The organism is Mesorhizobium sp. B4-1-3 (assembly GCF_006439355.1).
Taxonomy (GTDB): domain Bacteria; phylum Pseudomonadota; class Alphaproteobacteria; order Rhizobiales; family Rhizobiaceae; genus Mesorhizobium.
The window spans coordinates 1-227,999 of the sequence record NZ_VFTG01000002.1; the positions used below are offsets into that span (position 1 = coordinate 1).

Here is a 227,999-nt window from a genome sequence, read left to right on the forward strand (position 1 = left end):
ACCGACACCTTCACGGTGACGAGCCAGGACGGCACGGCGACCGGGACGGTGACGGTGACCATCACCGGGACCAACGACAATCCGGTCGCGGTTGCCGACGCGACGGCGGTGAAGGAGGACACCAACACGCTTGCCGATCCCAATCCGGTGAGCGGCAACGTGCTTGGCAACGACACCGACGTCGACAGCACCGACACCCACACTGTCAGCGCCGTCAACGGCCTGGCCGGCAATGTCGGCACCGATGTCGCCGGCACCTACGGCACGCTGCATCTCAACAGCGACGGCAGCTACACCTACACGCTCGACAACTCCAAGGCCTCGGTCCAGGCGCTGGCCGAAGGCGTCACCGTCACCGACGTCTTCAGCTACACCAATGCCGACAACCACGGCGGCTCGTCGAGCTCCAGCCTGACGGTGACCATCACCGGGACCAACGATGCACCGGATATTCATCTTGTGGGAAGCGGAACCCCGGACACTGCGTCGGCTACTTTGACGGAGACGAACGCTGGTTTGACGGCCACCGGCACCTTGACGGTAACCGATGCCGACGTTGCCGACACGGTCAATTCCTCGATCACAACTGTCGCAGCATCGGGAACGACGGCTGGCCTCGGCCTGACCAACGCCCAGCTTCTTGCAATGCTGACTGTCTCGCCAACATCGGGCTTGGCGGCGAATCCGACGGATACTCACAACCTCACCTGGAACTTCAACTCCGGTACACAGGCCTTCGACTACCTCGGTGCCGGCCAGGCGCTGACTCTGTCCTACACAGTCCAAAGTACCGACAACCATTCGACCTCGGATATTCAGACTGTCGCTGTCACGATCAACGGCGCCAACGACGCGCCGGTGATCGATCTAAATGGCGCATCGGTGGGAAACTCGACTAGCCTGAGTTACACGGCCGGTTCGGCCGCGACGGTGATCGCGCCGGCGGCGGCAATAACGGACGTCGACTCGCCCGATTTCGGTGGCGGCTCGCTGACCGTTGCCTTCACGGCAAACGGCACATCGGCCGACCAACTGTCCATCCAGAACCAGGGTACAGGCACCGGCCAGATCGGCCTCAGCGGCAGCAACGTGACCTATGGCGGCGTTGTCATCGGAACATTCGCCGGCGGCACGAACGGGTCGAACCTCGTCATCACGTTCAACGCCAGCACCACGCAAGCGGCGGCGGCGGCCCTTGCCGACCATATCCTCTATTCCAACGCGACGAGCGCCAGCATTGCCAAGACGGTGACCTACACGTTGGTGGACGGGGACGGCACGGCCAACGGCGGCACAGACACCAGCACCGCCTCCGCGACGATTAATGTAACGGGCAGCGACACAACACCGCCAAGTGTCTCGATAAGCCACCAGCTTTTACCGAGCCACCAGCAATCGACATTCACGGTGCACGCAACCGATCCCAGCGGAATTCAGAGCGTCCAGATCCTTGATAGTGTCAATGGTGGTCCACCAACGGTCATATACACGTTCACCGCCGCCGAACTGCAGGCAGCGGTGAACGGAAACTACATCCACACATTCACAGACGGCCAAACGCCGTTCACCTTGATTAACAACGACACGCACCAACTAAGTGCCAGAGTCGTGGATAATGCGACTAACGTCGGGACCGCATTGGACCCGGTTACCTTCAATACCAACGGCGGGAATCAGAGCAATACCAAGTTCTCTGCCCCCGCAGGCACGGCCGGCGAGCCGATCAATCTCGCGCTGACCGATCCTTCTGATGGCCAGACCGTCACCGTCACTGTCAAAGGCGTGCCATCCGGCTGGGCCCTCGACGGCGCCACGCAGAATGCCGACGGGTCATGGACGGTGCAGTCGAATGCCGTCCACGGGCTGACGGTCACAACGCCGGCAGATTTCGCGGGCGCGGTGGTGCTCGATGTCTCGATGACCTGGACCAATGCCGACGGTACCACGGGCAGCTTGTCGATCGCCGACAATGTCGAGGTTTACGCGCCGGGTTCGCCGATCTTCGCCTGGTCGGGCGACGACGTGCTGACCGGCTCCAGCGGCCACGATCTCTTCGTCTTCTCGCAGCCGATCGGCAACGATACCGTGCACAGCTTCGACGCGGCCGCGGACCAGGTCGATCTCGTCGGCTATTCCGGCGTCCAGAGCTTTGCCGACGTTCAGGCGCATATGGCCGACGATGCCAATGGCAATGCGGTGATCACGTTCGGCGACGGACAGTCAATCACGCTGGAGGGCGTGCATTCCTCCGCGCTCGGCGCCGGCAATTTCGCCTTCGACCAGACGCCGGTGGTGAACAACGCCGGCACCATGATAATTGGCGACGGCGCCCTGCTGCCGCTGAGTGGCACGGTCAACAACAGCGGGCTCATCTCGCTGAACTCGACCGGCAGCGAAACACTGTTGCAGGGCATCCAGCATGGCGTGACGCTGCAGGGCGGCGGGCAGGTCGTCCTCTCCGACAGTGCCCTCAATATAGTCTCCGGCACTGGTCCCGACGTCACGCTGACCAATGTCGACAACACCATCTCGGGCGCCGGTCAGTTGGGCGATGGCATGCTCGGTCTCGACAACAGGGGGATCATCATCGCCTCCGGCTCGAATGCCTTGGTTATAGACACGGGCGGCAGCGTCGTCGCCAATTCCGGGACGCTGGAGGCAACCGGTTCGGGGGGCCTGATCGTCGCCGGCGGGGTCGCGAATTCCGGCATGCTGTGGGCCAATGGCGGCAACATCGCCATCCATGGCGCGGTCACCGGCGAGGGCGATGCCACGATAGGCAATCTTTCGAAGCTGGAATTCGGCGCAGCCTCCTCGACGGATGTGACCTTCGCGCAAAATGCGGCCGGCACGCTGGAACTAGACGATTCCTTCGACTTCAGCGGGCGGATCGGCGGCATCACCAACGACGACAAGCTGGACCTTAACGATATCCTGTTCGGCTCGGCAACTAAGGCCCTCTACCAGGCGAATGCTGACGGCAGCGGCGGCACGCTGACCGTGACCGACGGCACGCATGGCGCGACGCTGCACCTGCTCGGCTCTTACGACGCGAACGGCTTCAATGTCGCAGATGACGGCCAGGGGCATACCGTTGTGACCTACAATCCGGCAGAGTTCACGCTGACCGGTGTCGGCAACGCAACGAGCGAGTTCGCCGTGTGACGGAAAGAGGGGGAGCCCGTGACCACCACGCGGCCCACCTCGCTTCCCGCCGGCCGAGGATACAAGCTTACGAATTAAGGTTTACACAAGGTTTACAAGCGGATCGCGTGTCCCGGGAGTAGGATCGGTCCCGGGCATGCAGTTTTGGACAAGGGGGCGGTTCTCCGCTGGGCATGTGAGCTTCAACAACAAGTCTGGAATTGTGTGGGAAGCGCTTCTGGCCTGTCGCCGCTATTTCCTATTCGCGGCGCTGTTCAGCCTGGCGATAAATCTGCTTTACCTCGCATCGCCGCTCTACATGCTGCAGATCTACGACCGCGTCGTCACCAGCGGCAGCGAGACGACGCTGGTGATGCTCACGTTGGTACTGCTTGCTGCTTTCCTGGCGCTTGCCGGCCTCGACCTAGTGCGCGCCGCGATCCTGACGCGCGCCAGCGCGCGACTCGATCGACTGCTTTCGGCCAATATCCTGGCGGCCTCGGTCGAAACGCCGTCCCTTGGCGCTGCGCAAAGCCAGCCGATCCGCGATTTCGACACGTTCCGCCAGGTGATCACGGGCAGCGGCATCCATGCCCTGTTCGACCTGCCGTGGTCGCCCATCTATATCGGGGTCATCTTCCTTTTGCACCCCTGGCTGGGTTTCTTCGCGCTTGGCTCGTCGCTGATCCTTATCGCCATGGCGGCGCTCAACGAATACATGGTCAGGGCGCCACTAAAGCAGGCCAACGACCTGGCCACCGCGAACTACAATTTCACTGAAATGAGCTTGAGGAACGCGGAAGTCATCCGCGCCATGGGCATGATCGACGGCCTGGTCCGCCGCTGGGGGGGCGACCGCGGCATGGCGCTCCGCCGGCAGGGACAGGCCAGCGACCGGGCGGCGCTAATGTCCGGGATAATCCGCTTCCTGCGCCTCACCATGCAGTCGCTGATCCTCGGCCTTGGCGCCTATCTGGTCATCGAGCGGCAGATCACCGGCGGCTCAATGTTCGCGGCAAGCCTGCTTCTGGGCAGAGGGCTACAGCCGGTTGAGCAGATCGTCGGATTGTGGCGCAGCCTTATCTTGGCGCGTGCCGCGCTCCGAAGAGTCGAGAAGCTGCTTGACGGCGGGGCGCAAGGGGAACGTTCGTTCAACCTTCCCAAGCCCACAGGCAAGATCGCCGTCGAACAGCTTACCTTCGCCATTCCGAACCTTCAGAAGGTGCTGTTGCGCGATGTCTCGTTCAAGCTTGAGGCAGGCGAGGCGCTCGGCATCGTCGGTCCCTCCGGTGCGGGCAAGTCCACGCTTGCCCGTCACCTCGCTGGCATCATGCAGCCGAGCCGCGGCACGGTCAGGCTGGACGGCGCCGACATGACGCAATGGAGCAGGGAGGCACTCGGCGACCATATCGGCTATCTGCCGCAGGACATTGAGCTGTTTTCCGACACCGTGGCCGCCAATATCGGCCGCTTCAAGACCGACGTCGACCGCGAGGTGATCGAGGCCGCCCGACTCGCCGGCGTGCATGAGATGATCATCCGGCTGCCGCAGGGCTATGAGACGCAGATCGGCGAGGGCGGGGCGGTGCTGTCGGGCGGTTACCGGCAGCGCATCGCGCTCGCGCGCGCCGTCTTCGGCACGCCGAACCTCATCGTGCTCGATGAGCCGAGCTCAAACCTCGACGCCGATGGCGACCGCGCGCTGGCTGAATGCGCGCTGGAACTCAAGCGTCGCGGCAGCACAATTATCATCGTCTCGCACAGGCCTTCGACCTTGGCCAATGTCGACAAGATCCTGCTGCTCAGGGACGGAGGTGTCGAGGCCTTCGGCATGAGGAACGAGATCGTGGCGCTGCTCAACCAGCGCGCGGCGCCGATTGCGGTGGCCACCCAATGACCGATATCGCCTCCACCTATCGCAGGCTGTCAGACACCGCGGAGGCTGGCACCGACGCGGATTCGATCCGGGGCCCGGTCTGGGTCGGTTTGCTCATCGTCGTTGCGTTCTTCGGCGTGTTCGGCGGCTGGGCGGCGATCGCGCCGCTCAACGGCGCCGTGCTTGCCGACGCTATGGTAAAGGTCGAAGGCAACCGCAAGAGCGTTCAGCACTTCGACGGCGGCACGGTGAAGGAAATCCGCGTGAAGGAGGGCGACATCGTCAAGGCGGGCGATGTGCTTGTCGTACTTGACGACACGCGTGCCCGTTCGGAGTTCAACCTCTACTCCCAGCAATATGCATTGTTGCGCGCAACGGATGCCCGTATTCGCGCCGAACTTGACGGCCGGGAGGCGGTCGTCTTCCCGAAGGATATTTCCGCCGAGCACCAGGGTTATCTGCAGGACGCGATGGCCAACCAGATCACCGACCTCGAGAGCCAGCGCGCCTCGATGGCCGGCGCCACGAAGATACTGCAGAAGCGGATCGCCGAGCTCGAGGAGCAGATCGAGGGCAAGGAGGCGCGCGTGGAATCCTACCGCGCGCAGCTCAAGTCGACCGTTGACGAGAAGGCAGGTTTGAACAAGCTGCTGAAGGCCGGTTTGACGACGCGCACGCGCATCCTGGAACTCGACCGCTCCGCCTCCGACCTGCAAGGACTGATCGACCAGGCGCTCGGCGAGATTGCCGGGAATCGCCAAAACAAGGCGGAATTCGAAAGTCAGATCGCGCAGCTGACTAACGAGCGTCGCGCGAAACTATCGGCGATGCTCATCGACACGCAGTCGAACCTTGCCGACCTTGTGCCGAAGATGTTTGCCGCGCAGGCCACCGTGGACCGCGCCGAAGTGCGCGCGCCCTATGACGGACAGGTGATGGACTTGACGGTCTTCTCGACCGGGGCGGTCGTCACCCCCGGTCAGACCATTCTCGACATCGTGCCGACAAGAAATTCGCTGATTGTCCAGGCGCAGATCCGCGTAGAGGATATATCCAGTCTGCGAGCCGACATGACCGCCGAAGTCCGCTTCACCTCCTACAAGCAGCGCACGACTCCGGTCATCCACGGCCGCGTTACCCGCATCTCGGCGGACCGTGTCACCGATGCCAAGACCGGCTTTCCCTACTATGTCGCCGACATAGCGGTGGATCAGCAGGAACTCGCCGCTGCGCCGCAGATCCAGCTCTATCCCGGGATGCCCGCCTCGGTAATGATAGTGACCGAAGAACGCACCGCTTTGGATTATATGCTGGGACCACTGACGGCGTCCTTGCACACCGCGTTCCGGCAGAAGTAGGCTAGGCTCCTTCGACGGGATACGGCGTGGCGCCTGCCGAAGATCCGCTTTTGTCAGGAGTATACACGACGCCTTCCGCGGCGAGCGCCGACTGTTCTTTCGCGAACAACGCTGCGGCTTGGGCATACTCGTCAGGCATGGCGATCATTGGGAACATCACCTTCAGATTGCCGTGGATGGCGGCGCGCAGCAATGCCCGGATCTGCACGCGGAAGATATCGAGGCGTGCCAGCGACAACCTGATGCCACGCAGGCCGAGAAAACGGGTTGGTCTCCTCGACGGTGAAACCCGGCACCGGCTTGTCGCCGCCGGCATCGACCGTACGGATGGTCACCGGCTTGTCGCCTGCCCATTCCAGCACCTTGCGATAGGCGCGGTATTGCGTCTCCTCGTCCGGCAGTGTCTTGCCGAACAGGAATTCCGTGCGCATCAGGCCGACGCCGTCGCAGCTTCCGATATCGATGCCGTCGATATCGGAAGGATAGGCGATGTTGACCTGGACGCGCACCGCGGTGCCGGCCCTGATCACGGACGGCTCCGTCAGGAAAGTTTGTGCCTCGTCCTGGCGTGCGGCGAGGGATGACGCCGCCTGCCGAAAGGCTTCGACCTCCGCTTGCAACAAAATGCGGTGTCTCTAGTAGCAAAATGCTGACTCCCGCTCTGCTTGGCGGCAGGCATCATTTTGACCGTTGAAGCTAAAGTCCCCTTGCTCTTAGTCGTTGCCACGACGTCCAATCCAAATCCGCATCAGGCTCATCTCATCCACTCTAAAAGAGACTTCTCACATGAGGCGACATCATCCAGATGGATGTCGAACAACCATGCCGTTGCGCGTACGCTGAGGACCGATAGGAGGGCGATAGCGTGCTGCGAACGGGTGCCTGTCCAATCTGCCGCACCAGTTCCGGTCCGGTGGTGATGCGTGAACGGGAATACAGCGGACGACAGTGCACATGCGGTGTCATTTATATCGATCCGCTGCCAGCCTGCTTCGTGGACGCAACAATCGATCATCACCACCGCGTCTATTACTCGGCCCCTGCACGTGCGCGCGTCGGCTGGGTGAAGAGATTTACCAAACGCGGCCGGCTTCTTGAGATCGGTTGCGGTGATGGCGAGTTCACGGCGGCGGCAATGCGAGCTGGATTTACGGTCGAGGCGGTAGAGCCGTCGGACGAACGCGCCGCGCGCGTCGAACGCACCCTTGGCATCACGGTCGAGCGCGCTCTGATAGAAGACAGCCGTTTGCCCGAAGGCCGCTATGATACCACCTTCCATGTCGATTTGCTTAGCCACTTCCCCGATCCGGTCACTGCACTAAGGGCGATAGCCGCGAAGGTTGCACCTGAAGGCACGGTCTGCTTCGAGGTCGGGTTGTTTTCAAATCTGTCGCCCTTTTGGCAGCGGCTGGTCGGGCGGCCAAACATGCCGACGCATATGTGGTTCTTCGATGCGCCTGCAATCGAGCGCTTGCTCGACGAAGCCGGGCTAAAGCTCATAGCGATGCGACGCTATCCGGTCGGGCTTTCGACTGCACTTAGTACGGTCCTAGGCAGCCGGCGCGTCGCTGTGGATTCGGATAGCCACGCCCCTCTTGCGCGCGGCTGGTCGGCTGCACCCTACTATCGGCTACACATGTTTCTACGCTATGGGATAGGCCGCTGGCTCCCGATGGGTGGCCCACAAACGGCGTTTGTCGCCGCACGGCACAAGACCGTCAGTGCGTGATGCGCAAGGGACGACGCATCATCATCGTCGTCACGGCTCTGCCGCGCTGGATTTCCGATTTCAACCATGTCAGCACCGCGTTGGCCGAGGCCGGCCATGCCGTGGAAGTGTGGTCTCCGGACGACAACGGGCTTGCCACTGCCGGCTGGGATTCTAGGGCGACGATTGATGCAGCACGGAATGCCCTGGCGCCGGGCATCGTGACGCGGACCATGCCGTTCTCACGCAATCGCGGGCGGCCAAGTCTCCTGCGGCTGGCGCGCGCGAGCTTGATGGCGGCGCGCGCGGCGCTGTTCAGCTCGGGCGGTCTTTTCATCCTTTGGTCGGCGCTGTCGATCATGCTGGCCGGGCCATGGGTCCGGCTCAGCAATCGGCACGCGATTTACCTGGTGACCGGATTGGGCGCGTGCTTTTCGGTGTCGCAGCGCGATAGCCTGACTACGCGGTTGATCTGTATTGTCTACCGTTTCGTCTTCGCCAACCGGCGGGCGATCGTCATCGTCCACAATCACGAGGACAAAACAGAGCTGATCAGGCGCACCGGCGTCGAACCGGATCGCGTGATCGTTACCGGCGGCTGCGGCGTCATGCCCGACGACTTCCCTTACAAGCAAGTGCGCGAGGTCGGCGCGCGGCCGACGATACTCGTTCCCGGGCGACTCTTGCGTGACAAGGGCGTGCTGGACGCCGCCGCCGCGTCGGGCATCCTGTCCGAACGAGGCGTGGCGCACCGCATGGTCTTTACCTCGAACCCGATGAGCGGGCGCGCAGACGCGCTGACCGAAGCGGAACTGGCGCAGGCGCGATCCTATCCCGACGTGGCGTTCATCGGGTTCCAGCCGAGCATCACCGCGCTCTATGCGGGGGCCGACATCGCCTGCATCCCATCTTGGTATCGCGAGGGGTTGCAGACCGCCTTGCTTGAGTCGGCGTCCTCGGGATGCCCGATCGTCGCGTGCGACAACGTCGGTGTACAAGATTTCCTACGACCCGAAATTGAAGGCCTGGTGGTGCCGCCGCGCGCGCCAGTACCGCTGGCCGATGCGCTGGAGCGCATGATCCGCGAACCCGGCCTAGCCGAGCGGCTGCGGACCGCCGCCTACACCCGGTTCCTATCCGGCTTCACCCGACGGCACATGGTGGAGACGACGCTGGCAGCGATACGCCGTACCGGCATCGAGACGCAGTCATGAGTGGTCGCGCATGGACTGGCCTGATCATGGCCGGTGGGCAGGGCGAGCGTATGGCGCGTTCCGGCGTAGTCGGGCGCAAGCCGCTCGTCGAGGTCGGCGGGGTCAGTCTGCTTGAGCGCAACATCTGGATGATGGCGCGTGGCGGGTGCCGGCGTATCTTCGTCGCGTTGACCCGTGCCGATGCAGTGCGTGAAGCGGACAGGATCGCCGATTTCGCTGCACGCGCCGTCGGTATCGGTGTGGCTGTTGCGCCCCTGATTGAGGAGGTGCCGCTGGGCAATTTCGGTGCAGCGACAATGCTGTCGGGCGACGCCGCCGACGTGCTGGTGGTGTATGCCGACAATCTCACCACACTCGATCTGGCGGCGCTGGCTACCGCGCACCGCGCATCTGGCGCTGCCATGACGCTGGCGGCCCACGACGAGCAGTTCCGCATGCCCTATGGTGCGCTCGAGGTGGATGCTGACGATCCCGATTTGCTCATCGCCTATCGCGAAAAGCCGGTATATCCAATCCTTGTTGGCAGCGGGCTGGCCGTTGTGACTGCCGCTGCGCTGAGGAGTCTGCCGCAGGGCACGCCGCTTGGCCTGGTGGATGCTGCTAATTGGTTGGCGAATGATGGTGAGGCGGTGCGGCTTTATCGTCACCAGGCCTCATGGATCGACGTCAATGACGCGGCCAAGTTGGCTGCCGCCGAAGCCCTGCTCCGGCGGGATGCTGCTTTCGAAGCGTGGTGGCCGGGCGAGGTCGTGCGCGAGATCCGGGTAGCGGGGGGTAATGGAAGCTATGTCTGCGACGCAATGACAGAAGCTGGCGTGCTGCGGGTCCATGTCGGCCCGGGTACGTTCAGCGGGGACGAGTTGCCGGACGCGGTGCGCCGTCGCCTGGTCGCAAGGAGGCGGGACGCGTGATCGGCATTACTGGTGCGAACGGCTTTATCGGCCGGGCGGTGCTGCGCCGGATCGGCGCAGATGCCTGCGTGGCACATGTCGGCCCAATCGACGGCGAAGCGGGGGCGATCGACATTTGCGACCAGCCGGCGCTGGAGAGCTTGTTCGAGGGGATTGACACCATCATTCATCTTGCCGGGCCTGGTGGCGTTGCAGCCTCTTTCGACGCACCGGTGGCATTCGCGCGTGCGCATGTACTGGGCACTGCCACGGTGCTGGCCGCCGCAGAGCGGATCGGCGTGCGGCGCTTCGTCTATGTGTCGTCGGCGGAGGTATACGGCCGTCCGGACAGCGCTCACGTGCCGGAGAGCGCGCCGCTCCGGCCACTCTCGCCTTATGGCGCGGCAAAGGCGGCGTCAGAGCAACTCGTCTCAGGTACCGTCCGGCGAGGGGCGTTGGACTCGGCGACCATTGTTAGGCCCTTCTCGGTATACGGCCCGGGAATGCGCGCCAACGGGCTGGTTGGCCGGCTGGCTTCACAGGCGCGCCTGCGACAACCGATGCGCGTATTCTCGGGCGATACGACCCGCGATTACCTGCATGTCGACGATCTGGCGCGGGGACTATTGATGGCTGCCGCGCGCAATGAACCGGGCCCTCTGACGCTCAACATGGCCTCCGGCACCGGGATCGGTGTCGCCGCGCTCGCGACCGTCTTTGCGACGATAGGCGGCGGACCGGAGGCGCTGATCGTCGAGGGGCAGGGCGACCGATCGTGCGCCCTCGACATTGCGCATCTCGTCGCAGACGTGTCGCTGGCGCACGAGACGCTCGGCTGGCGGGCGGAGGTCGCCTTGGCCGATGGCGTGCGTGATTGCCTGAGTGAGATGGCGTGACCCCAACGATCCTGGTCACCGGCGCGCAAGGGTTCATTGGCCGCTATCTGGTGCGCGCTTTGTGTGATCGCGGCAATTGCCAGGTGGTTGGCGTCGGGCGGTCGCCTGGTAATGAGACACACTTTACACACACCATCCATCCCGGCGGTGACGAGTGCGCTGCGCCGCTGCCAAATTGCCTTGTGCCCGAGGGGCCGAATTATGCCTATGTTGCGACCGACCTGTCGGATGCAGCGGCGACAGCGCGGCTGATTGAGGAAAGGGCACCGGACATTGTCTTCCATCTTGCCGGATCACTGCGCAACGAACCGTTCGATCGGCTTGTGACCAACAACATCGTAGCCACGCGCCACCTCTGCGATGCGCTTGCGGGGCGCGGCGCAGTGATCGTGCTAGGTTCCTCCGGCTCGATCTACGGCGAACTCGGCGGCGGGGGCCTCCCGCTGGTCGAAACTGGTGCTACGGAGCCGATCGACCTATACGCCGCGACCAAGCGCACCAGCGAGGATATCGTGCGGATTGCAAGCCGCGCGGGAAGGATCGACGGCCGCGTTGCGCGGGTCTTCAACGTCGTCGGTCCTGGCCAGGAGGAGCGTCATATTGCCGGCCGCATTGCAAGCCAACTCACCGAGCTGATGGTTGGGCGCCGTAATGCCATGGCCCTCGGTCCGCTGACCGCCTGGCGCGACTTAATCGACGTGCGCGATGTGGCCGATGCGCTGGTCGCGATCGGCTTCACCGCCTCCGGTGATGTTTTCTACAACGTGGCGTCGGGGCGCGAGACGCAGATCGCGGCCGTCTACGATCTGCTCATCGCTGCGGCGGGAATTGGCAATCCGCCGTTGATACAATTGCCGGGGCGGGCAGTAGACATGGCGCGGCAGGTAGTCGACGTCGGCCGACTGCGCGCGCTCGGATGGGAGCCCCGTGTCGGACTTCGGCAGAGCCTCGGCGACGTGATGCACTATTATCTGGACCTGATAGCCAAAGCATGACGGTAGACGGGTACTTCGGATCTCAAGCTACTGCGACTGCGGCGCTGTATTGTGTGCCTTGAACGCCGCGCGAAGGCTTAGTGCCTCTGGGGTGCGCCTAGCTTCTTGTTCGCAGCGAGCACCATCAGGCCATCCAATTGTTGGCCCTACCCCTCGATCTCCTGATGAATATCTTCAGTCGGGCAAGGTCTCGTCGGATGCGAGCTCCAGCATCATGGCTATAGTCGCCCTCGAGCGTGAACGATGTAGGCCTCGGCTGGCGCGAGAAACCAGCAAACGTAAGCTCTAGCTCGGCAACACCGTCGCCCAACGGCACATCACCCTCAACCGAAGCATCTTTGAGGTGGACGTCGAGCGAGACGACGTCAGCAAGTCGCGCCCAAATAGGGGCTGCGGCATGCCCATAAATGGCGGGATTGCCCGTATCAAACTGTATGCATATGCCCGGCTGGCCAACTGCTTGAAGAACCTGGAGTGTTCTCTCGAAGTTTAGCGCGCTTTCATACGCCAAAGTAATTCCTGCGGCTCGCGCAGGACCAAGTGCGAAACGCAGCACTTCCGCTGTTCTTGCCATGTCCTCAGGCGTGCGTATGAGGCTCTGGCGAAACCCCGGAATGATAATCCTGGGCACCCGCAGGCAGTCTGCCACTCCAATCGCATGCAAGATACTTCGCCGGACTTCCAGTGCTTCCTTGCTACCCTTCCGCGCAGTCAGGCCAACATCGTTGAGCCGATTCACAGCAAGGGCGGTGATTGGAAGCGCGAAACGGCGCGACGCTGTGTCGAACTTCTCCATCACTGGGACATCAGTGAGATCGGGACCGCGGTTCGGGCCACCCAAGTCTATGTGAACGTAATCGAGACCCGCAGCGGCGGCGGTTGCAAAGCCGGCCAGACCCCGATCCCCCACCTTCCACAATGCGACCCCGATTTGTGGTCGATAGATACTCTGTAAGGCAGCCATAGGCACGTTACCCGTCAACGGAGTTCCGTCAAGTTCGCCACCTCCGAAAGTCAATCCCAAGCTTGGTCCAAGGCCTAACCGGCGGAGTGCCGACAGCGTCGTGCAAAGTGCGGGCAGCTTCCTCCGGGTCTGTCACGATCGTCAGAAGCGGCCGATAGGCACCGGGGTGGGCGCAGAGATCGAGCATCGCCCGGGTCAGCATCGCATTGGATGAACCGCGGTGCCCCGCGATCGTCACCCGCTTGTGGCCGATAGTTGTTTGGCACTGCTCGACAACCGGCCGACCTGCACGTCCGCCGGTATTTCGTGCGCGGACTTCGTTGAGATTGACCCCGGGCAGACGCGGATCCCGACCCTCAGAGGGGAGACCTCCAAAGAGATAGAGAATGCCGCCGTCGCATACGGCGCCGAGCCCGATAGCAAGGGCAGCGGCTGCATCCTGCCGCGAGGAGCAAAGGATCACGGTGTCGAAGGCTCTGTGCTCGATCTCTGCCGTCTCTTTAGTCCCTGTGACTGCGACATCCCGAACCGACCCGCAGGCAATTCCAAGCGCAAGACGAAGCAGTTGGCCAATCGTGCCCCGTCCGACCACCAATACACTGATCGGTTCGGCAACGTGCTTCAGAATGCTTCCACAAGTCAGGACGGATGCGAGCGGCTCAGCGAGAATAGCGAGATCGGCAGGTAATTCGGCAGGCGACGAAACGACCAAGCTCCGCAACCGGGCAGGCACGAGGAAGCGCTGCTGCATCATTCCGTCGAGCGTATGGCCGAGTTCAGCGGCGCCCCAGTCTGGCGTCGGGTTCACGGCAATGGTAGTGCCTAGCCAGCGCTCGTCCGCTTTCGCAGCCACTTCGTCGACAACCGCGACCCCCTCATGGCCAAGGATCCGGGCTGGATCGTCTCGTATGCCGCGCAGAATCTGGAGGTCGGTCCCGCAGACGCCGGCTACGAGGGTTCGGCACACAATGTCCCCCGGTTGCACTACGGGTGCCCGGACCTGCGTGAGTTTTGGCGCGCCCATGCCCGGCGGCCGCACCAGACCGGTATGTGACTTCGACGGGGCCAAGTTAATCCGATCAGCGGAAAACATGAATGTTTCGCCCTTCAGCCGCCATCTCGGCGAGATGGCCGGCACCGACTAGTCCAGACAGGCTCCCCGGCGAGACGATACGGAGCCGGCGCGAGAAATAGGACGAATCGCATTCAGTGATCTGGAACAATCCATGGTTTCGGAATTGCCGATCAAGGCTAGCCGAATAGGCCGGTTCGAGTGCATCCACGACACCCCCGGTGAGAACAATTGAATCGAGCAGCGGATCGTGTGTTAGAACAGCTGAAAAAATAGCGGCGAGCGGTCGCGTGATCGTAGCGAGGACGTCTAAGGCGAGGGCATCAGCGCTCGCCACCGCATGGGAGAACGCCGCGAGCATGGTGTCATCGTCCTCGTCGCGAGCCGCGGCCATTGTCGAGACTTCAAGCGCCTCCGGGGAAAGACATGGCAACTCGCGCAGAAGTTTCAACACACCTCGTCCGGACGAATAGGCATTCAGATGGTCGCATCCACCGCAGTCGCAGCTAGACTTAAGACGTGTGCCGCGGAAGAAAGCATCAACTTTGATATGGCCTATTTCGCCCTGTATTCCGTGTACGGGATCGACGGGCACGCCGCCTCGCGCGAAATCGTAGAGCCTCGATCCGATTCCGGTGCTCACCGTAACGAACAGGATACGCGAATGCCTCCCGGGATTGCAGGTCTGTATGTATGATACCAATCCGGCGGTGACGTCATTCGCGATCGTCCAGCGGATGTCCAATCGACGGCGTGTCAACGCGGCCTGCAGTTCGAAGAAGCCCGACTTCGGGCCCCATAGAGGGCCAGATTTCAGTACACAGCCACTACAGGCGTTCACAGGTGCTCCAAGTGAGATGCCGACGTGCTCTATCGGGGTTTCGCTCTCCAACTGCAGGCGCTCAGTCTCGCTCACCAGATAGTCGGCTAACGCTTCTTGAAGTTCGACAGGGCTGTGGTGGGCCGTGTTAAGATAATTGATCGCAGGTCGTCTTGTTACTGAGCCCAACTGTCCATTTGACCACAGCGCTGAACGAAAATGCGTGCCGCCGATATCAAAGACGGCGATTTCTTTGTCGTTCACTGCTGGCCTCCCGCGGTTGATGCGTTGCTGGCAGTGTCGCGCCACATTCGGAAAATTCGCGCGGCGGCAGTCCGAACTTTGTCGGAAGGAGTGATCCGATCGGCTGCAAGTGCCTCACCGATCGTGTCTGGCGTCGGATCGGCGAGCGCCGCCAAGGACAATCGTTCATGATGCTCGAACGCCGCGAGCCAGTCGCGGAATGGCCCTTTCGCTGGCGCGGATTCGATAATATCGATGCGATCACCAAGGACGTGGGCTCGCCGCTCCTCAACGAGAAACCCATCCACCGCCACGTTTATAGTGGCATCGTAGCTCTGCGCTCCGACGCGAGCGGCGACGAGCGGCACGACAGCTTGCGCATACCAAGGCATGTCACGCTTTGCGATTTGCGCAGGGCATTGTGTAGCATCTGCGACAAGTTCCCCGGCAATCGCATCCCTGAGAGATATTAATGCTGCCGCACGCCCCCTTTCGTGTACAGACCCGCCGTCGAAAAAGGCGAAGTATTTCGTTGGAATTGCGCCAAGGCGAAGAATATCGTCCCGGTACTTCTGCGTCGCGGTATCTGGGGCCAGCTGGAGGACGCGCTGCAGGAGATCATCTCCGTCGCCGATCCTGGCCATGGGGATAAACCCTCTGTGATTGAGGCCCTGGTAACTCCAGCAAAGTTCGGCTGGATCGATGCGCAGCGTCCTCGCGAAAGCCTGCAGCGTGGCAAGGGGAAGCTCGCAGATGCCGACCACTGCCAAGCCGTGGCGGAGCATCATGGCCGTTGTCAGGCTCAGCGGGTTTATCATGTTCACGACAAAGGCACCGGGACAGATTGCTTTCATTCGGATCGCGAGATCGTCCACCGGCAGCATTTGACGGAAGGCAGAGAGCAGGCCGCAAGGCCCCAAGGTTTCGTCCGCCCGGCATCCCAACTCGCAAGCGAAGAGTTCGTCACTGACCCTTGCCTCAAGCCCACCGAAGCGCGTCTGGACAATCACGATCTCGGCATCGGTCAAGGCCGCATCGAAGTCCGTTGTGGATACGACCGAGGTTCCGAATGCTCCCAGCCGGTGCTGGGCGTAGTGTGCAACCGCATTGAGGTTTTGCACGTTGCGCCCTTGGAGCACCAGCACCCACTCGCCCAGCCGGGGGTTTAAAGCCCTGTTTGCCTCAATCGCGTCGACAAGCGCCACCGTAAAGGGCGAACTACCGCCGAGGACCGAGACCCGCGTCATCAGAAAATCCAGAACGAGCCGTAGGTGATTTCCTCGTTTGGCATGTGCGGCCGATCGGCGAATGGACCGCCGTCGCCGTGAACTGAAATCCGATCCGGACCTAACCTTGACGGGAAAGACCCGACGCTCATTGCAGGCCAATCCTGGCCAGATTCTCCTCAGCAGGAAGTTCCGCCGCGTAGTGAGCCGAACCGCTGTTCGAAATACCTTCCTGCCAGCTCCGAGCGCGCAAATACGTCAAAACCTCTGATATAAGTCCTGGCGGGCACTGATTTTCCCGCTTGAGGAAGCGGTACCGGCCAAGGTCGGTTGGCACCACCATATTGATATTTCCACCTCTATGCTTGGCAGCGGCCCGGAACGACCTTGAGACCAAGTCCTCGTTTAAGTCCTCGTGCCAGATCGGCAAGCCAACTGCCACCAGCAGATCGACTATGCGCATGGCCGTTTCCTCTCTGAGCCAACCGAGGTACCATCCCAGGACGCTGGAGAAGGCGAGGTCGATCGCGACAGCAAAGCCGTGGTGAAGTTCGTAATGGGTCGAAGCTTCAAGCGGGTGGGCGATCGTGTGACCCAGATCTACCGCCCTCTCGTAGGATGTGACCTCGAAGGGATTCTTCGAAAGCTCTCCCAGCATGGCAGCGATGGCCCGCCGGATGGGTTCGTGAGCCAACGTGTCACCTTTAAGAACCCAGGACTGCAGCCCGCCTCCTCGAGCCTCTTCGATCATGCGGAAGAGATCTGTGTCGGAGGTACAGGCGATCTTGACCATCTCGGCCAACCCCTGCCGGACTGAATCGACGCCCAAGGTCTTGAGCAATGACGGGATCACCGCGACAGCTTCCGGTGGGTGGAAACAACCAAGGTAGTTCTTGCCCTCTCCGAAATTGACGCCGCCCTTTAGTCCGATTCCGGCATCGACCTGCCCAATCAAGGTGGTTGGGATACGAAGGTGAGACAAACTCCGGCGCAGCATCGACGCCGCCAGCGTAACGATGTCTGAGCAGACGCCGCCGCCGATCGCCACCAACGTACCCTGGCGATCAATCCCGGCGTCGGAGGCTGCGCGACAAACGGTCAGTACCGATTTCATGGTCTTCGTCCGTTCGGTGCAGTTCAACACCAGCCAGGACGGCTTCAAACCGACGCTTGCGAAGGCTGCACGGATCTCGTTGCCATAGAGCCTCTCGACAGTAGGGGTGGTGACCGCCAACACAGTCCGATTGCGGGCATGGGCCTCAATCCAATCGCAGAAATCCGGGGAGTGAAGACCCTCAAAAAAAGCGACATTGAAGGTGTGGTCGCGGGAAGACCGGAGGGAAAGCTGCTCTGCGGTGGGTGTCCACATGATCGAACTCAAGGGTTCTGCGGAACGTCTCAAAAGCATATTTGACGGCAACCAGCAATATTCGTTCCGTGTAGTTCAAATTATACCTTATATGAAATATTCGACCTCATCTGTTCGACGGATGCGCCGATTTGTGGAAGGTGCCAACGGCAAGTGACGAGCGGAAATGCATTCGCTCGAATCGAGGTGTTGAGCGACAATTGAGCTTGTTACGAGTTGCTCAAGATCTTTGTTTTGAGGATCTCTGCACCCTTGCCAGTCTGAAGCATTGCGACGCGGATCGATTTCTATGGTCGGCTTATCAATGCACTGCGGGTGTTGGCGGCTCCTTCGGTGACCGGAGTTGTATAAATTGCCGGCTTCAATGCTTCGATTGGCGGTCATTGCGCTCATCCTTTGGTTCAGGGCCGTATCGGGAACACAGACATCGATTTCTGGATGAGGTTTAAATCCAGCTCTGTCATTGCACCCGAAGAGCGGTCAAGCTGTTGTCGGCCCCCCGATAGAGGAGTGCGCATAGGCCCGCGGTTGAGGGCTCAATGCCCTCCGTCGCCGCCTGTTCGATGGTGCGGTTAGTCGGTTTATCCGCGAGGCCCCTTGCTCCCTTTGCGGTGGCAGTTGAGCAGCCCAGCCGCCGTCGTCCCGTGCTTGTGCATGCGACTGCATAATGATCGGACCGGCCAAGGATCGCCATCAGCAAACCGGCATGTTCAATGCACTCGTCAACGAGTGATGCTGTCGTAGGATTGATGGATTTTCGCGTGGAGTCAGGAGGCGCTAACAATCCGTCTGCTTTCTTGTTCAACGTTACAGAAAACGGACTGCCTGCTCCCGGCCCCTTTCGGCCGTCGAATGATTAGGCTTCCGACGTTCAAGCATCGCGTTAGGTTGTGGCCGGCGTCGGCACCCTGACGGTACTTTTTGAGAGAAGTGGGAGCACACGTTCCGGTCCAGTGAGAAGGTCAAAAAGCCCGATTGATATCGATAGTTCACGAAAGCTCGAAATTTTTAGCCGAAAATTCGCCTTCAAAATCGATACCGTAGGTTTTGACGGGCCACGGGTCGGCTTTCGGTGTGGCGGGCAAGAAAAAACCCAGGTGGATCAAAGGCATAACGGGTTTAGAACAATCGAGTGGGAATGACCGGCGAGACCGGGAACTGGTCCGCGCGTTCGGTGCCGAACGAGGCGCGCGCAAGGTCTATGACGCGCCTGCCATAGAGGGGCTCACCGCTCCAGGCAGATCGCCACGCCCTGGCCGCCGCCGATGCAGAGCGAGGCGAGGCCCTTTCGCGCATCACGGCGGATCATCTCGTGGAGCAGCGTCACCACGATGCGGCAGCCGGAGCCGGCCAGCGGATGGCCGAGCGCGATGGCGCCGCCGCTCAGGTTGATGATGCCCTCGTTCCAGCCCATCTCGCGGTTGACCGCGATGGCCTGCGCGGCGAAGGCTTCGTTGATCTCCATCACGTCAAGGTCGGCCGCGCGCCAGCCGGCTTTGTCGAGCGCCAGGCGTGAAGCGGCGACGGGACCGAGACCCATATACATCGGCTCGACGCCGGCGGAAGCGTAGGACGCGATGCGGGCGAGGGGCGTCAGGCCGAGTTCGGTCATCCGCGCCGGCGACATCACCAGGACTGCGGCGGCGCCGTCGTTGAGGCCGGAGGAGTTGCCGGCCGTGATCGTCCCCGCCGCATCGAAGACCGGCTTCAGCCGGCGAAGACCTTCCATCGTGGTGGAGGGATTGGGGTGCTCGTCGCGCTTGACGACCACATCGCCTTGCCTGGTCCTGATCGACACCGGAACGATCTCGTCGTCGAATCTGCCAGACTGGATGGCGGCGTCCGCCTTTTCCTGTGAACGCAGCGCGAAACGGTCCTGTTCCTCGCGGGTGATCTGGTAGCGCTGCGCCAGCGACTCGGCGGTAACGCCCATATGCACCTGATGGAAGGCGTCCCACAGCCCGTCGGTGATCATGGAATCCTTGACGGTACGGTCGCCCATGCGGATGCCGCAGCGCACACCGTCGATGAAATGCGGCGCCGAGGTCATCGAGTCCTGTCCGCCGGCGATCACGCAATCGGCGTCGCCGCAGCGAATGGCCTGCGCGGCGAGATGGATCGACTTCTGGCCGGCGCCGCACACTTTGTTGACGGTCATGGCGGGCACGCTGACCGGCAGCCCGGCCTTGAGCGCGGCCTGCCTGGCCGGGTTTTGCCCGGCGCCGCCGGTCAGCACCTGGCCCATGATCACCTCGCTGACGGCGCCGGGCGCGAGCTGCGTTTCCGCCAGCAACGCCTCGATAAGCTGCCCGCCCAACTCCGCAGCCGAGAGGCCGGAAAAAGCACCGTTCAGCTTGCCGATGGGCGTCCGCTTCGCGGCAACGATATAAACCGCATCCATTTCTGATCCTCCGCCCGGGGTGATCCACAGAGGCGGATCGCCGCTTGACATTCTGGTTATAACCAATAATCATGAAATGCATCGGCAGGCAAGGTCGCGGCATCCAGCCCGGCCTGCGTTGCGGGAGGAAATCCATGTCATCCGTGCTTTGGACGCCGGCGCCGGCCGCGTTCCAATCATCCAACCTTGCGCGCTTTTCGATGGCCAACGGCTTCGACCCGCGCGACTACGAGACGCTGCATCGCTGGTCGATCGGCGATCCCGGGGCCTTCTGGCGGGCGGTGTGGGATTTCGCCGAGGTCGTCGGCGATCCAGGCGCGATCTCCTTCCTGCGCGACGACAATGCGCCGATGACCGAGAGCCGCTTCCTGCCGGAAGCAACGCTCAATCTCGCGGAAAACCTGTTGCGCGGCGACGGCGAGAGGATCGCGCTGATCGAGGCCGACGAGGCCGGCCATTTCCAGACCATCACGCTCGCCGAATTGCGCCGGCTCGTCGCTAGAACGGCCGACGGCCTGCGCGCGGCCGGTATCGGTAAGGGTAATTGCGTCGGTGGTATCTTGCCCAACAGGGTCGAAGGGCTCGTGGCGCTTTTGGCGACGCTCTCTGTCGGCGCCGTCTGGTCGTCCTGCTCGCCGGATTTCGGCGCTGCCGCAATCGTCGACCGCCTCGGCCAGATCGGCGTCAAGGTGCTGTTCGCCGCGCCGCGCCACCGCTATGCGGGCAAGGAGCACGACATCTCCGGCAGGCTGGCCGAGATCGTCGCCGCGATGCCGACGGTGACGACGCTGGTGCTGACCGGCGAGCCGGGCCTTCGGCCAAACTGCGTGGCGGATTGCATTTCGTTCGACGATTTCGGCGGCGACGCTCCGCTCAGCTTCGAGCGCGCGCCCTTCGACCATCCGGCCTATGTGCTCTACACCTCCGGCACGACAGGCGCGCCGAAGGCGATTGTCCATCGCGCCGGAGGTGTGCTGCTCCAGCATGTGAAGGAGCACCTGCTGCATGGCGACGTCCGTCCCGGCGACGTCATGAGTTGGTACACCAACACCGCCTGGATGATGTACCACTGGCTGATCTCCGGCCTTGCCTGCGGTGCGACAGTGGTTCTCTATGACGGCGCGCCGATCCTGAAATCGGCCGACGGCCTCGACCCCAGTCCGCTATGGACGATGGCCGAGCGTGCCCGTGTCACGCATTTCGGCACCAGCCCGAAATATCTGGCCACACTTGCCGCCGAAAATTACGCGCCGGGGCGCCTGCACGACCTTTCGCCGCTGCGCTCGCTGCTGTCAGCCGGCGCGCCCGTGTCGCCCGGGCAGTTCGATTGGGTCTACGAGCATGTGAAGCGCGACATGATCTTCGCCTCTATTTCCGGTGGCACCGAGATCATCGGCTGCTTCCTGCTGGGATCGCCGATCCATCCTGTGCGGCGTGGCGAGCTGACGGTGAAAGGCCTTGGCCTCGCGGTCGCCGTGATGGACGAGCGCAATGCGCCGGTGATCGGCCGCCAGGGCGATCTCGTCTGCACCGAGCCGTTCCCGTCCATGCCGCTGACCTTCTGGGGCAAGGACGGCGATGCGCGCTATCGCGCCACCTATTTCGCCGCGCGCCACGAGATCTGGACGCATGGCGATGTCGCCGAGATGACGGCTTACGGCTCTGGCGTCATCCACGGCCGCTCGGACACGACGCTGAAGCCCGGCGGCGTGCGCATCGGCACGGCGGAAATCTACGCCGCCTGCGAAAACTTCGCCGAGATCGAGGATTGCCTGGTCTTTGGCGCGCCGGTCGAAAGCGACGAGGAGATCGTGCTCTGCGTCAAGCTCAATGATGGCTATGCGTTGACCACAGAGCTTGCCGCGCAAATCCGCCGGGCGATCCGCGAAGGGGCCTCGCCGCGCCATGTGCCGCATCGCATTCATGCGGTGCAGGCCGTGCCCTATACGCTGAACGGAAAACGCGTCGAGGGCGCCGCCCGCACCACGCTCGAGGGCAAGCCGGTCAAGAACATGGCTTCGCTCGCCAATCCGGCATGCCTGGAGGAATACCGCACGCTCGACCGGAGCAAGGCGGCATGAGCCGGCCAAAGGGAACGATCGTCGGCATCGGCGAGTTGAAGCCGCAACGCCTGACGCAAGGCGTGACGACGCTGGAGATGATCGCCGAGGTCTCGCGCCTGGCGGTGCTCGATGCCGGGCTCGAGCCGGCGGCGATCGACGGGCTGCTGGTCGGGCCGCAGGTTGGCGAGACGCCGCAGCATGTCCCGGCAACGATTGCCGAATATCTGGGCCTCGCGCCGACCATGGCCAATGTCGTGGACCTTGGCGGCGCATCCGGCGCGGGCATGGTCTGGCGCGCGGCGGCCGCGATCGAGGCCGGCATGTGCGAGACGGTGCTGTGCGTGCTCGCCAACAACCGCGAGGAGACGGCGCCCCGTTCTCCCAACCGCAATCCAATCCGCGAGTTCGACGTGCCCTTCGGCGCCTCGGGCGCCAACATCTCCTACGCGCTGCTGATGCAGGCGCATATGGCGGCATACGGCTCGACCGCGCGGGACTTCGCCCTGATCGCCGCCGCCGCGCGCGCCAACGCGCAGCTCAATCCCGACGCCATCTTCTTCGGCAAGCCGGCCGATGTGGAAGCGGTGCTAGCCTCGCCGATGATCGCCTCGCCGCTGCACCTGCTCGAAATCGTCATGCCGGTCGCCGGCGGCGAAGCGGTCGTCGTCACCTCGGCCGAACGCGGGCGGTCGTTGCGCAAGCCCGTGCATCTGCTGGGCGCCGGCGAGAAGGTCACGCACCGCGCGGTCAGCCAAGCGCCGAGTCTCACCTCCGGTCCGCTGAAGAGCGCCATGGCGCGGGCCTTCCAGCAGTCCGGCACGCGGGCCGATGAGATGGATCTTCTGTCGCTCTACGATTGCTACACGATCATGGTCGCGGCCACGATCGAGGATGCCGGCCTTTGCGCGCCGGGCCGGTTCGGCGCGTGGCTCAACGACCACGACCTTTCCCACAAGGGCGACAAGCCGCTCAACACGCATGGCGGCCAGCTCGGCTTCGGCCAGCCGGACCTTGCCGGCGGCATGACCCATGTCGTCGAGGCGGTGCGGCAGCTGCGCGGCGAGGCCGGTGGGCGCCAGATCGGCAAGGCCGGGCTCGCGCTGGTCACCGGCAATGGCGCGACGATGAGCGAAGCCACCGCGCTGGTGCTGGGAGCCGCCTGATGTCCGTCGGTCTCAACACGCTGAAGACCCCTGGCCCAACGATCACCGCGCTGACCAAGCCATTCTGGGATGCCGCCGCCGAGGGCCGGCTGAAAATCCAGCACTGCGAGGATTGCACCAGGGCCGTCTTCTATCCGCGCCCGATCTGCCCGCATTGCTGGAGCAAGCGTCTGGCCTGGAAAGACGCATCAGGCAGGGGGCGGCTCGCATCCTTTTCGGAGGTGCACAAGCCCGGCCATCCCGGCTGGCTGCCGGCAGCACCTTACGTGGTCGGCCTGGTCGAGCTGGCCGAAGGCCCGACGATACTGAGCTTCATCTTGCCCGGCACACGGCCGCTACAGGTCGGGGACATGCTGCTTCTTGCTCCGACCGCCATCGGCGGCCGTGTCCTGCCGGCCTTCAAACCAGTCGAACCCAGAGCAGAGGAGAAGCCGCAATGAGCACCGAAATGAAGGACGGTTGGGTTGGTGTGGTGAAAGGTCGTCCGCAGGTCGGCGCCTTCGCCGAGCGCACACGGCGCACGAGGATGAGCGACATCGAGGCCTTCACCGAGATCACCGGCGATCGCAATCCGCTGCATTACGATCGCGCGCTGGCCGAGAAGTCGGTGTTCGGCAAGCTGATCGTCCAGGGCGGCGTAACCTCCGGCATCCTCAACGCGTTGGTGGCCGAGGATTTGCCCGGCCCCGGAACCGTGTTCCTCGAAGTGGCCTGGAAGTTCGTCAAGGCTGTCGGCGTCGACGAGGAGATCACCGGCCGCGTGGAGGTCAAGGAAGTGCGCCCCGACAAGCCGATCTGCAAGATCGAAACCAGCGTGCGCAACGGCCAGGGCGAGCTTTGCCTCACCGGCACGGCCACGGTGTTCACCGTTCCGCTGCAAGGCGCGTGAGCACGGTGGAGAACGGCCGGCTTGGCGTTGCGGCCGACGGCGAGCGCTGGCGCGTGCTGTCGCTGCTTTGCCTGGCGGTCGTCCTGTCGCTGACCACCTGGTTTTCGGCGACCGCGATACTGCCGGAACTGAAGCAGGAGCTGGCGCTGGGCCCGAGCGCCGAGGCGTGGCTGACCAATGGCGTTCAGGTCGGCTTCGTCATTGGTGCGCTGGCGGCGAGCCTGGTCAACCTTCCCGACCTTGTGCGGCTCAGCCGCCTGATGGCGGCGGCGGCGTTTGTCGCTGCTTTGGCCAACGCGACGCTCCTGCTTCATCCCGGGTCGGGCGGCGTGATCGCCGCGCGCATCGTCACTGGCGCCGCGCTTGCCGGCGTCTATCCGCCGGCGCTGAAGCTGGTCGCCACCTGGTTCACCCGCGACAGGGGGCTGGCGCTCGGCGCGGTCATAGGCGCGCTGACTGTCGGCTCGGCGCTGCCGCATCTCTTTCGCGCGGTCTCGACCGCGCTCGACTGGCGGCCGGTGGTCGCCGCTGCAAGCGTGGCCACCGCGGCGGGCGCGCTGCTCTTCCTGCTGTTCGCGAAGGAAGGGCCCTATCCCTTCGGCAAGGCGGTGTTCGAGCCCTCGCGCATCGGCCAGGTGTTCCGAGAAAAGCCGCTGCTCCTCGCCAATCTCGGCTATCTCGGCCACATGTGGGAGCTCTACGCCATGTGGGCCTGGCTGCTCGCCTACACGCGCGCGGCCTTCGAGGCGCAGGCGATCGGAACCGCCGCCACCGCCTCGCTCGCGACTTTCCTTGTCGTCGCCTCCGGCATCCTTGGTTGCCTACTCGGCGGTTATCTGTCGGACCGCATCGGCCGCACCGCCACCACCGCCGGCATGATGATCGTCTCGGGAAGTTGCGCCCTGCTGATGGGCTTTCTCTTCACCGGCCCGCTCTGGCTGTTCATGCTGGTGGCCATCGTCTGGGGCGTGTCGGTGATCGGCGATTCGGCGCAATTCTCCGCCGCCGTCACCGAGCTCGCCGACCGCCGCTTCGTCGGCACTGCCTTGTCCGTGCAACTGGGCGCCGGCTTCGCGCTGACGGTGCTCGCCATCTGGCTGACACCCGGCTTCGCCGACTTTATTGGCGGCTGGCGTTGGGCCTTCCTGCTCCTGGTTCCCGGGCCGCTTCTGGGGGCTGCCGCCATGCTGTGGTTGCGAAACTTGCCGGAGAGCGAGAAAATGGCTGGTGGGCTCCGTTAGGAGCCGCTGCTGCGCTGAGTCGCGGCAAACATTCATACCGGGCGGTTTGCCCGCAGCCTAAAGACCGGTGATGGAACAAGCAACCAGAATGCGTGGGCGTCCTCGTTACGACCAGGAAGATGCCGAGGCGGCCGAGGCTTTCCGCTCGATCGGCTCGAAGGTCCAGCTCAACCGCGACGAGGCCGCACCCCTCTGGGTGCAGTTGCGCAACCAGGTCGAGGAAGCGATCAACACCGGCCTGCTGGCAGCCAATTCGCGCATTCCTTCGGAACAGGCGCTCTGCGATTTCTTTGGCGTGTCGCGTCCCGTCGTGCGCGCCGCGATCGGCTCGCTCTCCAACGAAGGCCGCATCATCAAGATGCCGCGCAAGGGCATGTTCGTCGCAGCACCCCGCGAGCATGTCGACTTCATGACTGCCAATCTCGGTGTGTTCGACGACCTGACCGCCAAGGGCCACAAGGTCTCGACCCGCACGCTGGAGATCTACCGCTGCCCGCCGAGCGACAAGGAATCCAGGGTCTTCGGCATTCCCGCCAATGGCAGCGTGGTCCGCATCAGCCGCGTCTACATGACCGACGGCGCGCCGATCACCATGACGCGCATCAGCCTGCCGGGACATCGGGTGCCGGGTCTGGAGAACATCCTGTCGGAAAACCAGTCGATCTTCGGCACCATCCGCGCCGTCTTCGGCCTGACGGTGAAGCGCGCCGACCGCTGGCTCAGAGCGGCCCTTCCCACCAAGGAAGAGGCCGATCAGATGGGTGTCGCCGCCAACACGCCGCTGATCGAGATCGAGTCGATCGCCTATGATGCCGACGGCGCCGCGCTCGAATATTACGAGGCCTTCTACAACTCTTCAGTCGCGCGCATCCACATGGCGGTCGAGCAGCCTTCGGCGACCGTGAACGGCGTCGACCGCACTTGAGGCGAGCTCGTCCAAAAAAGATTCCGTTTTCTGGTTATAACCAGATTGACGGGTCAAAAAAGCTTCTGTAACGTCCCTGTCATGCGGTCGGGAGGAGCCTGACCCCGAGACATTATCAGGACCGGTCGGCTTGCGGCGCTGCCTCGGCGGTGAGGGCGGAGTTTTGCCCGTCCTCGAGCCTGTCCTGACGGAGGACGTGCATGGATTACCGGTCGCAATTCGACCTGACGGGCGAGGTCGCCGTCGTCACCGGCGGCGCCAGCGGGATTGGTCTCGAAGCCGCCAAGGCGCTCGGGACTTGCGGCGCACGTGTCGTCCTGCTCGACATGAATACGGATGGGCTGAAGGATGCTGCCGATGAATTGCGGGCCGCTGGTGTCGCAAGCGTCGATGGCCGCGTGCTCGACGTCACCGATCCGCAAGCCGTCGAGGCGATGGCCGCTCGAATCGTCGCGGATTTCGGCAAGGTCGATATCCTGGTCAACAGCGCCGGCATCGCGCGCCTCAACACCGCGCTCGACACGCCGGACGAGGAATGGCGCCTGGTGATGGATGTCAACGTCAACGGCGTCTACTGGGCCTCGCGCGCCTTCGGGCGTTCGATGGTCGCCCGCAAGAAAGGCTCGATCGTCAATCTGGGCTCAATGTCGGGCCTGATCATCAACCGCCCACAGACGGCGCCGTCCTACATGGTAAGCAAGGGCGCCGTGCACATGATGACCAAGGCGCTCGCGATCGAGTGGGCGAAATCCGGCGTGCGCGTGAACGCGCTGGCGCCGGGCTATGTCGGCACCGAGATGACGCTGAAGATGCGCGAGCGTCCCGAACTCTTCAACACCTGGATCGACATGACGCCGATGGGGCGCTTGGGCACGCCGCAGGAGATCGCCTCGGCGATCCTGTTCCTGGCCTCGCCCGCGTCGAGCTACGTCACCGGCGCCATCCTGTCGATCGATGGCGGCTACACGGCCTGGTAACGGGGCGGACAAGGATTGGAATATCGCATGACCCTTTCGGACCTCGAGGCGCGCCAGGCCATCATCGATGCCTGCATCGAGATGAACGCGCTGGGCATCAACCAGGGCACATCCGGCAACATCAGCCGCCGCCATGGCGAGGGCATGCTGATCTCGCCGACCAGCACACCCTATGACACGCTGCAGCCGGAAGACATCGTCTTCATGGGCTGGGATGGCGAGGTCGATGGACGCCTGCCGCCGTCCAGCGAATGGCGTTTCCATCTCGATATCATGAAGGCGCGGCCCGAGGTCAACGCCGTCGTCCACGCGCATCCGACCTACTGCACGACCATCGCCATCATGGGCCGGAAGATACCGGCGATCCACTACATGGTCGCGGTCGCCGGTGGCAGCGACATACGCTGCGCGCCCTACGCCACCTTCGGCACCGCGGAGCTTTCGGCGCATGCGGTGGAGGCGCTGCGCGACCGCAAGGCATGCCTGCTTGCCCAGCACGGCATGATCGCCGTCGGATCGAGCCTCGGCCAGGCGATGTGGCTGGCCGTCGAGGTCGAGACGCTGGCGCGCCAGTATCACGGCGCCCTGCAGATCGGCGAGCCGCCGATCTTGCCCGACGAGGAGATCGAAAACGTCATCAAGCGCATGGCTAGCTACGGCCTGCGCGACAAGGAGGCCGCCGCCTGAGCGGAGGGCTTTGCCCACGCCCCCGCATCAGCTGAGCGGAGGACCATGGTTTCGCATATCCTCCGGGAAGGCCCGGAGCGATCAACAAGGGAGGAATGAAAAATGATCAGATCCATGAAAGGCCTCGTCAAGGCGCTCGCCCTGGGGTTGGCGGCGGCTTGCAGCCTGGCCGCCATCTCCAGCGCGAACGCCGAGGAGCTGTCGCTCAAGGGCAAGCGCATCGGCGTCTCCGCCATTGGCACGGACCACTATTGGGACCTGATGGCGTTCAAAGGCATCCAGGACCGCGTCAAGGAGCTCGGCGGCGAAGTCATCGCGCTCGACGCCGGCCGCAAGGACCAGCAGCAGATCGCGCAGTTGCAGACGCTGATCGCGCAGAAGCCCGACGCCATCATCGAGCAGCTCGGCAATCTCGAGGTGCTGAACCCGTGGCTGCAGAAGATCCGCGACGCGGGCATCCCGCTGTTCACGGTCGATACCGCTACGCCGCATGCCATCAACAACACCACCTCCAACAACTACAATATCGGCGCCGAGATCGCGCTGCAGATGGTCGCCGACATGGGCGGCAAGGGCAATGTGCTGGTCTTCAACGGCTTCTACAGCGTGCCGGTCTGCAAAATCCGCTACGACCAGCTGAAATATGTGCTGACCTCGTTCCCGGATGTGAAGATCGTCGAGCCGGAATTGCGCGACGTCATCCCGAACACGGTGCAGAGCGCCTATTCAAACGTCACCGACATGCTGACCAAGTCGCCTGAGAAGGGTTCGATCGGCGCGGTCTGGGCCTGCTGGGACGTGCCGCAGATCGGCGCCACGCAGGCGGTCGAAGCCGCCGGCCGCACCGAGGTCAAGACCTACGGCATCGACGGCAGCCCGGAAGTCATCAAGATGGTGATGGATCCGAAGTCGTCGGCGGGCGCCGTCGCGGCGCAGCAGCCTTATGAGATCGGCAAGACCTCGGTCGACAACGCCGCCAAATATCTGGCCGGCCAGAAGGTGCCGCCGTTCACTTTCGTGCCTTCGGTCCTGATCAACAAGGAAAATGCCGCCGAAAAAGGAAAGCCGTTCCTCGACGCCGCCGAGAAGGCCGGCGTTAAATAGGACGGAACGAAACGACGGGCAGCCGCGCCTATGCGGCTGCCCGTCCACCCAACCAGGATTGACGGCTATGCAGACAGCAAAGCGTGACGTTGCTGTGTCGATGACGGGCATATCGAAACGGTTCGGTCCGGTGCGCGCGCTGGAAAACGCCAACCTCGAGATCGTACGCGGCTCGATCCTGGGCCTTGTCGGCCAGAACGGCGCCGGCAAGTCGACCATCATCAAGGTGCTGGCCGGCATCATCAAGCCGGACAGCGGCTCGATCGTCATCAATGGCGAAACCGTCAGCGCGCTGACGCCGGCTTCGGTCGAAAAGCTCGGCGTGCACTTCATTCATCAGGACCGGTTGCTGGTGCCGACCGCGACCGTCGGCGAAGCGGTGTTCCTCGGCCACGAAATCGGCCTCGGCCCGTTCGTCAGCCGCCGCGCCATGGAGCGCCGGGCGGCCGATTTGCTGAAGCGGTTCTTCGGCATGGAACTGCCGGCGGGAACGCTTGTGAAAGACCTGACCACGGCGCAGCAGAAGGTCGTCCAGATCACCCGGGCTCTGGCGCAAAAGGCGTCGGTGCTGGTGCTTGACGAACCGACAGCGGCGCTCGTCAAACGCGAGGTCGACAGCCTGTTCGAGGTGCTGCGCCGACTGCGCGACGACGGCATCGCAGTGGTCTTCATCTCCCACTATATGCAGGAGATCGAGAAGCTCTGCGACCGCGTCACCGTGATGCGCAACGGCACCGATGTCGGCACGGTCGATCCGCGCCAGACGCCGATCGACGAGATCATTGCGATGATGATCGCCCGCGATGTCGGCGAGATGTTTCCGAAGCGCTCGGTCGCGCAGGGCGCGCCGGTGCTGGAGGTTTCCAATCTGCGGCTTGGCGGCAGCTTCGAGAATATCGGCTTCAACGTCCGCGCCGGCGAGATCGTCGGCCTCACCGGGCTGTTGGGCTCCGGCGCCAAGGAAATCGTGCAATGCCTGTTCGGCCTCAAGAACGCCGATGGCGGCCAGGTCAAGGTCGAGGGCAGGGAGCTGTCGCTGTCGACGCCGGTCAAGGCGGTTCGCGACGGCATCGCCATGCTGCCGGAAGACCGCCGCGCCCATGGCGTCGCGCTTGGTCTTTCGGTGCGCGAGAACATTTCGCTCGCCAGCCTGCGCCGCTATTCCAAGAGCGGGTTGGTCAGCCGCGGCAGCGAGAACCAGGCGGTGGACGGCCTCATCAAGGAACTGTCGATCAAGACGCCGCATCGCGACGCGCTGGTGCGCGAGCTTTCCGGCGGCAACCAGCAGAAGGTGGCGATCGCCAAATGGCTGAGCTGCCAGTCGCGCGTCTATGTGCTGGACGAGCCGACGGTCGCCGTCGATGTCGGCGCCAAGGTAGAGATCTACAATCTGTTGAACCGGCTGGCGGGCGAGGGCGCGGCGATCCTGCTTCTGTCCTCCGACCTGCTGGAACTGGTCGGCGTCTGCGACCGCGTGCTGGTCGTCTATCGCGGCAGGCTTGCAGGCAGCTTCTCCGGCCCCGCGATGAACAGCGACGCGCTGCTGGCGGCTTCGTCCGGCGCGCGCTCGAACATCGATGGAGTGGCCGCATGAGCGCGAGCGTTCTCCACACCGAAGTCGGCGTGTCCGACGAAAAGCAGGCAGTGGCCAAGAGCGCCGGCCGCCGCTTTGGCGCGCTCGTCGTGCGGCTTGGCGCGATCGCCGCCTTCGCCGCGATCATGGCTTATTTCGTGATCTTCGCGCCGGGCTTCACCTCGACCTTCAACCTGATCAACGTCGTCGAGCAGTCGGCGATCCTGGGCGTGCTCGCCTATGGCATGACGGCTGTCATCATCGGCGGCGGCTCCGATGTCACCGAAGGCGGCATCGACCTTTCGATCGCCGCCAATATGGGGTTGTGCGCGGCGGTCTACGCCACGCTTCTGTCGATGGGCTATGGCGACTTCCTCTCGGTACTCGCGGCGATCGCCGTCGGCATGGCGGTCGGCGCGCTGAACGCCCTTGCCGTGGTTGGCTTCGGCATCTTGCCGCTGCTCGCAACGCTTGCCGTGCTCAATGTCGCGGCCGGCATGGAACTCACGCTCACCCAGAACACGGTCGTCGGCGCATCCTCCCCGCTGCTCGGCGTGCTGGTGTCGGGCAGCTTCCTCGGCATCTCCGCGCTTGCCTGGGCGCTGATCGTCTTCTCCGCGATCATGATCGTGGTCGTTCACGGCACGTCGTTCGGTCTTAGGCTCTACGCGGTCGGCGGCCATCCCGAGGCGGCGCGCGCGGCCGGCATCAGCGTGCCCTTCTACGTCTCCTTCACCTATGTGCTGAGCGGCTTCTGCGCGGCGGTGGCGAGCATTCTCACCGTCTCGCGCCTGTCGGCCAGCACGCCCGGCTCCGGCGAGCTGCTTCTGTCGGTGCTGGCCGCAGCTCTGCTCGGCACCGTCTTCTCCCGCCGCTTCGTGCCGACCATGGGCGGCACGCTGCTCAGCGTGCTGTTCATCGGCCTGCTCGCGAACGGCTTCCAACTGCTCAACGTCTCCAGCTACTGGGTCAACGGCGTGCAGGGCGCGTTGATCCTGCTGGTCGTGGCGATCACATCCTTTGCCCGCGGTTCGGAGGGTTCGCGATGAGCGTCTCGGCCAACGACAACACCGCCAAAGTGAGCCTGCGCGGCTTCCTCGCCAAATACAGCGTGCTCATCGCCTTCGCGGCCATCGTCATCTTCTTTTCGGTGGCGAGCCCGACCTTCCTGACGCCGGCCAACCTCTTCAATGTGCTGGTCAATAACGTCGTGATGCTGGCGATCGTCGCGCTCGGCCTCACCATCGTCATCTCATCGGGCGGCATCGATCTCTCAGTCGGCGTCTCCGTCGACATGGCAAGCATGGTCGTCGTCATGCTTCTGGCCGCGGGCTATAGCGGCGTGGTCGGCGTCGCCGGCGGGCTCGGCGCCGCTTTGATCGTGGGCATCCTCAACGCGATCCTGATCACCAGGCTCAACATCAGCCCCTTCCTGGCGACGCTCGGCGTGCTCTTCATCGGCCAGAGCACGCAACAGCTCGCCACCAGCGGCGGCCAGCCGATCTATCTCACCAGCGGGTATGCAGCAGACCAGTTCAACGCCATCGCCCGCACCGCTTTGTTCGGGATACCGACTCCGGTCATCGTGCTGATCGTCCTCGTCGTCGCGGTCCATGTCCTGCTGCATCGTTCGGTGTTCGGCCGCTACGTCCAGGCCATGGGCGCGCAGCCGGGCGTAGCTTGGTATTCCGGCATCCGCGTGCAGCGCGAATTGTCGATGGTGCATGTTCTGTGCGCGCTGCTTGCCGGCGTCACCGGCATCCTGCTCTCGGCGACCGTGAAGTCCTACGTGCCGCTCTCCGGCAACGCCTTCCTGCTCGATGCGATCGGCGCCACCTTCATCGGCACGACGCTGAGCCGCGAACGCAAGCCCTCTGTCATCGGCACGCTGCTCGGCGTGCTGCTGCTCGCCATCGTCAAGAACGGGTTGCTGCTGGTCGGCTGGAATTTCTACTGGCAGCAGGTCGGCATCGGCGTGCTCGTCTTCCTGGTGCTGGCCGCGAGCTTCGGCCTGCGCCGCGCCGCCCATTGAGTTCGAAAGGTTAGGTCTACCATGCCACAATTCGACGTCAGCTCGATCGGCTTCTATGTCCTCGACATCCTGGGACGGCCGGTCTCGCGCATCCCCGAAGGCGGCCGCGCCGACTATATCGAGGAGATCCGCATGACCGTCGCCGGCACCGCCGGCGCAACCGGCATGGACTGCGCCATTCTTGGCCTGAAGACGCGCGCCGTCACGACGCTCGGCACCGACGATATGGGCGACTGGTTTCTCGCCAAGCTGAAGAAATACGGCCTGGAGACGAGCCTCGTGCGCCGCGACGGCAGGGTCCAGACCTCGTCCACTATCCTGCCGGTGCGGCCGAACGGCGAGCGCCCGGCTTTGCATGTGCCGGGCACCGCCGCCCTGTTCGAGATCGCCGATGCTGATCTCGATGCCGCGCTCGACGCGACCGTCGTCCATGTCGGCGGCACCGGCCTCTTGAAGCGCTTCGACGGCGAGCCGACAGTCAGGCTTTTGAAGCGCGCCAAGGAGCTTGGCCGCGTCACTACCTTCGATCTGATCCAGGCGACGCCGGAGACCTGGAAGCTGGTCGAGCCGTGCCTTCCTTACATCGACTATTTCGTGCCCAGCATCGACGAAGCCGGCGAGATGGCGCGTGACCGCGATCCGGCCCGCGTCGCCGCTTTCTTCAAGGCGAGAGGCGTGAAGAATTGCATCCTCACGCTCGGCGCCGGCGGCGTCTATGTCTCGCCCGAACATGGCGAGGATTTCCATCTGCCCGCCTTCGAGGTCGAGGTCTTCGACACCACGGGCTGCGGCGATTCCTTCACGGCCGGCATCATCGTCGGCATCGTGAAGGGCTGGGATCTGAAGCAGTCCGCGCGCTTTGCCAGCGCGGTCGCCGCCAAGGTGGCGATGGGGCTGGGCTCCGACGGCAAACTCGTTTCATTCGACGACACGGTCGCGGCGATGAATTCGCTCCCGGTCAAGACATCAAAGGTGGAGGCAGCATGACCATTCTTCCTGAGGCCAAGGGCAAGACGGCTCTCGTAACCGGCGCCAGCCGCGGCATCGGCAGGGCGCTCGCCAAAGGGCTCGCCGAAGCGGGCTTCGACGTCGCCATCACCGATTTGCCCTCGCAGGCGGCGGAGCTCGACGTGACCAGGGGCGAGATCGAGGCGGCCGGCCGCAAGGCCTATGTCTATACGATGGATGTCAGCAAGAAGAAGGACATCGAAGCGACCGCGCAGGCACTGCTTGAAGCGGCCGGCAGCATCGACGTGCTGGTCAACAATGCCGGCATCCTGAAACCCAGCCTGCTGCAGGATCTCGACGAGGCCAATTGGGACGCGCATTTCGACGTCAACGCCAAGGGCGTGCTGATGATGTGCCAGGCGGTGCTGCCGCATATGCGCGCCAGGAAGTCGGGCAGGGTGATCAACATCGCCTCCATCGCCGGCCGGCAGGGCGTGCCGACGCAGGGCCACTACGCCGCGACCAAGGCGGTGGTGATCACCCTGACCCGCGTGCTGGCGCAGGAAGTCGGCATGGACGGCGTCACCGTCAACGCCGTCTGCCCCGGCATCATCCTGACCGAGATGGGCAAGAACAATCTGGGCAGCGAAGCGGCGATCCGCCATTGGGAGGAGGTCGCGGCGCTGAAGCGCCTCGGCGCGCCCGAGGACATCATCGGCCCGGTGCTGTTCTTCGCCTCGGATCTGTCGGCCTTCGTCACCGGCCAGGCGCTCAACGTCGACGGCGGTATCTACTACCACTGACGCTCGTAGTGGCTCTCGCGCCCCCCCTACAGCCTTGGCCCCGCCACCATGCGCGCGACGCGCGCCATGTCGGCGCTCATCTCGCGGTCGTCGTCGAGCGGAGCGACGAGCGTCCGCACGGCCTCATAGCTGCGCCGCGGGCCTTCGCCCATCGAGTCCAGCACGCCGCGCAGCTCGACGCCGGTGGCGGCGAAGATCAGCTCCATCGCCACCAGATAGCGCAGCCGCTCGATGATCCCCGCGGTCTTGGCCACCACGCGCGGCGCCATCGACGACTGGTCCTCGACGCCGTCCGAGATCGCGAGCGGGCTGAGCGACATCGGATTGGCGAGGTGCCGGATTTCCGCTTCGAGCGCGGCGACCGGCTTCTGCAGTTCGGCGTAGCCCTGGCGGCTGCCGCCCCGGGCCGACAGGAAGCGCGGCAGCTCCGCCACTGTCGGTGACATCAGCTTCATCGAGCGGTTGGCGGTGCCGACCGCGCAATGCGCCAGCGCCTGGCCGAGGCTTTCCCAGGTCAGCGTGAAGGCGGTGAGGTCGAAATTGCCGTTAGAGACGACTCGCTCGGCCTCGGGCAGGATGACCGGATTGTCACCGGAGTGGCCGAGTTCGATCTCGGTCGCCAGCTTCGCCTGCTCATAGGCGTGGAGCAGGCCGCCCCACACTTGCGGCACGCAGCGGAAGCTGAGCGGATCCTGCAGGCGCCGCGCGGCATTGTCCTGCCACAACCCGCTGCCCGCAAGCTCCGCCCTCAGCCGCGCGCCGATCTCGCGCTGGCCGAAGGCCGGCCGCGCCGCCAGCGCGTCCTCGTCGATCGCCTTGAGCGACGCGCGGAATGCCTCGTAATTCAACGCTACCGCCGCCAGCGACCAATCGATCAGACATGCGACCTCCTCAAGCGCCAGGCACGCCGCGCCGGTCGAAAGGCTGTTGGCGACGATGATGGCGTGGCCGTCCTTTTCGCGCAGGTCGAGCGGCTCCAGCCCGGCTAGCTTCAGCGCCTCGGCCGACGGCATGATCCGGCCCTGATATTCGCTCTCGCCGTCGCCGCGCAGCGCCCGCGCCAGATGGCCGAGCGGCGCGAGGTCCGCGGCGCCGACCGATCCCCAGCTCGGAATGACCGGATGGACGCCGGCGTTGAGCGCGGCGAGCAGGCCGAGCACGACGCCCTCGGAGGTGCCGGTGCCGCCCGCCGCCATGCCGCAGATGCGTGCCACCATCAGCGCCCGCACCGCCTCGGTCGGCAGCGACGGGCCGGCGCCCATCGAGTGGCTGAGTGGCACACTGTGCTGGAAGGCGATCAGGTCGGCCTCGGCGAGCGGCGTGTCGACACAGGCGCCGAGCCCGGTGGTCACGCCGTAGAGCGGCTTGCCGAGCTGGGTGAGATGCTCGATCAGGGCACGGCTTGTGCGGATGCGGCGTATGGCTTCCTCGCCGAGCACGAGCCGGGCATTGCGCCGCGCGATCTCCGCGACATCTTCCGTGCTGAGCGGCCTGGCGTCGAGGACGATCACTCTGGCTGTCATCTGGCTATTCCTTGGGCCTCCGGAATTGGTGGCCGAACGAATGCAGAATATCCGGCATCGGAACCGGCCATTGTCGAAAATCCGCCGCCGCGATTGGCGTTATCGTTCTTCAACTGGCCGCACGGCGGCAAAAAAATCGGCGCCGATGTCACACCAGGCCAGGCCCCGCTCGTCTTGAGGTCGGAAGCAACGAAAGGAACCGACCATGACTGTAAGACTTGACCCCCTTGCCGCCGCCCCTTCGCTGATGAAGGAGTGGCACCGTGCCTCTTTGGCCATTGCCGGCAGCCTCGATCCGGCGCTGGCCGAGCTCATCGAGATCCGATCCTCGCAGATCAATGGCTGCGCCAACTGCATCAACATGCATTCGACCTATGCCCGCGAGCGCGGCGAGACCGAGCAGCGCATCTATCTGCTGTCGGCCTGGCGCGAGGCGCCATGCTACACTGATCGCGAGCGCGCCGCGCTCGGCTGGACCGAAGCGCTGACCAGGATTTGCGAAGGCCATACGCATGAAGCGGCCTATGAAGCGCTGAAGCCGCATTTCTTCGAGGAGGAGCGCGTGAAGCTCACATTGATGATCAACATAATCAATGGGTGGAACCGCATCGCTGTCGGCTTCGGCGGCTTTGTCGATCCGGCGGCCATCAAGGCTTCCAACAAGGCGGCTGCCGCCCAGGCTGCCAACAAGGCGGCCGCGGCTTGACACCGGAGGCGGCATTGACGGGCGCGGCGGCGGAGTTCGAACCGCTGCGCCCGAAGCTGATGCGGGTCGCCTACCGCATGCTGGGCTCGGTCGCCGATGCCGAGGATGTGGTTCAGGACGCCTTCATCCGCTGGATGCGCACCGAGCGCGTGGAGGTGCGCCAGCCCGAGGCGTTCCTGCGCCGCACGGTCACGCGGCTTTGCCTTGACCAGCTCAAATCCGCGCGCCGTCAGCGCGAGACCTATGTCGGCCCGTGGTTGCCCGAGCCGCTTGTGGAGGAAGACGAGGCGGAGGACGTCACCTTGCCGCTGATGCTGGCGCTTGAGCGGCTTTCGCCGCTCGAGCGCGCCGCCTTTCTGCTGCATGATGTGTTCGGCCTGCAGTTCGAAGAAGTCGCGGCGGAGATCGAGCGCGATGCGGCCGCCTGCCGCCAACTCGCGGCCAGAGCGCGTGAGCACGTCCGCGAGGCGCGGCCGCGCTTCAAGGTCGAGAGAGAGCGTGGATTGGAGATCGCCGAGGCCTTCTTCAACGCGTCGCGCAGCGGCGACATGAAGGCGCTCGGCGCGATGCTCAGCGCCGACGTCACCGCCCACGCCGACGGCGGCGGCAAGCGCCCGGCGGCGACCGAACCGGCCGTTGGGTTCGAGGCGGTCATGACGCAATACGCGGCCGTGCTGGCGTGGCTGAAGGACAATCGCTCGCAACTGGTCCGCTACGGCTTCATCAACGGCTTGCCCGGCTTCGTCACGCTGGAGGTCGATGGCGAGCTCCAGACCACCGCGCTCGACATCGAGCACGGTAAGATCGCGGCGATCTATGTCATGCGCAATCCCGACAAGCTGCGGCATCTGCATCAGCTGCAATAGAAGCGGGAAAGGGGAACTTTTGCTCCAATGGCGATTTTGGATATGCTGCAAGTCCAAATCGCTGGAAGGTTGTTGCCATGATGAAACATTTTGCAATCACCGCGCTCATGCTTGCCGCGGCAGCCGCGATTGCGGGTCCCGCTGCCGCCGGCGAACATCGCTACCGCGTGGTCGAGCATGAGCGTTATGTTCCGGCCAGCGACGACATTATCGAGACGCTGTTTGGCGGCCCGCGCTACTACGACCAGCAGATGACCAACACGGCGGCGGGCGCTTGCGCGTATCACCGCGTCGGACCCGACGCGAATGCGGTGAACGACATCAACGACCACTATTGCGGGAAGTAGATTCGGAGCCGGCGTTCCTCGGGCCGGTTCGATAAGCCTCGACCCTCTTGGCGTTTATGGGCCCAGCGACTTATCGGAGCCGGGGGTGATTGTTGTTGGCTGCGCCTGGCCTCGGAAGAGCGTTCCCGTATGATGAGGAAGGGCATCGCGCACATTCGATAAAAATATTGTATACAATAATGAAGAAGGATGTTGACAATCTGTCGCAGTCAGTTTCCCTTACGCTATACGCGCAGCCTACGAGCAAAACACAAGCGCGATAACCAAGGGGAACTGAAGCTATGATCAACCGTCGCTCGACTCTGAAATCAATGGCGCTCGGCGCCGTCTCGACCCTGGCGCTTGCCGCTCTCGGTATTTCCTCCGCGCAGGCCGAAAACAAGGAACTGAAGATCGGCTTCGTCGGCGTCACCAGCGGCCCCGCCGCCGCCTGGGGCACCTCGAACGTGCGCTCGATGCAGACCCGCGCCGCCTGGATCAACGAGACCGGTGGCGTCAAGATCGGCAACGACACCTACAACATCAACATCGTCACTTTCGACGACCAGAAGGATCCCAAGCGCGCCATCGCCGGCATGGAGAAGATGGCGCAAGAAGGCGTCCACTATGTCGTCGGGCCGAATGTCGATGACGGCGCCGCCGCGGTGCGCCCCGTCGCCGAGGCCAACGGCATCATTTATTTCCCCTACGCCTTTCCCAAGGCGCTCTACCAGAAGCCGGCCTCCAACGCCGTGCTCGGCATGATTGCCAATTATCAGTCCGGTCCGGCGATTTACAAATACCTGAAGGAAAACAAAGGCGTGAAGAAGATCGCCTTTGTCGCGGCCAATGAATCCGATCCGCTCAGCCAGCGCGACAGCGGGGTCGAGGCGGCGAAGGCGCTCGGCCTGGAGATCGTCGCCCAGAACGACACCTACCAGAACGACACCCGCGACTTCACCCCGGTGTTGACGCCGATCGTGGCGCTGAAGCCCGACCTGCTCGTCCTGTCGGGCGTAGCACCCGCCAACGCGCCGCTGCTCATCCGAGCCGCCCGCGAACTCGGCTATGAAGGCCTGATCTCGACGGAAACCGCGCAGGACGCCAAGGTCCTGGAAGAGGGCGCCGGCGAATACGCCAACGGCTTCATCTCCGTCGGGGGCGCCTCGACGCCGGAGATCGCCTCGGACGCGATGAAGGAATTCGTCGCCCGCTACACCAAGATGTTCGGCGAATATAACGACGAGTCCAACACCAAGGTCTATGCGCTCGAATACATCATCGAGACGTTGAAGGCGAACCCGGCGGCCATCAACGACGTCGCCGAATTCAAGAAGACCATGGACACCTTCTCGGCGCCCAATCCTTTCCTGAAGGGCGACGCCAAGCTCAGCTATGTCGGCACTACGTCCTTCGGCCAGAAGCGCCAGCTTTCGGTGCCGATGGTGGTCAACGAATACAAGGACGGCGCTTTCCAGACCTTGTTCGTCGGCTCCGTCGACTGACGTTACCTTCGGGCGTCACTTCCTCCAGCTTGCCGCGGGGTCCGAAAGGCCGGACTCCGTGGAAGATCGAAGGTATCCATGGAACAGGTCATCGCCAACGGATTGTATCTCGGTGCCCAATACGCTCTGATCGCGCTGGGGCTCACCTTGATCTTTGCCCTGATGAACGTGCTCAATTTCGCCCACGGCCAGATGTATGTGCTGGGCGGGTTCATCACCTACACGGTCTACGGCCAGCTTGGGCTGCCTTTCGTCGTCGCGCTGCTCGCCTCAGGCGTCACGCTCGCCGTCATCGGCGCGCTGATGGAGAAATTCCTCTTCCGCACCGTCATCAGGCGCAGTCACCGCGAGGAAAGCACGATGCTGCTCGCCGCCGCGACCGCCTTCTTCTTCGATGCCGTCATCCTGCTCCTGTTCGGCGAGAAGCAGCGCGGCGTCCCCAAAATCGTCAAGGGCGTCTTCAACGACGCCGGCATCATCATGCCTTACGACCGCATCGTCGTCGGCGCGCTGGCGATCGTCTTCATCGCCGCCTTCGTGCTCTATATGCAATATAGCCGGGTCGGCCGCGCCATGCGCGCGCTTGCCCAGGACCGCGTCGCCGCCCAACTGATGGGCGTCCGGGTCGATCGCTATTCGATGATCGGCTTCGCCATGGGCGCCATGCTCGCGGGTGTCGTCGGTGGGCTTCTGGTCACCATCACCGGTGTCAATTCCGGCATTGGCGGGCCGATTTCGATCAAGGCCTTCCTGATGGTGATGATCGGCGGCGCCGGCGTCGTCGGCGGGGCGATCGCCGGCGGCTTCATCCTCGGCATGATGGAGTCGGTCGGCCTCACCGTGCTGCGTGAATATGGCGACGTGACCTATCTCGTCATCTTCGCCGCCCTGATGGTGTTCCTGTCGGTCCGTCCAAACGGGCTGATGGGCAAGCCCTGGGGTTGATCGCGCCATGACCCGCAATCGCAACACCAGGATCGCCGCGGTCGTCGTCTTTCTCGCGATCGTTTTTGTCGTCGTGCCGGCCGCGATCTCGTCAAGCGGCCGCTTCGACCTCTATTACACGCTGACCTCGGTGGCGCTGCTCAGCATCGCCAGCGCCGGCGTCTGGCTCACCTTCTATATCGGCCGCATCAACATCGGCCAGGGCGCCTATGCGCTGACGGGCGGCTATGTCTCGGCCATACTGGTGATGAACCATGGCTGGTCGTTCTGGCTGACCTTGCCGGTGGCCGGGCTTTTCTGTGCCGCTGCCAGCGTGCTGATCGGCCTGCCGATCCTGCGGCTGCGTGGCGTCTATTTCGCCATGGTCACGCTGGTGCTGACCGAGGTGGCGCGACTGCTTGCGCTGGCGCTGCCGATCACCAATGGCGCCAAGGGCATCGTCAGCATCCCGCTGCCCGGCGCGCTGTCGATCTTCGGCCTGACGATCATTCCAGATTTCGCCACGTTGCAGAATTCGCGGCTCGCCTTCTATCTGCTGGCGGTCACGCTGATGGTGGTCTGCTTCGCAGTCATGTACCGGCTCGTCAATTCGCGCATCGGCAAGCTTTGCCAATCGCTGCAGCAGAATGAGGAACTGGCCTCCTCGATCGGCGTCAACATCGCCTATCTGCGCGTCATCGCCTATGCCGTCTCGTCCTTCTTCGGCGGCGTTTCCGGCGCCATCTTTGCTGCCATCTCGCAGTCGATCTACCCGTCGAGCTTCACCGTCACCGATTCCGTCAACTTCATGCTGAACTGCTTCCTCGGCGGCCTCGGCTATGTGTTCGGTCCGATGCTCGGCACGCTGGTGCTCTATTTCGGCTGGGACCTTCTGTTCCAGACCGGCCAGTTCCAGCTGCTCATCTATTCCGGCCTGATGATCGTCCTGATGCTGGTGCTGCCCAACGGTCTGCTCAGCCTTGCCGAAACGACCCGGAAGAAGGGTTGAGCCATGGCCGAAATGCTCGAGGTCTCCGGCATCACCAAGCGCTTCGGCGGTCTGGTTGCGGTCAACAATGTTTCCTTCTCGGTGCGCGAGAAGGAGATCCTGTCGGTGATCGGTCCGAACGGCGCCGGCAAGTCGACTCTGTTCAAGCTGATCTCGTCCTTCCTGCGGCCGACCGCCGGCGAGGTGCGCCTGAAGGGCGAACGCATCTCCGGTCTCGCTCCGCACATCGCCGCCCGCAGGGGCGTGGTGCGCACCTTCCAGGAGACCACCATCTTCAAGAACATGAGCGTGCGCGACAACGTCATCATCGCGCACCATCTGCGCTCCAAGGCGAGCCTCCTCGGCTTCTTTCTCGGCACCGGTACGGCGATAGCCGACGAAGCGGCCTTCGGCCAATCCGCCGACGAAATCCTGGCGCTGCTCGGCCTCTCCTCGCTCACCAACGAGACCGCCCGCAATCTGCCGCACGGCCATTTGCGGGCGCTGGGCATCGCCATCGGGCTGGCCACCAACCCTTCCATCCTGCTGCTCGACGAGCCCTTCGCCGGCATGAACCACGACGAGACCATGCGCATGGTGGAGATGGTGCGGCGCCTGCGCGAGCGCGGCCTGACCATCCTTCTGGTCGAGCACGACATGCCGGCCGTGATGAAGATTTCCGACCGCCTCGTCGTGCTCAATTTCGGGCAGAAGATCGCCGAGGGAACGCCATCGGAAATCCAGGCCAACGAGAAGGTGATCGAAGCGTATCTCGGCAGCGAAGACGAGGCGATCGGCCTATGAACCAGATCCTGAACTTCGCCAATGTCGAGCTCTATTACGACCACGTTTACGCGCTGAAAGGCGTCTCGCTCGAGGTCAATGAAGGCGAGACCGTCGCGCTGATCGGTGCCAACGGCGCCGGCAAATCGTCGATCCTTCGCGCCATCACCGGTCTGCGCAAGATCAGGTCCGGCGAAATCCAATATAGCGGCAAGCGCATCGACGGCGCAGCGCCCGACGAGATCGTCAAGATGGGCATCGCCATGGTGCCCGAGGGACGCCGCGTCTTCCCCTTCATGTCGGTCCGGGACAATCTCCTGATGGGCGCCTTCACGCGCTCCAGCAAAGCCGAGATCGCGGCGACGATGGAGATGGTGCTGGGGCGGTTCCCCCGGCTGAAGGAGCGCTTCTCGCAGGCCGCCGGCACGATGAGCGGCGGCGAACAGCAGATGCTGGTCATCGGCCGCGCGCTGATGGCGAAGCCGAAGCTGCTGCTGCTCGACGAGCCGTCACTCGGCGTCGCGCCAAAGCTCGTCCAGGACATCGCCCGCTCGATCGTCGCCATCAACCGCGACGAGAAGGTCAGCGTGCTGCTGGTCGAGCAGAATTCGCGCATGGCGCTGCGTATCTCGCAGCGCGCCTATGCGCTGACCACCGGGAGTGTCGCGCTGAGCGGCAACTCCGCCGAATTGCTGACCGACGACCGGGTCAAGCGTCTTTATCTCGGCGGCGAGATCTGAGGCTGATTTTCAATGCGCATTCTCGTCATCAATCCCAACACCACCCAATCGATGACCGCCAAGATCGGCGAGGCAGCGGCAAGCGTTGCGTCCGAGGCCACCCGGATCGTCGCCGTCAACCCGGCCGACGGCCCGCCGAGCATCGAGGGTTATTTCGACGAGGTCTTCGCCATTCCGGGCATCATCGCGGAGATGGGCAAGACGCCGGCGGCGGATGCCTACGTTATTGCCTGCTTCGACGACACCGGGCTCGATGCAGCGCGCTGCGCGACGGAGGCTCCCGTCATCGGCATCGGCGAGGCGGCGTTCCACATGGCGAGCCTTGTGGCCGGCAAGTTCAGCGTCGTCACCACGCTTGCCCGCTCGGTTCCCGCGATCGAGCACAACCTCGCGAAATACGGCCTCGCCTCGCGCTGCGCCAAGGTGCGCTCGTCGGAGGTCGCCGTGCTCGAACTCGAACGTCCGGCCTCGAATGCCAGGCACAGGATTTCGCAGGAGATCGCGCGCGCCATAAGAGAGGACAAGGCCGAGGCAATTGTGCTCGGCTGCGCCGGCATGGCCGACCTTGCGCACAGCCTGTCCGAGGAGCATGGCGTTCCGGTGCTGGACGGAGTCGTTTGCGCTGTCACGCTGGCCGAGAGCCTGTTCAAGGTCGGCTTGAAGACATCGAAGATCGGCGGCTATGCGGCTCCGCGCGGCAAGCGGTTCGCCGGCATGTTCGCGCCGATGTCGCCGACGCAAGCTGAGATCGTTTGAGCATGATGCCGAAAGTGCGGAGCGGTTTTCGGACGACATCATGCTCCGTCTCCTGATTTAGAGCCGGATGATTTCAGGTCGACCCGACCTGAAATCATCCGGCTCTAGGCGGCTCGTGCCGCCGGACGAGCGGCCGGCAGCCGGACAGGTGGGATTGACCGCCGCGCGAGCGATACTAGATTGAACGGGCTGCCGGCGATTTGGGGACAGATCGGGCCATTCGGGCCCGCGCATTGAAAGTATGTTGACGGTACTCAGGGAAGAAGATCGAGACGACAAGCCGGCGGCGCGCTGGTCGCCGATCTACTATGGGCTGAGGGATGCAATCGTCAGCCACCGCCTCGCCCCGGGCACCAAATTGCCGGAGGACGAGTTGGCCTCGATCTATTCGGTGAGCCGCACCGTCGTGCGCGCCGCCCTGCAGGCGCTTGCGCATGACCGGCTGGCACGGCTGGAGCCAAATCGCGGCGCCTTTGTCGCGCAGCCATCGAAAATCGAGGCGCGGGAAGTGTTCGAGGCAAGGGCGCTGATCGAACCAAAGGTGGCAGCGCTCGCCGCCAGAACTGCAGTGCCGTCCGACATCGCGCAATTGCGGACGCATCTGGAGAAAGAGCACGAGGCGCTACATGACGGCCGCGACAGCGACGCCATCATGCTGTCGGCGCGCTTCCATGTCGGCATCGCCGAGATCGCCGCGCATTCGGTGTTCACCAATTTTGTCCGCGACCTCGTCTCGCACTCCTCGCTGATCATCGCGCTCTACTGGAAGCGCCGCGACGCGACCTGCGAGAAGCATGCGCACCACGCCCTGGTCGACGCGATCGAGGCCGGCAACAGCGCCGACGCGGCCGCCCTGATGAACAGCCATTTGGTCGACCTGCTCTCCGGCCTCGACCTCACCGACAAGGTGGAGAAGTCGGACAGCCTGGCGGATTTGCTTCGAGCTTAGAGCTAACAGCGGTTCAGCCGGGTCGCTGAACGCTGGAGGACTGGGCTAGGCCGCGGCGGCTTGCGAGTAATCCATCCGCTCGAGGTCGGCGATGAGCCCGGGTCCGGTCGGCTGCCAGCCGAGATGCGCGCGCGTCCATTCGCTCGACGCCGGCATGTCGAGACCGGCGAACATGGCAAGCCATCCGAAATGGTCGGCCGCTTCTTGCTTCGACAGCGAGACCACCGGCACGTTGAGGCCTGCGCCGATCACTTCCGCGATCTCGCGCATCGGGATGCCTTCCTCGGCGACGGCGTTGTATCGTACGCCGGCTTCCTGCTTGTCCAGCGCCAGACGGTAGAGCTTCGCGACATCGAGCACATGCGCCGACGACCACCGGTTGCGGCCCTCGCCGAGATAGGCCGACACGCCCTTGGCGCGCGTTTGCGCGATCAGCGGGGTGATGAGGCCCTGCTTCACCGTGTCATGCACCTGCGGCAGCCGCACCACCGACACCTTGACGCCCTTCTCGGCCATCGCCTGGCCGGTAAGCTCGGACAGGATGCGCGGATTGGGATGGTCGGTGTTGAAGACGTCTTCCCTCGCCGGCTGTCCCTGTTCGGCGGAGCCCATGCCAACGCCCGACGTGATGATGAGCAGCCGGTCGGAGCCGGCGAGCGCGCCGCCCAGCGCTTCGATGACGCGCTTGTCCTTCTCGCAATTGGCGACGAAGTTCGAGAAATGGTGGTCGAAAGCGGTATGGATCACCGCATCCGACTTCGCCGCGCCGTCGCGCAGGCTGTCGAGGTCTTCGAGGTCGCCGCGATGCGGCTCGGCGCCTGCGGCCACGAGAGCGCGCGCGCCGGCGTCGGAGCGGGTCAGACCGAGCACCTGATGGCCGGCGGCAAGAAGCTCAGGCACGATCCTGGAACCGATGAAGCCGGTCGCGCCGGTAAGGAATACACGCATGGGAGGTCTCCTGTGGTTGTTCGGAGGTCTTATTTGCGCTACAAATCATTCTGTTAAAGTAGTGACTTTATCATGGTATAATAGCCAACAGGATGGCGATGCCCCAAGAGATTGCCAACAAAGAGACGACCAACAAGCTGGGCACGTTTCTTCGCGATCGTCGCATGCGCCTCGATCCCGCCGCCTTCGGCTTCGCTACGGGGCGACGGCGCACGCAAGGGCTGCGCCGCGAAGAGGTGGCGCAGCGGGCCAATATCAGCCCGACCTGGTACACCTGGCTGGAGCAGGGGCGGGGCGGCGCGCCGTCCGCCGATGTGCTGAACCGCATCGCCACCGGCCTGATGCTGACCGAGCCCGAACGCGAGCATCTGTTCATGCTGGGTCTCGGGCGGCCGCCGGAGGTCCGCTACAAAAGCGTGGACAGCGTGACGCCGCGCCTGCAGCGCGTCCTCGACGCCTTGGACCCCAGTCCAGCGATCATCAAGACCGCGACATGGGATGTAGTGGCCTGGAACCGTGCTGCCGCGGCGATGCTCACCGACTATTCCAAGCTGCCGCGCGAGCAGCGCAACATCCTGCGCTTGATGTTCGGCAATCCCCGCGTGCGCGACGCGCAGGACGACTGGCAGAGCGTCGCGCGTTTCGTGGTCGGATCCTTCAGGGCGGATGCGGTCCGCGCCGGCGCCGGCGCGGAGGTCACGGAACTCGTCGAGGAGCTTTCCCGGGCGAGTCCGGAATTCGCGGCGCTCTGGCGCGACAACGAAGTCGCGCCTGCGCATGGCGAAGGCGTGAAGCGCATGCGGCATCCCGAGATCGGACTGATCGAGCTGGAATTTTCTGTCTTTGCGGTCGACGGCCGGCCCGAGCTCGGCATGATCGTCTACAACCCCGCGACGCCTTCTGACGCCGAGCGCATCCGAACCTTGATCGAATCCCGCGCCGGCTGACTGCGTGCCTCTCAGGCACTCGCCGCCGCGCGCCTTGGCGCCTGCGGCGGTGGCCGAGGCCGTCGAGTTCGAAGGCCCGATAACTGAGGCTGCCCGCAAGGCCGACGCTGGTGGAAAACGAGTTGCTGAGCGGTACGGCGAGCGATCGCAGGGCCGAGATCGTCCTCGATCAACGCCAGCGCCGGATCGATGCCGGCTGAGATCCCGCCCGACGACGCCCTGAAGCGTCAGCTTTTCCGCCGCCTGTCCGATCGCTTCGGGGTAGCGTCAGCGCCGCCTGGCTGCCTGATATGATCGATGAAGGCGCGCAGCTTGGGCAGCACCTGGTGCCTTTCCGGATAGTAGAGGAACACGCCCGGCGTGGTCACCGCGAAGCGGCCGAGCAGCGCCTGCAGACGCCCATCGGCGATCGACGCCTCGGCAATGGGGCCTGGCACCTGCGCCAACCCGACGCCCTGGATCGCCGCGCCGAGCAGCGAGGGATAGTCATGCGCGATCAACGGTCCCGAGACGATCGCCTCTATCGTCTTGTTTCCGTCGACAAAGGACCATGGCGCGACCGAGCCGTTCGAACGGCGCAGGCGCAGGCAGGCATGGTCGCGTAGGTCCTCGATGCGCTCGGGCGCCGCGCGCCGGCGCAGATAATCCGGACTGCCGACGACCACCATCGGGAAGGAGGGCGTCAGGCGAACGGCGACCATATCGGGCGCGATCAGGTCGCCCATGCGGATGCCGGCATCGAATCCCTCGGCGGCGAGATCGGCCAGCTCGCCGCTGGCGACAATCTCCAGCTCGATCTCGGGATACGACTGGCAGAAGGAGGCGATCATCGGTTCCAGCAGCATCGGCACCACGGCCGGCGGCACCGAAAGGCGCAACAGCCCCGCCGGCCGCTGGCCCATGCCGCGCGCGATCTCGCTCGCGGCGATCAGTTCCTCGAAGGCGGGCCGGGCGCGCGCGAAAAAGCGCTCGCCGGCTTCCGTGAGGCCGACGCTGCGCGTCGTGCGGATGAAGAGCGCAGCACCTATGCGCGCCTCGAGCGTTCGTATCGCCTGGCTGATCGCTGACGGGGTGACGGCGAGCTCGGCCGCCGCCTTACGGAAATTGCGGTGCCTTGCGACGCTCAAGAATGCTTCGACGCCGTCGAGCGCGCCATGCCTGACTGTGAAGTTCTGCTTCATGACCCATAGACATTATCGCGGATAGTGGTTCGCAGAAAGCGGCCGTATTTCTTCCGTGACCTGGAAGCCTGAAGGGAAGTGGCAATGACAAATGAACTCGATCGCGTGCGCGATCACTACCGTGCGACCGGCCTCACCGACCGATTGAAGACCACGCTGGCGGTCTTTGGGCCTGAGCAACAGCGGCTGAAGCCCGAACAGTTGGCGACTCTTGACCAGTTCCACACTCGCGGGTTGGCCGCGACGGCGGAGCTCGCCAACCTTGCCGTCATTACCGCCGACATGTCGGTGCTCGATGTTGGATCGGGCGTCGGCGGGCCGGCTCGCTTTCTTGCGGAGACCTATGGCTGCAGGGTTACGGGCGTCGACCTCAGCGAACCCTTCGTCGAGGCCGCGCGCTACCTGACCGCTCGAACCGGACAGGACGACAAAGTGTCGTTCGAAACCGGCAGCGCGCTTGCGCTTCCCTTCGAGGACGACCGGTTCGACGCCGCGTTGTTGCAGCATGTGGCGATGAATATCGCTGACCGGCCGCTGCTCTATCGCGAGATCAGGCGCGTGCTGAAGCCCGGCGGAAAATTCGCGACCTTCGACGTCGTGCTGAATAGCGGCGACCCGTTCTATCCGGTGCCTTGGGCGAAGACGCCCGGCGAAAGCTTCCTGCTGACGGCCGAGGCGACCTGCGAGGCGATCGAGGCCGCCGGCTTCGGCACGCTCGTCCGCCGCGACGACACGGCCATAGCCAAGGCCTGGTTCGCCGAGCTCCGCGCCTCCGGCCCGCCGCCTTCGCTCAATCTCGGCGTCGTCATGGGCCAGGGCTTCGCCGAATTCGCCACCAATCTCGGACGCAATCTCATGGAAGGACGGTTGGGCATCTTCACGGCGGTGTTCGAAGCCGTTCCGGTTAAGGCTTCATAGGAGACAAAGATGTCACCGGCGGTGATCTTCAACATCCATCTCGCGCTGGGCTACGTGCCATGGCTGCTTTGCTTCGCCGCTTATATCTGGCCGAGGCTGAGGTCGATGGAGCCGGTCGGGGCGCAGCGCGCCATCGCAACGCTGCACAGCTTCCGCTTCTTCGGCCTCGTCTTCCTCATCCCGGGCGTGGTCGGCCCCGAGCTTGCGCCTGGCTTCGCAGGCTTCGCCGCCTATGGCGACTTCGCCACTGGCCTGCTCGCCATGCTGGCGCTGCTCGGGGTGAAGCGGCCCACGATCTTCTGGCCGCTCGTCGTCGCCTTCAATGTCGTCGGCGTGGTCGACCTTGTCGGCGACTACTATCACGGCGTGCTGCTCGACCTTCCGGGGCAGGCCGGCCAGTTGGGCGCGACTTACGCGATCCCGATCCTCTACGTGCCGCTCTTGATGATCACGCATGCCGCGGCCTTCTATCTGCTGGCGCGTTCCAGGCGCCATCAGCCGGCAACGGCCTAGTACATTGGGTTTGCCATATGCTTCGGCGCCGGCCATTCGCTCGTGATCTCCGGCTGCACCGGACGTTCCAGATAGGTCGACAGCACCACATAGCTGCGCGTCGAGGTGACGCCGGGCGTGTCGTAGAGGCGGGCCAGCAGCCCTTCCAGCGCGCGCGTATCCTCGGTGCGCACCTTGAGCAGCATGCAGGTGTCGCCGGCGACCGTATGGATCTCCTCAACCTCCGGGTATTTCGAGACCGCCATAAGTTCCGGCGTCTTGCCCCAGCCCCTTGTGTCGATATGCACGAAGGCGAGCAGCGGCTTCTTTACCGCCCTCGGATCGATGAGCGCCGCTGTGGCGCGGATGGCGCCGCTGCGCTTCAGCCGCTTGACTCGCTCATGCGCCGCTGGCGGCGACAGGCCGACGCGCTCGCCGAGCTCGGCATAGCTGATGGTCGCGTCCTCGACGAGGACGCCTAATATCTTTCGGTCGATCGGGTCGACCTCACGGGCCGGCTGCTTGTTCCGCTGAATGTCATCTGTTTCTGCGTCCATATGGAAATTCTCCATTGATGCGGAATTTAATTCGGTCATTATGATAATATGTCGAACAGCAATCAATCAGCAATTATGACTGAGGCGCCGCGGGCACCGATTCCCGCCGCCGCCTATCTGCTGACCGGCTGCATCGCCGTCATCGGCTCGAATTCGCTGGTTCTTGGACCGATCGCGCCCGCCGTCGCGGCGTCGTTCGGCACCAGCGTGCCGGCGGTGATGACCGCTGCCGCCGCTTTTGGCCTCGGCACTTCGGCCAGCGCCCTCTTCCTTGCCCGCTATATCGACCGGATCGGCGCGCGCCGCATGCTTCAAGGCGCATTGCTGTTGCAGGCTTTGGCGCTGGTCGCCAGTGCGCTCGCGCCGACCGTCGCGTTGCTTGTGACCGCCCAGTTCGTCGCCGGCGTTGCCGCCGGCATCGCCATGCCGGCGATCTATGCCAGCTCGGCCACGATCGCTCCGCCCGGCCGCGAAAGCGGCACCATCGGGGTGGTTCTGACCGGCTGGACGCTTTCCATGGTAGCCGGCGTCTCGCTGTCGGCCGTGCTCGCCGATCTGATCCACTGGCGCGCTGTCTTCGCGGCCGTCGCGCTGCTGGCGGCAGCGGCCGTTGCCAGCCTGGCGATGAGCTCGCTGCATGACACCAGGAAAAGCGGCCCCGCGCCGTCGCCGCTCGGCGCGCTCGCCGTACCCGGCATCCTGCCGCTGCTCATTGCCTGCGGCGCCTTCATGACCGCCTTCTATGGCGTCTATGGCTATCTCGGCGATCATCTCCACGAAGCCCTCGGCGAGCCGGTCAGCGCCAATGGCCTGGCGGCGGTCGCCTACGGCCTCGGCTTCGGCGCGGCGGCCTTGCTGGACGGCGTCATCGACCGCCTCGGCGCCCGCCGTGTCATGCCCTTCGCCTATCTGCTGGTCGCGGCCGTCTATGTCGCGATCGCGCTGGCCAGCACCGGCTTCGGTCTCCTGCTTGCGACGATCGCCGTCTGGGGCCTCGCCAACCATTTCGGCCTGAACGTGCTGGTCATGCGCCTCACCGCGCTCGACCCGTCGCGGCGCGGCACCATCATGGGACTGAACAGCGCGGTCACCTATCTCGCCGTCACCGTCGGCACGGCAGGCTTCGGCCCGCTCTACACGAGCCTCGGCTTCGCCAATTGCGCCCTGATCGCCGCGGGACTGATGCTGGTGGCGGCGTGCGCAGCGACGTGGCGCTCAGTCGGTCCTCGGTAACAGGCCTGCCCCACTCTTCATTTGCGGCCGGAAAACCGTTTCGCGCTTTCTCGGAATTGCTCTAAGGCTGCCTTGCGAACCGGAGTCGCAGCCGATGAAGACCAGCCTCGAGATCACCGCCGAGCCTTTGCCGCAGGCTCTCGCTTTCCTGAGCGGGAACCTCACCGCCTTCAACGATGCCGATGTCGGCGCGTCAGGCCGAAAGCCGCTGGCGGTTTTCGTACGCGACGAAACCGGCGCCATCGTTGCAGGCATATCCGGCTACACCGCCTGGGGCTGGCTTTACGTGCAGTGGCTGTGGGTCGACGAAAAGCTGCGCGGAAAAGGCGTTGCCGCCGATATGCTCGACGCAGCCGAAGGCGAGGCTGTTGCGCGGGGCTGCCACGGCGCCTGGATCGACACCTTCAGTCCAACCGCTGAGAAGGTCTACGAGCGCCAGGGCTATAAGCCGTTCGGCGAATTGCCGGATTTCCCGATCGGCCGCCGCCGCATTTTCCTGCAGAAGAAGCTGCCTTAGAGCAATTCCAGGAAAAGTGTGGAGCGTTTAGGCTCGGCGTCTTCGCCGTAGCCTTCCGTCCGGAATTGCACGAACAAAGACTCTACCCGGCGAGCTTTCCGCCGCGCAACGGCTCGGGCGCGCCGGTGGTGCTCGGAAAGCTGATCGGCAGGCCGCGCAGCACCCGCACGGCAAGGAAAGCAAAGCACTCTGCTTCCACCGCGTCGCCCTTCCATCCGAGCGTCTCGGCCTGCACCACTTCGACGCCGGCGCGGCTTTCGAGCATTGCCATCATCGTCGGATTGTGGCGGCCGCCGCCGCTGACCGCGAGCCGCTTCGGCCGGCGCGGCAACAGGTCGAGCGCCTTGCCGACGGCAGACACGGTGAAGGCCGTCAGCGTCGCCGCGCCGTCCTCCGCACCGAGCCCCTCGGCCATCGCCGCGGTGAAGTCGAAGCGGTCGAGCGATTTCGGATAGGGCTTCGTCAGGTACGGATGCTGCAAGAGACTGGCGAGCCGTTCCTCGTCGACCTTCCCGGCGGCCGCCAGCCTGCCGTCGCGGTCCATCTCGCCGAGGCCCTTCGCCTTGATGAAATCATTGACCGGCGCATTGGCGGGACCGGTGTCGAAGGCGACGATATTGTCCTTGCCGTCCCACCAGGTGATGTTCCCGACGCCGCCGAGATTGAGCACGGCGGTGTCGCCGCTCGGGTCGGCTTCGTTCAGCAGCGCCGCATGATAGGCGGCGGCCAGAGGCGCCCCTTGTCCGCCGGCCGCGACATCGGCCGAGCGGAAATCATAGGCGACCCTGGTGCCGAGCAGCGAGGCCATCAGCTCGCCATTACCGAGCTGGCGAGTCCTGCCGATCTTGCCTGCCTGCGGCGCGCGGTGCAGCACCGTCTGGCCGTGGAAGCCGACGACGCCGATATCGGCCATGCGCATCCCCTGGCTCTCGACCAGATTCTTGACCGCGGCCGACTGCGCGCGGGTCAGCGCCTCCTCGGCTTCGCGAAAAATTGCCGGCTCCGGTCCCTCGAAATTCCAGGCGCGGGCCTGGCGCAGCGTCTCTTCGAGCAGGGCGCGGATCGATTGCGGGTACGGGGCGAGCGTGTAGGTGCCGGTGTCGGCGATGCGCTCGCCGTCCGTCTTGATCAGCGCCACGTCGATATTGCCGTCGAGCACCGTGCCGGTCATCAGGCCGACGGCCCAGATTGGTTCCATGGTCTTGTCCCCGAATCGTCGTCCAACCACGTGTCGGACGGATCGGCGCAGCAGGCAAGTCTTTCACCGCGCTCTTGCCGGCGGCCTTTTGCGCCAAAGAACAAAAATCGAGCAACCACGTTCTTGCCTCTTGCCGCCGAAGGCGCGAGCCTGCGGGACCGATACCGACCTGTCTCAAGGAGGAAAGTCCATGGCAGCCAATGTTGCAGTGATTGCGGGCGCCGGCTCGGGCTTAAGCGCCTCGCTGGCTCGGCTTCTCGCCAGGGAGGGCTTCCGCGTCATCCTTGCCGCGCGCAACGTCAACAAATTGGCCGCGCTGGTCAAGGAAACCGGTGCGCTGGCCGTCGAAACAGACGTGTCGGACTCGGCCTCCGTCGAGCGGCTGTTCGAGGCGGCCGACAACGCAGGGCCGCTCGAAATCGCCGTCTTCAACGCCAGCGGCCGCACGCGTGGCCCGATAGCCGAGCTCGACGCGGAAGCGGTCAAGCAGGCCTTGCTTGTCGGCGCCTATGGCGGCTTCCTGGTCGGCCAGCAGGCGGCGCGCCGGCTTCTTGCGCGCGGCTCCGGCTCGATCCTGTTCACCGGGGCCACGGCAAGCCTCAAGGGCTTCCCCGGCTCGGCCGGTTTCGCGATGCCGAAATTCGGCCTGCGCGGTCTGGCGCAATCGATGGCGCGCGAGCTTTCCCCCAAGAACATCCACGTCGCGCATTTCATCATCGACGGCCAGATCGAGCCGGCCGGACAGGCGCCGGAACCAGATCGGCCGGATCGTCGCTTGTCGCCCGACGCGATCGCCGAGACCTATCTCGCCGTCCATCGCCAGCATCGCAGCGCCTGGAGCTTCGAGGTCGAGCTGAGGCCTTGGGTCGAGACCTTCTGACGCCCCATCGCACGAACCAATAACGCACCCCGCAGCAATCGCTTTAGTTTAGAAAGTTTGCATGTTCCTTGATGCTATCTTAGCGATCTGCAATGTAAAAAAACCCGAATAAAAGATACCTTTACTTAACTCCGGCGTGCATACTGCGAATTGGTCAGAATTGTTGTCCGGCTCTCCTGCACGACAGAGAAATGCGCATGCCGCTTACACGTCGCACGCTGTTTGCAGCCGGAGGCGGAGGGCTGCTGATCGCGCAGTCGCAAGCCGCGCCGGCCCAGGCGCAAGACGCTCCAAAACCCATCGTCAGCGACAACAAGCTGCGCATCGCCATGCCGGCCTTCGCATCGGATCCGTTCTTCCCGGCTGACGGCTCTGGAGCCAGTGGCATCGACATGGACCTTGCGCGCGGCATTGCCGCCGAGCTTGACGTCGAACCGGTTTTCGACAGGTCCGCCGTGACCTTCGACGCGATGGTGCAAAAGCTGACGTCCGGCCAGGCGGATCTGGCAATCGGCAAGCTCAGCCGCACCCTTCAGCGCGGCCGCTTGATCCTCTATTCTCGGCCCTACGCCATGTTTCACCAGGGTCTGCTCGCCAACCGCGTGAACCTGGCGCGCATCACGCAGGGCAAGCCGCCCGAACAGATCATCCGCGATTTCTCCGGCGATCTCGGCGTGATCGAAGGCTCGTCCTTCGCCACCTATGCGGCCGCCACTTTCCCGCACGCCACGATCCGGCGCTTCGCGGGCTGGAATACCGTCATCGATGCGATCCGCAACGGCACCATCGACCTCGCCTATCGCGATGATTTCGAGATCAAGAAGCTGATGGTCGACGATCCGTCGATGACAGTCGTCGCGCGCTCGATTACGCTGACCGACAAGGTCGACACGATCGCGGTGGGCGTGCGGCCGGACAATCCGCATCTTGCGGCCTTCGTCGATCTCTATCTCGATCTCGCTCGAGGCCAGCAAGTCCTCAACACCGACGAGATCATTGCGCGCTATCGCCAGGGGAGCAAAGCCTGACGATGGCCGTCTCGGATGCAGCCGCACACATGCTGATCGATTGGCGCCTTGGGGCAAAGCGCATCCTGCGCTCGCCGTTGACAACGATCATCATGATCCTGGCCGGCATCCTGTGCGGCCTCTACTACCCGGCCTTTGCGCATGCGATCAGCCCTGTGGCGCAGGTCTATCTGAATTTCCTCAAGATGGTCGTCCTGCCCTATCTGGTCTCGTCCGTGATCTTCTCCATCACCGCGATGGTCCAGGATCCGAAATCGGTCCGCTATCTCGGCAAGGTCGGCATAGCTGTCCTGGTCGTGTCGTTCCTCGCCGTGCTGGTCAGCGGCACGTATTCGCTGATCCTCAAGCCCGGCCAGATCGAGGACCCGCAATCGCGCATCGAGCTCGGCGAGTTCATCAATTCGCAAGGCAGCGTCTCCACCGACCTCGCATTCCCGTTCCAGCCGCCGCCGTCCACCGGTAACCCGGATGGCGACCATTCGATCTTCCTGGATCTGGTGCCGAACAACGTCTTCAACGCGCTGGCCTCGGGCCAGACCATCCAGGTGCTCCTGTTCTGCCTGCTTTTCGGGCTGGCGATGGGCAAGATTCCCCAACCCTCGTCGCTGAGCCTTTCACAGGCGCTCAACGCGGTGTACCGGGCCTGTACGGTGCTGACCAACTGGTTCGTCTGGGGATTGCCCTTCGCGACCTTCATCCTGATCGCCGACCAGACCGCGTCGACCGGCACCAAGCCGCTGATGCTGATGGGCGGCTATCTGCTGGTCATGGGCCTTTCCTGCGTGACATTCCTGGCCGGCGCGTTCGCCGCCATCGCCATACGCTCGCGGCGAAGCTACTGGGCCACGATCAAGACCCTTCAGCCGCTTCTGATGGTGGCCATCACGACGCGCTCCACGGTTGCCTCGCTGCCCTGGGTCATCAATCTTTTGAGCGAGCGGCTGAGGTTCAACCTTGTGGTGGTCGAGCTGCTCGTGCCGTTGCAGGCGGCGCTGCTGCGGACCGGCCCGGCGCTGGTTTACACCTCGGGCGCCCTGTTTATCGCCCAGCTCTACGGCCATCAGCTGGCGATCCCGGATCTCTTGCTTGTCGGCATCGTCTCGGCGCTTCTCGCCCTCACCACCGGAGGCATGGGCAGCCTGCTCATCTTGTCGCAGATGTCGATCGTCTGCGGTTATCTGAAGCTTCCCTTCGAGGCGGCATTCGCCTTGTTCGTCGCGGTGGACGCGGCTGTGGACACGCTGATGACGCTGTCCAGCGTCTCCACCGTCGCGGCAAGCACGGCAATGATCGCGCCCAGCCATCGGGAGGCGGCGCAGAGCGCTGAAGCCGTCGCGCAAGAGTTCGAAGCCGAGCCCGCCCGATGATCGACGACGGCATCCGTCCTCAGCTCGGCATTATCGGCGGTCTTGGGCCGCTGGCATCGGCCGATTTCTACTTCAAGCTCACTCGGATGACCGAAGCGCTGCGCGACAACGAACACGTGCCTTGCGTCATCCTCAGCGTGCCGCAACTGCCCGACAGGACCGAAGCGATCCTGGCCGGCCATGACGGGCTGCTGGCCCCGCTTGCCGCCGCGGTCTCGACGCTCAACGCGCTTGGCGTTGCCTGCATCGCCATGCCCTGCAACACCGCCCATCACTGGTACGACAAGCTGGCGGCAAACTCGTCGGCCGAGATCATCCACATCGGCGACGCGGTGGTGGCGGAGATCCGCCGCGGCCTGGACCGGGGCCGGGTTGCGAACCTCGCGACTCGGGGCACCCTGGTTTCCGGCTTCTATCAGCACAGGATAGCGGCGGCGGGGTTTGACCTCTGCCTTCCGCAGGATGCCGAGTTTCAGGAGCGCGTCGACAGCGCGATCATGCTCGTCAAGGCCGGTTCGATCGCGCAAGCGGCGGCCGAGACCGAGCGCGCGCTTCATCTCGCGCAACGGGCCGGCGCCGATGCAGCACTTCTCGGCTGCACCGAATTGTCTGTGGTGGCGGCCAGCCTCGGCGACACGAACGGATTGATCGTCATCGACAGCAATGCGGCCCTGGCGCGAGCCAGCCTGACACGATTGGGCTTCGGCGTTCAGGAAGCGCGGGGCCTGCCCACCGTCTCGTCGCTACCGGCATACGACCGGCCGTCCTTGCGCGTCGCCCCGCGAGCTTCATAGGCGCGCAAGCGTCCATCGCCTCGCCGTCGATACCCGCTCACCAGCAACTGCTGTTCTGCAAGTCACAAAATCTTTGAGAGAATATTTTCCACCTCCCGTTTGAGAGGAAAAGCGCTTCTTTGCCCAGCCGGGCAGCGTTGGTGATGCTGGTATCAAGGCTTCGCATCCCGCCAGGCCAAAATGATTTCAGGATCGCAAGGAACGCTCATGTCCGAACGCGGCAACGCTTCAAAGTCTCTTATCACGTCAATCACCAGGCGCACCGGATTGGCGGCACTTCTCGCCACGACATTAGCCGTCATCGGCCTTGGCGCGCCGTCGTCGTCCTTCGCCGAGGACAAGAAGTCGATCAAGGTCGGCATCATCAGCGGCGAGGATGAGGATGTCTGGCGCGTCGTCACCGCCGAGGCGGCCAAGAAAGGCCTGACCATCGAGACCGTCGTCTTCAACGACTACACCCAGCCCAACGAGGCGCTGGAGCGCGGCGAGATCGACGCCAACGCTTTCCAGCACAAGCCCTATCTCGACAACCAGATCAAGACGCAAGGCTATCACATCGTGCCGGTCGGCTATACCGGCGTCTGGCCGATCGGGCTTTATTCGAAGAAGCACTCCAAGGTCGCCGACCTGCCGGAAGGCGCGGTGGTCGGCCTGCCGAACGACCCGTCCAACGAAGGGCGCGCACTGCATGTCCTGGAACATGAAGGCCTGATCAAGCTCAAGGACGGCACCGGCATCCTGGCGACCACCGCCGACATTGCCGAGAACCCGAAGAAGCTCGAGATCAAGGAACTCGACGCCGGCATCGTCGGCCGCTCTGTGGACGATCTCGACGCCGCCGTCGTCAACACCGATTGGGCGCTGAAGAGCGGCCTTGGCCCGGAAAACCGCATCGCGCAGGAGCCGGTGGCAGACAATCCCTACCGCAACTTCATCGCTGTCAAGGCGGGCAACGAGAACGAGCCATGGGTGAAGACGCTGGTCGCTTCCTACCAGAACGAGACCGTCAAGGCCGAGTTCGACAAGGTCTACAAGGGCACCGGGATCAGCGCCTATTGACCGGCGCATGGCTGGCAGAGATGGGCGGTCCGCTGTGAGCGGGCCGCCATCGCGTTTGCGCGGCATTGAAACGGAAACAGAGATGAACCAGCATGTCACGGCCGAGGCAGGCGATCCGGTTGCTGTCGATCCGGCAGTGTCGCAAGACGTCGTGCGCCTCATCGGCCTGAAGCGGCGCTTCGGCGCGACCGCAGCGCTCGACGGCGTTTCGCTTACCGTGCGCAAAGGCGAGATCCTCGGCATCATCGGCCGCAGCGGCGCCGGCAAATCGACGCTGATCCGCTGCCTGAACGGGCTGGAGCGGCCGGATTCCGGCGAAGTCTTCATCGAGGGCCGCGAGATCGGCCGGCTGAGCGAGCGCGATCTGCAGCCGCTGCGCCGTCGTATCGGCATGGTGTTCCAGCACTTCAATCTGCTGTCGGCCAAGACCGTCGAGGAGAATGTCGCGCTGCCGCTCAAGATCGAAGGCCGCCCGCGCGCCGAGCGCCTGGCACGCGCGGCGGAGTTGCTGCAGCTCGTCGGCCTGTCGGAGAAGGCAAAGGCCTATCCGGCGTCGCTGTCGGGCGGGCAGAAGCAGCGCGTCGGCATCGCCAGGGCGCTTGCCGCCCGACCGGCGCTGCTCTTGTCGGACGAGGCCACCTCGGCACTCGATCCGGAGACGACGCGCTCGATCCTCGCGCTGCTGAAAGACATCAATTCCAGGCTCGGTCTCACCATCCTGCTCATCACCCACGAGATGGAGGTGATCCGTTCGATCGCCGATCGCGTGGCGGTGATCGATGCCGGGCGGATCGTCGAGGAGGGCACCGTCTGGCAGGTCTTCGCCAATCCGCAATCCGAGATCACCCGCAGCCTGCTCGGCGGCATCCGGCCGCAATTACCGCCCGAGATCGCGGGCCGGCTGGTTCCGGGCGTAGGGGCGGAAACGATCCTCCGGATCGATGTGGCCGGCGAGGCGGCGCACAGTGCTTTTCTTTCCGACCTTGCCGTGGCGGTGCCAGGCCAATTCCGCCTCGTGCACGGCGGCGTCGATCATGTGCAGGGCCAACCCGTCGGCACGCTGTTCCTGGCCCTTGCCGGCGCTGAAGCCGCGCATCTTGCGCGGGTGACGACATTCCTGAAAGACCGCCACGCGCGGGTGGAGGTGCTTGGCCATGTCGCCGGTCCTGTTTGAACTCCTGCTTCGCTCGATCTGGGAGACGGTGCTGATGACCGGCGCATCCGGTCTCATCTCGCTGGTCTTCGGCCTGCCGCTCGGCCTTGCCCTGGTCGCCACCGATCGCGGCGGCATCGCCGAGAGCCTTTGGGTCAACCGCAGTCTCGGCGCCATCGTCAACGGCTTCCGGTCGGTGCCTTTCATCATTCTTCTGGTGGCGCTGATCCCGGTGACGCGGCTGATCGTCGGCACCTCGATCGGCACATGGGCGGCGATCGTGCCGCTGTCGATCGCCGCCACCCCCTATTATGCCCGTATCGCCGAAGTCTCGCTGCGCGAGGTCGATCACGGCCTGATCGAGGCGGCGCGCGCCATGGGCGGCAACCGCTGGACGATCATCCGCGAGGTGCTGGTGCCGGAAGCGCTGCCGGGCATCGTCGCCGGCTTCACTGTGACGCTCGTGACGCTTATCGGCGCTTCGGCCATGGCCGGCGCCATCGGCGCCGGCGGTCTCGGCGACCTAGCTATCCGCTATGGCTATCAGCGTTTCGAGACCAGCGTGATGGTGGCCGTGGTGGTCGTGCTCATTGTGCTCGTCTGCGGCATCCAGTGGATCGGCGACCGCCTTGTCGCTCGGCTGGACCATCGCGGATAGAGCACGGGGCATGGGATCGTGACGCGAACGCAATTTGCCGCAAAAGCCGGGAATTGAGCGCCGGCTTGCTCCGTTTGCAGTGAGATTGGTTGGTGCGTTTCTTCACCCGCACCGACGCGCATGTCATCGTGCGAGGTGGGTCGCTAGAGCAATTCCAGGAAAGTGTGAGCGGTTTTCCGTCCGGAGTTGCGTAAAAACAAAGAGATAGAGCGGTTCGCCGTTTCCGTGAAACGATGAAATGCTCCAGAGCAATTCCAGGAGACTGCGCAGCGGATTTCGTCTGGAATTGCGAAAACAAAGAGTTGCCGCCAAGAGGAGCCCGTCCATGGCAAGAATAATTCCGGTGCTCGATCTCGACCGCCTGGAGCAGGGCGCATCGGAACTGCGGACATTCTTGTTCGATCTGCGCACCGCCGCCCGCGATGTCGGTTTCTTCTATCTGAGCGGTCACGGTATCACCCAGCCGGAGATCGACGCGGTGCTGGGCGCCGCGCGCAGCTTCTTCGCCTTGCCGGAAGCCGACAAGCTCGCCATCGAAATGGTGAAGTCGCCGCAGTTTCGTGGCTATACGCGCGCCGGCGGCGAGCTGACCAAGGGCAAGGCCGACTGGCGCGAGCAACTCGACATCGGCGTCGAACGCGCGACCCTTGCGCAAGGGCCTGGCGTGCCGGCCTGGACGCGGCTACAGGGCCCGAACCAGTGGCCTGCCGCGCTCCCCGATCTGAAGCCGGCGCTGCTTGCCTGGCAGGCCAAGGCGACCGACGTGGCGATCCGGCTGCTCAAGGCCTTCGCGCTGTCGCTCGACCAGCCGGAGGACGCCTTCGATCCGATCTACCGCGGCGAACCGAACCACCGCATGAAGATCGTGCGCTACCCCGGCCGCGATGCCACCGGCGACGACCAGGGTGTGGGCGCGCACAAGGATGGCGGCTTCCTCACGCTTCTGCTGCAGGACGAGAACAAGGGTCTGCAGGTCGAATATGACGGCAGCTGGGTCGATGTCGACCCGATCCCGCGGACGCTGGTCGTCAACATCGGCGAGCTGCTCGAACTCGCCTCGAACGGCTATCTCAGGGCTACCGTGCATCGCGTCGCCACGCCGCCGGCCGGCGTCGAACGGATTTCGGTGCCGTTCTTCTTCAGCGCCCGGCTCGATGCCACCATCCCGCTGCTCGATCTGCCCGCGGAACTGGCGGCCGAGGCGCGCGGCCCGGCCAGCGACCCCGACAATCCGCTCTTCCGCAATGTCGGGACCAATGTGCTGAAAAGCCGGCTGAGGTCGCATCCCGACGTGGCGCGGCGTCACTATGCCGACCTTCTGCAAAAAGCATCGGCCGCAGGCTGACAATAGCTGATGATCGAGCGAGATTTTTTCGCGATTTCGATCTTTTTTGGAATTCCGTTCGTGGAAAATACACCGCTCAGGTCCCAAATAAGGGGCATCGTCCGGTGTTTTCCTCCCATTGCGCCGGGCGATGTTCCCCTCTGAAGGTTATGACCTTCATACTTTGGCCGGGCCGCTTTCGCGCCCGGCCTTTTTCTTTTCAGTGCTGGAATGCGCCGATCGGACTGGCGATGCGCTAACGCATGTCGCCCAGAAGTGTGCAGCGGTTCTGGGGCAACGACATGCATCAAAACAAAGACTAGAAGCGCGTCGCCTGAATTCGGTTCAGCGCGACGCGCTTTAGGCCTGCGCATTTCCCGCTATCCATCCTGACATGAATGCGCAAACCGTTGTGTTACGGTGCTGAAGATGTTCACGGCATCCGCTCGGGCCTGCCGCAAAGTGAAGAGGAGAGTTCACCACGTCCACGATCAGCCGTCGCGCCTTGCTCTTTCATTCCGGCTGCGCTGTCGTCGCATCGACCGTCGCAGCGAACGGTCACAGCACAAAGGCGCTAAAGCGTAACCGGCAACCATCCAAGGACCTGGTAGCCCTGATTGAGGCGCACCAGACAACTTACGCAGCGTTCGGCAAGATCGTCCACAGAAGGGGCAGCCATAGCCGTGACCGTATCGAGGCCGGCCGAGAGGAGGAAAGGGCGCTGCTGGCCATCTGCGCCTATCGGGCGGTGAAGGAAGGCGACCGCTTGGCCAAGGCCCGATATCTTCTGGAGATCGAGGCGCGCGGCGAGCTCGATCTGCCAGAACACATGCAGGCTCTTCTGCGCTCTACGGTATGAAAGGCATGAGACTTCCAGCCGCATGAACGGTCGAACCCAGAATGTCCGCAATGCTGAAGGTTTCGGGCCGATCATGGTGGCGATGCTGTTCCTGCCGAAGGGACTGACGCGGTTCGGTTATGCAGCGACTGAAATCGGCCGTGGGAGCCGGCGTTGAAGTCTTCGCACTGGGTGATGCGGTCAGCATCATCCCGCGCGCTCGATGGGCTGGCCGGTCTATGGCGAGTTCGTGAATTCTCCGGCCGAGCTTGTGGAGCAGGGGGACAGTTCGGCAAGATCGTGGTGACCGTTTGAGGCTCGCTCGGCCGGAAAAGCGACTATCCGCTTGGCAAGCGGTGCCGCGTCGGGCCAAACTGGTCAATCCGCATGCCTGCCTCAAGGAGACTTCGAAGATGACCGCCAACGTTTTTTCCGGCTGCATGCCGGCGCTGATGACGCCTTGCACCGATGACCGCCTGCCCGACTTCGACGCGCTGGTGCGCAAGGGGCGCGAACTGATCGCTGCCGGCATGTCCGCCGTCGTCTATTGCGGCTCCATGGGCGACTGGCCGCTCCTGACCGACGCGCAGCGCATGGAAGGCGTCGAGCGCCTGGTGAAGGCCGGCGTCCCGGTGATCGTCGGCACCGGCGCGGTGAATACCGCCAGCGCCGTGGCGCACGCCGCCCATGCGCAAAAGGTCGGCGCCCGGGGCCTGATGGTGATCCCGCGCGTTCTGTCGCGCGGGCCGTCGGTGGCGGCGCAGCGCCACCACTTCAAGGCGATCCTTGCCGCCGCGCCCAGCCTGCCGGCGGTGATCTACAACAGCCCCTATTACGGCTTTGCCACGCGCGCCGACCTCTTCTTCGCGCTGCGCGCCGAGCATCCGAACCTGGTCGGCTTCAAGGAGTTCGGCGGCCCGGCGGATCTGCGCTACGCTGCGGAAAACATCACCAGCCGCGATGACGAGGTTGCGCTGATGATCGGCGTCGACACCGCCGTCTTCCACGGCTTTGTCAATTGCGGAGCGTCCGGGGCCATCACCGGCATCGGCAACGTGCTGCCGAAAGAAGTGCTGCATCTGGTGGGCCTCAGCCAGGCTGCGGCCAAGGGCGACGCCGAAGCGCGCCGGCTGGCGCAGGAACTGGACGCGGCGCTGGCCGTGCTGTCCTCTTTCGACGAAGGCCCCGACCTCGTGCTCTATTTCAAGCATATGATGGTGCTGAAGGGTAATCCTGAATACAGGCTGCACTTCAACGAGACGGATGCGCTGAGCGACAGCCAACGCGGCTATGCCGAGCAGCAGCTCGAGCTGTTCGACGCCTGGTATGCGCAGTGGTCGAGGCAGCCCGTCATGGCAAGATACGCGGCCTGAGCCGGCGATCGCGATCGCCAGATCTTCGGCGATCCAGCTGGCCCGTTTGACAGGCTGCACCCGTGCTCGGACAAAGGCTCAATAGGCCGCGGCCGAGCCGGGTATGGCCTGAAGGCGCTCGATGTCCTGACGGGGCGGGGCGCCGAACAGGCGCCGATATTCGCGACTGAACTGGGACGGGCTGTCATAGCCGACTGCGAAACCGGCCGTGCCAGCGTTGGCCCCGTCGGCCAGCATCAGCCTTCGTGCTTCCTGCAGGCGTAGCTGCTTTTGATATTCCAGCGGGGTCATGCGCGTGATCGCCTTGAAGTGAGCATGAAACGACGACGCGCTCATGCCTGAAGCCGCGGCAATCTCGTCGATCCGCAATTGCGCCTGGAAGCCGTTCCGAATCGTAGCGATCGCGCGGCTCACCTGGTTCAGGTGGCTATCCACGGTTCCCATTTGACGAAGCGTTGCGCCATGCGGACCGGTAAGCAGACGGTAGAGGATTTCGCGCTCTACCAGCGGGGCCAGAACATCGATGGTTTCGGGGCGATCGAGTAGCTTCACCAATCGGCTCGCGGCATCGATCAGGTCAGGGTCGCTTGGATAGACCGCAAGCACAGGCAAGTCCTTTTCCCCAGAAGCCCGCCGCTCCGTCACAAGCAGGTCGGCAAGTGCCGCAAGGTCGAAATCGATCTTGCAGCATAGATATGGTGCGGCCGGACTGGCCTCGAGAACATGGCCGACCAGAGGCAGGTCGACCGAAACAAGAAGATAGCTCGATGCATCATAGACCACGCTCTGGTCTGCCAGCGAGACGCGCTTCGACCCTTGGGCGATTATGCAAAGCGAGGCTTCATAGACCGCCGGCACCGGCGCGCTGGGCCGGTCGGCACGAATGAGCGTCAGCCGGGGTATCGCAGTGCTTGAAATGCCTGTATCCCTGGTATGCCGGGCAATCAGCCCGGCCAGTTCGGTGATTTTTTCCATGCCGCATAAATCTGCATGGCGCGGAATGTTGCAAGGCTTGTCCGCCTGATTTGGAGGATTGTGCAAACTCTTCGGACAATCACGCTACCGGTCTTCGCCTGTGCGGCGCCATTTTCCATCCCGTCACCGCAAGCCAAAAAGGAACGATCATGACGGGACTGAAAGACAAGGTTGTACTCATCACCGGCGCATCGAGCGGCATCGGCGAAGCGACGGTGCGAGAGCTTGCCGCGGCCGGCGCTAGGCTGTTCATCGGAGCCCGACGCGCCGAACGTCTGAAGGCGCTGGCCGGGGAAATCGGTGAACGCGTCGCCTGGCGCGAACTGGACGTAACGAATGCCGAGAGCTTCGACGCTTTCGCCGATGCCGCTCATGCCCGATTCGGGCGGATTGAGGCGCTGGTCAACAATGCCGGCGTCATGCCGCTGTCGCCGCTTGCCGCCCTGAAACGCGATGAGTGGGCGCGCATGATAAACGTCAACATCTTCGGCGTGCTGAACGGGATCGCTTCGGTGCTGCCGCGCTTCGTCGCGCAGAAAAACGGGCACGTCGTCAACGTGGCGTCCGTCGGCGCGCATCTCGTGCTGCCCACCGCGGCGGTCTATTGTGGCACGAAATATGCGGTGTGGGCGATCACCGAAGGCCTGCGGCAGGAGCACGACGACATCCGCGCCACGATCATCTCCCCCGGCGTGACCGCGACCGAGTTGGGCGACGACATCAGCGACCCGCAGGTGGCAGCGGCTTTGAAAGAGTGGCGGCAAAAGTCGCTGACGCCGGACGCCATCGCCCGCGCGATCCGCTTCGCGCTCGAACAGCCCGACGGCGTCGACGTCAACGAAGTGATTGTGCGCCCTACCTCCGCCAACATGTAGAGGCTTAGCCTGCTGGTCGGCTTACGGGCGAGGAGCTCCCCCCATGCCACGCAGGAGCGCGTGCAAGCTGTCGGTAGGGATCAGTTCGCCCTCAATGCACCACCATCAGCACCCGCTCCCGCAGCTCCCTGGCGCGGTGTCATACTTGCTGTTGAACGGCAGCGATTGGCAGTGAACAGGCCGGAGTTGCCGGCCTGTTCGCATGTCCGGGTCAGGCGGCCTTGACCTTCAGTTCTTCGTCGCCGCGCACCATTCTGGTCACGCCGGCGAAGTCGAGCTTGCCGGAGCCGAGCACCGGCACCTTGGGTACGACGCGCACTTCGGCCGGCACCATCAGGTCCATGGCGCCGTTCGCCTTGGCGAAGGCCAGGAAATCCGCGCGAGTGGCGTTGGGCGCTTCCGTGATCAGGATCAGCTTCTCGCCCTTGCGCGCGTCCGGCAGCGTGGCGACGGCCGACGGCGAGCCTTTCCACAATTCGCCCGCCAGCGCCTCCACCGCGGCAAGCGATATCATCTCGCCGCCGATCTTGGCGAAACGCTTGGCGCGGCCGCGGATCGAGATGAAGCCCGCATCGTCGACGGTGACGACATCGCCGGTGTCGTGCCAGCCGTTTTCCAGCGGCTCGATCACGCCAGGATTCTCGGCGCGCAGGTAGCCGGCCATGACGTTGGGGCCGCGCACGAAAAGCCGCCCGCCTTCGTCGACGCCGGGCACCGGCTCGAGGCGGTACTCCATGCCGGGCATGATCTTACCCACGCTGCCCGATTTGTTGTACATCGGCGTGTTGATGGCGATCACCGGCGCGGTTTCGGTCACGCCGTAGCCTTCCAGGATGCGCAGGCCGAATTTCTCCATATAGGTCGTGCGCGTGGCGGCCTTGACCGGTTCCGCGCCGGCGAAGCAGTAGCGCACCGAACGGAAGTCGTAAGGGTGCGCCGTGCGGGCATAGCCGGAGAGGAACGTGTCGGTGCCGAAGATGATCGTCGCGTTCGACCCGTAGATCAGTTCCGGCACGATGCGGTAGTGCAGCGGCGAGGGGTAGAAATAGACCGGCACGCCGGAGATCAGCGGCAGCACCGTTCCCGCCGTCATGCCGAAGGAATGGAAGATCGGCAGCACGTTGAACACCTTGTCGCCCGAATGGAAGTCGATGCGCGAGGCGGCCTGGGCGGCATTGGCCAGGATGTTGCGATGGGTCAGCACCACGCCCTTGGGCGTTCCTTCCGAGCCGGAGGTGAACAGGATCGCCGCCGGATCGTCCGCCTTGCGCGCCACCCGCGGCGTCGTCTTGCGCAACAGGCCGAGCAGCTTGTCCTTGAGGCCGATCGTGGCGCGCAGATCGTCGAGCCAGACGATGTCGACCGAGCGGCCGATCTCCTCCACCACCGGCCCGAGCTTTGCCTGCTCGACGAAGGCGCGCGAGGTGAGCACGGTCCGCACCTCGGCCGCCTTGCAGGCCGACAGGATGTTCGCCGCACCCGCGGTGAAGTTGATCATCGCCGGCACCTTGCCAGCCGACATGACGCCGAGCAGCGTCGCGCATGAGCCGTTGGCGTTGGGCAGCATGATGCCCAGCGTCTGTTGTCCGGCGTAGAGGTGCTCGAACTTTTCGCCAAGCACGGCTGCGGCGGTCAGCAGCTTGCCATAGCTCAGCGAACCGGTAACCGGATCCTGCACGGCGAGTTCCTTCATCCCGCGCTCATTGGCCGTCTCGATGATCTTCTCCAGCACCGTCTTGCCGATGTCCTGGGTGCGGAAGACGAGGTCCGACATCACCTGATAGAGCGCCGAGCCCGCCGCGGCGCGGCGCTGGCGACCCTTCAATTCCTGCGCGACTTCGAGCTTCACCGGCTCCAGAATGGTCACCTTGACCTTCGGGAACAGGCGGCGGCGCACATGCTGGGAGGAGAGCCGCGAGAAATAGCTCTTCTCCAGCCCCTCGATGCGCACCGGCACCACCATCGAGCCGGTCTTGTCGGCGACCATGGCGGCGCCGTCATAGACCTTCATCAGGCCGCCGGTGACGGTGATGCGGCCTTCCGGGAAGATGACCAGCGGATCGCCGCCCTGCACGATCTTGATCAGCGTTCGGGTCGACATCGGCTTGGCCGGATTGAGCGGCAAGGCGCGAGCAAGCTTCATGAACGGCTTCATCCACCAGGCCTGGGCGATCGTGTAGTCGATGGCGAAGACCGGCTCCTCGTCGGTCAGCGTCAGCGCCAGCGGACCGTCGAGAAAGCTGACATGGTTGAGCGCCAGGATCGGCGCCTTGCCGGCCGCCTTAAGGTTGTCCAGCCCCTCGACCTCCAGCCGCAGGAAGGCGCGGAACAGGATCGAGACGAAATCGCGGAACGGATTGGTCGGCAGGAATTTCAGCATCAGCCAGGCGGCGATGACATTGGCGACGACGAGGCCGAACAGGATGCCGGCGATGGAGACGCCAGCGGCCTGGATCGCGGCGACGAGTATGCCGCCGACGGTCATGAAGCCGGCATTGACGATGCTGACCGCGGCGACGACGCGGGCGCGGCGCGCTTCCGGCGACCAGGCCTGCACGGCGGCGAAGGTCGGCACGACGAGGAAGGCGGCGGCAATGGCCATGCCGGCGAGGTCGATGGCGACGCGGATCGTGTTCGGACCGGCGAAGAAGGCGGCAAGCGTCTCGGCCTTCGGCGAGGGCTGCATGCTGCCGATCGTCCAGGCGAGATGCAGGCCGAACAGCGCCATCAGCGCGGTGCCGACCGGCGCGGGCAAAAGCACCATGCGGCCTTGCGACATCCAGGCGGCGATGGCCGAGCCGACGGCGATGGAGACGGCGAACACCGCGAGATAGGCGGTAACCGCGATCTCGTTGCCACCGAGCGAATCCTTGATCATCGCCGGCAGGATCGAAAGCACGATGGCGCCGACCAGCCAAAACCAGGAGGTCATGAGGCCGGCGCGCCAGATGCGCATGTCGGTGCGCAATTCGGCGACCTGCCGCCAGGTCGAGCGGAAGATGTTCTTGTCGATCGCAAGGTTGGGCGCCGCCGAACCGGTGGCGGGGATGTAGCGGCTGACCAGCCAGCAACCCACGGCCAAGGCCATCATGATCGGCCCGAACACCGCAACCCCGATGCCGTCAACGGAGACGACGCCGCCGGCAATGGTGCCGCCCAGGATCGCCGCGAAGGTCGCCGACTCGATCCAGGCATTGGCCTTAGGCAGTTCCTTGCGCTCGAGATGATCCGGCAGGATGCCGTATTTGATCGGCCCGAACAGCGCCGAGATGACGCCGAACATCAACAGCGCGGTCATCAGCACCGGGATCGAGGACAGCGCGATGCCGACGACGGCGACGGCGGCCGCGGCGATCTCGGTGAATTTCAGTCGGCGCGCGATCAGCGCCTTGTCGAAGCGGTCGGCGATCTCGCCGCCGAGTGCCGAAAGCAGCAAGAAGGGCGCCATGAAGACAGCGCCGGCCAGCGTCACCAAGGACGCGGCCTGATCCTTCGCCAGCGTGAAGAGAATGAGGAACACCAGCGTGTTCTTCAGGAAATTGTCGTTGAAGGCCGAGAGGAATTGCGTCCAGAAGAGAGGCGCGAAGCGCCGCGACATCATCAGATGGGTGTTCATGGCAATTTCCATTGGGCAAGTCCGGCAGGCAACCAGATTGGACTGAGCGGACACTTGCGCGGTTTGAGCCTTGTTTATCGGGAAGCGGTTAAGCTTCGTTACTGCGATTCAATCCAATCCATTTGTTTCTTGTTCTCGGCGCCTGGAATCTCTCGTCCATGATCGGTCTCCACGCCTTCCAGGCACTTGACTGTTTGCGGGCTTGGCTGTCGGCGAACATCGATATGATCCTTTCGTTTCAAGGTGAGTGTGGCTCGGCCCAGGCTTGTTTCAGGTACTTTTCTTGAACATCGTTCAAGTGTGCACCATAGCACATCGTGAACACCGTTCAAGATAAAAATGAACGACGTTCATGTCTGTCCGAGCGTGGTTAGCCAGCGAAGAGCAGGTATGGAAGTGCTGGGCTTGTTTTCCGGGGGCCCGCACCGGCGCGGAACAGGCAGGTGAATCCTGCTCAGGTGGGCTTTTCGCCGATCACCTCGAACCGCTCAATCGTGCAATGCTCGGCAACCACGCCCAGCACGTCGGTCGAAGGCTGGTCCGCATCCGGCTGCTTCCATCGGATTTGGAAGGAAAACACGAAACGGTTGCCGCTGGCGTCATGCTCCATGCCGAGGAGGCGGGCATCGTAGCCGAGTGTCCGTATCATGCCATGGAGGTCGGGCGGTGAGCTGTTCGGCCATGAGACCGAAAGCATCGCCTTGTGGTCGCGCGAAATCTTGAGGTCGACCCATTTCAGCCCCTGCAGCGTGACCAGAGTCAGTACCGTCGCGATCGCGCCGAGGCCGTATTGGCCGCCGCCGAAGGCAAGGCCGATCATGGTCATGATCCATATCGTGGCAGCAGTGGTGACGCCGGTGACGAGATCGCCCCGCCGCAGGATCGCGCCGCCGCCGATGAAGCCGACCCCGGTAAGCACGCCGAGCGGAAATCGCATCACATCCATGCGCACGAACGATCCTGGCTCTTTGCCGGAGACGCCGAGAAGCAGGTTGGCCTGGATCATGGCCACGCAAGCCGCTACACCGACTAGTATGGTCGTGCGCAGTCCGGCGGAATGGCCGCGCGCTTCCCGGTTCAGGCCGATGAGAAAGCCGCAGAGCAAAGTCAGCAGCAGCCGTCCGACAAGGTCCGGCCAGGTCGGATGAAGCGGCATGTCGCAGCAAAGCGGCTCGAACATAGTTTCGATGGGGCGGTGAAGGGTCGCCGCGCCTCAGTTTCGTCTGCGACGTTCAACTGGCGGAGCCGGGGATGGTTCCTTGACCGAAGTTGCGCAGCCGACACCCTTCAATGGGCGACGAGGCTGACCACCAGCGCCAGCACAACGATGCCCACCAACCCAGCGATGAAGATGATGCGTTGCGCGCGCGTGCGCAGGATGATCTCGCCCTGCCGGGCATTCTGACCGGAGAAGACCGGCCCTTCGCGGTTGCGATCCTTCCTCATGAGTTGCTCCTTCCTTTTGGATGGCTCCGGAAGGTCTCTGAGCAGGAACCAATTTGTCGGCTTGGGGTTCCGCCCCCGTTTCGGTGCACGGATATCCGCGACCGGGATCGAACCGGTCGCGGGCAATGATCGGCTCAGCCGAACTTCGGATCCAGGCTGCCCGACTTGTAGCGCTTGGCCATTTCGGCCAGCGGAATCGGCTTGATCTTCGGCGCGTTGCCGGCGGTGCCGAACTGCTCGAAGCGCTCCTTGCAGAGCTTCTTCATCGCCGCCATCGCCGGTGTCAGATACTTGCGCGGATCGAACTCGCTGGGGTTTTCCGTCAGCACCTTGCGGATCGCGCCGGTCAGCGCCATGCGGTTGTCGGTGTCGATGTTGATCTTACGCACGCCATGCTTGATGCCGCGCTGGATCTCTTCCACCGGCACGCCCCAGGTCGGCTTCATCTGGCCGCCGTATTTGTTGATGATCTCCTGCAGCTCTTCCGGGACCGAGGACGAGCCGTGCATGACGAGATGCATGTTGGGCAGGCGGCGGTGGATCTCCTCGATCACATTCATCGCCAGCACCGCGCCGTCCGGCTTGCGCGAGAATTTGTAGGCGCCGTGGCTGGTGCCCATGGCAACCGCCAGCGCATCGACATGCGTGTCGCGCACGAACTGCTCGGCCTGCACCGGATCGGTCAAGAGCTGGTCGTGGCTGATCGCGCCCTCGACGCCGTGGCCGTCCTCCTGCTCGCCGCCGCCGCTTTCCAGGGAACCCAGCACGCCGATCTCGCCCTCCACCGAGACGCCGCCCCAGTGCGCCATGCCGACGACGCGGCGCGTGATGCCGGAATTATAGGCGTAGTCGGCCGGCGACTTGCCGTCCTCCTTCAGCGAGCCGTCCATCATCACCGAGGTGAAACCGTGCTGGATGGCGGTGACGCAGGTCGCTTCATTGTTGCCGTGGTCGAGATGCATGCAGACCGGGATGTCGGGATGGATCTCGACGAGCGCGTCGATCAGCTTGGCCAGCACGACATCATTGGCGTAGGCGCGCGCGCCGCGGCTGGCCTGCAGGATGACCGGCGACTTGGTCTCCTCGGCCGCCTCCATGATGGCGAGCCCCTGTTCCATATTGTTCATGTTGAAGGCAGGCACGCCATAGCCGTGTTCGGCGGCATGGTCGAGCAATTGTCTCAGTGTGATGCGAGCCAACGAATAGTCTCCCGGATCTGTTACAGGCACAAGTTACCAACGTCAGGCGGCATGGCCCGACCCGACTGCTTCTGGCCGGATTTCAGGCGGACCGCAACCACTCAAGTTGCGGTCCTGAAATCCAAATCGGTTTAGTTCCAGCGCACCCTTTGCGGTTTAGGCGGCGATCTTTGCGCGCGCGGCGAGGATCTCGACACAGGCCTTCGCCGCTTCCTTGCCCTTCACGGTGAAATGCTCGTGGAAGAAGCGGTGATGCTCGGCGCTGTCATGGTAGTTGTGCGGCGTCAGCACCGCCGACAGCACCGGCACGCCGGTCACGAGCTGCACGTTCATCATGCCGTCGATGACGGCGCTCGCCACAAAGTCGTGCCGGTAGATGCCGCCATTGACGACGAAGGCGGTGCTGAGGATCGCCGCATAGCGGCCGGTCTCGGCGAGCGTCTTGGCGTGCAGCGGGATCTCATAGGCTCCCGGCACGTCGAAAACCTCGACGGCAAAGCCGCCGCGCGCGGCAAGCTCCGCTTCGAACGCCGTCACGCACTGATCGACGATATCGGCGTGCCAGCGCGCCCGGATGACGGCGACACGACGGAGTGTATGGTCTTTGAGGAGATGCTGATTCATGGGTCCTTCCTTCCGTTGCGAACCAGAATCAGGACGCACGACGCAAAAACGCGGCCCGCGCGGGCGGACCGTTTTTTTGCGTACGTTCTCTTCCATCCGGACTGTAACCGTCGGCTCCGGAATCGCACCGGATCTGCTGACCTTTCCGTTTGCGCGGAAAGCGCTCGCGGGCTTGAGCCGAGGCTCTTACCGCCGGTGGGGACTTTCACCCCGCCCTGAGAACATTAACGCGGGTTTTATGAGAGAGCAGGATGGCGCTGTCAATTGGCGACTGGCCAGTCCCTTCCTTGGAGGATGTCCGGCAGGGTAGAGCGGCGGCGGCGTTGCAGGATCGAGCTTCCTCGCCCAACGAAGTGGGGAGAGGTCTTTGGCGGGCGAGGAATCCAAGCGATACGTCGGTCGGACAGCGCGCCCTCTTCCTTGCCAGACATCTCCCCCACAATTACCCGCGCTCAGGAAACATCGCCTTCAGCCCCTCGCGCGAGGCTTTGGCCACGCCGCGCTCGGTGATGAGCCCCGTCACCAGCCGCGCCGGCGTCACGTCGAACGCCGGGTTGGCCGCCGGCGTGGCATCGGGCGAGACGCGCACCTGGGCTACCTTGCCGTCCGCCGTCTTGCCCCAGACCAAGGAGACCTCGTCGCCGGAGCGCTCCTCGATCGGGATTTCCTTCAGCCCGTCGGCCACGGTCCAGTCGATGGTGGGCGAGGGGAGCGCGACATAGAAGGGCACGTCGTTGTCGGCGGCGGCCAGCGCCTTCAGATAGGTACCGATCTTGTTGCAGACGTCGCCATTGGCCGTGGTGCGGTCGGTGCCGACGATGACCATGTCGATGTCGCCATGCTGCATCAGGTGGCCGCCGGCATTGTCGACGATCAGCGTGTGCGGCACGCCGTGTCCGGCCATCTCCCAGGCGGTCAGCTGGGCGCCCTGGTTGCGCGGCCTCGTCTCGTCGACATAGACATGCACCGGAATGCCGGCCTCGGTCGCCAGATAGATCGGCGCGGTGGCGGTGCCGTAGTCGACGGTCGCCAGCCAGCCGGCATTGCAATGGGTGAGGATGTTGACGGTTTCGCCGGGCTTCTTGCGCGCCGCTATCTCTCTGATGATGGCAAGCCCGTTCTCGCCGATGGCGCGGTTCAGCCCGACATCCTCGTCGGCGATCTCGGCGGCCCGCTTGTAAGCCGCCTCCGCACGCTCTTCCGGCGCGAGCGGCTTCAGGTGCCGCCGCATCTCGTCCAGCGCCCAGCGCAGGTTGATCGCCGTGGGCCGTGTCTTATGAAGCGTCTCCCAGACCGCGTCGAGCGCTTCGTCCGACGGATCGTCCATCATCTGGATGGCGACGCCATAGGCCGCGGTGACGCCGATCAGCGGCGCGCCGCGCACCCACATGTCGCGGATGGCGGTGGCGATGCCGGCGACGGTTCCGATTTTTTCGATGCGGAACTCATGCGGCAGCCAGCGCTGGTCGATGATCTCGACCGACCGCTTGTCGCCGCTGAGCCAGATGGTGCGATAGTGGCGTTCGCCGACGTTCAAAGGCTCTTCTCCTGTTCGATCAGCGCGGCGAGATTGTTCACCTCGTCGATGCTGTGGATCCGGCGCCGGTTGACGGCAATGTGGCGGCCGAAGCGCAAAGCCTTGGCCTCACATCTGGCGCGCAGGTCTTGATCGGCAATGGTCTCGAAATCGGCATTGTGGGCGAGGCCGAGAATACGGCGGTGCACCTCGATGCCGGCGAAGCCGAGCAGGTCGGTCCAGATGGAATGCAGCACGTGATCGAGCGCCTGTTCGGCGCCGAGCTGGTCGCCCTGATCCTCGAACAGGCTCTTCTGATAGAGGATGCCGGTGCGCTCGGTGCGCCACAGATGCGAGAACTCGGCGCGGAAGGTGGCCCAGGTCTCGGCCGTGACCCCGAGTAGATAGGCGCGCATCGGCGCGCGGCTGCCTTTCTCCTCATGGCCGCGCTGCGAGAAGAAGGCCATCCAGAAATTGGCGAGCAGCATGCCGACGTCGAAGGCGATCGGACCGTAGAAGGCGAACTCCGGATCGATCATCCGGGTCTCTGTGTCCGTCACCATGATCGAGCCCGAATGCAAATCGCCATGCAGCAGGGTCTCGGCATTGGCGGCGAAGAGATGCTTCAGCCGCTGCGCCTCGACCTTGAGGTCGCGGTCGGCGCGCAACTCCGCCACCAGGCCGTCGAGCTGCGGCGAGGTATGCCGGTTCATCTTGGCGTCGAAATAGGGATCGGAGAACACCAGGTTCTCGGTGATGTCGCAGAGTTCGACATTGTCGGCGAACAGCGCCAGATCGGCTTTGCGGTCTTTCGTCACCATCGAAAGGTCCGAGCCGCGGAACAGCGTGCGGGCCATGAACAGGCCGATGTCGCGCGCGATGTTCGGCAATTCGCGACCGTCGATCAGCGCGCGCCTGAGAATAACGTGCGGCGGCGCCAGATACTCCATCACGATCAGCGCCTGGGTCTCGTCGAAATGGTAGATCGCCGGCACCGAGCCGGGCGCACGGGCTTGCTGCCTGGTCAGCGCATGATGTTCGAAGAACGAGCGCTTCAAGGGCAGCGGCCAGCTGTCGCCGACCAAACGCACATAGGGCAGCGCCTGTTTGACCACTGCAGCACCCTGGTCGCTCTCGACGATGAAGACGAGGTTGAGGTTGCCGTCGCCGACCTCGCGCACCTTCCAGCGGCTGACGTCGCTGCCGATGCGCTCGGTCAGGGCCGTGGTCCCGCCAAGGCGTTTCGGCAGCGTTTCCGCCGACAATGCTTCGAACTTCCCGTTCATGCTCTCCCTCCTGCGCGTGGTTTCCGACGATAGCGGAGCCACGGCGGCGGGGCCAAGCTAGGAAGCGCTCTGGCAAATGTCAATCGTGTTGACAATTGCCGAGTGAGCCCATAGCGTCACGATCCGGGAGGAACGGATGGGCGCAGATGCCGTGTTCCATGTGGAGGGCCTGAGGAAATCCTTCGGCCAGAACGAGGTGCTTGGCGGCATCTCGCTCGACCTCTTTGCGGGCGAGGTGACGGTGCTGATGGGCGCCAACGGCGCCGGCAAGTCCACCCTGGTCAAGATCGTCAGCGGCGTCTACGAACGTGGCGCCGGCACGATGCGGCTCGCCGGCCAGGCCTTCGACCCGCAGAGCCCCGCCGAAGCCATCCGCGCCGGCGTCGTCACCGTGCATCAGAACATCAATGACGGCGTGGTCGCGGACCTCGATGTCGCGACCAATCTGACGCTCGATCGCTTGAGCGGCAAAGGCGCGTCGTTGCTGTTCAAGCCGGCCAATGTCCGAGCTGAGGCCAGAGCCGTCGCCGACCGCATGGGGCTCGCCCTCGACCTCAAGGCGCGCGTCAGCGACTTGTCGTTGGCGGACCGGCAGATGGTGGCCATCGCGCGGGCCATGGCGCACCAGCCCAAGGTCCTGATCCTCGACGAGCCGACCTCCTCGCTGTCGAGCGTCGAGGCCGACCGGCTGTTTTCGCTGATCGACCGGCTGCGAGGGCAGGGCGTCGCCATCCTCTATATCTCGCACCGCATGTCCGACATCAGGCGTCTCGCCGACCGCATCGTGTCGATGCGCGACGGCGTCGTCTCCGGCGTCTTCGACAAGAAGCCGCTCGACTACGAGGGCGCGGTCAACGCCATGCTCGGCCGCAAGATCCATCTCGACAGGGTGGTCGCCAGGAGCTCGGCGCGCGCGGTTTTCACCGCCGAAGGCCTGCAGCTCGCGCATGGGGCAAAGCCGATCTCGATGACGCTCGGCGCCGGCGAGGTGGTGGCGATCACTGGCCTTGTCGGAGTCGGCAAGACGGCGCTTGCCGAAACGCTATTCGGTGTACGCAGGCCGCTCGCCGGCACCATGCATATGGACGGCAAGCCCTACGCGCCGAGCTCGGCGCGCGAGGCGATCGCCGCCGGCGTCTTCCTGGTCGCCAAGGATCGCGCAGCGAGCGGCATCGTCGGCGGCTTCAACATCGAGCGCAACATCAGCCTGCCGTTCCTCAAGCGCATGTCGGGCCTCGGCGTCATGAAGAAGCGCGCCGAGCGCGTCGCCGCCCGCCGCCAGATCGACGAGCTAGGCATCGTCTGCCGCTCCGAAAAGGACGAATTGTCGGCGCTCTCCGGCGGCAACCAGCAGAAGGTGATGGTGGCGCGCTGGATGTCTCAGGCTTCGCGGCTCTTCATCCTCGACGAGCCTTTCCAGGGCGTCGACATTTCGGCGCGCCGCGACATCGCGGCCAAGCTGAGGGCAAGCGCCGACGGCCGCGCGACGCTGATCTTCGTCACCGAGATCGACGAGGCGCTGGAGACCGCCGACCGCATCCTGGTAATGTCGGAACACACGATCGTCGGCGAGCACCGCAATGCCGATATCGATCTCGATCGGCTGCTGGCGCAAGTGGCCGGCGGGCCGCTGCATAGTGCTGCGTGAGATCGTGCGGATGACGAGACTTGGAGTGCAGGCATGAGTTCCAGTTTGGCGGAGAGGGCAACCGCGCGGGAGCGTTCGATGACATTGCGTGACTATGCCATCCGCTACGGCTTCATCGTGCTGCTGGTCGGGTTGATCGCCTATTTCGCGATCGCGGCCGATGGTTTCGCCTCGCCGCAGAGCGCCGTCTTCATCTTCCAGTCGGTGGCCATCACCGGCGTGCTGGCGCTCGGTGTCACCGCGACGCTGGTGGTCGGCGGTTTCGATCTGTCGATCGGCTCGGTCGCCACCAGCGCCATGATGGCGGCCTCCTACGCGATGGTGGTGCTGGAGCAGAATGCCATCGTCGCCGTCATCGCCTGCCTGGTCATCGGCGTCATCGTCGGCCTGATCAATGGCTGGCTGATCGTCTATATGCGCGTGCCCGACCTGCTGGCGACGCTCGGCATGATGTTCCTGCTGCTCGGCCTACAGCGTATCCCGACGGAAGGCCGCTCGATCGCCACCGGCATGACCATGCCCGACGGCTCGGTCGCCAACGGCAAGTTCTCGGAAGCCTTCCTGGCGCTCGGCCGCCACCGCATCGACTTCTTCATCCCTAACCTGATCCCGGTTTCGGTGGTGGTGCTCGTCGTGCTCGCGCTGCTGATCTGGTTCTTCCTCGAATACACCCGCTTCGGCCGCATGATGTATGCCGTCGGCTCAAACGAGAGGGCGGCCGAGCTCGCCGGCGCGCCTGTCAAGGCATACAAAATCTGGGCCTACGTCATTTCGGGAGTTTTTGCCTCGATCGGCGGGATTTTGCTCGCTGCCCGGCTTGGACGCGGCGACATCGCCTCGGGTAATAATCTCTTGCTCGACGCTGTCGCCGCGGCGCTCATCGGCTACGCCGTGCTCGGTGCCGCCAAGCCCAACGCCTTCGGCACGGCCGTCGGCGCGGTGTTCGTCGGCGTCCTGCTGCAAGGCCTGACGATGATGAACGCTCCTTACTACACGCAGGATTTCGTCAAGGGCGCGGTGCTTGTCGTCGCCCTTGTCTTCACCTTCGCCCTTTCCGGCAGGGGCAAGAGATAGTTTCGACCGGGACATTGATGAGAACACAAACGGAGGAAAAAGTGAGCATCACAAGGAGACTTTTGGGGAAAGCGGCACTCGGCCTCGCCGGCGCGGCGCTGTTGATGCAGGGGACCGCTTTGGCAGCGGACAAGCCGGCGCCGTTCGACAAGCCGGGCGTCAAGATCGCGCTCGTGCGCTACCTTTCGACCGGTGACTTCTTCCAGGCCTATCTGTCCGGCGTCGAGGCGCAAGCCAAGGCGCTCGGCGTCGACCTGCGGGTGCTCGACAGCCGCCAGGACGCGGCGCTCCAGGCCGACATGGTCGACCAGGCGATCGCGCTCGGCGTGCAGGGCATCATCATCCAGCATGGCCTGACGGAATCGATGAAGGACGCCGCCCAGCGCGCGGTCGACGCCGGCATCAAGGTCGTCGCCTTCGACGTCAATGTCGAGAACCCGAAGATCCCGCAGATCGAGCAGTCGGACAAGGACCTCGCCAGGCTCGCACTCGAGCAGGCGGTGAAGGACAATGGCGAGAGCTGGAAGGCCGGCTATGTCTATGTCGCCGGCATCGCCCCGCTCGACCGCCGCAACGAAACCTGGGTGGATGTGAAGAAGAAATATTCGGGCATCAGCGAGGTCGCCCAGTTCGGCACGCTCGACAACCCGATCGCCAACTCCGTTGCCAACCAGGCACGCTCGGTACTGCAGGCGCATCCCGACATCAACGTGATGTTCGCGCCCTATGACGAGTTCGCCAAGGGCGTGAAGATCGCCGTCGACGAAGCCGGCCTGAACAAGAAGATCAAGATCTACTCGGCCGACATCTCGACCTCGGACATCGCCGCCATGCGCGAGCCGGACAGTGCCTGGGCGGCGACCGCCGCCACCAATCCGGCCGTCGTCGGCCAGGTTTCGGTGCGCGCGCTGGCGCAGCTGCTTGCCGGCGAGGATCCCGGCCACAACGTCATCGTGCCGCCGACGCTGATCACCCAGAAGGAGCTGATCGACAAGGACATCAAGAACATGGAAGACCTGTCGGCCAAGCTGCCGCAGTTCGCCCATGCCGATGTCGCGATGCCGGCCTGGATGCCAAACCCGAACGCCAAGTAAGGTCCGAGCAGCCGGAAAATGAAGAGAGCGGTCCAACGGGCCGCTCTCTTTTGTTTCTGCTCGGGCCGTTCCGGCCTCACCGCTGCCAGAAAGGCAATTTGGCGATCTCCGCCTCGACCTCCTCTTTCGTCAGTCCGATATCGTCGATCAGATGCGGATTGTCCGTCGCCATGCGCTTGAGCTCGAAGCGGAAATAGGCCTGCTTGCGGCGCTCGGCGATGAGGCTGCGTAAGGCTGAGAGGCCGTAGCGCCGGCGGCCCTTCATCTCGGCTGCGCGCGCCGCCAAAGGTGCGCAAGGCGCAAGGATATCGTTCATGGCAAGCTCCATGCGGTAGAGGGTTTGAGGACCCGTGACCTGATTGAGATTGCAGTGTGCCGCAGCCGGCTGGCGGCGTAATTAAGCCCTCCCAAATAGTTCTCAAAACTTCCAAATCGGTCAGAGCGTTTCACCGTTTCACGGAAACGGCGAAACGCTCTATCCCTTTGTTTTTACGCAATTCCGGGCGGAGGGTACGGCGAAGTCGCCGGAACTTAACCGCTCACACTTATCCTGGAATTGCTCTATAGATCGCCGCATGCAAGGATCGCGCTTTGCTTTTGGACCGTTCGTCTTTGATCCTGGCGCGGGAACGCTGCTTCGGGGCGATGTTCCCGTTGCCGCCGGCCATCGCGGGCTGAAGCTGCTCGAAGCGCTTGTGGCGCGCCCGGGCGAGATCCTGGGCAAGGCCGAGCTGATGGACGCGGCCTGGCCGGGCACCGCCGTCGAGGAAGGCAATCTGACCGTCCAGATCGCGCAACTCAGGAAGCTGCTCGGTCCGGCGACCCACGGCGGCGAGTGGATCGCCACGGTGCCGCGCGTCGGCTATCGTTTTACCGGGTCCGTTGAACAGTCCGACGCCACGCGCAAAACCCTGCCGCTGCCCGACAAACCGTCGATCGCCGTCTTGCCCTTTATCAATCTGAGCAACGATCCCGAGCAGGACTCCTTTGCCGACGGCTTGACCGAAGATTTGATCACTGATCTTTCGCGGATCCAGGGCCTCTTCGTCATCGCGCGCAACTCGGTCTTTGCCTATAAGGGCAAGGCGATGGACGTGCGCGTCATCGCAGGCGAACTCGGCGTGCGTTACCTGCTGGAGGGCAGCGCCCGGCGCGCCGCAGGACGCGTGCGCATCAACGCGCAATTGATCGACGCGTTGAGCGGCGAGCATCTATGGGCCGAACGTTTCGATCGCAGCGTTGAGGACATTTTCGCCGTTCAGGACGAGGCGACGGCCAAGATCGTCGAGGCGCTGCTCGGGCGGCTGCGCGCGTTGCCTGAGCGCAACCGGCCTAAGAACCTCGAGGCCTATGATCTCTGCGTGCGGGCCCGCAAATCGTTCGACGAGTCCCCACAGATGGCGCGCGAAGCGCATCTGATGCTGACACGTGCGATCTCGCTCGACCCGGACTATGCCGAGGCCTATCGCTGGCTGGCAATGAACCACTGGATGAGCTGGGTGCATTGGGGCGAGCCTTTCGAGCCGGCCCGCAGCATCTCCCTGGAACTGGCGCGCAAGGCGGTGGCGATCGATCCAAACGATGCCGGTAGCCGCTGGGTGCTGGCTAATTTGCTTGCCTATGAACGCGATTTCGAGCAGTCCGAGGCGGAATTCGCCAAGGCGATCGAACTCGACCCGAACGAGGCCGATATCTGGGCGACATTGTCCGATATCGACGTGCTGGGCGGGCGGTTGGACGAGGGCCTGGAACACATCCGCAAGGCGTTCCGGCTGAACCCGTTTCCGCCGAGCTGGTATTATCTCACGCTCGGCCAGGCGCAATATGCGGCCCGCGACTATGAGGCCGCCGTCGAGACCCTGCGCCGCGACCAGACCTACCGCACCAGCTCGCGCCGCTTCCTAGCGGCAAGCCTGGCGCAGCTCGGCCGCCTCGACGAGGCGCGCACCGAGGTTGCGCTGTTCCTCGTCGGCAATCCGCATTTCTCCACGCAGCGCTGGGTCGAGACGGAGCCGTTCCGTGACGACGCGACGCTTGAGCATTTCGTCGAGGGCTTCCGCAAGGCCGGCCTGCCGCAGTGACGCGGCGACATGGCCAACTGGCTGCTGCGGAGATTTCGTATCCTCAGGTCTTTTTCACCGGCCGGCGCGCGCCAGCCCATGCGCCACCAGACGGTCGATCACCTCCGGATAGCTGACGCCGCTCGCCGCCATAGCCTTGGCGTACATGCTGATGTTGGTGAAGCCCGGAATGGTGTTGATCTCGTTGATCAGGAAATTCATGTCCGGCATCAGGAAGAAGTCGACGCGGGCCATGCCGTCGCAACCGAGCGCCCTGAACGCCCTTGCGCCCATGTCGCGCATGGCATCCTCGACCTCCTGCGGCAGCTCAGCTGGCACGATCAAGGCCGCACCATTCTCGTCGATGTATTTGGCGTTGTAGTTGTAGAAACCATGGCTTTCCGCGGGCACGATCTCGCCTGGATGCGAGACGAAAAGTTCGCCTTCGGGGCTTTCCAGCACGCTGTATTCGATCTCGCGGCCACGGACGAATTCCTCCGCCAGGAGCTTGCCGTCGTGCTGGAAGGCTTCCGTCAGCGCCCGCTCGAATTCCTGACTGGCATTGACCTTCGCGACGCCGACCGACGAGCCCTGCCGCGCCGGCTTGATGAAGAGCGGCAGGCCGAGTTGACCCTCAAGCTCGGCAAGCGAAGGCGCGGCCCCTTCACCGATGGTCACCGAGCGCGCAACGGGCAGTCCTGCCGCTTTCAGCAGCCGCTTGGCGATGTCCTTGTCGAGCGCCGTGGCGGACCCGAGGATGCCGCAGCCGGCGAGCGGCACCCGTGCCACTTCGGCCATTCCCTGCACCGCGCCGTCCTCGCCATGCAGTCCGTGCAGCACTGGAAACAGGATATCGATGGGGGGCAGGTCGTAGGGCGAGCCGTTTGCAGGGATCGCCAGCATCCGCCCATGCCCGCCGGGCACTAGGCAGAGCTGCGTGCCAACGGATGGCGTCGCCAGCGCGCCGTCCTCGAAGCGGCTCAGCAGCCATTGCCCTTCCCGGGTGACGAAGATCGGGACGGCATCGTATTTCGCCGGGTCCAGCGCGGCGATGACGTTGGCCGCCGAAAGCAGCGACACCTCATGCTCAGCGGAGCGCCCGCCGAAGAGCACGCCGATACGAAGTCTTCTCGCCGCCATTTGAAGCTCCACCAACGATCAAGGTTGGAGCTCGCATGCGAAACACAAGCGCCCCTTAAACTGACCGAGCAATACGTGAAGGATTGGAATGGATTTTGACGGGTTTGAGCAGTTCTTTAGCAGAAGCGTGAAAGGCCTTGCGCCGGAATCTGTCGATAGGGAGATGGGGCGGTTCGTCGTTTTCGTAGAACGATGAACCGCCCCAGGAGCGGGATACTTCTGCCTCGTCAGCGCAGCGCCGCCGCGATGTTGCCGCCGTCAACCGTCGTCACGTCCGCCGTGGTGCGTTCGGCCAGCGCTTGGTGCAGGAAGGCCTGCGCTACGTCGTCGGCCGTCACCTCCTGTCCGAGCAGATTGCCGGACATGTATTCCTTTTCCGAGACACCGCGCGCGCCGGACCGGCTGGCGATCATAGCGTCGGTCAGGAGCCCTGAGCGGATACGGTCGGCGTTGACCGCATTGGAGCGGATGCCATAGGCGCCGTAGTCCAACGCATATTGCCTGGACAGGAACAGCGTCGCCGCCTTCGGAATGCCGTAGGCGCCGAATTTCGGGCCGGGGTTGATCGCCTGCTTTGAGGTGTTGAAGAGAAGCACGCCGCCGGTGCCCTGTTCCAGCATGATGCGCACCGCATTCTGCGCCGCCGACTGGTGGGCGAAGAAATTGAGCTCGAAGCTTTTGCGCAAAGTGGCATCATCTAGTTCGCCGATACGGCCTTCCCAGGCGGCGCCTGCGTTGGAGACCAGGATGTCGACGCCGCCATAGACGGCGACCGCCTTGTCGAAGGCAGCGCGCATCTCGGCCGGCTTGGTGATATCGGCGCCGATGCCGATCGAATTGTTGCCGGCCGCCTTCGCCGCGTCCGCGGCCTTTGCCGGATCGAGGTCGACGATCACCGCATGCGCCCCATTGGCCGCGAACAGTTTTGCCGTCGCGGCGCCGATTGCGCCTGCGCCGCCAGTGACCAGCACCACCTGGCCGGTCAGCGGCTTCGGCTTGTTGGAGGCGAGCTTGGCCTGTTCCAGCGACCAGTATTCGAGCGGGAACAGATCGGCCTTGGAGAGCGGATGGAATTTGCCGATCGCTTCCGCGCCGCGCACCGCCTCGATCCACATCTCGCCGACATCCGACGCAATCTTCGCATCTTTCAGCGTGCGGCCATGGCCGAACATGCCAAGACCCGGCACCAGTGTCAGGCGCGGCATCGGGTCGAGCATGGTGCGCTTGACGTCGTCCAGCGCGTCATTGGTCTCGAAATAGGCGGTGTAGTCCTTGACGAAGGCCTCGACATGGCCGCGCACCACGGCCTTATAGTCGCCGAGCTTGTCGGCATCGGGCGCCGGCACCGCCATCGGTCCCGTCTTGATGCGAATCGACAGATCGGGCGTCGAGACGCCGCGGCCGGCCAACTCGGCAATTTTGGTCGAATTGATGAAATCGACGATCGCGTCGGAGGTGCGGAAGTCGCTGATCATGCGGTCGAAGCGGCCTTCGCCGCGCGACACGGCGACAGCGCCGCGCAGCGTCGGCGCGATGTCGCTCGGCTTGGCGAGCTTTGCCGGTAGCGCCGCCTTGGCCGTGTGCGGCTTGCCGTTCTTGGCGACGAAGTCCTCGGCCATGGTCACATAGTGGATCATGCGGTCATAGGCCTGCTTGGCGTCGTCGCCGAAGGTGAAGATGCCGTGCTTGTCGAGGATCAGGCCTTCGACGCTTGGGTCGGCGTCGAAGACTTCCACCGCCACCTTGGCGAGGTCGAAGCCCGGCTTGATGTAGGGCACGTAACCTAATCTGTCGCCGAACACGGTCTTGATCAGCGGTTTGCTGTCTTCTTGGTCGACGATGGCGAGAATCGCCGTCGAATGCGTGTGGTCGACAAACTTATGCGGCAGGAAGGCATGCAGCAGCGTTTCGACCGAGGGGTTGGGGGAGGCGGGATCGATGAGGTTGGAGCGCTGCAGCGCCACCATGTCCTCGTCGGAGAGCTTGTCCAGAGAGCGCGCCTTGAGCAGCGCGCCCATCTTCACCGCCGGCAGGCCTTGCGGCTCGATGACGGCCATGTCCCAGCCGCTGCCCTTGACGCAGAGCACGTCCCATTCGTCGCCGACCAGGTCGGTAGCCTTGGTCTTGCAGGACGTGTTGCCGCCGCCATGCAGCACCAGCCGCGGCTCGCCGCCGAGCAGGCGGGTCGTGTAGACGCGCAGCGCAAGATCGCGGCCGACGCCCTTCTTGGCATAGTCGGCTACCATCTTTTCCGCGTCGGCGTCATTCCAAAGGTTCTTCATGTCGATCCGTCCGATACTCGTCTTTGCTCATGAACAGAAAGCCGCGACGCCTGTATGACAGAAGCGGCGTGGGGGTCTAAGAGGCCTTCTTGATTGCGGCGCCGGCGTGCTGGAGCAGGCGCTCGGCCATATGCGCACCGACCACCAGATGCGTGCAGAGCCCGCCGGCGATGGCCGCAAGCAGCGGCTCGAACTTGGTGTCTTCCTGCACCACCATCAGCCGCTTCTCGATGGCGCGCAGCGAGGCGAGCTCGGCGGAGATGACGCGCCGGTTGTAGCTGCAGTCGAGCACTTCGCCCCTGGCGTCGATGATCTGCCCGGCGATGACGCCGGCGGCACCCTGGCTGCGCAGCGCTTCCATCTCGGCCGGCGACAGCGCGCCGCATTTCACCAGATGGCTGTCCGCATCGACCGCGCCGACGGAATAGAGCGCCAGGTCGCAATCGGCGATGCCGGCCAGCTGGTCGCGGATCACCGGCTCGCCGCGCAGGCTCTTCGCCAGCCCCTCCGTCGACAGAACCAGCGGCGCATAGAAGTTCAGGCCCTTGGCGTTGAGCCGTCGCGCGATCTCCATCGTGCATTGGTCGGGCCGGTAGGAATAGGGCGCGCCGAGATTGCCGCAAAGCTGTACCACGGTGACGTCCTGCAGGTCGGCAAAGGACATGATGTCGGCGATGGTGTAGACCGTGCGGCCCCAGGCGACGCCGATGCGGTCGCCCTTCTTCACCAGCTCGAGGAAGACGCTCGCCGCAAGCACCGCGATATCGGTCGAGGGATCGGCGAGATAGGCGTTTTCCGGCGCGATCCAGACGGCGTCGAGCCCGAAGGCGTCTTCGACCTTGCGTGCCATGACATCGTCGGTGAAGAGCTGCGTCGAGGTCGAGATGTTGACGATACCGGTCTCGCGCGCCTTGCGCAGATACATGGCGACCGAGGCGCGGGAAATGTTGAGCTGGTTCGCCACTTCGTCCTGGCGAAGGCCATGTGCATAGTAAAGCCAGGCGGCTTTGTGGATGAGCTGTTCTGCCGGTCTGATCGCCATGCCGCCTCCTCGGCTGACAATAGTCACGGCTCTCGACAAAAGTCAAATTTACATGAGAGCCGAGATCGCCTCGCGGCGCGTCTCAATCCGGATCGCTATTCTACCAAGCCGGCGCAGCATAGCATTTTCAGCCGCGGAAGGGGGATAGCGTGACGGCAGGCCTAACGTTAGAAAGCTCGAAAAGACATCGGGGAGAACGGGATGGCCAATCCCTACGAACAGGATCTCGACAGGAACGCCGCCAACCACCAGCCGCTGACGCCGCTCACTTATCTCGAGCGCGCGGCCAAGACCTATCCCGAGCACATCGCCATCATCCATGGCAGCCAGCGCATCACCTATCGCGATTTCTGGCGCCGCTCGCTGAAGCTTGCTTCCGCACTTACCAAGCGCGGCATCGGCAAGGGCGACACGGTGACGGTGATGCTGTCCAACACGCCGCCGATGCTGGAAGCGCATTTCGGCGTGCCGATGACCAAAGCGGTGCTGCATTCGCTGAACACCCGTCTCGACGCCGCCGTCATCGCCTTCCAGCTCGACCATGCCGATTCGAAGGTGCTGATCTTCGACCGCGAATTCTCGGGCGTCGTCAGGCAAGCGCTGGCATTGGCCAAGGTGAAGCCGTTGGTCATCGACTATGACGACCCGGACTATGCGGCCGACGCGCCCTATCCGAAAGGCGAGCGCATCGGCACGCTCGATTACGAAGATTTTCTCGCCGGCGGCGACGAGGCTTTCGCCTGGTCGATGCCGGATGACGAGTGGGACGCCATCTCGCTCAACTATACTTCCGGCACGACAGGCAATCCGAAAGGCGTCGTCTATCATCATCGTGGTGCCGCGCTGATGGCCTACACCAACACCATCCATGCCGGCATGGCCAAGCACGCAGTCTATCTCTGGACGCTGCCGATGTTCCATTGCAACGGCTGGTGCTTCCCCTGGACCTTGGCCGTGCAGGCCGGCACCCATGTCTGCCTGCGCTGGGTGCGGGCAAAGCCGATGTATGACGCCATCGCCGACCATGGCGTCACCCATCTCTGCGGCGCGCCCATCGTCATGTCGGTGCTGATCAACGCCAAGGACGAGGACAAGCGCCAGTTCCCGCAGACTGTCACCTTCAACACCGCTGCAGCACCCCCGCCGGAGGCCGTGCTGTCCGGCATGGCCGATGCCGGCTTCGCCGTCACCCATCTCTACGGCCTGACCGAGACCTACGGCCCGGCCGTCGTCAACGAATGGCACAATGAGTGGGATGGATTGGAGAAGGGCCTCAGGGCAGCGAAAAAAGCGCGACAGGGCGTGCGCTATGCCGCGCTCGAGGGCCTCACGGTAATGAACCCAGAGGCCATGGTGGAGACGCCGGCCGATGGCAAGACCATCGGCGAGGTCATGTTCCGCGGCAACATCGTCATGAAGGGATACCTGAAGAACCGCAAGGCGACCGACGAGGCCTTCGCCGGCGGCTGGTTCCATTCCGGCGATCTTGGCGTCATGCACCCCGACGGCTATATCCAGCTCAAGGACCGCTCCAAGGACATCATCATCTCGGGCGGCGAGAACATCTCCTCCATCGAAGTCGAGGACGCGCTCTACAAGCATCCGTCGGTCGCCTCCTGCGGCGTGGTGGCGCGTGCGGACGAAAAATGGGGCGAGGTGCCGGTCGCCTATGTCGAGCTCAAGCCCGGCAAGACCGCGACCGAGGCCGAGATCATCGAGCATTGCCGAGGACTGCTCGCCCGCTTCAAGGTGCCGAAGGCGGTGGTGTTCGCGGAAATCCCGAAGACGTCGACGGGCAAGATCCAGAAGTTCAGGTTGAGGGAAATGGCGAAGGGGGCGTAGGTTCGCTCCTTCCGCCGTGGCCGCGACGTTGACAATTTTCGCCGTCGCCCTGTGATTTCGTCATCCTATGGTGGAGCAGTCGCGAAGCGACGCTCCTTGCTCCGCCCTAAGATGACGACAGCACGGGCGTTAATGGCTAATCGCCTACGTGGCTCATTGCACCACCTCTTCCTGTCACCATCTGTCACCAAATATACGCGTACGTCGATTCCGCGTTGACTCGTCGTCGCTTTCGTTTTACGACTGACGAAAATTGAAATTCATCACTCATCAAACGAAAGCCGCCATGTCCGAAGCCGCCAACGTAGTGGCAGACCCCGCCAGACAGGAGAATGTGACCCGCATTCTCGACTGCGCCGAGCGGCTGTTCCGCCATTACGGCTACAGCAAGACCAATGTTGCCGACATCGCCCGCGAACTCGGCATGTCGCCGGCCAACATCTACCGCTTCTTTGCCTCCAAGATCGAAATCCACCAGGCCGTCTGCGGCCGCATGCTCGGCGCCAGCTACAAGATGGCCTACGAGATCATGCATCTCCCGGTCAGCGCCGAGGAGCGGCTGCGTCGCTACATTCATGCCCAGTACAAAATGACGCTGGAGGTCATGCTCGACCAGGAGAAGGTGCATGAGATGGTCATCGTTGCGCTGGAGCGCGACTGGAGCGTCATCGATGCGCATGTGAACAGAATTCACGACCTCTATGCCGAGGTGATCCGCGAGGGCATCGAGGCCGGCGAGTTCAGGGAGCAGGATCCGGAGACGGCCTCGCGCTGCTTCGGCGCCGCGACCGTCATTCTGTGCCACCCGCAGATGGTGGCGCAGTGCCTTGCCAAGACCAACCGGGCGATGCCCGACGAACTTATCGACTACGCCATCAGAGCCTTGAAATAGAAGCTGTCCGCCGCGTGCGGCCGACAAATCATCTCCAGTTCGGGAGTGCTAAGGTGTCTTTGTCCAATTCCATTCTCTCCGGTTCCATTCTGCGACGACTGCCGGCCGCAGGCCTCCCAACCGCCGCCGTCATCGCGGCAGTGCTCGGCCTTGCCGGCTGCAGCCAGGAGAAGGCCGAGGTCGTCCAGGAAGTCGTCCGGCCGGTGAAGGTTGTCGAGATCGGCGAGGCGCAGACCACCCGCCAACTCGACTATTCCGGTTCGGTGCGCGCCCGCACCGAGATGAATCTCGGCTTTCGCATCGCCGGCAAGGTCACCGAGCGCCTGGTCGACATCGGCCAGCATGTGAATGAGGGCGACGTGCTCGCCCGCATCGATCCCGCCGACTACCAATTGTCGGTGAAGAGCGCCGCGGCCAGCCTCGACGCTGCCGAGCGCCAGGTCGAGACCGTCGACCTTGCCAGGAAGCGCGCCGAGCAGCTCTACGCCAAGAATTTCGCGCCGAAGTCGCAGCTCGACCAGGCGCGGCTGACTTACGACCAGGCGATGGCGACCCGTGATGCCGCCCGTTCGACGCTGGCCCAGGCGCAGAACCAGGTTCAATACGCCGATCTGAAGGCCAGCAAGAACGGCATCGTCACCACCATCTCGGCCGATGTCGGCCAGGTGGTCGCCGCCGGCACGCCGGTCATGACCGTCGCGGTCGATGGCGAGAAGGAAGTGTCGATCGCGGTGCCGGAGACGGACATCGCCGGCTTCCGTCCGGGTAAGGAGGTCAAGGCGAGCTTCTGGTCGGATGAGGGGCTCACCCTTGACGGCAAGGTCCGCGAGGTCGCCGGCAGCGCCGATCCGCAGTCGCGCACCTTCGCGGTCCGGGTCTCGCTGCCCAACGATCCGCGCGTGCTGCTCGGCATGACCGCCAATGTCCAGGCGACCGTCGGCAGCAAGGCTGAGCTCGTCTCGATCCCGCTGACCGCGATGACCGAGAAGGACGGCAAGCAGATCGTCTGGACCGTCGATCGCGCCTCCGACACGGTGCATCCGCGCCCGATCAAGGTCGCCAGCTTCACCGCCGACGGCGTCGCCGTGGCTGACGGCCTGAAACAGGGCGATGTCGTGGTCGCGGCCGGCACCCAGTTCATGACCGACAATTTGAAGGTCAAGCTTTCCAGCGACGCCCAGCAATCCGCCTCGGCGGAGAATGACGTCGCGACCACCAGCAGCCTGCGCTGATGCTTGTCGCCCAAAAGTGCGAAGCGGTTTTGGGAGAACGACATGCATCGAACTAAAACCTGGAGTCAGGCGTAACAGACGCTTTCCCGCTCTCGCTGCGTCGAGCCGCGAGCCGGGGAAGGCATGGGTTCCGGGCGGCGGACGCCCGATCGTGAGATGCCGGCATGTTGACTTCCCCCGCAGCAGCGCCGCGTCCAGCGCGATTTGCGAGTCTCTCTCCGCTTGAGGGTCTCGCCGCCCGGAAACCCGACCGAGAATTCACAGGCAATGCCGAGCGTGCATTGCCGACCAATTGGACTGGACTTGTGCCATGACCACGACGGACAGCAGCACTGAAAAGCGGCCTTTCAACCTCTCGCGCTGGGCGATCGGACATCCGAGCATCGCGCGCTTCCTGTTCGGGCTGATCATCCTGGCCGGCGCGCTCGGCCTGATGCGCATGGGCCAGAAGGAAGACCCAGACTTCACCTTCCGCGTCATGGTGGTGCAGGCGATCTGGCCGGGCGCCTCGATCCAGGACATGGAGGACCAGGTCGTCAACAAGATCGAGCGCAAGCTGCAGGAAACGCCGCATCTCGACTTCGTGCGCTCCTACACCCGCGCCGGCAGCGCCATCATCACGCTTCAGGTCAAGGGCGACACCAACGCCGAGGAGGTGAAGGACGCCTTCTATCAGGTGCGCAAGAAAGTCGGCGACATTTCCAGTGAGTTGCCGCAAGGCCTGCTCGGTCCGTATTTCAACGACGAGTTCGGCGACACGTTCATCACGCTGCATTCGATCAGCGGCGACGGCTTCACCTATCCGGAGCTGAAGAAGTTCGCCATCCAGGCGCGCGACATGCTGTTGACGACGCCCGGCGTCGAGAAGGCCGTCATCATCGGCGACCAGCCGGAGAAGATCTATATCGACGTCTCGTCAAAGGCGTTGGCCGAGCGTGGCCTGACCATCCTCGACCTGCAGAACGCCGTGAAAGGGCAGAACGCCGTCGTTCCGGCAGGCTCCGTCGACACCGGCCTGCGCTCGGTGCGCATCTCCGTCGAGGGCGACGTCACCAGGGCTGCCGACATCCGCGAGTTGAGGCTGCGCTCCGGCAACCAGGTGACGCGCCTCGGCGACATCGCCACCGTCTCTTCCGGCCTCGAGGATCCTTACGAGCGCAAATATCGCTTCAACGGCCACGAGAGCGTCCAGGTCGGCGTCGTCATGGCCAAGGGCTTCAACGTCAGGGATGTCGGCAAGGATGTCGAGGCGACCTACCAGCGTTTCGAGGCCGGGCTGCCCTATGGCGTTTCGGTCGACCAGATCTCCGACCAGCCCGAGGTCGTCAAGGATGCGGTCAACGAGTTCATGGAGGCGCTTGGCGAAGCGCTGCTTATCGTGCTCGTCGTGTCGTTCCTGTCGATCGGCTGGCGCTCGGGCCTGGTGATCGCCATCGCCATCCCGCTCGTGCTCGCCGCGACGTTCGCCATCATGTACGAGATCGGCATCGACTTGCAGCGCATCTCGCTCGGCGCGCTGATCATCGCGCTCGGCCTGTTGGTCGACGACGCCATGATCGTCGTCGAGATGATGGAACGAAAGCTGGAGGAGGGACTGGTCAAGATCGAGGCGGCGAGCTTCGCCTATACCTCGACCGCCTTCCCGATGCTCACCGGCACGCTGATCACCACGGCGGGCTTCATCCCGGTCGGCTTCGCCGCCTCCACCGCCGGCGAATATGTGCGCACGCTGTTCTACGTCGTCGGCATCGCGCTGGTGGTGTCGTGGTTCGTCGCGGTCTATTTCACGCCGTGGCTGGGCTACATGATCCTGAAACAGCGCAAGCACGCCGGCACCCACCACGATGTCTTCGACACGCGTTTCTACCGCCGCCTGCGCGCCACCGTCACCTGGGCCGTGCGCCACCGCATCATCGTTCTGGCGATGACGCTGGTCACCTTCGCCACCAGCCTGTGGGCGTTTCAGTTCATCCCGCAGAACTTCTTCCCGCAATCCTCGCGTCCGGAAATCCTCGTCGATCTGTGGCTACCGGAAGGCACCTCGATCAAGGAGGTCGAGAACCAGGCCAAGGCGCTGGAATCAAGGATGATGGACGATCCCGACAAGCGCTTCATCGCCACCTATATCGGCGAAGGCGCCCCGCGCTTCTTCCTGCCGCTCGACCAGCAACTCCGCAACCCGAACTTCGCCCAGCTCCTGGTGATGGCCAAGGACGAGCCGGCGCGCGAGCGGCTGATCGTCAGGATGCGCGGCATCCTCGCCAAGGACTTCCCCTCGATCCGCGGCAAGGTCGACCGTCTCTTCCTCGGTCCGCCGACCGGCTGGCCGGTGCAGATGCGCATCATGGGCCCGGACCGCAAGGAGGTGCGCCGCATCGCCGACGAGGTGAAGGCGAAGTTCCAGGCCAATCCGCTGCTCGGCGCCATCCATGACGACTGGCTGGAGCCGGTGCCGGCGATGAAGCTGGTGATCGACCAGGACCGCGCCCGCGCCCTTGGCGTCACCTCGCAGCGCATCCGCCAGATGCTGCAGGCCACCATGTCCGGCGCGCCGCTCGACGACTTCCGCGACGGCGAGGAGACGGTCTCGATCGTCGCCCGCGAGCCGGATGCGACCCGCCACCTGCTCTCCTCGGTCGATTCGGTCTACATCCCGACCGACTTCGGCGGCTCGGTGCCGCTGTCGCAGGTGGCCAAGGTCGTGCCCGTCATGGAGCAGGGCATCGAATGGCGGCGCGACCGCCTACCGACCATCAGCGTGCGCGCCACGCTGCCGGACGGCGTGCAGTCGAACGACGTCGTCACCAAGATGTACAACGACATGAAGGACCTGCGCGCCGGCCTCGCGCCCGGCTACAAGGTGGAGATCCAGGGCGGCGCCGAGGATTCTGCCGAGAGCCAGGCCTCGATCGCGGCCAAGGCGCCGATCATGCTGGCCATCATCGTCGTACTCTTGATGGTCCAGCTGCAGCATTTCGGCAAATCGATGCTGGTGCTGGCCACCGGTCCGCTCGGTATCATCGGCGCCGCCGCGGCGCTGCTGATCAGCGGCGCGCCGTTCGGCTTCGTCGCGATCCTTGGCGTCATCGCGCTGCTCGGCATCATCATGCGCAACTCGATCATCCTGGTCGATCAGATCGACCAGGATATCGCGGCCGGCATGGAGCGATCAGAAGCGATTGTGGGTGCCGCCGTGCGCCGCTTCCGGCCGATCATGCTGACGGCGCTCACCGCCGTGCTGGCGCTGATCCCGATCTCGCGTGCCGTCTTCTGGGGACCGCTCGCCTACGCCATGATGGGCGGCATCCTGGTCGCCACGGTGCTCACCATCCTGGTGCTACCGGCCGGCTACGCCCTGTTCTTCGGCCGCGCGCCCAAGAAGGCCAAGACCGACGAGCAGGCGCCCGAGCCGGAAAAGGTCGAAGGCATCGAACGGCCGCAGCTGGCCCTGGCCGCGGAATAACAAAACCGGCCGGTCCAATGTGGGCCGGCCGGCTTCCCTTTGCCGCGGGGGCGGCCGCTAGCTCGTCAGATCACGAAGATCCAGTTGGCGATGAGCACGACGATGATGCCGGCAACGAGTGTCAGATAGGGCAGCATGCCGGCCTTCTTGACCTTGAGGTCGGCTCCCGACATGCCGAGATCAGCCAGCATGTGCTCGGGGAACTTGCCGCCGTCCTGGATGTAGTGGCGGAAGCAGAACACCGGGATGATCAGCGCCGCGGTGAACAGCCCGGCCCACAGCGCCATCGGGTTCCAGACCTTGGCGCCGGCGCCCATGAAGATCGCGTTGACATAGGCGAAGATGGCGCCGATCCCGAGCAGCCAGCTCGGCGCCTTCCACGGCCGTTTGATGTGGCCGTTATCGATGCGATGGATCCAGCCCGCGTTGAGGTTGAGGAAGTTGAAGATGATGTAGCCGCAATTCGACACGGCGAGGATGAAGAAGAAGCTCGTCGCGTCGGCCGAGGCGATCGCCAGCACGATCAGGTTGAAGCAGAGATCTGTCCACATGGCCCGCGTCGGCGCGCCATGCTCGTTTACGTGGCTGAGATAGCGCGGCAGCCAGCCGTCGACCGAGCCCTGGTAGAGCGTGCGCGAGGAGCCGGCCATCGCCGTCATGATGCAGAGCACCAGCGCCAGGATCATCAACATGACCAGCAGGCTGTGGATCAGCTTGCCGCCGCCGACCATGCCGGCCAGCGCGTCGGCGACGCCCGAGCCGTCGACGATCGGCGTCGCCAGCATGCCGTTCAAGCCAAGCACGCCCTGGAAAGTGAAGGGCACCAGAATGAACAGCAGCATACAGAGCAGGCCGGAATAGAAGATCGCCTTGAAGGTGTCGGTGCCGGGGTTCTTGAATTCCGACGTGTAGCAGACCGCGGTCTCGAAGCCGTAGGTCGACCATGCTGCGATGAACATGCCGCCGAGCGCCAGCGTCCAGCCGGCAATGTTCCAGGAGCCGGGATCTGGCGCATAAGCGGTGGCCAGCGGCACCAGCGGCGAGAAATTCGCCCAGTCGATCTGGCCAGTGAAGATGGGCACGACGCCGACGATCAGCATCGGGATGATGACCAGCAGTCCGATATATTTCTGCACGCTGGCCGTACCGAGGATGCCGCGATGCTGGATCGAGAAGATGATCAGCATCAGCACGGCGCCGATGAAGAAGGTGGCGTTGAAGGTGAAGGACACCGGGCCAAGCGTGTGGCCCCACAGCGACCATGTGCGGATCGCCGGCGTCGCGGCGGCGGTCACTGCGGCGATCGCGTCGGCGGGCGCCGTCCCGGCATGGGCCGCGATATAGGCAATCACTTCGGCAGAATTCTCTGTGAAGATCGGCACCGGCGCCAGGGCGTTGAGAATATAGGCGGCGGCGATCGAGCAGCCGAGCGACAGCACCGGCGTCCAGGCGAACCAGTTGCACCACACCGACAGCGGTGCGATGAACTTCGAATAGCGCAACCAGGCGGTCGCGCCGTAGATCGAGGCGCCGCCCGACTTGTTCGGGAACAGGCCGGCGATCTCGGCATAGGTGAAGGACTGCAGGAAGCCCATGATCATGGACACCGTCCAGATCAGGAAGGCGAGCTTTCCGGTCGTGCCGGCAATGCCGCCGATCGAGAACAGGACCAGTGCCGGAACGCCGCTTGCCACCCAGAAGGCGCCGCGCCAGTCGATATGCCTGAGCAGCTTGCTTTCGGCAGGCTGCTCGAGGGCCGTGGTTATCGTGCTCATATCTTGTGTCTTCCCCTTTTTTCTGTTCCCCGCCGGCGACGCTTCGGCTCAGGCGAAGCTTGCTCCCCGGCAAATCACCGTCGACCCATCGTGTTTCCACTCAGTCGTATTTTTTTCTTAAGAGTGAAGATTGACCCGACGCGCTTTCGCGTCAAGCGTTTTGTGGATGTCATGCACATCACGCTTGCGAAACATTGATCCGACCGCCGCCGGCGGCGGTCGGCGAGGGTTCGGATCAGCCTTGGGAGGCTTTTGGAACTCGGCTTTTTTAGGAGCGCGGTTTGGTCTTCTGCGGGTCATAATGCGCGAAGGCGACGACGCGCGCGGGCAGCCGCTTGGCGTGGCCGTCGAGCTTGCCGATCTCGACCTCCGTGCCGATCTCGGCATGGGTGACGTCGAGCCGCGCCAGCGCGATGGTCTTGCCGAGCACCGGCGAGCGCATGCCGGAGGTTACGACGCCGATCTGGGCGCGGCCGACATGGACGCAGTCGCCATGGCCGACCGGGATGTTGGCATCGATGTCGAGCCCGACCAGCTTGTGCTGCGGATGTTCCTTGCGCCGGATCAGCGCATCGCGGCCGATGAAGTCATCGGTCTTCGTCTTGAGCGGCACGGTGAAGCCGATGCCGGCCTCGAACGGGTCGGTCTGGTCGGAGAACTCGTAACCGGCGAAGATCAGCCCGGCCTCAATGCGCACCATGTCGAGCGCCTGCAGGCCCATCGGCTTCAGCCCGTGCGGCTGGCCGGCTTCCCAGATCGCGTCGAACACCTTTTCGGCGTCGCGCGGATGGCACCAGATCTCGTAGCCGAGCTCGCCCGTATAGCCGGTGCGCGAGACCACGACCGGCACGCCGTTGCCGCCGCCGATGCGCGCAACCGCGAAGCGGAACCATTCGAGCTCGCCGATCGAAGGCTGCACCGGCGAGGTCCAGACGACCTCCTTCAAGATCTCGCGGCTCTTCGGCCCCTGCACGGCAATATTGTGCATCTGGTCGGTGGAGGAGCGCACCAGCACGTTGAGGCCGAGTTTCCTTGCCGTCTCGCGCAGCCACTCGCCGGAAAGATCGTCGCCGCCGACCCAGCGGAAATTGTCCTTGCCGAGCCTGAGCAGCGTGCCGTCGTCGATCATGCCGCCATGCTCGTAGCACATCGCTGTATAGACGACCTGGCCGACGCCGAGCTTCTTGACGTCGCGGGTCAGCGTGTATTGCAGCAGCGCCTCGGCATCCGGCCCGGTGACCTCGAACTTGCGCAGCGGCGACAGGTCCATGATCACGGCGTCCTGCCGGCAGGCCCAGTACTCGGCGATGGGCCCTTCCTTGGCGAAGGAATTGGCCAGCCAATAGCCCCTGTATTCGACGAAGTCGCGCGTGTGCTTGGCAAAGCTCGAATGAAAAGCTGTCTCGCGGGTCATTTTCGGTTCCGAGTCGGGCTTCATGCGTCTGGCGATCGCTCGCGAGAATTTGTGCTGGCCGGAATAGGTCCGCACATGGATGTCGGTGAGGTCCCAGCCATTGGCGGGCGTGGTGTCGTCCGGGCAGGCCGAGGACACGCAGACGATGTCGGTCAGGGCTCTGAGCAGCACATAGTCGCCCGGCCGCGACCATGGCTCGTCCGACACCATCACGCCATGCGCGTCGATCGCCGTATTGAAGAAGAAGTTGATCGCCATCCAGCCGGCGCGGGGCGTGACACCCTTGCCGGCCAGCGCCTTGTTGAAATTCTCCGAGCAGTTGGTGTGGCCCGGATAGCCGATGTCGTCGTAATATTTGGCGGCGCAGGCGAGCGCGAAGGCGTCGTGCCGGCCGCACGTGTCCTGCACCACCTCGACCAGCGGCTCCATGTCCTGGTCGTAATATTTCGAATGCAGTCCCGGCATCGGATAGGCCGAGCCCATCAGCGTGCGGGTCGTCGTCACGTCGAGCGGCAAGTCGCGTCGCTTATCCAGCTTGCGCGCCGAAAAACACTGGAAGTCGGTGCATTGCCGACCGTCGACATCGATGATCTGCAGATAGTCGCCCGCCTTGACGAAATAGGATTCAGCGGTCGCCGATTTCACGCGCAGATCGAGCACAGGATCGGCGAGCGGATCGGCAAGCTGCCCTCTTGTCTTCAGGCGGATGGTGGCGCGGCGCACCAGCACGGTGAGCGGCGTCGCCGTGTTGTGGCCGTCGACCAGCATCGGGCCGCCGGGCGCCGCGATCAGCAGCGCGCCGCTGCGTTGGACGGAAAAACTCTGCTCGGTGCCGGCCGGCGTGGCGCCGCCGAACACGCGCACGGCCTTCGGCTGGTCGAGCTCCACCTTGCGGTGCTCGAGGCTGAGGCGCAACGCCGAAAGGCTGTCGTCGCCTTCGGCGAGCAGCGCCTTGATGCCGGCGGCATTGCTGTTCGACCGTTCGCCAAAAATGCCGGGATCGGTTGCGCCGGACTTGTCCCAGGCCAGCAATTCGCAAGGCTGGCCGCCCTCGACATTGATAAGGCTGACGCTGTCGCCCGCCTCGACGTCGATCAGCACCGCGCCATTGCCCTGCACCGTGTAGCGCTCCAGGCCGGGCGGCAGGCGGATCTCGCCGGGCCTTAGGATCAGGCTGGGCTTGGGTGGCCCGGACAGGACGGCGGGGTAGGGCGACTGGCTCATCTCAAACCCTCCTCCGAGCGAGAAACAAGTTTGCCTGTGTGTAAAATTATTTTCGCTGAGAGAATAGCAGGGGGAATGCGTTTGGCAAGGCTGCGGTGGTGCTCTCGATGCAATCGCCGCGAGGTGATTTGCCGACATGCTTGTCCTTCGAACGCCGGCGCTGCCCCTCATCCGCCCTTCGGGCACCTTCTCCCTGTGAACGGGGCGAAGGACGCTGCCGCCTTCGATTTCGCCAATCGCCAATGCCGCAGAAAAGGCGCGGCGCGTTCCCAGCTTCTTTCTCCCCGTTTACGGGGAGAAATGCCCGGCAGGGCAATGAGGGGCGGCGCTGAGCCCGAAAATTATCGAGCTACAATTCCTCGGAATGGCCGATTGTCACACCGTATTCCGCGGCCGAGTCCAAAATGGTGTGCCAGAGGCTCTCGGCAAAGGTTGCAAACACGAGGAGATTGAACACAGCCTGGCCGCTTCGGTCATTTCCGCGCCACAGCGTGACGCTGGTGTGATCCATCGACGTGGCCGCCGCCGCGCCCACACCGAACACATCGGGATGCAAATCGATCGACGACAGCTTGGCGAGCATCGCGCGCGCCTTGTCGCCGGACACGCTGATCAGCGCCCGCGCGTGCGACTGGTCGGAAAGCGATGCCGAGCCGGCAAAGACGATAGCCAGGCTTTCGATGGAATGCCTGCCGTCCTTGGACAGCACGAGAAACTGGTCCGGTCCGGACCAGATCAGCGTCGCATCGGCCGCAGCGACCGCCCTGGGCGTTTCGGGCGCGGCGATGCCGAAGCGCGCCTTCGCCGCCTTCGCGGTCTCGCCGGCCTTGCCGCGCCGCGCCATCACCTGCACGAGGTCGAAATTGCGGATCTCGGTCAGCGACACGCCGGCGTCGCCTTGCGCGCCGTAAGCGCCGGCGACCAGCGCGCGGTCGAGCGGGCCGCGGATGTCCCAGGAAAAATCAGCCACGCTGGCGCCCTCCATCCGGGTCGTAGAAGACGGAATTGCAGAGCTCGACATCGTAGTCCTCGCCGCGCAGCGGATCATGCGCGCGCACGATCTCGCCGATACGCTCACGGCCGCGCTCGACAAGACCGAGCCCGATCCACTGGTCGAGCACCGGCGAGAAGCAGACCGAGGTGATATAGCCCTGGTCGTTGTCGGGGCCGGGCGTCTCGCCCTTCGGAATGATGTGCGCGCCGGAGCGCAGGCGGCGCGCCTTGTCGGTCGGCTTGATGCCGACGACCACCTGCCGGTTCGACGCGGTGAGCGCCTCGCGTCCAGCCATGACGCGGCCGATGAAATCCTTCTTGGTCGACATCATCTTGCCGAGGCCGAGATCACCAGCGGTCGTGGTGCCGTTGAGCTCCGGCCCGGCGACATGGCCCTTTTCGATGCGCATCACGCCGAGCGCCTCGGTGCCGTAAGGCGTGATGCCCAACGGCTTGCCGGCAATCATCAGGTTGCGCGCCATCGCCTCGCCATAGCGCGCCGGCACCGAAATCTCGAACGCCATCTCGCCGGAGAAGGAAATGCGGAACAGCCGCGCTTTCAGGCCGCCGCGCAACGCAACTTCCCGCGCGCCCATGAACGGAAAACCTTCGTTCGACAGGTCCTCGCCCGGATCGACGACCTCCTTCAAGAGGTCGCGTGTCTTCGGTCCGGCGATCGAGAACTGCGCCCACTGGTCGGAGACAGAGGTCAGCTGCACGTCGAGTTCGGGGAACAGCACCTGGCGGCAGAATTCGAGATGCTGCATCACCAGTCCGGCCTTGGCCGTCGTGGTGGTGAGGAAATAATGGTCCTCGGCCAGACGCGAGGTCGTGCCGTCATCATAGACGATCCCATCCTCGCGCAGCATCAGCCCGTAACGTGCCTTGCCGACGGCAAGGCTGGAGAAGGCGTTGATGTAGACACGGTCGAGGAAGGCGCCGGCATCGGGCCCGTGCACGTCGATCTTGCCGAGCGTCGAGACATCGCAGAAGCCGACGCCTGAGCGCACCGCCTTGACCTCGCGGGTCACCGATTCCAGCCAGTCCTTCTCGCCGGCGCGCGGATACCATTGCGCGCGTTTCCACAGGCCGGTGTCGACGAAGATGGCGCCCTGTTCGGCCGCCCAGTGATGCGACGGCGTCAGCCGGGTCGCATGGAAATTCTCGTCGCGGTGATGTCCGGCGAAGGCGCCAATGGCGACCGGCACGTAAGGCGGCCGATAGATTGTCGTCCCGGTTTCGGGAATGGACTTGCCGCTGACCGCCGCCATGATGGCGAGGCCGGCGACATTCGAGGTCTTGCCCTGGTCGGTCGCCATGCCCAGCGTGGTGTAGCGCTTCAGATGCTCGACCGACTCGAAGCCTTCGCGCTGCGCCAACTCGACATCGGAAGCGGTGACGTCATGCTGCTGGTCGACGAAGGCCTTGCCCTTGCCGGCGACATGCCACAGCGGCGTAAGGGAAAAGGCCTCGTCGTCGGCGACCGGCATCGATCCGATACTGCCGCTGCGTCCAGCATCGCGCGCGGCGGCAGCGCCGGCTTCGAAGCCTTCGCGCAAGCAGGCGCCAAGTCCGAAGGCGCCGTTGGCCGCGCCCGCGGCGACCATGCCGGGCGGCGCGCCGTCCGGCACGAAAGCGGCGATGTCGTCGCGCCATTTCGGCCGGCCGCGATGGTAGGAAGTAAGGCCGACCGCCGGGTTCCAGCCGCCGGAGACGGCAAGTCCGTCGGCCTCGACCTCGGCGCGGGCGCCGCCGCTCAGCGAGACGGATATCTTGCGTATCCCGCCCTTGCCGCCGTCGACGCCGGCGACAGCGCCGTGCAGCACCGAGAAGCCGCCCTTGCTGGCCAGCGAGCGATGCGCCGGCGAAACATCCGGCCGCGCATCGATCACAGCTGCCACTTGCAACCCCGCGGCGATCGCCGTTTCGGCGGTGCGCCAGCCGTCCTCATTGTTGGTGAAGAGCGCGATGCGCCTGGCCGGCGCGGCCGCGTAGCGATTGATGTAGCTGCGCATGGCCGACGCCATCATCACGCCCGGCGTGTCGTTGCCTGCGAAGACGATCGGGCGTTCGATCGCGCCGGCCGCAACGACGCAGCGCTTGGCCACGATCCGCCACAGGCGCTGGCGCACCTGATGCTCGGGCGGCACCGGCAGATGGTCGTTGACGCGTTCGATCGCGCCATAGGTGCCGCCATCGTAGACGCCGAACAAAGTCGTCCGCGTCATGATGCGCACGTCGGGCATAGCCTCAAGTTCGGCAACCGCGCGCGCGACCCATTCGGAGGCCGGCAATCCGTCGATCGTGTCACCATCGGCGAGCAGACGGCCACCGAGGACGAAATCCTCCTCGCACAGGATGACGCGCGCGCCGCTCCGGCCCGCGGCAAGGGCTGCCGCCAGGCCGGCCGGCCCGGAGCCCGCGATCGCCACGTCGCAATGCGCCCAGGCCTTGTCGTAGTGGTCGGGATCGGAAACGCCCGCCGCGCGGCCAAGACCGGCAGCGCGACGGATCGCCGGCTCGTAGATAGTCTCCCAGAATTTCGCCGGCCACATGAAGGTCTTGTAGTAGAAGCCCGCGACGAAGATCGGCGCGAACAGCTGGTTGACCGACATGACGTCGAAATTGAGCGACGGCCAACGGTTCTGGCTGGCGGCTTCCAGGCCTTCATAGAGCTCGGCCGTGGTCGCCTTGGTATTCGGCTCGCGCCTGGCGCCGCTGCGCAGCTCGACCAGCGCGTTCGGCTCTTCCGACCCAGCGGTGAGAATTCCGCGCGGCCGGTGATATTTGAACGAACGGCCGACGAGCTTGACACCGTTCGCGACGAGCGCGGAAGCCAGCGTGTCGCCCTTGAAGCCCGAGAAGGTCTTGCCGTCGAAGCGGAAGTTGAGCGGTGTCGAGCGGTCGATGAGACCGCCATTGTTCAGCCGGTTTGCCTGATCGCCGCGCATCACGCACCAACCTTGGCGGCGCCGGCGCCCGCCGCTGGTTCCACGGCCGAAATCTCATGGGTCAGCGTGTTGCGCGTGACCTTCAGCCAGGCGCGGCAGCCGCCGCCATGGTACCAGTGCTCGCTCATCACGCCGGCGATGTTGTCGCGCAGATAGACGTAATCGTAGACGGCATCCTCGCCGGCATCGGCCGCGGGGCGTTGCGGCTTGGCGTCGCCGAGATAGGTGAACTCGCCGAGTTCGCGTTCGCCGCAGAAGGGACAGACTATGCGCATGGCTGGGTCTTCAGAGCATGATGCCAAAAAGTGTGAAGCGGTTTTTGGATAACATCATGCTCTATCCTAATGGAGGTTCGGTTGGGCGCCCTGGCCCTTCTCGTCGATCATGGCGCCGCGCTGGAACCGGTCGAGGCGGAAGAGCGCGGCTTCCTTGTGCGATTGATCGCGGGCGATGAGATGCGCGAAGACGAAGCCCGAGCCCGGCGTCGCCTTGAAGCCGCCATAGCACCAGCCGGCATTGATATAGAGGCCATCGACCGGGCTCTTGTCGATTATCGGCGAGCCGTCCATCGACATGTCCATGATGCCGCCCCACTGGCGCAACAGCCGCACGCGGCCGATCATCGGGATCAGCGCCATGCCGCCTTCGCAGACATCCTCGACCACCGGCAGATTGCCGCGCTGCGCATAGGAATTATAGCCGTCGATGTCGCCGCCGAAGACCAGCCCGCCCTTGTCCGACTGGCTGACATAGAAGTGTCCGGCGCCGAAGGTCATGACGTTGGGCAAGAGCGGCTTGATCGCTTCGGAGACGAAAGCCTGCAGCACATGGCTTTCGATCGGCAGTCGCAAGCCGGCCATCGCCGCGACGCGCGACGAGGAACCGGCCACCGCCATGCCGACCTTGCCAGCGCCGATCTTTCCGCGCGAGGTCTCGACGCCGGTCACCTTGCCGTTGGCGTCGCGCGTGAAGCCGGTGACCTCGCAATTCTGGATGATGTCGACGCCGAGCGCGCTTGCCGCATGCGCGTAGCCCCAGACCACGGCGTCATGCCGCGCCGTGCCGCCGCGCCGCTGCAGCAGCCCGCCCTGCACGGGGAAGCGCGCATTGTCGAAGTTGAGGAACGGCAGCATTTTCCTGAGCGCCGCCTGGTCGAGCAGCTCGGCGTCGATGCCATTGATGCGCATCGTGTTGCCACGCCGGGCGAAGGCGTCGCGCTGCGCGTCGGAATGATAGAGGTTGAGCACGCCGCGCTGGCTGACCATCGCATTGTAGTTGAGGTCCTGCTCCATCGGTTCCCAGAGCTTCATCGACAATTCGTAGAAGCCGGTATTGCCGGGCAGGCCGTAATTGGAGCGGATGATGGTGGTGTTGCGGCCGGCATTGCCGGAGCCGATCCACCCCTTTTCCAGCACCGCCACGTTGCGGATGCCGAACTCGCTGGCGAGGAACCAGGCGGTGGCGAGCCCGTGCCCGCCGCCGCCGATGATCACCACGTCGTAGCGGTCCTTGGGCGCTGCGTCGCGCCAGGTGGGCTGCCAGTTCTTGTGGCCGGAAAGGGCGGCGCGGGCGAGCGAGAAGATCGAATATTTCATCAGTTTATTCCGAGGTCGCTCGCACCGCCGAGATATCTAGATATCCAGCGTGTGGTCGCGCTCCCACTGCGTGAAGTGCGACGCATAGGAATTCCATTCCTGCTGCTTCAGCTTTAGATATGCCGACGAAAATTCCTCACCCAGCGCCGCCTTGAGCGATTTGTCGTTGTCGAATTCGCGCAGCGCGTCGAGCAGGTTGAGCGGCAGTTTCGGCGCATCCGTGACCGTATGGCCTAGCTGGTACATGTCGATGTCGTAGCGCTTGCCGGGATCCGCCTTGGAGCGGATGCCGTCGAGGCCGGCAGCGATGATGACGGCCTGCAGGAGGTAGGGATTGGCGGCGCCATCCGGCAGACGCAGCTCGAAGCGCCCTGGCCCCGGCACGCGCACCATATGGGTACGGTTGTTGCCGGTCCAGGTCACCGTGTTCGGCGCCCAGGTCGCGCCCGAAATGGTGCGCGGCGCGTTGATGCGCTTATAGGAGTTGACCGTCGGATTCGTGATCGCGGCGAGCGCCGAGGCATGCTTCATGATGCCGCCGAGAAAGTTCCTGCCCTTGGCGGAGAGGCCGAGCTCTTGCGAATTATCGGCAAACACGTTGGTCTTGCCGCTCTCGTCCCACACCGAGATATGCGCATGGCAGCCATTGCCGGTCAGGCCCTGGAAGGGCTTGGGCATGAAGGTCGCGCGAAGGCCATGCTTCTCGGCGATCGACTTGACCATGAACTTGAAGAAGGAGTGCTTGTCGGCGGTCGCCAGCGCGTGATCGAAGGTCCAGTTCATCTCGAACTGGCCGTTGGCATCCTCATGGTCGTTCTGGTACGGACCCCAGCCCAGCGCCAGCATATAGTCGCAGATCTCGGCGATCACGTCGTAGCGGCGCATCACCGCCTGCTGGTCGTAGCAGGGCTTCGAGGCCGTATCGTATTCGTCGGAGATCGCCTTGCCGTCGGGCGAGATCAGGAAGAACTCGGCCTCGACGCCGGTCTTGACATGCATGCCGTCGCGGGCGGCTTCGTCGATCACCCGCTTCAGCGTGTTGCGCGGCGCCTGGTCGACGAGCTTGTCATCCATCACGCAGGTGGCCGCGACCCAGGCGACGTCTTTCTTCCACGGCAATTGGATAACCGAATCCGGGTCCGGCACCGCCAGCATGTCCGGATGCGCGGGCGTCAGATCGAGCCAGGTCGCGAAGCCGGCGAAGCCCGCACCGTCCTTCTGCATGTCGGCGATCGCCTGCGCCGGCACCAGCTTGGCGCGTTGCCCGCTGAACAGGTCGGTGTAGGAGATCATGAAATATTTGACGCCGTTCTCCTTGGCGAATGCGGCGAGATCGTTCCCCATTATAGTTCCTCGCTTATGTGATCTTGGAAGTTTGTCTTAGAAACCGTTCTTCCCCGGTATCCAGTTGGTGCCGGCCAAAGGCACGCCGGCCATGGCGGCGGCTTCGATCGAGAGCGCGACGAGATCCTCGGGCTCGAGATTATGCAGTCTGTTCTTGCCGCAGGCGCGGGCAATCGTTTGCGCTTCCAGCGTCATCACCTTGAGGTAGTTCGCCAGCCGTCGTCCGGCCGCGATCGGGTCGACCCGCTTCATCAATTCGGGGTCCTGCGTGGTGATGCCGGCCGGGTCGCGACCCTCATGCCAGTCGTCATAGGCGCCGGCGGTGGTGCCCAGCGCATTGTACTCCGCCTCCCAGCGCGGATCGTTGTCGCCGAGCGCGACGAGCGCCGCCGTGCCGATCGACACCGCGTCGACGCCGAGCGCCAGCGCCTTGGCGACATCGGCGCCGTTGCGGATGCCGCCGGAAACGATCAACTGCACCTTGCGATGCATGCCGAGGTCCTGCAGCGCCTGCACTGCCGGCCTGATGCAGGCAAGCGTCGGCTGGCCGACATTCTCGATGAACACTTCCTGGGTCGCGGCCGTGCCGCCCTGCATGCCGTCGACCACGACGACGTCCGCGCCGGCCTTCACCGCGAGCGCGGTGTCATAGTAGGGGCGGGCGCCGCCGACCTTGACATAGATAGGCTTTTCCCAGTCGGTGATCTCGCGCAGTTCGAGGATCTTGATCTCGAGATCGTCCGGGCCGGTCCAGTCGGGATGGCGCGAGGCCGAGCGCTGGTCGATGCCCTTGGGCAGGGTGCGCATCTCGGCGACGCGGTCGGAAATCTTCTGCCCCAGCAGCATGCCGCCGCCGCCGGGCTTGGCGCCCTGGCCGACCACCACTTCGATCGCGTCGGCGCGGCGCAGGTCGCGCGGATTCATGCCGTAGCGCGAGGGCAGGTATTGATAGACCAGCGTCTTCGAATGGCCGCGCTCTTCCTCGGTCATGCCGCCGTCGCCCGTCGTGGTCGAGGTGCCGGAAAGCGTGGCGCCGCGCCCCAACGCTTCCTTGGCGGGACCAGAGAGAGATCCAAAGCTCATGCCGGCGATGGTGATCGGGATCTTCAGCTCGATCGGCTTCCTGGCGTGGCGCGAGCCGAGCACCACCGAGGTGTCGCAGCGCTCGCGATAGCCTTCGAGCGGATAGCGCGAGATCGAGGCGCCGAGGAATAACAGGTCGTCGAAATGCGGCAGCTTGCGCTTGGCGCCGGCGCCGCGGATGTCATAGATGCCGGTCGCGGCCGCGCGGCGGATCTCGGAAAGCGTGTAGTCGTCGAAGGTCGCGGATTTGCGCGGCGTCGTCGGCGGGTTGCGGTAAGTCATCTTGCCTCAATACGCGTCGGCGTTATCGATGTTGAAATTGTAGAGTTTGCGGGCCGAACCGTAGCGTTTGAACTCCGAGGCCTTGACGCCGGTGACGCCGGCCTTGTCGAGCAGGCCTTGCAACAATTCGATATGCTCGGGCCGCATTTCCTTGGCGATGCAGTCGGCGCCGAGGCTTTCCACCTTGCCGCGCACGAAGAGCCGCGCCTCGTAGATTGAGTCGCCCAAGGCATCGCCGGCATCGCCCAGCACCACGAGGTTGCCGGACTGCGCCATGAAGGCCGACATGTGGCCGATGTTGCCGTGCACGACGATGTCGATGCCCTTCATCGAGATGCCGCAGCGCGAGGAGGCATTGCCCTCGATGACCAGCAAGCCGCCGCGACCGGTGGCGCCGGCATACTGGCTGGCGTCGCCCTTGATGACGATCGAGCCCGACATCATGTTCTCGCCGACGCCGGGCCCGGCCGAGCCATGCACGGTGATCGCCGCGCCGTCATTCATGCCGGCGCAGTAATAGCCGACGCTGCCGCGCACATCGATGCTGACCGGCTGGTCGACGCCGACGGCGACCGAATGGCTGCCCTTCGGATTGAGCACCTCCCAGGCGGTCTCGTTCGAGCCGGGCGTGAGCTTGTGCAGCGCCTGGTTCAACTCGCGCAACGAGTGTTGCGAGAGATCGAACACCGTCGCATGGCCTTGCTCGCGCTCGGCCTTCGATATCGGGGTTGCCGGCATCAGCTCAATGCTCCCAGAAATAAACGGTTGCGGGCTCGGGCTCCCAGACCCGCGCATTGTCGATGCCGGGCAGCTTGGTCAGCGCGCGATATTCCGAGCCGAAGGCGACATACTGGTCGGTCTCGGCCATCACGGCGGGCTTGCAAGCGATCGGATCGCGCACCACGCCGAAGCCGTTCTTGGTGCCGACGACGAAGGTGAAGAAGCCGTCGAGGTCGGAGAGCGTGCCTTCCAGCGCCTCGCCGAGATTCTTGCCATGCGCCATCCGGTTGGAGAGATAGGCAGCGGCCACTTCCGTGTCGTTCTCGGTCTCGAACGTCATGCCGTCGCGGATCAGCTCGCGGCGTACATTGTTGTGGTTGGAGAGCGAGCCATTGTGCACCAGGCACTGGTCGGCGCCGGTCGAGAACGGATGCGCGCCCATCGTCGTCACAGCCGATTCCGTCGCCATGCGGGTGTGGCCGATGCCGTGCGTGCCGGTCATCGCGCGCACGCCGAAGCGTTCGACGACGGCTTCGGGCAGGCCGACTTCCTTGTAGATCTCCACTGCCTCGCCGGCACCCATGATGCGGATGTCGGGCCGGAGCGTCTGCAGTACCTCGCGTGCGGCGTCGAACTTGTCCGGCGTGGTCCTGATCACCGCATGCGTGGACTTGACCGCTACGCTGACCGGCGCGCCGATCGCCTTGGCGAGGTCCGCGTCGAGGCCGCGGAAATCGCGATCGGGCGTCGGCGACTGCACGGTGATCTTGGCTTCATTGCCGGTGGCCGCGCCATAGATGGCAATGCCGGCGCTGTCCGGTCCGCGGTCGCTCAGCGACACCAGCATCTCGGACAGCATGGCGCCGAGCTTCGGCTCCAGCGCCTTGTCCTTCAAGAAAAGCCCGACGATTCCGCACATGCCAGCCTCCGACAATTTTTGGCTCTCAGATGATGTACCCAATGAGTAAGCCGAATTCAATTGGTATGAAAGAAATTTTCCTGTGATTACATCTTAGACGGCGCATTGCCCCCGGCACTATCGCCGTCCGGGCGCGCCTTGTGAACCCAGATCGCATGGCGGATGCGCGCAATCCGGTAGGCGTCGAGGATCGCGAAGGCATAGATCAGGAAGCCGCCGGCATGGCGGCCGATGAAGCTGGCGTCGGCCGGAGCCAGCTTCATCGTTATCCAGCCAAGGATCACCATGAAGAACAGGAACTGCAGGCCGCGCGCCGGCATGCCGAGCATGACATGGCCGCTTGCCGGCAAGACGACCGCGGCGCCGAGCACGAGATAGGGATTCACGGGAGCAAGGGAGGCGGTTTCGTCGCTCATGCGGCCCGCCTTTCGCGCCGGTTGATGGCTTGGCGAAGTGTCGAGGCTGCCTCGAGCAGCCGTTCGATCAAGGCCGGATCGATCCCGGCATCCCCGAACGCGGCCTGCCGGAACACGCCGTAGCGTGCGCGCTCGGCCTCGGCCAGCAGCCACACGATGCGCACGCCCTTTGGCGTGATCAGCAATTCCTTGGCGCGGCTTTCGGCAAAGATGTCCGTATGCGCGGCGATCAGATCCTGGGGGAAGGCGACGCCTCTGCGATCCGTCTTGAGCACCGCGTCGGCGGGAAAGCCGAGCACCTTCGGCAGCGTGTGCGGCAGATGGTCGAAATTGGAGAATGTCGTTGCCGAATTCGGCCGCATCATCATGTCGAAGACACCCGGCATCGCGGTCGGCTCGGTGATCGAGACGCTGAGCCAGCGCGTCGGCAGCTTTCGTGTCGCCAGCGTGTCGACGATGGTGCGCAGCTGAACGCGCTGACCGTTCCAGGAACCGGCCCAGGTGACGACGCCGGCCGTGCCGTCGGAAATGTCGGCGGCATCGGGAACGACGCTGCGGACGCTTGCCATATCGGCGGCCAGGGCCGCCTTCGCCCTGTTGCGACTGGCGCGCGCGAGCCAGGCAATGTGGACGGCGACCGCCAATGCGATCGCCCCGGCAAGCAACACTGACGTCAGTTCCGACATTTTGACACGCCACGGCCCGCCGTCGACAGGCGGGCCTTCACTCCACTCAATAACCCTGCGGCTTCGGCCATGGCATGGAGAACTGGTCGCCGCGCCGCACGAACTTGTAGCGGTAGAAGTGGAACCACAGTGAAATCAAGAAATAGAAGGCGACCATCGCGATCAACTGCGAGCCGAAGCCGAGGAAGATGGCGAAATAGGTCACCACGCACAGGCAGAACAGCACGATCGCCGGCAGCGGATGGAAGGGATGCGTATAGCCGCGGCGGATCGAGCCGAGCGGCCATTTCCTCCTGAACATCATGATGTTGATGCTCATGAAGGTGTATTGCAGCACACCCGATAGGATGGAGAAGGTGATCGCCTGGTTGAGGTCGGCGATGAAGGCGAAGGCCAGCGCGATCGGCAGCAGGAACAGGATCGACCGATAGGGCGTGCGGTATTTCGGATGCACCGCCGAGAACCAGCTTGGCAGATAGCGGTCGCGGCCGAGTGAGAACCAGGCGCGCGCCGCGTCGTTGATGCAGCCATTGGCCGACGCAAGCGCCGCCAGAAGCGTCGCGACGAAGAGCAGGTTTTCGAGCAGCGGGCTGCCGGTCAGCTTACCCGCGTCCCACAGCGGATAGGGAGTGATGCCGAGATATTCCCAGGGCATCAGAGAGGCGCAGACATACCAGGTCATCGCGGCGGCGATCAGAAGCGTGATCATGCCGGCCATGGTGCCATAGGGCAGCGAGCGCGCCGGGGAGCGCACTTCCTCTGCTGCCTGCGTGGTGCCCTCGATGCCGAGATAATACCAGATGCCGAACTGGAAAGCGGCGATGACCCCGATCCAGCCATAGGGCAGTGCGTTGCCGGGCGTGACCAACTCGTTAAGCTTAAGCACCGCTCCTTGTGTCCACGGACTGACGGAGAAGAACAGGATGACGATTGAGACATAGGCGATCGCGGTAATGACGAAGTTGACGTTGAGCGTCATCAAGACGCCGCGATAATTGAGCCAGGCGAGCACCACGATGGTGGCGGCGATGAAGGAATTGTGCGTCAAGCCGTCCACACCCGCCTTGGCGACGATGGTGTCGCCGAGCAGGATCGCGTCCGACACTTCGAGCATGGTGTAGGCGAAGACCAGGAAGAGCGCGACATTGAAGGCCATCAGAGGCCCGACGATGTGCTTGGCCTGCGCATACTGGCCGCCGGCGGCCGCGACGGTGGACGTCACCTCGGAATCGATCATGGCGACCGAGGTGTAGAGCAGTCCGACGACCCAGCAGACGATCAGCGCGGCGAGCGAGCCGCCCTTGTCGGCCGAGAAATTCCAACCGGTGAACTCTCCAACCAGCACGATGCCCACGCCGAGCGCCCAGACGTGAGCGGGGCCAAGCACCCGAAGCAGCGAGACCCGGTCGCCGCTTGCTGTCGTTCCTACTGTGTCAACTGCGGCCGTCATTGCTCAGTCCCCACTCAAATCCGGTGTTTTTCGGAAACGGCTTCAAGCTCGCCCTCGCGCGAGGACGTCAGCACATCCTCGGAATAGCTCGTGTCGACCTTGAACCAGTCGTAGAGCATCCACAGCGCAAGAACGACCGAGATGCCCCAGCATGCGTAAGAAAGTGACAGCCACATGGTGCGCCTCCGGGCTTTATTTGTCGTTGAACTTCTCGTTGATGACCTCGCGATATTCGCGGTCGGAAGCTCGGAAAAGGAAGACGAAATAGGCGATCAGCACGATCGCCATGACGATCAGCGTCGGCCAGTCGGTGACGTAGTGAAAGCGGTTCTGGATGACGTCGTGCGCCGTCTCGGGCGTATAGCCCAGTTTCCCCCAGATCGAGGCCATCGTCGCGTTCTGGCCGAGCGCTTCCCAGGTCTTGGCGTCGAGCGCATCGATCGATTTCGCGGCGCCTGCCAGCCCCAATTTCAACGGCAGCCAGAGCGCCACGAAGATGGTCACCACAACGACCGCGATGTCGAAGATCTGCCCGGCCTTGCCTTGCTCCGGTGGTGTATAGCGCGCCATCTCTTTGTCCTCAGGATTTGCGGTTGCGGGCCGCGTCGGCATTCTTGATGTCGAGCCCGTAGATGAAGTCCTTGTCTTCCTTGTAATGCCTGACCATCGCGAGGATCGCGGCGGTGTTGAAAACCAGAACCGCGGCGGCGCCCACCGCCACGACGGCCTTGATGCCGCTGTGTGGAATGTATGGCCAGGTCATCAGGAGGACGAAGAGGATCGTTGCCCAGAGGCACACGATCAGGAGCGCGGACCCACGCACGTCGGAACGGTACAGCGCTTCGATGCGCTGCTGCATGTCGGACATCGGTTTTCCCCTTTCTCGACGTCCGGTCCCGAAACATCGGCCGGGCGTCCACTCTTTCAACAGAGTGAAATTTTTTCATAAATTCTGCCCGATTCTCGAAATTGTCAAGCTGGATTTACGTTTGGTAAACCGCTCGTGTCGGCCGGAAAATTTGCCTGACAATGAAATTATTTGCTTCAAGGGGATTGCGGGGCTTCGCCGTTTGCGGTCAATATTCAGGCAAGCTCCGCCACCAAGCAGGAGCAGGGAACAGCAACCGCTTAAAGCGACCTAAATTGGACGGAGGACGATCGGAATGACGGCATCCTGGAGATTCTCGACCCTGGCGGATCGCCATCGCGCGCTCGGCTCGAAGCTCGAGGACTGGAGCGGCATGGGCACCGCCTGGACCTATGACAAGGATGCCGACGAGGAATATGTCGCGATCCGCACCAAGGCTGGGCTGATGGATGTGTCCGGCCTGAAGAAGGTCCACATCACCGGCCCGCATGCCTCGCATCTGATCGACCTCGCCACGACGCGTGACGTGGAGAAAATCTATCCCGGCAAGTCCGCCTATGCCTGCATGCTGAACGAGGCCGGCAAATTCACCGACGACTGCATCCTCTACCGCATCAGCCCGAACTCCTGGATGGTCGTGCACGGCTCCGGCACCGGCCATGAGGAGCTGCAGCGTGCTTCCGTTGGGCGTGATGTCTCGCTGCGCTTCGACGACAATCTGCACGACCTGTCGCTGCAAGGCCCGACCGCGGTCGACTATCTCGCCAAGCATGTGCCGGGCATCCGCGACCTTAACTACTTCCATCACATGCAGACCCAGCTCTTCGGCTTGCCCGTCATGATCTCGCGCACCGGCTACACCGGCGAGCGCGGCTACGAGATATTCTGCCGCGGCCAGGACGCCGGCACGATCTGGGATCGGATCCTCGAGGAGGGCAAGAGCGCCGGCATCATCCCGTGCCGCTTCACCACGCTCGACATGCTGCGCGTCGAGAGCTACCTGCTCTTCTATCCCTACGACAATTCGCAGAAATATCCGTTCGAGAACGAAGGCCCCGGCGACACGCTGTGGGAGCTCGGCCTCGACTTCACCGTCAGCCCCGGCAAGACCGGCTTCCGCGGCGCCGAGGAACACTATCGGCTGAAGGGCAAGGAGCGCTTCAAGATCTATGGCGTGCTGCTCGAGGGCAAGGAGCCAGCGGACGAGGGCGCGCCCGTCTACCGCGACGGCAAGAAGGTCGGCGTGGTGACCTGCGCCATGTATTCGCCGCTGGTCGAGAAATCGATGGGCATCGCCCGTCTCGACGTCGACTGCGCGGTCAAGGACACCAAGCTCGAGATCCGCAACAGGAGCGGGTCGATCAAGGCGACGGCGCAGCCCTTGCCGTTCGACGATCCGAAGAAGACCAAGCGCACCGCCAAGGGTTGAGGCGTCATCAGCGGGGAGGGGTTTTAAAGCACTAGAGCATGATCCCGAAAAGTGAGAACCGGTTTTCGGAAGAGATCATGCTCCAACTGATCTAAGGAAGAATGGCAGCCAAGACGATCATCAGCCGGCCCATTTACGGAACGCTCTCTCCGCAGTCCGGCAAGCATCATCTCTTCATCGCCGATGCCGAAGGCGCGCTGGCGATCACGGATATGGCCCGCAAGGCTCCGCCCGGCTTTTTCGACGGTGCGGAAATCAACTTCATTCCAGGCCTGGAGGGCAAGCACATCGCGGCCCTGGAAGCATTGAAGCCGGCGCAACTGCACATCGCGCCGTCTTTCGCCAGCCTCCTGCCGCGCCTCAAGCAGACGCTGACCAACGCGCATATGGGGTTGCGCCTCTATCTTGCCGGCACCGAAGGTCTGATCGGGCAGGCGATGCAGGCAGCGCTTGAAGCCGGCATCGACCACACCTCGATTGAGACCGAACATCGCGGCTCGCTGGCGCGGCGCATGCAATGCGTGCACTGCAAGGGCATTACCGAGAATGTGACGACTCAGCCGGCGCTCTGCTCGCATTGCGGCCTGCTGCTTCTTGTGCGCGATCACTACTCACGCCGGCTCGCCGCCTTCCAGGGCGTGTGCATCAACGCCGAGGATCGCTCGGAGGTACCTCCGATGGAGGAAATTTTCCGATGAGCACCGGCACCACCAAGCTCAATGTCGTCGTCAGCGATGTCGTCCCGGTCAACGAGCTCGTGACGCGCTTCCATTTCCGTCGCCGCGACGGCGAACTGCTGCCGACCTTTTCCGGCGGCGCCCATGTCGTGGTCGAGATGCGCGACGGCAACCGCACCAGGCTCAATCCCTATTCGCTGATGGGCTCGCCGCTCGACACGCGCGAATACACGATCTCGGTGCGCCGCGACGATGCCGGCCGCGGCGGCTCGCTGTTCATGCACCGGCAGGTCAAGCCTGGCCTGGAGATGGTCATCAGCTATCCGGTCAATCTGTTCTCGCTCGATCTCAGGGCCAAGAAACACCTGATGCTGGCCGGCGGCATCGGCATCACGCCCTTCATGGCGCAGACGTCGCAGCTCGCCGGCGCCGGCGGCAATTTCGAGCTGCACTATACCTGCCGCACGGCTTCGCTGGGCACCTATGCCGATGTCTTGCAGCAGCGCTACGGCAACCGGGTCAGGCTCTATCACGACGACCGCGAGGAGCGCATCGATCTCGACAGGCTGTTGTCCTCGCAGCCGCTCGGGACGCATCTCTATGTCTGCGGCCCGGCCGGTATGATCAACTGGGTCCGCGACCGTGCCGCGGCGCTCGGCTGGCCGCCGGAAACCGTGCATTTCGAGCATTTCGCCGCGCCTCAGCCCGGCGCGCCTTTCGATGTGACCTTGGCCGTCAGCGGCAAGACGATCCGCGTCGGCGAGCAGCAGAGCCTGCTCGAGGCCATCGAAACCGCCGGCGTCGACCCGCCTTATCTCTGCCGTGGCGGCGTCTGCGGCCAGTGTGAGACCAATGTGATCTCTTCCGACGGCAAGTTCATCCACAACGATCACTGGCTGAGCGAGGAAGACCACCGTTCCGGCTGCAAGATCATGCCTTGCGTCTCGCGCTTCGAGGGCAAGTCGCTGGTCCTGGAAAGATAGGAGACGTCAATGGGCATCACCTTTCGCAAGGAAACGTTTCGCGACGACTACACCTTCAGGAATAGCCCGGAGCACATCCGGCGCTTTCCGTTTCCGTTCAACGAAGACAGCTACATGTACGCGGTCAACATCGAGCCGCATGTCGTCGGCCCGAAGGGCAGCGTGCTGGAAAACCTGATCGACGTCGACGAGCACTATGTCGCCGAGATGCAGGACCGCGCGTTGGTGCTGGCCGAGGATCCGCTGCGCTGCCAGTCGCTGCCGCATATGACTTTAGCCGGCTGGGACCTGCTCGAGCTTCTGATGGAGCAGCAGGCGCTCGGCTATCCCGAGCATTTCACGTTGGAGCGGAACGGCGACCGCTGGCGCTGGATCAACCGTCCGCTCGGCATCGACGACACCTTCACCTTCGGCGACACCTCGACCCTGCCCTATGGCCCGATGGAATACATCACCCGCCAGAGCCAGGGCGATTTCTGCATTCTCGACCAGCGCGACGGCAATCTGTGGATGGACGCCGGTATGGTCACTACCCAGGCCGACTGGTCGCTCGATTTCGACATCGGCATGAACTTCTTCGAATGGCACGCGCCGGTGCCGCTGGCGCACGAGAAGGGCATCTTCACCCGTGCGCTGAAATTCCTCACCAACATCCAGCAGGGCAAGCCGGCCAGGCGCCTCAACTGGACGATGACCATCAATCCGCGCCTCGACACCAGCCCCGAGAACTACCACAAATGGGGCCCGGATCGCGCCACGGTCACGCCCGAGAATGTCGGCCAGAAAGTGCATCTGCGCGTCGAATTGCAAAGCTTCTGGCGGCTGCCGCGCTCCAACGCCATCGTGTTTCCGATCCGCTGCTACCTGATCAAGATGGACGAGCTGGTCACTCAGCCGAAATGGGCCCGCCGCCTGCACCGCGTCATCCGTGACCTGCCGGAAGAGCTCGCAACTTACAAAGGCCTGACGCGGTATCGGCCCACGCTGGTCGAGTGGTTGTCGAAGCTGGATGACGGCAGCCCGACCAGCCCGGGATTCGGGCCGGACTAGGCGGACTCCCCCTCATCCGGCCGCTTCGCGGCCACCTTCTCCCCGAGGGGAGAAGAGGTGGGCGCCGGTGTCGACAATCTCCTCTCCCCTCGGGGAGAGGTCGGATTGCCCCGAATTGCTCTTTGCAATTCGGCCTTGGCAATCCGGGTGAGGGGGCTGCTGCAGTCCGATTAACCCGCGCTGTTCTGCGGATAGCAAATGATCGACAGATACCGCATCGGCAACTGCGTCAACTCTTCCGGTCCGTGCGGCGCGTCGGCGTCGAAGAACAGGCTGTCGCCGGGCTTCATCGGATAGAGATTGTTGCCGTGCCGGTAAACGACCTCGCCTTCGAGCATGTAGAGGAACTCCATGCCCGCATGCTGGAACGTCGGGAACACGTCCGAATTCTCGGTCAGGGTGATGAGATAGGGCTCGACCACGACGCCGCTGGTATTGGCGCCGATATGACCGAGCAGATTGTATTGATGGCCGGCGCGCGTGCCGCGCCGCTCGACATCGACGCCTTCGCCCGCCTTGACGAGGACGGCGCTGTGCTCTTCTTCGAAACGCCGGAAGAAGGCGGTCACCGGGACGCCCAGCGCCCGCGACAGCGCCTGCAGCGTCGTCAGCGACGGCGAGGTGATGCCGTTCTCGATCTTCGACAGCATGCCAAGCGAAATGTCGGTGGCCGCGGCGAGATCGGCGACGGTGATGCCGAGCTTCTTGCGGAAGGCGCGCACCTCGTGGCCGATCGCCACTTCGAGCACCTTCTCGCGCGTGTCGCGAATGGCATGCGGGTTCTGGGTCAGCGGCGTGCGGATCGTGCGCCCATCCGCCGAAACGCGCTTCGGCGGCACCTTGCTCTTGGCGGCCGCAGAGGGCTTTGTGTCAGAAGTCTTGTTTGCCATGTCGCCCTCGAATCCGCGGATTTATTTCACTCAAGGTGAACATATTCGGTGGCGATACGGAAGTGCAACCGCCACAGCAAGCCGCTGTATGTCGCAGCCGCGCTTCGCCCGCCTGGAGCCGTCGCCGCCTTCGCGCGGAAAAACCGTTCACGCAAACGCCGTCGCCGCAGATGTTTGTTGACAGCACCAAAGACCCAATTACTGTCACTGTGAGTGAAATTTGTTTCGTGAGAGCAATTCCAGGAAAGTGTCGAACGGTTTTCCGCCCGGAATTGCCTCAAGTCGAGAGTCGAAGTCGGAAAAGAGGAGGCCCGCAATGAAATCTCGTGTCGCCGTCATCGGAGCTGGGCCGTCGGGCCTAGCCCAGTTGAGGGCCTTCAAGTCGGCCGCCGACAAGGGCGCCGAGATCCCGGAGATCGTCTGTTTCGAGAAGCAGAGCGACTGGGGCGGGCTGTGGAATTACACCTGGCGCACCGGCCTCGACGAGCATGGCGACCCGGTGCATGGCTCGATGTACCGCTATCTGTGGTCGAACGGGCCGAAGGAGTGCCTCGAATTCGCCGACTATACCTTCGAGGAGCATTTCGGCCGGCCGATCGCCTCCTATCCGCCGCGCGCGGTGCTGTGGGACTACATCAAGGGCCGCGTCGAGAAATCCGGGGTGCGCAAATGGGTGCGGTTCAACACGCCAGTGCGCATGGTCACCTACTCCGACGAAACCAAGAGGTTCACTGTCACCGCGCACGACCGCACCAACGACTTGACCTATTCGGAGGAGTTCGACAACGTCGTCGTTGCCTCCGGCCATTTCTCCGTGCCCAACGTGCCCTTCTTCGAGGGCTTCCCCACCTTCAATGGCCGCATCCTGCACAGCCATGATTTCCGCGACGCGATGGAGTTCAAGGGCAAGGACATCTTGATCATCGGCCGCTCCTATTCGGCCGAGGACATCGGTTCGCAATGCTACAAATACGGCGCCAAATCGATCACCTCCAGCTACCGTTCCAAGCCGATGGGCTTCAAATGGCCGGAGAACTGGAAGGAAGTGCCGCTGCTGCAGAAGGTCGTCGGCAAGACGGCGCATTTCAAGGACGGCACGACCAAGGATGTCGACGCCATCATCCTGTGCACCGGCTACCTGCACTCCTTCCCCTTCCTCACCGACGACCTCAAGCTCAAGACCGCCAATCGCATGTGGCCGCTCGATCTTTATGAAGGCGTCGTCTGGGAGAAGAATCCGAAGCTCTTCTACATTGGCATGCAGGACCAGTTCTACACTTTCAACATGTTCGACGCGCAGGCCTGGTACGCGCGCGACGTGATGCTTGGCCGCATCAAGCTGCCCTCCGCCGAGGCGATGGCCGAGCACAGCGCCAAGTGGCGTGCCCGGGAAGAGACCCTCGAAGACGCCGAGCAGATGATCTGGTTCCAGGGCGACTACACCAAGGAGCTGATGGACCAGACCGATTATCCGGGCTTCGATGTCGAGGCGGTCAACCGCACCTTCATGGAGTGGGAGCACCACAAGATGGAAAACATCATGACCTTCCGCGACAACGCCTACCGCTCGCTGATGACCGGCACCATGGCGCCGTTGCATCACACGCCGTGGCTGCAGGCGCTCGACGATTCGATGGAGAGCTATCTCGAGGTGAAGGGCGTCGCGGCCGAGTGATGCTCGCAGTTCCAGCATAGCCACAAACAGAAGGGCAGCCCAGCGATATACTGGGCTGCCCTTGATCGTTTTGGGCTTACGGTCAGAAATACCCGTCCGACGCGGCCGTCGCTTCCTTGGGAATCTCCACGCCGTCGACCAGGATCTTGTCGACCAGCTCGTGATGGAAACACACCAGGCCCTTGATCCGCTCGGCCTCGTGCACCGGCTCGGGATAGTACCAGACGAGGTTCTCGTGCCGCTTCTTCGGCGTCGTCACGTGATAGTAGTTTGAGATGCCTTTATAGGGGCAGCGCGAGATGTAGCGGCTGGGCGAAAACATATCGAGCCGCGTATCCGAGATCGGCAGGTAGTGGCGCACCGGATGGCCGGTCTCGAACAGGAACACGCCGCGCCGTGAATCGGCCACCTGCTCGCCGTCAAGGATCACCTGCACGCGCCGCGACGAAGGCAGGCAGTCGACGCGGCGGAACGGGTCGCGGGCATGGACGAAGATCTCTTCGTCCTCCTCATACCAATGGGTCATCTTCGGCCAATAGAAGGATATGTAGTCCTGGATCGGCGGGCAGCCCTTGACCGGGTCGAGATAGCGCCATGCGCCGTCTTCGACCAGCGTGATGCCGGTATTCAAAGAATAATGCGTGGCGACGCCCTTGAACGGATCTTCCGTGACCGTCCGGCTCGGCAGCAGGAACTCCTCGCGCACGTCGCTCATCGGGAAGTAATAGACCGGCAGATGGTCGCTTTCCTGGAACACCAGCGCCTTGGTGGTGTCGGCGACGATCATCGGTCCCACCTGCACCCTGATCCGCTTGGGCGAGGGCATGGTGAAGGCGACATAGCCCGGTTCGAACTCGTATTGCACGATGCCGTCGAGTATCGGGAAATGCGGCCCGCGGCCGCGCAGATGGGGCTTGCGAATGGTACTTGTCCTTTTTTCGTCGTTTGCGGCCAGGGCTTTGCGCACGCTCATGGTCAACCCACCGATACACGATCGAGCAGCAGGCCCGCTGCGATCGGCGGCACGCCGCTGACGGTCTTGCGCACCGGCACCAGCAGGTCCGGGAAATAGCTGAAGATCACCGGCGTCTCGTCGAGCAGCAGCTTCTGGATGTCGGAAGCGGCCTTGCGCTGGGCATCGAGGTCGAGCGCCTTCAAATAGCTGTTGACCAGCCCGTCATAGGTCGCGTTCTTGAAATGCGCCGCGTTCCACGGACCGTCGCTGACCAGCGGGCTCTTCAGGAACACGTTCGGCACGCTGCGATGCGCGTAGTCGGTGATGCCGAGCGGGCTGTCCAGCCAGTCCGACTGGCCGAACACCGCCTTGCCGTAATATTTGTCCTGCTCCTCGATGTTGAGCGAGATGCGCGCACCGATCTCCTTGGCGAAGTTCTGGAAGAGCTGCGCATAGCCGGGGATGTCGGAATAGCGCAGCGTCGTCAGCATCATGTCGAAGCCGCTGGCCAGGCCCGCCGCCTCCATCAGCTGCTTGGCCTTGGCGATATCTTGCGTACGTTGCGCCACCGACTTGTCGGTGACCGGGAAGGCCGGCGCGAACGGGCTGTCGTTGCCGGTGGCCGCCATGCCGCGGCAGAGACCGTCGACCAGTTGGGAACGGTCGATGCAAAGCGCCAGCGCCTGGCGCACGCGCTTGTCGGTGAAAGGCGCCATGTCGCAGCGCATGTGGAGCTGGCGATGCGCGGTCGAGGCCACGGGCAGCACCTGGATGTCGGGGTTGCCCAGCACAACCTGGCTGACGTCGAGCGGGATGGCGTCGAGCACGTCGACCTCGCCCGCCTGCAGCGCGAGAATCCGCGGCTGCACATCGGCGTAGAACTTGAACTCGAGCCGGTCGGGCAGTGCTTTCTCGCCCCAATAGTCGGGGTTGCGCACGAAGCTCGCGCCGACCTTCGGCGTGTAGCTTTCGAGCCGGAACGGACCGGTGCCCTCGAAGGTCTTCTCGTAGTCTCCCTTGTAGCTCGCCGGCAGGATGACGGCGTTGTAATTGTCGATCGACACCGAATAGGGGAAGCTGCCATTCGGCGCGTCGAGATGGAACTCCACCGTGTGGTCGTCGACCTTGCGCGTGCCGCCCTTCGATAACAGGCCCTTGAACACCGACAGCGCGTTGGACGCGCCGTTCGGGTCTGCGAGGCGATCGAAGGTCGCCACAACGTCGTCGGCCTTGAAATCCTCGCCATTGTGGAATTTCACGCCCTTGCGCAGTTTGAAGGTCCACACGCTGCCATCGGCGTTGGGTGACCAGCTCTCGGCCAGCACCGGCTTCAGCGTCAGGTCGGGTTGCGTCACGCACAGGAACTCGGACGTCTGGAAGGCGAGCTGGTAGCTGCCGCTGTCGTAGAAAGTCACCGGATCGATGGCGCCGCCGGGCACGGCGACGCCAGCGCGCACAGTGCCGCCGGGCTTACCTTCGGCGCGTGCTGGCGGAGCGCCGAGACCGAGCGCCGAAGCGATGCCGCCGAGGAAGGGCAGCGACAGGCCGAGCACGCTGCCATGGCGCAGGAATTCACGCCGGCCGACCCTGCCGGCGAGCAATTCGTCGATAGCGGAATTTTCGATTGCGCTGAGGGTTTTGCGAGCGGCGTCGATCGTCCTGAAATGCTTCGGCATGGCGGCATTCCTTATTTGTCGCGGGGGACCTTGGCATTTAGGCCACTGTTGACCGCGACCGGGAAGCGATATTTTTTGATCGAAGCCATCGGAATTCTCGATGGCGAGGCACTGAAAGGTGGGAGCCATGGAGACCGAGAATCTGCGCAGTTTCCTGGAGGTCGCGGCCCATGGAAGCTTCACCGTCGCCGCCCACCGGCTGCACCTTGCCCAGTCGACGGTGAGCGCGCGCATTCGCGGCCTGGAGGAGCAGTTGGGCCGCAAGCTGTTCGTCCGCGATAGCGACGGCGTCACGCTGACGCCGGCCGGCCGGCAGTTCCTGCCGCATGCCTCGACGATCACCCGCACCTGGGAGCAATCGCGCCAGGACATCGCCGTTCCCGATGGCTACGAAACGCTGCTCAGGCTCACCGCGCCCGCTTATCTTTGGGACAGCATAACCTCGCCCTGGATCGACTGGATGCGCGCGAAGCGGCCGAACGTGGCGCTCCGGCTGGAAGGCAGCTTCCCCGATCTGGCGGTCGACCAGATCGCCGACGGCCTGCTCGACATCTGCATCCTCTATCTGCCTAAGCCGCATCCCGGCATCGTCTATGAGACCTTGGCCGTCGATCAGGTGGTTCTCGTCCAGCACACGGCGCAGCCCGGGCCGTGGATGGACAATTACATCCTCATGGACTGGGGGCTGGAGTTCCGTGTCGAGCACGACCGCGCCTTTGCCGGCATGGTGAAGCCGGCGATCTCAGCCGGGCTCGTGTTTATCGGCTTGCAGCACGTCCTGTCGCAGAAGGCGGCTGCCTATCTGCCGCTGAGCGCGGTCAGCACCCATGTCGAGCGCGGCGAGTTGAAGCGCGTCGAGAACACGCCGGTATTCCAGCGCCCGATCTATCTTGCCTATCCGGAGAACCCGGCCTCGTCCGATGCTCTCGACGTTGCGCTCGCTGGCCTGCGTACACCGGCCAGGAACCTGTCCAGCGGTCAGGCTTTCGCGGAAAGCGACCGCGCCTTCAGCATGGCCGGCACGGCGGCGTTCTGACTCACGCCGGCTCCATGGCCTTTGGCTTTTGCAGTCTTGCCAGCTCGTCGTAGGGGATGTGGCATCGGATGGTATGTCCCGGCTGAGCCTCGGTGAGTTCCGGCTCCTGCGTTTCGCAGATTGTGCCAATCTTGCGCGGGCATCTGGTATGGAAGACGCAGCCTGTCGGCGGGTTGGCCGCGCTCGGGATATCACCGTCGAGACGAATGCGCGCGCTTTCGGTCCGGTCGAGCTTCGGCACAGCCGACAACAGCGCTTCGGTATAGGGATGATGCGGTCCGGAAAACACCGCTTCCGAGGACCCGAACTCCATGATGCGACCGAGATAGAGCACGGCGATCTTGTCGGAGAGATAGCGCACCACGCCGAGGTCATGCGAGATGAAGATGTAGGAGACATCCTGCTTCGACTGCAGGTCTGCGAGGAGATTGAGGATCGCCGCTTGCACCGAGACATCGAGCGCCGAGGTCGGCTCGTCGCACACCACGATGCGCGGATCGCCGGCGAAGGCGCGCGCGATCGCCACGCGCTGTTTCAGCCCGCCGGAGAGCTGGCGCGGCTTGACCGCGAGATGCCGGTCGGTGAGCCGCACCGAGCGGACCAGCTCTTCCAGGCGGTTGTCCAACGTCTTGCCGGTGAGCCCGCCCAGCCGCTTCAGGGCGCGGCTGAGGATATGCCGGATCGAATGCGAGCGATTGAGCGCCGAGTCCGGATTCTGGAAGACGATCTGCACCGCCTTGACCTGGTCTTCCGAGCGGCTGGCAAGCCGTGGCGCGAGCTTCTTGCCCTCGAGCTCGATCGAACCGCCGTCGTCGGGCGGGACAAGGCCGAGCAGCAGCCTCGCGAAGGTCGTCTTGCCGCTGCCGGATTCGCCGACCAGCCCAAGCGTCTCGCCGGGCCGCAGGCTCACCGAGACGTCCTTCACCGCCCGCAGCGGACGGCCGTGGCTGGCATAGGTCTTGTTGAGTCCTTCGACCTGCAGCACAGGCGGCGCCTGCTTCGGCGTGACGGCAGCGATCTCGGCCGGCGTGGCGCGCGGCAGTGACTGCGCCCTGTCGTGATAGTGGCAGCGCGACAGACGGCCCTCGCCAAGCTCATAGAGCGGCGGCGGCTCCGCGCGACAGCGTTCGGTGGCCAAAGCGCAGCGGTCGGCGAAGGCGCAGCCGACGATCGTAGCGCCGATGCCGGGCAGGAAGCCCGGGATGGTGTCGAGCCGGCCCTGGTCCTTGCGCTGGCCGCCGCGCGGCAGGCAGCGCAGCAGCGCCACCGTGTAGGGATGGCGCGGGTCGTTGAAGACGTCCCTGGTCGAGCCTTCCTCCACCAGCATGCCGGCATAGAGCACGCCGACGCGGTCGCACATGTTGGAGACGACGGCGAGATTGTGGCTGATGAACAGAATCGAAGCCGACAGCTCGCGACGCAACTGGCCGATAAGATCGAGCACTTCGGCTTCGACCGTGGCGTCGAGGCCGGTCGTCGGCTCGTCGAGGATCAGCATTGAGGGGTCGTTGGCCAGGGCCATGGCGATCGCAACGCGCTGCTGCATGCCGCCGGAAAGCTGGTGCGGATAGCGCTGCATGACGCTGGCCGGATCGGAGATGCGCACCCGGTTCAGCATGGCGAGCGCCTTGTCTTCGGCCGCCTGTCCGGTGACGCCGGTAAGCTCGAAGATCTCGGTCAGCTGGCGACCGATGCGCAGCGACGGGTTCAGCGCCTTGCCGGGATCCTGGTAGACCATCGAAACGCTGTCCGCGCGGGCGCGCCGCAGCGCCTCCGCATCGAGCTTCATGACATCCTTGCCGTCGAGCGCGATCGAGCCGCCGGTGATGGAGCCGTTGCGCGGCAGATAGCGCACCACCGAAAGCGCGACGGTGGATTTGCCGCAGCCGGATTCGCCGACCAGCCCATAGGCCTCGCCGGCCTTGATGGTCAGGTTGACATTGCGCAGCACCGCCCGGTTGCGGCGGCCGACGCGATAGGCGACCGAAAGCTCCTTCAGCTCAAGTGCGTTGGTTGCTTGCCTGGGGTCAGTCATTGAACGCTCCATGCACGCCGTCGGCCACAAGGTTGACGCCGATCACCAGCGAGGCGATGGCGAGCGCATCGAACAGCACCGTCCACCAGAAGCCGCCGCCGATCATGCCGTAATTGGAGGAGATCGACAGGCCCCAGTCGGGCGAGGGCGGCTGAATGCCGAAGCCCATGAAGGAGAGCGTGGCGACCGCGAAGATCGCGTAGCCCAGCCGCACCGTCGTCTCGACCAGGATCGGCGGGATGACATTGGGCAGGATCTCGACGAACATCGTGTGCAGCGCGCCTTCGTGGCGCAGCTTCGCCGCGGCCACATAGTCGAGCTCGCGTTCGGCCAGCACCGCCGAGCGCACGGTGCGGGCGATGATCGGCGCGAAGCTCAGGCCGATGACGACGATGACGGTGATCTTCGAGGTGCCGAGCGCGACGATGGCGAGCAGCGCGATGATCACCACCGGGATCGCCATGAAGGCTTCGAGCACGCGGCTGACGATGTCGTCGACGATGCCGCGGAAATAGCCGATGACGAGGCCGAGCGCGGTGCCGGCGATTGTGGCGAGGATTGTCGCCAGCGGCGCCACGGTAAGGATGTCGCGCGAGCCGATAATGACGCGCGAGAAGACGTCGCGGCCGAGCTGGTCCGTGCCGAACCAGTGATCGGCCGCTGGTGGCGTGAGTGCGTTGATGATGTCGCTCGCCAGCGGGTCATAGGGGACGAAGTGCTGGCCGAATAGCGCGCAGACGATCCAGAAGACGACGATGCCGAGCCCGGTCAGGAAGGTGCCGGACCTGGAGAGCGAATGCAGCACCTCGCCCCAGGGACTGCGCTCTGCGGTGTCGGGGGGCGGCAGGCTGACGGGAGAGTCGGTAGCGCTCATTGCTCTGCTCCCAGCCGGATGCGCGGATTGAGAACGGAATAGAGGAAGTCGGCGATCAAGGTCGCCACCGCATAGACGATGCCGATGGTGAGGATGCCGGCCTCCAGCATCGGAAAATCCTTGCCGCGCGCGGCGGTGAAGATCAGCGAGCCGATGCCCTGGTAGCGGAACAGCGTCTCGATCACGACCAGGCCGCCGATCAGATAGCCGGTCTGAGTGGCGATCACGGTGATGGTCGGCAGCAGCGCGTTGCGCAGCACATGGCGCCAGATCACGGTGCGCCAGCGGAGGCCTTTCAGCACCGCGGTGCGCGTGTAGTCGGAATCGAGCGCCTCGATCATGCCGGAGCGCGCCATGCGCGCGATATAGCCGAACAGCACCAGAAACAGCGGCAGCGAGGGCAGGATGAGATAATAAATTTGGGTGAGGATGCCTGCGCCCTTCGGCCAGGCGGCGGCGATCGGCAGCCAGCGCAGCCACACCCCGAAGATCAAGATCAGGATGATGCCGGTGACAAACTCCGGCAGCACCGTGACCGACAGGCCGCCGAGGCTGATGATGCGGTCGAGCGGCCGGTTGACATTGAGCGCGGCGATCACGCCGCCGAGAATGCCGATCGGCACCACCAGCACGAAGGCGACCAGCGCCAGCTTCATCGAATTGCCCAAGGCATCGACGACGAAGGGCGCGACCGGCGCGCGGAACACATAAGACGTGCCCATGTCGCCATGAAGAAAGTTCCAGATCCAGCTTCCGTATTGGACGAGCAGCGGCCGGTCGACGCCGAGCGAATGGTTCAGCGCATCGACCGCGCGCTGGTCGGCGAAGGGGCCCAGGATGGCCCGCCCGACATTGCCCGGCAGCACCTGGCCGCCGAGGAATACCATGACGCTGAGCAGGAATAGCGTGATGAGCGACAGAGCCAGGCGCCGGGTGAGGAAGGAGAGGATGGCGAATACTCCTGTTGGAGCCGGCTCTCGGAAAAGAGAGCCGGCTGTTGGAGGATTGTTCTTCTCTCCCGCCTAGGCTTTCGACGCCTTCTCGAGGAATAACTGCGACATGGCCGTGGGCTGCACGCCGGCCACGCCCTTCGCCGTCGCCGTCAGGTAGTCGTAGAAATACCCGAAGATCACCGGCGTTTCCTCGAGCAGCAGCTTCTGGATCTTGCCTGCGGTGGCCTTCTGCGCCTCGAGGTCGAGGGCCGCGATATAGCTCGCCGCCATCTGGTCGTAGTCCTTGTTCTTGAAGTGGGCGGCATTCCAGGTGCCGTCGCTCTTCAAGGGTGCCGCCAGATAGACGTTGGGCACGCCGCGATGGCCGTAATCGGTGATGCCCATCGCCGAATCCAGCCAGTTCGACTTGCCGAACACGGCATCGCCATAATAGGCGCTCTGGTCCAGGATGTTGAGCTCGAGCTCGATGCCGATTTCCTTGACCCAGTTCTGGATGAGCTGGGCGTATTCCGGGATTTCCAGATAGCGCTCGGTGGTGAGCGTCATCTTGAAGCCCTTGCCGGCGCCCGCCGCTTCCATCAGTTGCTTGGCCTGGGCGATGTCCTGCTTGCGTTGCGGCACGCTGGTGTCCGTCGAAGGGTAGACAGGAGCGAATGGGCTATCGTTGCCGAGTGCCGAGCGCCCCTTCATCAGGCCGGCGGCGAGTTTTTCACGGTCGAGGCAGAGCGCGATGGCGCGGCGCACGCGCGCGTCCTTGGTCGGGCCCTCGTCGCAATGCATATGAAGCTGCTGATGCGCGGACGACTTCAGGCTGATGACGTCGACATTCGGATCGTTCAGCACCGCGACGCCCGCCAGCACCGGCATCTGGTTGATGATGTCGATCTGGCCGCCTTGCAGTGCCAGGATCTGCGGCTGGATGTCGGTGAAGAAGGTGAATTCCGTGCGGTCCGGCAGGGCCTTTTCACCCCAGTAGTCGTCGTTGCGCACGAAGGAGGCGCCGACCTTGGGCGTGTACTTCTCCAGCTTGAACGGCCCGGTGCCGTCGAAGCTCTGCTCGTAGCCGCCCTTGTAGCTCGCCGGGATGATGACGGCGTTGTAATTGTCGGACGACAGCATGTAGGGGAAGTTGCCGTTCGGCGCATCGAGGTGGAATTCGACGGTGTAGTCGTCGACCTTCTTCGAGGCGCCCTTTTGCAGGATGCCGGTGAACACCGACAGCGCGTTGGACGAGTTGGCCGGATCGGCGAGGCGGTCGATGCTGGCCACAACGTCTTCAGCCTTCATCTCGCCGCCCGAGTGGAATTTCACGCCCTTGCGCAGCTTGAAGGTCCACACCGTGCCGTCGGTGTTGGGCGACCAGCTTTCCGCCAGCGCCGGCTTCAGCACCAGGTCAGGGCCATCGACGCACAGGAACTCGGCCACCTGCTGCATCACCACGAGGCCGCCGGCGTCGGCGATGGTGACCGGATCGATCGCCGCGGCCGGCACGCTGCTGCCGACGCGGATTGTGGCGCCAGGCGCGCCGGCGCGCGCGAGCGAGGGCGCCGCGCCGAAGCCGGCCGCCATGCCGATGCGGCCGAGCAGCGGCAGCGACAGGCCGAGCAGGCTGCCGTGACGCACGAACTCGCGGCGGCTGATGCGGCCGTCGATCAGGCCGTCGATGAGGTGGTTTTCGAGTGGCGTGCGGCCGCGCCGCAGCAGATCGAGAATGCGGTAGTTCTTGCGCATGGGTCCAGGCCCTTTCCCCTTGTTGTGGTTGGCAGGTGCATTCCAGCTGACGAGTTCCGTGGAGTTCTCCTGTTCCAGGGCCTCATCAGTATCGGTCGATATACAGTAGCACGCAGTTCCGACCGGTCCATCCGCTCGTTGGGACGGAAAAGTCAGATTTTCTTGATGAATTGTCTGTCGGCCAGGCGACTTGTGGCCGCCTTTTTCCAGATAAGTCCTGCTAGCTTTTCGACATCCTCCTAATTCAGCGGCAGTCTGCGGTAAGTCCCGGGCTTTTCCGGGTCGTGATATTTGTTGCAGGGGCCGTTCTCGACGAAATCGCGATGGCAGGCGGCAAGCCGCTCCTGCGACAGCGTGACCCCGAGGCCATGGCCTTCGGGCACCGGCACAACATTGTTTCTCGGCGAAAACGGACCTTCCTCGATGATGTCCATCGGCTGCATGCGAAACAGCGATTGGTTGGGCTCCCGGATCCAGCCAAGCGCGGCGCACAGATGCAGGTAACAGGCGCTTCCGATGCCGGTGTCGCCGCTGTAGCACCAGTAATCGATGCCGGCATGTTCGCAGGCGCCGACGAAGCGCAGCATGCGGTTGATGCCGCCATGCGCCGTCGGGTTGCCGACGAAGGCGTCCGGCACCTTCAGCGCCATGGCGCGCGCGATGTCGATATTGTGGGTCGAGAACGGGATTGATGTATGCCGACGCAGTTCGCGCATCTCCTCGATGGTCGCCACCGGGTCCTCCCAATTGCGCACGCCAAGCTCTTCCAGCGGCCGCGCCAATTGCCCGGCGGTAGCCAGCGAATAGGCCTGGTTCGAATCGATGCGGATCATGGCGCCGTCGCCGAGCCTGTTGCGGATCAGCTCGACCATTTTCATCGACACTTTCGGATCATGCGTCGAGAATTTGCCTTCGAAGAAGGTGGTGCCGTGGCGCTCGTGGAGCTCGACGCAGTAGTCGGCGACTTCTTCCGGCGTCTTCTCGCCCTTCACCCTGGCGCCATCGCCGCGCAGCGAGAAATAATCGGTGAAGGGGATCTCCTTGCGCACCGCGCCGCCGAGCAATTGGTAAAGCGGCTGCTTCCACGCCTTGCCCCGCAGGTCCCACAGCGCCATCTCGATGGCGCCGAAGGCCATGATGCGGGTACGGTCGTTGATCGACTGCACGCCGCTCCAGAAGGGCAGGCAGACTTCCTCCGCGCCAGCGATGTCGAAGGCATCGCGGCCAACGAACCTCGGCGCCAGCACGTCGTCGATGATGGCCGCTGCGCCCGGCGTCGGCGCCTCGCCGATGCCGACCAGCCCGTCCTCGGTCTCGACCTCGACGATGGTCGGCGAGAAGCCGTCGAGCTCGCCGAAGACCCAGACGTAAGGCGCTTCCAGCCTGTAATTGATCGGTGTCGCCTTGACGCGCCTGATCTTCATGTCAGCCGATCTCGAAGAAAGGCTTGCCGAGCAGGCCAGGGTCGACATCAATGCCAAGGCCGGGGCCGTCGGGAACGCCCATATGGCTGCCGGTCACCGGCGGTGCGTTCCTGGCCGTGCGCACCGTCACCCATTCGTGGAAGGCGATGGCGTGCAGCCGGCGCTCCGCCGGCGTCGACAGCGACAGGTGCGCCATGGCGGCGGTGTCGATCTCGGCGCCGCCCGTGTCCTCGACCGTGACCATGAAGCCGAGATCGACGGCGACGTCACGGATCAGCCGGGTCTGCGTCACGCCGCCCAGCCGCGAGACCTTCAGCGTCAATCCGTCGGCGGCACCTCGGCGGTGGATTTCCAGCATCTCGCCGAGCGACGTGACGGATTCGTCCATCACCATCGGCTTGTCGAGCATGCGCCGCACCGACATGTTCTCATCCAGCGTCGTGCAGGGCTGTTCGAACGTGTAGTCGATGCCGCGCGTGGCGTCGGCGAACTGCCGCGCCTGATAGGGCGTCCAGCCGGCATTGGCGTCGCAGAAGATCACCGTGCCCTTCGGCACGGCGGCAGCCACCGTCATCACGCGCTCGATGTCATCATGCACATTGCCGCCGACCTTGACCTGCAGGCGGCGGCAGCCTCCGGAAATAATCCGCTTGGCCAAAGCCGCCATCTGATCGAGCGTGCCGTGGGTGACGACCCGGTAGGTCTCCGCCGTGTCGCTCTCGCGACCGCCGAGCATGGTCACCAGCGGCACGTTGGCCGCGCGTGCGGCGAGATCCCAGCACGCCATGTCGAGCGCCGACTTGATATAGGGATGGCCCTTGAACACCGTGTCCATCAGCCGGCCGATGCCGGCCAACCCACGCGGATCCTGGCCAATGAGGTGCGGCGCGATTTCCGGCACGCCCGCGCGTGCTCCCGCCGGGAACGCGGCCGAGTAGAAATTGCCGAGCGGCGCCATCTCGCCCCAGCCGGTCACGCCGCTGTCCGACGTGATGGCGACGATCACCGCGTCGAAGCAGTCGGCGACGCGCCCCTTCGACATGCGGTAGGGCCCGTCCACGAAGGGCTGGACCACGTGATAGGCCTTGATGCTCTTGATCTTCACTTTGCCGTCCGTCTGTCAGTTCTTCGACGCGCGCCTTTCGAGGCCGCGCGCATAGGCGAGAAGCTCCTCGAAATCGAGGTCGATATGCTCGCGCGCATGGCGCTGGGCGGCGCGCATGTCCGAGCCCTTGAGCAGGGCGACGTAAGTCTCATGTACGTCCTCGGCCGGCACCGGTTCGTTGCGCGCGCGCTGATGCAGGGCGAAGTACATCTGCAGCCGGCTGGTCAGCCGCTGCCAGGTCTCGAGCAGCACCGAATTGTCGGCCCATTCATAGATCAGCCCATGCAATTGCAGCGCCGTCTCGATCTGGCGCGTGGTGTCCTTTGCCCGTGTCGCCTGCTTTACCGCTTCATGGCGGCGGTCCAATTCGTCGAAGAAGCGCTGGTCGCGCTGCGGCCAGGCAAGTTCGATGGCGAATTCATCGAGCACCTTGTTGAGCGAATAGGCATCGATGATGTCCTTCGCGGTGACGTCGACGACGAAGGTTCCGGCATAGGGAATGCCGGTCAGGATGCCTTCCTGCACCAGCTCACGCATCGCCTCGCGCAGCGGCGCGCGGCTCACCCGCATTTGTTCGGAAATCCTGAGCTCGTTGAGCTTCTGTCCTGGCTCCAACTGTCCGGTCAGGATGGCGCGCCTGAGCAGGGCGACGATCTCCGCCCTGCGCGTCGTATCCGCGATCGGAGCGAAATCCAGCTTTGCCATAGGTCGACTCCGGAGGGGAATTTCCGCAAGATAATCAGATTGTCGACAATCTAACAAGAGCCTTCTAATCGAGATCGGGGGGCTGCTGAGACTGTTTCGAAATTCGCTCTCGCGAGTCATGTGGTGGTGATTTCGAGAACCGGAGCGGACATTTGGGTCCGTGAGCACCGGAAGCGCAGAAAGCGCTGCCAGATGGCCGCCAGAGTAGAATTTCCAAGCAGTCTCAGGCCGCGCGACCGTAGAAGCCGATCCGCTCCTCGTCGGTGAACATCACGCCGGGGCGTTCGTAGTAGGAGAACACCGCGATCATGCGTTCGCGATTGCCCTCGACGGTGGTGACTCGATGCGCGGTGTTCTTGCCTCGGAACACGTTGAGCGTTCCGGGCTTGATGCGCAGGATTTTTGCCTCCGGATCGCGCCCCTCGAGCAGCCTAGCCACGCCGTCATAGTTCGGGTCGCTGTCCGAGCGAAGGTTGGTGCGGTATTCGAAATCGCCGCCGCGCTCCGGCGCCTGCAGCAAAAGCGTCGTAGTGAATTCCGAGCGGTCGAAATGCCAGTTGAGCGCTTCGCCGGCGCGGTAGCCCATGACATTGGCGCGGGCCAGCGGATCCTGCATGACGTAAAGGTGCGGCTTGTCCATCGTCGCCGCCAGGAACCGCACCAGCGGTTCGTACTCATAGATCGAAAGAACGGTGCTGCCTGGGATCTGATCGGCGCAGACCGTGTGGCTGATCGTCTCCACCTTGCGCAACGCCGGATGTTCGGGGGCGAGTTCCGGGATAGACGGCTTGAAATAGATGTTGTGCATGCGCTTATGGACATGCGAGCGCGTGTCCATCACCGGCCGTATTTCGGCGACGGCCTTCTCGGCGATGCCGGGGCGCAGGAACTCCTCGAGGTTGAACATGCCGCTTGCCGCGAGCGCGGCCTTGGACTCGTCCACCAACCGCTGCCATTCGGCGCTGCCTTCACGGTCGAGCGGGTAGCGGTCCAGGTCGAGAATGGTTTCGATCATAGCGTCCTCCGAAAACTGGAGGTACTACACGCCAAGGAAATCTTTGCGGCAACGTGGAAAATTGTTAGGCTTCCTCAAGAAAAACTTTCGAGGCAAACATGGACAAGCTGCCGCCTTTGAACGCGATGAGAACCTTCGAGGTGGCGGCCCGCGCTGGCAGCTTCACGCTTGCCGCCAGCGAGCTCGGTGTCTCGTCGGCAGCGGTCAGCCAGCAGATACGCAACCTGGAAGACTGGTTCGGCAAGCAGCTCTTCGTGCGCAACGGCAACCGCATCACGCTGACCGATGCCGGCCACGCCATCTATCCGCAGACGGCGCATGCGCTGGCCGAGATCGCGGCGGTCGGCCGGCGCATGCTGGAAGGCGGCTTGCGCACGCGCCTCGTCGTGAGCGTGCCGTTCTCGCTTGCCGAGCTTTGGCTGGCGCCGCGATTGGCCGTGCTGCTCGACGGCTTTCCGCAAATGGCGATCGATGTCCGGGTCGAGGACGATCCTGTCGACGTCGTACGCCAGAACATCGACTTGCGCATAAGCTACGGCGATTATCATTATCCGGCGCTGAAGATGGTGCGGCTCGTCCATGACGAGGTGCTGCCGGTGGCGTCGCCCGACTTCTGGCAGCGCTACGGCAACGGAGCCGCCAGCCTGGCCGATTTGCATGAGAGCCATTTCATCCACACCAACTGGGGCCCCAACTACGCCTCGCATCCGAGCTGGGCGGACTGGTTCGCCGCCGCCGGCGGCAACCGCGCGCCCGACCCGTCGCATGGCCGCCGCGTCGGCCTCTCCAGTCTGGCGATCGGCGCCGCACGGCTGGGGCTGGGGATAGCTCTGGGGCAGAAGGCGATGGCGAATGCCGATCTCGAAGCCGGCCGATTGATCGCGCTGTCCTCGGTCTCCGTCCGCCTGGGCCAGCTCTATTGCGCCTTCATGCTGCCGGCCAAGGTCGAGAGGGCGGATGTTGCGGGGCTGGTCGAACTGCTTGCAGGCAATTCGGCGAAGCCGCACGCAGAGCCCGCGTAGGAGAGCCGTCTGAAACCCCATAAGAAAACGGCGCCCTCGACGTGGGTGTCGAGGGCGCCGTCGGACCGGAAACTGATGGGGGTTATCAGCTGGCCGGTTTCTGTTGCGGCAAGGGAGAAACCGGCATTCCGGGTCCGATCTTCTGCAGATTGCCCGTGATCACCTGGTCGGTCTCGGAGATGCCGGAGGTCACGGAAATCAGGTCGCCGTCGGTGGGTCCAAGCGACACCAGCTTCTGGTCGACGGTGTTGCCCTTGCCGATGACATAGAGGTACTTGCCGAGCTGGCTGGAACCGAGCGCCACCTGCGGCACCATCAGCGTGTTGGGCTGCTCCTTCACATGCAGCCGCACCCGCACATACTGTCCAGGCAGCAGCGTGAACTTGGCGTTGCCGATCGTGGCGCGCGCCGTGATCGTGCCGGTCGAATGGTCGATCGTGTTGTCGATGAAGGTGAGCTCGCCCTTCTGGCTGGGCTTGGTCTCGCCGGGCAACAGCACGTCGACGGCGATCGGACCGTTGACTTTCGCCTGCTCGATCTGCACGAGGTCGGTTTCGCTCGGATTGAAGGTCACATAGATCGGGTCGAGCTGCACCAGCGTGTTGAGCACCGTGCCGGCGACGCTGACCAGCGTGCCGACCGAGGCCTGGTTGCGGCCGATGCGTCCGGAGAACGGCGCCTTGATCTCGGCATAGCCGAGATTGAGCTCGGCCGTCCGCACGGCCGCCTGGTCGACGGCGAGGGCGGCCTGCGCCGTGCGCAGATTGCTGGTGCGCTGGTCGAAACTATCCTTGTCGAGATAGCCGGCCTTGGCGAGGTCGGTGCCGCGGCCGAGATTGGACTTTGCATAGTCGAGCGTCGCGGTATCGCGCTGCACCTGCGCCTTCGCCTGGTCGAGCGCGGCCTGATAGTCGTCGGGCGCGATACGGTAGAGCAGGTCGCCCTGCTTGACGTCGCTGCCGTCGGCAGCCGTCTGCTCCTGTAGATAGCCTGGCACGCGCGCCTGCAGCGTGATGCTGCGGATCGGCTCGACCCGCGCGGCGTAGTCGAGATAGATCGGCAGCGTCTTCTTCACGACATTCACCACCGGCACCGGCATGACGAAGGCTGCTGGCGCGGGTGCGGCGCCCGCCGTGCTGCTATGCAGGCCGAAATTGCCCATGTCGAGCAGGTGCACACTGGCCACCGAGATTGCGCCGAGCGCAACGGCCGTTCCCAAAGCGATTTTCCATCTACGCATTTTGGTCTCCAATCCTATTCGGCCGCCTGGGCGAGCGGCTGAAGCGCCGGCTCGGCGGTCGGTTCGATTTCTTTTGGCTGAGGGGCGTCGTGGTGTCCCTTGGCTGGTTCCTTTTCGCCGCGGCGCTCGCGCAGCTGTTCGATCACCGCGTAGAAGACGGGCACGAAGACCAGCGACAGGATGGTCGCCGCCACCATGCCGCCGAAGACGGTGGTGCCGATCGACTGCCGGCTGGCCGCGCCCGCGCCTGTCGCGAACATCAGCGGCAGCACGCCGAGGATGAATGCGAAGGCGGTCATCAGGATCGGCCGCAGCCTGAGCCTTGCCGCTTCCATCGCCGCCTCGACGATGCTGAGGCCTTCCTCGCGCCGACGTCTGGCGAACTCGACGATCAGGATCGCGTTCTTCGCCGCCAGGCCGATCAGCATGACGAAGCCGATCTGCGAGTAGACGTCTATCTGCATGCCGCGCAGCAGGAGCACGACGAAGGCGCCGAACAGAGCGAGCGGCACGGCAAGCAGCACCATGAAGGGCATCGCCCAGCTTTCATACTGCGCCGCCAGGATCAGGAAGACGAAGACGATCGCCAGCCCGAACACGACCGACGCGATCGATCCTGCCTTGAGTTCCTGGAAGGTGATGCCGGTCCATTCGTAGCCGAAGTCGCGCGGCAGCACGTTGGCCGCCGCCCGCTCCATGGCCGCCACCGCCTGTCCGGACGAGAAGCCGGGAGCAGCGCCGCCGTTGATCAGGGCCGAGGCATTGTTGTTGTAATGCGGCACGGTCTCCGGTCCGACGATCGGCACCAATTTGCCCAGCGTGCTTAGCGGCACCATGCCGCCGGATGCATTGCGCACATAGAGCCTGGAGATGTCGGTCGCGTCGGCGCGCGCGTCCTTGTCGGCCTGGATGGTCACGCGGAAGGTGCGGCCGAACAGGTTGAAGTCGTTGACGTAGAGCGAGCCGAGATAGATCTGCAGCGTGTTGAAGACGTCAGGCAGGTTGAGGCCGAGCAGCTTCGCCTTGCTGCGGTCGAGGTCGTAGTTGAACTGCGGCGTCGAAGTCGAGAAGGACGAGAACAGCTGCTGCGGGTTGAGCTCCGGCTGCTTGCGCGCCTCGGCGATCAGCGCCTGCGTGACGTCGTTCAGCGCAGCGCTGCCGCGGCCCGACAGGTCCTCAACCTGGAACTCGAAGCCGCCGGTGGTGCCGATACCCGGGATCGAAGGCGGATCGAAGGAGAGCGCGAACGCATCCGGCATTTGCAGAAGCTTGCCGCGCACCTGCTCGACCAGCTTCGAGGCGCTCTGGTCAGGACCGCGTTCGTCCCATGGCTTCAGGATCGCGAACTCCACCGCGGAATTCGACTGCGCGGCGCTGGTGAGGAAGTTCAGGCCGCTGATCGAGCCGACGATGTCGACGCCGGGCGTGTTCTGCAGGATATCGCGCGCCCTCTGCGCCACCGCGTCGGTGCGCTCCAATGAAGCGCCGTCCGGCAGCTGGATGACGACGAAGAAATAGCCCTGGTCCTCGACCGGCAGAAAGGTCGAGGGCAATTTCTGCCAGACGAAATAGGTGGCGACGAGACCGGCCGCGAACAGGCCCAGCATGATCCAGCGCAGCTTGATCAGGATGCGCACTCCATGGGCATAGGCATGCGACAGCCAGTCGAAGCCGGCGTTGAACCAGCGGAACAGCACGAACTGGGTTTCGCCGCGATGGCGCAGGAACGCAGCGCTCAGCGCGGGCGACAGCGTCAGCGAGTTGAAGGCCGAGATGCCGACCGAGATCGCGACGGTCAAGGCGAACTGGTTGTAGAGCCGACCCGAAACGCCCGGGATGAAGGCGACGGGGACGAACACCGCCATCAGCACCGCTGTTGTGGCGATGATCGGTCCCGTCACCTCGGCCATCGCCGCGCGCGTCGCGGCCAGCGGCTTGAGCCCGGCCTCGAGCTGTCGCTCGACGTTCTCGACCACGACGATCGCGTCGTCGACGACGAGGCCGATCGCCAGCACCATGCCGAGCAGCGAGAGCATGTTGAGCGAGAAGCCCAGCATGTACATCACCGCCAGCGTAGCGATCAGCGAGACGGGAATGGCGATGGTCGGGATGATGGTGGTGCGCCAGCTCTGGAGGAAGATGAACACCACCGCCACGACCAGCACCAGCGCTTCGCCGAGCGTGATCAGCACGTCATGCATCGAGGCCGACACGAAGCGCGTCGTGTCGTAATGCATGGCGTAGCTGACGCCCTTCGGGAAGCGCTGCGACAGCTCCTGCATCTTGTCCTTGACCCGCTGCTGCAGGTCGAGCGCGTTGGAGCCGGGCATCTGGTAGACGGCCAGAACCACTGTGGGGTCCTTGCCGAAGAAGGCGGATGACGAATATTGCAGCGCGCCGAGTTCGATGCGGGCGACGTCGCGCAGCCGCACAAGCGAGCCGTTCTGCGAATTGGCGCGCACGACGATATCGCCGAATTCCTTCGGGTCGCTCAGGCGGCCGACGGCATTGACCTGCATCTCGAAGGCGGTGCCGGCCGGCGCCGGCGACTGACCGATCTTGCCGGCCGCCACCTGCACGTTCTGCTCGGCGATGGCGTTCTGCACGTCGACGGCGGTGATGCCGAGATTGGACAGCTTGTCCGGATCGAGCCAGACGCGCATCGAATAGCGGCGCTCGCCGAAGATCTGCACGTCGCCGACGCCGGGCAGGCGCTTCAGCGGATCGACCACCTGCAAATAGGCAAGGTTGCTCAGCGCTACCGGATCGACGGAGCCGTCCGGCGAGGTGAGATCGACGATCAGCACGAAATTGGGGTTCTGCTTCTTGATCGTCACGCCGCCCTGGTTGACGATGGCCGGCAGGGAGGACGCCGCTTGGCTGACGCGATTCTGCACGTCGACCGCCGCCGTGCTCAGCGGATAGCCGACATCGAAGGTGATGGTGATGGTGGACGAGCCGTCATTCGAGCTCGTCGACGACATGTAGGTCATACCCTGCACGCCGTTGATCTGCTGCTCGAGCGGCGTGGTGACCGTATCGGCCACGACCTGCGCGCTGGCGCCCGGGTAGTGTGCGCTGACCACGACCTGCGGCGGCGTGATGTCGGGGAACTGCGAGACCGGCAACAGGAAATAGGCGATCGCGCCGGCGAGCACCATGATGATGGCGATCGCCGACGCGAAGATCGGGCGGTGGATGAAGAAGTTCACCATGATGCGGACGCCTCGCCGAACGGTTTTGCGAAATGGCGCAGGCGCCGGGCCCGGCCGGAACCGGAATCCTGCAGGAAGGATGGCAGGACTTCATCGTCCTGCGCCTGTTCCGCCGCGCGCTGGCGCAGCAGCCGTTCGAAGGCTTTGGGGTCTATTCCGTCAGCCTTCATGACCAGCCGGATCATTGGATCCCGGATGGCTTCGTCGATCGTCAGGTCTTTGCGCTTTTGCATAGGAGCGGCTCCTTGCTCGGCCCGCATCGCATGATCACGGGCCGCTTTTTTCTCGTTCTTCACCGGCCGAAGCCGCATGACAGGCAGATTTTGCGTCCTATCTCACTCTGGCAGGGCTATCGGAGGGCCTTGTCGTTTGACGGCGAGTGATATAGGTGTTACCAGTAAGTAACATGCTGGAAGTTACAGACCGGTAACACCCTAGTCAAGAGGTGACGACGGTTTTTTTGGAAACGACGAAAGGAGATCATCATGACTGACGGCGTCGCGGAGCGTTCCCGCCCCCGGGATCGAATCCTGGAGACGGCGCAGGACATGTTCCACAAGCACGGCATCAAGGGCGTGGGCGTCGACGCCATTACCGAGGCTGCCGGCACCAACAAGATGACGCTTTACCGTCACTTCGAGTCCAAGGACGAATTGATCATCGAATGCCTTCGCGCCACGGCGGCGAAGGCTTCAAGGATTTGGGACGAGTTCGAGGCCAAGCACCCCGGTGACAAGCTCGCCCAGTTACATGCCTGGGTGCAAAAGGCGTCGGAGCTGCTCAGCGCCGACAGCCGCGGCTGCGACATGGCCAATGCCGCCGTCGAGCTTACCGAGACCGATCACCCGGCGAGGCGCGTCATCAAGGAACTGAAGGAAGCCCAGCGCGAAAAGCTCGTTGCGCTTTGCCGCGACGCCGGCATCGGCCAGGCCGAGCTTCTGGCCGACACGCTGTCGCTGCTGCTCGAAGGCGCGCGCGTTTCGATGCAGAGCGTCGGCGCCGAGGGCCCGAGCGCCCAATTCGTGCGCATGGCCGAAAGCCTGATCGCCTCGTTCCGGGCGCGCTGATCGGGACTCCCCCTCATCCGGCCCTTCGGGCCACCTTCTCCCCCGAGGGGAGAAGAGGTTGGCGCGTCGGCGCAGGTCCACTCCTCTCGCCTCGGGGAGAGGTCGGATTGCCCCGAATTGCCATTCGCAATTCGGTTGGCAATCTGGGTGAGGGGGATTCCGCGCTCTCCGTCTCATTGCGGGCAAAGAAAAAGCCCGCTGCCGGGAGGAGGAGGCAACGGGCTTCGATTTCGAACACGGCACGGGAGGAGGTGTACCGCATTCACCGTCGGCGTCTGGGAGGAGGAAGACATCCGACGGATCGACAAATACGAGCTGCCCAACGATCCGGCAATTGCGAAGCGTGCATAGCTGCTGTGCAGAATTGCGGCATCAATCGTCAGACAAATCCGCGAACACCCGCCGGCCAGCTACTGCACCGGCACATTTTCCTTGAAGATCAGCCGCGGTTCGATGAATTTCTTGGTCAGATAGGGCGCCGACGAGGCGATCGAGCCGAGCAGGCGTATCACGGACTGCTCGGCGACAAGTCGCGCATTCTGGTCGATGACGACGTCGGTGAGATCGTCGACGAGATAGCGGCGTGTTTCCTTCGTTAGGTCGTGGCAGATGAAGACCGGCTTCCTGCGCGGCTTGGCTTCCAGCAACGCCTTGGCCACGCCCGAGCGTCCGGCGCCGACGCAGTAGATGCCGAGCAGATCTGGTTCGTCGTGCAGCGCCTTGATGGTCGCGCGGTAGCTGGCGTCCGGCTCGTCGTTGATCTCGACGGCGCTGGACACGGTGAGGTTGGGGAACTCTTCGCTCAGCACCGAGCGAAAACCCATCTCGCGCTCCTCGTGGCCGCGATAGGAGCGCGAGCCGACCACCATCGCCAGATGTCCGGTGCGGCCGCCGAGGAAGCGGCCCATCAGCAGCGCCGCGGTGCGGCCCGCCACCCGGTTGTCGATGCCGACATAGGCCGAGCGGGGCGCGGCCGGCACGTCGGAAATCAGCGTAACCAGCCTGATCCCGGCATCGACCAGCTCGCGCAGGATGTTACGCGTGCGCGGGTGGTCGACGGCGATCACGCCGACGCCATTGGCCTTGAGCGAAAGATTCTCCACCGCGCCCTGAAGTGCGCCGGGCGAGATGCCGGCAAGGTTATGGATGCGGCAGGATGCGACCAGCGGCAGGCGCGCCGCATAATCCTCGATGTGGTGGGCAAGGTCGGCCATGAAGGCATTGGAGCCGATCGGCAGGAAGAATTCGAGATGTGCCGGCTTCGACGGCAGCACCACCTGGTCGAGCGTCGGCAGATAGCCGAGCTGCTTGGCCGCTTCCATCACGCGCTGCCGGTTGGCGGCACTTGCGCCGGGACGATTGTTGAGCACCCGGTCGACGGTCGCGGTCGACAGGCCGCAGCTTCTGGCGATGTCGGCTACGGTGGCTTTCATAGGTCCAGTCATAGGGGCTGATGCAATCCTGTGCCAGCGAAAGGCGTGAAGCGGCTGCCGATGCGGCCTGCCGGTCAGTCAGCCATGTGCTTCCGGGCCGTCGGAAATCGCGTCGTGGATTTCCTTGTCCGACATGCCGGTGATGACGCGCTCGACCTCGGCCACCGTCGTCTTCTTCGGGTCGATGTCGTCGGCCACCACCTTGCCTCGGCGCATCACCACGATTCGGTCGACCACTTGGAAAACGTGGTGGATGTTATGCGCGATGAAGATGCAGGAATGGCCGGAATCGCGGGCGCTGCGCACGAAGCTCAAGACTCCTTGCGTCTCGGCGACGCCGAGATTGTTGGTCGGCTCGTCGAGGATGATGAGGTCGCTGTCGAAATGCATGGCGCGGGCGATCGCCACAGCCTGCCGCTCGCCGCCCGACAGCGAGCCGATCGGCGTCGTCGGCGGGATGTTCTTGGTGATGCCGACTTGCTTGAGAAGATCGCGTGCCACCGCGTTCATCGCCTCCTGATCCATGCGGTTGAGGAAGCGCGGCGGCTTGATCGGCTCGCGCCCTAGGAACAGGTTGCGGGCGATCGACAGCTGCGTGACGAGGGCCGAATCCTGGTAGATCGTCTCGATGCCATGCGCGATGGCGTCGCTGGTCGAGCGCAGCGTGACCTTCTTGCCGCGGATGAAGATGTCGCCGCTGGTCAGCGGCACGGCGCCCGACAGCACCTTGATCAGCGTCGACTTGCCGGCGCCGTTGTCGCCGAGCAGGCCGACGATCTCCTTTTCATTGACGTGGAAATTGGCGTCCACCAGCGCCTGCACGCGCCCATAGGACTTGCGGATGTTTGTCATGCGGATGAGCGGTTCGGCCATGGTTCACGTTCCTGCTTGGTGCCGGCGTTCGAGCCATGAATGCAGCGCCATCATGCCGAGGATGATCGCGCCGATGAAGATGTTGTAGGCGAGCCCCGGCACGCCGATCAACACAATGCCATTACGCATCACGCGCAGGATCAGGATGCCGAGCACCGTGCCGACGATGGTGCCGCGCCCTCCGGTCAGCGCCGTGCCGCCGATCACCACCATGGCGATGACCTCTAGCTCGTAGCCCGTGCCGCTGTTGGGGTTGGCCGCGGAGGTGCGCAGCGACGAGATCACGCCGGCGAGCGAGGCCATCACTGCCGAGAGGATGAACAGGCCGACCTTGACCCGGTTGACGTTGACGCCGCGCGCCCGGGCCGCGTTCGGATTGCCGCCGGCCGCCTGGATCCAGTTGCCGGTTCGGCTCTGCGTCAGCACATAGCCCAGCACGATCGCGGCGCCGATGAACCAGAACAGCGAGGCATAGATGCGGAACGGGCCGACATAGAAGTCGCCGACCAGGATGTTCGCCAGCCAGCTGCCTTCCGCGCTCCAGGTCCGCTGCGGGAAGCCGTCGGTGATGAACAATGCCGTGCCGCGCACGACCAGCAGCATGCCGAGCGTGACGAGAAAGGACGGGATCTTGAGCTGGGTGACGAACCAGCCGTTCACCAGCCCGATCAGCGCAGCGACGATCAGCGCGATCACCAGGCCAACTTCCAGCGAAGTGACGCCGCTGTTGAAAAGCGTCCACATCAGCACCGGCGAGAAGCCGAACAGCGAGCCGACCGAGAGGTCGAATTCTCCGGATGTCATGAGCAGCGTCATTGCAAGCGCGATCAGGCCGAGCTCGACGGTGAAGGCCAGGATGTTGGAGATGTTCTGCGGCGACAGGAAGTCGGGATTGATGCCCCAGAAGACGACGAGCTCGACGATAAGCAGCACCAGCGGACCGAATTCCGGGCGCGCGATGAAGCTTTGAATGAAGGAACGGTTTTCCATTGAGCCCGCGGCGTGAATGATTGGCTGAAGCCCACCCCGATCAGACAGGGCTCGACGGTACAGGATTGCGGTCGCGGCCCGAAAGCCGCGACCGCAAATGTCAGGGATTATTTGCCGGACAGGATCTTGTCGTAGACGCCGGCGGTGTCCTTTTCATAGAGCGCGCCGGTGATGACGTTGAAGCCCGGGGGAATGCCGCTGGCGGCCATGTTGGCCAGCGAAAGCGCCACATAGCTGGTCGCTTGCGGGTCCTGCCACTGCGCGGCGTTGACATAGCCGTTCAGCACTTCCTGCGTGGTGTCGAGGGAGTTGCCCCAGCCGACCACCGGGATCTCGCCCGGCTTGACGCCGACCTGGTCGAACACGCGCTTAATCGAGCCGGTGACGAGGTCGCCGAGGCCGATGATGGCCTTCACCTTGCCCTTGTGGGCGGTGAGATAGTCGACCATGCGGTTGATCACTTCGGCCTGGTCGAGCGTCGCTTCGGTCACCTCATATGTAATGCCGGCCGGCCCGAACACGCTTTTGATGCCTTCCTCTTCCTGCACGCCATAGGTGGCGCCCGGAACCTCGACGGGCATCCAGACGAAGTCGCCCTTCTTCACCAGGCCCTTGTCGACCAGGTATTGCGCCCAGTGCTTGCCGAAGGTGACGTTGTCGCCACCGACATAGGCGTTGAAGTTGGCCTTCGGATCCGGCGTGTTGAAGTTGATGATCGGGATGTTGGCCGCGCGCGCTTCCTTGGCGAGCTCGACAAGGCTGCCGGGATCGGGGCTGGTGGTGACGATGCCGTCGGCCTTGGCCGAGATGGCGGCGCGGATCGCCTCCTGCTGCGAGGCTACGTCGCCATTGTGGAAAGACGTGTTGACTTTGTTGCCGGTGTCGCTCGCCCATTGCTTGGCGCCGGCAAGGAAGTAGGTCCAGACTGGATCGGCCGGGCCGCCATGCGAAATCCAGTAGAACGTCTTGGCCTCGGCCATCGCCGGAATGGCGAGCATGGCGATCAAGCCAAGCACGAGCAGTCTTAGCCGCGAAAGCATTCGATTTCCTCCCATGTTGAAACTCTCCTCCTGGATCAGCGCGACGCGGCCTGGACCGCATCTCCTGCCGGCACCGACCGGAACGTCTAGAGCATTCTCTTTTTCCGGTGCTGGCAAGCCTCCATCGCCAATGGATGTTGGCACAGCCGCGCGCGCCATCAGCAATCCCATCAGATTGCATCAGCTGCGATGATTTTCAGGGGCAAGCGACGCCATCGGCCCATCCGCCGCGCGCGGACTGGCCTCCAGGGCAACGGCCTTTGGCGCGGCGTCAGATAAGGCCCGCCTTGGCCAGGTCGCGCATCAGATGGCTGGCGCCGTAGGTCCAGTGCGGACAATCGGGCGACAAGCGCACCCGGTTGGTGAGCGCGCCGAGTCTTTCCGACGAGATGGTGACGATGTCGCCGACCTTGTGGGTAAAGCCCTTGCCCTTCTCGCCGCGATCCTTCGAGGGCACGAACATGGTGCCGAGATAGAGCGCCAGCCCGTCGGGATACTGGTGATGGGGGCCCATCGCCGCCTTGACTAGTTCCTCTGGCGAGCGGCTGATTTCGGCCATCGAGCTCGCGCCCTCCAGCGAGAAGCCGTCCTCGCCCTCGACCCTAAGCCGCACCGTGGCGCGCTTCACGTCGGCGATGGAGAAGGTTTCGTCGAAGAGGCGGATGAACGGCCCGAGCGAGGCGGAAGCATTGTTGTCCTTGGCCTTGCCGAGCAGCAGCGCCGAGCGTCCTTCGACGTCGCGCAGATTGACGTCGTTGCCGAGCGTGGCGCCGACAATGCGGCCCGAACTGTCGGCGATCATGGCGATCTCCGGCTCCGGATTGTTCCAGGTGGAGACAGGATGCAGCCCGACATCGGCGCCGAAGCCGACGGAAGCCATCGGCTGGCATTTGGTGAAGATCTCGGCGTCCGGACCGATGCCCACTTCGAGATATTGCGACCAGGCGCCGCGCGAAATCAGCTTGGCCTTGATCTCCATCGCTTCCGGCGAGCCGGGCTTGAGCTTCGACAAATCGTGGCCGATCAGGCCGGCTATGTCGGCGCGGATGGCGTCGGCCTTTTCCGCCGAGCCGCGCGCCTGCTCCTCGATGACGCGCTCGAGCAGGCTGACGACGAAGGTGACGCCCGAGGCCTTCACCGCCTGCAGGTCGACGGGCGACAGCAGGATGGGTCTCGCGGCGTCGCGTTCGGCCTCGAAGCTGTTCGCGGCGATGTCGGAGAGTGAACCGATCGCCTTGCCCTTGGCCGAGCGCAGATAATCAGCCGGATCCTTCAACTCGCAAAGATCGCGCACCGTAGGCGCCGCGCTCGAGGTGATGTCGATCACCTCACCGTCCCGCGCCGTCACCACCAACGGATGGGAAGCCGCGTTGGTTTTGGCGCGGCCGACGAAAAGTCCATCGGCGGGCAGGCGGGTCGGATCGGTCATGGCATCATTCCTCTCAATTTTTCGCGCGCGGCACTTTTCCCCGATTTCGCGGAAACGTCTATCCCGCCAGCCACAACATTTAGACCATGGATGTGCTGTCACACAGCCACCGCCGAACTGGCCCATCGAAGCGCTCTTTCAAATCCATGAAATCGGCAATAGGATTTTCACGAAGCTCCAGCGCGTAGGTGATCCTCTTGGTCGCAGCCTTTTCCGATCCGATCTGGCGAAAGCCCCAGGCGGCGCCGGCGTTTCGGTCCGAGCTGCCATCCGGCGGCACGCTGGACGCGGTCATCATCGGCGGCGGCATCATGGGGCTGTCGACCGCGCTGCATGCGGCGCGCGCGGGCCTTTCCGTTCAGGTGCTGGATGCCGGCGCGATCGGGCAGGGCGCTTCCGGTCTCAATGGCGGCCAGGTCATTCCCGGCCTCAAATATGACCCGGACTGGCTGATCGAACATTTCGGCAAGGAACGCGGCGAGGCCTTGGTCGAGTTCGCCGCCTCGACGGCCGATGCGGTGTTCGACGTTATCCGCGACGAGAAGCTGGCTGTGCCGTTCACACGCAATGGCTGGATCCAGGCCGCGCACACCGAGACCGCTTTGACCGCGGCTGCGAACCGGGATCGCCAATGGCGCTCGCGCGGCGCCGACGTCGAGCTGCTCGACCAGGCCGGGATCGCGGCGATGACCGGCGCCAAAGGCTATTTCGGCGGCTGGCTCGACCGCCGCGCCGGCGTCATCGATCCGCTGTCCTATACGCTCGAGCTGGCCCGTGTCGGCTTGGCCGCCGGCGCCCGAATTACAGAGCAGCAGCGGGTTGTGAAACTCAGCAAGGATGCCGACGTCTGGCGGATCTCGACACAGGGCGGTGCCGAACTGCGCGCCAGGTCGGTCGTGCTTGCCACCAACGCCTACACGGATGGATTGTTGCCCGGCCTCGCGCAGACGATCGTGCCGCTGCATTCCTTCCAGATCGCCACCGCACCACTTCCGGCCGAGCTGGCCGCAGGCATCCTGCCGGGCGGCCAGGCCGTTTCCGATTCCCGTCGCATCCTCGTCTATTATCGCCGGAGTCCAGATGGCCGCATGGTGCTGGGCGGCCGCGGCGGCATGGCGCTGCCTTCAAGCGCGGCCGACTGGGCGCATTGCGAACGCGCGCTCATCCGCCTCTATCCGGCACTCGCCGGCATCGCCATCGAAAAGCGCTGGTTCGGCCGCGTGGCGCTGACGCCGGACCACCTGCCGCATCTGCATGAGCCGGAAAAGGGCCTGCTGGCCGTTGTTGGCTGCCAAGGCAGGGGCGTCGGTCTGATGAGCGCGCTTGGCAAGCGCATGGCGAGCTATCTTGCGAGCGGCGACGCCAGGCAACTGCCGTTCCCACTGTCACCTATCAAGCCGATCCCATTTCACGCTTTCCGCCAGGTCGGCGTCGCCGCGGCAATCACCTGGTACCGCGTGCTCGACGCATTCGAGCGCTGATTTGGAGCGTGCGCTGCACAAGCGATTCAGCTTGACAGTTTCATGAATATGAAAAACCATTGGTCGATTTCAAAAAATCCGATGGGCAGCCCCAAATAGGCAACAAAATGTCGACCATCGTTGCAGCGCGGCCACCGCCGGAAACCCGCATCTCGCCGGTCTTCCGCTTCGCCATGCTGCTGCCGGGCGGGCTGGTCACCTTCTTCCTGATCCTGTTCGCGCTCGGTCTGGTGGTGTTCCTCGCTTTCAGGGGCAATGACGGCTCGCTGCTCGGCGTCGGCCTGACGGCGGAGAATTTCCTCACCGTAGCCACCGACCCGCTCTACTGGACGGTGACGCTGCGCTCGCTGGTCATTGCCGGCCTGGTGACGCTCGCCACCGTCGTCACCGCCTATCCGGTCGCCTATTACCTTGCCTTTCACGCCGGCCGCCGCCGCAACCTTTTGCTCTTCCTGGTCACGCTGCCGTTCTGGACCAGCTATCTCCTGCGCGTCTTCGCCTGGAAGATCGTGCTTGCCTATAATGGCGTGCTGAATTCCGCCTTCATCGAGACCGGCCTCTGGTCGCAGCCGACGCTCGCCTTCTTGAACACGCCGGCAGCTGTCGTCGTCACGCTCGCCCACGCTTACGCGCCCTTCGCCATCCTGCCGATCTATGTGGCGCTGGACACGATCCCGAAATCGCTGCTCGAAGCCGCCTCCGATCTCGGCGCGCGGCCCTTCACCAGCTTCCGCCGGGTCGTGCTGCCGAATTCAATGCCGGGCGTTCTGGCCGCGGCGCTCGTCGTCTTCGTGCCGACGGTCGGTGATTATGTCACGCCGGCCATGGTCGGCGGCCCGGCCAGTACCATGATCGGCACGCTGATCCAGTCGCAGTTCGGCAAGGCCAACGACTGGCCGTTCGGCGCCGCGCTGTCCGTTTGTGTCATGCTCGTGATCCTCTGCGTGGTGCTCGTCGCGCGCGGTGCCGACCGCAGATTCGGCAGCCGCACATGAGCGCCCGGGCAGACACCAACAGCGACGGCCGCTGGCTCGGCCTCTATGTGCTTGCCTATCTCGTGTTCCTCTACCTGCCGGTGCTTTTGATCCCGCTGTTTTCCTTCAACAACTCCATCCAGGCGGCGTTTCCGCTGCAGGGCTTCACGCTTGAATGGTACCGGACGCTCTACGGCAATCCGGCGCTGTCCGGCGCCCTGGCCAACAGCTTGGTCATCGGCGTCATCGCGGCCTCCGGGGCGACGCTCTGCGGCATCACCGTCTCCTATATGGACCTCTATGGCCGCTCGCCGCTCGCCGCCACGATCAGCGCCATCGCCCGGCTGCCGATCCTGATCCCCGGCGTCATCGTCGGCATATCGCTGTTGATCCTGGTCAATCTCATCGGCCTCGGCCCGTCGCGCGTTTCGATCGTGCTTGGTCATATCCTCGTCGCGCTGCCGACGACGGTGGTGGTGATGCGCAGCCGCTTCGCCGCGGTTCCGAAAACCATTCGCGAGGCGGCGCTCGACCTGGGTGCCTCCGACTGGACGACGTTCCGGCGCGTCATGCTGCCGCTGAGTGCGCCGGCCGTGCTCTCGGCCTTCATGCTCTCCTTCCTGATTTCCTTCGACGAGTTCATCGTCGTCTTCTTCCTCGCCGGCACCGAGCCGACGCTGCCGCTCTACATCTGGAGCCAGCTGCGCTTCCCGCGCTCGCTGCCGACCGTGATGGCGCTGGGAACGGTGATCCTCACCGTGTCCTTCATCATCGCCGGAGCCGCCGAAATCCTTCGCCATCGCGGCCTTGGCGCGCCCGCCGCAATCCAGCCTGAAGCACAACAAAGAAGAGGAGAACGAGAATGACATTCCACCTGAAATCGATCACCGCACACAACGCCCGGGCGGGACTTGCCGCGCTGGCGTTCGCACTGTCATCGACGGTCGCTCTTGCCGCCGACAAGCTGCAATATTTCACCTGGTCGGGCTATGAGCTGCCCGACTTCAACAAGAGCTTCCTTGCCGCGCATCCGGACGGCGTCGAGGCGACGATCTTCGGCGACGATGACGACGCCTTCACCAAGGTCAAGGCCGGCTTCCGGCCCGACATCGCGCATCCCTGCTACGACAAGGTGGCGCGCTGGAACAAGGAAGGCCTGCTGCAGCCGATCGACACCAAGCGCATCAAGAACTGGGATTCGATCTTCCCGGTGTTCAAGAACCTGCCCGACCTGCAGGCCGGCGACGGCAAGGTCTGGATGGTGCCCTGGGACTGGGGCAACACCTCGATCCTCTACCGCACCGATCTGGTGAAGAACCCCGAGGCGAGCTGGAACCTCCTATGGGACAAGCAATATGCTGGCCGCATGGCGACCATCGACGCCGTGCACGATACGCCGATCGTCGCCGCCCTTCTGGCCGGCGTGAACCCCTTCGACATGACGCCGGACCAGATGGACAAGATGGCAGCAAAACTGCGCGAGCAGCGGCCGCTTTTGTCGAGCTACACCACCGACATGACCTCGGTCGAGCAGGCGCTGGCGAGCGGCCAGCTGGTCGCCGCCATGACGTGGAACGCGTCGGCAACTTCGCTGAAGAAGCAGGGCGTGCCGGTCGAGTTCATGAAGCCGAAGGAGGGCATGCTGACCTGGGCCTGCGGCTTCGTCATGCTCAAGGACGCCAAGAACGTCGATCTCGCCTATGACTTCATCAACAGTCGGCTCGACGCCGATTCGGGCAAGTTCCTGATCCAGTCCTACGGCTATGGCAGCTCGCTCTCGACCGCTTTCGCCGGCGTGTCGAAGGACGAACTCGACAAGCTGCAACTGCCGGCGGACCCGGACGTGATGCTGAAGAGCACCATCTTCACCGGTCCGATGAAGCAGAATGACGATGTGGCGAAGATGTTCGAGAAGGTGAAGGCGGGCGGCTGAGCGCTCTTACCTTCTCCCCTTGTGGGAGAAGGTGGATCGGCGCGCAGCGCCGAGACGGATGAGGGGTGTTGGAAGGAATGAGACGTTAGCTTCCCCTGGAGCACCCCTCATCCGTCGCCTTCGGCGACACCTTCTCCCACAAGGGGAGAAGGGGGAGCCTAGCGGCGTTGCGCCGCGCCGTGAAAAGACAACGAGGACCATTGCATGGATGCTTTCGACGAAGCGGCGACAAAGCCGAAGGACGATGCCGACATCCGCGTCGGCCGTCGCGTGCGGGCATTGCGCCTGGAGCGCAAGCTCTCGCTGGCCGACCTGGCCGCCAAGGCCGGCATCTCCATCGGCGCGCTCAGCCAGATCGAGCGCGGCATGTCCTCGCTGCGCGTCAAGGTGATCTGGCCTCTGGCGGCGGCGCTCGACATCGAGCCGTCGGCGCTGATCACGGACGGCAATGAACCGGTGAACGACCTCTATTGCGTGCGCGCCGACAAGCGTCGCGCGATTCCGGTGAAGTCGGAAGGCATCGCCAAGGCGCTGCTTTCCCCGCCGGCGGCGACGCTCACCGGCATGCTGGTCACGGTCGAGGCAGGCGGCGGCACGGCGGAAGCCTACGCCCATGCCGGCCACGAATTCGGCCTCGTCATGACCGGCGAGGTCGAGCTGGTGGTCGACGCCACGACCTATGTGCTGAAAGCCGGCGACAGCTTCGCCTTCAAGAGCACCCTGCTGCATGCCTTCCGCAATCCCGGCACCGAGCGCTGCCAGATCCTGTGGGTCAACACGACGAAACCGTCCGAGGTGCGCGATGGCGCCTGACGGGACGGAGCAATTCCAGAAAAAGTGCGAAGCGGTTTTCCGTCCGGAATTGCGGGATGCATTGGTTCGGCTGCACGGAGTCTCGAAGGTTTTTCCAGGCGGCATTGTCGGCCTCGACGCTGTCGACCTCGATATTGCCCCGGGCGAATTCCTGACGCTGCTCGGCCCCTCCGGCTGCGGCAAGACGACCAGCCTGCGCGTGATCGCCGGCTTCGAGAGCCCGACCGGCGGCAGCGTCCTGCTGGAAGGCCGCGACATCACCGGGCTGAGGCCCTTCGACCGGCCGGTCAACACCGTCTTCCAGGACTATGCGCTGTTCCCGCATATGGATGTCGCGGCCAATGTCGGCTTCGGTCTGTCGCTGCGCAAGCTGACCGGGGCCGAGCAGGCCAGGCGTGTCCGCGAGGCGCTCGACATGGTAGGGCTCGCTGACAAGCTGCGCGCCCGCGTCTCGGAATTGTCCGGCGGCCAGCGTCAGCGCGTCGCGCTTGCTCGTGCCATCGTCTGCGAGCCGCGCGTGCTGCTGCTCGACGAGCCATTGTCGGCGCTCGACGCGCATTTGCGCGAGCAGATGCAGGTCGAATTGAAGCGGCTGCAGTCGCGGCTCGGCACCACCTTCGTCATGGTCACGCACGACCAGACCGAGGCGCTGTCGATCTCCGACCGCATCGTCGTCATGAACAAGGGCCGCATCGAGCAGATCGCGCCGCCGGCCACACTCTACGACCGGCCCGCGACGCGCTTCGTCGCCTCCTTCATTGGCACGATGAACCTGTTGCAGTCGCGCTTTGTCGGCCGTGACGGCGAGCGGCTGCGCTTCGCCGCAGGCGAATTGCCGCTGGAGGCCATCTCAGACAGTGGCGAGACGCCGGCCGCCGGCGACACGCGTACCATCGGCGTGCGCCCGGAAGATCTTCTAGCCGCCGCCGACGCCGGCGAAGGCACCGTGCCGGCGCGGGTCAGCGGTGTCGTCTTCCATGGCCGCACGCTGCGCCTCCATGCCGAGCTGGGGCAGGGCACCCCGATCGTCATCGATGCTCCGCGCCGTGTCGACGGTTCTCAATTCAGCGTCGGCGACGTGGCGCATATCAGCCTGCGTCGCGGCGCCAATTGCCCTGTGCTTTCAAGCTGATTCGACCGGCGCATCACGACGCCTTGGCGAAGAACCCCTGATAGTCGGACTTGGCCTGCAGGAGGCGCAGGATGTTTTCGCGCGAGCCGCGCACATGCGCGCGGGCACGCTCGCCGGCCAAGCCGACGTCGCCGGCGCAGATCGCGTCCACGATGCCGGCATGCTCCTCGCGGGTGAGCTTCCATTCGTCCAGCCACAGAAGCTCCGTCCAGACATATTGCTGGCATTTGTCGAGGATGCCGCAGAGCATGCCGTGGAGCATCTCGTTGCCGCTGATTTCGGCGATCACCCGGTGCAGGTCGATGCCGACCTGGAGCTCCTCGAATTTTTCTCGGGTGCTGCGGTCCGGGATCGCCGCCAGCCGCTCGCATTCGGCGAGCATCTCGCGCAGCCTGGCCTTGTCGGCGGCGGTGGCCTTGGCCGCGGCCAGTTCGGTCGCACGGCCGTCGAGCAGCTCGCGGATGTCGAAGGCCTCGCGGAACATGGTGAGGTTGAACTCTGCGACCACATAGCCCTGGCGCGGACGGCCGATCACCAGACCATCGCGCTCCAGCCGGTTGAAGGCCTCGCGCACCGGCGTGCGGCTCACCTTCAGGCGCTCGGCGATCTCGTTTTCTGTCACGCGGCCGCCCGGCGGGATCTGGCCGGTGATGATCAACGCCTTGAGCTTCTCGAACACCGAGTCGCGCAGCGTATTCTTTCTCTCCTTCAAGCGTTCCGCCTCCAACATTGCGTCACGGATTCGCGAGCTTAGTTCGTTTTAGGGTCTGCTTGAACAGGAGCATTTCGGCGCAGGCGATTGCCCCTGCGGAATGGCCGTCCTCCACCGTAGCCAAAAAACGCCAAAACCCGAGTTGACATCGGCCTTCGAAAAATTACACTCAAAATTGTATACAAATTCGCATACCAAATCAACGATAATGGGAACACCGTTGGAGAAGCGAAAATGACGAAGAGACTTCGTATTCAAGGCATGGTGATCGCTGGGCTGCTGGCTTCCGTCGCCGTGCCGGCGGCGGCCGCCGACACCATCACCGTCGCCTCATGGGGCGGCACCTATCAGGAAGCGCAGACCAAGGCCTTCTTTGATCCGACGGCCAAGGAGCTTGGCATCACCATCAAGCAGGACACCACCAACGGCCTCGACGACGTGCGCCTGCAGGTCACCGGAAATGCCGTCAAATGGGACATCACGGAGCTCGGCGCCGACGAATGCGCGCGCGGCTCCAAGGAAGGCCTGTTCGAGAAGCTCGACTATAATGTCATCGACAAGAGCGGCATCAACCCCAAGCTCGTGCATGACGACTGGGTCGGCATCTCCTACACCTCCGTCGTGCTGATCTATCGCACGGACGTGTTTGGCGACAAGGGCCCCAAGACCTGGGCCGACTTCTGGGACGTGCAAAAATTCCCAGGCCGCCGCGCGCTCTCCGGCAGCCAGGCGACGGAGACGCTGAGCGTCGCCGCGCTCGCCAAGGGGATCCCGATCGACAAGGTCTATCCGGTCGACATCGACGGCGCGCTGCAATCCGTCGACAAGGTCAAGGGCCATATCGACGCCTGGTGGACTTCCGGCGCGCAGGCCATGCAACTCGTCAAGGACGGCGAGGTCGACATGGCGAGCATCTGGAACGGCCGCGCCGGCACCTTGAGGAAGGAAGGCGCGCCGGTGAGCTTCTCCTTCGACCAGGGCGTGCTGACCGCCGACTGCATGGTCGTACCGAAAGGCTCGAAGAACAAGGACATCGCCATGAAGGCGCTGGCCAAGTTCGTCAGCCCCGATCTCCAGGCCAACCTGCCGCTCTATGTCGACAACGGCCCGGCCAATGAGAAGGCGTTCGAGACCGGCAAGATCCCGCAGGACCGCATCAAGGACATCAATTCCGCGCCCGAGAACGTCAAGAAGCAGGTGCTGCAGGATCCCGCCTTCTGGCGCGACACCCTCGTCGAGGCGACCGAGAAATTCAACAACCTGATCCAGCAATAGCGATCCTATCGGAGCGGCGTCCGCGAGGCGCCGCTCCGCATCGTTCGCGAAACATGATCCGGAGTTGAAGGAGATGCTCTTGTCTCTCGCGCAGTCCGCGCTTCCCATTGGCATCAGCGGCATCGACAAGCGCTTCGGTGCTGTCTCCATCCTCAGCGATCTCAGCCTTGATGTCGCGGCGGGCGAATTCCTGACGCTGCTTGGGCCGTCCGGCTCGGGAAAGACGACGCTCTTGATGATCCTGGCCGGCTTCGTGCGGGCCAATGCCGGCTCCATCAAGGTCGGCGGCGAGGAGATCATCACCATGCCGCCGCACAAGCGCAACATCGGCATGGTGTTCCAGAACTATGCGCTGTTTCCGCATATGAACGTCTTCCACAACATCGCCTTTCCGCTGAAGCAGCGCCGCGTGTCGACGGCCGAAACGGCCGAGCGTGTCGAGAGGGCGCTGGACCTTGTGCAACTGAAAGGCCTCGGCGAGCGCCGTGTCGACCAGCTCTCCGGCGGGCAGCGCCAGCGTGTTGCCTTGGCCCGCGCCATTGTCTTCGAGCCGCGCATCGTTTTGATGGACGAGCCGCTGTCCGCGCTCGACAAGAGCCTGCGCGAGCATATGCAGATCGAGCTGCGCAACCTGCACCGCCGGCTCGGCATGACGACGGTCTACGTCACGCACGACCAGCGTGAGGCGATCACCATGTCGGACCGCGTCGCTGTCATGAATGCCGGGCGCATCGAGCAGATCGACCAGCCCGAGGCGCTCTATGCCAGGCCGAGAACGAAGTTCGTCGCCGGCTTCATCGGCGAGTCCAACTTCATTCCGGTCGAGAGCCGAAACGGCAGCGTTTGGTACGAGGACAGCAAGCTTCGTATGACGTCGGCCGCACCGACCGCCGGCCGGCATCTTATGGTGGTGCGGCCGGAGAAGCTGCGCCTGATCGCCGGCGAACCCATAGGCGACGTCAACGCGCTGCCGGCGACCGTCGGCGAAATCATCTATCAGGGCGACAGCTTCCTCTGCTACGCGACGCTCAAGGACGGCCGGCAGCTGACGTTGCGCGACTATTGCCGCCCAGACGTCCTGGCGAAACTGCCGCGGCCGGGCGAGCCGATAACGCTCGGCATCGATGCGCAGGATGTCGTGCTGGTGGCCGATCAATGAGCGTCGCGTCCGCCAGCCTCGACCATGCCGGACGGCCTGATGCAGCGCTCAATACCGACGCCTTGCGCGCCGACGCACGACGGGAAGCGCGCGGCCTGCTCGCGCTACTGTCGCCCGGGCTCGTTCTGGTCTTCGCCGTCATCATCGTCCCGATCGGCTGGCTGTTCTGGCTCTCGCTGTTCGACGAGAGCGGTGAGCTCAGCGCCGCCAATTATGCGCGCTTCTTCGAGCAGGCCTCCTACATCAAGACCTTCGTCACCACCTTCAAGGTGGCCTTCACCGTCACCGGCGCATGCGTGCTCCTCGGCTATCCACTGGCCTACATGCTGTCGCAATTGCCGCGCCGCGCCGTCTCCATCTGCCTGATCTTCGTCATCCTGCCGTTCTGGACCTCGGTGCTGGTGCGCACCTATGCCTGGCTCGTCATCCTGCAGCGCAAAGGGCTGGTCAACACCTGGCTGATGGATCTCGGCGTCATCGGCCAGCCGCTGCCGCTCGCCAACAATTTCGCCAGCGTGGTCATCGGCATGACCCACATCATGCTGCCCTTCCTGGTGCTGCCGCTCTACGCCTCGATGAGGACCATCGACGTCGACTGCCTGCGCGCCGGCATGAATCTCGGCGCCAGCCCCGCCGCCACCTTCCGGCAGATATTCTTCCCGCTGTCGCTGCCGGGGCTGGCCTCGGGTGTGGTCATCGTCTTCGTGCTCTGCCTCGGCTTCTTCGTCACGCCGGCGCTGATGGGCGGCGGCAAGGTCATCATGTGGGCGATGCGCATGGAGCAGACCACGAGCCTCTATTCCAACTGGGGCGCGGGCGCGGCGCTCGGCGTCGTGCTGCTCGCCGTCACGCTGGCGCTGCTCGGCCTCTTCCACCGGCTGCTCGGCGCCCGCGCCACCGGTGTGTGGAGTGAGCGATGAGCATGGAAAACGCCCTGCCCATCTCGCACCGGCAACGCCTGTGGCTCTATGCGCTCGGCGGGCTTGTCATGCTGTTCCTGATCGCCCCGTCGGTGATCATCGTCATCATGTCCTTCTCAGGCTCGTCGCTCTTAGAGTTCCCGCCGCAGGAATGGTCGCTGCGCTGGTATGAAAGCTATTTCGGCTCGGTCGAATGGCGCGACGCCACCATCGTCTCGGTCAAGGTGGCGGTGATGACGGCGATCGTCGCAACGCTGCTCGGCACCGCAGCGGCTTACGCCATCAACGCCCGCACGCTGCGGCTGACCGGCTTGATCAACGCGCTGCTCACGGCGTCGCTGATCATCCCGGTCATCCTGATCGGCATCGGCACCTTTTTCCTTTATGCCCGCATCGGCCTCAACAACACGCTGACCGGCCTCGTCATCGCGCATACCGTGCAGGCGCTGCCGCTGGTCGTTTTGACCGTGCTTTCGGGGCTGCGGTCCTACGACATGAACCAGGAGATGGTGGCGCGCAGCCTCGGCGCCGGCCGCTTCTCCGCCTTCTTCCAGGTGACGATGCCGCAAATAAGATTCTCCATCGTCTCGGGCGCGCTGTTTGCCTTCATCACCTCCTTCGACGAGGTGGTGGTGTCGCTGTTCATCTCGGGCGGCGAGACCACGACGCTGACGCGCCGCATGTTCAACGCGCTGCGCGACCAGATCGATCCGACCATCGCCGCCATTTCGACTTGCCTGATCGTGCTATCGATCATCTTGTTGTCCGCCGCCCAGCTTTTCGGCCGCGGACGTTGATACAGGGATACCTTGAACAGCATGCGTGACTTCCAGTTCCCCGGCCGCTCGCCGGTCCGCACCACCGAGGCCATGGCCGCGACCTCGCATCCGCTTGCCACGCTTGCGGCCATCGACATGCTGCGCTCCGGCGGCAACGCCATGGACGCCGCGGTTTGCGCGGCCGCGGTGCAGGCCGTGGTCGAGCCGCAATCGACCGGCATCGGCGGCGACTGTTTTGTCCTCTATTGTCCGAAGGGGCAGGGCGAGGTGATCGCCTTCAACGGCTCGGGCCGCGCACCCGCCGCCGCTACGGTCGACTGGTATCTGGACAAGGGTTTCGACGAACTCCCGAAGCAAGGCCCGCACGCGGTCACCATCCCCGGCGCCGTCGACGCCTGGTGCCGGTTGTTGGAGGATCACGGTCGCAAGGGTTTGGCCGATGCGCTCGCGCCGGCCATCCGATACGCGGAAGAAGGTTATGTCGTGCACGACCGCGTCGCCTTCGACTGGCATGAGCCCGAGACCGACCTGTCGGCTGACGAGGTGGCGAGGCGCATCTTCCTGCCGGGCGGCAAGCCGCCGAAGGCGGGAGACATCCATCGCCAGCCGGAACTGGCGGAGACCTTGCGCGTCATCGCGAAAAAAGGCCGCGCCGGTTTCTATGAAGGCGCGGTCGCGGACGACCTCGTCGGCCGACTTCGCGCGCTCGGCGGGCTGCATACGCTCGACGATTTCGCCGCCACGAAGGGCGATTACCGCACCCCGGTCAGCACCATTTACCGCGGCTACGACATCCACCAGATGCCGCCCAACAATCAGGGCCTGACCGCGCTTCTGATGCTGAACCTGCTGTCGGGCTTCGACCTCGGCACGCTCGATCCCGAAGGCGCCGAGCGCCTGCACATCGAGATCGAGGCCGGCCGGCTCGCCTATCAGGATCGCGACGCGTTCTTCGCCGACCAGGATCATGTCGACGTTCCGGTCAAGGGGCTGCTCTCTGCCGCCTATGCCGACAGCTTGCGCGCAGCGATCGACCCCGAGCGCGCCATGACCCATCTGCCGCGTCTCGATCTTCCGGGCAGCGACACGGTTTATATCTCCGTCGTCGACCGCGACCGCAACGCGGTGAGCTTCATCAACTCGACCTACTATTCCTTCGGCAGCGGCGTCGTCGGCCCGAAGACAGGGGTGGTGCTGCAGAACCGCGGTTCGAGCTTCCGTCTCGATCCGAAGCACCCGAACGCGATCGCGCCCGGCAAGCGGCCGATGCACACGATCATGCCGGGCATGATGACGAAGAACGGCCGCGCGATGATGCCCTTCGGCGTCATGGGCGGCGGTTACCAGCCGTTCGGCCATGTGCATCTTTTGACCAACATGATCGACTTCGGCATGGACCCGCAGCAGGCGATCGATGCGGCGCGTGTCTTCTACAACCACGAGGTCGTCGAGGCCGAGCGAAGCGTGCACCCCGACGCCGTGGAAGGCCTGCGCCGGCGTGGTCATCGTGTTGTCGAGCCCGGCCATCCGCTGGGCGGCGGACAGGCGGTGCTCATCGATTGGGAAAAGGGCACGCTGACCGGCGCCTCCGATCCGCGCAAGGACGGGCTGGCGCTCGGATATTGAGCAGCGCTGGACATCGGCCGATCGTTCGAAACATAGTCCGGAACCATGACAAACAGCGAAAACGCCACCGATCTCGCCCGTCGTCTTGCCCCCGGCGCCGACGAGGCGCCGGCCATCGCCGCGCCCGAACGGGCAGCCCTCACGCATGGCGGGCTGCGCCGCCTGATCCGCGCTACTGTGGCACGGCTCAACGCGCTCGGCATCGGCCGGGGCGATCGCGTCGCCATCGTGCTGCCGAATGGTCCGGAAATGGCCACGGCCTTCATCGCCGTGGCGGCGGCCGCGTCCACCGCTCCGCTCAATCCGGCCTACCGCGCCGATGAGCTTGATTTCTATCTGACCGATATCGGCGTCAAGGCGATCCTTGTCAGCAACGACGAGGCAGGTCCCTCGGTCGAAGTCGCCGAGCGCCTCGGCATCCCCGTGCTGCGTCTGGTCGTGCCTGAAGGATCCTCGGCCGGCACGTTCACGATCGAGGGCGAGCCCGTTGGATTACCGGCCGCATCCGGCTTGGCTAAGGACAGTGACACAGCGCTCCTTCTGCACACTTCCGGCACCACATCGCGCCCAAAACTCGTGCCGCTCAGCCACGCCAATCTCGCCGCTTCGGCCGCGCATATCGGCGCGACGCTCGGTTTGACCCCGGCCGATCGCTGCCTCAACATCATGCCGCTCTTCCATATCCATGGCCTGATCGCGGCGGTGCTGTCCTCGCTTGCAGCCGGCGGCAGCGTCTTCTGCACGCCCGGCTTCAACGCGCTGCGTTTTTTCCAGTGGCTGAGCGAGGCCAAGCCAAGCTGGTACACGGCCGTGCCCACCATGCATCAGGCGATCCTGCCGCGCGCCGCCCGCAATCCCGAACAGCTCGCCGAGGCGAAGCTGCGCTTCATCCGCTCTTCCTCCGCGTCATTGCCGGCGCAGGTCATGGCCGAGTTGGAGAAGACCTTCGGCTGCCCGGTCATCGAGGCCTATGGCATGACTGAGGCGGCGCATCAGATGGCGTCCAATCGCCTGCCGCCCGGACTGCGCAAGCCCGGCAGCGTCGGCGCGTCGGCCGGCCCGGAGGTCGCCGTCATGGCGCCGGACGGGCGATTGCTCAAACCCGGTGAGATCGGCGAGATCGTCATTCGCGGCCCGAACGTCACCGCCGGCTACGAGAAGAACCCCGACGCCAATGCCAGCGCCTTCGCGCATGGCTGGTTCCACACCGGCGACCAGGGCGTGCTCGACGAGGACAACTACCTGCGCGTCACCGGCCGGCTGAAGGAGATCATCAACCGCGGCGGCGAAAAGATCTCGCCGCTCGAGGTCGATGAGGTGCTGATGGATCATCCGGCGGTGGCCCAGGTCGTCACCTTCGCCATGCCGCACGACAAGCTGGGTGAAGAGGTCGCGTCTGCCATCGTGCTGCGCGAAGGCCAGAGCGCCAGCGAGGCCGACATCCGCGGCTTTGCGTCGACGCGGCTCGCCGATTTCAAGGTGCCGCGCAAGGTGGTGATCCTCGACGAGATTCCGAAGGGTGCCACCGGCAAGCTGCAGCGCATCGGTCTCGCGGCCAAGCTCGGGCTCGGCTGATGCGCATCACTGTCTTTGGCGCCGGCGCGATCGGCGGCTACCTGGCCGCCAAGCTGGCGATCGCCGGCCAAGTCGATCTGTCGATCGTGGCGCGCGGCGCGCATCTGGAAGCCATCAAGGCCGGCGGACTTCGCTTGATCGAGGACGGCAAGGAAACCGTGGCTTCGGTGCGGGCTGCCTCTCGTGCGCAAGAACTCGGCGTGCAGGATTATGTCGTGCTGGCACTGAAGGCGCATTCGGTGGCGCCGGCGCTTGATGAGATAGCACCTCTGCTGGGCGAGGGGACAGCCGTCGTCACCATGCAGAACGGCGTGCCCTGGTGGTATTTCCACAGGGCGGGCGGCGCGCTCGAAAGCGCGCGGCTCGATGCTGTCGATCCGGGTGGTGCGATATGGCAGCGCATCGGGCCGGAACGTGTGATCGGTTCCGTCGTCTATCCGGCCGTCGAGGTCGATGCCCCCGGCCTGATCCGCCATGTCGAAGGCACGCGCTTCTCGCTGGGCGAGCCGTCGGGGGAGAAGAGCGAGCGCGTGACAGCGCTTGCCCGCGAAATGGTCAAGGCCGGGCTGCAGGCGCCGGTGCGCGAGGACATCCGCTCGGAAATCTGGGTGAAGCTTTGGGGCAATCTCTCCTTCAACCCGGTCTCGGCGCTGACCGGCAGCACGCTTGCGGCGATCGTCGGCGATGAAACCACGCGCGCCGTCGCCCGCGCCATGATGCTGGAGGCGCAGGCGATTGGTGAGCGCCTCGGCGTTCGTTTCCTCATCCCTGTCGACCGGCGCATCAAGGGCGCCGGCGATGTCGGCGAGCACAAGACCTCGATGCTGCAGGACCTCGAGCGTGGCCGCCCGATGGAAATCGATGCGCTGGTCACTGCGGTGCAGGAACTCGGCCGCCTGACCGGTCAACCGACGCCGACCATCGACACCGTGCTGGCGCTGGTGCGGCGGCTGGCGATCGAGCGCGGGTGTTATTGACTTCATAGACGTGAAGATCGCCGGCTCTTGACTCTTGCCAACGTTCCTGTTTTGTTCTTATCGTGAGCTTAACAGGAGCGTTCTCGGCCGAACGAGTACGGATGTCTCGGCAGCAAGAGTTTGATTTCGGTATTCCAGTTCCCCCACTGCAGCCGAAGCGGCCGGACCGGGTGTTCTTTGCGCTGTTTTTGCAGGCAAAGGATCGTGCTGCGTTTTGGTCGTTGCAGAGACATCTGTGTGATCTTAACGGGATAACCGGGACGGTGCTGCTGAAAGAGCGATTTCACGTCACTCAACAGCATGTGGGCGACTACAAAAGACTTGGATCGAAAATCGAATTCGCGGCCAAGCGGGCCGGCCGGATGGTTGAAATGCCGGCGTTTGAAGTCACGTTTAGCCATGCCGTAAGTTTTCCCGGCCGCCCGGCGGCAAAAGGCAGGCCGCCATCGCGTCCGTTCGTGCTTTTGGCAGACGATGGGCCGGTCTGCGAACTCAGCCGGTTGATTGGCACCGCCATGAAAGCAAATGGTCTCAAATCGGCGGATCACTTCGTCCCGCATATGACGCTTGCCTATGACGAGAAATTCGTCCCCAGGCAGCCGATCGAGCCAATCGGCTTTGTAGCAAGGGAGTTCGTCCTCATTCACAGCCTGCGCGGCCTGACGATCTACAAAGACCTGAGTCGCTGGCCGCTGATGGCCGCGTCATGCTGACACGATTTGTCACCTGCGGAGCCGGACGTCGGTGGCAGGCGAACGATCGGTACCTACTTGATGTCTGGTCCAAACCGGGAGGAAATCATGACCACTGCGGAAATTGCCAAAGATTTCACCGAGCTCCTCAAGCGGGGCGACAGCCACGGCGCTGCCGCGAAATACAATGCCGACGACATCGTCAGCTACGAAGCGATGGAAGGCCCGATGGCCGTCTGCAGCGGCAAGGAAGCCGTCAAGCAGAAGGGCGAGTGGTGGGAAGCGAACCACGAGGTTCATGGCGGTTCGGTCGAGGGGCCATACGTCAATGGCGACCAGTTCGCCTTGCGCTTCAGCTTCGATATCACGCCCAAATCCACCGGCGAATGCGTCAAGATGGATGAGGTCGGCCTCTACACCGTCAAGAACGGCAAGATCACCGAAGAGCGGTTCTACTACTGAGGCTTGCTGGGCTGCGAACGTCCTTTGCGGCATGATTTAGAAAATCAGGCATGACGGCCTCGGATGATACCCGAGCCGCCATGCAGCTTATCAAATCGTCTTCACGTACTCCGCCAGCTGGTCGGCCACCGTGCCCCAGCCGTCGAAGAAACCCATCTCCTCGTGGCTGTCGCGCGTCGCCTCGTCGCGGTGGATGGCGGTGGCGGTGTAGCGCGTGCCTTTGCCCTCCGGCGTCAGTGCGATGACCGCGGTGATGAAGGGCTCGCCAGATGGCCGGTAGCCCGGCAGCAGCGCGTCGGTCCACACCAGCCGCTCGTTCGGCACGACCTCCAGATAGCAGCAGTGACGGTCGCTGACCTCGTTGCCGTCGGGCGATTGCATGCGCGTGCGGAACAGGCCTCCGGGCCTGAGGTCGATCTCGCAATCGGTGATGATCCACGGCTTCGGCGTGAACCACTGCTTGACATGCTCCGGCCGCGTCCAGGCGCGCCACAAGAGCTCGCGTGGCGCGTCGAGAAAGCGCTCCAGCGTCAGGTCCAGTTTCGGGTTCGGCTTGAATGGACAGCTCACTTTTCACTCTCCTTGAGGCTCATCACATAGGCGTCGAACTGGTCGAGGCGGCGCTCCCACAGCGCGCGCTGCTCGGCGAGCCAGTTTTCGGCAAGCTTCAGCGGCTCGGGCGACAGACTGTAAGTCCTGACGCGCCCGGCCTTTTGCGACTGCACCAGCCCGCAACCTTCCAGCACCTTCAGGTGCTCGACGAAGGAGGGCAGCGCCATGCCGAAGGGCTCGGCCAGCTCGCTGACCGAGGCAGGGCTCCTGTTCAGCCGCTCCACCACGCGCCGGCGCGTCGGGTCGGCCAGCGCGCGAAAGATGCCGTCGATGGGCGGCGGGTTCTGGCTTGCTGTTTGCAGGCTCATAGCTGTTCCTTCCAAGACCGGCCGGCGGTTGGGCGATCCTTGGGGAAATACTTAGGAAAAAACCTTAGTATTGGCAAGAGCCAAAATCGCACCGGAGCAAAGGCGCTGGCAAAGCCTGTAGGGCCGGCCTAGGCTTCCGCCGGATTCGAATCTCCATCCGAGAGAGGCCCGCCTTGACCATCACCATGTACGGCATCACCACCTGCGACACGATCAAGAAGGCGCGGGTCTGGCTGGAAAGCCATGACGTGCCCTATCGCTTTCATGACTACCGGGCCGAGGGGATCGAGGCTGGCAAGCTGAACGGCTGGGTCGGCAAGGTCGGCTGGGAAAAGCTGCTCAACAAGGGCAGCACCACCTTTCGCGAGCTGCCGGAAGCGGACAAGGCCGAGCTCGACGAGAAGAAGGCAAGAAAGCTGATGCTCGCCAAGCCGACGATGATCAAGCGGCCTGTGCTGGAGGTGGGAGATCGGGTGTTGGTGGGGTTCAAGCCGGAGGTTTACGAGGAGGCGGTTGGTGGCAAGTAAGGTTCGATCTTCGTCAGTCGCGCTCCTTCGCGCCCCCCTCTGTCCTGCCGGACATCTCCCCCACAAGGGGGGAGATCAGCTCTCGCGCCGGCTTTCGCCAATCTCCGACATTGCAGGATGGGTGCCGGCGCCAAAACTGCCAATCTCCCCCAAGTGGGGGAGATGTCCGGCAGGACAGAGGGGGGCGCTGTCCCGCCAGCATCTCAACGTTTACGCCTGTAGGTATTCCGCCAGCGCCACCGCGTTGTTGTGCGCCTCGTCATGCGCGCCGTAAAGCAGAGTCACCTTGCCCTCGCGCACCAGACCACGCAGCTGCGCCACCGCTTCCGTGTTGGCGTCGAGCTCGGCCCGATATCGCTTCTTGAATTCCGGCCAGCGCTCCGGCTCGTGTCCGAACCATTTGCGCAGATCGTCGCTCGGGGCGATCTCCTTCAGCCACAGCGTCAGTTCGGCGTCCTTCTTGCTGACGCCGCGCGGCCAGATCCGGTCGACCAGCACCCGCTGGCCGTCCGCTTTCGCCGGCGGTTCATATACTCGCTTCATCGCAACGTCGAAGGCCACTTACGCCTCCTTGCCAAGCAATTCCCGGAAAAGTGTGCAGCGGTTGGGCTCGGCAACTTCGCCGTGGCCGTCCGTTCGGAATTGCGCCAACAAAAGTACCGTTACGCCCACTCGCCCTTGCGCATCACCGGCACGCGGCTGCCGTCCTTGGCGACGCCGTCGATGTCGATCTTGTCCGAGCCGATCATCCAGTCGATATGGATGAAGCTCTTGTTGCCGCCGCGCGTCGCGATCTCGTCCTGGCTGAGCGAGGCGCCGTTGACGAAGCATTTCGAATAGCACTGGCCGAGCGCGATGTGGCAGGCGGCGTTCTCGTCGAACAGCGTGTTGAAGAAAAGAAGCCCGCTCTTCGAGATCGGCGAGGAATGCGGCACCAGCGCCACCTCGCCGAGACGGCGCGCGCCCTCGTCGGTGTCGAGCACCTTCTTCAGCACGTCCTCGCCTTTCGACGCCTTGGCCTCGACGATCCGCCCGCCCTCGAAGCGCACCGAGATGTCGTCGATCAGCGTGCCCTGGTAGGAGAGCGGCTTGGTCGAGGAGACGTGGCCCTCGACGCGCCTTGCGTGCGGCGTGGTGAAGACTTCTTCGGTGGGGATATTGGGGTTGCAGGTGATGCCGTTCTTCGCCGTCGAAGCGCCGCCCATCCATTCATGGCCATCCGCCAGTCCGACGGTGAGATCCGTGCCCGGTCCGGTGAAATGCAATGCGTGGAAACTGTGCTCGTTGAGCCACTTCGTGCGCTCGGCCAAGGCGGCGTTGTGCGCCTTCCAGTTGCCGATCGGATCCTCGACGTCGACCCGCGAGGCCGAGAAGATCGCGTCGGCGAACTTCACCACCGCGACATCGTCCGGCTCGCCGGGGAACACCTGGCGAGCCCAGGCAAGGTCGGGATAGGCAACGATGTTCCAGTTGATGTCGAAGCCGGTGATCTTCTCCAGCGCCGGCTGGTAGGCCATCGAGTTGGCCTTGTTGGCGCGCGCCACCTTGGCCGGGTCCTGCGACGAGAGCAGCGACGGGTCCTCGCCGCGCACCGCGAGCCGCGCCGCATTGTTGGAAAAGGCCTTCGCCATGCCTTCGTAGAGCCAGCCGGCGGCGCGGTCAAAACCGGCATCCGCGCCGTAGCGGAAGCGCGCCAGCGTAATCTCGTCGTCGTTGAAGATCGGCGTCACCAGCCCGGCGCCGGCCTTGTAGGCGTGCTCGACGATGCGGCGGGTCAGCGGCAGCGCCGCGATCGAGGAGGTCAGCACCAGGTCCTGACCGGGCTGCAACTGCAGCCCGACCTTGACGGCGACCTCGGCCAGCCGGTCGAGCTTCACCGGGTCGATGCTTGCCGAAACGCCGCGCGAATGTGTGGTCATGATCCTGCCTGCCGTTATGTTGGGGTTCTCATCCTTACATAGACCGCTGCGATTGACCTTTCCACCGCGATCGACTGGGCCTGCTCTCAAGCATGACGGACCGCATTATCGAAAAATGGGCAGCATTGAAGATGCGGAGCGGTCAGGCCGCGCTGTCCAGCGCCCGGAACTGCGCCATGGTCGCCTCGATCTCCTCGCGGATCCAGGCCTTGAAGTCGCGCACCTTGCGGCTTTCGCTCTTGGTGGCCGAGGTCACGAGCCAGTAGCCGAGCCCGCTCTCGGCTCTGATTCCGAAAGGCGCGACCAGCCGGCCGTCGGCCAGCGCGTCGGCGGTCAGCAACTGCCAGGCAAGCATCACGCCGTGGCCGGCGATCGCCGATTCCAGGCAAAGCATCGGATCGGTGAAGCGCGCGCCTTTCTGGAAGGTGACGGGCTCGACGCCGGCCGCCTCGAACCAGCTGTCCCAGCTGAACATCGCCCGCTCGTCGGTGATGGCGCAGGTCTTCGCCAGATCGCCGATGGATTTCAGCCTGGCCGCGATCGAGGGCGCGCAGACCGGAAACACCTCCTGGGCAAGCAGAAGCTCGGCGCGGTCGCCCGGCCATTTGCCGTCGCCGAGCCGGATGGCGATATCGATGTCGGAGCGGTCGAGGTCGGCTACCCTGGCCGAGGCGTCGATGCGCAAAAGCACATTCGGATGCCGCGCGAAATGCCGCGACAGCCTGGGCAGCAGCCATTTCGAGGCGAAGGCCGGCGCCACCGAGACGACCAGCGTGCATTCGTTGGCCTCGTCGGCCAGCGCCACCGCCTGCGCGAGCTCTCGGAAGCCGGCGCTGAGCCGTGCCGTGAAGGCGGCGCCGAACTCGGTCGGCACGAGCCCGCCCGGCGTGCGTTCGAACAGCGCCTGTCCTAGCTGCTTCTCCGTGCGCTTGACCTGCTGGCTGACGGCGCTGACCGAGACGTTCAGCTCCGCCGCCGCTGCCGCCAGGGAGCCCAGCCGGGCAACGGTTTCCACGGCGCGCAGGCCGTTAAGGTGGAGGCGGTTCAGCATTGCCATTCAGTTTTTCTAAAGCGCCTGGATCGAAATCTCAATTGAAACCCGACAGGAAAGGGCAGAATTCAAATGGAATAGCTTGAGCCATGAGGTGGTCCGATGAAGATTTTATCCTTGCTGAAAGGGTTTTCCGGCACCGAGGCGAGGCCGCGCGATGACGGCGAGATCGCCCGCTGGATCACCGATCCGCTGTCGCATCCTGTGCTTGACACCATGTCGGAACGCGAGCTCGCCGACATGCCGTTCCGGCTGACCGCCCGCCGCACCGTGTATGAAATGATGGGAGCGGCTGGCCGCTGAAACTTCGAACGGAAAGCGGCAAATCAAGCGATACTGTCGCGGACCTTGTACGCCGTGCTGGGGGTGTCGGCGCCGCCCCTCATCTGGCTGCCGCCATCTTCTCCCCGTGAACGGGGAGAAGGCCGCTCGCGCCGGCGATTTCGCCAATCGCCGGCGTTGCAGAGTGGCGCCAGCGTTGCTGCCGGTGTCCTTCTCCCCGTGACTATACGGGGAGAAGGGCGGCGCTGACGTCGAGGATTTCTGGCCAATCCGATGCGGGCGGTCCATCCTAGGATCGCCAGCCTGGCCCAACAAAAGCGCATTGTAACAACGCCCGCCGCACTTATTGTGCGCCGCAATGAACGCCTCGCCATCTCCCTTGCGGCTTGCCCTCGCTGGCATGGTCGCGCTCGCCGTCGCCCAGGGCATCGGCCGCTTCGTCTATACGCCGATCCTGCCAGGCATGATGGAGGGGCTGCATTTGACGCCGGCCGATGCCGGCTGGATCGCTTCCGCCAACTATCTCGGCTACCTCATCGGCGCTTTGGCCGCGGCCGGTGGCTGGGCGCATGGCCGCGAGCGCATGCTGATGTTCGCCGGCCTCGCCGCCAGCGCGGTGCTCGCGGCCCTCATGGGTCTCACCGAGACGATGGTCGCCTTCCTCGTCATCCGCTTCCTCGCCGGCCTCGCCAGCGCCTTCGTCATGGTGTTCATGGCCTCCATCGTCTTCAGTCATCTGGCGGAGGCCGGGCGCGGCGATCTGCAGGCGCTGCATTTCGGCGGCGTCGGCCTCGGCATAGCCGTCTCCTCCGCGCTGCTGGCGATCCTCGTCTCCGAGCATGCGGATTGGGCCGCCGGCTGGCTCTGGTCCGGAGCGCTTTCGACCGTCGGCCTTGTCGTCGTCATGCTGCTTGCAGGCTCGACCACGCCGGCCAATGGCGTCGATGGCCGCGAGCCGGCGTTGCCGAAGGACAGGTCCCTGACGAAAATGATCGTCGCGTACGGACTGTTCGGCTTCGGCTATGTGGTGACGGCCACGTTCCTGGTTGCCATCGTCCGCCAGGGCGGCGGCGGACGCGTCTTCGAGGCCACCGTCTGGATGGTCGCCGGTCTTGCCGGCTTCCCCTCGACCTGGTTCTGGCAGAAGCTTGCCGGCCGCGTCGGGCTCTACGCCGCTTACGCCGCGACCTGCCTGATCGAGGTGGTCGGCGTCACCGCCAGCGTCCTCGTCAAGGGCGCCGCCGGACCGCTAATTGCCGGCGTCCTGCTCGGCGGCACCTTCATCGCCATCACGGCGCTCGGCATACAGATGGGCAGGCAGCTCGCGCCGCGGGCGCCGCGCCGCATCTTCGCGGTGATGACCGCCGCCTTCGGGCTCGGCCAGATCGTCGGCCCGATCGCCGCCGGCCTGCTCGCCCAGGCCTCGGGCAATTATACCCTTGCCTCGATCATGGCGGCCGCTGCGCTGCTCGCCTCCGGTGTCATTGCCTGGTCGGCCGCGCCAAAATCGCCATGATTTGCGGCCTTGTTCGGGGCTGGGCATCGGGCAGGGCATTTTCTTTCCCCCTAATGTGTGACCTTATGCCCGCCGAACAGCAACGCCGCTGATTTGCGGTCAGACCGAGGAAACCCGCTACAGTGTTCGTATCCTTCTTCCCGCAGCCGAAGCTCTTCTTCACCTCGGCCGCCGTCTGGAGCCTTGCCGCGATCCTGTTCTGGTTCTTCGGCGGCGAGCAGTTGGGCGCCGTCTTCGGCCTGCCGGCGGCAGCGGCTGGCACGCCGCCCATCATCGGCATCGCGGTGCTGTGGTCGAAGCCGTTCCTGTGGTTCTACATCTATTTCGCAGCCTGCGTGGCGATCTTCTACGCATTCTGGAGCTGGTATGCCCCGCATCCGTGGCAGAACTGGTCGATCCTGATGACCGCCGTCATCCTGTTCTTCATCTATTTCAACGTGCAGATCTCGGTCGCGGTCAACAATTGGTACGGTCCTTTCTTCGACTACGTTCAGGGCCTGATGTCGGGAACGACTCCCTCGACCAACACGGAATTCTACAAGGGGTTGGCCGATTTCTCCTGGCTGGCGCTGGTCGGCATGAATGTGCAGGTGGTCAATGCCTTCATCGTCAGCCACTGGATCTTCCGCTGGCGCACCGCGATGAACGATTACTTCATGGCCAACTGGGGCCGGCTGCGCCACATCGAGGGCGCTTCGCAGCGTATTCAGGAAGACACGATGCGCTTCTCGCAGATCATGGAGGATCTCGGCTCGACCTTCGTCCAGTCGATCATGACCCTGATCGCCTTCCTGCCGGTCTTGATTCAACTGCAGGCCCACATCACCGAATTGCCGATCATCGGCACGGTCCCGCAGCCGCTGGTCGTTGCCGCATTGGGCTGGTGTCTGTTCGGGACGATTTCCGTCATGGTGGCGGGTCTCAAGCTGCCGGGCCTGCAGTTCCGCAACCAGCGCGTCGAGGCAGCCTATCGCAAGGAACTCGTCTATGGCGAAGATCATGCCGACCGAGCTCAGCCGGCGACGACGACCCAGTTATTCGCCAATGTCCGCCGCAATTATTTCAAGCTCTATTTCCACTACATCTATTTCAACGTCGTTCGTTACACCTACCTGCAGGCCGACAACATCTTCTCGTTGCTGATCCTCGGGCCCTCGCTGGTTGCGCATAAGATCACGTTCGGTGCCCTGAACCAGATATCGAACGCGTTCGGCAAGGTGACGAATTCGCTGCAGTTCCTACTGAATTCCTGGTCGACGATTGTCGAACTGCAGTCGGTGCACAAACGTTTGCGGGCCTTCGAAGCGACGCTGCAGGGCGAGCAACTGCCGGCTATCGATCAGCATTATCTAGAACGCGAGCAAGCTGGAATGCGCCCCGAAGATCAGCCGGTAAGCTAGAGCGCGGCCAGTCCAGTTAGCCGCCCACGCTCGCCTGGGTCTGGCCGGCGCGCTGGCGCGCGGCGTAGTCCCGGAAACTGATGCATTCGACTTGTTGCATCACGCAGACCTCGCCGGCGAAGCGCTCGAGCGCGTTCCAGTAGGCGCCGTTGTTCATCAGCGTGAAGTGGAAGCCGAGCTCCAGCGGCAGGCGCTTGCCGTTGTATTGAGCTTCGAACGCGGCGCGGAAGGCCTGATAGGCGCGCTCGGCGAATGCGTCCGCCATGGCCGGCTTTTCGGCGCCGCCTGAGTGGCGGACGTAGAGGTTGTAGTCCATGGCGACCACAGGCTTCGCCTTCGGCCCCTCCGGGATAAGCGGCAGGGCGAAGCGGGTCGTGCCATTCAGCGTCGGCGGGATGGCCGGGCCTTTCGAGACACCGCTGGCGTCATACTGGAAGCCGGCCTCGGGCAGGGCCTGGTAAAGTGCGGCGCCGGTCGAGAGATAAGGCGCGCGGAACCCCACTTGCGCATGACGCGCGAAATCGCGCCAGCCGGACGGTTCCGGGATGCCGTTGATCGCATAGGCATTTTCGAAAATGCGCCGCGCGGACGCGAATTCGGCCAGCCAGTCTGCCTTGCTCCAGTCCTTGCCGTCGAAATGGCCGCAGGCATGGCTGCCGATGTCGTGGCCTTCGGCCGCGGCTAGCCCGACCTGCTCCAGCCGCTCGGCGACCTCCTGTTTCGAGGCGCCGAAGCCGACATTGGATTTGCCGGCGGCCTTGCCGGGGCCGGCATAGTCCTGCCGCGTCTCTGGCGAGAGCAGGAAGACGCAGGATAGGAAATAGGTGAAATGCGCGCCCGTGCGCTTTGCCAGCGCCCGACTGCGTTGCCATTGCGAGATCTCGCGGGCGGCGTCGAACGAGATCAGCACCACTTGCTTGGGTTTGGCCGGCGACACGGCTGGCGATTTCGGCGGATCGGCGAAGGCGGCATTGGCTGAGGCGAGCGAGGCGAGACTGAATGCAAGGACGCGGTACGAACGAAGCATTGGCAACCTTCTGGCGGGAGCGTCTCCCGCTGATCGGAAGCGGGCTATCGCGCGCAAATGTGGCGTGGTTGCGTTCGGGCAGGCTCTGTGGGCCCCGTACACTCCCAGCCGATTTTCCGGCCCGCCCCCTTCCATGCCGGCAAAATTTCGCTAAAACGCGGGGCTCAAGAAGCGCCCCTCCGGGGCAGCAATGGTTTTTTGATTGATGTCGGACGACAGTTTTATCCGCGAAGTCAACGAAGAGATTCGTCGCGAGCAGGCGCACGCGCTGTGGGATCGCTTCGGCCCGGCCATTCTCGGCATCGCCATCCTGATCGTGCTGGGAACGGCGGCCGTCGTCGGCTACCGCTACTGGGACGAGAGCCGCGCCAACCGTTCGGGCGACGCCTTCTCGCAGGCCCTCAAGCTTGCCAATGACGGCAAGAACGACGAGGCGATCGCCGCGCTCGATCAACTGGAGAAGGACGGCTACGGCGCCTATCCGTTGCTCGCCCGCATGCGCGCCGCCACCGTCAAGGCCGACAAGGGCGACATCGACGGCGCGGTGAAGGATTTCGACGAGGTCGCCGCCGACAACGCCATTCCGGCCGGCATCCGCGATATCGCGCGGCTGAGGGCAGCGCTGCTGCTCGTGGATCACGGTTCCTACGCCGATGTCTCCAGCCGCATCGAGGCGCTCACCGCCGACACCAATCCGCTGCGCCATTCGGCGCGCGAGGCGCTCGGCCTTGCCGCCTGGAAGGACGGCAAGTCGGCGGACGCGCTTAAACTGTTCGACCAGATCTCCTCGGACGACGCCGCCCCGCGCAATGTACGCCAGCGGGCGCAGCTGATGTCCGAGCTGATCCGCGGGTCGGGCAACGCTTCGTGATTGCATGTCGCCCAAAAGTGCGCAGCGGTTTTGGGACAAACGACATGCAAAATAAACGGTAGACTGGATGGGCTTCAAAGTCGCCATCATCGGCCGGCCTAACGTCGGCAAATCGACTCTTTTCAATCGGCTGGTCGGAAAGAAGCTGGCGCTTGTCGACGACACGCCGGGCGTGACGCGCGACCGCCGCGTCCATGCCGCAAAACTCTATGATCTCCATTTCGACGTCATCGATACAGCCGGCTTCGAGGATGCGGCCGCCTCGACGCTGCCCGGCCGCATGCGCCAGCAGACCGAGATCGCCATCCGCGAGGCCGACCTCATCTTCTTCACGGTGGATGCCAAATCCGGCCTGATGCCCGACGACCGCACCTTCGCCGAGGTGGTGCGCAAATCCGGCAAGCCGGTCGTGCTGGTCGCGAACAAGGCCGAGGCGCGCGGCGCTCAAGGGGGGCTGCTGGAGGCTTGGGAACTCGGCCTCGGCGAGCCGATCCCGGTCTCGGCCGAGCACGGCCAGGGCATGCCGGACCTGCGCGATGCGGTGGTCGAAGCCTTGGGCGAAGCGCGCGCGCTCGGCGAGGACGAGGAAGACGATGGTGGCGAGATCGCCGCCAGCGAGGTGCTGATCGGCGAGGACATCGCCGACCCGGATGCCGAGCCCGCCTATGACGACACCAAGCCGCTGCGCATCGCCGTCGTCGGCCGACCGAACGGCGGCAAGTCGACGCTGATCAATGCGCTGATCGGCGAGGAGCGGCTGCTCACCGGTCCGGAAGCCGGCATCACGCGCGATTCGATCTCGGTCGACTGGGACTGGCGCGGCCGCCGCATCAAGCTCTTCGATACCGCCGGCATGCGGCGCAAGTCGAAGGTGCAGGAGAAACTCGAAAAGCTCTCGGTGCAGGACGGCCTGCGCGCCATCCGCTTCGCCGAGATCGTCATCATCGTGCTCGACGCCACCATTCCCTTCGAGAAGCAGGACCTGCAGATCGCCGATCTCATCATCCGCGAGGGCAGGGCGCCGGTGATCGCCTTCAACAAATGGGACCTGATCGACAACCCGCAGGAACTGCTGGCCGAGCTGCGCGAGAAGACCGAGCGGCTCTTGCCGCAGGCGCGCGGTATCCAGGCGGTGACGGTCTCGGCCGAGACCGGGCGCGGCCTGGACAAGCTGATGGAAAGCGTCATCAAGACGCACCGGGTGTGGAACAGCCGCGTCTCCACCGGCAAGCTCAACCGCTGGCTGGAAGGCATCCTAGCCCATCATCCGCCGCCCGCCGTCGCCGGCCGCCGGCTGAAAATCAAATATGTCACCCAGGCCAAGACCCGGCCGCCGGGCTTCGTCGTCTCCTGCTCGCGGCCGGACGCGATGCCGCAATCCTACGTCCGTTACCTGACCAACAGCCTGCGCGAAGCCTTCGACATGCCCGGCGTGCCGATCCGCATGGCGCTGCGCACCTCGGACAATCCGTTTGCCGGCAGGGCGAAGAAGCGGTGAGGTCTATTCTCCGTCGCTTCGATCCGCAGCACTGCCGGTCCGAAAAAGCTAAGCAACCTCTCGCAACCCATCACCGGCTCGCGTTCCCTCCGGCAGCGTCTCCAGCGCCGCCTGCAAAAGAATTGCCGCCAGCCGCGCCGCGACCGGGTCGAGCTCGGCGTCCTTCTGGTGCAGGTGCAGCGCCATCATCGGCAGCGCCGGAAGTCCCAGCGCGCCCGGCGCGATCGCCCTGACATTGCCGGGCAGGCCGATATCGGTGCGGATCGTCAGGCCGAGACCCGCCGCCACCGCCGCCCAGACGCCGCCGAGGCTGGGGCTGGAGAAAGCCATGCGCCAGGGCATGCCGGCGCGGTCGAGCGTCTCGGTCGCGACCGTGCGTAGGAGGCAAGGCGCCTCGAACACCACCAGCGGCAGCGCCTCGCCCTGGCGTGGGCCTGCCTCGATCGGCTTGGCCGGGCCGATCCAGCGTGCCGGCACATCGGCGACATGCCGGCTGTAGGGCAGGCTCGTGCCGTCATGCCAGGCGAGCGCAATGTCGAGATTGCCGGACAGGACACGCTCGGCAAGCTCGTGGCTGCGCCCGATCCGCGCTTCGATCCGAACCTTCGGATGGGCGCGGGCGAAGCGGCCGAGCACGTCCGGCAGCACGGCCTCGCCGAAATCCTCCTGCAGGCCGAGCCGCACCCAGCCCTCCAGCTCGACATCGCGGATGGCGGAGACCGCCTCGTCGTTGAGCTCGATCAAGCGCCGGGCATAGCCGAGCATGGTCTCGCCGGCTTCGGTCAATGCCAGACCGCGCCCCGCCTTGCGGAAGATCGGCGTATCCGCCTGTTCCTCGAGCTTCTTCAATTGCGCGCTGACGGCGGACGTCGAGCGTCCCAGCCGTTCGGCCGCCTTGGCGAAGCTGCCCAGCTCCATGCCGGTGACGAAGGTTCTGAGGACATCGAGATCGAACGTGACGCGCCGCATGAGATTATCCTGATTTTCAGGATTGTTGGTCAAAAACTTCCTGGTTTTATGGATGAAGCTATGGCGCTAAACCCCATCCGTCAAGCCGCCAGCCGGCAGTCACGGGAATGGAATCATGTCCGCCATCGTCACGCGCAACGACTGCCAGCCGTCCGCAGCAGATATTGCCGCCTCTTCCGTCCGCCGCGCCTTCGGTCCCAATCATCGCTGGAAGGTTTTGGGCATCGGCGTTGCCGCCAATGCCGGCTTCTCAGCCACCTTCTCCGGCATCCCGGCGACCGCGGTGGTGATGCGCCAGGGTTACCATCTCGACAATGCCTCGCTCGGCCTCGCGCTTGGGCTGCTCGGCCTCGGCGTGGCGCTCAGCGAACTGCCCTGGGGCGTGCTCACCGACCGTTGGGGCGACCGCCGCGTGCTTCTGACCGGGCTCGGCGCAACGGCTGCATGGCTTTTCATCATGGCGCTGCTCGTCGTGCCGACGAAAACAGCCGTTCCCGGCGTTGCGCTGCTGTCGGCCAGCCTGCTCGTCGCCGGCCTGCTCGGCGGCAGCGTCAACGGTTCCAGCGGCCGCGCCATCATGGGCTGGTTCGGCGAAGGCGAGCGCGGCTTTGCCATGAGCATCAGGCAGACGGCGGTGCCGCTCGGCGGCGGGCTGGGCGCGCTTGTCCTGCCTTCCCTGGCGCTGGCCTTGGGCTTCGCCGCGGTCTTCGGCCTGCTTGCCGTCGTCTCCGCGCTTTCGGCCTGGTTTGCCTGGCGTTGGCTGCACGAGCCGCCGGTGGGAAGCGGCGGTCACGCCGCCACTGACACAAGCGGCCCGGCGCCCTTGCGCAACGTCGAGGTCTGGCGCATGTCGACCGCCATCGGCCTGCTCTGCTTCCCGCAGGTCGCGGTGCTGACCTTCGCCTCGGTCTTCCTGCATGACTTTGCCGGCATGGGCACCTTTGTGACCAGCGCGAGCCTTGCCGCCGTGCAGACCGGCGCCATGGTGATGCGGGTCTGGAGCGGCCGCTTCACCGATCGCCACGGCAACCGCCGCCCGTTCCTGAAGTTCTGCAGCGCGTTGAGCGCATTTGCCTTCCTGGTGCTATGGCTGCTGGTGATCGGCGCCGCCGGCGCGCCGTGGCTGCTGCCGCTGCTTCCGCTGACGGTCGTGGTCGCCGGCCTATCCGTCTCCGCCTGGCACGGCGTCGCCTATACCGAGCTTGCCACGCTTGCCGGCGCCGGCCATGTCGGGACCGCGCTCAGCCTTGCCAACAGTTTTGTGTTCATCGGCTTTTGCCTTGTGCCGATCGCCATTCCGTGGCTGCTGGTGGTCTTCGCATGGCAGGGCGTGTGGCTGGCGGCGGCGGTTGGCGCGGCACTTGCCTGGCCCATCTTCCTGCGCCAGGCCTGATTCAGCCAAAGCTGATGCACCCGCCCAGGGCCTGATTCTTCATTGGCCTGCCGCGAAAATTGCAAGCCGGCTTTCCTCAAACATGAAAAGAACATGATCGATGTCGTTAACCCCGCATCAAGGTTAATGCTTCATTTTGGCTCTCCGGGGTCAGTAGCGTTCTGGAGAGTTCCGTGCATCGACGCGTTTCAATGCGGCTTGCCGCCGCCGCCGTTGCGAAAAGACGTTCCTTCCTATCTCCTTTGGTGCTCGGGCTCGGCATTTGGATCGGTTTTCCGTCGGCCGTCGCCTATCAGGACATGGCAAGCCTGATCTCCGGCCTGGAATCGTCCAACGTCCGCTGGAACGCCTATATTGAGAAATCCGCCGCCGGCTCGGTGCATGCCGCCGAAATGCCTTTCGTCGATTCCACCACCATCGGTTCGCTCTCCGGCTCCGGCGTCAATTTGGCAGGCGTGGGCACCGTCGCCTTCCGCGGCAAGGGCAGCGCCGCCGGCGCGACGCCCGATGAGGATCGCGTCGTGCGCGCCGACAAGAAGGGCCGCCTCGTCCAGGTCTCGCCGGTCGCGCCGCCCAAGAATTTCAGCGCCGGCTCGATCTTCGAGCGCACCTCCTCGCTGATGCGCCCCGCAATGGACAGCGGCCTGAAGCTTACCTTCGCCAGGCCCGGCATAAAGGGCAAGGAAGTGCAGATCGCCCAGGCCTTCCATCTGCGCGAGGACAAGAAGCCAGATCCCGCTTTGCCGGCGGCTCTCGTCGCTCTCGTCAACAACGATAAGCCGGACATCCTCGCCACCGCCTATGCGCAGTCGGCGCCCGACTACGCCAAGGCGTCGCCCTTCGAGGCGCTGCTGCAGGACGATCCGAACAACGGTCGCTTCATTCCGCCGATGGGCAAGGGTGACCACGCCTGGATGCAGACTCCGTTGCCGGCAGCCGTCTTCTCCAAGCCGGAACAGGAATGCCTCGCCAAGGGCATTTATTTCGAGGCGCGCAGCGAGCCGGTGCGCGGCCAGGCCGCAGTGGCGCAGGTCATCCTCAACCGCGTCCGCAACCCGGCCTATCCGAAGACCATCTGCGGCGTGGTCTACCAGAACGACGACTGGTTCAATCGCTGCCAGTTCTCCTTCGCCTGCGATGGCAGGAAGAAGACAATCACCGACCAGGAGTCCTACAAGACCGCCCAGGAGGTCGCCATGGCGGTGACCGCCGGCAAGATATTCATTCCCGAGGTCGGCTCGTCGACGCATTATTATGCCAACTACGTCCATCCCGGCTGGGCGCGCGCCATGCAGCGCATGACCCGGATCGGCCTGCACATCTTCTACCGCACCTATGGCGGCGGCTGGGACTGAGCCGGTAAAGCATGTCTCCCGAAAGTGGTAAGCGGTTTTGGGACAAAGACATGCGCGAAATCAAAACCTGAAGCGCATGGAGCGAAGCTGAAAGATCGCGACGCGCTTTAGACGGCTCGACCCGAGCCGCTTAAACGAGGCGAGCGGCTGTCTTTCTCCCGGCGCTTGGCGTGCCCCGGCGGGCGCGCCTTGTTGCGCGGATTCGCGCCGTCACCTCACGCGGGCGTGAAGGGCACGATGTCGCACCTCGGTAAATCATTGATTTAATTGTCAAAAATACATCGCTTGGAAGTTCGGCCCGTGGCTTGACGGGCGCGGACCCTCTAACTATGTTGCCGGCGACTTTAGAAGCGGACGGACGGCAATCGTCTGCCCGGGCAGGGGGGTTGCGATGGCCAACAAAACCGGGCCAGACGGAACCGGAGAAACCGGCCGCGGCAGGCAGCCAGAAGCCACCATCCGCGACGACGAACTTGAGCGCCGCCGGCGCGATCTCGAAGCATCGCTTGCGACGAGACGCACGGACCGGCTCGAGGGGAAAGACGAAGCGAAAGCTGCGACCGGTTACGGTCAGGCGCTGAAACTGTCCAGCGAGTTCATCGCCGGAGTGGTGGTCGGTGTCGGCTTGGGCTGGATCATCGACCGCCTGGCGGGAACAGCGCCTTGGGGTCTGATCGTCGGCCTGTTGCTGGGCTTTGGCGCAGGTATTCTCAATGTCCTGCGCTCGGCGGGACTGGCATCCGAATTCGGCCAGGGCGGCAAGCCGCGCGAACCGAAAGAATGAAGTGGGGCGCCGCAAGGCGCTGAAGTGAACTTAAGAAGCCGGTTGTGGCTTTGACGGGGATTTAAAGTGGCTGCTGCTGACAAGGTCGATCCGATCCACCAGTTCCAGATCCATCCGATCATCCCGCTGCATATCGGCGGCTACGACGTCTCGTTCACCAACTCTTCCCTGTTCATGGTCGTGACGATCGTGCTGGCCTCGGCCTTCCTCTATATGAGCACGGCGAGTCGCGCGCTTATCCCCGGCCGGCTGCAGTCGATCTCCGAAATGGCCTACGAATTCGTCGGCAACATGCTGCGCGATGCCGCCGGCAAGCAGGGCATGCAGTTCTTTCCACTGGTGTTCTCGCTGTTCATGTTCGTGCTGGTCGCCAATTTGATCGGCCTGTTCCCCTATTTCTTCACCGTCACCAGCCATATCATCGTCACCTTTACCCTGGCGGTCCTGGTCATCGGCACCGTGATCGTCTACGGCTTCGCCAAGCACGGCTTCGGCTTCCTCAAGCTGTTCGTGCCGCATGGCGTGCCTGGTTATCTTCTGCCGCTGGTGGTGGCGATCGAAGTCATCTCCTTCGTTTCGCGCCCGGTCAGCCTCTCGGTTCGTCTTTTCGCCAACATGCTGGCCGGTCACATCACGCTGAAGGTGTTCTCGGGCTTCGTCGTCAGCCTCAGCGCGTTTGGCGCCCTGGGTATCGCCGGCTCGGTCCTGCCGCTTGCGATGGCGGTCGCGCTTTCCGCGCTCGAGCTGCTGGTCGCCTTCCTGCAGGCCTATGTGTTCGCGGTGCTGACCTGCATGTATCTGAACGACGCTCTGCACCCGAGCCACTGATTTTCACCGGCGCCCCGGCGCCAGCATACCCAACGTACCAACTGCAACGAATAGAGAAACCACAGGAGTTTTGAAATGGACGCAACTGCAGCAGCTGCTATCGGCGCTGGTATCGCCTGCATCGGCATGGGCGGCGCGGGCATCGGCCTCGGCAACATCTTCGGCAGCTACCTCTCGGGCGCGCTCCGCAACCCGTCGGCTGCCGACGGCCAGTTCGGCCGCCTGATCTTCGGCTTCGCCGTGACCGAAGCTCTGGGCATCTTCTCGCTCCTGATCGCTCTGCTCCTGGTCTTCAAGTAAGAGCCAGGGCTGACGAAAGGGGCCGCATGGTGCGGCCCCGTTCCATGGACAGGGGAATGAGATGTTCGTGACATCTGCCTATGCGCAAGAATCAGCGCCGGCCGCGGCCGAGGGCGATACGCATGCAGGCACCGCCGTGCCTGCGGCGGAGCATGAAGCGTTCCCGCCGTTCGATGCCAAGACCTTCCCGTCGCAGATCCTGTGGCTGGTCATCACCTTCGGGCTCTTCTACCTGTTCCTGAAGCGCGTCGTGATGCCGCGTCTTGGCGGCATCATCGATGTCCGCAACGACCGTATCACCCAGGACCTCGACCATGCCGCAAGGCTGAAGGGCGAGGCGGATGCCGCCGTTGCGGCCTATGAGCAGGAACTGGCGGAAGCCAAGGCCAACGCCAACAAGATCGGCCAGCAGGCGAACGACGCTGCCAAGGCGCAAGCCGAGGACACGCGCAAGAAGCTCGAGGCCGAGCTCGAGAAGAAGCTTGGCGAGGCCGAGGCGAGCATCGCCTCGATCAAGGCCAAGGCGATGAAGGAAGTCGGCACGATCGCCGAGGACACCACATCGGCCATTGTCGAGGCGCTTGTCGGCGGCAAGACCGACAAGTCCGAGATCGCGGCCGCGGTCAAATCCGCGAGCCGGTGAGGAGCGGGATCATGGACGCCACATCACTCGCCACGCTCTGGGCCACAATCGCCCTGCTCATCTTTCTCGGGGCCGTCATCTATCTGAAGGTGCCGGGCATGCTCGCCAAGTCGCTCGACGCCCGCGCTGCCAAAATCAGCGCCGAGCTCGAGGAGGCGCGCAAGCTTCGCGAAGAAGCCCAGCAGCTGCTTGGCCAGTATCAGCAGAAGCGCAAGGAAGCCGAGAAGGAGGCCGCCGACATCGTCGCCGCCGCCAAGCGCGAGGCCGAGTTGCTCGCTTCCGAAGCGGCCAAGAAGACCGAGGACTATGTCGCCCGGCGCACCGCGCTTGCCGAGCAGAAGATCAGCCAGGCCGAGCGCGAGGCCGTCAGCGAAGTGCGCGCCTCGGCCGTCGACATCGCCGTCGAAGCCGCCCGCGCGCTGCTCGCCGCCAAGGTCGATGCCAAGGCCGGCGCGGACCTGTTCAAGTCGGCGCTCAACGACGTCAAGGCCAAGCTGAACTGAGCTGGTTCGGAAGCCGCTAACATGAAGCCGCCTGGGCAACCCGGCGGCTTTTTTGTTGGCGGAAAGGCGGGGCGCCTGAACTGCTGATCTCACCCATAAAGTGGGCCACGGCATGCACATTCCAAGCGGCTGGTCATTGGCGATAGCGTGCATGGCAGCTTTTCGCAGCATTGTCTGATGTAGCGCTGGTCGACCCGCACTCCGTCTCGGCTTCGCCGAGCCACCTCTCCTCCGGTCGACGGGGGAGAGGAAAGGCGCCAAGCTTTTTGCCGTCAACGCTCGTCCAGCAAGACTCCCTTCCTTTCCCTCCGGAGGGGGGAAAGGTGGCGCTGCGAAGCAGCGACGGATTGGGGGAACCACGTGGCAATCAAGCCTGCGCGGATCAGTCACGCCAGTGACAGAGGATGTCTGCAAGCCGTAATCACATTGAGGGAGATTATGCTACTCCAACCCGGCCAGGCTCTCCTCCTCAACCACCTCCGTCCCGCCCAGCCTGAAGGGCGCGAACGAGGCCCGGTGCAATCGTGCCACCGGCCCGTGCATCTCGATTGCGGTGCGGTGCCGGACCGTCGCATAGCCCATATGCACCTCGAAGCCATAATGCTCGTGATGTCCGCCGCAGCCGCACATCATGCGGTCGCGCATCACCTTGGCCACGATCGAGGCGGCGGCGATCGACTGCGAGCGTTGGTCGCCCTTGATCAGCGCCCGGCCTTCGCAGGCGAGACCGGGCGGAACGTCGCGGCCGTCGGCCAAGGCGAGTTTCGGTTGCAGCGAGAGGCCCGCGGCGGCGCGACGCATCGCTTCCAGGCTTGCCTTCAGGATGTTGCTGTTGTCGATGCCTTCGGCGCTGATCGAGGCCATTGAGACGCTGAGCGCCGAGCCGAGGATCTTCAGGAACAGCGCCTCGCGCTGCAAATGGGTGAGGCGTTTGGAATCGTCCAGGCCTTCCGGGATGTTGGCGGGGTTGAGCACCACCGCGGCGGCCACCACCGGGCCGGCGAGCGGACCGCGACCCGCTTCATCCATGCCGGCGACCGGCCACAGCCCGTCCGCCATCGCCTTCGTTTCGATCGAGAAGTCGGGCTTCTCGACCATTTCAAAGAGAAGCGGAGAATCGGAACGCGCGCGAGCCATGGTCCGGCGAGGTTCGCATCGGCTCCGATTCTCCGCAAGTCCTTCCGGGTCGGATGGGGCGTCGGACCGGGAAGGCACCGTCTCACGGCCGGGGGACAAGGGCCGGACGGATTCTTGGAAGACTGCAGTTCCAGACGGAAAATCGCTTTGCCTGGAACTGCTTAGCGCCGGCCGTCACGGCCGGCACCATCTTCAAAGCAGCATCAACTGCTCGCCGGCGCCGGAGCCTGCGACGAATTGGTCGGTGCGAAGCTGCCGTCGCTCGACGTTGAGGCCGAGCCGCTTGGCGCAGATCTCGAAGCGCCGGCCGATCTGCCAGGCATAGGGACCGGTGCCCTTCATGCGCTTGCCCCATTCCGAATCGTAATCCTTGCCGTCGCGCATCGAGCGGATCAGCGACATCACATGCCGGTAGCAGTCCGGATAATGCCGCAACAGCCAGTCCTTGAAGATCGGCGCCACCTCGAGCGGCAGGCGCAGGATGACGTAGCCGGCCTCCCTGGCGCCTGCGGCTCTAGCCGAATCAAGGATGCGCTCCATCTCCGGATCGTTGAGGCCCGGGATGATCGGCGCCACCATCACCGATGCCGGAACGCCGGCGTCCGAAAGCTGCCTGATCGCCTCCAGCCGTTTCGTCGGCGTCGACGCGCGCGGCTCCATGGTTCTGGCCAGCATGCGGTCCATGGTCGTCACCGACAGCGCCACCTTGGCAAGGCCGCGCTCGGCCATGCGCGACAGGATGTCGATGTCGCGCGTCACCAGCGCCGACTTCGTCACGATGCCGACCGGATGGCCGCGCGCCTCCAGCACTTCCAGGATCTCGCGCATGATCCGGTACTGTTTCTCGATCGGCTGGTAGGGATCGGTGTTGGTGCCGATGGCGATGGTGCGCGGCTGGTAGGCGGGCTTCGACAACTCCCGGTCCAGCATGCGCGCCGCATCCGGCTTGGCGAACAGCTTCGATTCGAAATCGAGCCCCGGCGACAGGCCCATGAAGGCGTGCGTCGGCCTGGCGAAGCAGTAGACGCAGCCATGCTCGCAGCCGCGATAGGGATTGATCGAGCGGTCGAAGGAAATGTCGGGCGACTCGTTGTGGGTGATGATCGTGCGCGGCTTCTCGACCTGCACTTCCGTCTTGAACGGCGGCAGCTCCTCCAGCGAGTTCCAGCCGTCGTCGAAGACATGCCGGCTGACCGGCTCGAACCGGCCGGAGGGGTTGATGCCGGCCGAGCGGCCGCGATTGCGGTCGGGCCGCACGCGCATGCCGCTCTGCTCGATCATCGCATTTGCCATTTCGGCTCGTCCTGCCCCGAATGCGGCAATGTCGGCGCGTACGATCTGTTCCATTTTCGCCCTCTCCCAGGGACTGTCGGCAGGCTGTCGAATCGCTCTGTTCATGAAACTATTCCTATTTTGCCGATGAGAACAAATCAAGAACTTTTTCGCTTGAAGGCGGAACTGGCGCATGGCGGCACTTTCCGCTATTCGGCTGAAATGCTCAGCGTTGTCATTGAAACCAGGAACGACGAAGAGGGTCTTGCCCGTACGCTCGCCTCTCTGGTCGGCGGCGCGGTCGAAGGCGTGGTCCGCGATGTGATCGTCTGCGATCAAGGCTCGACCGACCAGACGCATCGGGTGGCCGAGCATGCCGGCTGTCATTATGTGACCGGCGGGGTCGCCGTGGGCATCGGCCAGGCCAAGGGCGATTGGCTGCTGCTTCTGGAACCCGGCGCCAGGCTCTCCGAAGGCTGGATCGACGAGGTCGTGGCGCACACGGCGAAGCGGACCATGCCGGCGCGCTTTTCACGCGCCCGGGCCGATCGCGCGCCTTTCCTGGCCCGCGTCTTTTCGGGAAACCGGGCGCTGGCGGAGGGTCTTGTCATCAGTAAGCGCCAGGCTTTGGCCCTTGCAAAGAGCGCGCGCAGCGTCGAGGCCCTGGCGCGCGGCCTGGCGACCAGGCGGTTGAACGCCGAGATCTGGGTGGCGCCGCCGAAGTGATGCCTGCGGTTACGAGGCGGGCTTGGCGCCGCGCCGGAGATGCTCGTCCAGCCGCGGCATGATCTCGACGAAGTTGCAGGGCATGTGCCGGTAGTCGAGCTGCGCCTTGATGATGCCGTCCCAGGCGTCCTTGCAGGCCCCGGGCGAGCCCGGCAGCACGAAGACGAAGGTGGCGTTGACGACGCCGCCGGTCGCCCGGCTCTGGACCGTCGAGGTGCCGATCTTGTCGTAGGAGATGCGGTGGAAGACTTCCGAAAAGCCGTCCATGCGCTTTTCGAAGATCGGCTCCAGCGCCTCCGGCGTCACGTCGCGGCCGGTAAAGCCGGTGCCGCCGGTGGTGATGACGACGTCGATGTTTTCGTCCTTAGACCAGCCAAGCACCTTGTCGCGGATCTTGTCGCGGTCGTCGGTCACGACATCGCGCGCTGCGAGGCTGTGGCCGGCTTCCGCGATGCGGTCGGCAAGCGTCTGGCCGGACTTGTCGTCGGCAAGGCTGCGCGTGTCGGAAACCGTCAGCACGGCGATGCGCACCGGAATGAAGGGCCGGCTTTCGTCAAGCTTCGCCATCGCTCACCTCCATGCTGCGCGTCGCGGCGACGAACCAGTCGGGATGGCGGGCGCGGATCGCGATCGCCGCGCGCTTGGCGACATTGCCGGTCTCGAACAGGCCGAAGCATGTCGCGCCCGAGCCGGACATGCGCGCGAACGCGGCGTCGGCGCGCTTGAGCGCTTTAAGCGCCTCGCCGATGGCAGGTTCGATCGAACGCGCGGCAGGTTCGAGGTCGTTGCGGGTCGTTTCCAGCCAGTTGCGGACGGCGTGGAAGTCGAGGCGCTTCGGCAGCGGCGGCAGCGCCTCGTTGTCGCGGCTGGAGAGCGCCTTGAACACGTCAGGCGTCGAGATCGCGATGCCTGGATTGACCAGGACGAGGCCGAGCGCCGGAAACGCGGAAAGCGGCGAGACCTCATCGCCGATGCCGCGCGCGACCAGCGGCTTCGACGTCAGGCACATCGGCAGGTCGGCACCGAGCGAAAGCCCGATCCGCGCCAGCGAATTGTCGTCGATATCGAGCTTCCAGAGCCGCGCCAGGCCGTTGAGCGCGGCCGCTGCGTCGCTGGAGCCACCGCCGACGCCCGAGGCGATCGGCAGGTTCTTCTCCAGCCTGATGGCGACAGGCGGCGCATGTCGCGCGCCGGCCTCCCGGCGCAAGGCATCGCGTGCCTTCACCACCAGATTGCCGTCGTCGAGCGGCAGGCCGGTGGCATAACGGCCGGATACGGAGAACTCGTCCTGCTCAGCCGGCTCGATCTCGAGCCGGTCGCCGAAGCGGGTGAAGACGGCAAGGCTGTCGATCAAATGGTAGCCGTCGTCGCGCCGTCCGGTGACATGCAGCGCCAGATTGATCTTGGCCGGCGCAAGCCATGTCCGGACCTCTGTGCCGGGCTCCAGAATATCGGCTGCTGGCGAGATGGGATCAGTCCTTGGCGAGACGGTATTCGCCGGTCTTCGGATCCTTGACCAGCGTTCCCATCGTGCCGTTCGCCGCCTGTTTCTCGGTACGCCGGATCTCGGCCGTCACGCGCTCGGCCTCGCGCACGAAAGCGCGGTAGCAGAAGTAAGCGGCGGCGCCGACAACGGCGAAGAAAACGATCTGCGGCATCTCTAAAACTCCTCCCGCGTTCTCGCGGCAAGGCCGGCTGAATGGGTCAAGCAGCCATGCTAGCTGCAATCATGGCTTTTTCAAAGCCCGAAGCGCGCCCACAATGCGCGCTCTTCCGCCGCATCGATGACGCCGTTTGCGGCAGCGGCGGCGATATCGGGCGCCGAGAAGCGCGAGCCGAACAGGCCGAACCGGCCGAACAGACCGCGCGGCGCGGTGATCAGCCTGAGCTGCGTCTTGTCGCCGAAGCGGGCCTTGAGCACGCTGCGCATATCGCCCAGCGCATCGACGAGGCCGAGCTCGAGGCCTTTCTTGGCGGTCCAGAACAGGCCGGTGAACAGGTCCGGATCGTCCTTCAGCTTGCTGCCGCGCCGCTCCTTGACGAGGTCGATGAAGGTCTCGTGCACGTCGAGCTGCAGCCTCTTCAGCCGCTCGACGTCCTCCTTCTTCTCCGGCTTGAACGGATCGAGCACGGCCTTGTTCTGGCCGGCGGTGTGGACACGCCGCTCGACGCCGATCTTCTTCATCAGCTCGGGGAAACCGAACGAGGCCGAGACCACGCCGATCGAGCCGACGATCGATGACGGGTCGGCAAAGATCTCGTCGCCGGCGACCGCGATCATGTAGCCGCCGGAAGCCGCCACATCCTCGACGAAGACCAGCACTTTCTTGTTCTTCTCCGCCGCCAGGTCGCGGATGCGCTTGAAGATCAGGCGCGACTGCACCGGCGAGCCGCCCGGCGAGTTGATCGAGATGGCGACCGCCGGCGCGTCGAAGCCGAACGCCTTTTCGATGACGCCGGCCGTCGAGGCGAGCGACAGGCTCGGCCGGAACTGGCCGCCGCCGGCCATGATGGCGCCCTGCAGCCGGATGACCGGAATGGTGACGACTGTCGAGCGCCAGGATTTCGGCAGCAGGCGGTTGAAGAGGCGTTTCACGAACGGGTGTCTCCGGTGGAATGCAGAGGAGCAAGGTGAGATCGGTTAAATCGGTAATGTCTCTCAGACGCGACGTATCTTGCTCTGGCATGTAGGAATTCGGCGCCTAACGGCAATGCCGCATCGTGCGCCTGGGATCAATCGCCGAACAGCGACGCCAGACCGTTGTTGATCATTTCCGCCCGCCCCGCCGGTGCGTTGCCGGATGGCCCGTGCAGGATGAGCGGCGGGCGGATCGACAATTTTCCCCTTGCGCCGAGCGCCGCCCTGATGACGATGCGGATCGCCGCCGCGTCCGGCCGGGGATGGACGCACAGCATCTCGGCATCGCCGAAGCGCCCTTCGATCGCGTCGAGGATGGCAACGAGCTGCTCGGGCCGGGCGATGACGGCCAGCCCGCCGCGCGGCCTGGCGACGGCGGCGGCGCTCCTGATCCAGCGCTCGAACAGCCCGTCCTCGCCGACATGCGCCTGCCTGCGCAGCGCGTCCGGGGTCGAGCGATCCTCGGCCGCGTTGAAAGGCGGGTTCATGATGACGAAGTCGAAGAAATTGTCGGTAAGCCCGGCTTCCGCTCGCGCCCGGCCGGTCAGCGTCACGTCGGCCGTCAGCACCGAAGCGCGGTCGCCGAGATGCGCGTTGCCCGGATGCGAAAGCGTGGCGGCGGCGAACCCCGCCATTTCGGTCGAGCGCTCGACGAGCACGGCCCGCGCCGCCGGACAGCGCGACAGCACGGCAAGGGCGGCGGCGCCGGCGCCGGCGCCGAAATCGGCGAGCCGGCCGGAAAAGCCGGACGGCACCGCGGCCGCGAGCATCATGGCGTCCATGCCTGCGCGATGGCCACCCCGGCTCGGCTGCACCAGCCAGAAGCGCCCGCGATGGAAGGCATCGATCGTGTGCGCCGGCGTATCCGGGACGGGGGCGGGGCTGACTGCCATTATTTCTGGCGGATCTCGTTCTCGATGCCGGCATCCTTGAGGATGCGGCGCGCCGCATCGGCCTTCTCGGCGTCGACCATGACACGCTTCTGCAAGAGGCCGATCGACCCTTCGAGCACGCTCATATTCTGGTCGGCGACGAAACAGGCGATGCCGGCATCGCGCATCAGCGATTCGACAAAGGAGATGACGACGGCGTCGTTGGTGCGGACAAGCTCGATCATGGAATGAAAATCGCAGGTTGCGGCGTCCGTGTAAATGTAGGCGGGCACATCGCCGGCAGAGCCGCGCCAATTCGCCTCTTGCCGTGTCCGGTTGTGCCGCCCTAGAGTCGAGTTGGGATTAAGGGTGCCGTCGTGCGCGTCAATTGGGACGGGAGTGATTGTGGTGGGAGTCGTTCTCAACATCGAAGGCAAGCGGGAATCCGCTTCCATCAAGGACCTGATCGATCTGACGGCAGCCGACATGGGTCGCGTCAACGAGCTGATCCTGTCCAAGGCCGGATCCGACGTCGAGATGATCCCGGAGATCGCCAACCACCTGATCTCCTCCGGCGGCAAGCGGCTCAGGCCCATGCTTACCCTCGCGGCCGCGCAAATGTTCGGCTATTCCGGCGAAGGCCATGTCAAGCTCGCGACCGCCGTCGAGTTCATGCACACGGCGACGCTTCTGCATGACGACGTGGTCGACGAGAGCGCGCTGCGTCGCGGCAAGAAGACGGCGCGCATGATCTGGGGCAACCAGGCGAGCGTTCTGGTCGGCGACTTCCTGCTCGGCCAGGCCTTCCGCATGATGGTCGAGGTCGGCTCGCTGGAAGCCCTCGACATCCTGTCGAGCGCCGCTTCCATCATCGCCGAGGGCGAGGTGATGCAGCTTGCCGCCGCCAAGAACCTCGACACCACCGAGGACGAGCATTTCGCCGTCATCAAGGCCAAGACCGCGGCGCTGTTCTCGGCCGCGGCCGAAGTCGGGCCGGTGATCGCCCAGGCCTCGCGCACCGACCGCGCAGCCCTTCGCTCCTACGGCATGAATCTCGGTCTTGCCTTCCAGCTCATCGACGATGCGCTGGACTACGGCGGCTCCAGCAAGGATCTCGGCAAGAATGTCGGTGACGATTTCCGCGAGGGCAAGGTGACGCTGCCGGTGATCCTCGCCTACCGGCGCGGCACCAAGGCCGAGCGCAGCTTCTGGAAGCGCGCCATCGAGGAAAACGTCACCGACGATGCCGGGCTCGAAAAGGCAATCGGCCTGATGGCCCGCCACGGCGCTATCGCCGACACGATCAGCCGCGCGCGCCATTTCGGCGAGATCGCCCGCGACGCGCTGGCGCCGCTGGAGGCAACGCCGCAGAAATCGGCGCTTATCGACGTCATCGATTTCTGCATCAGCCGGGTGAACTGAGCTGACTGCCTTGCAGGCGCTTGCCTGGCATCCGCCGGGCAGGGCGCCTGTGAGTCCCGCGCCGGCCGTCTCGACAAAGGGCGGTTGACCAAATTATCTATAAAATATGGCCAGCACTGAAGACACGATCGCCGTCCGCATCAGTAAGGAACTGGCGGACCGCATCATTTCGGGCGCGATCGAGCCCGGATCGCGCCTGCGGCAGGACCATGTTGCCGAGGAGTTCAACACCAGTCATGTCCCGGTGCGCGAGGCCTTCCGGCGCCTGGAGGCTCAAGGGCTGGCGATCAGCGAGCCTCGGCGCGGCGTGCGCGTCGCCGCTTTCGATCTCGGCGAGGTGAGGGAGGTGGCCGAGATGCGCGCCGCGCTCGAAGTGCTGGCGCTGCGCCATGCGGCGCCGCATCTGACGGCGTCGATCCTCGACCTCGCAGAGGAGGCGACCAAGGCCGGCGACAAATCCCGCGACGTGCGCTCCTGGGAAGAGGCCAATCGCTCCTTCCATCGGCTGATCCTGGCGCCCTGCAACATGCCGCGCCTGCTCTCCACCATCGACGACCTGCACGCGGCAAGCGCGCGCTTCCTGTTCGCGGCCTGGCGCTCGGAATGGGAGACCCGCACCGACCAGGACCACCGCGCGATCCTAAGCGCGCTGAGGCAAGGCAACACCGAATCGGCCGCCGCGACGCTGGGCCGCCACGTGCAATGGATCGGCCAGAAGCCGGTCAAGACCGCTTCCGGCAGGACCCGCGACGCCTTCGCCATCGTGGGCTAGGTTCGGCGGTTGGCCGAAGCCTCTCAGCTTCGTCATCCAGGGGCGGAGCGGGAGCGAAGCGGACGCGCAGACCCGAGGATCCATGCCGTTACCTTTATCGTAGAGTGCGGCGGAGCAGAATTCTGCACGCTTGCAATGCGCCTGCGTAACGGCCTGGGTCTGCGCGCGTCGCTTCGCTCCTTGCTCCGCCCTAGAATGACGAAATCCGTTGTCTGTTCCAGGTCAGCGCTTGCCATTCTTTTTGAAATATGGATTCGATAATAGATGAAGTTCAAAAATTATCTATAATTACACGCCAACCAGGGAAGATACCGTGACCAACGCAGCCATTTCGACCCAAAAACCCTCTTTCAGCCCGTTGCGGCTGCACAGCCGTTCGCTCGCCTGGCAGATCGGCGCCGTGGTCCTCGGTTCGCTGTTCCTGGCGCTGTCGTCCTATATCGAGGTGCCGATGGTGCCGGTTCCGGTAACGATGCAGACCTTCGCCGTGACCCTGGTCGGCGCGCTCTATGGCTGGCGCTTCGGTGCGCTGACCATTGCCGCCTGGCTCGTCGAAGGCGCGGCGGGATTTCCGGTGCTGGCGGGCGGTGCCGCCGGCGTGCAGCACTTCGTCGGTCCGACCGGCGGCTATCTCTTCGCTTTCCCGGTCGTCGGCGCCGTCGTCGGCTGGCTGGCCGAGCGCGGCTGGAACGGCAACCGCCTCATTCTTGCCTTCGCAGCCATGCTGATCGGCAACTTGCTGTGCCTGGTTCTGGGCAGCGCCTGGCTTGCCGTCATGATCGGCGCCGAGAAGGCCGTCACCTTCGGCTTCCTGCCCTTCATCGTCGGCGGCCTGCTTAAGTCGGCGCTGGGCGCGGCAACGCTGAAGCTCTTCTCCACCGGTCGGGCGGAACAGCGCGACCGCTCGTCCGGGACGCGATGACCGTCAGGCTGCGCGCCCATCATCTGCTCTGCCTGCTGACCTATGTCGGCAAGGGCTACTCGCCGGCCTTCACCGCCAATTATGACAAGGTGGTGAAGCGGCTGGGCGAGGGGGAGGCGGTTATGATCGTTTCCGGGCCGGACGACATCTGCGCCCCGCTGCTCGGCGAACCGGAGCCGCACTGCCTGCGCGAGAGCGCCGCCGAGCGGGACGGGCTCGCCGCGCGTGACGTGGGGGCTTTCCTCAACCGGCCGATCCAGGCCGGAGACATGCTCGTGCTGGATGCCTCCAGCCTGGCTGGAATGCGGAAGGCTTTTTCCGCCGGCCTGACGCGCCAGGCGTGCTCCGGCTGCGAATGGTCCGGACTGTGCGACGCGGTTGCCGCCAGCGGATTCAGCGATACTTATCTGTAGGCAATTCGATGCCGGCATATCGGCATCCCGGCCTCCGCGCAAAAGTTTTTCGCTGGCGCGGCATCGTTTTTTAAGCCGGATGATTGCATTGTGATTCGCTGCGGATTGAAGCCCGACCCCAAAAAGGCCATGCTTTGACCGGAAAAGATCGAGTCTGTGGGCGGTCCTCCGAGGGCGGGATCGCGTCTGGCTGAAAGGGATACGATGCGGCAAGGACGTGCGCGCTGGCTGACGAGGCTGGCATTTTTGACCGGTGTGGCGCTTTGGGTGCTGCCGGTCCAGGCCAAGGAAGAGGCCCAACCGCTGCAGATCACGTCGTTCTCGGGCGCCTATCTCGCAGCCCATATCGCCGAAAGCGATAACGATCTCGACGACGCGATTGCTTATTACAAGCAGGCGCTTGCCTTTGCGCCGAACGATAAGGATCTGCAGCAAAGCCTGATGCTGGCCCTCGTCGCGCAAGGCCGCTTCGAGGAATCGCTGGTCTATGCCGACAAGCTGAAGGAAGTGCCGGACGTCGAGCGCTTCTCGCGCCTGGCGCTGGCCATCGATTCCTTCCACAAGAAGGACTACGCCAAGGCGCAGTACTGGCTGAAGCTCTCGCTCGAATCCGATCTCGACCGGTTGCTCTCCGGCGTCATGAACGGCTGGGCCATGGAGGGCGCCGGCAACGCGTCCGAGGCGATGGAGTCCATCGACAAGCTCAAGGGCCCGGACTGGTTCGGCCTGTTCAAATCGTTCCACCGCGCGCTGATCGCCGACGCCGCCGGCCTGAACGACAAGGCCGATGAACTCTACGCCGCCACGCTCGCCGACACCACGGCCGGCGGCTCCGCGCCCGAAACCTGGATGCGCAATGCCCAGGCCTATGCCTCGTTCCTCGTCCGCAAGGGCGACAAATCGAAGGCGCTGGCGGTGTTGAACCAGGCCGAGGCCTTCGCGCCGGGCAAGCTCGAAATCACCACGCTGCGCGACCGCATCGCCAAGGGCGACAAGATCGAGCCGCTCGTCGCCGGCCCAGCCGACGGCGCATCGGAAATCTTGCTCGACCTTGCCACCGCGCTCAACCGCGGCGGCGGCGAGCCTTTCGTGCGGCTCTATCTGCAATATGCGCTGGCGCTGAAGCCGGACAGCGATGCGGCCCTGGTGCAGCTTGCCGCCGTCGCCGAGCAGCTCAAGGACGGCGAGGGCGCCATCGCGCTTTACCGCCGTATTCCGGCCTCCTCGCCGCTGAAGGAGCTTTCCGACCTGCAGCTCGGCCTCAACCTCGCCGATCTCGACAAGCACGACGAGGCGATCGCCCATCTCAAGGCCTATCTCGACAAGCACCCGGACGACATGCGCGCCTATCTGGCGCTCGGCGGCGTCTACGGCTCGAAGGAAGATTTCCGCGCGGCCGCCAATCTCTACGACAAGGCCGTCGAGCAACTGAAAGCGCCGACCGCCGCCAACTGGAACATCTTCTACCAGCGCGGCATCGCCTATGAGCGGCTGAAGGAGTGGCCGAAGGCCGAACCGAACTTCCGCAAGGCGCTGGAGTTGCAGCCCGACCAGCCGCAGGTCATGAACTATCTCGGCTATTCCTGGGTCGACATGAACATGAACCTCAAGGAAGGCCTGGCGATGATCCAGAAGGCCGTGGATCTCAGGCCGAACGACGGCTACATCGTCGATTCATTGGGCTGGGCCTATTACCGGATGGGCCGCTTCGACGACGCCGTGCGCGAGATGGAGCGGGCTGTCTCGCTGAAACCGGAGGATCCGGTCCTCAACGACCATCTCGGCGATGCCTACTGGCGCGTCGGCCGCAAGCTCGAGGCCACCTACCAGTGGAACCAAGCGCGCGATCTGAAGCCGGATCCGGATGTGCTCGCCGCCCTGCAGCAGAAGCTGCTCAAAGGCCTGCCGCCGATCGAGTCCAACACCGCGCAGGAAACCCCCAAGGCGAAGCCGGTGCCGGCGCCCGCGCCGAAAGGCTGAGCGCCGCGGTCCCGATTTTACGGCGGGGCTCTTCGGGGCCCCGCGGCATTTTTCAGAACATCTTCCTGTAGACGACAAACCCGGACTTCTCGCCGACCTTGTCATAGAGCTGCATCGCGGTGTGGTTCGTCTCATGCGTTAGCCAGTAGACGCGGTTCGCACCCGCTTGGCTGGCGCGTTCATAGACGCCTTCGATCAGCGCCCGGCCGACGCCCTGACCGCGCGCGGCCTGTGTGGTGAAGAGATCCTGCAGGTAGCAGCTCGGCGCGATCGATGTGGTCGAGCGATGATAGAGATAGTGGACGAGGCCGAGCAGGTTGCCTTCGCGTTCGGCGACCAGCGCATGCACCGGCTCATAGGCATCGAAGAAACGCGACCACGTCATCTGCGTGATCTCGCCGGCAAGCGCCGTTGGGCCGGAGCGCCCGTAAAACGCGTTATAGCCGTCCCACAGCGGCAGCCATTGCTCGTAGTCCTGCCTTGTGACGGGTCGGACGGTAAGCTGACCGGACATAGCGAAACCCTCTGTCGTTGGAGTGGAACGGAGCAAAGGGCGACCGCCGCTCGACGGCAATGGGCCAGCCGGCCGCAAAGCTTTCCGCCTTGCCGGATGCGAGCCACCGCCTTGACGCTTGCCGACCCGGCAACTAGGGAAGCGTCATCCTGCGCTTTCCGAGGCCGCCGTGACCATCGAGATTCCCGCCCATATGCATCCCAGCCGCTCCTTCCAGGGGCTGATCCTGACCTTGCACAATTACTGGGCGGACTATGGTTGCCTCATCCTGCAGCCTTACGACATGGAGGTCGGCGCCGGCACTTTCCATCCGGCCACCACCTTGCGCGCGCTGGGCCCCTTGCGCTGGAACGCCGCTTACGTCCAGCCCTCGCGCCGGCCGAAGGACGGCCGCTACGGCGAGAACCCCAACCGGCTGCAGCATTATTACCAGTATCAGGTGATCCTGAAGCCCAATCCGCCGAACCTGCAGGAGCTCTATCTCGGCTCGCTGGAAGCGATCGGCGTCGACCCGCTGCTGCATGACATCCGCTTCGTCGAGGACGACTGGGAGAGCCCGACGCTGGGTGCCTGGGGGCTTGGCTGGGAATGCTGGTGCGACGGCATGGAAGTCTCGCAGTTCACCTATTTCCAGCAGGTCTGCGGCATCGAATGCGCGCCGGTGGCGGGCGAGCTGACCTATGGTCTCGAACGGCTGGCCATGTATGTGCAGGGCGTCGACAATGTCTACGACCTGAACTTCAACGGCCGCGAAGGCGCCGAGAAGGTCACCTACGGCGATGTCTTCCTGCAGGCCGAGCAGGAATATTCGCGCCACAATTTCGAATTCGCCAACACCGCGATGCTGCTGAGGCACTTCGAGGACGCCGAGGCCGAGTGCAAGGCGCTGCTCGATGCCGGCATGCCGAAGCCGAGCGACAATCTGGCGATGCACCGCATGGTCTTTCCGGCCTACGACCAGTGCATCAAGGCAAGCCATGTCTTCAACCTGCTCGACGCGCGCGGCGTGATCTCGGTCACCGAGCGGCAAAGCTATATCCTGCGTGTGCGCAATCTGGCCAAGGCCTGCGGCGAGGCGTTCCTGAAGACGCGGGCTGGCGGGCTGGCGGCGGCTTAAGCCGACACGGATTTCACGGTCTCGATGGCGGCGGCGGCCGGCAACGCGATCTGCGCCGACGCGCCGTCGATCGTGCGCATGGCCTGCCTGACCCCCGGCATCGTGATGGTGCCATGCGCCTGGGCGGCGAAGCAGGCGCTGAGCGCCAGGATCTGCAGGGTTCTCGATGCCGTCTTCATCGTCGTTCAGCCAATAGGTCTCTGCCTGAGCGTTTGTCGCTTCAGCGCAGCGTTCGGTTCATGGGATGGTCTGCTCCAAGGACGGGCAACTCCGCGCCGTCCCGACAGCAGGCCGAAAAATTCCGTGGAATCGCTTGAAGAGGCGATCTGCTAGCGGGGTGACAGCGGCCGGCCGAGTTGCTATTTCCCGCCCATTCGTTACGGCGCTGACGCGCTGGCCCTGCCCATCAAGGGGAGGGTGGGAGCCTAATCATGCCTGACCTACTGCTAGAACTTCGCTCGGAAGAGATTCCCGCCCGCATGCAGCGCAAGGCTGCCGGCGACCTCAGGAAGATGCTGACCGATGGTCTGGTCGAGGCGGGTCTCACCTATGAGGCGGCGCGCGAATATTGGACGCCGCGGCGGCTGGCCCTCGACATCCGTGGCTTGACGGCGCGCTCGAAGGACATCCGCGAGGAGATCAAGGGGCCGTCTACCACGGCGCCCGAGCAGGCCGTGCAGGGCTTCCTGCGCAAGGCCGGCCTGTCATCGATCGCTGACGCCCATGTCCATTCCGACCCGAAGAAGGGCGACTTCTACGTCGCCCACATTTCGAAGCCGGGCCGGGCGGCCGAAGAGATCATCGCCGAGCTGGTGCCGGGCATCATCAAAAGCTTCCCTTGGCCGAAATCGATGCGCTGGGGGCCGGCCTCGGCGAAACCCGGCTCGCTGCGCTGGGTGCGGCCGCTGCAGTCGATCGTCTGCACCTTCGGCCCGGAGACCGAGGAGCCGGTGGTGGTCGATTTCGAGATCGACGGCATCCGCGCCGGCAACGTCACCTATGGTCATCGCTTCCATGCGCCGGGCCCCATCACCGTGCGCCGCTTCGACGACTATGTAGCGAAGCTGGAGGCGGCCAAGGTCGTGCTCGATGCCGACCGGCGCAAGGAGATCATCCTGGCCGACGCCGGCAACATCGCCTTCGCCAACGGCCTCGACCTTGTCGAGGACGAAGGCTTGCTGGAGGAAGTCTCCGGCCTGGTGGAATGGCCGGTCGTGCTGATGGGCGAGTTCGAGCAGGATTTCCTCACCATTCCGGGCGAGGTCATCCGCCTCACCATCCGCGCCAACCAGAAGTGCTTCGTCACCCGGCCGCACGGCGCGAGCGAGGACCTGTCGAACCGCTTCATCCTGGTCGCCAATATCGAGGCGAGCGATGGCGGCAAGGAGATCGCCTACGGCAACGGCAAGGTGGTGCGCGCCCGCCTGTCCGACGCGCTCTATTTCTGGAAGACCGACCAGAGCGATTTGCCCGACCTTGATCAGCTGAAGGAATCGGCGGCGACGTTCGGCCTCGATTTGAGGAAGCCGCTCGACCAGCGCATGGCGCGGCTCGATCATCTGAACGTGACCTTCCATGCCAAGCTCGGCACGCAAGGGCAGCGCGTGGAGCGCATTAAGAAGTTGGCGGAAGAACTGGCTCCGGTCGTCGGTGCCGACAGTGCGCTCGTCGCCCGTGCGTCGGTACTCGCCAAAGCCGATCTGCAGACCGAAGTGGTCGGCGAGTTTCCGGAATTGCAGGGCGCCATGGGTCGCAAATACGCGCTGCTGCAGGGCGAGCATGCATCCGTGGCCGCGGCCGCCGAGGAACACTACAAGCCACAAGGTCCGTCCGACCGCGTGCCGACTGATCCGGTCTCGGTTGCCGTCGCGCTTGCCGACAAGCTCGACACGCTGACCGGCTTCTGGGCGATCGATGAAAAGCCCACCGGCAGCAAGGACCCGTTCGCTTTGCGCCGCGCCGCGCTCGGCGTGGTCAGAATCCTCATCGAGAACCGGATTCGTCTGGCGCTGACGTCGGTTTTCGCCAAGGCTTTTGCAAATTTCAAAGCCGGCGCGGATCAGTCATCCGATCTCCTCGCCTTCTTCCATGACCGTCTGAAAGTCTATCTGCGTGACAGCGGTGCACGACACGACTTGATCGATGCCGTGCTGTCAGCGGGTTCGCGCCCGACCTCCCCCCTTGTGGGGGAGATGTCGGCGAAGCCGACAGAGGGGGGCGCTGTTCCGCCGGCCTCTCATTCTGTCGCGCCCCCCTCTGCCCTGCCGGGCATCTCCCCCACAAGGGGGGAGATCGGCCAATCGCCTAACGACGACCTGCTGCAGATCGTGCGTCGCGTCGAGGCGCTGGGTTCCTTGCTCGACACAGATGAGGGCAAGAACCTGCTTGCCGGCACCAAGCGCGCCGCCAACATCCTGGCCGCCGAAGAGAAGAAGAAAACGCTGGTCGCCCAGGCTGTTGAGCCGGCGCTGTTTCGCGAGGGCGCGGAAAAGAAGCTCTTTGCCGCGGTGAATCAGGCCGAGAAGGAAGCCGGCCAAGCAATTCAAAACGAAGATTTTTCCGCCGCCATGCTGGCGCTTAGCGTTTTGCGCGAACCGGTTGATTCATTCTTTGAACGTGTTCTCGTGAATGATGAGGACCAGGCCGTGCGCGCCAACCGCCTGGCGCTGCTTGCCCGTATCCGCGCCGCCACCGACCAGGTCGCGGATTTTTCAAAAATCGTCGGCTGACGGCGCAGAAATCGCGTCTCACATCGAGGCGGTGTAATCTACATCGCCTTGCCGACGCGCGGCAATGACGGGGCACTTTGCGGTTGCGCGCCGCCCGATGCGTTGGCTGTCGCGGCCGGCTGGCTGGCGGTTTTGCTGCTGCTGTTCGAAGCGGATGCCGTGCCGTTAGCGGGCGTTGCCGGCGACGTGCCGTTTGCCGGCGCGGTGGCGGCGGGTGTGGTCGTCGGCGTTGCGGGCTTGGCCGCTGCGGCCGCCGCGGGCGTTGCGAAAGCGCCGCCGACAACGCCGCCGCGAATGATCATGGGGGCCTGCCGGTGCCTGGAGTTTTCGGGAATCGCCGCGACCTTTTCGTCGGTGACGGCGGGCATAGGATCGCCCAGCGCTATCATCGACGGCGTCGAGGCCGCGGACAGCTTGGCCGGCTCGATCGCATTCAGCCTGACCACCGAAGGCGTCGAAGTCGAGGGTCCGACCACGACGATCGACGAGGCATACGCCGCGCCGTTCATCGCCAGAAGACCGATACCGAACGCTCCAAGCAGACGCATCACGACAACTCCCAAGCCCGCAACCGCATCGAACCCGCACCCTAAGCAGGTTCCGCAAGTGACCCACGGTTTTGCGATCAGAACCTGCGAAAACCCAGGGAACCTAAACAGATATTCGTGGGGATACCCCCATGAATATCTGTTTAGGGCCGGCAGATTGAGGCCGCCTTGCGCGGAAACTTAACATTTTAGGGATTGATGAATCGCCAATGCATGCTCTTGCCGGATGGAAGCGACCGTATTACGGGACCGGCATGTCTAAAGCGCGTCGCGTTGAAACGGATTCAATCGACGCGCTTTAGGTTTTGTTTCATGCATGTTGTTGTCCTAAGGCCGCTGCACACTTTTTGGGCAACATGCATCAGGACTGGTGGCGAATTTGGCTGAGATACTGGCGGCCGGCGAGGCTATGGAGCAGGCATTGGCGCTGCTCGAAGGCGGCGACGTCATCGCCATCCCGACCGAGACGGTTTACGGCCTGGCGGGCGATGCGACCAGCGGCGTTGCCGTGGCGCGCATTTTCGAGGCCAAGGGCCGGCCGCGCTTCAACCCGCTGATCGCCCATGTCGCAAATCGCGCGATGGCGGACCGTATCGCCGGCTTCGATCCGCTCTCGGCAAAATTGGCAGAAGCCTTTTGGCCCGGCCCGCTGACGCTGGTGCTGCCGCAGCGCGCCGACGGCGGCATTCATCCGCTGGTCACCGCGGGGCTGGACACGATCGCGCTGCGCATGCCGCGCGGCTTCGGCGGCGAACTGATCGCGCGGCTCGGCCGGCCGCTCGCAGCCCCCAGCGCCAATTCTTCAGGCAGGATCAGCGGCACGACAGCGCAAGCGGTCGCCGCCGACCTCGGCGACAGGATCAAGCTGGTCGTCGATGGCGGCGCGACGCCGGTCGGCCTGGAATCGACCATCCTCAAGGTCGAGAACGGCAAGCTGCGGCTGCTGCGGCCCGGCGGCATCGGCGCCGAGGAGATCGAGGCGGTGGCCGGTGCGAAATTGTCGCGCGGCGCCGGCGGCATCGAGGCCCCGGGCATGCTCGCCTCGCATTACGCGCCCGGCGCCGCGATGCGGCTCAATGTCGGAAGGATTGCCGAGGGCGAGGCGTTGCTGGCCTTCGGCCGCAACCGCGCCGAGGGCTGGGAACGGGCCGTTGCACTGCGCAACCTTTCCGAGGGAGGCGACCTGCGCGAGGCGGCCAGCAACCTGTTCGCCTTCATGCGGGCGCTCGACCGCGTCGGCGCCGCGACCATCGCCGTCGAGCCGATCCCGTCCGAGGGTCTGGGCGAGGCGATCAATGACCGGCTTGCCCGCGCCGCCGCGCCGCGTGACAAGACCGCTTGAGCCTATCTCTGTGTTTTGATGCAATTCCGGGCGGAACCGCTTCGCACTTTTCCTGGAATTGCTCTAGGTTCTGACCCATGAACGATCAGCCCTTCGACCTCGACCCTGCCGTCATCGACCGCTTCGCGGCGATCGTCGGCGACAAATATGCGTTGCGCGATCAGGCCGACATCGCGCCTTACATCACCGAGCGGCGTGGCCTTTGGCACGGCCGCACATCGCTGGTGCTGAGGCCCGGCAGTGTCGAGGAAGTGAGCCGCATCATGCGGCTTGCGACCGAGACCGGAACGCCGGTCGTGCCGCAGAGCGGCAACACAGGACTGGTCGGCGCCCAGGTGCCGGACAAATCCGGACACGACATCGTGCTGTCGCTGTCGCGGTTGAACCGCATCCGCGAGATCGACGTCCTGTCGAATACGGTGACCGTCGAGGCCGGCGTCATCCTGCAGACGCTGCAGGAAGCGGCCGACGCCGCCGACCGGCTGTTTCCGCTGTCGCTCGCCGCGCAAGGGTCCTGCCAGATCGGCGGCAATCTTTCTTCCAACGCGGGCGGTACCGGAGTGCTTGCCTATGGCAATGCGCGCGAGCTCTGCCTCGGCGTCGAGGTCGTGCTGCCGACCGGCGAGGTGTTCGACGATTTGCGCAAGCTGAAGAAGGACAACACCGGCTACGATCTGAAGAACCTCTTCGTCGGCGCCGAAGGCACGCTCGGCGTCATCACCGCCGCGGTAATGAAACTGTTCCCGAAGCCGAAGGGCAGGGAGGTCGCCTTTGCCGGCCTGCCGTCGTCCCCGAAAGACGCGCTGTCGCTGTTTACCCTGGCTATGGACCGCGCCGGCGCTTCGCTCACCGCTTTCGAGCTTATCGCCAGAAGGCCCTACGATTTCACGCTCAAGTATGGGCAAGGCATCACCAGGCCGCTGGCCGACGACTGGCCGTGGTATGTGCTGATGCAGGTTTCTTCCGGCCGTTCCGAAGAGGACGGCAAGGCGCTGATCGAGGAGATACTTTCAGCGGGCCTCGAGCAAGGCATCGTCGGCGACGCGGTGGTGTCGGCAAGCCTGGCCCAGGGCGACGCCTTCTGGAATTTCCGCGAGACGCTTCCCGAATGCCAGAAGCCGGAGGGCGCCTCGATCAAGCACGACATCTCGGTGCCGATCGCCTCGATCCCCGAGTTCATCGAAAAGGCGGCCGGCGTGGTGGAAGGGGTCTGCCCCGGCGCGCGCGTGGTCTGCTTCGGCCACATGGGCGACGGCAATCTTCACTACAACATCTCGCGCCCGGTGGATTGGCAGGACGAGCCGTTCCTTGAGCTCTATCATCCCATGAACAAGGCCGTGCACGATGTCGTGCGCTCCTTCCACGGCTCGATTTCGGCCGAGCACGGCATCGGCCAGCTGAAGCGCGACGAGCTGATCGCCACGGCGCCGCCGATGGCGATCGATCTGATGCGCCGCGTGAAGGCGGCCTTCGATCCGGCCGGCATCATGAATCCCGGTAAGGTTATCTGATCCTTCTTACATCCGGTGGCCGGTCGCATTCCGATAACCATCGCCGAGATCAGCAAAATTTAACCGACTTTCTTAAGCGCGCCGGTAAGGAGCGAGCGCTAATATTTCTTCCCATAACGAGGCCGGAAAAACCGGCCCTGAGAGAACCGGAAAAGCGGCCCTCAGGACTAACAGGGAAGACATCGATGAACACTGGACTGAAGCCAGTCTGGGCCGGGCGCAACATGCGTCTCGACCCGTTTCGCCTGCCGCAGATGGTGAGCTATGCCACCCGCGACGACTATGGCGATGTGACCTTCACCATCGATCAGCGCGGCGCCGTGATCCGCCGTGTGCTGGAGATGAGCGGCGTGCCGGCGATCATCGCGCTGCCCGCCAAGGCGTTCCGCGGCGTCGCCGCCCGCGCCATGGAGGATCCGGACGGCAACGTCACCGTGACGCTCGAGCTCCTGCACAATGATCCGATGCTGTCGGTGCCGCTCTTGGTCGCCGACGACCTTGAGGACGTCGCCGCGGACTGGCGCGCATGGGCCGACGCCTATCGCCTGCCGATGCTTTTGATCGAGGCCGACGGCATCGCCCGCACGCTGGAAGAATCGCTCGGCGCCGCCATCAAGGCGCTGCCGCCGCAGGAGCGCCGCAAGGGCCGTGTCTCCACCATGCGCCGCCCGCGCTTCCTCGCCCGCCGCAAGGCCGGCAACCTGGGCCTGAGGCTCGTCATCGACGGCCAGGAGATCATTGCAAGGGAGTAGGCTGCACCGCTACACCAGCGGCTTCAGCCATATCCACACCGACCCGCCGATCAGGCCGAGGAAGATCAGCCAGCCGACCTGGTTGTTCGACTTGAACAGCTTTAGGCACTGGTCCGGATTGTTGATGTCGAGCCGGATGATCTGGCGCGCCATATGCGCGCCGGCGGCGATCAGCCCGGCCAGCGCCACGATCGGCGCCTGCGCCGAAGCGAAGGCGATCGCGAAGCAGATCAGCGCGCCGCCATAGAGCCCGGTGAGCCACATCTTGGTGTTGTCGCCGAACAGCCGCGCCGTCGAGCGCACGCCGACGATGGCGTCGTCTTCCTTGTCCTGATGCGCGTAGATCGTGTCGTAGCCGATCACCCACAGGATCGAGCCGATATAGAGCATGATCGCCGGATCATCGATGTCGCCGAACTCGACCGCCCACCCCATCAGCGCGCCCCAGGAGAAGGCGAGCCCCAGCACGAATTGCGGCCAGTTGGTGATGCGCTTCATGAAGGGATAGACCGCGACGATCGCCAACGAGGCGATGCCGAGCGGAATGGCGAAGCTATTGAACTGCAACAGCACGGCCAATCCCACCAGCGCCTGGATGATGACGAATGCCCAGGCCTGTCGGCGGGTCACCTTGCCCGCGGGCAGCGGCCGCGAGCGCGTGCGCTCGACCTGGTTGTCGATGTCCTCGTCCGCGAGGTCGTTATAGGTGCAGCCGGCGCCGCGCATGGCGACGGCGCCGATGAAGAACAGCAACAAATACCAGGGCGCCGGAAGCAGCGTCAGCAGCGGGTCGGTCGGGCGCGGATAGGCGCCCGCGGCAAGTGCCGCCGACCACCAGCAGGGCCACAACAGCAGTTGCCAGCCGATCGGCCGGTCCCAGCGCGCGAGCTGCGCATAGGGCCAGACCCAGCGCGGCAGCACCCGGTACACCCAATGGCCGCTCGGCGCATCGGCGACACGGCCCTGGATCACTTTCGACTGGACGGTTTCCATCATGTTGAAGTGACAGTCGCGCGTGGCGCCGTCAAGCGGCCGCGATGTCGCTCAAGCAGTGAAAACATCGTGACCGGCAAACCAGGCCTTGGCGACGTCGATGAAGGCCGTGGCCGCCTTCGACAGGCGCTGGCGCGTGTCATGGGTCAGGATGATGCGCTGCATCGGCAGCGGGTCGGAGAGTGGCTTTAAGACCAGCGGCAGCCCGTCATAGCTGCGGTCGCCATGGGGCCTGGTATAGCTGACCGCGACGCCGAAGCCGTTGGCCACCATGGAGCGCTGCAATTCGAACGAACTCGTCGTCGCCCTGGCGATCGGCGACAGGCCGCGGCTGAGGAAGAGGTCCAGCATATGCTGCCAGCTATGCGGCTGGTCGGTGGTGATCAGCGGATGCTGGGCAAGCTCGGCCAGGCTGACGGCATGCTTGTCGGCAAGCTCATGGCCGGCGGGCAGAAGCGCGTGCGGCCGCAACTCATGCAGCAGGATGCGCTTGAAATGACCTGGAAGGCCGAGATCGTAGGTGAGGCCGAGATCGATGGCGCTGTCGGCGAGCCGCCGCCCCAGCGTCTCGAAGGTCTCGTCGCCGATGACAACGGTGACGGCCGGGCAGCGCTCGGCAAAGGCGCGCATCAGCGCCGGCGCGAAATAGGGCGCCAGGTCCTCGAAGCAGCCGAGCACAAGTTCGCCGCCAATATCGGCGGCGCGCGAACCGAGCGCGGCAAGCTCGTCCGCCTCGCCCAGCACCTGCCTCGCCTTGGTGACAGCCTTGCGCCCGAAGGATGTCAGCGCAACGCCGCTGCCGCGCTGGCGCACGAACAGTTTCTGGCCAAGCGCGTCCTCGACATTATCGATCGCCACCGAGATCGACGGCTGCGACACGTTCAGCGCCTGGGCCGCCGCGGTCACGCTGCCATAGCGGGCGACGGCAACGACATAGCGCAACTGGGTGAGGGTCAGTCTCATAGGGAAAAACTATAAAGTAGATGACAAGTTATTATTTTACGCGATGTCGGGCGCTTGCGATAGTCAATTACCCAAGCAAGGAGAGCGCCATGGCCAGCCCGAACATCGATGCCTCGACGATTGCCGATTACCAGCGCGACGGCGCGGTCTGCATACGGGGCGCCTTCAAGCACTGGGTCGACGTCATTGCCGACGGCATTGAGCGCAATATGCACAACCGCAGCGCCACCGCCTCCGACATCGCCGGCGGCAAGGGCAGCTTCTTCGACGATTACTGCAACTGGGAGCGGATCCCGGAATTCGTCAGGATCGTGCGCGAATCGCCGGCCGCCGAGCTCGCCGCCGCGGTCATGCAGTCGCGCAGCGCGCAGTTCTTCCACGATCACGTCCTGGTCAAGGAGCCCGGCACGCAGAAGCCGACGCCCTGGCACCAGGACATCCCCTATTACTTCGTCGACGGCAGCCAGACGGTGAGCTTCTGGATTCCGATCGATCCGGTGAAGGAAGCGACGCTCAGGCTGATCGCCGGCTCGCACAAATGGGAAAAGATGGTGCTGCCGGTGCGCTGGCTGAATGACGACAATTTCTATGCCGGCGAGGGCGACTATCTGCCGGTGCCTGATCCCGACAATGATCCCTCGATGAAGGTGCTCGAATGGGAGATGGAGCCGGGCGACGCCATCCTGTTCGACTTCCGCACGGCCCACGGCGCGCGCGGCAATTTGACCTCGGCTAGGCGCCGGGCGCTGTCGCTGCGCTGGGTCGGCGACGACGCGCATTATGTCGAACGCCCCGGCCGCACCTCGCCTCCCTATCCAGGCCACGACATGAAGCCCGGCCAGAAGCTGCGCGAGGACTGGTTCCCGGTCATCTACCAGAGCTGAGCTGTCCTTCGGGGGGTCGTTTCTCCCGGCCGTCGGAGGCTCGGGACATGTCCATCGGCCTTGATGAGGTCCATGTTCCCGTGCGCAATTGGCGCCAATTTGCCAAGACGCCTTGACCCGCCGCCCGCGGACCAATAGCGGGTTCGGGGAGACGATCAGCAAGAGGTGGCCATGAACGTTCTTCTTCTCGGCTCGGGCGGCCGCGAACATGCGCTCGCCTGGAAGATGTCCGCCTCGCCGCTGCTGACGAAGCTCTACGCCTCGCCCGGCAACCCGGGCATCGGACGCGTCGCCGAACTGGTGAAGCTCGACGTCGCCGACCATTCCGCCGTCGCGTCCTTCTGCCTGGAAAAGAAGATCGACCTGGTCGTGGTCGGCCCGGAAGGCCCGCTGGTCGCCGGCATCGCGGATGATCTGCGCGCCTGGGGCATCCGGGTCTTCGGTCCGTCAAAGGCCGCGGCAAGGCTCGAGGGCTCGAAGGGCTTCACCAAGGATCTTTGCGCCAAATTCAACATTCCGACCGCCGCCTATGGCCGCTTCGGCGATCTCGCCTCGGCGAAAGCCTATGTCGAGAAGACCGGCGCGCCGATCGTCATCAAGGCCGACGGGCTTGCCGCCGGCAAGGGCGTTACCATCGCCATGACGCTCGATGAGGCGAATGCCGCGCTGGAGGCCTGTTTCGACGGCGCCTTCGGCGTCGCCGGCGCCGAGGTCGTGGTCGAGGAATATCTCATCGGCGAGGAAGCGAGCTTCTTCTGCCTGTGCGACGGCGCCACGGCGCTGCCCTTCGGTACCGCACAGGACCACAAGCGCGTCGGCGACGGCGACACCGGGCCGAACACCGGCGGCATGGGCGCCTATTCGCCGGCGCCGGTGATGACACCCGAGATGACCGAGCGCACCATGCGCGAGATCATTGAGCCGACCATGCGCGGCATGGCCAATCTTGGCGCGCCCTTCGCCGGCATCCTCTTCGCCGGCCTGATGATCACCGACCAAGGGCCGAAGCTCATCGAATACAACACCCGTTTCGGCGACCCCGAATGCCAGGTGCTGATGATGCGGCTGAAGGACGACCTGCTCGTCCTGCTCAACGCCGCCGTCGATGGCCAGCTCGCGCATATGTCTATCCGCTGGAGCGACGAGACGGCATTGACCGTGGTGATGGCGGCAAGGGGTTATCCCGGCACGCCGGAAAAGGGCTCCGTCATCCGCGGCCTCGACGAGGCCGAGCGTGATGGCGCCCAGATTTTCCACGCCGGGACCGCCATCAATGGCGGCGCGCTGGTCGCCAATGGCGGTCGCGTGCTCAACGTCACCGCGCTCGGCAAGACTGTAGGCGAGGCCCAGGCGAGGGCCTACGCGGCGATCGACCGGATCGACTGGCCGCAGGGCTTCTACCGCCACGACATCGGCTGGCGCGCCGTCGAGCGCGAGAAGGCCAGCGGCTGATATCGGCTGGCGAGTGCCGGAAAGTCAGCGCTTGGCGCTGTCGAGCGTGGTCGAGGCGGTGCTGACCGGATCCGCTGCGGCGAAGGCCGCGTCGATCTGCTCGGGCGTGCGCTGTCCGGAGCGTTGCCAGGCGACATATTGCACGATGCCGAAAATGGCGCGCCGCGGCACCGTCTTCACCACCGGCATGCGGAACCCGTCGCGGAATTTCTCCCAGCGCGCGCCGAGCACGGCGACCATTTCCTCCACGGTCGGCGGCGTCGCCACATCGGCATAGGTGATCGTGACCTTGCCGGCGAGGGCTTTTTCGCGCGGTATCGGCACCGGGATCGAGGCAAGGTAGTCGGCCGGCACGTCGAGCAGCCCGCCGAAGGCCCATTGCCGGCGCAACTCGTCGGCGCTCATCGGCGCGACGCTGACATCAATGTCGTTGGGCGTGCCGGGCACGCGGTAGGGGCAGGAGAAATGGCCGCAATTGGCCTGCGCCGAGAACTGCCAGAGCGCATAACCCTGCCAGTTGCCCATCGGGAAATGCACGTCGATGTCCGGCTTGTAGCGCGCATACCACAGCGGCAGCCGCGACAGGAGCCGATACTGGTAGCGGTTGTCGGCGATATACTGGGCGGTCTTGCCGTTGACGTAGAGCACGGGGAAGCGGCCGAGGCGGCGATGCACCTGGCGCACGAATTCCTCGGCGTCGTCCAGCGACATCCATTGCGTAGGGTCAATGCCTTCGATGTCCAGGGCCATCAGCTCATCCGGCGCCGGCTCGGCGAAATCGATGAAATTGTTGGCCTGCTCGACCGGGTTGCCGGGACGGGCCAGGTGATAGGCGCCCCATTTCAGGCCGAGCGCCTTGGCCACGACCTTGCGCGTCTGGAACAATTCACGCGTCACCGCATAGCGCTTCCATTGCGCCTTGCAGAGTTTGACGTCCGCCTCTGCGCCGAAGCAGACATAGGGCGGCGGCAGCCCATCGGACGCCTTGTTGATGAAGCCGGCGATGCGCTTGTCGGTGACGAGCTGCTGCCAGTCGATCGAATTGTATTCGTAGGCGTCGATCACCAGCGGGCGGTCGGCATTCTTCCACGGCTCGGAGAAATCCGAGGCCTGTGCCGCCGTGCCTAGCGCAATCGCCGTAGCGAGAAGCGCCAGGCGGCGAAGAGGGCGCGCCGGCTTTTTCAATCAGGGTGTCCCCACTGACCAGTGAACGATCCTGAACCGCTATGGTTAAGGAATTGCTTTCAAAACATCGGCTTGCTTCGGTCCGCATCGAAACGTCAAAAAAGTATCGGTCGGGTGGACAAGCCGTGGTGGCAGGCGCTTCAATTGCCGCCTAAGCTTCAATCAGGGTGGCCAGTGGGAAGACACGGACCCACCTGACGAAGCGCAGCAACCGGTCAAAAGACCGGACCCGCGCGGGGAGGAAAATGAAGATGAATCCGGACCTGGAAGTCGTCCAGATCAGACAGGGAGAGTCGTTCAAGGCCTGGGCCCACGGCTACCCTTTCCGCACCGTGCGCTGGCACTTCCATCCCGAATACGAATTGCATCTGGTCGTCGCCACCACCGGCCGTTATTTCGTCGGCGACTTCATCGGCGAGTTCGAGCCGGGCAATCTCGTTCTCACCGGGCCTAATTTGCCGCACAACTGGGTCAGCGACGTGCCGCCGGGCGAGACCGTGCCGCTGCGCGGCCGTGTCGTGCAGTTCTCGGAGGAATTCATCGCCGGCGCTTCCGCCGCCTTGCCCGAACTTGCGGCCTGCGCCGGTATCCTCGAAACCAGCCGCCGCGGCGCGTTGTTCTCGCCGGCGACGGCTGAGCTCGTGGCGCCGCTCCTGGCGGAACTGACCGAGGCGCAGGGCGTTCGCCGGCTGTCGCTGTTTATGGCCGTGCTCGATATATTGAACCGCGCCGGCGACGTCCGCACGCTGGCCAGCGCGGGCTATCTGCCCGACCCCTCCGGCTTCATGTCGGCCGGCATCAACCAGGCGCTCGCCTATATCAACTGCCATTTGACCGAGCCGTTCAGCGAAGGCACGCTGGCGGAGATCGCCGGGCGCAGCCCGAGCGCCTTCTCGCGCAGCTTCCGCCGCCACACCGGAATGGCGCTGGTGCAATATGTCAACCGGCTGCGTATCAACCTTGCCTGCCAGCTCTTGATGAGCGAGGCGCAGATGTCGATCACTGAAATCTGCTACGCCGCCGGCTACAACAACATCTCGAATTTCAACCGCCAGTTCCTGGCGCAGAAAGGCATGTCGCCTTCGCGCTTCCGGGCCTTGCTGGCTGAGAACATCAACGCGGAGATTGCCGCCTAACAGGGAGGAAGCGGGAGGAGCCTAAAGCGGTTTCGGTCAGAGGGATCTTTCGTCCTGAATCGCACCAACAAAGAAACAATCAGGGAAGGAAAGACGCGGGGTGCAGGGCACCCTGTGCTGGGGTTCGTTTGCCCGAAATCCAGCACATTCAGGAGGAGGTCTGCGTGGTCGATCGGGATATCGATCCTGAGCCGCTGATAACATTCCTCCCAACAGTTCGACATGCAGTCAAGGCCGGCGCGCCGTCCACCGCGCAGGTCCTCGTGAAACCATTTCTCGAAACGGAGACATTCGAATGACCAGATATGCTTGGAAATCGCCGTTCGCCTTGAAATCGACAATCGCGGCCGTTTTCGCGGTCTCGCTGCTCGGCAGCACCGCGGCTTTCGCCGATACCGTCACCGACGCTACGGTTGCCTTCCTGATGCCCGACCAGGCGTCGACCCGCTACGAGCAGCACGACTATCCCGGCTTCGTCGCCGAGATGAAGAAGCTCTGCCCGGGCTGCAAGGTGATCTACCAGAACGCCGATGCCGATGCGGCGCGCCAGCAGCAGCAGTTCAATTCGGTGATCTCGCAGGGCGCTAAGGCGATCGTGCTCGATCCCGTGGATTCGACCGCCGCCGCCTCGCTGGTGAAGCTCGCGCAGAGCCAGGGCGTCAAGGTGATCGCCTACGACCGGCCCATCCCGACGGCGCCCGCCGATTTCTACGTGTCCTTCAACAATGAAGGCATCGGCAAGGCCATCGCCGACTCGCTGGTCGAGCACCTCAAGGCTCTGAAAGTCGACCCGGCCGGCGGCGGTCTGCTGCAGATCAACGGCTCGCCGACCGACGCGGCCGCCGGCCTGATCAAGAAGGGCATCCACGAAGGCCTCGACAACAGCGGCTATCCGATCCTGGCCGAGTTCGACACGCCGGAATGGGCGCCGCCGAAGGCACAGCAATGGGCGAGTGGACAGATCACCCGCTTCGGCGCCAAGATCCTCGGCGTCGTCGCCGCCAATGACGGCACCGGCGGCGGCGCGATCGCCGCCTTCAAGGCAGCAGGCGTCGATCCGGTTCCGCCGGTGACCGGCAACGACGCGACGATCGCGGCGCTGCAGCTGATCATCGCCGGCGACCAGTACAACACCATCTCCAAGCCGAGCGAGATTGTTGCGGCCGCCGCGGCCAACGTGGCCGTCAAGCTGTTGTCTGGCGAGAAGCCGAAGGCCGAGATGACGCTTTACGACACGCCCTCGCAGCTCTTCACGCCGGCGGTGGTGACTAAGGAGAACCTCAAGGCCGAGATCATCGACAAGAAGATCAACACGGCGGCCGAGCTCTGCGTCGACCGCTATGCCGAGGGCTGCAAGAAGCTCGGCATCACCAACTGATCATAGGACATCCGGCCGCCCCTCGGCGGCCGGATGTCCGGGAAACGACTGTCAAGAAAGGCGGCGCATGAGTGAGAGTCTTGAAAGGTCGGCTTCCGTCGGCGAGCTGGTGCTCAGCCTGCGCGGCATATCGAAGAATTTCGGCGCCGTTTCGGCGCTGACCGATATCGATTTCGACGTCCATGCCGGCGAGGTCGTCGCGCTGGTTGGCGACAACGGCGCCGGTAAGTCGACGTTGGTGAAGATCCTTGCCGGCGTGCACCAGCCGAGCTCGGGAACGATCAATTTCCGCGGCCAGCCGGTCACGCTGCCCGACCCGCGCGTGGCGCTGACGCTCGGCATCGCCACGGTCTTCCAGGATCTGGCGCTCTGCGAGAATCTCGACGTCGTCGCCAACATCTTCCTCGGCAATGAGCTCAGTCCGCTGCGGCTGGACGAGGTGGCGATGGAGATGCGGGCCTGGACGCTGCTCAACGAATTGTCGGCGCGCATCCCGAGCGTGCGCGAGGCGGTCGCCTCGCTGTCCGGCGGCCAGCGCCAGACGGTCGCCATCGCGCGCTCGCTGCTGCTCGAGCCGAAGCTCATCCTGCTCGACGAGCCGACCGCAGCCCTCGGCGTCGCCCAGACGGCGGAAGTGCTCAATCTCATCGACCGCGTCCGCGCGCGCGGCCTCGGCGTCGTCATGATCAGCCACAACATGGAGGACGTCCGCGCCGTTGCCGACCGCATCGTGGTGCTCAGGCTGGGGCGCAACAACGGCGTCTTCGAGCCCGACGCCTCGAACCAGGATCTGGTAAGCGCCATCACCGGCGCCTCCAACAACGCGGTGTCGCGCCGCGCCGAGCGCCTGCGCATGGAGCGCGATCACAGCGGCGGCGCACAAGCTGGGGAGCACCGCCCGTGACGGCAGAGAAAAGCACCTCCGCCCCGCTGGCGCTCGATCGCGCCGATGCGCGCGTCAAGCATGAAGCAGGCGTCGCCGGAGCGGTCCGCGCCTTCCTAGACCGCGTGCGCAGCGGCGATCTCGGCTCGCTGCCGGTCATCGTCGGCCTCGTCGTCATCTGGACCGTGTTCACCAGCCTCAACCCGGTCTTCGTTTCCAGCAGCAATCTGGTCAATCTCCTGTTCGACTGCTCGACGGTCGGCGTCATCGCTCTCGGCATCGTCTGCGTGCTGATGGTCGGCGAGATCGACCTCTCGGTAGGCTCGATCAGCGGCTTCGCCTCGGCGCTGGTCGGCACGCTCTGGGTCAACCAGGGCTGGCCGGTCGCGCTCGCCATCATCGCGGCGCTCGCCTTCGGCGCCCTGATCGGCTCGCTCTATGCCCTTTTGTTCAACCGTCTGGGCATGCCGAGCTTCGTTTCGACGCTGGCCGGCCTGCTCGCGGTGCTTGGCATGCAGCTCTACATCCTCGGCTCCACCGGCTCGATCAACTTGCCATACGGCTCCGCCTTGGTGGATTTCGGCCAGTTGATGGTGATGCCGAAATGGGTCTCGCACACGCTGGCTGCGATCCCCGGCCTGGCGATGCTGGTCAGCGGGCTTCGCACCTTCGCGCGCCGCCGCGCGGCCAACCTGTCGACGCCGTCCGTGGCCGGGCTCATCCTGCGCGTGGCCGTCATAACCGTCGGCCTCGAGCTGATCGTCGCCTACCTCAACCAGTCGCGCGGTATCCCGTGGATGTTCGGCCTGTTCGTCGGCCTCGTCGTGGCGATGAACTATGCGCTGACCCGGACCAAATGGGGGCGTTCGATGACCGCCGTCGGCGGCAACCGCGAGGCGGCGCGCCGCGCCGGCATCAAGGTGCGCGCCATCTATCTCAGCGCCTTCGCACTATGCTCGCTCTTCGCCGCGCTCGGCGGCGTGCTTGCGGCCGCCAGGCTTGCTTCCGCCAGCCAGCAGGCCGGCACCGGCGACGTCAACCTGAACGCCATCGCGGCCGCGGTCATCGGCGGAACCAGCCTGTTCGGCGGCCGCGGCAGCGCCTATTCCGCGCTGCTCGGCATCATCGTCATCCAGTCGATCGCCAGCGGGCTGACGCTGCTCGATCTGTCCTCGTCGCTTCGTTACATGATCACCGGTGCCGTTCTGGCCATCGCCGTGATCGTCGACTCCCTCGCGCGCCGTTCCCGTGCTTCGCACGGCCGCGCCTGAACAGTTCAAACGAGAAGGGTACACATGGCTCAAGATCTTTCGGGAAAAGTCGCCGCGGTCACCGGCGCGGCATCGGGCATCGGCCTCGAATGCGCCAGGGCGATGCTTGCCGCCGGCGCCCGTGTCGTGCTGGTCGACCGCGCGGAGGACAGGCTGAAGGAGGTGGTCGCCGAGTTCGGCGACGGCGCGATCCCGCTGGTGGTCGACCTCACCAGCCCCGCCAGCGTGGCGACCATGATGCCCGGCATCCTGAAAAAGGCTGGCCAGCTCGACATCTTCCACGCCAATGCCGGCTCCTATGTGGGCGGCGAGATCCTCAACGGCGATCCGGATGCCTGGGACCGCATGCTGAACCTCAACATCAACTCGGTGTTCCGCTCGGTGCACGCGGTGCTGCCGCATATGGTGGAACGCAAGACCGGCGACATCATTGTCACAAGTTCGATTGCGGGCCTCGTCCCCGTCGTCTGGGAGCCGGTCTACACGGCCTCCAAACACGCCATACAGGCCTTCGTCCATACGCTGCGCCGGCAGGTCGCCAAGCACGGCCTGCGCGTCGGCGCAGTCGCGCCCGGACCGGTGGTGACGGCGCTGATCAGCGACTGGCCGAAGCAGAAGCTCGAGGACGAGCTGGCGGCCGGCGGGCTGATGCAGCCGACAGAGGTCGCGGAAGCCGTATTGTTTATGCTGACGCGGCCGAGGAACATCACCATACGGGATCTGGTGATCCTGCCGCAGAGCAATGATCTTTAGTGAATAGTGAATGGTGAATAGGAAGTTATCTACTCACTACTCACTACTCACTACTCACTACTCACGAATAACCATTCGCTATTCACTATTCACCATTCACCCGAGGTGCCCATGCCTTCCCACTTCCTCGGCGTCGATGTCGGCACCGGCAGCGCGCGCGCCGGTCTCTTTGACGAGCGCGGCGAGCTGCTTGCTTCCGCCAAGCGCGACATCGCGCTCTTCGTCGAGCCCGGTGAGATCGCCGAGCAGTCGAGCCGGGACATCTGGCAGGCGGTCTGCGCCAGCGTGCGCGAGGCGGTCGCGAAGGCGGGCGTCGATCCCCGGGAGATCGGCGGCATCGGCTTCGACGCGACCTGCTCCCTGGTGGTGGTCGGCGATGAAGGCCAGCCTTTGCCGGTCGGCCGCTCTGGAAACAGCGACAGGAACATCATCGTCTGGATGGATCATCGCGCTCTCGACCAGACCAGGCGTATCAATGCCCTCGGGCATCCCGTCCTCGACTATGTCGGCGGCGTCATTTCGCCGGAGATGGAGACGCCGAAGCTTCTGTGGCTGAGGGAGAACCTGCCCCAGACCTTCGCCGGGGCGAGACATTTCTTCGACCTCGCCGACTATCTCACCTGGCGCGCCACGGGCAGCCTTGCCCGTTCGGTCTGCACGCTCGCCTGCAAATGGACCTATCTCGGCCACGAGCGGCGATGGGACGAAAGCTATTTCCATGCGGTGGGGCTCGGCGAGCTTGCCGAGGAGGGTTTTATCCGCATCGGCACCGACGTGGTCGATCCCGGCACGGCGCTGGGCGCCGGCCTGACCGAAGCGGCGGCCGCTGAATTGGGGCTGGTCGCGGGCACGGTCGTCGCCGCCGGGTTGATCGACGCTCACGCCGGCGGCGTCGGCACGGTAGGCGCCGCGGGCGACGCCGACTCCATTTCCTCGCGCATGGCCTATGTGCTCGGCACCTCGGCCTGCACCATGGCGAGCAGCAACGGGCCGGCCTTCGTTCCAGGAGTCTGGGGTCCCTATTATTCCGCCATGGTGCCTGGCTTATGGCTGAGCGAGGGCGGCCAGTCGGCGGCTGGCGCGGCCATCGATCTGCTGGTGCATTTCCACCCGGCCGAAGCCGAGGCCTCCGCGCGCGCCGCGGCCGAAGGCAAATCGTTTGTCGATTGGCTGGCCGCAGCCGCCACGGCGGCTTCGCCCGACCTGTCGGCCGCCGCTACGCTTGCGGGAAGCGTCCATGTCGTGCCCGAATTCCTCGGCAATCGGTCGCCCTTGGCCGATCCCGATGCGCGCGGCCTGATCGCCGGGCTAAGCACCGACCGTTCCGTCGAAAGTCTCGTCGGCCTCTACGTGGCCGGGCTTTGCGGCCTCGGCTACGGCGTGCGCCAGATCGTGGCGGCGATGGCGTCGTCCGGTCTCGCCGTCGACACCATCGTGATCAGCGGCGGCGCCGGTCAGTCGCCGCTGGTGCGCCAGCTGCTTGCCGACGCCGCCGGCCTGGCGGTCGCCGCGTCGCAATCGCCCGAACCGGTGCTGCTGGGCGCCGCCATGCTCGGTGCTGTCGCGGCCGGGCGTTACCCTGACCTGTCGAGCGCCATGCCTGCCATGTCCCGGCTTGGCGACGTTTTTACACCTGGGCCGGGCGATGTTCGTGTTTGGCACGACCGCCGCTACGAAGCCTTCCTGGCGCTGCAGGCGGTTGGCCGCAGCATACGCTGAGAAATCGATCAGCGCCTGAACAGCGACGGGACCTCGAACGGATCGGGCGCCGGCTCTTGCGGCAACGTGCCTTCGGCCCTGCGCTTCTTGTGGTGCGCGAGCGAGCATTGCGCCGAACACAATAGCCCGCGATCGGTCCAGTATGCGGGGCCTTCCTCCACCATGCCATGATAGTAGCTGAAGCCCGGCGCCCGGTAGGGCAGGCCGCATTCGATGCAGCGATAGGCGTCGGGTCTGGCAAGCATGGTGGTGTCCGGTTTTGGTTTGCAATCGGCGGATCATACCTGCCGGATGCAATTCGCGGTAGAATTTTGAACGCAATTGCTCCGCGATTTCGTTATTTCATGGCGGAGCAAGGAGCGAAGCGACGCGCGCTGGACCATAGATCGATTCCGTGACGTGGACGCTTTGCTACGGTCCAGAGTTCCGTTCCGCCGCACTCCACGGCCAAGGTTACGGAATGGATCCTCGGGTCTACGCGTCCGCTGCGCTCCCGCTCCGCCCGTGGATGACGAAGCCCGGGTGCTCGCAAAATCCGCGTGACAAAATTTGACGTTTACGTAAAAAGAAGGTGCGAAATCGACGCATGGTTTCGCTTCGGTCATGCAATACGATTGGCCGGGACGCAGGAGGAGCAGACATGTATCGCGCACCGGTCGAGGACATCACCTTCACGCTGAAGCAGGTGGCTGGGCTGAAGCCGGCGCTGGATGCCGGCACCTTTGGCGACCTCGGCGAGGACCTTGTCGACGCGATCCTGGCCGAAGCCGGCCGCTTCGCCAGCGAGGAGGTGGCTCCCCTCTATAAGATCGGCGACGAGCATGGCGCGGTGCTTAAGGATGCCGCCGTCACCACGCCGCCCGGCTGGAAGGAGCTTTACCGGCGCTGGATCGACGGTGGCTGGAACGCGCTGTCGGGTCCGGAGGAGTTCGGCGGCCAGGGTCTGCCGACCATGCTTGGGGTCGCTGCGCTCGAAATGTGGAACTCCGCCGCCATGGCCTTCGGCATCGGCCCGACGCTGACCATGGGCGCGGTCGAGGCGCTGGACAAGCACGCCTCGGCGGAACTCAAGGCCAAATATCTCGCAAAGCTCGTATCGGGCGAGTGGATGGGCACGATGAACCTGACCGAACCGCAGGCGGGCTCGGAGCTCGCGGCCCTGCGCAGCCGCGCCGAGCCGGTCGGCGACGGCACCTACCGCATCTTCGGCCAGAAGATATTCATCACCTATGGCGAGCATGATTTCACCGACAACATCGTGCATCTGGTGCTGGCGCGGCTTCCCGATGCGCCGGCCGGAACGCGCGGCATCTCGCTGTTTCTGGTGCCGAAATTCTTCGTCAACGACGACGGCTCGCTCGGCGCCCGCAACGATGTCTTCTGTTCCGGCCTCGAGCACAAGCTCGGCATCCATGCCTCGCCGACCTGCACCATGATCTATGGCGACGGTTTCCAGGGCGCGACGCCCGGCGCCATCGGCTGGTTGATCGGCGAGGAGAACAAGGGGCTGGCCTGCATGTTCACGATGATGAACAACGCCCGCCTTGCCGTCGGCATGCAGGGCGTGGCGGTGGCCGAGACCGCCACCCAGAAGGCGATCGCCTATGCCAATGAGCGCCGCCAGGGTAAGGCTTCCGCCTATTCCGGCTCCGGCATGGCGCCGATCGTCCATCACCCCGACGTGCAGCGCAACCTGCTCACCATGCGGGCTCTCACCCAGATCGCTCGCTCGATCAGCTATTCCTGCGCGCATGCCATCGACCGCGCGCGTGTCGGCGAGGGCGAGGCAGCGGCGAAATGGCATGACCGCGCCAGCCTGCTGACGCCGCTCGCCAAAGCCTTCTCGACCGATGTCGGTGTCGAAGTCGCCTCCCTCGGCGTCCAGGTGCATGGCGGCATGGGCTTCATCGAGGAGACGGGCGCCGCGGCGCTTTATCGCGACGCGCGCATCGCGCCAATCTATGAAGGCACCAACGGCATCCAGGCGATCGATCTCGTGGCGCGAAAGCTGCCGCTCGAGGGCGGCGAGCATGTGCATGCCTATATCGGCGAACTGAAAGCGGTGGCGGACGCCGTGCGCACCTCCAACCTCGACGGCTTCGGCTGCACTGCCGACAACCTCGACCGTGCCCTTGCCGATCTCGATGAGGCGACGCGCTTCCTGCAAAAGCTCACGGGCGAGGGCAAGGCCGACGCCGCGATGGCCGGCGCCACGCCTTATCTGCGCCTCATCTCGCTTGCCGCCGGCGGCGCCTATCTGGCGCAGGGCGGGCTCGCCGATCGCAGTCGCATCCCGCTTTGCCGCTTCTTCGCCGAAAATCTGCTCGGCGAGACGCGCGCGCTCAAGGAGCGCGTCCTCGACGGCGCAGAAAGCCTCGCCGCCGCCGGCAAGGCGCTGATTTCCGCTTAAGCATCCTGACGTTCAAAGGACCAATCGTGACAGACCATATCCTCGTCGAGCGCCAGGGCGCCGTGCAGATCATCCGCATGAACCGTCCCGACAAGAAGAACGCGCTGACCCGCGCCATGTATGCGAAAATGTCGGCCGCGCTTGCCGAAGGCGATGCCGATCCGGCGGTCCGCGTCCACGTCTTCCTCGGCGTTCCGGGCGCCTTTTCCTCCGGCAACGACCTCGCCGATTTCCTGGTCATCGCCACCGGCGGGGAGGGCGGCAACGAGGTCTGGGACTTCCTGATGGCGCTGGCCAGGACCGAAAAGCCGATGGTCTCGGGCGTCGACGGAATAGCCGTCGGCATCGGCACCACGCTCAATCTGCATTGCGACCTGACCTTCGCCACGCCCCGCACGCTCTTTCGCACGCCCTTCGTCGATCTCGGCCTGGTGCCGGAGGCTGGCTCCAGCCTCATCGCGCCGCAGCTTCTGGGACGGCAGGGCGCCTTCGCGCTGCTCGGCCTCGGCGAGGGCTTTTCGGCCGAGCGCGCCAAGGCCGCCGGGCTGATCTATGAGGTCGTCGCTGAAGACGCGCTGGAAGGCGCGGTGCTGGCCGCCGCCGACGGCATCGCCGCCAAGCCGCCGCAGGCGCTGAAGATCGCGCGCGACCTGATGCGCGAGCGGCGCGAGGAATTGATCGCCCGCATCAAGGTCGAGAGCGAGCATTTCCGCGAGCGGCTGACCTCCGAAGAGGCGCGCGCGGCGCTCACCGCTTTCATGACACGCAAGAAGGGCTGAGCCCTTCGCCTGCATTATCGTTCAAGGATAGAGCCGCGTCTTGTCCCAGCCACCGGCGGTGTTGCGTGAGAAGAGGATGCGGTCATGCAGGCGGAACGGCCTGTCGTGCCAGAACTCGATCGTCTGCGGCACGATGCGGAAGCCCGACCAGTGCTTCGGCCGCGGGATCTCGCCGATGGCGTAGCGCGCCGTGTATTCGGCCACCGCCTTCTCCAGCGCGAAGCGGCTTTCCAGCGGCCTCGACTGTTTCGAGGCCCAGGCGCCGATGCGGCTGCCGCGCGGCCTCGTCGCATAATAGGCGTCGGCCTCGGCGTTGCTGACGATCTCCACCGGTCCGCGCACGCGCACCTGGCGGCGCAGCGATTTCCAGTGGAAGCACATCGCCGCCTTCATGCTGCCAAGAATCTCGCGGCCCTTGGCGCTCTCGAAATTCGTGTAGAAGACAAATCCCTTTTCGTCGAACCCCTTGAGCAGCACCATCCGCACATCCGGCATGCCGTCGGCGTCGACGGTTGCCAGCGCCACGCCGTTGGGATCGTTGGGCTCGCTTTTGCCGGCGTCCTCCAGCCATGCGGCAAAGAGCCGGAACGGCTCCGCCGCTTCGGCGAAGTCACCGCTTGTTAACTCGGTTTCGTTCATAGTTTTCCAAATTTTTAACGTTGCGGGAGGAGTTCGCCGATTGTCGCGTATCGCGCAAGCTTTTGACAGCAGGCAATGGAGCGCTATCGCTTCGGCCAGTGCCAAGGCTGCGCTGTTGACGTTGGCGCTTCCTCTTGCCGCCTGCGGGGCTGGCGGCTTCAGCCTGGAAAAGGTCGATGTCGACCGCTCGATCATCACCTCCAGCACGCCGTCCTCGCCTGCAGCGCCGGCTTCGGCCGACCAGGATTCCGACCAGACCACCATCGGCAACGCCGTTTCATCCGCCGACATCAAGGAGCTTGGCGGCCAGGCGGTTCCATGGGCCAATGCCGGCACCGGCTCGCGCGGCGCCATCACCGAGCTGGTGGAGCTGAAGGATGGCGGCCTGACCTGCCGCCGCTTCAGCGCCACGCGCGAGAGCTTCGACGGGGTTGCCCTCTACAAGGGCGAGCTGTGCCTTGCCGGCGCCGGCGGCTGGCGCATGCAGGAATTCAAGGCGCTTTGATTTCGGACCTCCCTGAATTCGGGCACTCTGAGTTTCGCGCGCTAATTGCCCTTGCGCTACTGGAATTTCTTCCTATGCGAGCGCATATAGGGGACGACTATAAATCCATTCTCTCTTGCAGGCAGGAAGCATGCGCGACCCCTATGAGGTGCTGGGCGTTGCCAAGAACGCATCGGCCAAGGACATAAAATCGGCTTACCGCAAGCTCGCCAAGAAATATCATCCGGACCAGAATCCGAATGATCCCAAGGCGAAGGACCGTTTTGCCGCCGCCAACCAGGCTTACGAGATCGTCGGCGACGAGAAGACGCGCGCCGCCTACGATCGCGGCGAGATCGACGCCGAGGGCAAGCCGAAATTCCAGGGTTTTGAAGGCGCGGCCGGCGGCGACCCGTTCGCCGGTTTCCGCCGCCAGCAGGGCCCCGGCGGCGCGCATTTCGAATTCCGCACCGGGCGTCCGGGCGGCGATCCGTTCGACGGCAACAGCGACATCTTCAGCCAGATCTTCGGCGAAGCCTTTTCCGGCGCCCGCGGCGCCGGCAGGGCCGACCGCCGCCAGCCGGTCCAGGCGGCCGACCTCAACGTCACCATGGACATCAGCGTCGAGGAGGCAGCCACCGCCGATAAGGTGACGGCGATGTTCCCCGATGGCCGCAAGGTGGCGGTCAAGCTGCCGGCCTATGTCGAGGACGGCCAGACGATCCGCCTGAAGGGCCAGGGCGAGCAGGGGCCGGGCCAACCGGGCGACGCGCTGGTCAAGATCCACATCCGCCGCCATCCGCGCTACCGCATCGAGGGGCGCGACTTGCATGTCGATCTACCCGTCGATCTGGCCGACGCGGTGCTCGGCGCCAAGGTGGCGGTCGAAACGCCGACCGGCAAGCTCGCTGTCAATGTTCCGGCATGGTCGAGCTCGGACAAGGTTCTGCGCCTGAAGGGCAGGGGCTTGCCAGAAAAGGCCGGCGGCCATGGCGATCTCTATGCCCATGTCAGGCTGATGCTGCCGGAAGGCGGCGATGCCGAGCTTGAGGCCCTGATGCGCCGCCGAAAAGGCTGATCGAGGGAATTTTGTTCCTGTTGCAGTGTCTTTTGGGCGCTTGAAGGGGCTTTGTGCCTGTGCGATAGGCTCTCCACAAAGCGGATATTCTTGCGGAGAGCTTGCACATGGCAGGTGGACAGGGCCTGATGGCCGGTAAGCGGGGCCTGATCCTGGGCGTCGCCAACAATCGGTCGATCGCTTTCGGCATCGCCAAGGCTTGCGTCGATCACGGCGCCGAAATCGCCCTGACCTATCAGGGCGAGGCCTTCAAGAAGCGCGTCGAGCCGCTTGCGGCCGAGCTCAACGCGCATGTCGCGGGCCATTGCGATGTCACCGACCCGGGTAGCCTTGACGCCGTTTTCGCAGACATCGCCAAGCATTGGGGCAAGCTCGACTTCCTCGTCCATGCCATCGCCTTCTCCGACAAGGACGAGCTCACCGGCCGTTATGTCGAGACGACGCGCGACAATTTCCTGCGCACGATGGACATCTCGGTGTTTTCCTTCACCACCATCGCCAAGCGCGCCGAGCCGCTGATGACCGAGGGCGGCTCGCTGTTGACGCTGACCTATTATGGCGCCGAGAAGGTGATGCCGCATTACAATGTCATGGGCGTCGCCAAGGCGGCGCTCGAGGCCAGCGTGCGCTATCTGGCTGTCGACCTCGGCGCCAGGAAGATCCGCGTCAACGCCATCTCCGCAGGCCCGATCAAGACGCTCGCCGCCTCCGGCATCGGCGACTTCCGCTATATCCTGAAGTGGAACGAATACAATTCGCCGCTGAAGCAGACGGTGACGCAGGAAGAGGTCGGTGATTCCGGCGTCTACTTCCTGTCCGACCTGTCGCGCGGCGTGACCGGCGAGGTCCATCATGTCGATTCCGGCTACCATGTCGTCGGCATGAAGGCGGTCGACGCGCCCGATATCTCGACCGTCAAGGACTGATCGTCTCCGCTTACCCCTTCGTCCCAGGCCCTGGCCCGACCTCGGAAGACCTGATGTATCCGCTCGTCTACATCGCGCGCCACGGCCAGACGGAGTGGAATGCCGAGCACCGCCTGCAGGGCCAGGCCGACACCGACATCAACGATTTTGGCCGCGAGCAGGCGAGGCTTAACGGCCGGCGACTGGCCGAGCTCATCGGCAAGGCCGAGGGTTTTGATTTTGTCGCCAGCCCGATGCGGCGCACGCGCGAGACGATGGAGTTGATGCGCGAAGCGATGGGGCTCGATCCCTCCGGCTACCGCACCGATGCGCGCCTGGTCGAGATCAGCTTCGGCGACTGGCAGGGCTTCACCTTCGCCGAGCTCGAGGAGCGCGCGCCCGGCTCAACCGACGGCCGCCGCCACGCCAAATGGGATTTCCAGCCGCCCGGCGAGGGCGCCGAAAGCTACGAGATGCTGCTGGAGCGGATAAAGCCATGGTTCGCCGAACTTCGGCAGCCCACCGTCTGTGTCACCCACGGCGGCGTCATCCGCTGCTTCTTCCGCTTGGTCGTTGGTCTTTCCAAGCAGGAAGCCGCGGGCCTTGATGTCCCGCAGGACCGCCTGCTGCGGCTGGAGGGCCAGAGCTTGGAGTGGCTTTGAGGCAGTCTCAAAGCCCACAGGAGAGCGGACGAAGCCACCTGAATTCGTCATCCTAGGGCGGAGCGACGCGAAGCGTCGCGTAGACCCTAGGATCCATGCCGTGACCCAGGTTGAATGGCAAAAGCGGTACAGAACAAACGTCGTTCTGCACCGCTGCAAAGCCTCAACGTAACGGCAATGGATTCTAGGGTCTGCGCGCGTCGCTCCGCTCCTTGCTTCGCCCTAGAATGACGAAGCTTTGAGCCTCGCGGCGCAGACTAATTCTGGTCGCTGTCGGGCAATTGCATGTCCGTCACGACATTCTCGCCATTGGTCACGTCATAGGCGATGACGATGTCCATGCCGGGCTTGAGCGAGTCGATGTCGGTCTCGGCGTTGAGCTTGTAGGCCTTGCCGTCGTCAAGCGTCAGCGTCAGCGTGTCCTTGTCGACCTTCTTGATCAGGCCTTCGGTCTGGCCGGCGAACGCGGCGGCGGTGGAAATCAGCAGCATGGCGCAGGCGGCGCCAATCAGGGTACGCATCGTCGTCCTCTTTAGGTCATTGCGCCGGCTCGTCAGCGGCGGATCCTCAACGGCGGATGGGAAGAGAGCAGAAACCAACCGAATGTGTCAAAACTAAATCCGCCACATCACAGTTTGATGCACCCGATCACCGTTTGACCACTGTGGAAAACGCCAATAGAAGGCAGCCTTAACCGGGTTCCCTCACCGGGGCAGGGCGTATTCTCATGTCTCACAACACATTCGGCCACCTCTTCCGCGTCACCACCTGGGGCGAAAGCCATGGCGCGGCGCTCGGCTGTGTTGTCGACGGCTGTCCGCCCGGCATCCGGTTCAGGCGCGAGGATATCCAGGCCGAGCTCAACCGGCGCCGCCCCGGACAGTCGCGTTTCGTCACCCAGCGCCGCGAGCCGGACGAGGTCAAGATCCTGTCCGGCTTCATCCTAGACGAGGACGGCGAGACGATGATCACCACCGGCACGCCGGTGTCGATGCTGATCGACAATGTCGACCAGCGCTCCAAGGATTATGGCGAGATCGCGCGCCAGTACCGGCCGGGCCATGCCGACTACACCTACTACGTCAAATACGGCCTGCGCGACCATCGTGGCGGCGGCCGTTCGTCGGCGCGCGAGACGGCGGCCAGAGTGGCGGCGGGCGCGCTGGCGCGTAAGGTTGTGCCTGGCATGGTGGTGCGTGGCGCGCTGGTCTCGATGGGCGAGAAATCGATCGATCGCGCCAACTGGAACTGGAACTTCGTCGGCGACGCCGAAAACCCGTTCTTCACCCCGGATCCGGCGTCGGTTCCGATCTTCACCGAATATCTCGACGGCATCCGCAAGGCCGGCTCCTCGGTCGGTGCGGTGATCGAGATCGTCGCGGACGGCGTGCCGGCCGGCCTTGGTGCGCCGATCTACGCCAAGCTCGACCAGGACATCGCGTCCGGCCTGATGTCGATCAACGCCGTCAAAGGCGTCGAGATCGGCAATGGCTTCGAGGCGGCCCGCATCACCGGCGAACAGAATGCCGACGAGATGCGCATGGGCAATGACGGCAAGCCGGTGTTCCTGTCCAACAATGCCGGCGGCATCCTCGGCGGCATCTCGACCGGACAGCCGATCGTCGCCCGCTTCGCCGTCAAGCCGACCTCGTCGATCCTGACCCCGCGCCGGTCGATCGACAAGGACGGCAAGGATGTCGAGGTGATGACCAAGGGCCGCCACGACCCGTGCGTCGGCATCCGCGCCGTGCCGATCGGCGAGGCCATGGTTGCCTGCGCCATCGCCGACCACTATCTGCGGCACAGAGGACAGACGGGTAAGGGAGGGGAATAAGGCAGTGGGCAGTAGGTTAACGCTGCCGCCCGCAGGTCGCCATACTTTTTCCTTTCCCCTTACTCCCTTACTGCCCTATTCCCCTACTCCCTTGCGAGCGAAGCGAGCGTCCCATGCCATACGACCAGAAGAAGATCGTCGAAGCGATCCGCGCCTTCGAGCGCGGCGAGATCGTCGTCGTCATGGACGATGACGGTCGCGAGAACGAGGGCGACCTGATCGTTGCCGCCGTGCATTGCACGCCGGAAAAGATGGCCTTCATCGTGCGCAACACCTCCGGCATCGTCTGCACGCCGATGCTGCGCGAGGACGCAAGGCGGCTGAACCTGGCGCCGATGGTGGCGGACAATGACTCCGCCCACACCACCGCCTTCACCGTCAGCGTCGACTTCAAGCATGGTACCACGACCGGCATTTCCGCCGACGACCGCACGCTGACCGTGCGCAACCTCGCCAACGGCAATGTCGGCCCGTCGGATTTCGTGCGCCCCGGCCACATCTTCCCGCTGATCGCCCGCGAAGGCGGCGTCTTGATGCGCTCCGGCCATACCGAAGCCGCGGTCGATCTCTGCAAGCTTGCCGGCCTGCCGCCGGTCGGCGTCATTTCCGAACTGGTCAATGACGACGGCACGGTCAAGCGCGGGCCGCAAGTGCAGGCCTTCGCCGAGGAACATGGGCTGAAGCAGGTCTCGGTCGCCGACCTCATCGCCTATCGCCAGCGCAAGGAGACGCTGGTCGAACGCGTCGCCTGTTCCGATATCGAAACGCCCGGCGGCAAGGCGCAGGCCTTCACTTACACGCTGCCCTGGGATTCCATGCATCACCTGGCGGTCGTCTTCGGCGATATCCGCGATGGCGAAGAAGTTCCGGTACGGCTGCATTCGGAAGATGTCGTCACCGACGTCTTCGGCACCAGCCACCGGCTCGACGGCATCATGAAGGCGATGGGCGAGCGCCGGCGCGGTGTCATCGTCTATCTGCGTGAAGGCTCGGTCGGCGTCGCGCATCAGGAGCGCAAGCGGCCCGCGAGTGGCGACCGCGAGGACCATGAGGAAGCCCGCCGCCGCGAGAACGAATGGCGCGAGATCGGCCTCGGCGCCCAGATCCTCAAGGACCTCGGCATCTCTTCGATCAACCTGATCGCCTCGCGCGAGCGCCACTATGTCGGCCTCGAGGGGTTTGGCATCCATATCGCCAAGACCGAGATTCTATGACCAGCGTGCTGATTGATCGAAGTCGTTGAGGCTCCGGCCAACTGCTAGTGTCTGCGCTGATGATACCGAATAACCGTCACTCCGCGGGCATTACCGCTTCACCCCTATCCACATCGCAATCGTTCGTCGCCAGCCGGCATTGGCCGGCGAGCACGGTAGCAAAGGCGATCCCTCCAGCAGCCACGGACACCCAGAACCCGTTCTGCGGGCCGAAAGTGTCGACCATCCAGCCGGCGGCGAAGGAGCCCAGCGCCATGCCGATGCCGATGCCGGTCGTCACCCAGGTGACGCCCTCGGTGAGCATGGCCGGCGGCACGTGGCGCTCGATCAGGCCGAAGGCGGTGATGAAGGTCGGCGAGATAGGGACGCCGCTGACGAACACCGCGAGCGCCAGCGTCGGCACGGCGTCGGCGAAGAGCAACGGCAACGTGGTGAGCGCGATCGCAGTGACCGCGAGCGCCAATTGCCGCTGCAACGGCGCCTTCAGGCTGAGCGCGCCGACGATGATGCCGAGCACGAAGGATCCCAGCGCATAGACGCCGATGACGAGGCTTGCCGCCTCAGGTTGGCCAAGCTCTTTGGTGATGGCGACTGTGGTGACTTCCGTCGTGGCGAAGGTCGCGCCGACGAAGATCAGCGCGAAAGTGATGATCTGCACCGGCCGCAGGCGGATCGCCGACCCGGCCGCGCCATGTTCGGCCGGGCGGACCGGCGGCTCGGACGAGCGCTGCAGCAGGAATGCCGCCGAGCCGAGCGCAAGCAGCAACGTGCTGACCACCATGCCGGCTTCGGGAAACAGCGCCGCGCTCAAGCCCACCGACAGCGAGGCGCCGGCGACATAGACCAGCTCGTCCGCGGCCGATTCGAAGGCGAAGGCGGTGTTGAGCTCCGGCCGATCGCGAAAAATCTCGGTCCAGCGTGCCCTGACCAGCGCCGGGATGCTGGGCATGGCGGCGGCAAGCAGCGCCGACAGGAACAAGGTCCAGGCCGGCCAGTGCTGGTTGGCCGCGACGATCAACGTCGCGAAGGAAAGCACCGAAACGAGCGTCATGGGTGCTGCGATCGCTGTCTGGCCGCGCCGGTCCACCAGCCGCGACACTTGCGGCGAAAGAAAAGCGTTGACCAGTGCGTATGTGGCCGAGACGGCGCCGGCCAGCCAGTATTCGCCATGCGTCTGCGACAGCATCGCCACGATGCCGATCGGCGCCATGGCGATCGGCAGGCGCGCGATGAAGGCGGCCGCGGCAAAGCCTTTCGTGCCGGGAGCCCGAAAGATGTCCGCATAGGGGTTTCGCATGATCCTGCTCCTCGACAAGAGTGACAGCCGCAATTACATACGCAGCGTATGAATGTCAGATAATTCATACGTCGCGTATGTCATTGGCATACGATGCGTATGTGAATAGGGCCAGAGCCATGCACAGACCGCGCAAGGAAATGATCGCCAAAACGCGCGCCAAGCTGATTGCGGCCGCCCGCCACGCCTTCGGCACGATCGGCTATGCCGAGGCCTCGATGGACGATTTCACCGCCTCGGCCGGTCTCACGCGCGGCGCGCTCTACCATCATTTCGGCGACAAGAAGGGGCTGCTGCAGGCGGTGATCGCCGAGATCGACGGTGAGATGGCCTTGCGGGTGAAGGAGGTGGCGTCGAAAGCGCCGACCCGCTGGCAGCATTTCGTCGACGAATGCACCACTTATATCGAGATGGCGCTGGAGCCGGAAATCCAGCGCATCATGTTCCGCGACGCCCCGGCAGTGCTCGGCGACCCGGCACAGTGGCCGAATGCCAGCGCCTGCATCGCCTCGATGACCGACCATCTGACGAAGCTGCAGGAAGAGGGCGTGGTCGTGCCGGACCTTGACCCCGAGACGACCTCACGGCTGATCAATGGCGCCAGCAGCCAGGCCGCGCAGCGCATCGCCAATTCGAAAGATCCGGAAGCGACGTCGAAGAAGGCGATCGCGGCGTTCAAGCAATTGCTCGAAGGCTTGCGCAAAAAGCCCTGAGGGGCACGCCTGGGTACCAAGCCACCGCGTTGTGCACCGGTTTCCGGGCGGTGCAATCTTGCCGCGATTGACAATCGGTAGGGCGAGCGCATCCTCCTGCGCCATCTCTTACAGCGCCGCGCGTTCTTTGAACGCGCAAAGGACGCTGTAAAACTTTAATTCGGCGCATGATCCTTTCCGAAAATCGATTCCGATTTTCGGGGTCATGCGCGGGATGTGGGGAGTCGGGGCATGTGGGACTTCAGCATTGGCCGGTCTGTGTCCATCATGATGCGGACATGGCCGTTCATCGTCTTTCGAATGATCGTCTATTTCGGCATCACGGTCGCCTACATCATGGCGACCGGCACGGGCGCCAGCGTCGGCTATGGCGTCGGTCACATCTCGACCGATCCGGACGGTCCGATGTCCTTCGCACTCTGGGGCGGCGTGGTCGGCTTCGGTATCGTGTCGATCGCCGTCTACTGGATCCGCGAATACATTCTTTACGTGCTGAAAGCGGGCCATATCGCCGTCATGGTGCACCTGATCGACGGCCATGACGTGCCCGACGGCCAGAGCCAGATCGCCTATGCCAAGGAAGTGGTCACCCAGCGTTTCGCCGAGGCCAACATTCTTTTCGTCGTCGACCAACTGGTCAAGGGCGCCATCCGCGCCATCACAGGCCTGATCGGCGGCATCGCCGCGTTCCTGCCCATTCCGGGCCTGAGCGGGGTGGTCAGCTTCATCAATACCGTCATCCGCATCTCGCTGACCTATGTCGACGAGATCATCCTCGGCTACAATATCCGCATCAATTCGAGCTCGCCCTTCGAGACGGCGAGGCAAGGCGTCGTGCTCTACGCGCAGAACGGCAAGCACATGGTCAAGAACGCCGTCTGGCTGGCGGTGATCATGTGGGGCGTGTCCTTCGTCATCTTCCTGTTGATGCTGGCGCCCGCCGCCGCGATCCTGTGGGTCATGCCCGGACAATTGGCCGGCTGGGCCTTCGTGCTGGCGATCGTCTTTGCCTGGGCCTTCAAGGCAGCCTTCATCGAGCCGTTCGCCATCGCGTCCTTGATGCAGGTCTATTTCGAAGCCATCGAAGGTCAGGCGCCCAACCTCGAATGGGACACGCGGCTCGCCGAGGCCTCGTCCAAATTCAGGGAGCTGCGCGACAAGGCACTCGGCTCCTTCGGCGGCGGCTCGCGCTGGGATACGCCTCGAGTGGCCTGATCAGGTCAGGGTTTCGACGGCCCGGCGCCGAGACTGGCGATCGCCGATTTGAGCGGCGCCTCGCCGGTGCCGGAAAACGTCTCGCTCATTACCAGTTCGGGCAGCGGCAGGCGCTTGCCCCAGCCATGCGCTTCGAGATCCGGCTTCGGCGCGAATTCCGAGACGCGGCCGACGCAGAGATAGGCGATCGGCGTGACATGCTCCGGGATCGCGAGAAGCCGCTTCAATGCCTCGGTTTCGATGATGCTCACCCAGCCGACGCCGACGCCCTCGGCGCGTGCCGCCAACCAGAAATTCTGAACCGCGCAGACGGTGCTGTAGAGGTCCATCTCCGGATTGTGCCACCGCCCGAGCGGCGAATCCTTCGACCGCTGCCGGTCACAGGTGATGCAGAGATTGAGCGCGCTTTCGCATATGCCTTCGAGCTTCAGCTTGCGGTAAAGCGCCTGCCGGTCCGCCTCGATGGCCGGCAGTTCCTGCTCGCGCGCGGCGAGGAACAGGTCGCGCACTTGTCTGCGCCGCTCGGCATCGCGGATGACGATGAAATTCCACGGCTGCATATAGCCCACCGACGGCGCATGATGCGCGGCGGTGAGAAGCCGCGCCAGCACATGATCATCGAGATCGTCGGGAACAAAATGGCTGCGCACGTCACGCCTGGTGAACATCGCCCGATAGACCGCGTCGCGCGCCGATTGGTCGAAGTCGTCGCCGCTTGCGGCGATCGCTGCTGCCGTCATCGCTTTTCCCCTTGCGACAAGCAGTCCCCCGCCTGACCAAGCGGAAGACCATGTCTGCCGGGCCGGTCTTCTGGCTCGGGATCGTCCCGCTCCGGCGCCTTCCCGTCATGGACAGTGGCGTTTGCCGGCGCGGTCCCCCTCACAGCGTTGGGCACGCCACGGAGTTCAACCGTGTTCCCGATTCTCCCGCGTCGCCGCAGGCACCAGGCAGCGAAGTGACCTTACCGCGAAGTTCGGCACCCGCCAATGGCGCGGACGACATGGGCTGGCGCAATTTCCCGAGCCATTCGGCTTTTCAAACATGGTCATTACGGCCGCGGGTGCCTAGATTAGGCGCCATGGCCACACGTCTCTACACGCACCCGATCTTCCTCGAACACCTCACGCCGCCCGGCCACCCTGAGCGGCCCGACCGCCTGCGCGCCATCGAGCGGGTGCTCGACGATGAGGCTTTTTCGGCGCTCGACCGCGTCAAGGCGCCGGAAGGCGACGAGAAAACGATCCTCTACGCGCACCCCGAGGCTTTCGTCGAGCGTGTCCGCGCCGCGATCCCCGAGAGCGGTATCGTTTCGATCGATGCCGATACCAGCGCCAGCCCGAAGAGCTGGCAGGCGGCGGTGACGGCGATCGGCGCGGCCAACGCCGCGGTCGACGATGTCTTCGAGGGCCGTGCGGCAAACGTCTTCGTCGCCGCCCGTCCGCCCGGCCACCACGCCGAAAAGACCACGGCGATGGGCTTCTGCCTGTTCAACACCGCGGCCATCGCCGCCCGTTACGCGCAGAAGAAGCATCAGGCCGAGCGCGTCGCCATCGTCGATTGGGACGTCCACCACGGCAACGGCACGCAGGACATTTTCTGGGACGATCCGTCGGTCCTCTATTGCTCGACGCATCAGATGCCGCTTTATCCCGGCACCGGCGCGAAAAGCGAGACCGGCGCCGGCAACATCGTCAACGCGCCGCTCGCGCCGCAGACCGGCAGCGACCTGTTCCGTGACGCCTTCCTGTCGCGCGTGCTGCCGTCGATCGACGCGTTCGCGCCGGACCTGATCATCATTTCCGCCGGCTTCGACGCGCACCATCGCGATCCGTTGGCTGAGATCAACCTGACCGAGGACGATTTCGACTGGGCGACGGGCCAGTTGATGGAGCGCGCAGCTCGCCACAGCGGCAACAGGCTCGTCAGCCTGCTGGAAGGCGGCTACGATCTGCAGGGACTGGCATTTTCAGTCGCCGCCCATGTCGGGCGGCTGATGAAGGGATAGAGTATGGCATTGGAAGGCAATGAGGACGTCAAGGCGATGAGCTTCGAACAGGCGCTCGATGCGCTGGAGAAGATCGTCGATGATCTTGAGCGCGGCGACGTCCCGCTCGACCAGTCGATCAAGATCTATGAGCGCGGCGAGGCACTGAAGGCGCATTGCGACAGGCTGCTGAAAGCGGCCGAGGACAAGGTCGAGAAGATCAGGCTTTCGCGTGACGGCAAGCCGGTGGGAACGGAGCCGCTGGACGCCGACTGATTTGGAATAGGGTGGGCAGAGAGAGCAGGTAAGGAGTTCAAGCCATGTGCCGCAACATCAAGACCTTGGCCAATTTCGAGCCGCCGGCGACCAATGACGAAGTGCACGACGCAGCGCTTCAGTTCGTGCGCAAGCTGGCCGGCTCGACCAAGCCGTCCAAGCGCAACGAGCACGCTTTTTATCATGCAGTGGAAGCGATCGCGGCCGCTGCGCGCGAATTGATCGATTCGCTCGAAACCAATCAGGAACCGCGCAATCGCGAGGAAGAGGCTGCCAAGGCCAAGGCCAGGTCGGCGCTGCGTTTCGCCTGAGGGATAGTCATGAGCTTCTTTCCGGGAAACGACCCTGAGCCCGGCGATGCCTTCGCCTGCGACCAGATCGAGCTGATGGTCGTTCCGAACGCCAAGGATATCGGCGGGTTCGAGGTGCGCCGCGCTCTGCCGACGGCAAAACGCCGCCTGGTCGGTCCGTTCATATTTTTCGACCGCATGGGCCCGGCTATCCTGCGCGCCGGCCAGGCGCTGGACGTGCGCCCGCATCCGCATATCGGGCTGTCCACGGTCACCTATCTGTTCGACGGCAGGATCAGACATCGCGACTCGCTCGGCACCGAGATGGTGATCGCGCCGGGCGACGTGAATTTGATGACCGCGGGGCGCGGCATCGTTCATTCGGAGCGCACGCCGGAGGAAATGCGCGGCGCACCGATGTCGGTCTCCGGCCTGCAGACCTGGCTGGCGCTGCCCGACGGCAAGGAGGAAATCGCACCGATTTTCGCCAACACGTCGGTGGCCCGCTTGCCTGAGATCGATGCCGGAGGCGTCAGCGGCCGTGTCGTCATCGGCGAATTCTCAGGCCTGCGCTCGCCAGTGGCGACCGCCTCGGACACGCTTTACGCCGATCTCAGGCTGGCTGCGGGCGCCAGCGTGAAGATTCCGGCCGATGCCGAGGAGCGCGCCATCTACACGCTGGAGGGCGACGTGTCGATCGCCGGCGATGTTTTCCCGGCCGAACGGCTCCTGGTGTTCAAGCCGGGCGAGGAGATCGTCGTCTCTTCCGAGCGCGGCGCGCATTTCATGCTGTTCGGCGGCGCTTCGCTGGGTTCCAAGCGCTACATCTGGTGGAATTTCGTCTCGTCCTCGAAGGAACGCATCGAACAGGCCAAACAGGAATGGAAGACAGGCCGCTTCGATATCGTTCCCGGCGATGAGGAAGAGTTCATTCCACTGCCCGAGAACTAGGAACCGCCCGCGCGTCACTGGCGCGCATTTACATTCGCCCGGCGGCGGCCTATTGCCGCGCATGATTATGGCGCAATTCGCTGGTAGCGCCGTGTTCGATCATTGAGGCAGGACGCGCCCGAGTGAAGCCAGACACGCCGCTGCTCGACAAGGTCCGCATTCCCGCGGACCTGCGCACGCTCGATGAAGGCGCGCTGCCTCAGCTTGCCGCGGAACTCCGCGCCGAGCTCATCGATGCCGTCTCGCAGACAGGTGGCCATCTCGGCGCAGGCCTCGGCGTCATCGAATTGACGGTTGCCCTGCATTATGTCTTCAACACGCCGCGGGACCGGCTGATCTGGGACGTTGGCCACCAGGCCTATCCGCACAAGATCCTGACCGGCCGCCGCGACCGCATCCGCACGCTGCGCCAGGAAGGCGGCCTTTCCGGCTTCACCCGGCGCGCCGAGAGCGAATACGACCCGTTCGGCGCAGCACACTCCTCGACCTCGATTTCGGCCGGCCTCGGTATGGCCATGGGGCGCGACCTGTCGGGCGGGCGCAACAATGTGATTTCCGTGATCGGCGACGGCTCGATGTCGGCCGGCATGGCCTTCGAGGCGCTGAACAATGCCGGCGCGCTCGATGCACGGCTGATCGTCATCCTCAACGACAATGACATGTCGATTGCGCCGCCGACCGGCGCCATGAGCGCCTATCTGGCGAGGCTTGCGTCGGGCAAGGCCTATCTCGGCCTGCGCGATTTCGGCAAGAAGCTGACATCCTATCTCGGCAAGCGCGCCGACCGCGCCATCACCCGTGCGGTCGAGCATGCGCGCGGCTATGTCACCGGCGGCACCTTGTTCGAGGAGCTCGGCTTCTATCACATCGGCCCCATCGACGGGCACAATCTCGAGCACCTCATCCCGGTGCTGAGAAACGTGCGCGACAATGGCAAAGGTCCGGTGCTGATCCATGTCGTGACCCAGAAGGGCAAGGGCTATGCGCCGGCCGAGTCCGCCGCCGATAAATATCACGGCGTCAACAAG

Annotated in this window: 212 protein-coding genes, 1 pseudogene and 2 riboswitches (1 of these 215 running past the window's edge); of the genes and pseudogenes, 127 read left to right on the top strand and 86 right to left on the bottom strand. The window is 64.3% G+C overall.

What is annotated here, in order from left to right; translation table 11 throughout:
* The 3 genes from FJW06_RS02940 to FJW06_RS02950 all read left to right on the top strand — a co-directional run.
* On the top strand, positions 1–3,165 hold a 3,165-nt coding region (locus FJW06_RS02940; RefSeq protein ID WP_140747739.1), incomplete at its 5' end, for a VCBS domain-containing protein.
* Positions 3,166–3,301: 136 nt separating this feature from the next.
* Positions 3,302–5,041, top strand: a complete 1,740-nt coding sequence (locus FJW06_RS02945) for a type I secretion system permease/ATPase (RefSeq protein WP_140747742.1) — start codon at positions 3,302–3,304, stop codon at positions 5,039–5,041.
* The gene (locus tag FJW06_RS02950; RefSeq protein ID WP_140747745.1) at positions 5,038–6,378 is read left to right on the top strand and encodes an HlyD family type I secretion periplasmic adaptor subunit; all 1,341 of its coding nucleotides are present in this window, start codon (positions 5,038–5,040) and stop codon (positions 6,376–6,378) included. Before FJW06_RS02945 ends, FJW06_RS02950 begins: the two co-directional genes overlap by 4 nt.
* Before the next feature lie 67 nt (positions 6,379–6,445).
* On the opposite strand, the pseudogene FJW06_RS02955 reads toward FJW06_RS02950, so the two are convergent.
* Positions 6,446–6,992: pseudogene (locus FJW06_RS02955) on the bottom strand (putative PEP-binding protein); the annotation flags it as partial.
* A gap of 251 nt (positions 6,993–7,243) precedes the next feature.
* On the opposite strand from FJW06_RS02955, the gene FJW06_RS02960 reads away from it, so the two are divergent.
* From FJW06_RS02960 to FJW06_RS02980, 5 genes are read left to right on the top strand one after another with little or no spacing between them, the layout of a single operon-like run.
* Complete coding sequence (locus FJW06_RS02960) at positions 7,244–8,107, top strand: class I SAM-dependent methyltransferase (RefSeq protein WP_246674506.1); 864 nt, start codon at positions 7,244–7,246, stop codon at positions 8,105–8,107.
* Positions 8,107–9,300 carry a glycosyltransferase gene (locus FJW06_RS02965; RefSeq protein WP_140747748.1) on the top strand — a complete coding sequence of 398 codons (1,194 nt, stop codon included), beginning with the start codon at positions 8,107–8,109 and terminating at the stop codon, positions 9,298–9,300. Before FJW06_RS02960 ends, FJW06_RS02965 begins: the two co-directional genes overlap by 1 nt.
* A complete protein-coding gene (locus tag FJW06_RS02970; RefSeq protein ID WP_140747751.1) occupies positions 9,297–10,211 on the top strand; it encodes a sugar phosphate nucleotidyltransferase in 915 nt (304 codons plus the stop codon). Before FJW06_RS02965 ends, FJW06_RS02970 begins: the two co-directional genes overlap by 4 nt.
* Positions 10,208–11,086, top strand: a complete 879-nt coding sequence (locus tag FJW06_RS02975; protein ID WP_140747754.1) for an NAD-dependent epimerase/dehydratase family protein — start codon at positions 10,208–10,210, stop codon at positions 11,084–11,086. Before FJW06_RS02970 ends, FJW06_RS02975 begins: the two co-directional genes overlap by 4 nt.
* Positions 11,083–12,081 (top strand): NAD(P)-dependent oxidoreductase, encoded by a 999-nt coding sequence (locus tag FJW06_RS02980; RefSeq protein ID WP_140747757.1) that lies wholly within the window; start codon positions 11,083–11,085, stop codon positions 12,079–12,081. The genes FJW06_RS02975 and FJW06_RS02980 overlap by 4 nt, the downstream gene beginning before the upstream one ends.
* A gap of 124 nt (positions 12,082–12,205) precedes the next feature.
* Here the strand turns inward: FJW06_RS02980 and FJW06_RS02985 are convergent, their stop codons facing one another.
* From FJW06_RS02985 to FJW06_RS03005, 5 genes are all read right to left on the bottom strand, one after another.
* Complete coding sequence (locus FJW06_RS02985) at positions 12,206–13,045, bottom strand: TIM barrel protein (protein WP_140748746.1); 840 nt, start codon at positions 13,043–13,045, stop codon at positions 12,206–12,208.
* 28 nt (positions 13,046–13,073) lie between these two features.
* Positions 13,074–14,138 carry an alcohol dehydrogenase catalytic domain-containing protein gene (locus FJW06_RS02990; protein WP_140747760.1) on the bottom strand — a complete coding sequence of 355 codons (1,065 nt, stop codon included), beginning with the start codon at positions 14,136–14,138 and terminating at the stop codon, positions 13,074–13,076.
* Positions 14,125–15,201: an ROK family protein gene (locus tag FJW06_RS02995; RefSeq protein ID WP_140747763.1), complete on the bottom strand. Its 1,077-nt coding sequence runs from the start codon at positions 15,199–15,201 to the stop codon at positions 14,125–14,127. Before FJW06_RS02995 ends, FJW06_RS02990 begins: the two co-directional genes overlap by 14 nt.
* On the bottom strand, positions 15,198–16,427 hold the full coding sequence (locus tag FJW06_RS03000; protein WP_140747766.1) for a 6-phospho-beta-glucosidase: 1,230 nt from the start codon (positions 16,425–16,427) through the stop codon (positions 15,198–15,200). Before FJW06_RS03000 ends, FJW06_RS02995 begins: the two co-directional genes overlap by 4 nt.
* 127 nt (positions 16,428–16,554) lie before the next feature.
* Complete coding sequence (locus FJW06_RS03005) at positions 16,555–17,775, bottom strand: sedoheptulose 7-phosphate cyclase (RefSeq protein WP_140747768.1); 1,221 nt, start codon at positions 17,773–17,775, stop codon at positions 16,555–16,557.
* On the opposite strand from FJW06_RS03005, the gene FJW06_RS30015 reads away from it, so the two are divergent.
* Entirely contained in the window at positions 17,774–17,932 is a 159-nt protein-coding gene (locus tag FJW06_RS30015; RefSeq protein ID WP_181178123.1) for a hypothetical protein, read from the top strand. The genes FJW06_RS03005 and FJW06_RS30015 overlap by 2 nt on opposite strands.
* A 1,068-nt stretch (positions 17,933–19,000) precedes the next feature.
* Here the strand turns inward: FJW06_RS30015 and FJW06_RS03010 are convergent.
* Positions 19,001–20,176 carry an acetyl-CoA C-acetyltransferase gene (locus FJW06_RS03010; RefSeq protein WP_140747770.1) on the bottom strand — a complete coding sequence of 392 codons (1,176 nt, stop codon included), beginning with the start codon at positions 20,174–20,176 and terminating at the stop codon, positions 19,001–19,003.
* Between the two features lie 134 nt (positions 20,177–20,310).
* Here FJW06_RS03010 and FJW06_RS03015 point away from each other — a divergent pair, with 134 nt between their 5' ends.
* The 14 genes from FJW06_RS03015 to FJW06_RS03080 all read left to right on the top strand — a co-directional run bounded on the left by FJW06_RS03015 (position 20,311) and on the right by FJW06_RS03080 (position 34,581).
* Positions 20,311–22,257, top strand: coding sequence for an acetoacetate--CoA ligase (locus FJW06_RS03015; protein WP_140747773.1), 1,947 nt, complete (start codon positions 20,311–20,313; stop codon positions 22,255–22,257).
* Positions 22,254–23,402: a thiolase family protein gene (locus FJW06_RS03020; RefSeq protein ID WP_140747776.1), complete on the top strand. Its 1,149-nt coding sequence runs from the start codon at positions 22,254–22,256 to the stop codon at positions 23,400–23,402. Before FJW06_RS03015 ends, FJW06_RS03020 begins: the two co-directional genes overlap by 4 nt.
* Positions 23,402–23,842 (top strand): zinc ribbon domain-containing protein, encoded by a 441-nt coding sequence (locus FJW06_RS03025; RefSeq protein ID WP_140747779.1) that lies wholly within the window; start codon positions 23,402–23,404, stop codon positions 23,840–23,842. Before FJW06_RS03020 ends, FJW06_RS03025 begins: the two co-directional genes overlap by 1 nt.
* The gene (locus FJW06_RS03030) at positions 23,839–24,291 is read left to right on the top strand and encodes a MaoC family dehydratase (protein WP_140747782.1); all 453 of its coding nucleotides are present in this window, start codon (positions 23,839–23,841) and stop codon (positions 24,289–24,291) included. The genes FJW06_RS03025 and FJW06_RS03030 overlap by 4 nt, the downstream gene beginning before the upstream one ends.
* Positions 24,288–25,532 carry an MFS transporter gene (locus FJW06_RS03035; protein WP_140747785.1) on the top strand — a complete coding sequence of 415 codons (1,245 nt, stop codon included), beginning with the start codon at positions 24,288–24,290 and terminating at the stop codon, positions 25,530–25,532. Before FJW06_RS03030 ends, FJW06_RS03035 begins: the two co-directional genes overlap by 4 nt.
* An 88-nt stretch (positions 25,533–25,620) precedes the next feature.
* Positions 25,621–26,457, top strand: coding sequence for a GntR family transcriptional regulator (locus tag FJW06_RS03040; protein WP_140747788.1), 837 nt, complete (start codon positions 25,621–25,623; stop codon positions 26,455–26,457).
* A 200-nt stretch (positions 26,458–26,657) separates the two neighbouring features.
* Positions 26,658–27,434 (top strand): SDR family oxidoreductase, encoded by a 777-nt coding sequence (locus FJW06_RS03045; protein ID WP_140747791.1) that lies wholly within the window; start codon positions 26,658–26,660, stop codon positions 27,432–27,434.
* A 27-nt stretch (positions 27,435–27,461) separates the two neighbouring features.
* Positions 27,462–28,121 (top strand): L-fuculose-phosphate aldolase, encoded by a 660-nt coding sequence (locus tag FJW06_RS03050; protein WP_140747794.1) that lies wholly within the window; start codon positions 27,462–27,464, stop codon positions 28,119–28,121.
* A gap of 102 nt (positions 28,122–28,223) precedes the next feature.
* Positions 28,224–29,225, top strand: a complete 1,002-nt coding sequence (locus tag FJW06_RS03055) for a sugar ABC transporter substrate-binding protein (protein ID WP_210238949.1) — start codon at positions 28,224–28,226, stop codon at positions 29,223–29,225.
* Positions 29,226–29,292: 67 nt separating this feature from the next.
* The gene (locus FJW06_RS03060; protein ID WP_181178124.1) at positions 29,293–30,819 is read left to right on the top strand and encodes a sugar ABC transporter ATP-binding protein; all 1,527 of its coding nucleotides are present in this window, start codon (positions 29,293–29,295) and stop codon (positions 30,817–30,819) included.
* Positions 30,816–31,847 (top strand): ABC transporter permease, encoded by a 1,032-nt coding sequence (locus FJW06_RS03065; protein WP_140747797.1) that lies wholly within the window; start codon positions 30,816–30,818, stop codon positions 31,845–31,847. The genes FJW06_RS03060 and FJW06_RS03065 overlap by 4 nt, the downstream gene beginning before the upstream one ends.
* The gene (locus FJW06_RS03070; RefSeq protein ID WP_140747800.1) at positions 31,844–32,830 is read left to right on the top strand and encodes an ABC transporter permease; all 987 of its coding nucleotides are present in this window, start codon (positions 31,844–31,846) and stop codon (positions 32,828–32,830) included. Before FJW06_RS03065 ends, FJW06_RS03070 begins: the two co-directional genes overlap by 4 nt.
* Positions 32,831–32,851: 21 nt before the next feature.
* Complete coding sequence (locus tag FJW06_RS03075) at positions 32,852–33,817, top strand: sugar kinase (protein WP_140747803.1); 966 nt, start codon at positions 32,852–32,854, stop codon at positions 33,815–33,817.
* Positions 33,814–34,581, top strand: a complete 768-nt coding sequence (locus FJW06_RS03080) for an SDR family NAD(P)-dependent oxidoreductase (RefSeq protein ID WP_140747806.1) — start codon at positions 33,814–33,816, stop codon at positions 34,579–34,581. The genes FJW06_RS03075 and FJW06_RS03080 overlap by 4 nt, the downstream gene beginning before the upstream one ends.
* A gap of 26 nt (positions 34,582–34,607) precedes the next feature.
* Here the strand turns inward: FJW06_RS03080 and hutH are convergent, their stop codons facing one another.
* The gene (hutH, locus tag FJW06_RS03085; RefSeq protein WP_140747809.1) at positions 34,608–36,104 is read right to left on the bottom strand and encodes a histidine ammonia-lyase; all 1,497 of its coding nucleotides are present in this window, start codon (positions 36,102–36,104) and stop codon (positions 34,608–34,610) included.
* Between the two features lie 205 nt (positions 36,105–36,309).
* On the opposite strand from hutH, the gene FJW06_RS03090 reads away from it, so the two are divergent.
* From FJW06_RS03090 to FJW06_RS03135, 10 genes are all read left to right on the top strand, one after another.
* On the top strand, positions 36,310–36,810 hold the full coding sequence (locus FJW06_RS03090) for a carboxymuconolactone decarboxylase family protein (RefSeq protein WP_140747812.1): 501 nt from the start codon (positions 36,310–36,312) through the stop codon (positions 36,808–36,810).
* 59 nt (positions 36,811–36,869) lie between these two features.
* On the top strand, positions 36,870–37,676 hold the full coding sequence (locus FJW06_RS03095; RefSeq protein ID WP_246674524.1) for a sigma-70 family RNA polymerase sigma factor: 807 nt from the start codon (positions 36,870–36,872) through the stop codon (positions 37,674–37,676).
* Positions 37,677–37,753: 77 nt separating this feature from the next.
* Entirely contained in the window at positions 37,754–38,023 is a 270-nt protein-coding gene (locus tag FJW06_RS03100) for a hypothetical protein (RefSeq protein ID WP_246674507.1), read from the top strand.
* Positions 38,024–38,304: 281 nt separating this feature from the next.
* Positions 38,305–39,507: an ABC transporter substrate-binding protein gene (locus tag FJW06_RS03105; RefSeq protein WP_140747818.1), complete on the top strand. Its 1,203-nt coding sequence runs from the start codon at positions 38,305–38,307 to the stop codon at positions 39,505–39,507.
* Between the two features lie 78 nt (positions 39,508–39,585).
* Positions 39,586–40,452: a branched-chain amino acid ABC transporter permease gene (locus tag FJW06_RS03110; RefSeq protein WP_040980130.1), complete on the top strand. Its 867-nt coding sequence runs from the start codon at positions 39,586–39,588 to the stop codon at positions 40,450–40,452.
* Between the two features lie 7 nt (positions 40,453–40,459).
* Positions 40,460–41,440: a branched-chain amino acid ABC transporter permease gene (locus FJW06_RS03115; RefSeq protein WP_140747821.1), complete on the top strand. Its 981-nt coding sequence runs from the start codon at positions 40,460–40,462 to the stop codon at positions 41,438–41,440.
* A 3-nt stretch (positions 41,441–41,443) separates the two neighbouring features.
* The gene (locus FJW06_RS03120) at positions 41,444–42,223 is read left to right on the top strand and encodes an ABC transporter ATP-binding protein (RefSeq protein ID WP_140747824.1); all 780 of its coding nucleotides are present in this window, start codon (positions 41,444–41,446) and stop codon (positions 42,221–42,223) included.
* Complete coding sequence (locus FJW06_RS03125) at positions 42,220–42,942, top strand: ABC transporter ATP-binding protein (RefSeq protein ID WP_140747827.1); 723 nt, start codon at positions 42,220–42,222, stop codon at positions 42,940–42,942. Before FJW06_RS03120 ends, FJW06_RS03125 begins: the two co-directional genes overlap by 4 nt.
* A gap of 12 nt (positions 42,943–42,954) precedes the next feature.
* Positions 42,955–43,698, top strand: a complete 744-nt coding sequence (locus FJW06_RS03130) for an aspartate/glutamate racemase family protein (protein WP_140747830.1) — start codon at positions 42,955–42,957, stop codon at positions 43,696–43,698.
* Between the two features lie 241 nt (positions 43,699–43,939).
* Positions 43,940–44,647 carry a GntR family transcriptional regulator gene (locus FJW06_RS03135; RefSeq protein WP_140747833.1) on the top strand — a complete coding sequence of 236 codons (708 nt, stop codon included), beginning with the start codon at positions 43,940–43,942 and terminating at the stop codon, positions 44,645–44,647.
* A 45-nt stretch (positions 44,648–44,692) separates the two neighbouring features.
* On the opposite strand, the gene FJW06_RS03140 is transcribed toward FJW06_RS03135, so the two are convergent.
* Positions 44,693–45,595, bottom strand: a complete 903-nt coding sequence (locus FJW06_RS03140) for an SDR family oxidoreductase (RefSeq protein WP_140747836.1) — start codon at positions 45,593–45,595, stop codon at positions 44,693–44,695.
* A gap of 98 nt (positions 45,596–45,693) precedes the next feature.
* Here FJW06_RS03140 and FJW06_RS03145 point away from each other — a divergent pair, with 98 nt between their 5' ends.
* Positions 45,694–46,542: a helix-turn-helix transcriptional regulator gene (locus FJW06_RS03145; protein ID WP_140747839.1), complete on the top strand. Its 849-nt coding sequence runs from the start codon at positions 45,694–45,696 to the stop codon at positions 46,540–46,542.
* 227 nt (positions 46,543–46,769) lie between these two features.
* Here the strand turns inward: FJW06_RS03145 and FJW06_RS03155 are convergent, their stop codons facing one another.
* The gene (locus tag FJW06_RS03155; protein WP_140747842.1) at positions 46,770–47,723 is read right to left on the bottom strand and encodes a LysR family transcriptional regulator; all 954 of its coding nucleotides are present in this window, start codon (positions 47,721–47,723) and stop codon (positions 46,770–46,772) included.
* Between the two features lie 84 nt (positions 47,724–47,807).
* On the opposite strand from FJW06_RS03155, the gene FJW06_RS03160 reads away from it, so the two are divergent.
* Together FJW06_RS03160 and FJW06_RS03165 are read left to right on the top strand one after the other, a co-directional pair.
* Positions 47,808–48,641 (top strand): class I SAM-dependent methyltransferase, encoded by an 834-nt coding sequence (locus FJW06_RS03160; RefSeq protein ID WP_140747845.1) that lies wholly within the window; start codon positions 47,808–47,810, stop codon positions 48,639–48,641.
* Positions 48,642–48,650: 9 nt separating this feature from the next.
* Positions 48,651–49,154, top strand: coding sequence for a hypothetical protein (locus FJW06_RS03165; protein WP_140747848.1), 504 nt, complete (start codon positions 48,651–48,653; stop codon positions 49,152–49,154).
* Here FJW06_RS03165 and FJW06_RS03170 read toward each other — a convergent pair.
* Complete coding sequence (locus tag FJW06_RS03170; RefSeq protein WP_140747851.1) at positions 49,151–49,690, bottom strand: Lrp/AsnC family transcriptional regulator; 540 nt, start codon at positions 49,688–49,690, stop codon at positions 49,151–49,153. The genes FJW06_RS03165 and FJW06_RS03170 overlap by 4 nt on opposite strands.
* 48 nt (positions 49,691–49,738) lie before the next feature.
* Between FJW06_RS03170 and FJW06_RS03175 the strand changes: the two genes are divergently transcribed.
* Both FJW06_RS03175 and FJW06_RS03180 read left to right on the top strand, forming a co-directional pair.
* Complete coding sequence (locus FJW06_RS03175; protein WP_140747854.1) at positions 49,739–50,923, top strand: MFS transporter; 1,185 nt, start codon at positions 49,739–49,741, stop codon at positions 50,921–50,923.
* 94 nt (positions 50,924–51,017) lie between these two features.
* Positions 51,018–51,440 carry a GNAT family N-acetyltransferase gene (locus FJW06_RS03180; protein WP_140747857.1) on the top strand — a complete coding sequence of 141 codons (423 nt, stop codon included), beginning with the start codon at positions 51,018–51,020 and terminating at the stop codon, positions 51,438–51,440.
* An 82-nt stretch (positions 51,441–51,522) separates the two neighbouring features.
* On the opposite strand, the gene FJW06_RS03185 is transcribed toward FJW06_RS03180, so the two are convergent.
* Complete coding sequence (locus FJW06_RS03185) at positions 51,523–52,638, bottom strand: anhydro-N-acetylmuramic acid kinase (RefSeq protein WP_140747860.1); 1,116 nt, start codon at positions 52,636–52,638, stop codon at positions 51,523–51,525.
* Positions 52,639–52,828: 190 nt separating this feature from the next.
* Here FJW06_RS03185 and FJW06_RS03190 point away from each other — a divergent pair, with 190 nt between their 5' ends.
* The 10 genes from FJW06_RS03190 (at position 52,829) to FJW06_RS03235 (ending at position 63,112) form a co-directional block, all read left to right on the top strand.
* Positions 52,829–53,518 (top strand): SDR family NAD(P)-dependent oxidoreductase, encoded by a 690-nt coding sequence (locus FJW06_RS03190; protein ID WP_140747863.1) that lies wholly within the window; start codon positions 52,829–52,831, stop codon positions 53,516–53,518.
* A 197-nt stretch (positions 53,519–53,715) separates the two neighbouring features.
* Positions 53,716–54,546, top strand: a complete 831-nt coding sequence (locus FJW06_RS03195; protein ID WP_181178125.1) for a transporter substrate-binding domain-containing protein — start codon at positions 53,716–53,718, stop codon at positions 54,544–54,546.
* Positions 54,547–54,575: 29 nt separating this feature from the next.
* Positions 54,576–55,913 (top strand): cation:dicarboxylase symporter family transporter, encoded by a 1,338-nt coding sequence (locus FJW06_RS03200; RefSeq protein ID WP_246674508.1) that lies wholly within the window; start codon positions 54,576–54,578, stop codon positions 55,911–55,913.
* The gene (locus tag FJW06_RS03205) at positions 55,910–56,707 is read left to right on the top strand and encodes an amino acid racemase (protein ID WP_140747869.1); all 798 of its coding nucleotides are present in this window, start codon (positions 55,910–55,912) and stop codon (positions 56,705–56,707) included. Before FJW06_RS03200 ends, FJW06_RS03205 begins: the two co-directional genes overlap by 4 nt.
* A 207-nt stretch (positions 56,708–56,914) precedes the next feature.
* A complete protein-coding gene (locus FJW06_RS03210; protein WP_140747872.1) occupies positions 56,915–57,766 on the top strand; it encodes a MetQ/NlpA family lipoprotein in 852 nt (283 codons plus the stop codon).
* Between the two features lie 82 nt (positions 57,767–57,848).
* Positions 57,849–58,940, top strand: coding sequence for a methionine ABC transporter ATP-binding protein (locus tag FJW06_RS03215; protein WP_140747875.1), 1,092 nt, complete (start codon positions 57,849–57,851; stop codon positions 58,938–58,940).
* Positions 58,921–59,577, top strand: a complete 657-nt coding sequence (locus tag FJW06_RS03220; RefSeq protein WP_140747878.1) for a methionine ABC transporter permease — start codon at positions 58,921–58,923, stop codon at positions 59,575–59,577. Before FJW06_RS03215 ends, FJW06_RS03220 begins: the two co-directional genes overlap by 20 nt.
* 325 nt (positions 59,578–59,902) lie before the next feature.
* On the top strand, positions 59,903–60,922 hold the full coding sequence (locus tag FJW06_RS03225; RefSeq protein ID WP_140747881.1) for an isopenicillin N synthase family oxygenase: 1,020 nt from the start codon (positions 59,903–59,905) through the stop codon (positions 60,920–60,922).
* 484 nt (positions 60,923–61,406) lie between these two features.
* Positions 61,407–61,760 (top strand): hypothetical protein, encoded by a 354-nt coding sequence (locus FJW06_RS03230; RefSeq protein ID WP_246674509.1) that lies wholly within the window; start codon positions 61,407–61,409, stop codon positions 61,758–61,760.
* A 392-nt stretch (positions 61,761–62,152) separates the two neighbouring features.
* Complete coding sequence (locus FJW06_RS03235; RefSeq protein ID WP_140747887.1) at positions 62,153–63,112, top strand: dihydrodipicolinate synthase family protein; 960 nt, start codon at positions 62,153–62,155, stop codon at positions 63,110–63,112.
* 78 nt (positions 63,113–63,190) lie between these two features.
* On the opposite strand, the gene FJW06_RS03240 is transcribed toward FJW06_RS03235, so the two are convergent.
* Entirely contained in the window at positions 63,191–64,087 is an 897-nt protein-coding gene (locus FJW06_RS03240; protein ID WP_140747890.1) for an AraC family transcriptional regulator, read from the bottom strand.
* A 149-nt stretch (positions 64,088–64,236) separates the two neighbouring features.
* Between FJW06_RS03240 and FJW06_RS03245 the strand changes: the two genes are divergently transcribed.
* Positions 64,237–64,962 carry an SDR family oxidoreductase gene (locus FJW06_RS03245; protein WP_140747893.1) on the top strand — a complete coding sequence of 242 codons (726 nt, stop codon included), beginning with the start codon at positions 64,237–64,239 and terminating at the stop codon, positions 64,960–64,962.
* Positions 64,963–65,173: 211 nt separating this feature from the next.
* Here the strand turns inward: FJW06_RS03245 and FJW06_RS03250 are convergent, their stop codons facing one another.
* From FJW06_RS03250 to mtnK, 7 genes are all read right to left on the bottom strand, one after another.
* Entirely contained in the window at positions 65,174–68,578 is a 3,405-nt protein-coding gene (locus tag FJW06_RS03250; RefSeq protein ID WP_140747896.1) for an acyl-[ACP]--phospholipid O-acyltransferase, read from the bottom strand.
* Between the two features lie 454 nt (positions 68,579–69,032).
* The gene (locus tag FJW06_RS03255) at positions 69,033–69,734 is read right to left on the bottom strand and encodes an MgtC/SapB family protein (RefSeq protein WP_246674510.1); all 702 of its coding nucleotides are present in this window, start codon (positions 69,732–69,734) and stop codon (positions 69,033–69,035) included.
* A gap of 131 nt (positions 69,735–69,865) precedes the next feature.
* A complete protein-coding gene (locus FJW06_RS03260; protein WP_140747901.1) occupies positions 69,866–70,024 on the bottom strand; it encodes a peptide ABC transporter permease in 159 nt (52 codons plus the stop codon).
* Positions 70,025–70,158: 134 nt separating this feature from the next.
* Positions 70,159–71,223 (bottom strand): class II fructose-bisphosphate aldolase, encoded by a 1,065-nt coding sequence (gene fba / locus FJW06_RS03265; RefSeq protein WP_140747904.1) that lies wholly within the window; start codon positions 71,221–71,223, stop codon positions 70,159–70,161.
* A gap of 156 nt (positions 71,224–71,379) precedes the next feature.
* Positions 71,380–71,847, bottom strand: a complete 468-nt coding sequence (locus FJW06_RS03270; protein ID WP_140747907.1) for a 6,7-dimethyl-8-ribityllumazine synthase — start codon at positions 71,845–71,847, stop codon at positions 71,380–71,382.
* Between the two features lie 80 nt (positions 71,848–71,927).
* Positions 71,928–72,074: riboswitch (FMN riboswitch) on the bottom strand.
* Between the two features lie 215 nt (positions 72,075–72,289).
* Positions 72,290–73,384, bottom strand: coding sequence for an S-methyl-5-thioribose-1-phosphate isomerase (gene mtnA, locus FJW06_RS03275; protein ID WP_140747910.1), 1,095 nt, complete (start codon positions 73,382–73,384; stop codon positions 72,290–72,292).
* The gene (gene mtnK, locus FJW06_RS03280; RefSeq protein ID WP_140747913.1) at positions 73,381–74,649 is read right to left on the bottom strand and encodes an S-methyl-5-thioribose kinase; all 1,269 of its coding nucleotides are present in this window, start codon (positions 74,647–74,649) and stop codon (positions 73,381–73,383) included. The genes mtnA and mtnK overlap by 4 nt, the downstream gene beginning before the upstream one ends.
* 136 nt (positions 74,650–74,785) lie before the next feature.
* Here mtnK and FJW06_RS03285 point away from each other — a divergent pair, with 136 nt between their 5' ends.
* The 3 genes from FJW06_RS03285 (at position 74,786) to FJW06_RS03295 (ending at position 78,465) form a co-directional block, all read left to right on the top strand.
* Positions 74,786–76,297: a sugar ABC transporter ATP-binding protein gene (locus tag FJW06_RS03285; RefSeq protein WP_140747916.1), complete on the top strand. Its 1,512-nt coding sequence runs from the start codon at positions 74,786–74,788 to the stop codon at positions 76,295–76,297.
* A 78-nt stretch (positions 76,298–76,375) separates the two neighbouring features.
* A complete protein-coding gene (locus tag FJW06_RS03290) occupies positions 76,376–77,371 on the top strand; it encodes an ABC transporter permease (RefSeq protein WP_040988532.1) in 996 nt (331 codons plus the stop codon).
* A 41-nt stretch (positions 77,372–77,412) separates the two neighbouring features.
* Positions 77,413–78,465 carry a substrate-binding domain-containing protein gene (locus tag FJW06_RS03295; protein WP_140747919.1) on the top strand — a complete coding sequence of 351 codons (1,053 nt, stop codon included), beginning with the start codon at positions 77,413–77,415 and terminating at the stop codon, positions 78,463–78,465.
* Between the two features lie 76 nt (positions 78,466–78,541).
* Here the strand turns inward: FJW06_RS03295 and FJW06_RS03300 are convergent, their stop codons facing one another.
* Entirely contained in the window at positions 78,542–78,781 is a 240-nt protein-coding gene (locus FJW06_RS03300; RefSeq protein ID WP_140747922.1) for a DUF1127 domain-containing protein, read from the bottom strand.
* Between the two features lie 259 nt (positions 78,782–79,040).
* Here FJW06_RS03300 and FJW06_RS03305 point away from each other — a divergent pair, with 259 nt between their 5' ends.
* The gene (locus tag FJW06_RS03305; protein ID WP_140747925.1) at positions 79,041–80,546 is read left to right on the top strand and encodes a winged helix-turn-helix domain-containing tetratricopeptide repeat protein; all 1,506 of its coding nucleotides are present in this window, start codon (positions 79,041–79,043) and stop codon (positions 80,544–80,546) included.
* 54 nt (positions 80,547–80,600) lie between these two features.
* Here the strand turns inward: FJW06_RS03305 and FJW06_RS03310 are convergent, their stop codons facing one another.
* The 3 genes from FJW06_RS03310 to FJW06_RS03320 form a co-directional block, all read right to left on the bottom strand.
* Positions 80,601–81,665 (bottom strand): D-alanine--D-alanine ligase family protein, encoded by a 1,065-nt coding sequence (locus tag FJW06_RS03310; RefSeq protein ID WP_140747928.1) that lies wholly within the window; start codon positions 81,663–81,665, stop codon positions 80,601–80,603.
* 227 nt (positions 81,666–81,892) lie between these two features.
* Positions 81,893–83,947, bottom strand: coding sequence for a bifunctional aldolase/short-chain dehydrogenase (locus FJW06_RS03315; RefSeq protein ID WP_140747931.1), 2,055 nt, complete (start codon positions 83,945–83,947; stop codon positions 81,893–81,895).
* A gap of 76 nt (positions 83,948–84,023) precedes the next feature.
* A complete protein-coding gene (locus FJW06_RS03320) occupies positions 84,024–84,989 on the bottom strand; it encodes a sugar-binding transcriptional regulator (protein ID WP_140747934.1) in 966 nt (321 codons plus the stop codon).
* A gap of 201 nt (positions 84,990–85,190) precedes the next feature.
* Here FJW06_RS03320 and FJW06_RS03325 point away from each other — a divergent pair, with 201 nt between their 5' ends.
* The 4 genes from FJW06_RS03325 (at position 85,191) to FJW06_RS03340 (ending at position 92,418) form a co-directional block, all read left to right on the top strand.
* Positions 85,191–86,831, top strand: a complete 1,641-nt coding sequence (locus tag FJW06_RS03325; protein WP_140747937.1) for an acyl-CoA synthetase — start codon at positions 85,191–85,193, stop codon at positions 86,829–86,831.
* Positions 86,832–87,117: 286 nt separating this feature from the next.
* Positions 87,118–87,723 carry a TetR family transcriptional regulator gene (locus FJW06_RS03330; protein WP_140747940.1) on the top strand — a complete coding sequence of 202 codons (606 nt, stop codon included), beginning with the start codon at positions 87,118–87,120 and terminating at the stop codon, positions 87,721–87,723.
* Between the two features lie 59 nt (positions 87,724–87,782).
* Positions 87,783–88,955 (top strand): efflux RND transporter periplasmic adaptor subunit, encoded by a 1,173-nt coding sequence (locus tag FJW06_RS03335; RefSeq protein WP_246674525.1) that lies wholly within the window; start codon positions 87,783–87,785, stop codon positions 88,953–88,955.
* A gap of 310 nt (positions 88,956–89,265) precedes the next feature.
* Entirely contained in the window at positions 89,266–92,418 is a 3,153-nt protein-coding gene (locus FJW06_RS03340; protein ID WP_140747943.1) for an efflux RND transporter permease subunit, read from the top strand.
* Between the two features lie 65 nt (positions 92,419–92,483).
* Here FJW06_RS03340 and FJW06_RS03345 read toward each other — a convergent pair whose 3' ends face one another.
* The 16 genes from FJW06_RS03345 to FJW06_RS03425 form a co-directional block, all read right to left on the bottom strand.
* Positions 92,484–94,193 (bottom strand): APC family permease, encoded by a 1,710-nt coding sequence (locus FJW06_RS03345; protein ID WP_140747946.1) that lies wholly within the window; start codon positions 94,191–94,193, stop codon positions 92,484–92,486.
* Between the two features lie 268 nt (positions 94,194–94,461).
* Complete coding sequence (locus FJW06_RS03350) at positions 94,462–96,831, bottom strand: aminomethyltransferase family protein (protein WP_140747949.1); 2,370 nt, start codon at positions 96,829–96,831, stop codon at positions 94,462–94,464.
* A 349-nt stretch (positions 96,832–97,180) separates the two neighbouring features.
* A complete protein-coding gene (locus FJW06_RS03360; protein ID WP_140747952.1) occupies positions 97,181–97,801 on the bottom strand; it encodes a sarcosine oxidase subunit gamma family protein in 621 nt (206 codons plus the stop codon).
* Entirely contained in the window at positions 97,794–100,775 is a 2,982-nt protein-coding gene (locus tag FJW06_RS03365; RefSeq protein ID WP_140747955.1) for a sarcosine oxidase subunit alpha, read from the bottom strand. Before FJW06_RS03365 ends, FJW06_RS03360 begins: the two co-directional genes overlap by 8 nt.
* Positions 100,775–101,050 carry a sarcosine oxidase subunit delta gene (locus FJW06_RS03370; RefSeq protein ID WP_027164512.1) on the bottom strand — a complete coding sequence of 92 codons (276 nt, stop codon included), beginning with the start codon at positions 101,048–101,050 and terminating at the stop codon, positions 100,775–100,777. The genes FJW06_RS03365 and FJW06_RS03370 overlap by 1 nt, the downstream gene beginning before the upstream one ends.
* 66 nt (positions 101,051–101,116) lie before the next feature.
* Positions 101,117–102,370, bottom strand: a complete 1,254-nt coding sequence (locus FJW06_RS03375; RefSeq protein ID WP_140747958.1) for a sarcosine oxidase subunit beta family protein — start codon at positions 102,368–102,370, stop codon at positions 101,117–101,119.
* Between the two features lie 36 nt (positions 102,371–102,406).
* Positions 102,407–103,714 (bottom strand): type III glutamate--ammonia ligase, encoded by a 1,308-nt coding sequence (glnT, locus tag FJW06_RS03380; protein ID WP_140747961.1) that lies wholly within the window; start codon positions 103,712–103,714, stop codon positions 102,407–102,409.
* A 36-nt stretch (positions 103,715–103,750) separates the two neighbouring features.
* Positions 103,751–105,079 carry an FMN-binding glutamate synthase family protein gene (locus tag FJW06_RS03385; RefSeq protein ID WP_140747964.1) on the bottom strand — a complete coding sequence of 443 codons (1,329 nt, stop codon included), beginning with the start codon at positions 105,077–105,079 and terminating at the stop codon, positions 103,751–103,753.
* A 6-nt stretch (positions 105,080–105,085) separates the two neighbouring features.
* Positions 105,086–105,817, bottom strand: a complete 732-nt coding sequence (locus tag FJW06_RS03390) for a GXGXG domain-containing protein (RefSeq protein WP_140747967.1) — start codon at positions 105,815–105,817, stop codon at positions 105,086–105,088.
* Between the two features lie 4 nt (positions 105,818–105,821).
* Positions 105,822–106,718, bottom strand: coding sequence for a glutamine amidotransferase family protein (locus FJW06_RS03395; RefSeq protein ID WP_140747969.1), 897 nt, complete (start codon positions 106,716–106,718; stop codon positions 105,822–105,824).
* Positions 106,719–106,804: 86 nt separating this feature from the next.
* Complete coding sequence (locus tag FJW06_RS03400; protein WP_140747971.1) at positions 106,805–107,134, bottom strand: hypothetical protein; 330 nt, start codon at positions 107,132–107,134, stop codon at positions 106,805–106,807.
* Positions 107,131–107,820: a hypothetical protein gene (locus FJW06_RS03405; protein ID WP_140747973.1), complete on the bottom strand. Its 690-nt coding sequence runs from the start codon at positions 107,818–107,820 to the stop codon at positions 107,131–107,133. The genes FJW06_RS03400 and FJW06_RS03405 overlap by 4 nt, the downstream gene beginning before the upstream one ends.
* Positions 107,821–107,866: 46 nt before the next feature.
* Entirely contained in the window at positions 107,867–109,270 is a 1,404-nt protein-coding gene (locus FJW06_RS03410; RefSeq protein ID WP_140747975.1) for an APC family permease, read from the bottom strand.
* Positions 109,271–109,284: 14 nt separating this feature from the next.
* Positions 109,285–109,446 (bottom strand): hypothetical protein, encoded by a 162-nt coding sequence (locus FJW06_RS03415; RefSeq protein WP_140747977.1) that lies wholly within the window; start codon positions 109,444–109,446, stop codon positions 109,285–109,287.
* 16 nt (positions 109,447–109,462) lie between these two features.
* A complete protein-coding gene (locus FJW06_RS03420; RefSeq protein ID WP_140747979.1) occupies positions 109,463–109,840 on the bottom strand; it encodes a hypothetical protein in 378 nt (125 codons plus the stop codon).
* 10 nt (positions 109,841–109,850) lie between these two features.
* Positions 109,851–110,138 (bottom strand): hypothetical protein, encoded by a 288-nt coding sequence (locus FJW06_RS03425; protein ID WP_140747981.1) that lies wholly within the window; start codon positions 110,136–110,138, stop codon positions 109,851–109,853.
* A 295-nt stretch (positions 110,139–110,433) separates the two neighbouring features.
* Here FJW06_RS03425 and FJW06_RS03430 point away from each other — a divergent pair, with 295 nt between their 5' ends.
* The 4 genes from FJW06_RS03430 to FJW06_RS03445 all read left to right on the top strand — a co-directional run bounded on the left by FJW06_RS03430 (position 110,434) and on the right by FJW06_RS03445 (position 114,277).
* Complete coding sequence (locus FJW06_RS03430) at positions 110,434–111,567, top strand: aminomethyltransferase family protein (protein WP_140747983.1); 1,134 nt, start codon at positions 110,434–110,436, stop codon at positions 111,565–111,567.
* A 101-nt stretch (positions 111,568–111,668) separates the two neighbouring features.
* Positions 111,669–112,265, top strand: coding sequence for a dimethylamine monooxygenase subunit DmmA family protein (locus FJW06_RS03435; protein WP_140747985.1), 597 nt, complete (start codon positions 111,669–111,671; stop codon positions 112,263–112,265).
* Positions 112,262–113,227 (top strand): PDR/VanB family oxidoreductase, encoded by a 966-nt coding sequence (locus FJW06_RS03440; protein ID WP_140747987.1) that lies wholly within the window; start codon positions 112,262–112,264, stop codon positions 113,225–113,227. The genes FJW06_RS03435 and FJW06_RS03440 overlap by 4 nt, the downstream gene beginning before the upstream one ends.
* Before the next feature lie 9 nt (positions 113,228–113,236).
* Entirely contained in the window at positions 113,237–114,277 is a 1,041-nt protein-coding gene (locus FJW06_RS03445) for a DUF3445 domain-containing protein (protein WP_140747989.1), read from the top strand.
* Between the two features lie 170 nt (positions 114,278–114,447).
* Here FJW06_RS03445 and FJW06_RS03450 read toward each other — a convergent pair whose 3' ends face one another.
* Positions 114,448–115,167: a helix-turn-helix domain-containing protein gene (locus FJW06_RS03450; RefSeq protein WP_140747991.1), complete on the bottom strand. Its 720-nt coding sequence runs from the start codon at positions 115,165–115,167 to the stop codon at positions 114,448–114,450.
* A 316-nt stretch (positions 115,168–115,483) separates the two neighbouring features.
* Here FJW06_RS03450 and FJW06_RS03455 point away from each other — a divergent pair, with 316 nt between their 5' ends.
* Positions 115,484–116,842 (top strand): NAD(P)/FAD-dependent oxidoreductase, encoded by a 1,359-nt coding sequence (locus FJW06_RS03455; RefSeq protein WP_140747993.1) that lies wholly within the window; start codon positions 115,484–115,486, stop codon positions 116,840–116,842.
* 82 nt (positions 116,843–116,924) lie between these two features.
* Here FJW06_RS03455 and FJW06_RS03460 read toward each other — a convergent pair whose 3' ends face one another.
* Both FJW06_RS03460 and FJW06_RS03465 read right to left on the bottom strand, forming a co-directional pair.
* Positions 116,925–117,815 (bottom strand): DUF427 domain-containing protein, encoded by an 891-nt coding sequence (locus FJW06_RS03460; RefSeq protein ID WP_140747995.1) that lies wholly within the window; start codon positions 117,813–117,815, stop codon positions 116,925–116,927.
* A gap of 2 nt (positions 117,816–117,817) precedes the next feature.
* Positions 117,818–119,473, bottom strand: a complete 1,656-nt coding sequence (locus FJW06_RS03465; protein WP_140747997.1) for an ABC transporter substrate-binding protein — start codon at positions 119,471–119,473, stop codon at positions 117,818–117,820.
* Between the two features lie 127 nt (positions 119,474–119,600).
* Between FJW06_RS03465 and FJW06_RS03470 the strand changes: the two genes are divergently transcribed.
* The gene (locus FJW06_RS03470) at positions 119,601–120,509 is read left to right on the top strand and encodes a LysR family transcriptional regulator (protein WP_140747998.1); all 909 of its coding nucleotides are present in this window, start codon (positions 119,601–119,603) and stop codon (positions 120,507–120,509) included.
* A gap of 1 nt (position 120,510) precedes the next feature.
* Here FJW06_RS03470 and FJW06_RS03475 read toward each other — a convergent pair whose 3' ends face one another.
* From FJW06_RS03475 to FJW06_RS03510, 8 genes are all read right to left on the bottom strand, one after another.
* Positions 120,511–122,544, bottom strand: a complete 2,034-nt coding sequence (locus FJW06_RS03475) for an ABC transporter ATP-binding protein (protein ID WP_140748000.1) — start codon at positions 122,542–122,544, stop codon at positions 120,511–120,513.
* The gene (locus FJW06_RS03480) at positions 122,537–123,418 is read right to left on the bottom strand and encodes an ABC transporter permease (RefSeq protein WP_140748002.1); all 882 of its coding nucleotides are present in this window, start codon (positions 123,416–123,418) and stop codon (positions 122,537–122,539) included. Before FJW06_RS03480 ends, FJW06_RS03475 begins: the two co-directional genes overlap by 8 nt.
* Entirely contained in the window at positions 123,415–124,368 is a 954-nt protein-coding gene (locus tag FJW06_RS03485; protein ID WP_140748004.1) for an ABC transporter permease, read from the bottom strand. The genes FJW06_RS03480 and FJW06_RS03485 overlap by 4 nt, the downstream gene beginning before the upstream one ends.
* Before the next feature lie 72 nt (positions 124,369–124,440).
* The gene (locus tag FJW06_RS03490) at positions 124,441–126,102 is read right to left on the bottom strand and encodes an ABC transporter substrate-binding protein (protein WP_140748006.1); all 1,662 of its coding nucleotides are present in this window, start codon (positions 126,100–126,102) and stop codon (positions 124,441–124,443) included.
* 239 nt (positions 126,103–126,341) lie between these two features.
* Positions 126,342–127,526 (bottom strand): mandelate racemase/muconate lactonizing enzyme family protein, encoded by a 1,185-nt coding sequence (locus tag FJW06_RS03495; RefSeq protein ID WP_140748008.1) that lies wholly within the window; start codon positions 127,524–127,526, stop codon positions 126,342–126,344.
* 1 nt (position 127,527) lies between these two features.
* Entirely contained in the window at positions 127,528–128,631 is a 1,104-nt protein-coding gene (locus tag FJW06_RS03500) for a mandelate racemase/muconate lactonizing enzyme family protein (protein WP_140748010.1), read from the bottom strand.
* A 15-nt stretch (positions 128,632–128,646) separates the two neighbouring features.
* Entirely contained in the window at positions 128,647–129,336 is a 690-nt protein-coding gene (locus FJW06_RS03505; protein WP_140748012.1) for a GntR family transcriptional regulator, read from the bottom strand.
* Positions 129,337–129,559: 223 nt separating this feature from the next.
* On the bottom strand, positions 129,560–130,351 hold the full coding sequence (locus FJW06_RS03510; protein ID WP_246674513.1) for a 2OG-Fe(II) oxygenase: 792 nt from the start codon (positions 130,349–130,351) through the stop codon (positions 129,560–129,562).
* Positions 130,352–130,449: 98 nt separating this feature from the next.
* On the opposite strand from FJW06_RS03510, the gene FJW06_RS03515 reads away from it, so the two are divergent.
* Positions 130,450–131,373 (top strand): LysR substrate-binding domain-containing protein, encoded by a 924-nt coding sequence (locus FJW06_RS03515; RefSeq protein WP_140748014.1) that lies wholly within the window; start codon positions 130,450–130,452, stop codon positions 131,371–131,373.
* An 85-nt stretch (positions 131,374–131,458) separates the two neighbouring features.
* Here FJW06_RS03515 and FJW06_RS03520 read toward each other — a convergent pair whose 3' ends face one another.
* From FJW06_RS03520 to FJW06_RS03530, 3 genes are read right to left on the bottom strand one after another with little or no spacing between them, the layout of a single operon-like run.
* On the bottom strand, positions 131,459–132,613 hold the full coding sequence (locus FJW06_RS03520; RefSeq protein WP_140748016.1) for an efflux RND transporter periplasmic adaptor subunit: 1,155 nt from the start codon (positions 132,611–132,613) through the stop codon (positions 131,459–131,461).
* 14 nt (positions 132,614–132,627) lie between these two features.
* Positions 132,628–135,828 carry a multidrug efflux RND transporter permease subunit gene (locus FJW06_RS03525; protein ID WP_140748018.1) on the bottom strand — a complete coding sequence of 1,067 codons (3,201 nt, stop codon included), beginning with the start codon at positions 135,826–135,828 and terminating at the stop codon, positions 132,628–132,630.
* Positions 135,822–136,124 (bottom strand): hypothetical protein, encoded by a 303-nt coding sequence (locus tag FJW06_RS03530; protein WP_246674514.1) that lies wholly within the window; start codon positions 136,122–136,124, stop codon positions 135,822–135,824. Before FJW06_RS03530 ends, FJW06_RS03525 begins: the two co-directional genes overlap by 7 nt.
* A gap of 189 nt (positions 136,125–136,313) precedes the next feature.
* Here FJW06_RS03530 and FJW06_RS03535 point away from each other — a divergent pair, with 189 nt between their 5' ends.
* On the top strand, positions 136,314–136,895 hold the full coding sequence (locus FJW06_RS03535) for a TetR/AcrR family transcriptional regulator (protein ID WP_140748020.1): 582 nt from the start codon (positions 136,314–136,316) through the stop codon (positions 136,893–136,895).
* Positions 136,896–137,305: 410 nt separating this feature from the next.
* Here the strand turns inward: FJW06_RS03535 and FJW06_RS03540 are convergent, their stop codons facing one another.
* The 5 genes from FJW06_RS03540 to FJW06_RS03560 all read right to left on the bottom strand — a co-directional run bounded on the left by FJW06_RS03540 (position 137,306) and on the right by FJW06_RS03560 (position 142,660).
* Positions 137,306–138,328, bottom strand: coding sequence for a LacI family DNA-binding transcriptional regulator (locus tag FJW06_RS03540; protein WP_140748022.1), 1,023 nt, complete (start codon positions 138,326–138,328; stop codon positions 137,306–137,308).
* 78 nt (positions 138,329–138,406) lie between these two features.
* Complete coding sequence (locus FJW06_RS03545) at positions 138,407–139,201, bottom strand: ATP-binding cassette domain-containing protein (RefSeq protein ID WP_140748101.1); 795 nt, start codon at positions 139,199–139,201, stop codon at positions 138,407–138,409.
* A gap of 3 nt (positions 139,202–139,204) precedes the next feature.
* On the bottom strand, positions 139,205–140,191 hold the full coding sequence (locus FJW06_RS03550) for an ABC transporter permease (RefSeq protein WP_140748104.1): 987 nt from the start codon (positions 140,189–140,191) through the stop codon (positions 139,205–139,207).
* A 107-nt stretch (positions 140,192–140,298) separates the two neighbouring features.
* Positions 140,299–141,231 carry a substrate-binding domain-containing protein gene (locus tag FJW06_RS03555; RefSeq protein WP_140748107.1) on the bottom strand — a complete coding sequence of 311 codons (933 nt, stop codon included), beginning with the start codon at positions 141,229–141,231 and terminating at the stop codon, positions 140,299–140,301.
* A gap of 271 nt (positions 141,232–141,502) precedes the next feature.
* Positions 141,503–142,660 (bottom strand): fumarylacetoacetate hydrolase family protein, encoded by a 1,158-nt coding sequence (locus FJW06_RS03560; protein WP_140748110.1) that lies wholly within the window; start codon positions 142,658–142,660, stop codon positions 141,503–141,505.
* A gap of 188 nt (positions 142,661–142,848) precedes the next feature.
* Between FJW06_RS03560 and FJW06_RS03565 the strand changes: the two genes are divergently transcribed.
* The 6 genes from FJW06_RS03565 (at position 142,849) to FJW06_RS03590 (ending at position 148,993) form a co-directional block, all read left to right on the top strand.
* On the top strand, positions 142,849–144,141 hold the full coding sequence (locus FJW06_RS03565; protein ID WP_348644020.1) for an FAD-dependent oxidoreductase: 1,293 nt from the start codon (positions 142,849–142,851) through the stop codon (positions 144,139–144,141).
* A gap of 107 nt (positions 144,142–144,248) precedes the next feature.
* Entirely contained in the window at positions 144,249–145,136 is an 888-nt protein-coding gene (locus FJW06_RS03570) for an ABC transporter permease (RefSeq protein WP_140748116.1), read from the top strand.
* Positions 145,133–145,981, top strand: a complete 849-nt coding sequence (locus FJW06_RS03575; protein WP_140748119.1) for an ABC transporter permease — start codon at positions 145,133–145,135, stop codon at positions 145,979–145,981. The genes FJW06_RS03570 and FJW06_RS03575 overlap by 4 nt, the downstream gene beginning before the upstream one ends.
* Positions 145,978–147,048 carry an ABC transporter substrate-binding protein gene (locus FJW06_RS03580; protein ID WP_140748122.1) on the top strand — a complete coding sequence of 357 codons (1,071 nt, stop codon included), beginning with the start codon at positions 145,978–145,980 and terminating at the stop codon, positions 147,046–147,048. Before FJW06_RS03575 ends, FJW06_RS03580 begins: the two co-directional genes overlap by 4 nt.
* Positions 147,049–147,252: 204 nt before the next feature.
* Positions 147,253–147,861, top strand: a complete 609-nt coding sequence (locus tag FJW06_RS03585; RefSeq protein WP_140748125.1) for a cupin domain-containing protein — start codon at positions 147,253–147,255, stop codon at positions 147,859–147,861.
* A 61-nt stretch (positions 147,862–147,922) separates the two neighbouring features.
* Positions 147,923–148,993 (top strand): ABC transporter ATP-binding protein, encoded by a 1,071-nt coding sequence (locus FJW06_RS03590; protein ID WP_348644021.1) that lies wholly within the window; start codon positions 147,923–147,925, stop codon positions 148,991–148,993.
* A gap of 13 nt (positions 148,994–149,006) precedes the next feature.
* Here FJW06_RS03590 and FJW06_RS03595 read toward each other — a convergent pair whose 3' ends face one another.
* Positions 149,007–149,705 (bottom strand): GntR family transcriptional regulator, encoded by a 699-nt coding sequence (locus tag FJW06_RS03595; protein ID WP_246674515.1) that lies wholly within the window; start codon positions 149,703–149,705, stop codon positions 149,007–149,009.
* Positions 149,706–149,939: 234 nt separating this feature from the next.
* Between FJW06_RS03595 and FJW06_RS03600 the strand changes: the two genes are divergently transcribed.
* From FJW06_RS03600 to FJW06_RS03640, 9 genes are all read left to right on the top strand, one after another.
* Positions 149,940–150,980 (top strand): ABC transporter substrate-binding protein, encoded by a 1,041-nt coding sequence (locus tag FJW06_RS03600; protein ID WP_140748135.1) that lies wholly within the window; start codon positions 149,940–149,942, stop codon positions 150,978–150,980.
* Positions 150,981–151,059: 79 nt separating this feature from the next.
* Positions 151,060–152,139, top strand: coding sequence for an ABC transporter ATP-binding protein (locus FJW06_RS03605; RefSeq protein WP_140748138.1), 1,080 nt, complete (start codon positions 151,060–151,062; stop codon positions 152,137–152,139).
* Positions 152,136–153,059 (top strand): ABC transporter permease, encoded by a 924-nt coding sequence (locus FJW06_RS03610; protein WP_140748141.1) that lies wholly within the window; start codon positions 152,136–152,138, stop codon positions 153,057–153,059. The genes FJW06_RS03605 and FJW06_RS03610 overlap by 4 nt, the downstream gene beginning before the upstream one ends.
* A complete protein-coding gene (locus tag FJW06_RS03615) occupies positions 153,056–153,856 on the top strand; it encodes an ABC transporter permease (RefSeq protein WP_140748144.1) in 801 nt (266 codons plus the stop codon). The genes FJW06_RS03610 and FJW06_RS03615 overlap by 4 nt, the downstream gene beginning before the upstream one ends.
* Positions 153,857–153,877: 21 nt before the next feature.
* Complete coding sequence (gene ggt / locus FJW06_RS03620; protein ID WP_140748147.1) at positions 153,878–155,464, top strand: gamma-glutamyltransferase; 1,587 nt, start codon at positions 153,878–153,880, stop codon at positions 155,462–155,464.
* Positions 155,465–155,509: 45 nt separating this feature from the next.
* Positions 155,510–157,039 (top strand): acyl--CoA ligase, encoded by a 1,530-nt coding sequence (locus FJW06_RS03625; protein ID WP_140748150.1) that lies wholly within the window; start codon positions 155,510–155,512, stop codon positions 157,037–157,039.
* On the top strand, positions 157,039–158,016 hold the full coding sequence (locus FJW06_RS03630) for a 2-dehydropantoate 2-reductase (RefSeq protein ID WP_140748153.1): 978 nt from the start codon (positions 157,039–157,041) through the stop codon (positions 158,014–158,016). The genes FJW06_RS03625 and FJW06_RS03630 overlap by 1 nt, the downstream gene beginning before the upstream one ends.
* Positions 158,017–158,117: 101 nt before the next feature.
* Complete coding sequence (locus FJW06_RS03635) at positions 158,118–158,729, top strand: 2'-5' RNA ligase family protein (protein WP_140748156.1); 612 nt, start codon at positions 158,118–158,120, stop codon at positions 158,727–158,729.
* A gap of 87 nt (positions 158,730–158,816) precedes the next feature.
* Positions 158,817–159,170: a nuclear transport factor 2 family protein gene (locus FJW06_RS03640; RefSeq protein ID WP_140748159.1), complete on the top strand. Its 354-nt coding sequence runs from the start codon at positions 158,817–158,819 to the stop codon at positions 159,168–159,170.
* 90 nt (positions 159,171–159,260) lie between these two features.
* On the opposite strand, the gene FJW06_RS03645 is transcribed toward FJW06_RS03640, so the two are convergent.
* Complete coding sequence (locus FJW06_RS03645; RefSeq protein ID WP_140748161.1) at positions 159,261–159,740, bottom strand: SRPBCC family protein; 480 nt, start codon at positions 159,738–159,740, stop codon at positions 159,261–159,263.
* Positions 159,737–160,090, bottom strand: a complete 354-nt coding sequence (locus FJW06_RS03650; protein ID WP_140748164.1) for a metalloregulator ArsR/SmtB family transcription factor — start codon at positions 160,088–160,090, stop codon at positions 159,737–159,739. The genes FJW06_RS03645 and FJW06_RS03650 overlap by 4 nt, the downstream gene beginning before the upstream one ends.
* A 173-nt stretch (positions 160,091–160,263) precedes the next feature.
* On the opposite strand from FJW06_RS03650, the gene FJW06_RS03655 reads away from it, so the two are divergent.
* Positions 160,264–160,617: an ArsC family reductase gene (locus FJW06_RS03655; protein WP_140748168.1), complete on the top strand. Its 354-nt coding sequence runs from the start codon at positions 160,264–160,266 to the stop codon at positions 160,615–160,617.
* Between the two features lie 210 nt (positions 160,618–160,827).
* Here the strand turns inward: FJW06_RS03655 and FJW06_RS03665 are convergent, their stop codons facing one another.
* The 3 genes from FJW06_RS03665 to FJW06_RS03675 all read right to left on the bottom strand — a co-directional run bounded on the left by FJW06_RS03665 (position 160,828) and on the right by FJW06_RS03675 (position 163,593).
* Positions 160,828–161,178: a DUF488 domain-containing protein gene (locus tag FJW06_RS03665; RefSeq protein ID WP_140748171.1), complete on the bottom strand. Its 351-nt coding sequence runs from the start codon at positions 161,176–161,178 to the stop codon at positions 160,828–160,830.
* A gap of 101 nt (positions 161,179–161,279) precedes the next feature.
* Positions 161,280–162,536 carry an aminopeptidase gene (locus FJW06_RS03670; protein WP_140748174.1) on the bottom strand — a complete coding sequence of 419 codons (1,257 nt, stop codon included), beginning with the start codon at positions 162,534–162,536 and terminating at the stop codon, positions 161,280–161,282.
* Positions 162,537–162,678: 142 nt separating this feature from the next.
* On the bottom strand, positions 162,679–163,593 hold the full coding sequence (locus FJW06_RS03675; RefSeq protein ID WP_140748177.1) for a LysR substrate-binding domain-containing protein: 915 nt from the start codon (positions 163,591–163,593) through the stop codon (positions 162,679–162,681).
* Positions 163,594–163,689: 96 nt separating this feature from the next.
* Between FJW06_RS03675 and FJW06_RS03680 the strand changes: the two genes are divergently transcribed.
* The 3 genes from FJW06_RS03680 to sbmA all read left to right on the top strand — a co-directional run bounded on the left by FJW06_RS03680 (position 163,690) and on the right by sbmA (position 166,785).
* Positions 163,690–163,890, top strand: a complete 201-nt coding sequence (locus tag FJW06_RS03680; RefSeq protein WP_140748181.1) for a hypothetical protein — start codon at positions 163,690–163,692, stop codon at positions 163,888–163,890.
* Positions 163,891–164,227: 337 nt separating this feature from the next.
* The gene (locus FJW06_RS03685; RefSeq protein WP_246674516.1) at positions 164,228–165,385 is read left to right on the top strand and encodes a YbfB/YjiJ family MFS transporter; all 1,158 of its coding nucleotides are present in this window, start codon (positions 164,228–164,230) and stop codon (positions 165,383–165,385) included.
* Between the two features lie 122 nt (positions 165,386–165,507).
* Positions 165,508–166,785 (top strand): peptide antibiotic transporter SbmA, encoded by a 1,278-nt coding sequence (gene sbmA / locus FJW06_RS03690; protein WP_140748184.1) that lies wholly within the window; start codon positions 165,508–165,510, stop codon positions 166,783–166,785.
* Between the two features lie 16 nt (positions 166,786–166,801).
* Here the strand turns inward: sbmA and FJW06_RS03695 are convergent, their stop codons facing one another.
* Positions 166,802–167,812 carry a polysaccharide deacetylase family protein gene (locus FJW06_RS03695; protein WP_140748187.1) on the bottom strand — a complete coding sequence of 337 codons (1,011 nt, stop codon included), beginning with the start codon at positions 167,810–167,812 and terminating at the stop codon, positions 166,802–166,804.
* A 205-nt stretch (positions 167,813–168,017) separates the two neighbouring features.
* Here FJW06_RS03695 and FJW06_RS03700 point away from each other — a divergent pair, with 205 nt between their 5' ends.
* Together FJW06_RS03700 and der are read left to right on the top strand one after the other, a co-directional pair.
* Positions 168,018–168,683, top strand: a complete 666-nt coding sequence (locus FJW06_RS03700) for a tetratricopeptide repeat protein (protein ID WP_140748190.1) — start codon at positions 168,018–168,020, stop codon at positions 168,681–168,683.
* A 67-nt stretch (positions 168,684–168,750) separates the two neighbouring features.
* Positions 168,751–170,181 (top strand): ribosome biogenesis GTPase Der, encoded by a 1,431-nt coding sequence (der, locus tag FJW06_RS03705; RefSeq protein WP_140748193.1) that lies wholly within the window; start codon positions 168,751–168,753, stop codon positions 170,179–170,181.
* 48 nt (positions 170,182–170,229) lie between these two features.
* Here der and FJW06_RS03710 read toward each other — a convergent pair whose 3' ends face one another.
* Positions 170,230–171,150, bottom strand: a complete 921-nt coding sequence (locus tag FJW06_RS03710; protein ID WP_140748196.1) for a LysR substrate-binding domain-containing protein — start codon at positions 171,148–171,150, stop codon at positions 170,230–170,232.
* Positions 171,151–171,265: 115 nt separating this feature from the next.
* On the opposite strand from FJW06_RS03710, the gene FJW06_RS03715 reads away from it, so the two are divergent.
* The 7 genes from FJW06_RS03715 (at position 171,266) to FJW06_RS03745 (ending at position 176,956) form a co-directional block, all read left to right on the top strand.
* A complete protein-coding gene (locus FJW06_RS03715; protein ID WP_140748199.1) occupies positions 171,266–172,543 on the top strand; it encodes an MFS transporter in 1,278 nt (425 codons plus the stop codon).
* A 173-nt stretch (positions 172,544–172,716) separates the two neighbouring features.
* Positions 172,717–173,898 carry a cell wall hydrolase gene (locus FJW06_RS03720; RefSeq protein WP_140748202.1) on the top strand — a complete coding sequence of 394 codons (1,182 nt, stop codon included), beginning with the start codon at positions 172,717–172,719 and terminating at the stop codon, positions 173,896–173,898.
* 391 nt (positions 173,899–174,289) lie between these two features.
* Positions 174,290–174,682, top strand: a complete 393-nt coding sequence (locus tag FJW06_RS03725; RefSeq protein WP_140748205.1) for an AtpZ/AtpI family protein — start codon at positions 174,290–174,292, stop codon at positions 174,680–174,682.
* 66 nt (positions 174,683–174,748) lie between these two features.
* Positions 174,749–175,510 (top strand): F0F1 ATP synthase subunit A, encoded by a 762-nt coding sequence (locus FJW06_RS03730; RefSeq protein ID WP_140748208.1) that lies wholly within the window; start codon positions 174,749–174,751, stop codon positions 175,508–175,510.
* Positions 175,511–175,585: 75 nt separating this feature from the next.
* Positions 175,586–175,810: a F0F1 ATP synthase subunit C gene (locus tag FJW06_RS03735; protein WP_027164582.1), complete on the top strand. Its 225-nt coding sequence runs from the start codon at positions 175,586–175,588 to the stop codon at positions 175,808–175,810.
* 61 nt (positions 175,811–175,871) lie between these two features.
* Entirely contained in the window at positions 175,872–176,453 is a 582-nt protein-coding gene (locus tag FJW06_RS03740) for a F0F1 ATP synthase subunit B (RefSeq protein ID WP_140748211.1), read from the top strand.
* An 11-nt stretch (positions 176,454–176,464) separates the two neighbouring features.
* Positions 176,465–176,956, top strand: a complete 492-nt coding sequence (locus FJW06_RS03745; protein ID WP_040990995.1) for a F0F1 ATP synthase subunit B — start codon at positions 176,465–176,467, stop codon at positions 176,954–176,956.
* Between the two features lie 441 nt (positions 176,957–177,397).
* On the opposite strand, the gene FJW06_RS03750 is transcribed toward FJW06_RS03745, so the two are convergent.
* The gene (locus FJW06_RS03750; RefSeq protein ID WP_140748214.1) at positions 177,398–178,093 is read right to left on the bottom strand and encodes a ribonuclease HII; all 696 of its coding nucleotides are present in this window, start codon (positions 178,091–178,093) and stop codon (positions 177,398–177,400) included.
* A gap of 192 nt (positions 178,094–178,285) precedes the next feature.
* Positions 178,286–179,440 carry a PA0069 family radical SAM protein gene (locus tag FJW06_RS03755; protein WP_140748217.1) on the bottom strand — a complete coding sequence of 385 codons (1,155 nt, stop codon included), beginning with the start codon at positions 179,438–179,440 and terminating at the stop codon, positions 178,286–178,288.
* A gap of 147 nt (positions 179,441–179,587) precedes the next feature.
* Between FJW06_RS03755 and FJW06_RS03760 the strand changes: the two genes are divergently transcribed.
* Positions 179,588–180,091, top strand: coding sequence for a glycosyltransferase (locus FJW06_RS03760; protein WP_140748773.1), 504 nt, complete (start codon positions 179,588–179,590; stop codon positions 180,089–180,091).
* Between the two features lie 9 nt (positions 180,092–180,100).
* Here FJW06_RS03760 and moaB read toward each other — a convergent pair whose 3' ends face one another.
* The 6 genes from moaB to FJW06_RS03790 form a co-directional block, all read right to left on the bottom strand.
* The gene (moaB, locus tag FJW06_RS03765; RefSeq protein ID WP_140748220.1) at positions 180,101–180,658 is read right to left on the bottom strand and encodes a molybdenum cofactor biosynthesis protein B; all 558 of its coding nucleotides are present in this window, start codon (positions 180,656–180,658) and stop codon (positions 180,101–180,103) included.
* A complete protein-coding gene (locus FJW06_RS03770) occupies positions 180,645–181,538 on the bottom strand; it encodes a 4-(cytidine 5'-diphospho)-2-C-methyl-D-erythritol kinase (protein ID WP_140748223.1) in 894 nt (297 codons plus the stop codon). Before FJW06_RS03770 ends, moaB begins: the two co-directional genes overlap by 14 nt.
* Positions 181,539–181,563: 25 nt before the next feature.
* Entirely contained in the window at positions 181,564–181,749 is a 186-nt protein-coding gene (locus FJW06_RS03775; RefSeq protein ID WP_140748226.1) for a hypothetical protein, read from the bottom strand.
* A gap of 80 nt (positions 181,750–181,829) precedes the next feature.
* Entirely contained in the window at positions 181,830–182,687 is an 858-nt protein-coding gene (locus tag FJW06_RS03780) for a S49 family peptidase (protein ID WP_140748229.1), read from the bottom strand.
* A gap of 137 nt (positions 182,688–182,824) precedes the next feature.
* A complete protein-coding gene (locus FJW06_RS03785; protein WP_140748232.1) occupies positions 182,825–183,622 on the bottom strand; it encodes a methyltransferase in 798 nt (265 codons plus the stop codon).
* Entirely contained in the window at positions 183,622–183,846 is a 225-nt protein-coding gene (locus tag FJW06_RS03790) for a DUF2007 domain-containing protein (protein ID WP_127875481.1), read from the bottom strand. Before FJW06_RS03790 ends, FJW06_RS03785 begins: the two co-directional genes overlap by 1 nt.
* A 163-nt stretch (positions 183,847–184,009) precedes the next feature.
* Here FJW06_RS03790 and FJW06_RS03795 point away from each other — a divergent pair, with 163 nt between their 5' ends.
* The 5 genes from FJW06_RS03795 to FJW06_RS03815 all read left to right on the top strand — a co-directional run bounded on the left by FJW06_RS03795 (position 184,010) and on the right by FJW06_RS03815 (position 189,110).
* Entirely contained in the window at positions 184,010–185,023 is a 1,014-nt protein-coding gene (locus FJW06_RS03795) for a polyprenyl synthetase family protein (RefSeq protein WP_140748777.1), read from the top strand.
* A gap of 106 nt (positions 185,024–185,129) precedes the next feature.
* Positions 185,130–185,795, top strand: a complete 666-nt coding sequence (locus tag FJW06_RS03800; protein ID WP_140748235.1) for a GntR family transcriptional regulator — start codon at positions 185,130–185,132, stop codon at positions 185,793–185,795.
* Between the two features lie 313 nt (positions 185,796–186,108).
* Positions 186,109–186,717, top strand: a complete 609-nt coding sequence (locus tag FJW06_RS03805; protein WP_140748238.1) for a biotin transporter BioY — start codon at positions 186,109–186,111, stop codon at positions 186,715–186,717.
* Positions 186,714–187,130: a DUF1284 domain-containing protein gene (locus FJW06_RS03810; protein WP_140748241.1), complete on the top strand. Its 417-nt coding sequence runs from the start codon at positions 186,714–186,716 to the stop codon at positions 187,128–187,130. Before FJW06_RS03805 ends, FJW06_RS03810 begins: the two co-directional genes overlap by 4 nt.
* 204 nt (positions 187,131–187,334) lie before the next feature.
* Complete coding sequence (locus tag FJW06_RS03815; protein ID WP_140748244.1) at positions 187,335–189,110, top strand: tetratricopeptide repeat protein; 1,776 nt, start codon at positions 187,335–187,337, stop codon at positions 189,108–189,110.
* Positions 189,111–189,162: 52 nt separating this feature from the next.
* On the opposite strand, the gene FJW06_RS03820 is transcribed toward FJW06_RS03815, so the two are convergent.
* Positions 189,163–189,624: a GNAT family N-acetyltransferase gene (locus FJW06_RS03820; protein WP_140748246.1), complete on the bottom strand. Its 462-nt coding sequence runs from the start codon at positions 189,622–189,624 to the stop codon at positions 189,163–189,165.
* A gap of 193 nt (positions 189,625–189,817) precedes the next feature.
* On the opposite strand from FJW06_RS03820, the gene FJW06_RS03825 reads away from it, so the two are divergent.
* Positions 189,818–190,741, top strand: coding sequence for a glycine--tRNA ligase subunit alpha (locus FJW06_RS03825; RefSeq protein WP_181178143.1), 924 nt, complete (start codon positions 189,818–189,820; stop codon positions 190,739–190,741).
* Here the strand turns inward: FJW06_RS03825 and FJW06_RS03830 are convergent.
* Positions 190,738–190,920, bottom strand: coding sequence for a hypothetical protein (locus tag FJW06_RS03830; protein WP_140748252.1), 183 nt, complete (start codon positions 190,918–190,920; stop codon positions 190,738–190,740). The two genes, FJW06_RS03825 and FJW06_RS03830, sit on opposite strands and share 4 nt — an antisense overlap.
* Positions 190,921–191,172: 252 nt before the next feature.
* Between FJW06_RS03830 and glyS the strand changes: the two genes are divergently transcribed.
* Positions 191,173–193,470, top strand: a complete 2,298-nt coding sequence (gene glyS, locus FJW06_RS03835; protein WP_140748255.1) for a glycine--tRNA ligase subunit beta — start codon at positions 191,173–191,175, stop codon at positions 193,468–193,470.
* Positions 193,471–193,508: 38 nt separating this feature from the next.
* On the opposite strand, the gene FJW06_RS03840 is transcribed toward glyS, so the two are convergent.
* The gene (locus tag FJW06_RS03840) at positions 193,509–194,021 is read right to left on the bottom strand and encodes a hypothetical protein (RefSeq protein ID WP_181178126.1); all 513 of its coding nucleotides are present in this window, start codon (positions 194,019–194,021) and stop codon (positions 193,509–193,511) included.
* Between the two features lie 376 nt (positions 194,022–194,397).
* Between FJW06_RS03840 and FJW06_RS03845 the strand changes: the two genes are divergently transcribed.
* From FJW06_RS03845 to FJW06_RS03855, 3 genes are all read left to right on the top strand, one after another.
* Positions 194,398–195,360 (top strand): L-threonylcarbamoyladenylate synthase, encoded by a 963-nt coding sequence (locus FJW06_RS03845; RefSeq protein ID WP_181178127.1) that lies wholly within the window; start codon positions 194,398–194,400, stop codon positions 195,358–195,360.
* Between the two features lie 77 nt (positions 195,361–195,437).
* On the top strand, positions 195,438–196,871 hold the full coding sequence (locus tag FJW06_RS03850) for an FAD-binding oxidoreductase (RefSeq protein WP_140748258.1): 1,434 nt from the start codon (positions 195,438–195,440) through the stop codon (positions 196,869–196,871).
* A gap of 185 nt (positions 196,872–197,056) precedes the next feature.
* Positions 197,057–197,623 carry a DUF6101 family protein gene (locus tag FJW06_RS03855; protein ID WP_140748261.1) on the top strand — a complete coding sequence of 189 codons (567 nt, stop codon included), beginning with the start codon at positions 197,057–197,059 and terminating at the stop codon, positions 197,621–197,623.
* A 9-nt stretch (positions 197,624–197,632) separates the two neighbouring features.
* Here the strand turns inward: FJW06_RS03855 and ubiA are convergent, their stop codons facing one another.
* Entirely contained in the window at positions 197,633–198,616 is a 984-nt protein-coding gene (gene ubiA / locus FJW06_RS03860; RefSeq protein WP_140748786.1) for a 4-hydroxybenzoate octaprenyltransferase, read from the bottom strand.
* Between the two features lie 51 nt (positions 198,617–198,667).
* The gene (locus FJW06_RS03865) at positions 198,668–199,579 is read right to left on the bottom strand and encodes a LysR family transcriptional regulator (protein ID WP_140748264.1); all 912 of its coding nucleotides are present in this window, start codon (positions 199,577–199,579) and stop codon (positions 198,668–198,670) included.
* Between the two features lie 89 nt (positions 199,580–199,668).
* Between FJW06_RS03865 and FJW06_RS03870 the strand changes: the two genes are divergently transcribed.
* Positions 199,669–200,463, top strand: coding sequence for a phytanoyl-CoA dioxygenase family protein (locus FJW06_RS03870; protein WP_140748267.1), 795 nt, complete (start codon positions 199,669–199,671; stop codon positions 200,461–200,463).
* A gap of 171 nt (positions 200,464–200,634) precedes the next feature.
* Positions 200,635–201,915: a phosphoribosylamine--glycine ligase gene (purD, locus tag FJW06_RS03875; protein ID WP_140748270.1), complete on the top strand. Its 1,281-nt coding sequence runs from the start codon at positions 200,635–200,637 to the stop codon at positions 201,913–201,915.
* Between the two features lie 24 nt (positions 201,916–201,939).
* On the opposite strand, the gene FJW06_RS03880 is transcribed toward purD, so the two are convergent.
* Positions 201,940–203,100, bottom strand: coding sequence for a glycoside hydrolase family 25 protein (locus FJW06_RS03880; RefSeq protein WP_140748273.1), 1,161 nt, complete (start codon positions 203,098–203,100; stop codon positions 201,940–201,942).
* A 251-nt stretch (positions 203,101–203,351) separates the two neighbouring features.
* Between FJW06_RS03880 and FJW06_RS03885 the strand changes: the two genes are divergently transcribed.
* The 6 genes from FJW06_RS03885 (at position 203,352) to FJW06_RS03910 (ending at position 210,240) form a co-directional block, all read left to right on the top strand.
* Positions 203,352–204,236: an AraC family transcriptional regulator gene (locus tag FJW06_RS03885; protein WP_140748789.1), complete on the top strand. Its 885-nt coding sequence runs from the start codon at positions 203,352–203,354 to the stop codon at positions 204,234–204,236.
* 295 nt (positions 204,237–204,531) lie between these two features.
* A complete protein-coding gene (locus FJW06_RS03890) occupies positions 204,532–205,614 on the top strand; it encodes a sugar ABC transporter substrate-binding protein (protein ID WP_140748276.1) in 1,083 nt (360 codons plus the stop codon).
* A gap of 67 nt (positions 205,615–205,681) precedes the next feature.
* Complete coding sequence (locus tag FJW06_RS03895; RefSeq protein ID WP_140748279.1) at positions 205,682–206,518, top strand: ATP-binding cassette domain-containing protein; 837 nt, start codon at positions 205,682–205,684, stop codon at positions 206,516–206,518.
* On the top strand, positions 206,515–207,768 hold the full coding sequence (locus tag FJW06_RS03900) for a sugar ABC transporter permease (protein ID WP_140748282.1): 1,254 nt from the start codon (positions 206,515–206,517) through the stop codon (positions 207,766–207,768). The genes FJW06_RS03895 and FJW06_RS03900 overlap by 4 nt, the downstream gene beginning before the upstream one ends.
* 24 nt (positions 207,769–207,792) lie before the next feature.
* Positions 207,793–208,521, top strand: coding sequence for an SDR family oxidoreductase (locus FJW06_RS03905; RefSeq protein WP_140748285.1), 729 nt, complete (start codon positions 207,793–207,795; stop codon positions 208,519–208,521).
* A gap of 111 nt (positions 208,522–208,632) precedes the next feature.
* Positions 208,633–210,240, top strand: a complete 1,608-nt coding sequence (locus tag FJW06_RS03910) for an FGGY-family carbohydrate kinase (RefSeq protein WP_140748288.1) — start codon at positions 208,633–208,635, stop codon at positions 210,238–210,240.
* Positions 210,241–210,248: 8 nt separating this feature from the next.
* Here FJW06_RS03910 and FJW06_RS03915 read toward each other — a convergent pair whose 3' ends face one another.
* Positions 210,249–210,485 carry a hypothetical protein gene (locus FJW06_RS03915; RefSeq protein WP_140748291.1) on the bottom strand — a complete coding sequence of 79 codons (237 nt, stop codon included), beginning with the start codon at positions 210,483–210,485 and terminating at the stop codon, positions 210,249–210,251.
* Between the two features lie 395 nt (positions 210,486–210,880).
* Between FJW06_RS03915 and FJW06_RS03920 the strand changes: the two genes are divergently transcribed.
* Both FJW06_RS03920 and FJW06_RS03925 read left to right on the top strand, forming a co-directional pair.
* Complete coding sequence (locus FJW06_RS03920) at positions 210,881–212,650, top strand: acyl-CoA dehydrogenase family protein (RefSeq protein ID WP_140748294.1); 1,770 nt, start codon at positions 210,881–210,883, stop codon at positions 212,648–212,650.
* Positions 212,651–212,676: 26 nt separating this feature from the next.
* Positions 212,677–213,429: a crotonase/enoyl-CoA hydratase family protein gene (locus FJW06_RS03925; RefSeq protein ID WP_140748297.1), complete on the top strand. Its 753-nt coding sequence runs from the start codon at positions 212,677–212,679 to the stop codon at positions 213,427–213,429.
* Between the two features lie 21 nt (positions 213,430–213,450).
* On the opposite strand, the gene pdxH is transcribed toward FJW06_RS03925, so the two are convergent.
* On the bottom strand, positions 213,451–214,068 hold the full coding sequence (gene pdxH, locus FJW06_RS03930) for a pyridoxamine 5'-phosphate oxidase (RefSeq protein ID WP_140748300.1): 618 nt from the start codon (positions 214,066–214,068) through the stop codon (positions 213,451–213,453).
* 40 nt (positions 214,069–214,108) lie between these two features.
* Between pdxH and FJW06_RS03935 the strand changes: the two genes are divergently transcribed.
* From FJW06_RS03935 to FJW06_RS03950, 4 genes are all read left to right on the top strand, one after another.
* Complete coding sequence (locus tag FJW06_RS03935) at positions 214,109–214,573, top strand: RT0821/Lpp0805 family surface protein (protein ID WP_140748303.1); 465 nt, start codon at positions 214,109–214,111, stop codon at positions 214,571–214,573.
* Between the two features lie 130 nt (positions 214,574–214,703).
* Positions 214,704–215,630, top strand: coding sequence for a J domain-containing protein (locus FJW06_RS03940; RefSeq protein WP_140748306.1), 927 nt, complete (start codon positions 214,704–214,706; stop codon positions 215,628–215,630).
* A 107-nt stretch (positions 215,631–215,737) separates the two neighbouring features.
* The gene (gene fabI / locus FJW06_RS03945; protein WP_140748309.1) at positions 215,738–216,556 is read left to right on the top strand and encodes an enoyl-ACP reductase FabI; all 819 of its coding nucleotides are present in this window, start codon (positions 215,738–215,740) and stop codon (positions 216,554–216,556) included.
* A gap of 53 nt (positions 216,557–216,609) precedes the next feature.
* Complete coding sequence (locus FJW06_RS03950; RefSeq protein ID WP_140748312.1) at positions 216,610–217,197, top strand: histidine phosphatase family protein; 588 nt, start codon at positions 216,610–216,612, stop codon at positions 217,195–217,197.
* A gap of 257 nt (positions 217,198–217,454) precedes the next feature.
* Here FJW06_RS03950 and FJW06_RS03955 read toward each other — a convergent pair whose 3' ends face one another.
* Positions 217,455–217,718, bottom strand: coding sequence for a DUF1344 domain-containing protein (locus FJW06_RS03955; RefSeq protein ID WP_041002438.1), 264 nt, complete (start codon positions 217,716–217,718; stop codon positions 217,455–217,457).
* A gap of 206 nt (positions 217,719–217,924) precedes the next feature.
* On the opposite strand from FJW06_RS03955, the gene aroC reads away from it, so the two are divergent.
* Together aroC and ribB are read left to right on the top strand one after the other, a co-directional pair.
* Positions 217,925–219,031, top strand: coding sequence for a chorismate synthase (gene aroC / locus FJW06_RS03960; protein ID WP_140748315.1), 1,107 nt, complete (start codon positions 217,925–217,927; stop codon positions 219,029–219,031).
* A 113-nt stretch (positions 219,032–219,144) separates the two neighbouring features.
* Complete coding sequence (gene ribB / locus FJW06_RS03965) at positions 219,145–220,245, top strand: 3,4-dihydroxy-2-butanone-4-phosphate synthase (RefSeq protein WP_140748318.1); 1,101 nt, start codon at positions 219,145–219,147, stop codon at positions 220,243–220,245.
* Positions 220,246–220,321: 76 nt separating this feature from the next.
* Here ribB and FJW06_RS03970 read toward each other — a convergent pair whose 3' ends face one another.
* Positions 220,322–221,542 (bottom strand): MFS transporter, encoded by a 1,221-nt coding sequence (locus FJW06_RS03970; protein WP_140748321.1) that lies wholly within the window; start codon positions 221,540–221,542, stop codon positions 220,322–220,324.
* A gap of 119 nt (positions 221,543–221,661) precedes the next feature.
* Here FJW06_RS03970 and FJW06_RS03975 point away from each other — a divergent pair, with 119 nt between their 5' ends.
* Together FJW06_RS03975 and FJW06_RS03980 are read left to right on the top strand one after the other, a co-directional pair.
* Positions 221,662–222,255, top strand: coding sequence for a TetR/AcrR family transcriptional regulator (locus tag FJW06_RS03975; RefSeq protein ID WP_140748324.1), 594 nt, complete (start codon positions 221,662–221,664; stop codon positions 222,253–222,255).
* Positions 222,256–222,486: 231 nt separating this feature from the next.
* Positions 222,487–223,470, top strand: a complete 984-nt coding sequence (locus tag FJW06_RS03980; RefSeq protein ID WP_140748327.1) for a hypothetical protein — start codon at positions 222,487–222,489, stop codon at positions 223,468–223,470.
* Positions 223,471–223,475: 5 nt separating this feature from the next.
* Here the strand turns inward: FJW06_RS03980 and bluB are convergent, their stop codons facing one another.
* Positions 223,476–224,210 carry a 5,6-dimethylbenzimidazole synthase gene (bluB, locus tag FJW06_RS03985; protein ID WP_140748330.1) on the bottom strand — a complete coding sequence of 245 codons (735 nt, stop codon included), beginning with the start codon at positions 224,208–224,210 and terminating at the stop codon, positions 223,476–223,478.
* 42 nt (positions 224,211–224,252) lie between these two features.
* Positions 224,253–224,433, bottom strand: a riboswitch (cobalamin riboswitch).
* 115 nt (positions 224,434–224,548) lie between these two features.
* Here bluB and FJW06_RS03990 point away from each other — a divergent pair.
* The 5 genes from FJW06_RS03990 to dxs all read left to right on the top strand — a co-directional run.
* Positions 224,549–225,475, top strand: coding sequence for a histone deacetylase family protein (locus tag FJW06_RS03990; protein ID WP_140748333.1), 927 nt, complete (start codon positions 224,549–224,551; stop codon positions 225,473–225,475).
* 3 nt (positions 225,476–225,478) lie between these two features.
* Positions 225,479–225,730, top strand: a complete 252-nt coding sequence (locus FJW06_RS03995) for an exodeoxyribonuclease VII small subunit (protein WP_095766752.1) — start codon at positions 225,479–225,481, stop codon at positions 225,728–225,730.
* 44 nt (positions 225,731–225,774) lie between these two features.
* Positions 225,775–226,041, top strand: coding sequence for a DUF2277 family protein (locus tag FJW06_RS04000; RefSeq protein ID WP_140694206.1), 267 nt, complete (start codon positions 225,775–225,777; stop codon positions 226,039–226,041).
* 9 nt (positions 226,042–226,050) lie between these two features.
* Positions 226,051–226,971 (top strand): pirin family protein, encoded by a 921-nt coding sequence (locus tag FJW06_RS04005; protein WP_140748336.1) that lies wholly within the window; start codon positions 226,051–226,053, stop codon positions 226,969–226,971.
* A gap of 122 nt (positions 226,972–227,093) precedes the next feature.
* Positions 227,094–227,999: the 5' end (the start) of a 1-deoxy-D-xylulose-5-phosphate synthase gene (dxs, locus tag FJW06_RS04010; protein WP_140748339.1), read on the top strand. It continues 1,002 nt past the right edge of the window; the window shows 906 of its 1,908 coding nt (coding positions 1–906); it begins with the start codon at positions 227,094–227,096; its stop codon lies beyond the right edge, outside the window.

Coding starts and splice junctions, on each gene's coding strand:
- purD (WP_140748270.1), top strand. CDS start 200,635: ATGAACGTTCTTCTTCTCGGCTCGGGCGGCCGCGAACATGCGCTCGCC.
- FJW06_RS03895 (WP_140748279.1), top strand. CDS start 205,682: ATGAGTGAGAGTCTTGAAAGGTCGGCTTCCGTCGGCGAGCTGGTGCTC.
- ggt (WP_140748147.1), top strand. CDS start 153,878: ATGCGTGACTTCCAGTTCCCCGGCCGCTCGCCGGTCCGCACCACCGAG.
- FJW06_RS03715 (WP_140748199.1), top strand. CDS start 171,266: ATGTCCGCCATCGTCACGCGCAACGACTGCCAGCCGTCCGCAGCAGAT.
- FJW06_RS03980 (WP_140748327.1), top strand. CDS start 222,487: ATGTGGGACTTCAGCATTGGCCGGTCTGTGTCCATCATGATGCGGACA.
- FJW06_RS03395 (WP_140747969.1), bottom strand. CDS start 106,718: ATGTGCGGAATCGTCGGGCTTTTCTTGAAGGACAAGGCGCTGGAGCCG.
- moaB (WP_140748220.1), bottom strand. CDS start 180,658: ATGGCGAAGCTTGACGAAAGCCGGCCCTTCATTCCGGTGCGCATCGCC.
- FJW06_RS03750 (WP_140748214.1), bottom strand. CDS start 178,093: ATGGCTCGCGCGCGTTCCGATTCTCCGCTTCTCTTTGAAATGGTCGAG.
- FJW06_RS03385 (WP_140747964.1), bottom strand. CDS start 105,079: ATGACTTACCGCAACCCGCCGACGACGCCGCGCAAATCCGCGACCTTC.
- FJW06_RS03510 (WP_246674513.1), bottom strand. CDS start 130,351: ATGATCGAAACCATTCTCGACCTGGACCGCTACCCGCTCGACCGTGAA.
- FJW06_RS03140 (WP_140747836.1), bottom strand. CDS start 45,595: ATGCGTGTATTCCTTACCGGCGCGACCGGCTTCATCGGTTCCAGGATC.
- FJW06_RS03370 (WP_027164512.1), bottom strand. CDS start 101,050: ATGCGCATAGTCTGTCCCTTCTGCGGCGAACGCGAACTCGGCGAGTTC.
- FJW06_RS03820 (WP_140748246.1), bottom strand. CDS start 189,624: ATGTCCGGTCAGCTTACCGTCCGACCCGTCACAAGGCAGGACTACGAG.
- FJW06_RS03155 (WP_140747842.1), bottom strand. CDS start 47,723: ATGAAGCAGAACTTCACAGTCAGGCATGGCGCGCTCGACGGCGTCGAA.
- FJW06_RS03340 (WP_140747943.1), top strand. CDS start 89,266: ATGACCACGACGGACAGCAGCACTGAAAAGCGGCCTTTCAACCTCTCG.
- FJW06_RS03460 (WP_140747995.1), bottom strand. CDS start 117,815: ATGAGCGTGCGCAAAGCCCTGGCCGCAAACGACGAAAAAAGGACAAGT.
- FJW06_RS03995 (WP_095766752.1), top strand. CDS start 225,479: ATGGCATTGGAAGGCAATGAGGACGTCAAGGCGATGAGCTTCGAACAG.
- FJW06_RS03185 (WP_140747860.1), bottom strand. CDS start 52,638: ATGGAACCAATCTGGGCCGTCGGCCTGATGACCGGCACGGTGCTCGAC.
- glyS (WP_140748255.1), top strand. CDS start 191,173: ATGCCTGACCTACTGCTAGAACTTCGCTCGGAAGAGATTCCCGCCCGC.
- FJW06_RS03420 (WP_140747979.1), bottom strand. CDS start 109,840: ATGGCGCGCTATACACCACCGGAGCAAGGCAAGGCCGGGCAGATCTTC.
- FJW06_RS03050 (WP_140747794.1), top strand. CDS start 27,462: ATGACCCTTTCGGACCTCGAGGCGCGCCAGGCCATCATCGATGCCTGC.
- FJW06_RS03410 (WP_140747975.1), bottom strand. CDS start 109,270: ATGACGGCCGCAGTTGACACAGTAGGAACGACAGCAAGCGGCGACCGG.
- FJW06_RS03890 (WP_140748276.1), top strand. CDS start 204,532: ATGACCAGATATGCTTGGAAATCGCCGTTCGCCTTGAAATCGACAATC.
- FJW06_RS03110 (WP_040980130.1), top strand. CDS start 39,586: ATGGAACAGGTCATCGCCAACGGATTGTATCTCGGTGCCCAATACGCT.
- pdxH (WP_140748300.1), bottom strand. CDS start 214,068: ATGAACGAAACCGAGTTAACAAGCGGTGACTTCGCCGAAGCGGCGGAG.
- FJW06_RS03800 (WP_140748235.1), top strand. CDS start 185,130: ATGGCCAGCACTGAAGACACGATCGCCGTCCGCATCAGTAAGGAACTG.
- FJW06_RS03300 (WP_140747922.1), bottom strand. CDS start 78,781: ATGAACGATATCCTTGCGCCTTGCGCACCTTTGGCGGCGCGCGCAGCC.
- FJW06_RS03520 (WP_140748016.1), bottom strand. CDS start 132,613: ATGCGTAGATGGAAAATCGCTTTGGGAACGGCCGTTGCGCTCGGCGCA.
- FJW06_RS03000 (WP_140747766.1), bottom strand. CDS start 16,427: ATGACGCGGGTCTCGGTCCTCGGCGGTAGTTCGCCCTTTACGGTGGCG.
- FJW06_RS03365 (WP_140747955.1), bottom strand. CDS start 100,775: ATGCGCGGCGATCAGGCAAACCGGCTGAACAATGGCGGTCTCATCGAC.
- FJW06_RS02950 (WP_140747745.1), top strand. CDS start 5,038: ATGACCGATATCGCCTCCACCTATCGCAGGCTGTCAGACACCGCGGAG.
- FJW06_RS03255 (WP_246674510.1), bottom strand. CDS start 69,734: ATGCCGCTTCATCCGACCTGGCCGGACCTTGTCGGACGGCTGCTGCTG.
- FJW06_RS03630 (WP_140748153.1), top strand. CDS start 157,039: ATGCGCATCACTGTCTTTGGCGCCGGCGCGATCGGCGGCTACCTGGCC.
- FJW06_RS03610 (WP_140748141.1), top strand. CDS start 152,136: ATGAGCGTCGCGTCCGCCAGCCTCGACCATGCCGGACGGCCTGATGCA.
- FJW06_RS03545 (WP_140748101.1), bottom strand. CDS start 139,201: ATGGCCGAACCGCTCATCCGCATGACAAACATCCGCAAGTCCTATGGG.
- FJW06_RS03215 (WP_140747875.1), top strand. CDS start 57,849: ATGAACCAGCATGTCACGGCCGAGGCAGGCGATCCGGTTGCTGTCGAT.
- FJW06_RS03695 (WP_140748187.1), bottom strand. CDS start 167,812: ATGCTTCGTTCGTACCGCGTCCTTGCATTCAGTCTCGCCTCGCTCGCC.
- FJW06_RS03330 (WP_140747940.1), top strand. CDS start 87,118: ATGTCCGAAGCCGCCAACGTAGTGGCAGACCCCGCCAGACAGGAGAAT.
- FJW06_RS03200 (WP_246674508.1), top strand. CDS start 54,576: ATGCTGATCGATTGGCGCCTTGGGGCAAAGCGCATCCTGCGCTCGCCG.
- FJW06_RS03575 (WP_140748119.1), top strand. CDS start 145,133: ATGAGCGCCCGGGCAGACACCAACAGCGACGGCCGCTGGCTCGGCCTC.
- FJW06_RS03025 (WP_140747779.1), top strand. CDS start 23,402: ATGTCCGTCGGTCTCAACACGCTGAAGACCCCTGGCCCAACGATCACC.
- FJW06_RS03600 (WP_140748135.1), top strand. CDS start 149,940: ATGACGAAGAGACTTCGTATTCAAGGCATGGTGATCGCTGGGCTGCTG.
- glnT (WP_140747961.1), bottom strand. CDS start 103,714: ATGGGGAACGATCTCGCCGCATTCGCCAAGGAGAACGGCGTCAAATAT.
- FJW06_RS03040 (WP_140747788.1), top strand. CDS start 25,621: ATGCGTGGGCGTCCTCGTTACGACCAGGAAGATGCCGAGGCGGCCGAG.
- FJW06_RS03010 (WP_140747770.1), bottom strand. CDS start 20,176: ATGGATGCGGTTTATATCGTTGCCGCGAAGCGGACGCCCATCGGCAAG.
- FJW06_RS03450 (WP_140747991.1), bottom strand. CDS start 115,167: ATGGCAAACAAGACTTCTGACACAAAGCCCTCTGCGGCCGCCAAGAGC.
- FJW06_RS03240 (WP_140747890.1), bottom strand. CDS start 64,087: ATGGAAAAAATCACCGAACTGGCCGGGCTGATTGCCCGGCATACCAGG.
- FJW06_RS03955 (WP_041002438.1), bottom strand. CDS start 217,718: ATGCGTACCCTGATTGGCGCCGCCTGCGCCATGCTGCTGATTTCCACC.
- FJW06_RS03975 (WP_140748324.1), top strand. CDS start 221,662: ATGCACAGACCGCGCAAGGAAATGATCGCCAAAACGCGCGCCAAGCTG.
- FJW06_RS03310 (WP_140747928.1), bottom strand. CDS start 81,665: ATGGCGGCGAGAAGACTTCGTATCGGCGTGCTCTTCGGCGGGCGCTCC.
- FJW06_RS03755 (WP_140748217.1), bottom strand. CDS start 179,440: ATGGAACAGATCGTACGCGCCGACATTGCCGCATTCGGGGCAGGACGA.
- FJW06_RS03490 (WP_140748006.1), bottom strand. CDS start 126,102: ATGCGCAAGAACTACCGCATTCTCGATCTGCTGCGGCGCGGCCGCACG.
- fabI (WP_140748309.1), top strand. CDS start 215,738: ATGGCAGGTGGACAGGGCCTGATGGCCGGTAAGCGGGGCCTGATCCTG.
- FJW06_RS03325 (WP_140747937.1), top strand. CDS start 85,191: ATGGCCAATCCCTACGAACAGGATCTCGACAGGAACGCCGCCAACCAC.
- FJW06_RS03950 (WP_140748312.1), top strand. CDS start 216,610: ATGTATCCGCTCGTCTACATCGCGCGCCACGGCCAGACGGAGTGGAAT.
- FJW06_RS03870 (WP_140748267.1), top strand. CDS start 199,669: ATGGCCAGCCCGAACATCGATGCCTCGACGATTGCCGATTACCAGCGC.
- FJW06_RS03865 (WP_140748264.1), bottom strand. CDS start 199,579: ATGAGACTGACCCTCACCCAGTTGCGCTATGTCGTTGCCGTCGCCCGC.
- FJW06_RS03535 (WP_140748020.1), top strand. CDS start 136,314: ATGACTGACGGCGTCGCGGAGCGTTCCCGCCCCCGGGATCGAATCCTG.
- FJW06_RS03915 (WP_140748291.1), bottom strand. CDS start 210,485: ATGCTTGCCAGACCCGACGCCTATCGCTGCATCGAATGCGGCCTGCCC.
- mtnK (WP_140747913.1), bottom strand. CDS start 74,649: ATGAACGGGAAGTTCGAAGCATTGTCGGCGGAAACGCTGCCGAAACGC.
- bluB (WP_140748330.1), bottom strand. CDS start 224,210: ATGACGGCAGCAGCGATCGCCGCAAGCGGCGACGACTTCGACCAATCG.
- FJW06_RS03015 (WP_140747773.1), top strand. CDS start 20,311: ATGTCATCCGTGCTTTGGACGCCGGCGCCGGCCGCGTTCCAATCATCC.
- FJW06_RS03445 (WP_140747989.1), top strand. CDS start 113,237: ATGGGCATCACCTTTCGCAAGGAAACGTTTCGCGACGACTACACCTTC.
- FJW06_RS03405 (WP_140747973.1), bottom strand. CDS start 107,820: ATGTCGGAACTGACGTCAGTGTTGCTTGCCGGGGCGATCGCATTGGCG.
- FJW06_RS03055 (WP_210238949.1), top strand. CDS start 28,224: ATGATCAGATCCATGAAAGGCCTCGTCAAGGCGCTCGCCCTGGGGTTG.
- FJW06_RS03250 (WP_140747896.1), bottom strand. CDS start 68,578: ATGAACACCCATCTGATGATGTCGCGGCGCTTCGCGCCTCTCTTCTGG.
- FJW06_RS03115 (WP_140747821.1), top strand. CDS start 40,460: ATGACCCGCAATCGCAACACCAGGATCGCCGCGGTCGTCGTCTTTCTC.
- FJW06_RS03830 (WP_140748252.1), bottom strand. CDS start 190,920: ATGAAGACGGCATCGAGAACCCTGCAGATCCTGGCGCTCAGCGCCTGC.
- FJW06_RS03850 (WP_140748258.1), top strand. CDS start 195,438: ATGAACGATCAGCCCTTCGACCTCGACCCTGCCGTCATCGACCGCTTC.
- FJW06_RS03165 (WP_140747848.1), top strand. CDS start 48,651: ATGTCACCGGCGGTGATCTTCAACATCCATCTCGCGCTGGGCTACGTG.
- FJW06_RS03195 (WP_181178125.1), top strand. CDS start 53,716: ATGCCGCTTACACGTCGCACGCTGTTTGCAGCCGGAGGCGGAGGGCTG.
- FJW06_RS03815 (WP_140748244.1), top strand. CDS start 187,335: ATGCGGCAAGGACGTGCGCGCTGGCTGACGAGGCTGGCATTTTTGACC.
- FJW06_RS03210 (WP_140747872.1), top strand. CDS start 56,915: ATGTCCGAACGCGGCAACGCTTCAAAGTCTCTTATCACGTCAATCACC.
- FJW06_RS03270 (WP_140747907.1), bottom strand. CDS start 71,847: ATGAATCAGCATCTCCTCAAAGACCATACACTCCGTCGTGTCGCCGTC.
- FJW06_RS03225 (WP_140747881.1), top strand. CDS start 59,903: ATGGCAAGAATAATTCCGGTGCTCGATCTCGACCGCCTGGAGCAGGGC.
- FJW06_RS03070 (WP_140747800.1), top strand. CDS start 31,844: ATGAGCGTCTCGGCCAACGACAACACCGCCAAAGTGAGCCTGCGCGGC.
- FJW06_RS02970 (WP_140747751.1), top strand. CDS start 9,297: ATGAGTGGTCGCGCATGGACTGGCCTGATCATGGCCGGTGGGCAGGGC.
- FJW06_RS03305 (WP_140747925.1), top strand. CDS start 79,041: ATGCAAGGATCGCGCTTTGCTTTTGGACCGTTCGTCTTTGATCCTGGC.
- FJW06_RS03540 (WP_140748022.1), bottom strand. CDS start 138,328: ATGAAAGCCACCGTAGCCGACATCGCCAGAAGCTGCGGCCTGTCGACC.
- FJW06_RS03525 (WP_140748018.1), bottom strand. CDS start 135,828: ATGGTGAACTTCTTCATCCACCGCCCGATCTTCGCGTCGGCGATCGCC.
- FJW06_RS03130 (WP_140747830.1), top strand. CDS start 42,955: ATGCGCATTCTCGTCATCAATCCCAACACCACCCAATCGATGACCGCC.
- FJW06_RS03855 (WP_140748261.1), top strand. CDS start 197,057: ATGAACACTGGACTGAAGCCAGTCTGGGCCGGGCGCAACATGCGTCTC.
- FJW06_RS03235 (WP_140747887.1), top strand. CDS start 62,153: ATGACCGCCAACGTTTTTTCCGGCTGCATGCCGGCGCTGATGACGCCT.
- FJW06_RS03515 (WP_140748014.1), top strand. CDS start 130,450: ATGGACAAGCTGCCGCCTTTGAACGCGATGAGAACCTTCGAGGTGGCG.
- FJW06_RS03160 (WP_140747845.1), top strand. CDS start 47,808: ATGACAAATGAACTCGATCGCGTGCGCGATCACTACCGTGCGACCGGC.
- FJW06_RS03700 (WP_140748190.1), top strand. CDS start 168,018: ATGTCGGACGACAGTTTTATCCGCGAAGTCAACGAAGAGATTCGTCGC.
- FJW06_RS03905 (WP_140748285.1), top strand. CDS start 207,793: ATGGCTCAAGATCTTTCGGGAAAAGTCGCCGCGGTCACCGGCGCGGCA.
- FJW06_RS03465 (WP_140747997.1), bottom strand. CDS start 119,473: ATGCCGAAGCATTTCAGGACGATCGACGCCGCTCGCAAAACCCTCAGC.
- FJW06_RS03135 (WP_140747833.1), top strand. CDS start 43,940: ATGTTGACGGTACTCAGGGAAGAAGATCGAGACGACAAGCCGGCGGCG.
- FJW06_RS03080 (WP_140747806.1), top strand. CDS start 33,814: ATGACCATTCTTCCTGAGGCCAAGGGCAAGACGGCTCTCGTAACCGGC.
- FJW06_RS03680 (WP_140748181.1), top strand. CDS start 163,690: ATGAAGATTTTATCCTTGCTGAAAGGGTTTTCCGGCACCGAGGCGAGG.
- FJW06_RS03495 (WP_140748008.1), bottom strand. CDS start 127,526: ATGAAGATCAGGCGCGTCAAGGCGACACCGATCAATTACAGGCTGGAA.
- FJW06_RS03885 (WP_140748789.1), top strand. CDS start 203,352: ATGAATCCGGACCTGGAAGTCGTCCAGATCAGACAGGGAGAGTCGTTC.
- FJW06_RS03205 (WP_140747869.1), top strand. CDS start 55,910: ATGATCGACGACGGCATCCGTCCTCAGCTCGGCATTATCGGCGGTCTT.
- FJW06_RS03245 (WP_140747893.1), top strand. CDS start 64,237: ATGACGGGACTGAAAGACAAGGTTGTACTCATCACCGGCGCATCGAGC.
- FJW06_RS03710 (WP_140748196.1), bottom strand. CDS start 171,150: ATGCGGCGCGTCACGTTCGATCTCGATGTCCTCAGAACCTTCGTCACC.
- FJW06_RS03440 (WP_140747987.1), top strand. CDS start 112,262: ATGAGCACCGGCACCACCAAGCTCAATGTCGTCGTCAGCGATGTCGTC.
- FJW06_RS03560 (WP_140748110.1), bottom strand. CDS start 142,660: ATGACCGATCCGACCCGCCTGCCCGCCGATGGACTTTTCGTCGGCCGC.
- FJW06_RS03910 (WP_140748288.1), top strand. CDS start 208,633: ATGCCTTCCCACTTCCTCGGCGTCGATGTCGGCACCGGCAGCGCGCGC.
- FJW06_RS03180 (WP_140747857.1), top strand. CDS start 51,018: ATGAAGACCAGCCTCGAGATCACCGCCGAGCCTTTGCCGCAGGCTCTC.
- FJW06_RS03650 (WP_140748164.1), bottom strand. CDS start 160,090: ATGAGCCTGCAAACAGCAAGCCAGAACCCGCCGCCCATCGACGGCATC.
- FJW06_RS30015 (WP_181178123.1), top strand. CDS start 17,774: ATGATCGAACTCAAGGGTTCTGCGGAACGTCTCAAAAGCATATTTGAC.
- FJW06_RS02945 (WP_140747742.1), top strand. CDS start 3,302: ATGCAGTTTTGGACAAGGGGGCGGTTCTCCGCTGGGCATGTGAGCTTC.
- FJW06_RS02985 (WP_140748746.1), bottom strand. CDS start 13,045: ATGGCTGCCTTACAGAGTATCTATCGACCACAAATCGGGGTCGCATTG.
- ribB (WP_140748318.1), top strand. CDS start 219,145: ATGCCATACGACCAGAAGAAGATCGTCGAAGCGATCCGCGCCTTCGAG.
- FJW06_RS03505 (WP_140748012.1), bottom strand. CDS start 129,336: ATGGCAAAGCTGGATTTCGCTCCGATCGCGGATACGACGCGCAGGGCG.
- FJW06_RS03970 (WP_140748321.1), bottom strand. CDS start 221,542: ATGCGAAACCCCTATGCGGACATCTTTCGGGCTCCCGGCACGAAAGGC.
- FJW06_RS03625 (WP_140748150.1), top strand. CDS start 155,510: ATGACAAACAGCGAAAACGCCACCGATCTCGCCCGTCGTCTTGCCCCC.
- FJW06_RS03320 (WP_140747934.1), bottom strand. CDS start 84,989: ATGGCGATCAGACCGGCAGAACAGCTCATCCACAAAGCCGCCTGGCTT.
- FJW06_RS04005 (WP_140748336.1), top strand. CDS start 226,051: ATGAGCTTCTTTCCGGGAAACGACCCTGAGCCCGGCGATGCCTTCGCC.
- FJW06_RS03030 (WP_140747782.1), top strand. CDS start 23,839: ATGAGCACCGAAATGAAGGACGGTTGGGTTGGTGTGGTGAAAGGTCGT.
- FJW06_RS03670 (WP_140748174.1), bottom strand. CDS start 162,536: ATGACCACACATTCGCGCGGCGTTTCGGCAAGCATCGACCCGGTGAAG.
- FJW06_RS03260 (WP_140747901.1), bottom strand. CDS start 70,024: ATGAGGAAGGATCGCAACCGCGAAGGGCCGGTCTTCTCCGGTCAGAAT.
- FJW06_RS03375 (WP_140747958.1), bottom strand. CDS start 102,370: ATGAAATATTCGATCTTCTCGCTCGCCCGCGCCGCCCTTTCCGGCCAC.
- FJW06_RS03990 (WP_140748333.1), top strand. CDS start 224,549: ATGGCCACACGTCTCTACACGCACCCGATCTTCCTCGAACACCTCACG.
- FJW06_RS03760 (WP_140748773.1), top strand. CDS start 179,588: ATGCTCAGCGTTGTCATTGAAACCAGGAACGACGAAGAGGGTCTTGCC.
- FJW06_RS03940 (WP_140748306.1), top strand. CDS start 214,704: ATGCGCGACCCCTATGAGGTGCTGGGCGTTGCCAAGAACGCATCGGCC.
- FJW06_RS03220 (WP_140747878.1), top strand. CDS start 58,921: ATGTCGCCGGTCCTGTTTGAACTCCTGCTTCGCTCGATCTGGGAGACG.
- aroC (WP_140748315.1), top strand. CDS start 217,925: ATGTCTCACAACACATTCGGCCACCTCTTCCGCGTCACCACCTGGGGC.
- FJW06_RS03475 (WP_140748000.1), bottom strand. CDS start 122,544: ATGACTGACCCCAGGCAAGCAACCAACGCACTTGAGCTGAAGGAGCTT.
- FJW06_RS03825 (WP_181178143.1), top strand. CDS start 189,818: ATGCATCCCAGCCGCTCCTTCCAGGGGCTGATCCTGACCTTGCACAAT.
- FJW06_RS03400 (WP_140747971.1), bottom strand. CDS start 107,134: ATGAGCGACGAAACCGCCTCCCTTGCTCCCGTGAATCCCTATCTCGTG.
- FJW06_RS02990 (WP_140747760.1), bottom strand. CDS start 14,138: ATGTTTTCCGCTGATCGGATTAACTTGGCCCCGTCGAAGTCACATACC.
- FJW06_RS03640 (WP_140748159.1), top strand. CDS start 158,817: ATGACCACTGCGGAAATTGCCAAAGATTTCACCGAGCTCCTCAAGCGG.
- ubiA (WP_140748786.1), bottom strand. CDS start 198,616: ATGGAAACCGTCCAGTCGAAAGTGATCCAGGGCCGTGTCGCCGATGCG.
- FJW06_RS03100 (WP_246674507.1), top strand. CDS start 37,754: ATGATGAAACATTTTGCAATCACCGCGCTCATGCTTGCCGCGGCAGCC.
- FJW06_RS03725 (WP_140748205.1), top strand. CDS start 174,290: ATGGCCAACAAAACCGGGCCAGACGGAACCGGAGAAACCGGCCGCGGC.
- FJW06_RS03175 (WP_140747854.1), top strand. CDS start 49,739: ATGTCGAACAGCAATCAATCAGCAATTATGACTGAGGCGCCGCGGGCA.
- FJW06_RS03675 (WP_140748177.1), bottom strand. CDS start 163,593: ATGGCAATGCTGAACCGCCTCCACCTTAACGGCCTGCGCGCCGTGGAA.
- hutH (WP_140747809.1), bottom strand. CDS start 36,104: ATGACAGCCAGAGTGATCGTCCTCGACGCCAGGCCGCTCAGCACGGAA.
- FJW06_RS03785 (WP_140748232.1), bottom strand. CDS start 183,622: ATGGCAGTCAGCCCCGCCCCCGTCCCGGATACGCCGGCGCACACGATC.
- FJW06_RS04000 (WP_140694206.1), top strand. CDS start 225,775: ATGTGCCGCAACATCAAGACCTTGGCCAATTTCGAGCCGCCGGCGACC.
- FJW06_RS03920 (WP_140748294.1), top strand. CDS start 210,881: ATGTATCGCGCACCGGTCGAGGACATCACCTTCACGCTGAAGCAGGTG.
- FJW06_RS03580 (WP_140748122.1), top strand. CDS start 145,978: ATGACATTCCACCTGAAATCGATCACCGCACACAACGCCCGGGCGGGA.
- der (WP_140748193.1), top strand. CDS start 168,751: ATGGGCTTCAAAGTCGCCATCATCGGCCGGCCTAACGTCGGCAAATCG.
- FJW06_RS03120 (WP_140747824.1), top strand. CDS start 41,444: ATGGCCGAAATGCTCGAGGTCTCCGGCATCACCAAGCGCTTCGGCGGT.
- FJW06_RS03095 (WP_246674524.1), top strand. CDS start 36,870: ATGCGGGTCGCCTACCGCATGCTGGGCTCGGTCGCCGATGCCGAGGAT.
- FJW06_RS03105 (WP_140747818.1), top strand. CDS start 38,305: ATGATCAACCGTCGCTCGACTCTGAAATCAATGGCGCTCGGCGCCGTC.
- FJW06_RS03065 (WP_140747797.1), top strand. CDS start 30,816: ATGAGCGCGAGCGTTCTCCACACCGAAGTCGGCGTGTCCGACGAAAAG.
- FJW06_RS03435 (WP_140747985.1), top strand. CDS start 111,669: ATGGCAGCCAAGACGATCATCAGCCGGCCCATTTACGGAACGCTCTCT.
- FJW06_RS03810 (WP_140748241.1), top strand. CDS start 186,714: ATGACCGTCAGGCTGCGCGCCCATCATCTGCTCTGCCTGCTGACCTAT.
- FJW06_RS03170 (WP_140747851.1), bottom strand. CDS start 49,690: ATGGACGCAGAAACAGATGACATTCAGCGGAACAAGCAGCCGGCCCGT.
- FJW06_RS03060 (WP_181178124.1), top strand. CDS start 29,293: ATGCAGACAGCAAAGCGTGACGTTGCTGTGTCGATGACGGGCATATCG.
- FJW06_RS03285 (WP_140747916.1), top strand. CDS start 74,786: ATGGGCGCAGATGCCGTGTTCCATGTGGAGGGCCTGAGGAAATCCTTC.
- FJW06_RS03390 (WP_140747967.1), bottom strand. CDS start 105,817: ATGCCGGCAACCCCGATATCGAAGGCCGAGCGCGAGCAAGGCCATGCG.
- FJW06_RS03315 (WP_140747931.1), bottom strand. CDS start 83,947: ATGAAGAACCTTTGGAATGACGCCGACGCGGAAAAGATGGTAGCCGAC.
- FJW06_RS03585 (WP_140748125.1), top strand. CDS start 147,253: ATGGATGCTTTCGACGAAGCGGCGACAAAGCCGAAGGACGATGCCGAC.
- FJW06_RS03345 (WP_140747946.1), bottom strand. CDS start 94,193: ATGAGCACGATAACCACGGCCCTCGAGCAGCCTGCCGAAAGCAAGCTG.
- FJW06_RS02965 (WP_140747748.1), top strand. CDS start 8,107: ATGCGCAAGGGACGACGCATCATCATCGTCGTCACGGCTCTGCCGCGC.
- FJW06_RS03350 (WP_140747949.1), bottom strand. CDS start 96,831: ATGAGCCAGTCGCCCTACCCCGCCGTCCTGTCCGGGCCACCCAAGCCC.
- FJW06_RS03190 (WP_140747863.1), top strand. CDS start 52,829: ATGGCAGCCAATGTTGCAGTGATTGCGGGCGCCGGCTCGGGCTTAAGC.
- FJW06_RS03145 (WP_140747839.1), top strand. CDS start 45,694: ATGCCCCAAGAGATTGCCAACAAAGAGACGACCAACAAGCTGGGCACG.
- FJW06_RS03740 (WP_140748211.1), top strand. CDS start 175,872: ATGTTCGTGACATCTGCCTATGCGCAAGAATCAGCGCCGGCCGCGGCC.
- FJW06_RS03745 (WP_040990995.1), top strand. CDS start 176,465: ATGGACGCCACATCACTCGCCACGCTCTGGGCCACAATCGCCCTGCTC.
- FJW06_RS03615 (WP_140748144.1), top strand. CDS start 153,056: ATGAGCATGGAAAACGCCCTGCCCATCTCGCACCGGCAACGCCTGTGG.
- FJW06_RS03550 (WP_140748104.1), bottom strand. CDS start 140,191: ATGGAAAACCGTTCCTTCATTCAAAGCTTCATCGCGCGCCCGGAATTC.
- FJW06_RS03790 (WP_127875481.1), bottom strand. CDS start 183,846: ATGATCGAGCTTGTCCGCACCAACGACGCCGTCGTCATCTCCTTTGTC.
- FJW06_RS03425 (WP_140747981.1), bottom strand. CDS start 110,138: ATGTCCGACATGCAGCAGCGCATCGAAGCGCTGTACCGTTCCGACGTG.
- FJW06_RS03430 (WP_140747983.1), top strand. CDS start 110,434: ATGACGGCATCCTGGAGATTCTCGACCCTGGCGGATCGCCATCGCGCG.
- FJW06_RS03775 (WP_140748226.1), bottom strand. CDS start 181,749: ATGCCGCAGATCGTTTTCTTCGCCGTTGTCGGCGCCGCCGCTTACTTC.
- FJW06_RS03020 (WP_140747776.1), top strand. CDS start 22,254: ATGAGCCGGCCAAAGGGAACGATCGTCGGCATCGGCGAGTTGAAGCCG.
- FJW06_RS03570 (WP_140748116.1), top strand. CDS start 144,249: ATGTCGACCATCGTTGCAGCGCGGCCACCGCCGGAAACCCGCATCTCG.
- FJW06_RS03635 (WP_140748156.1), top strand. CDS start 158,118: ATGTCTCGGCAGCAAGAGTTTGATTTCGGTATTCCAGTTCCCCCACTG.
- FJW06_RS03735 (WP_027164582.1), top strand. CDS start 175,586: ATGGACGCAACTGCAGCAGCTGCTATCGGCGCTGGTATCGCCTGCATC.
- FJW06_RS03470 (WP_140747998.1), top strand. CDS start 119,601: ATGGAGACCGAGAATCTGCGCAGTTTCCTGGAGGTCGCGGCCCATGGA.
- FJW06_RS03415 (WP_140747977.1), bottom strand. CDS start 109,446: ATGTGGCTGTCACTTTCTTACGCATGCTGGGGCATCTCGGTCGTTCTT.
- FJW06_RS03075 (WP_140747803.1), top strand. CDS start 32,852: ATGCCACAATTCGACGTCAGCTCGATCGGCTTCTATGTCCTCGACATC.
- FJW06_RS03480 (WP_140748002.1), bottom strand. CDS start 123,418: ATGAGCGCTACCGACTCTCCCGTCAGCCTGCCGCCCCCCGACACCGCA.
- FJW06_RS03005 (WP_140747768.1), bottom strand. CDS start 17,775: ATGTGGACACCCACCGCAGAGCAGCTTTCCCTCCGGTCTTCCCGCGAC.
- FJW06_RS03555 (WP_140748107.1), bottom strand. CDS start 141,231: ATGCTTTCGCGGCTAAGACTGCTCGTGCTTGGCTTGATCGCCATGCTC.
- FJW06_RS03125 (WP_140747827.1), top strand. CDS start 42,220: ATGAACCAGATCCTGAACTTCGCCAATGTCGAGCTCTATTACGACCAC.
- FJW06_RS03455 (WP_140747993.1), top strand. CDS start 115,484: ATGAAATCTCGTGTCGCCGTCATCGGAGCTGGGCCGTCGGGCCTAGCC.
- FJW06_RS03290 (WP_040988532.1), top strand. CDS start 76,376: ATGACATTGCGTGACTATGCCATCCGCTACGGCTTCATCGTGCTGCTG.
- FJW06_RS03685 (WP_246674516.1), top strand. CDS start 164,228: ATGAACGCCTCGCCATCTCCCTTGCGGCTTGCCCTCGCTGGCATGGTC.
- FJW06_RS03090 (WP_140747812.1), top strand. CDS start 36,310: ATGACTGTAAGACTTGACCCCCTTGCCGCCGCCCCTTCGCTGATGAAG.
- FJW06_RS03045 (WP_140747791.1), top strand. CDS start 26,658: ATGGATTACCGGTCGCAATTCGACCTGACGGGCGAGGTCGCCGTCGTC.